149 protein-coding genes, 6 tRNA genes, 3 rRNA genes, 1 other RNA gene and 3 pseudogenes (2 of these 162 cut by a window edge) are annotated in these 230686 nt (G+C 62.4%); 104 read left to right on the top strand and 58 right to left on the bottom strand.

Annotated elements, in window-relative coordinates; translation table 11 throughout:
* From LK03_RS03150 to LK03_RS22765, 4 genes and pseudogenes are all read left to right on the top strand, one after another.
* Nucleotides 1–343 carry the final stretch of an ATP phosphoribosyltransferase regulatory subunit gene (locus tag LK03_RS03150; protein ID WP_038411025.1) on the top strand. Its footprint begins 845 nt before the window's first position, so only the last 343 of its 1188 coding nucleotides appear in the window; its start codon lies off the left edge, out of view; the stop codon is at nt 341–343.
* Nucleotides 344–396: 53 nt separating this feature from the next.
* Nucleotides 397–1689 carry an adenylosuccinate synthase gene (locus LK03_RS03145; RefSeq protein ID WP_038411024.1) on the top strand — a complete coding sequence of 431 codons (1293 nt, stop codon included), beginning with the start codon at nt 397–399 and terminating at the stop codon, nt 1687–1689.
* Nucleotides 1690–2209: 520 nt separating this feature from the next.
* Nucleotides 2210–2902, top strand: a pseudogene (locus LK03_RS22770) (methyl-accepting chemotaxis protein); the annotation flags it as partial.
* 21 nt (nt 2903–2923) lie between these two features.
* On the top strand, nt 2924–3808 hold the full coding sequence (locus LK03_RS22765; RefSeq protein ID WP_430962068.1) for a methyl-accepting chemotaxis protein: 885 nt from the start codon (nt 2924–2926) through the stop codon (nt 3806–3808).
* Between the two features lie 39 nt (nt 3809–3847).
* Here LK03_RS22765 and LK03_RS03135 read toward each other — a convergent pair whose 3' ends face one another.
* The 4 genes from LK03_RS03135 to LK03_RS03120 form a co-directional block, all read right to left on the bottom strand.
* On the bottom strand, nt 3848–5413 hold the full coding sequence (locus tag LK03_RS03135; protein WP_028695026.1) for an ABC transporter permease: 1566 nt from the start codon (nt 5411–5413) through the stop codon (nt 3848–3850).
* Nucleotides 5413–6426, bottom strand: a complete 1014-nt coding sequence (locus tag LK03_RS03130; RefSeq protein WP_038411022.1) for an extracellular solute-binding protein — start codon at nt 6424–6426, stop codon at nt 5413–5415. Before LK03_RS03130 ends, LK03_RS03135 begins: the two co-directional genes overlap by 1 nt.
* A gap of 125 nt (nt 6427–6551) precedes the next feature.
* Nucleotides 6552–7856: an MFS transporter gene (locus tag LK03_RS03125; protein WP_081951545.1), complete on the bottom strand. Its 1305-nt coding sequence runs from the start codon at nt 7854–7856 to the stop codon at nt 6552–6554.
* Between the two features lie 4 nt (nt 7857–7860).
* The gene (locus LK03_RS03120) at nt 7861–8922 is read right to left on the bottom strand and encodes a methyltransferase (protein ID WP_240478644.1); all 1062 of its coding nucleotides are present in this window, start codon (nt 8920–8922) and stop codon (nt 7861–7863) included.
* 158 nt (nt 8923–9080) lie between these two features.
* Between LK03_RS03120 and LK03_RS03115 the strand changes: the two genes are divergently transcribed.
* The 4 genes from LK03_RS03115 to LK03_RS03100 all read left to right on the top strand — a co-directional run bounded on the left by LK03_RS03115 (nt 9081) and on the right by LK03_RS03100 (nt 15826).
* Entirely contained in the window at nt 9081–10043 is a 963-nt protein-coding gene (locus LK03_RS03115) for a helix-turn-helix domain-containing protein (protein ID WP_038411021.1), read from the top strand.
* A 204-nt stretch (nt 10044–10247) separates the two neighbouring features.
* A complete protein-coding gene (locus tag LK03_RS03110) occupies nt 10248–13367 on the top strand; it encodes a TonB-dependent receptor domain-containing protein (protein WP_038411020.1) in 3120 nt (1039 codons plus the stop codon).
* Between the two features lie 68 nt (nt 13368–13435).
* Nucleotides 13436–14260 (top strand): Slam-dependent surface lipoprotein, encoded by an 825-nt coding sequence (locus LK03_RS03105; protein WP_038411019.1) that lies wholly within the window; start codon nt 13436–13438, stop codon nt 14258–14260.
* Nucleotides 14261–14335: 75 nt separating this feature from the next.
* Nucleotides 14336–15826, top strand: coding sequence for a surface lipoprotein assembly modifier (locus tag LK03_RS03100; RefSeq protein ID WP_049870420.1), 1491 nt, complete (start codon nt 14336–14338; stop codon nt 15824–15826).
* A gap of 69 nt (nt 15827–15895) precedes the next feature.
* Here the strand turns inward: LK03_RS03100 and LK03_RS03095 are convergent.
* Nucleotides 15896–15982 (bottom strand) — tRNA-Leu (locus LK03_RS03095).
* Nucleotides 15983–16062: 80 nt separating this feature from the next.
* Nucleotides 16063–16149: transfer RNA gene (locus LK03_RS03090), tRNA-Leu, on the bottom strand.
* A 281-nt stretch (nt 16150–16430) separates the two neighbouring features.
* On the opposite strand from LK03_RS03090, the gene rnr reads away from it, so the two are divergent.
* From rnr to dnaB, 7 genes are all read left to right on the top strand, one after another.
* Complete coding sequence (gene rnr, locus LK03_RS03085) at nt 16431–19010, top strand: ribonuclease R (protein ID WP_038411018.1); 2580 nt, start codon at nt 16431–16433, stop codon at nt 19008–19010.
* Nucleotides 19007–19753, top strand: a complete 747-nt coding sequence (gene rlmB, locus LK03_RS03080) for a 23S rRNA (guanosine(2251)-2'-O)-methyltransferase RlmB (RefSeq protein ID WP_038411017.1) — start codon at nt 19007–19009, stop codon at nt 19751–19753. The genes rnr and rlmB overlap by 4 nt, the downstream gene beginning before the upstream one ends.
* Nucleotides 19754–19989: 236 nt before the next feature.
* Nucleotides 19990–20415: a 30S ribosomal protein S6 gene (gene rpsF, locus LK03_RS03075; RefSeq protein ID WP_038411016.1), complete on the top strand. Its 426-nt coding sequence runs from the start codon at nt 19990–19992 to the stop codon at nt 20413–20415.
* Between the two features lie 28 nt (nt 20416–20443).
* Complete coding sequence (gene rpsR, locus LK03_RS03070) at nt 20444–20674, top strand: 30S ribosomal protein S18 (RefSeq protein ID WP_003249563.1); 231 nt, start codon at nt 20444–20446, stop codon at nt 20672–20674.
* A 33-nt stretch (nt 20675–20707) separates the two neighbouring features.
* Entirely contained in the window at nt 20708–21601 is an 894-nt protein-coding gene (locus LK03_RS03065) for a hypothetical protein (RefSeq protein ID WP_038411015.1), read from the top strand.
* 20 nt (nt 21602–21621) lie between these two features.
* On the top strand, nt 21622–22068 hold the full coding sequence (gene rplI / locus LK03_RS03060) for a 50S ribosomal protein L9 (RefSeq protein ID WP_028695038.1): 447 nt from the start codon (nt 21622–21624) through the stop codon (nt 22066–22068).
* A 114-nt stretch (nt 22069–22182) separates the two neighbouring features.
* Entirely contained in the window at nt 22183–23580 is a 1398-nt protein-coding gene (gene dnaB / locus LK03_RS03055) for a replicative DNA helicase (protein ID WP_038411014.1), read from the top strand.
* On the opposite strand, the gene LK03_RS03050 is transcribed toward dnaB, so the two are convergent.
* Nucleotides 23556–25187 (bottom strand): ABC transporter ATP-binding protein, encoded by a 1632-nt coding sequence (locus LK03_RS03050; protein WP_049870419.1) that lies wholly within the window; start codon nt 25185–25187, stop codon nt 23556–23558. The two genes, dnaB and LK03_RS03050, sit on opposite strands and share 25 nt — an antisense overlap.
* A gap of 1 nt (nt 25188) precedes the next feature.
* Nucleotides 25189–26343, bottom strand: coding sequence for a YcaO-like family protein (locus tag LK03_RS03045; protein WP_038411013.1), 1155 nt, complete (start codon nt 26341–26343; stop codon nt 25189–25191).
* 567 nt (nt 26344–26910) lie between these two features.
* Between LK03_RS03045 and LK03_RS03035 the strand changes: the two genes are divergently transcribed.
* Complete coding sequence (locus LK03_RS03035) at nt 26911–29220, top strand: YgiQ family radical SAM protein (protein ID WP_038411011.1); 2310 nt, start codon at nt 26911–26913, stop codon at nt 29218–29220.
* A gap of 365 nt (nt 29221–29585) precedes the next feature.
* Nucleotides 29586–30035, top strand: coding sequence for an azurin (azu, locus tag LK03_RS03030; protein WP_038411010.1), 450 nt, complete (start codon nt 29586–29588; stop codon nt 30033–30035).
* 74 nt (nt 30036–30109) lie between these two features.
* On the opposite strand, the gene nadE is transcribed toward azu, so the two are convergent.
* Together nadE and pncB are read right to left on the bottom strand one after the other, a co-directional pair.
* On the bottom strand, nt 30110–30937 hold the full coding sequence (nadE, locus tag LK03_RS03025; protein ID WP_038411009.1) for an ammonia-dependent NAD(+) synthetase: 828 nt from the start codon (nt 30935–30937) through the stop codon (nt 30110–30112).
* Nucleotides 30938–30940: 3 nt separating this feature from the next.
* On the bottom strand, nt 30941–32146 hold the full coding sequence (pncB, locus tag LK03_RS03020; RefSeq protein ID WP_038411008.1) for a nicotinate phosphoribosyltransferase: 1206 nt from the start codon (nt 32144–32146) through the stop codon (nt 30941–30943).
* A 451-nt stretch (nt 32147–32597) separates the two neighbouring features.
* On the opposite strand from pncB, the gene LK03_RS03015 reads away from it, so the two are divergent.
* The 6 genes from LK03_RS03015 (at nt 32598) to LK03_RS02990 (ending at nt 39048) form a co-directional block, all read left to right on the top strand.
* On the top strand, nt 32598–33734 hold the full coding sequence (locus LK03_RS03015; protein ID WP_038411007.1) for a branched-chain amino acid ABC transporter substrate-binding protein: 1137 nt from the start codon (nt 32598–32600) through the stop codon (nt 33732–33734).
* 203 nt (nt 33735–33937) lie between these two features.
* Nucleotides 33938–34852: an ABC transporter permease subunit gene (locus LK03_RS03010; protein WP_038411006.1), complete on the top strand. Its 915-nt coding sequence runs from the start codon at nt 33938–33940 to the stop codon at nt 34850–34852.
* A 2-nt stretch (nt 34853–34854) separates the two neighbouring features.
* Nucleotides 34855–36144 carry a high-affinity branched-chain amino acid ABC transporter permease LivM gene (gene livM, locus LK03_RS03005; RefSeq protein WP_038411005.1) on the top strand — a complete coding sequence of 430 codons (1290 nt, stop codon included), beginning with the start codon at nt 34855–34857 and terminating at the stop codon, nt 36142–36144.
* Complete coding sequence (locus LK03_RS03000) at nt 36141–37016, top strand: ABC transporter ATP-binding protein (RefSeq protein WP_038411004.1); 876 nt, start codon at nt 36141–36143, stop codon at nt 37014–37016. The genes livM and LK03_RS03000 overlap by 4 nt, the downstream gene beginning before the upstream one ends.
* A complete protein-coding gene (locus tag LK03_RS02995) occupies nt 37013–37729 on the top strand; it encodes an ABC transporter ATP-binding protein (RefSeq protein ID WP_038411003.1) in 717 nt (238 codons plus the stop codon). Before LK03_RS03000 ends, LK03_RS02995 begins: the two co-directional genes overlap by 4 nt.
* Before the next feature lie 551 nt (nt 37730–38280).
* A complete protein-coding gene (locus LK03_RS02990; protein ID WP_038411002.1) occupies nt 38281–39048 on the top strand; it encodes an SDR family oxidoreductase in 768 nt (255 codons plus the stop codon).
* Here the strand turns inward: LK03_RS02990 and LK03_RS02985 are convergent.
* The 4 genes and pseudogenes from LK03_RS02985 to LK03_RS02970 form a co-directional block, all read right to left on the bottom strand.
* Entirely contained in the window at nt 39045–39311 is a 267-nt protein-coding gene (locus tag LK03_RS02985) for a hypothetical protein (RefSeq protein WP_038411001.1), read from the bottom strand. The two genes, LK03_RS02990 and LK03_RS02985, sit on opposite strands and share 4 nt — an antisense overlap.
* Before the next feature lie 68 nt (nt 39312–39379).
* Complete coding sequence (locus tag LK03_RS02980) at nt 39380–40510, bottom strand: AGE family epimerase/isomerase (protein ID WP_038411000.1); 1131 nt, start codon at nt 40508–40510, stop codon at nt 39380–39382.
* Nucleotides 40511–40583: 73 nt separating this feature from the next.
* Nucleotides 40584–41216: a TetR family transcriptional regulator gene (locus tag LK03_RS02975; protein ID WP_038410999.1), complete on the bottom strand. Its 633-nt coding sequence runs from the start codon at nt 41214–41216 to the stop codon at nt 40584–40586.
* 144 nt (nt 41217–41360) lie between these two features.
* Nucleotides 41361–41678, bottom strand: a pseudogene (locus LK03_RS02970) (phage infection protein); the annotation flags it as partial.
* 343 nt (nt 41679–42021) lie between these two features.
* On the opposite strand from LK03_RS02970, the gene LK03_RS02965 reads away from it, so the two are divergent.
* Nucleotides 42022–44085, top strand: coding sequence for an AsmA family protein (locus LK03_RS02965; RefSeq protein ID WP_038410998.1), 2064 nt, complete (start codon nt 42022–42024; stop codon nt 44083–44085).
* Nucleotides 44086–44170: 85 nt separating this feature from the next.
* Here LK03_RS02965 and LK03_RS02960 read toward each other — a convergent pair whose 3' ends face one another.
* Both LK03_RS02960 and osmE read right to left on the bottom strand, forming a co-directional pair.
* The gene (locus tag LK03_RS02960; protein WP_038410997.1) at nt 44171–44701 is read right to left on the bottom strand and encodes a ferritin-like domain-containing protein; all 531 of its coding nucleotides are present in this window, start codon (nt 44699–44701) and stop codon (nt 44171–44173) included.
* A gap of 51 nt (nt 44702–44752) precedes the next feature.
* On the bottom strand, nt 44753–45094 hold the full coding sequence (osmE, locus tag LK03_RS02955) for an osmotically-inducible lipoprotein OsmE (RefSeq protein WP_038410996.1): 342 nt from the start codon (nt 45092–45094) through the stop codon (nt 44753–44755).
* A gap of 189 nt (nt 45095–45283) precedes the next feature.
* On the opposite strand from osmE, the gene LK03_RS02950 reads away from it, so the two are divergent.
* On the top strand, nt 45284–45565 hold the full coding sequence (locus LK03_RS02950; RefSeq protein ID WP_038410995.1) for a PsiF family protein: 282 nt from the start codon (nt 45284–45286) through the stop codon (nt 45563–45565).
* A gap of 172 nt (nt 45566–45737) precedes the next feature.
* Nucleotides 45738–46745 carry an AI-2E family transporter gene (locus LK03_RS02945; RefSeq protein ID WP_038410994.1) on the top strand — a complete coding sequence of 336 codons (1008 nt, stop codon included), beginning with the start codon at nt 45738–45740 and terminating at the stop codon, nt 46743–46745.
* Nucleotides 46746–46769: 24 nt separating this feature from the next.
* Here the strand turns inward: LK03_RS02945 and LK03_RS02940 are convergent, their stop codons facing one another.
* Nucleotides 46770–47189, bottom strand: a complete 420-nt coding sequence (locus tag LK03_RS02940; RefSeq protein ID WP_038410993.1) for a hypothetical protein — start codon at nt 47187–47189, stop codon at nt 46770–46772.
* A gap of 118 nt (nt 47190–47307) precedes the next feature.
* Between LK03_RS02940 and hrpB the strand changes: the two genes are divergently transcribed.
* The 3 genes from hrpB (at nt 47308) to LK03_RS02925 (ending at nt 52308) form a co-directional block, all read left to right on the top strand.
* Nucleotides 47308–49818 carry an ATP-dependent helicase HrpB gene (gene hrpB / locus LK03_RS02935; RefSeq protein ID WP_038410992.1) on the top strand — a complete coding sequence of 837 codons (2511 nt, stop codon included), beginning with the start codon at nt 47308–47310 and terminating at the stop codon, nt 49816–49818.
* Nucleotides 49819–49947: 129 nt separating this feature from the next.
* Nucleotides 49948–50586, top strand: a complete 639-nt coding sequence (locus tag LK03_RS02930) for a response regulator transcription factor (protein ID WP_038410991.1) — start codon at nt 49948–49950, stop codon at nt 50584–50586.
* Between the two features lie 105 nt (nt 50587–50691).
* Nucleotides 50692–52308 carry an ATP-binding response regulator gene (locus tag LK03_RS02925; protein WP_038410990.1) on the top strand — a complete coding sequence of 539 codons (1617 nt, stop codon included), beginning with the start codon at nt 50692–50694 and terminating at the stop codon, nt 52306–52308.
* A gap of 75 nt (nt 52309–52383) precedes the next feature.
* On the opposite strand, the gene LK03_RS02920 is transcribed toward LK03_RS02925, so the two are convergent.
* Nucleotides 52384–55500 (bottom strand): autotransporter domain-containing protein, encoded by a 3117-nt coding sequence (locus LK03_RS02920; protein ID WP_081951543.1) that lies wholly within the window; start codon nt 55498–55500, stop codon nt 52384–52386.
* 203 nt (nt 55501–55703) lie between these two features.
* Nucleotides 55704–56363, bottom strand: a complete 660-nt coding sequence (locus LK03_RS02915; RefSeq protein WP_038410989.1) for a YciC family protein — start codon at nt 56361–56363, stop codon at nt 55704–55706.
* 156 nt (nt 56364–56519) lie between these two features.
* Here LK03_RS02915 and LK03_RS02910 point away from each other — a divergent pair, with 156 nt between their 5' ends.
* From LK03_RS02910 to LK03_RS02890, 5 genes are all read left to right on the top strand, one after another.
* On the top strand, nt 56520–57263 hold the full coding sequence (locus LK03_RS02910) for a DUF2076 domain-containing protein (RefSeq protein ID WP_038410988.1): 744 nt from the start codon (nt 56520–56522) through the stop codon (nt 57261–57263).
* 57 nt (nt 57264–57320) lie between these two features.
* Entirely contained in the window at nt 57321–57800 is a 480-nt protein-coding gene (locus LK03_RS02905) for an NYN domain-containing protein (RefSeq protein WP_038410987.1), read from the top strand.
* Between the two features lie 106 nt (nt 57801–57906).
* Nucleotides 57907–58821 carry a drug/metabolite exporter YedA gene (yedA, locus tag LK03_RS02900; protein WP_038410986.1) on the top strand — a complete coding sequence of 305 codons (915 nt, stop codon included), beginning with the start codon at nt 57907–57909 and terminating at the stop codon, nt 58819–58821.
* A 54-nt stretch (nt 58822–58875) separates the two neighbouring features.
* Nucleotides 58876–60204 carry a DEAD/DEAH box helicase gene (locus LK03_RS02895; RefSeq protein ID WP_038410985.1) on the top strand — a complete coding sequence of 443 codons (1329 nt, stop codon included), beginning with the start codon at nt 58876–58878 and terminating at the stop codon, nt 60202–60204.
* A gap of 123 nt (nt 60205–60327) precedes the next feature.
* On the top strand, nt 60328–62730 hold the full coding sequence (locus LK03_RS02890) for a DUF3772 domain-containing protein (RefSeq protein WP_038410984.1): 2403 nt from the start codon (nt 60328–60330) through the stop codon (nt 62728–62730).
* Nucleotides 62731–62776: 46 nt separating this feature from the next.
* Here LK03_RS02890 and LK03_RS02885 read toward each other — a convergent pair whose 3' ends face one another.
* Complete coding sequence (locus tag LK03_RS02885; protein WP_049870417.1) at nt 62777–63055, bottom strand: hypothetical protein; 279 nt, start codon at nt 63053–63055, stop codon at nt 62777–62779.
* Between the two features lie 544 nt (nt 63056–63599).
* Between LK03_RS02885 and LK03_RS02880 the strand changes: the two genes are divergently transcribed.
* The 6 genes from LK03_RS02880 to LK03_RS02855 all read left to right on the top strand — a co-directional run bounded on the left by LK03_RS02880 (nt 63600) and on the right by LK03_RS02855 (nt 89476).
* The gene (locus tag LK03_RS02880; RefSeq protein WP_038410983.1) at nt 63600–64607 is read left to right on the top strand and encodes a Fic family protein; all 1008 of its coding nucleotides are present in this window, start codon (nt 63600–63602) and stop codon (nt 64605–64607) included.
* A 355-nt stretch (nt 64608–64962) separates the two neighbouring features.
* Entirely contained in the window at nt 64963–66360 is a 1398-nt protein-coding gene (gene gabP, locus LK03_RS02875) for a GABA permease (RefSeq protein ID WP_038410982.1), read from the top strand.
* A gap of 206 nt (nt 66361–66566) precedes the next feature.
* Entirely contained in the window at nt 66567–73139 is a 6573-nt protein-coding gene (locus tag LK03_RS02870) for a non-ribosomal peptide synthetase (protein WP_049870416.1), read from the top strand.
* A complete protein-coding gene (locus tag LK03_RS02865; protein WP_430962067.1) occupies nt 73093–83355 on the top strand; it encodes an amino acid adenylation domain-containing protein in 10263 nt (3420 codons plus the stop codon). The genes LK03_RS02870 and LK03_RS02865 overlap by 47 nt, the downstream gene beginning before the upstream one ends.
* Nucleotides 83352–86504, top strand: coding sequence for a non-ribosomal peptide synthetase (locus tag LK03_RS02860; RefSeq protein ID WP_038410980.1), 3153 nt, complete (start codon nt 83352–83354; stop codon nt 86502–86504). The genes LK03_RS02865 and LK03_RS02860 overlap by 4 nt, the downstream gene beginning before the upstream one ends.
* 461 nt (nt 86505–86965) lie before the next feature.
* A complete protein-coding gene (locus LK03_RS02855) occupies nt 86966–89476 on the top strand; it encodes a TonB-dependent siderophore receptor (RefSeq protein WP_038410979.1) in 2511 nt (836 codons plus the stop codon).
* A 115-nt stretch (nt 89477–89591) separates the two neighbouring features.
* Here LK03_RS02855 and LK03_RS02850 read toward each other — a convergent pair whose 3' ends face one another.
* The 6 genes from LK03_RS02850 to LK03_RS02825 form a co-directional block, all read right to left on the bottom strand.
* On the bottom strand, nt 89592–96911 hold the full coding sequence (locus tag LK03_RS02850; RefSeq protein ID WP_049870415.1) for an amino acid adenylation domain-containing protein: 7320 nt from the start codon (nt 96909–96911) through the stop codon (nt 89592–89594).
* Complete coding sequence (locus LK03_RS02845; RefSeq protein WP_038410978.1) at nt 96911–104803, bottom strand: non-ribosomal peptide synthetase; 7893 nt, start codon at nt 104801–104803, stop codon at nt 96911–96913. The genes LK03_RS02850 and LK03_RS02845 overlap by 1 nt, the downstream gene beginning before the upstream one ends.
* On the bottom strand, nt 104800–112647 hold the full coding sequence (locus LK03_RS02840; RefSeq protein WP_049870414.1) for a non-ribosomal peptide synthetase: 7848 nt from the start codon (nt 112645–112647) through the stop codon (nt 104800–104802). The genes LK03_RS02845 and LK03_RS02840 overlap by 4 nt, the downstream gene beginning before the upstream one ends.
* Nucleotides 112648–112757: 110 nt before the next feature.
* On the bottom strand, nt 112758–114407 hold the full coding sequence (locus LK03_RS02835) for a cyclic peptide export ABC transporter (RefSeq protein WP_038410977.1): 1650 nt from the start codon (nt 114405–114407) through the stop codon (nt 112758–112760).
* Nucleotides 114408–114501: 94 nt separating this feature from the next.
* Nucleotides 114502–115398, bottom strand: a complete 897-nt coding sequence (locus LK03_RS02830; protein WP_038410976.1) for a formylglycine-generating enzyme family protein — start codon at nt 115396–115398, stop codon at nt 114502–114504.
* A 224-nt stretch (nt 115399–115622) separates the two neighbouring features.
* Complete coding sequence (locus tag LK03_RS02825; protein ID WP_038410975.1) at nt 115623–116099, bottom strand: DUF1348 family protein; 477 nt, start codon at nt 116097–116099, stop codon at nt 115623–115625.
* A 258-nt stretch (nt 116100–116357) separates the two neighbouring features.
* On the opposite strand from LK03_RS02825, the gene LK03_RS02820 reads away from it, so the two are divergent.
* Entirely contained in the window at nt 116358–116786 is a 429-nt protein-coding gene (locus LK03_RS02820) for a DUF2231 domain-containing protein (protein ID WP_028695086.1), read from the top strand.
* Complete coding sequence (locus LK03_RS02815) at nt 116783–118075, top strand: PQQ-dependent sugar dehydrogenase (protein ID WP_038410974.1); 1293 nt, start codon at nt 116783–116785, stop codon at nt 118073–118075. The genes LK03_RS02820 and LK03_RS02815 overlap by 4 nt, the downstream gene beginning before the upstream one ends.
* Nucleotides 118076–118355: 280 nt before the next feature.
* Here the strand turns inward: LK03_RS02815 and LK03_RS02810 are convergent, their stop codons facing one another.
* The gene (locus tag LK03_RS02810; RefSeq protein ID WP_038410973.1) at nt 118356–119546 is read right to left on the bottom strand and encodes a hypothetical protein; all 1191 of its coding nucleotides are present in this window, start codon (nt 119544–119546) and stop codon (nt 118356–118358) included.
* Between the two features lie 248 nt (nt 119547–119794).
* Between LK03_RS02810 and LK03_RS02805 the strand changes: the two genes are divergently transcribed.
* On the top strand, nt 119795–120796 hold the full coding sequence (locus tag LK03_RS02805) for a restriction endonuclease (protein ID WP_038410972.1): 1002 nt from the start codon (nt 119795–119797) through the stop codon (nt 120794–120796).
* Nucleotides 120797–121116: 320 nt separating this feature from the next.
* On the opposite strand, the gene LK03_RS02800 is transcribed toward LK03_RS02805, so the two are convergent.
* Nucleotides 121117–121992 carry a WYL domain-containing protein gene (locus LK03_RS02800; protein ID WP_038410971.1) on the bottom strand — a complete coding sequence of 292 codons (876 nt, stop codon included), beginning with the start codon at nt 121990–121992 and terminating at the stop codon, nt 121117–121119.
* A 119-nt stretch (nt 121993–122111) separates the two neighbouring features.
* Between LK03_RS02800 and LK03_RS02795 the strand changes: the two genes are divergently transcribed.
* The 15 genes from LK03_RS02795 to LK03_RS02725 all read left to right on the top strand — a co-directional run bounded on the left by LK03_RS02795 (nt 122112) and on the right by LK03_RS02725 (nt 146309).
* A complete protein-coding gene (locus tag LK03_RS02795; RefSeq protein ID WP_038410970.1) occupies nt 122112–122369 on the top strand; it encodes a hypothetical protein in 258 nt (85 codons plus the stop codon).
* Between the two features lie 380 nt (nt 122370–122749).
* Nucleotides 122750–123880, top strand: a complete 1131-nt coding sequence (locus LK03_RS02790) for a YcjF family protein (protein WP_167334484.1) — start codon at nt 122750–122752, stop codon at nt 123878–123880.
* 98 nt (nt 123881–123978) lie between these two features.
* Nucleotides 123979–125109 (top strand): GTPase, encoded by a 1131-nt coding sequence (locus LK03_RS02785; RefSeq protein ID WP_038410969.1) that lies wholly within the window; start codon nt 123979–123981, stop codon nt 125107–125109.
* 116 nt (nt 125110–125225) lie between these two features.
* Nucleotides 125226–125945, top strand: coding sequence for a hypothetical protein (locus LK03_RS22135; protein WP_156109510.1), 720 nt, complete (start codon nt 125226–125228; stop codon nt 125943–125945).
* Nucleotides 125946–126079: 134 nt separating this feature from the next.
* A complete protein-coding gene (locus LK03_RS02775) occupies nt 126080–126823 on the top strand; it encodes a hypothetical protein (RefSeq protein ID WP_038410967.1) in 744 nt (247 codons plus the stop codon).
* Nucleotides 126824–126918: 95 nt separating this feature from the next.
* Entirely contained in the window at nt 126919–128340 is a 1422-nt protein-coding gene (locus LK03_RS02770; protein ID WP_167334483.1) for a DUF262 domain-containing protein, read from the top strand.
* Complete coding sequence (locus LK03_RS02765; RefSeq protein ID WP_038410966.1) at nt 128330–130360, top strand: DUF262 domain-containing protein; 2031 nt, start codon at nt 128330–128332, stop codon at nt 130358–130360. Before LK03_RS02770 ends, LK03_RS02765 begins: the two co-directional genes overlap by 11 nt.
* A gap of 364 nt (nt 130361–130724) precedes the next feature.
* Nucleotides 130725–132917 carry a type I Zorya anti-phage system protein ZorA1 gene (gene zorA1, locus LK03_RS02760; RefSeq protein WP_038410965.1) on the top strand — a complete coding sequence of 731 codons (2193 nt, stop codon included), beginning with the start codon at nt 130725–130727 and terminating at the stop codon, nt 132915–132917.
* 13 nt (nt 132918–132930) lie between these two features.
* Complete coding sequence (gene zorB1, locus LK03_RS02755; protein WP_038410964.1) at nt 132931–133674, top strand: type I Zorya anti-phage system protein ZorB1; 744 nt, start codon at nt 132931–132933, stop codon at nt 133672–133674.
* A complete protein-coding gene (zorC, locus tag LK03_RS02750; protein ID WP_038410963.1) occupies nt 133671–135299 on the top strand; it encodes a type I Zorya anti-phage system protein ZorC in 1629 nt (542 codons plus the stop codon). Before zorB1 ends, zorC begins: the two co-directional genes overlap by 4 nt.
* Entirely contained in the window at nt 135299–138547 is a 3249-nt protein-coding gene (gene zorD, locus LK03_RS02745) for a type I Zorya anti-phage system protein ZorD (RefSeq protein ID WP_038410962.1), read from the top strand. The genes zorC and zorD overlap by 1 nt, the downstream gene beginning before the upstream one ends.
* A 446-nt stretch (nt 138548–138993) precedes the next feature.
* Nucleotides 138994–140727 (top strand): type I restriction-modification system subunit M, encoded by a 1734-nt coding sequence (locus LK03_RS02740; protein WP_038410961.1) that lies wholly within the window; start codon nt 138994–138996, stop codon nt 140725–140727.
* On the top strand, nt 140717–142060 hold the full coding sequence (locus tag LK03_RS02735; RefSeq protein ID WP_038410960.1) for a restriction endonuclease subunit S: 1344 nt from the start codon (nt 140717–140719) through the stop codon (nt 142058–142060). The genes LK03_RS02740 and LK03_RS02735 overlap by 11 nt, the downstream gene beginning before the upstream one ends.
* 1 nt (nt 142061) lies before the next feature.
* Nucleotides 142062–143000, top strand: a complete 939-nt coding sequence (locus tag LK03_RS02730) for a COG2958 family protein (protein WP_038410959.1) — start codon at nt 142062–142064, stop codon at nt 142998–143000.
* 186 nt (nt 143001–143186) lie between these two features.
* Entirely contained in the window at nt 143187–146309 is a 3123-nt protein-coding gene (locus tag LK03_RS02725) for a type I restriction endonuclease subunit R (RefSeq protein WP_038410958.1), read from the top strand.
* 818 nt (nt 146310–147127) lie between these two features.
* Here LK03_RS02725 and LK03_RS02720 read toward each other — a convergent pair.
* The 11 genes and pseudogenes from LK03_RS02720 to LK03_RS02675 form a co-directional block, all read right to left on the bottom strand.
* A complete protein-coding gene (locus LK03_RS02720) occupies nt 147128–147475 on the bottom strand; it encodes a hypothetical protein (protein WP_049870411.1) in 348 nt (115 codons plus the stop codon).
* Nucleotides 147472–148452, bottom strand: coding sequence for an integrase domain-containing protein (locus tag LK03_RS02715; RefSeq protein WP_038410957.1), 981 nt, complete (start codon nt 148450–148452; stop codon nt 147472–147474). The genes LK03_RS02720 and LK03_RS02715 overlap by 4 nt, the downstream gene beginning before the upstream one ends.
* Entirely contained in the window at nt 148430–148789 is a 360-nt protein-coding gene (locus tag LK03_RS02710) for a hypothetical protein (RefSeq protein ID WP_038410956.1), read from the bottom strand. Before LK03_RS02710 ends, LK03_RS02715 begins: the two co-directional genes overlap by 23 nt.
* Nucleotides 148773–150050 (bottom strand): annotated as a pseudogene (locus tag LK03_RS02705) (YfjI family protein). Before LK03_RS02705 ends, LK03_RS02710 begins: the two are co-directional and overlap by 17 nt.
* A gap of 264 nt (nt 150051–150314) precedes the next feature.
* On the bottom strand, nt 150315–150581 hold the full coding sequence (locus LK03_RS02700; protein ID WP_038410955.1) for a DUF3077 domain-containing protein: 267 nt from the start codon (nt 150579–150581) through the stop codon (nt 150315–150317).
* A 143-nt stretch (nt 150582–150724) separates the two neighbouring features.
* Nucleotides 150725–150967 carry a hypothetical protein gene (locus LK03_RS02695; RefSeq protein WP_038410954.1) on the bottom strand — a complete coding sequence of 81 codons (243 nt, stop codon included), beginning with the start codon at nt 150965–150967 and terminating at the stop codon, nt 150725–150727.
* A 373-nt stretch (nt 150968–151340) separates the two neighbouring features.
* Nucleotides 151341–151732, bottom strand: a transfer-messenger RNA (tmRNA) gene (ssrA, locus tag LK03_RS21715).
* Nucleotides 151733–151833: 101 nt separating this feature from the next.
* Complete coding sequence (locus LK03_RS02690) at nt 151834–152115, bottom strand: hypothetical protein (protein WP_038410953.1); 282 nt, start codon at nt 152113–152115, stop codon at nt 151834–151836.
* A 97-nt stretch (nt 152116–152212) separates the two neighbouring features.
* Nucleotides 152213–155026, bottom strand: coding sequence for an FAD-binding and (Fe-S)-binding domain-containing protein (locus LK03_RS02685; RefSeq protein ID WP_038410952.1), 2814 nt, complete (start codon nt 155024–155026; stop codon nt 152213–152215).
* Nucleotides 155027–155099: 73 nt separating this feature from the next.
* Complete coding sequence (gene lldD, locus LK03_RS02680; RefSeq protein WP_038410951.1) at nt 155100–156245, bottom strand: FMN-dependent L-lactate dehydrogenase LldD; 1146 nt, start codon at nt 156243–156245, stop codon at nt 155100–155102.
* Between the two features lie 62 nt (nt 156246–156307).
* Nucleotides 156308–157978, bottom strand: a complete 1671-nt coding sequence (locus tag LK03_RS02675) for a lactate permease LctP family transporter (protein ID WP_038410950.1) — start codon at nt 157976–157978, stop codon at nt 156308–156310.
* Nucleotides 157979–158232: 254 nt separating this feature from the next.
* Here LK03_RS02675 and LK03_RS02670 point away from each other — a divergent pair, with 254 nt between their 5' ends.
* Nucleotides 158233–159000: an FCD domain-containing protein gene (locus LK03_RS02670; protein ID WP_038410949.1), complete on the top strand. Its 768-nt coding sequence runs from the start codon at nt 158233–158235 to the stop codon at nt 158998–159000.
* Between the two features lie 66 nt (nt 159001–159066).
* Here the strand turns inward: LK03_RS02670 and smpB are convergent, their stop codons facing one another.
* Nucleotides 159067–159549, bottom strand: a complete 483-nt coding sequence (gene smpB / locus LK03_RS02665) for an SsrA-binding protein SmpB (RefSeq protein WP_028695111.1) — start codon at nt 159547–159549, stop codon at nt 159067–159069.
* 163 nt (nt 159550–159712) lie between these two features.
* Here smpB and LK03_RS02660 point away from each other — a divergent pair, with 163 nt between their 5' ends.
* Nucleotides 159713–160156 carry a type II toxin-antitoxin system RatA family toxin gene (locus tag LK03_RS02660; RefSeq protein WP_038414577.1) on the top strand — a complete coding sequence of 148 codons (444 nt, stop codon included), beginning with the start codon at nt 159713–159715 and terminating at the stop codon, nt 160154–160156.
* 73 nt (nt 160157–160229) lie between these two features.
* On the opposite strand, the gene LK03_RS02655 is transcribed toward LK03_RS02660, so the two are convergent.
* The gene (locus LK03_RS02655) at nt 160230–160763 is read right to left on the bottom strand and encodes an outer membrane protein assembly factor BamE (RefSeq protein WP_038410948.1); all 534 of its coding nucleotides are present in this window, start codon (nt 160761–160763) and stop codon (nt 160230–160232) included.
* A gap of 97 nt (nt 160764–160860) precedes the next feature.
* Here LK03_RS02655 and fur point away from each other — a divergent pair, with 97 nt between their 5' ends.
* Nucleotides 160861–161265 (top strand): ferric iron uptake transcriptional regulator, encoded by a 405-nt coding sequence (gene fur / locus LK03_RS02650; RefSeq protein ID WP_028695114.1) that lies wholly within the window; start codon nt 160861–160863, stop codon nt 161263–161265.
* Nucleotides 161266–161340: 75 nt separating this feature from the next.
* Here the strand turns inward: fur and recN are convergent, their stop codons facing one another.
* Nucleotides 161341–163014, bottom strand: a complete 1674-nt coding sequence (gene recN / locus LK03_RS02645) for a DNA repair protein RecN (RefSeq protein ID WP_038410947.1) — start codon at nt 163012–163014, stop codon at nt 161341–161343.
* A 189-nt stretch (nt 163015–163203) separates the two neighbouring features.
* On the opposite strand from recN, the gene grpE reads away from it, so the two are divergent.
* The 8 genes from grpE (at nt 163204) to LK03_RS02605 (ending at nt 173651) form a co-directional block, all read left to right on the top strand.
* Complete coding sequence (gene grpE / locus LK03_RS02640) at nt 163204–163761, top strand: nucleotide exchange factor GrpE (RefSeq protein ID WP_038410946.1); 558 nt, start codon at nt 163204–163206, stop codon at nt 163759–163761.
* A gap of 102 nt (nt 163762–163863) precedes the next feature.
* Nucleotides 163864–165792 carry a molecular chaperone DnaK gene (gene dnaK, locus LK03_RS02635; RefSeq protein ID WP_038410945.1) on the top strand — a complete coding sequence of 643 codons (1929 nt, stop codon included), beginning with the start codon at nt 163864–163866 and terminating at the stop codon, nt 165790–165792.
* A gap of 215 nt (nt 165793–166007) precedes the next feature.
* A complete protein-coding gene (gene dnaJ / locus LK03_RS02630; RefSeq protein WP_038410944.1) occupies nt 166008–167132 on the top strand; it encodes a molecular chaperone DnaJ in 1125 nt (374 codons plus the stop codon).
* A 15-nt stretch (nt 167133–167147) separates the two neighbouring features.
* The gene (dapB, locus tag LK03_RS02625; protein ID WP_038410943.1) at nt 167148–167954 is read left to right on the top strand and encodes a 4-hydroxy-tetrahydrodipicolinate reductase; all 807 of its coding nucleotides are present in this window, start codon (nt 167148–167150) and stop codon (nt 167952–167954) included.
* Nucleotides 167955–168279: 325 nt separating this feature from the next.
* On the top strand, nt 168280–169416 hold the full coding sequence (carA, locus tag LK03_RS02620; RefSeq protein WP_038410942.1) for a glutamine-hydrolyzing carbamoyl-phosphate synthase small subunit: 1137 nt from the start codon (nt 168280–168282) through the stop codon (nt 169414–169416).
* Between the two features lie 107 nt (nt 169417–169523).
* Nucleotides 169524–172745, top strand: coding sequence for a carbamoyl-phosphate synthase large subunit (gene carB, locus LK03_RS02615; protein WP_038410941.1), 3222 nt, complete (start codon nt 169524–169526; stop codon nt 172743–172745).
* Entirely contained in the window at nt 172742–173224 is a 483-nt protein-coding gene (gene greA, locus LK03_RS02610; RefSeq protein WP_081673761.1) for a transcription elongation factor GreA, read from the top strand. The genes carB and greA overlap by 4 nt, the downstream gene beginning before the upstream one ends.
* On the top strand, nt 173202–173651 hold the full coding sequence (locus tag LK03_RS02605; RefSeq protein ID WP_081951539.1) for an MFS transporter: 450 nt from the start codon (nt 173202–173204) through the stop codon (nt 173649–173651). Before greA ends, LK03_RS02605 begins: the two co-directional genes overlap by 23 nt.
* A gap of 12 nt (nt 173652–173663) precedes the next feature.
* On the opposite strand, the gene LK03_RS02600 is transcribed toward LK03_RS02605, so the two are convergent.
* Nucleotides 173664–173972 carry a YhbY family RNA-binding protein gene (locus tag LK03_RS02600; RefSeq protein WP_038410940.1) on the bottom strand — a complete coding sequence of 103 codons (309 nt, stop codon included), beginning with the start codon at nt 173970–173972 and terminating at the stop codon, nt 173664–173666.
* A 102-nt stretch (nt 173973–174074) separates the two neighbouring features.
* Between LK03_RS02600 and rlmE the strand changes: the two genes are divergently transcribed.
* From rlmE to LK03_RS02525, 16 genes are all read left to right on the top strand, one after another.
* On the top strand, nt 174075–174701 hold the full coding sequence (rlmE, locus tag LK03_RS02595; RefSeq protein WP_038410939.1) for a 23S rRNA (uridine(2552)-2'-O)-methyltransferase RlmE: 627 nt from the start codon (nt 174075–174077) through the stop codon (nt 174699–174701).
* 204 nt (nt 174702–174905) lie between these two features.
* Nucleotides 174906–176813, top strand: coding sequence for an ATP-dependent zinc metalloprotease FtsH (ftsH, locus tag LK03_RS02590; RefSeq protein ID WP_038410938.1), 1908 nt, complete (start codon nt 174906–174908; stop codon nt 176811–176813).
* Between the two features lie 8 nt (nt 176814–176821).
* Nucleotides 176822–177673, top strand: a complete 852-nt coding sequence (gene folP / locus LK03_RS02585) for a dihydropteroate synthase (RefSeq protein ID WP_038410937.1) — start codon at nt 176822–176824, stop codon at nt 177671–177673.
* Between the two features lie 18 nt (nt 177674–177691).
* Nucleotides 177692–179032 carry a phosphoglucosamine mutase gene (gene glmM / locus LK03_RS02580; RefSeq protein WP_038410936.1) on the top strand — a complete coding sequence of 447 codons (1341 nt, stop codon included), beginning with the start codon at nt 177692–177694 and terminating at the stop codon, nt 179030–179032.
* A gap of 66 nt (nt 179033–179098) precedes the next feature.
* On the top strand, nt 179099–179854 hold the full coding sequence (gene tpiA, locus LK03_RS02575; RefSeq protein WP_038410935.1) for a triose-phosphate isomerase: 756 nt from the start codon (nt 179099–179101) through the stop codon (nt 179852–179854).
* Between the two features lies 1 nt (nt 179855).
* A complete protein-coding gene (secG, locus tag LK03_RS21710; protein WP_081951538.1) occupies nt 179856–180248 on the top strand; it encodes a preprotein translocase subunit SecG in 393 nt (130 codons plus the stop codon).
* Between the two features lie 21 nt (nt 180249–180269).
* A tRNA-Leu gene (locus tag LK03_RS02570) sits at nt 180270–180355 on the top strand.
* Between the two features lie 98 nt (nt 180356–180453).
* Nucleotides 180454–180530, top strand: a tRNA-Met gene (locus LK03_RS02565).
* Nucleotides 180531–180659: 129 nt separating this feature from the next.
* Nucleotides 180660–181118 (top strand): ribosome maturation factor RimP, encoded by a 459-nt coding sequence (rimP, locus tag LK03_RS02560; RefSeq protein ID WP_038414575.1) that lies wholly within the window; start codon nt 180660–180662, stop codon nt 181116–181118.
* 59 nt (nt 181119–181177) lie between these two features.
* Nucleotides 181178–182659 carry a transcription termination factor NusA gene (gene nusA, locus LK03_RS02555; RefSeq protein ID WP_028695131.1) on the top strand — a complete coding sequence of 494 codons (1482 nt, stop codon included), beginning with the start codon at nt 181178–181180 and terminating at the stop codon, nt 182657–182659.
* Between the two features lie 27 nt (nt 182660–182686).
* The gene (gene infB / locus LK03_RS02550) at nt 182687–185212 is read left to right on the top strand and encodes a translation initiation factor IF-2 (protein ID WP_038410934.1); all 2526 of its coding nucleotides are present in this window, start codon (nt 182687–182689) and stop codon (nt 185210–185212) included.
* Between the two features lie 114 nt (nt 185213–185326).
* On the top strand, nt 185327–185725 hold the full coding sequence (gene rbfA / locus LK03_RS02545; RefSeq protein ID WP_038410933.1) for a 30S ribosome-binding factor RbfA: 399 nt from the start codon (nt 185327–185329) through the stop codon (nt 185723–185725).
* A 4-nt stretch (nt 185726–185729) separates the two neighbouring features.
* Nucleotides 185730–186647, top strand: a complete 918-nt coding sequence (gene truB, locus LK03_RS02540) for a tRNA pseudouridine(55) synthase TruB (RefSeq protein WP_038410932.1) — start codon at nt 185730–185732, stop codon at nt 186645–186647.
* A gap of 148 nt (nt 186648–186795) precedes the next feature.
* Entirely contained in the window at nt 186796–187065 is a 270-nt protein-coding gene (gene rpsO, locus LK03_RS02535) for a 30S ribosomal protein S15 (protein WP_016391796.1), read from the top strand.
* Nucleotides 187066–187314: 249 nt separating this feature from the next.
* On the top strand, nt 187315–189420 hold the full coding sequence (gene pnp, locus LK03_RS02530; protein WP_028695136.1) for a polyribonucleotide nucleotidyltransferase: 2106 nt from the start codon (nt 187315–187317) through the stop codon (nt 189418–189420).
* Between the two features lie 261 nt (nt 189421–189681).
* A complete protein-coding gene (locus LK03_RS02525; RefSeq protein WP_038410931.1) occupies nt 189682–190038 on the top strand; it encodes a BON domain-containing protein in 357 nt (118 codons plus the stop codon).
* A 111-nt stretch (nt 190039–190149) separates the two neighbouring features.
* On the opposite strand, the gene LK03_RS02520 is transcribed toward LK03_RS02525, so the two are convergent.
* The 12 genes from LK03_RS02520 to dksA form a co-directional block, all read right to left on the bottom strand.
* The gene (locus LK03_RS02520) at nt 190150–193086 is read right to left on the bottom strand and encodes a DUF748 domain-containing protein (protein ID WP_038410930.1); all 2937 of its coding nucleotides are present in this window, start codon (nt 193084–193086) and stop codon (nt 190150–190152) included.
* A 103-nt stretch (nt 193087–193189) separates the two neighbouring features.
* On the bottom strand, nt 193190–195124 hold the full coding sequence (gene acs / locus LK03_RS02515; RefSeq protein ID WP_038410929.1) for an acetate--CoA ligase: 1935 nt from the start codon (nt 195122–195124) through the stop codon (nt 193190–193192).
* Between the two features lie 112 nt (nt 195125–195236).
* Complete coding sequence (gene pgi, locus LK03_RS02510; RefSeq protein WP_038410928.1) at nt 195237–196901, bottom strand: glucose-6-phosphate isomerase; 1665 nt, start codon at nt 196899–196901, stop codon at nt 195237–195239.
* 122 nt (nt 196902–197023) lie between these two features.
* Nucleotides 197024–197887 carry a pantoate--beta-alanine ligase gene (panC, locus tag LK03_RS02505; RefSeq protein ID WP_038410927.1) on the bottom strand — a complete coding sequence of 288 codons (864 nt, stop codon included), beginning with the start codon at nt 197885–197887 and terminating at the stop codon, nt 197024–197026.
* The gene (gene panB / locus LK03_RS02500; RefSeq protein ID WP_038414574.1) at nt 197884–198684 is read right to left on the bottom strand and encodes a 3-methyl-2-oxobutanoate hydroxymethyltransferase; all 801 of its coding nucleotides are present in this window, start codon (nt 198682–198684) and stop codon (nt 197884–197886) included. The genes panC and panB overlap by 4 nt, the downstream gene beginning before the upstream one ends.
* 242 nt (nt 198685–198926) lie before the next feature.
* Entirely contained in the window at nt 198927–199406 is a 480-nt protein-coding gene (gene folK / locus LK03_RS02495) for a 2-amino-4-hydroxy-6-hydroxymethyldihydropteridine diphosphokinase (RefSeq protein WP_038410926.1), read from the bottom strand.
* A 2-nt stretch (nt 199407–199408) separates the two neighbouring features.
* Nucleotides 199409–200791 (bottom strand): polynucleotide adenylyltransferase PcnB, encoded by a 1383-nt coding sequence (locus tag LK03_RS02490; RefSeq protein WP_038410925.1) that lies wholly within the window; start codon nt 200789–200791, stop codon nt 199409–199411.
* 698 nt (nt 200792–201489) lie between these two features.
* A complete protein-coding gene (locus LK03_RS02485; RefSeq protein WP_038410924.1) occupies nt 201490–202938 on the bottom strand; it encodes a sigma-54-dependent transcriptional regulator in 1449 nt (482 codons plus the stop codon).
* A 4-nt stretch (nt 202939–202942) separates the two neighbouring features.
* Nucleotides 202943–205927, bottom strand: a complete 2985-nt coding sequence (locus tag LK03_RS02480; protein ID WP_167334482.1) for a sensor histidine kinase — start codon at nt 205925–205927, stop codon at nt 202943–202945.
* Nucleotides 205911–206087 carry a hypothetical protein gene (locus tag LK03_RS02475; protein ID WP_010796831.1) on the bottom strand — a complete coding sequence of 59 codons (177 nt, stop codon included), beginning with the start codon at nt 206085–206087 and terminating at the stop codon, nt 205911–205913. The genes LK03_RS02480 and LK03_RS02475 overlap by 17 nt, the downstream gene beginning before the upstream one ends.
* Before the next feature lie 119 nt (nt 206088–206206).
* Nucleotides 206207–207094, bottom strand: coding sequence for a tRNA glutamyl-Q(34) synthetase GluQRS (gene gluQRS, locus LK03_RS02470; protein WP_038410922.1), 888 nt, complete (start codon nt 207092–207094; stop codon nt 206207–206209).
* A 64-nt stretch (nt 207095–207158) separates the two neighbouring features.
* Complete coding sequence (gene dksA, locus LK03_RS02465; protein WP_038410921.1) at nt 207159–207605, bottom strand: RNA polymerase-binding protein DksA; 447 nt, start codon at nt 207603–207605, stop codon at nt 207159–207161.
* Between the two features lie 209 nt (nt 207606–207814).
* Here dksA and LK03_RS02460 point away from each other — a divergent pair, with 209 nt between their 5' ends.
* Together LK03_RS02460 and sfsA are read left to right on the top strand one after the other, a co-directional pair.
* Complete coding sequence (locus tag LK03_RS02460; protein ID WP_038410920.1) at nt 207815–208987, top strand: pyridoxal phosphate-dependent aminotransferase; 1173 nt, start codon at nt 207815–207817, stop codon at nt 208985–208987.
* Nucleotides 208987–209700, top strand: coding sequence for a DNA/RNA nuclease SfsA (sfsA, locus tag LK03_RS02455; protein ID WP_038410919.1), 714 nt, complete (start codon nt 208987–208989; stop codon nt 209698–209700). Before LK03_RS02460 ends, sfsA begins: the two co-directional genes overlap by 1 nt.
* Here sfsA and LK03_RS02450 read toward each other — a convergent pair.
* Nucleotides 209690–210007, bottom strand: a complete 318-nt coding sequence (locus LK03_RS02450; protein ID WP_038410918.1) for a Rieske (2Fe-2S) protein — start codon at nt 210005–210007, stop codon at nt 209690–209692. The genes sfsA and LK03_RS02450 overlap by 11 nt on opposite strands.
* A 151-nt stretch (nt 210008–210158) precedes the next feature.
* Here LK03_RS02450 and LK03_RS02445 point away from each other — a divergent pair, with 151 nt between their 5' ends.
* The 3 genes from LK03_RS02445 to LK03_RS02435 are packed head-to-tail and all read left to right on the top strand — an operon-like array spanning nt 210159 to nt 212844.
* The gene (locus tag LK03_RS02445) at nt 210159–211043 is read left to right on the top strand and encodes a heme/hemin ABC transporter substrate-binding protein (RefSeq protein ID WP_038410917.1); all 885 of its coding nucleotides are present in this window, start codon (nt 210159–210161) and stop codon (nt 211041–211043) included.
* Nucleotides 211040–212077: a FecCD family ABC transporter permease gene (locus tag LK03_RS02440; protein ID WP_038410916.1), complete on the top strand. Its 1038-nt coding sequence runs from the start codon at nt 211040–211042 to the stop codon at nt 212075–212077. Before LK03_RS02445 ends, LK03_RS02440 begins: the two co-directional genes overlap by 4 nt.
* The gene (locus LK03_RS02435) at nt 212077–212844 is read left to right on the top strand and encodes a heme ABC transporter ATP-binding protein (protein ID WP_038414573.1); all 768 of its coding nucleotides are present in this window, start codon (nt 212077–212079) and stop codon (nt 212842–212844) included. The genes LK03_RS02440 and LK03_RS02435 overlap by 1 nt, the downstream gene beginning before the upstream one ends.
* 300 nt (nt 212845–213144) lie before the next feature.
* On the opposite strand, the gene LK03_RS02430 is transcribed toward LK03_RS02435, so the two are convergent.
* Both LK03_RS02430 and LK03_RS02425 read right to left on the bottom strand, forming a co-directional pair.
* Entirely contained in the window at nt 213145–213423 is a 279-nt protein-coding gene (locus LK03_RS02430) for a TfoX/Sxy family protein (protein WP_038410915.1), read from the bottom strand.
* Between the two features lie 138 nt (nt 213424–213561).
* Entirely contained in the window at nt 213562–215091 is a 1530-nt protein-coding gene (locus tag LK03_RS02425; RefSeq protein WP_038410914.1) for an AAA family ATPase, read from the bottom strand.
* 114 nt (nt 215092–215205) lie between these two features.
* On the opposite strand from LK03_RS02425, the gene mrcB reads away from it, so the two are divergent.
* The 14 genes from mrcB to rrf all read left to right on the top strand — a co-directional run.
* Nucleotides 215206–217524: a penicillin-binding protein 1B gene (gene mrcB, locus LK03_RS02420; RefSeq protein ID WP_038410913.1), complete on the top strand. Its 2319-nt coding sequence runs from the start codon at nt 215206–215208 to the stop codon at nt 217522–217524.
* A gap of 16 nt (nt 217525–217540) precedes the next feature.
* Nucleotides 217541–218332: a tetratricopeptide repeat protein gene (locus LK03_RS02415; protein WP_038410912.1), complete on the top strand. Its 792-nt coding sequence runs from the start codon at nt 217541–217543 to the stop codon at nt 218330–218332.
* Nucleotides 218329–218664 (top strand): YqcC family protein, encoded by a 336-nt coding sequence (locus LK03_RS02410; RefSeq protein ID WP_038410911.1) that lies wholly within the window; start codon nt 218329–218331, stop codon nt 218662–218664. Before LK03_RS02415 ends, LK03_RS02410 begins: the two co-directional genes overlap by 4 nt.
* A gap of 408 nt (nt 218665–219072) precedes the next feature.
* On the top strand, nt 219073–220797 hold the full coding sequence (locus LK03_RS02405; RefSeq protein WP_038414572.1) for an acetolactate synthase 3 large subunit: 1725 nt from the start codon (nt 219073–219075) through the stop codon (nt 220795–220797).
* Between the two features lies 1 nt (nt 220798).
* Entirely contained in the window at nt 220799–221290 is a 492-nt protein-coding gene (gene ilvN / locus LK03_RS02400; RefSeq protein WP_038410910.1) for an acetolactate synthase small subunit, read from the top strand.
* A gap of 56 nt (nt 221291–221346) precedes the next feature.
* Nucleotides 221347–222363 carry a ketol-acid reductoisomerase gene (gene ilvC, locus LK03_RS02395; protein ID WP_028695162.1) on the top strand — a complete coding sequence of 339 codons (1017 nt, stop codon included), beginning with the start codon at nt 221347–221349 and terminating at the stop codon, nt 222361–222363.
* A gap of 151 nt (nt 222364–222514) precedes the next feature.
* Complete coding sequence (gene pssA / locus LK03_RS02390; RefSeq protein WP_038410909.1) at nt 222515–223366, top strand: CDP-diacylglycerol--serine O-phosphatidyltransferase; 852 nt, start codon at nt 222515–222517, stop codon at nt 223364–223366.
* A 77-nt stretch (nt 223367–223443) separates the two neighbouring features.
* Nucleotides 223444–224457 (top strand): protein-methionine-sulfoxide reductase catalytic subunit MsrP, encoded by a 1014-nt coding sequence (gene msrP, locus LK03_RS02385; protein WP_038410908.1) that lies wholly within the window; start codon nt 223444–223446, stop codon nt 224455–224457.
* Nucleotides 224457–225068 (top strand): protein-methionine-sulfoxide reductase heme-binding subunit MsrQ, encoded by a 612-nt coding sequence (msrQ, locus tag LK03_RS02380; protein ID WP_038410907.1) that lies wholly within the window; start codon nt 224457–224459, stop codon nt 225066–225068. Before msrP ends, msrQ begins: the two co-directional genes overlap by 1 nt.
* Before the next feature lie 488 nt (nt 225069–225556).
* Nucleotides 225557–227093: ribosomal RNA gene (locus LK03_RS02375) — 16S ribosomal RNA — on the top strand.
* Nucleotides 227094–227179: 86 nt separating this feature from the next.
* Nucleotides 227180–227256 (top strand) — tRNA-Ile (locus LK03_RS02370).
* Between the two features lie 24 nt (nt 227257–227280).
* Nucleotides 227281–227356 (top strand) — tRNA-Ala (locus tag LK03_RS02365).
* A 265-nt stretch (nt 227357–227621) separates the two neighbouring features.
* Nucleotides 227622–230513, top strand: a 23S ribosomal RNA gene (locus LK03_RS02360).
* A 128-nt stretch (nt 230514–230641) separates the two neighbouring features.
* Nucleotides 230642–230686: ribosomal RNA gene (gene rrf / locus LK03_RS02355) — 5S ribosomal RNA — on the top strand; it runs 71 nt beyond the window's last position.
* Together the 16S, 23S and 5S rRNA genes with 2 tRNA genes alongside form the textbook arrangement of a ribosomal RNA operon.

Genomic DNA, 230686 nt, shown 5'->3' with positions numbered 1-230686 from the left:
CGTGTTCGTGCCCGGTGTCGGTCAGTCGATCGCCCAGGGCGGGCGTTACGACGACATCGGTGCCGATTTCGGTCGGGCGCGTCCGGCCACCGGTTTCTCGACGGATTTGAAGACCCTGGTGACACTGGGGCGAGCTGAGGTCGTACTGCCGACAGGTGGCATCTGGATGCCCGACAGCGGCGATGCGGCCCTCTGGCAGCAGGTCTGCCAGTTGCGCAACGAGGGCCAGCGAGTGGTTCAGGCACTGCCTGGACAGCCGCTGAGCGCTGCCCTCGAGGCGGATTGTGATCGGCAATTGATTCAGCAAGACGGGCGCTGGCAGGTACTGCCGCTTTCCCAATGAGTTTCTGCGTCGGCAGTAGGCCGGCACCAAGTTTGCGAATGAGGACAAGTGTTATGGGTAAGAATGTCGTCGTCCTGGGCACCCAGTGGGGTGATGAGGGCAAAGGCAAGATCGTCGATCTGCTGACCGAACATGCAGCCGCCGTCGTGCGCTACCAGGGCGGCCACAACGCCGGTCACACCTTGGTCATCGACGGTGAGAAAACCGTGCTGCACCTGATTCCGTCCGGCATCCTGCGCGAAGGCGTGCAGTGCCTGATCGGCAACGGTGTGGTGGTGGCTCCCGATGCGCTGATGCGCGAGATCACCAAGCTCGAAGAAAAAGGCGTACCGGTGCGTGAGCGCCTGCGCATCAGCCCGGCTGCGCCGCTGATCCTGTCCTATCACGTAGCACTCGATCAGGCCCGTGAAAAGGCCCGTGGCGAAGCCAAGATCGGCACCACCGGCCGCGGCATCGGCCCGGCCTACGAAGACAAGGTCGCCCGTCGCGGCCTGCGCGTGGGTGATCTGTTCCACCGTGAACGTTTCGCCGCCAAGCTGGGCGAGCTGCTCGACTACCACAACTTCCAGTTGGTCAATTACTACAAAGAGCCGGCCATCGACTTCCAGCAGACCCTGGACGAGTGCATGGCCTACGCCGAGCAGCTCAAGCCGATGATGCTCGACGTCACCGCCGAACTGCACCAGTTGCGCCGCGCCGGCAAGGACATCATGTTCGAAGGCGCGCAAGGCTCGCTGCTGGACATCGACCACGGCACCTACCCGTACGTCACCAGCTCCAACACCACCGCTGGCGGCATCTCCACCGGCTCCGGTGTCGGCCCGATGTACATCGACTACATCCTCGGCATCACCAAGGCCTACACCACCCGTGTCGGTTCTGGTCCGTTCCCCACCGAGCTGTTCGACGACACCGGCGCGACCCTGGCCAAGCGTGGCCACGAGTTCGGTTCCACCACGGGCCGTGCGCGTCGTTGCGGCTGGTTCGATGCAGTCATCCTGCGTCGCGCCATCGACGTCAACAGCATCTCGGGCATCTGCCTGACCAAGCTGGATGTGCTCGATGGTCTTGAAACCATCAACATCTGCGTGGGCTACAAGAACGCCGATGGCGATGTGATCGAAGCACCGACCGACGCCGACAGCTACATCGGCCTGCAGCCGGTGTACGAAACCCTGCCGGGCTGGAGCGAGTCGACCCTGGGCGTGAAGAGTCTGGACGGCCTGCCGGCCAATGCGCGTGCCTATATCACCCGCATCGAAGAGCTGATCGGCGCGCCGATCGACATCATCTCCACAGGCCCGGACCGCAACGAAACCATCGTGCTGCGTCACCCGTTCGCCTGATCAGCCGTAACCGCTGAGCCAACGCCGCGCTCCCGCCAGGGACCGCGGCGTTTTTCTTGGGCGCTCGATCGACTCGCTACCAGACCTTGGCCGATACGCCTGCTGTGGCGGCATAACCCTTGCTGTAAGAAGTTTCTGTAGATGCCATCAAAATAGTGGCGCCAGAAAACACGAGGGTCATACCGTGTCTGCCATTCCTTCATTGTTACGAAGCCGCCTGCTGCGGCCTGTGTTCGTTGCGTTGGGTATCGCGCTTTTGGTGCAGGTGCTGGTGGCCGTTGCACTGACCCGAAGCACGGTCAGCGCCCTGGAAGATGAACTGGGCGAACGCCTGGGCGACGATAGCCGCCAGCTCACGGCTGATCTGCAGCAAGCCGGGCTGGACGTGCGCGCCGGTCTCGACAGCCTGTCCAGCAGCACCCGCCAGCGCCTGAGCGCGGGGTTGTCCGAACGTCTGCACAGCGAACAGCAGCAACTGCGTGCTTCGCTGGAAACCTCGCTCAAGGAGTCGGCCAACGACATGGCCGAGCTGCTCGCCTCGGTAGCGCCGCGGGCGATCTGGGACAGCGATGTGCCGGTGCTCTCGGACTTCGCCCGGCGCGCCCAGCGCAACCCGAATGTGTTGTTCGTCGTGTACGACGATGCCCAGGGCCAGCACCTGACCCGCTACCTCAACCGGCAAAACCCCATCAACCAGGCGCTGATCGACAAGGGCCAGGGCGAGCGCGCCTTGGACAAGGTCATCGATGCCGCTCGCCGCGACCCGGCGGTTTATTTCGTCGAAGCGTCGATCAACCCCAATGGCGCGGAAATCGGCAAGGTGCTGCTGGGGGTGTCCACTGCGGGCATCGAGCAGCAACTGCAAGCCCTCGACCAGCGCTTCGCCGCGCTGATCGCAAGCGGTGAGCAACTGGTGGGCGAGAGCCTGGTGGGGGCGGCCACCGACAGCGGCAACACCCTGCGCCAACGCCTGGAAAAAGCCCAAGGCAGTGCCAGCGCCATGCAGGCCAATACCGCTCAGGCGGTGCGTGAGGCCAGCGGCGAACTGCGCTGGCGCATCGGCCTGGCCCTGGCGGTGGTCGGACTGGCCATGCTGGGGGTGCTGGCGGTGGTCCTGGGCCGGCGAGTGCTGAGCAAGTTGCGCCTGCTGATTACCGCGCTGGATGATCTGGCAGCAGGCGAGGGCGACCTGACCAAGCGTGTACCGCTCGACAGCCGCGACGAAATCGGTGACATGGCCTCGGCGGTCAATCGCTTCATCGACAAGCTGCAGCCCATCGTCCGCGAGGCCGGTGAGGTGGCCCAGCGCACCGGTGTCGAAATCGCGGCCATGGCCCAGCGCAGCAGCGGCGCCGACACGGCAGCAGCCTTGCAACGCGATGAAGTGGCGGCCAGCTTGCGTGACCTGTCGAGCATGGCCGACGAGGCTCAGGCGGAAAGCCAGGCGATGCAGGCAGCGTTGCAGCAAGTGGTGGGTATTCGTCAGGCCACCGATGAAAACAGCCGCGCCTCGACCCAGTTGGCCGGGCTGATCGAGAACCTGGCCGGGCAGGTCGATAGCGGCTCGCAGGTGATCGAGCGCCTGGCCAAGCAGAGCGAGCAGATCGAGGTGGTGCTGACGGTGATCCATAGCATCGCCGAGCAGACCAACCTGCTGGCATTGAACGCTGCCATCGAGGCGGCCCGCGCCGGCGAGACTGGCCGCGGCTTTGCCGTGGTGGCCGATGAGGTGCGGGCGTTGGCGAGCAAGACGCAGAGCTCGACCGGCGATATCCAGGCGCACATCACCGCGCTGCAACAAGGCGCCAAGGAAGCGGTGGCGACCATCGATCAAGCCGGGCGCAAGGCCAGTGAAGGGCTGCTGGTGCTGCGCGACAACGAGCGTCGCCAGCAGTCGGTGCAGGCGGCGGTCGAGCAAGTGCATGCGGCGATTGGTCTTGCTACCCGCGCTGCGGCTCAGCAGGCCAATGGCGCACAGGCTGTGCGTGGGCGGGTCGAAACCATCCATAGCCAGGCTGAGCGTTCTGCCGAAGTGGTGATGCAGACCACCGCCAGCAGCAAGGTGCTGGACGACCTGGCGGCGCAGTTGCGGGCGAGTCTGGGGCAGTTCAGGGCGTGATGGCCTGCCTGACCCTACAGGTCAGACAGGCCATCAGGTTTACGCCTTGTTCAGGTACATCCGCGTCGTCAGCAGATAGACCGGCAAGCCCGACACCACGATCAGCAAGGCCGCATACGGCGCCGCGGCGGCGAACTCGACGTTGGCCGTGTGCGCCCAGACCTCGGTGGCCAGGGTGGTCATGCCGGTGGGGCTGAGCAGCAGGGTTGCGGTCAGCTCTTTCATGGCGTCGAGGAACACCAGCGCGAAGGCTGCGGCCAGGGCCGGGAAGATGATCGGCAGGGTCACTCGGCAGAACGCGCCGAGGCTGCTGGCACCCAGGGTGCGCGCCGCCTCTTCCAGGGTCGGTGAGGCCTTGTTCAGTGCGGTACGCACCGGGGCCTGGGCCAGCGGCAGGAACAGCAGCGAATAGGCCAGAATCAGCAACGCCGTGGTCTGGTACAAGGCCGGCACGTAGTGCAGGGCGAAGAACACCAGGGTCAGGGCGATGACCAGACCGGGCAGGGCGTGCAGCAGGTAGGGCAGGCGCTCGGCCCAGATCGCCAGGCGACCTTTGTAACGCACCACCAGGAAACTGATCGGCAAGGCCAACAGCACGCAGAACGCCGCGCCGCCCAGCGACACCGACAGCGAGGTGAGCAGCGCGGTGCCGATTTCCGCCACCGGGAAGGCTGCCGACGAGCCGACGCTCAGCCAGTAGCCGAGCATCGCCAACGGAATGCCGCTGCCGAGAATCGCCAGCCCCAGGCAGAACAGCTGCGCCAGTACGCTCCAGCCCTTCAGGCGAATCGGTGCCGCGCGCCGCGCCACGCCCTGACCGATGCGCACGTGACGCGCCTTACCACGCACCCGCAGCTCCAGCCAGAGCATCACCAGGCACAACGCCAGCAGCACCGCCGAGAGCATGGCAGCGTTGGCGTTGCTGAATTCCAGTTCGAACTGCTGGTAGATGGCGGTGGTGAAGGTCTGCAGGCCAAGAATCGACAAGGCGCCGAACTCCACCAGCATGTGCAGGGCGATCAACAGCGCGCCGCCGAGCATCGCCGGCCACAAAAGCGGCAAAGTGACCTTGAAGAACACCCCCCAGCGGTTGCAGCCCAGGGTCCGCGCCGACTCTTCCAGTGAGGTGTCGACGTTGCGCAGGGTCGCTGCCACCGGCAGGAACACCAGCGGGTATTTGGACAGCGCCATGACCAGAATCGCCCCACCCAGGCCCTCGAAATCGGAGCTCAGCGACACCCAGGTGAAACTGCTGACGAACGAAGGCACCGCGAACGGCAGGCACAGTACCACGCCCCACAGGCGCCGGCCGCGCAGGTCACTGCGTTCCAGCAGCCAGGCCAGCGCCATGCCGACCACCATGCAGGCCACGGTGACGCCGACCATCAGCATCAACGTGTTGCGCAGCAGACCCCAGACGAACGGCCGCCAGAGCAGGTGCAGCGCCTCGCGCCAGCCTGCCTCCCATGCCTTGAGAGCGACGTACAGCAATGGCAGCAGGCTCATCGCCACCAGGAACAGCACAGGCAGCACCACCCAGATCGAGGGGCGCTTGCGCCGCGGCACGTAGCGCAGCGGTGCAGGGGTCGGCAGGGCGGCAGTCATCAGAGCAGACCGACCTCACGTTCCAGCTCCAGGGCTTCTTCGGCATTGCCCAGGTCGGCCGGGGTGATGTTCGGCGGACGCAGTTCGTCGAACGGCTTGAGGCCACGGTCCGAGACCATGCCCTTGTGCAGCGGATATTCGGCGGTGGTCTGGGTGATGACGCGCTGGCCTTCTTCGCTGGCCATCCAGTTGAGCAGTGCCTGGGCTTCCTTGGGATGCTTGCTGGCCTTGACCGCGGCGGCGCCGGAGATGGTCACCAGGCCACCGGCGTCACCGTCGGCCAGGTAGTACAGCTTGGAGTCGAGCTTGCCGCGCTCGCGCTCCAGGGCGTACCAGTAGTAGTTGTTGACCAGCACGGCGGCGACTTCACCCTTCTCCACGGCCTTGAGGGCGACCATGTTGTTGGTGTAGGTCTTGCCGAAGGCCTTCAGGCCGGTCAGCCAGTCTTCGGCCGCTTCACGGCCATGCATCTTGAGGATCGCCACCGCCTGTTCCTGGAACGCGCCGCTGGTGGGCACGAAGCCCACGCGGCCTTCCCATTCAGGGTCGGCGAAGTCCATGACCGACTTGGGCAGGTCTTTCTCGTCGATCTTCTTCGGGTTGAACACCACCACACGGGTACGCGCGGTCACGCCCATCCAGGTGCCGTTGGCCGCAACGTATTCCTTGGGCAGCATGTTCAGGGTGGCGTCATCGATCTTCGCCAGCAGGCCCAGCTCGCCAAGGTTGTTCAACGGCGGCGACTCTTCGGTGTAGATGATGTCGGCCGGCGAGCGGTCGCCTTCCTCGATGATCTGGCTGGCCAGCTGGTTGCTGCTGCCCTTGCGGATATTGATGTGGATACCGGTCTTGGCCTCGTAGGCCTTGGCGATGGCCTCGCCGATTTCCTTGTGCTGGCCGTTGTACATGGTCAGCGTGACCGGGGCATCGGCCATGGCTGCCGGGGCGCCGAGGGCCAGACCGAGCACGGCGGCGGCCAGGGTGCGCAGCAGCGAATGAGGGCGGTTCGTCATGCGGGTGGTTCCTCGCTTACGGGTACATATTTGGAAACAATGGTAAACGAAATCAGTTCTCAAGTGGCTGCATGGAAGAAAATTCATTCGCGTTGCCATCCGCCTGACCCCACCCGCTGCGCGCTTCACGGGCGCGGCGTTTCGCCCGCATCGCGCAATGTTTGCCGGTCGCTCGTTGGTGGGCTTGTAGAGCCTGGGTGTTCGACTGCGAGCAATGCCTCGGTACTGTCAGCGATCCTGCGGCGCACCCGCCAGGCCAGCAGCAGAGCGAGCAGCAGTCCACCGCTCAGGCATGCCAGCATCCCGGCGTAGCCCAGGCGGTCGAGCAGCAGGCCGGCCGCCACCGGTGCCGCCAGGCGGGTGATGACGAACAGGCTCGATTGCAATCCATAGTCGCTGGCGCTGCGCTGGCGGCGGCTGAAGAACAGGGTCAGGCCGAACATCAGCGCCGAGACCGCGCCCATGCTCGCCGCCAGCGCCAGCACACTGGCGAGCAACCAGCCACGGCCCAGGCCCAGGGCAACGGTCACGGTCAGCAACGACAGCGCCAGCAGCGCCGCCAGCAGGTAGATGACGATCGCCCGGCCCGTGCCGAGCATTCCAGCCAGACGCCCGCCGATCAGGCTGCACACTGCACCGGTGGCGCCACCAACGATGCCCACCAGCCAGGCGACCTCCTGCATCGGCAGGCCCTGATCGAGCATCAGCGGCTTGAGGTAGAGCCAGGCCGCACCGATGAACGGGAAGGCGCTCAGCAGCAACCAGGTCCACTGGCGCGCGGCCGGCTGGCTGAAGAAGCTCACCCAGTCGGCCACCAGACCACTGGCCGGGGCCGCCTCGGGCGCCTGCAGCTCGGCTCGCTTGCGCAAGGCCAGCAGCGGCAGTACGCCAATGAGCAGCGCTGCGGCCATGATCACGAACGGTGCCTGCCAGCCTAGCCGCGCCTGCACCAGCAACATCGCGCCACCGCCGATGATGGCGCCGAGGAACAACGCCGCCGAGCGGATGCTGCCGGCGCGCAGGTGTTCGCTGCGCGGTAGCCACTGCACGGCCAGGGCGTTGAGCGGAATGTCCATCCAGGTGGCGATGATGCTGATGGCGAAGGTCATGGCGAACAGCGCCAGGCGCTGTTCGATCAGGTTGTTCCGGCCGATCAGCCAGTACAGCACCAGCAGCGCGACGCCGAGCAGCAACAGCCAGTGCACCAAGTGGCCACGACCTAGCCGTACCCGTTGCACCGGAGCCGCCAGCAGGAACTTGAACACCGCCGGTAGGCCGGCCAGCTGGAACAGGCCGATTTCAGTGCCACTCCAGCCGTACTGGCGCATCACCAGCGGCATGCCGAACATCAGGTAGATGCTGGGCACCGCCAGCGCCAGATTGAGCCAGCCGAACAGCAGTTGCAGGCTGGCATTGCGGGTACGGTTCATCGCTTCATCCCTGCGCTCGGCGTGCGATCACGGCGTTGACCGGTGTCACCGGAAAGCGCAGGCCGGTCAGTTGCTGCACGCCACAGAAGCCGACCTGTTGCAGGTGCACGGCCAGCTCGCCCTCGTCGAGCACGTGGCGACCCTGCAGACGCATGTGCAGGTAGTAGGGCAGCACCTGGGCGGCGGCCTGCCGTTCGCGGGGCACTTCAGCCTGACAGCACACCAGCAGCCCGCCTGGGCGCAGCGCCCCATGCAGACGATTCAAGGAGGCGGGCAGATCGTCGACGAAATGCAGTACCGAGGAGCACCAGATCAGGTCGAAACCGCTGCCGATGTCGTCGGTATTGAGGTCGCCACCCTGGGCGCTGAGGCGTTGCTGCAGGCCAGCCTGGTAAATGTTGTCGGCGGCTACCGCAGCCGTTTCCGGGTAATCGAACACAACGCCGTGCAGGTCGGGCAGCGCTTTGGCCATGGCGATGGCCACCAGCCCGGGGCCGCCACCGAGGTCGAGCAGGCGTTGCACTTGGCGAAATTCCGGCAGGCGTTCGAGCAGCGCGCAGGCCACTTCGCCGGTGACCGCACGTTGTTCCTGGGCGATCTGCAGGCGGGCTGCATTGGCCCAGGCCAGGCCCGATGCCGAAGGTGTGCTGTCGATACGGCTGACGCCGTTGCGCAGGTAGTCGCCCAGCTGGCTGCCAGTCTGGCGCATCACCCGATGACGGAAGGCCAGCGCATCGCCGCAGTAGTCCCGTGCGCCACTGTTCAGGTGCTGGGCGGCCACTGGCAGGTTGCGGTAGTGCGTGGGTTGCTGGGGGTCGCGCTCCAGTAGAGCCAGGCTCCACAGCACTTCGAGAATCAGCTCGGTGCTGTGCGCATCCAGCGTCAGGCGTTGCGCCAGGTCGGCGGCGCGGGTGAATGCGTCCAGGTGGTCGAACAGTGCGCAGTCCAGCGCGGCCTGCAGGGCGTCTGCGCCGAGGCCACTTAATTGCAGGTTCCAGCAGGCTTGCAGCGGGTGGGCGGCGCTGAGCTCGGCGGTATCGGCGGGCAGTTTCGAAGAGTGAGGCACGGTAACTCCCTGTTCATGGCCATGGCGTCGCGCTAACGCCCCATGGCCCGATCACTGATAAAGGTGGTATAGATTAAATGAGAATCATTAATTATAAGTATGCGAGCCGGAGCCGTTCCTATGCGCCGTGGCGAGCGCTGCTACCCAGGGAGATCACCATGAACACATCGAAAGGGAGCTGCCGCCTCGGCCTGGACTCACCGCGTCAGCGCAGCGTGCAGGTCGATGGCCGGCTGTGCCTGCAACTGGATGAGGGCCTCGGCCAGTGTCACTCCGAGCTGTTGCGCCTGGAACAGGGGCTGGCCCTTGGGCGGCTGCATTACCACCCGGTGCGCAGCGTGATCGAAGAGACCTGTGGCCCCCACGACGGTCACGTGATGGTGGTGACCATCGGCTTGCAGGGAAAATCGGGTTTCATCGGCAAGGACGGCAGCAATCTGGCTTTCGAAGCCGGCCACACCACCATCACCGCCTTTCGCGCCACCCCTGGCGAACGCCGCTATCAAGGCAATGAAACCACGTCGCAGTTGCGTGTGGTGATCGACCAGCCGACCTTGTGCAAGTACGTCGGCGAAGCTCGCGCCCTACAGGTACTGGGCAGTGGTCGCCTGCATCGTCTGGATTTTCGCCGCAGTTCCCAGGCCGCCCAGGCCCATGCCGCGGCGCTGGTGCGCTACCTGCAACCGGGCCTGCTCGACCCGGCCAATCGCCTCGACCTGCACATCCATACCCTCAGCCTGCTGTCGGAGCAGTTCAACCTGCTGGCGCCGCTACAGAGTCAGGGCTCGGCGCTGAGCACCCAGGACATCGAGCGCCTGGAGCGCGCCCGTAACCTGCTGTGCGAGCAACTGCACACGCCGCTGACGGTGGAGTATCTGGCCACCAGCGTCGGCATGAACGAGCACAAACTCAAGGAGGGCTTTCGTCAGCTGTTCGACAGCACCCCGGCGAAGATGCTGCTCGACCTGCGCATGCGCAAGGCCATGACCCTGCTCGAATCCGGCCAGCAAGTGGCTCAGGCCGCCTGGCAGGTCGGCTACAAGTACCCGAACAACTTCACCGTGGCCTTCACCCGCTACTTCGGTCGCACGCCGAAGTCGATCTTCGGCAAGAAGCGCTGAGGGGCTGGGCGAGTTGCCCCTCGGGTGCTTTTGCGGGCGCGCCATCGTTGCCAAGAGTTCCCTGCCCCAGCACAACGCATACGAACTTGTTCCTCTCGCATATGAATCTAAACGAGATTCATTTGCTTTTGTCGGTAAGCTTTTTCCGTCGTCAGCAGGCGGCCATCAATTTGCCATGTATTACCGACAACCACAGGTTCTGCCATGCACGTGTCCCCCACCGCCCCGGCCACCTTGCGCCTCAAGCCCCTGGCCTGCGCCATTTTTCTCGCGATATCTGCACTCACCGTGGCTGGCGAGGCGCACAGCGCTACCCCGAACATGGGGTCTGTCGAAATCGAACTGCCCGAAGGCTTCGAAGACGAGTTGAGCAAGCGCGGCACGTCGCAGAAAGGCCATCAGGTGCTCGAAGCGCTGGAGGTGAAAGCCCAATGGGAAGCGCAGGACGAGAAGGGCCAGAACGACGTCTATCGCAAGGACGTCTCCAACGTGTACGTCGGCAAGCAGGACATCGAACGCTACAAGGGCGCCAATGCCGCTGATCTGTTCAAGGGCCTGAATGGCGTGTACAGCGGCGAATCGCGCAACAGTGGCGCGCTCGACCCCAACATTCGCGGTATCCAAGGCCAAGGGCGAATTCCGGTGACGGTCGATGGCACTGAACAGGCCACCTCGGTGTGGCTCGGCTCGGCCGGGATAGCGAACCGCAACTACGTCGACCCCAACATGATCAGCAGCATTTCGGTGGAGAAAGGCCCCTCGACCACCGCCGGGGTGCGCAGCGGCATCGGCGGTTCGGTGGAAATCAAGACACTGGACGCCGAAGACATCGTGCCGCTGGGCGAAACCTATGGCCTGGAGCTGAAAACCGAAACCGCCACCAACGCGGTCAAGCCCAATGAATCGGGGATGAACAACTACGGGCGCGACTACCGCGACATCGATGGCGCCTATGTTGGCGGCGCATATATGTTCTTCCCCAAGGGTGGCGGCAGCCAGTACACACCGCACAGCTCATCGCGCGGCAACGATTTCGACTTCAACGACAACGCCTACCGCCTGGCCCTGGCCACCCGCCAGGAACACTTCGATGCCCTGGCCGCCTACAGCTATCGCAAAAGGGGCAACTACTACAGCGGCAAACACGGCAGCCAACGCTACGAAAGCGAAGACTGGCTGGACTCGGCGCGCAAGGCCAACAGCAACGCTTCGAGCATTGGCGACAACGCCGGTAATTACCTGGCCACGCTCTACCTGCCCGGGCATGAGGTGTCAGGGACCTCCAGCGAGATGGAAACCACGCTGCTCAAGGGCACGCTGTACTTCGCCGAAGGGCAGAGCCTGAAAGCGTCCTATATGCACAGTGACCTGGAGTTCGGCGAGACCCAGCCTTACCTGATCGCCGAAGTGATCAAGCAACGCACCCCCGGCGGCAACTTCGGCTTCCAGTTGCCCTATAGCCAGGTCAAGCAGGACACCGTCGCGCTCACCTACACCCTGGCGCCGGAGGACTCACGCTGGCTCAACCTCAGCGCCGGCTGGTGGATGACCCAGAGCGATTCGAAGCGGCACCAGAATGGTGAAGAGGTCTACACCCTGAGCGACACAAGCTTGAGCGACAAGGCGTGGGATCAATACACCGAATGCCAGTCTTCTCCGTCCAATTGGGGATGCGCGGGGCTCGGTGCCGCGCCGGAAAAGCTGCCCAATACCGATGGTCGCTTCAATATCGTTTCACGGGCGCTGCAACTGACCGACCACAACCGCTGGGGGGTGAACCTGACCAACCAGATGGCGCTGACCGATACCTGGAAACTGACGGTGTCGAGCGACTTCAGCAAGGAACGGCTGCAGATGAAGGACAACGCCTCCCAGGACAACGGCAGCATGGCCATCTACGGTGCCACCTACCTGGGGCCTCGCTCGGGACGACGTGAGCAGTACAACTTCAGCTTCAACAACGAGTGGGCGGCGACACCCTGGATGACGCTAAGCGCCGGCGCGCGCTACAGCGACTACAGCTCGTTCGATACCGGCCTCGACGAGCGCCGTGCTGCGCGTGATCCGTCGGGGGCGGCGACGTCTCGAGTCGTGGCGAAGAAATTCACCTATCAGCGGTTGATGACCGATGACGAAAACCTGGCGTACATCGCCAAGCTGCGTGCCGATTATGAAAGCTATGGGCTGAGCCCGGAAGAAACCGAAGAACTGTTGGAGTGGGAACTCAATGAATCCGGCATGGTGAATGGCTATCGCTATGCCACCGAAACCGTCGAAGTTCCGACCGAGGGGAAAAAACTGGTCAGCTCGGCCAATCCGTTTACCAACGGTACGATCGATCTCAACGAGCAAGTTACCGATGCGCAGGGTGTGAGTGGAACAGTCCCGCGGTATGTCGTCACTCCGAGCAGTGGTTCTGAAATCTTTGTACAGCCTACCGAGGAAGAGCGCTGGGCCAAGCCGAAGAAACAACGGGGCAGTGCCTGGACGCCAATGGCCGGCGTTACCTTTAACCTTAGCGAGCGCGCTCGCCTTTATGCACGTTACAGCGAGTTTGTGCGTTTTCCCTCAGTGTATGAAGACTCCCAAGGGTATATCTCCAGTCAACTTCCCCAAGCGACCTCCAGCAAACCCGAACATGCCTATAACTGGGAAGTCGGTTACGTACAGGACCTGCAAGGTTTCGTCCCGCAGTGGCGCTACGCCGATATCCGGTTGAACTATTTCAACAATGAAATTCGTAACTACATCGACCGCGACTTTCTTTATAACGTCATTCAGTTCGACAAGAAGAAGTTGTCCGGCCTGGAATTACAGGCGCGCATGGACAGCGGACGCTATTTCTCCAGTTTCGGCGCCACGTACCGCCTGAAACAACAGCTGTGCGACAAGGACATGGCCAACACCCTTGACCCCTATGGCAGCTACGGCATGGATGAGTGCGTGACCGGTGGCTTCCCCACTACGTTCTCGCGCACCAGCCTGCAACCACAGTATTCCCTGAACCTCGACGGCGGCCTGCGCCTGTTCGATGAGCGTCTGGAGCTGGGCGGGCGGATGATTTACCACAGCAGCGCGAAGAACAAGGAAGAGAACAAGTGGATCGAGCGCGGTGTACCCAGTGTCACCGGCCTCAACCAGCCGTATCAGTGGCACCCGATCTGGGTCTTCGATGCCTATGCCACGGTGCGGGTGAATGAACATATCGATGTCGACTTCGGCGTGAACAACATCACCAACCGTTATTACCTCGACCCGCTGGCACGCACCATGATGCCGGCCCCCGGCCGCACCTTGAAGATGGGCCTGACCGCGCGCTTCTGATGCACTCAAGCTTTTTTTGCTGTTTTCATAAAAACAGTGGTTTTCCAAACTATGACTAGGAGGTTGTTGTGAAGAAACTTATGGCGTTCACCGTATTGTCCCTGGCGACATCCGGCGCATTTGCCGCGACGGTTGTGGGCGGCTCTTCTTCGGATTATGTGAAGGCAAGGGAATCAAACTTGATGGCTAACGGCACAGCGGGTATCGCAATGCCAACTACCGCCACTGGCACCGTGAACGAACAATTCGCAGTCAGTTTCAAGGCTGGCCCGATCGCCCAGACCGATAAGGTGTTGTCAGGCTATGGCACGACTTTGGCACAGCTGAGAAATCCCCAGACGAACGTCGTCACTTCCGAAACCTGGAAAAACAAGGTGGCTTACAACACTGAAGTTTATGCCTACCGGCAGATCGCTGAACCGACGGCGAACTTCCCACAGTTCGGTGGCGAAGTGATCGCCAAGGTGTCCGGTTCGGAGGTCTACTTCGGCGAGTGGGCACCGGTGAAGTCCGGCACCCAGCCGGCCAACAGCACCGACCTGAACCTGTCCCATGCCAACCGCACCGTATGGTTCTCGGGTGAGAACCCGACCACCAGCATGCCGACCCTGGTCAACGCCAAGTACAACGTAGTGGGCGTGAACAAATACAACCCAGGTACGGCAGCAGGCATTACCAGCGGTGTACTGACGGCCAACTATGGCAGCGGTTCGGGCACGCTGGCAGGCTCCGTAGGTTCGCTGAGCTTCAACGGCACCACCATCGCCTCGAACGGTTCGTTCAGCCGCGGCAGTGTGATCAAAGGCCAGTTCTACGGTGCCAATGCGGAAGCGCTCGCCGGTATCTACACCTCGGGCACCACCAAAGTCGCCTTCGGCGGCGCCAAGCAATAACGCTTGGATCAGTCACAGGGCAGGGCGCTTCGGCGCCCTGTTTTCCTATCCAACCCAAGGTTTTGGATTGACTCCATGCTGTCGCTTTCATCCATGGGCCGGATACTGCTCGGCCTGTCGCTGCTGTATACCGCCGTCGTCCAGGCCGACGATGACGACACCCGCCTGCTGCTGAACAAGATCGAACAACGCGGCGAAGCCCGTGAGCGGGCCAACCGCGGCGCGCCCGATCCGGCACAGCACAATGCTTCGCTGATCACCATCGAGGGCCAGACCTACAACGTGCAGAACACCCTGCAGGATCTTGCGCCGGCCATTTACGTGTCGATCAACCTGCGCCAGTGGGGCAAGGTCCGTCAGTTCGTCGAGCGCTACCGGCAGTTGCCCGGTCATGAGCCAGCGCTGGTGGAAATGGCCGAGGGCCTGTTGGCCCGCCAGCAGCGCCAGCACAAGCGGGCCATCGATCACCTGCGCCGCGCCATCGAGCTGAACCCGCGCTTCGTGCGTGCGCAACTGGAATTGGCCCGCACCCTGTTCGAAGACAACCAGACCCTTGAGGCCGAACGCCTGTTCCGCCAGGTCGCCAACGAAACCGTGCCCGAGTCGCTGCATGGCGTGCTCGGTGAGTACCAGCAGGCCATCGACCTGCGCCGGCAATGGCACGGATCCGCCTCGCTCGGGCTGGGCTACAACAGCAACATCAACCAGGGCAATGGCATGGTTACCCACCGCCTGGTCTGTACGATCTTCGATGAATGTTTCGACTATGCCCGGCAAATGCCCAAGCCCAAGGGTTCTGCAAGTCTGGTCTATGACGTCACCGCCGAGCGGCGCTTTCAGCTGACCGGCAATCACCACCTGCTGCTGCGCGGCCTGAGCTACGGCAACCAGTTCGACAAGCATGGCGAGGACGACCCACAAATCTGGTACGACGACAACACCACGGTGCTCTACGCCGGCTACAACTTCCAGAGCGTGCTCAACGACGTGTCGTTGATGCCGCTGTTCGAGAACTACTACAACGACCACCACACCAAGTACCAGGCCACCGGTGTGCGCGGTGAGTGGAAGCACAACCTCAGCGAGCGCCTGCAACTGGGCGGCCAGGCGCAGTTCAAGCATTACCGTTTCCAGGGTGAGCAGCGCGAGTACTTCGATGACTACGATGAGCGCCAGCTGGGGGCATCGCTGTCGTACCTGCTCGATGCGCAGACCTTGCTGTTCGGTGGACTGACCTACACCCGGCGTGAACAAAAAGCCGCGGCGTCGAGCAACCGCGAGGCGATGGTCAGCCTGGGCGCCTTCCACAGCTTCGACGCCGGGCTGACCCTGAGCGCCGTGGGCCTGTACCGGCAAACCCGCTATGACGCGGCAGATCTTTTCCTCGGTGGCCGGCGCGAGGATCGCCAGCAGGTCTATATCGCCAACCTGGGCATGCCGCGCCTGGCCTTCGCCGGCGTGGTGCCGAACCTCTACGTCAAGCGCACGGTGACCGCCAGCAGCATCGATTGGGCCTATGCCTACCGGCAGACCGAGCTGGCGCTGAAATTCGAGAAGACCTTCTGAGCGGGGCAGGGGGCGGGGGTTAAATCGCAGGCAAGAAAAAACCCACTAGCAAGCTAGTGGGTTTTTATATGGTGCCCAGGAGAAGACTCGAACTTCCACGACCGTTAAGTCACTGATACCTGAAACCAGCGCGTCTACCAATTCCGCCACCTGGGCAAAGCTTTTGCATCTACAGCGTACTGCGTGAATCACTTGCTGAGTGACAGACAAACCTGCTATCTATCGCTCGAAATATTTGGTGCCCAGGAGAAGACTCGAACTTCCACGACCGTTAAGTCACTGATACCTGAAACCAGCGCGTCTACCAATTCCGCCACCTGGGCACACATGTCAAGATCATCTGGCGCTTTACAACTCTTTACAACGCCGTGCTTCTCGACTACAACGTCGGCTGTCCGTCGTTGTGGTGCGCACTATACGGACGCGTCCCAGGGCTGTAAAGCCCCCTCGCGAAAAATATTTGAAAAAGTCCAAGCCGTTGATTCCGCTCGCCTTAATCGCCCTCTGCGGCTATCGGACGGGGGCTGTCCAAGGCTTGGATTTCCAGTTTCAATAGGCCTATGCCAAACTTCTACTCTATATATACCAAGGTGAACCCCTTCTGATGGCCGATTGGCAATCCCTCGATCCCGAGGCCGCTCGCGAAGCGGATAAATACGAGAACCCCATCCCCAGCCGTGAGCTGATCCTGCAACGCCTGGCCGACCGCGGCGAACCCGCCGCCCGCGAGCAGTTGGCGGAGGAGTTCGGCCTCGAAGGGGAAGAACAGATCGAAGCCCTGCGCCGCCGCCTGCGCGCCATGGAGCGTGACGGTCAGCTCATCTACACCCGCCGCGGCACCTATGCCCCGGTAGACAAGCTCGACCTGATCTGCGGCCGCGTCTCCGGCCACCGAGACGGCTTCGGCTTCCTCATCCCCGACGACGGCAGTGACGACCTGTTCCTCAGCCCCGCGCAAATGCGCCTGGCCTTCGACGGCGACCGCGGTCTGGCCCGCGTGTCTGGCCTCGATCGGCGCGGCCGTCGTGAAGGCGTGCTGGTGGAAATCATCTCCCGTGGCCACGAAAGCGTAGTGGGCCGCTACTTCGAAGAGGGTGGCATCGGTTATGTCACCCCCGATAACCCGAAGATTCAGCAGGAAGTGCTGGTCACCGCCGGGCGCAACGGCGGGGCCAAGATCGGCCAGTTCGTCGAAATCAAGATCACCCACTGGCCAACCCCGCGCTTCCAGCCCCAGGGCGATGTGGTCGAAGTGATCGGCAACTACATGGCGCCGGGCATGGAAATCGACGTGGCGCTGCGCAGTTACGACATTCCCCACGTCTGGCCCAAGGACGTGATCAAGGAAGCGCGCAAGTTCCGCTCGGAAGTCGAAGAGAAGGACAAGGAAAAGCGCATCGACCTGCGCCATCTGCCGTTCGTCACCATCGATGGCGAAGACGCCCGCGACTTCGACGATGCCGTGTATTGCGAACCGCTCGGCAAGCTGCGCCTGTTCTCTGGCGGCTGGCGCCTGTACGTGGCGATTGCCGACGTTTCCAGCTATGTGCGCATCGGCTCGGCCCTGGATCACGAAGCCCAGCAGCGCGGTAACTCGGTGTACTTCCCCGAGCGTGTGGTGCCGATGCTGCCTGAAGAGCTGTCCAACGGCCTGTGCTCGTTGAACCCGCATGTTGATCGCCTGGCCATGGTCTGTGAAATGACCATGAACAAGTCCGGGCAGATGGTCGACTACCAGTTCTACGAAGGGGTCATCCACTCCCACGCACGCCTGACCTACAACAAGGTCAGCAGCATGCTCGAACATGCCCGTACCCGTGAAGGTAAGGCCCTGCGCGAGGAGTACAGCGCGGTGCTGCCTGATCTCAAGCACCTGTACGCGCTGTACAAGGTGCTGCTGGCGGCCCGCCACACCCGTGGCGCCATCGACTTCGAGACTCAGGAAACCCGGATCATCTTTGGCGAAGACCGCAAGATCGACGAAATTCGTCCGACCGTGCGCAACGATGCCCACAAGATGATCGAGGAATGCATGCTGGCGGCCAACGTCGCCACCGCGGCATTCATGCAAAAGCACAACGTGCCGTCGCTGTATCGCGTGCACGATGGTCCGCCGCCCGAGCGCCTGGAAAAACTGCGTGCCTTCCTCGGCGAGCTGGGCTTGTCGCTGCACAAGGGCAAGGACCCGTCGCCCAAGGACTACCAGGCCCTGCTGGCGAGCATCTCCGGTCGCCCGGACTTCCACCTGATCCAGACCGTCATGCTGCGCTCGCTGAGCCAGGCGGTGTACAGCGTCGAGAACAACGGCCACTTCGGCCTGAATTACGAGGCCTACACCCACTTCACCTCGCCGATTCGTCGTTACCCCGACCTGCTGGTGCACCGGGCGATTCGCAGCGTCATTCGCTCGCGCGTGGAAACCCCGCACGTCAAACGCGCTGGCGCCATGAGCATTCCCAAGGCGCGCATCTACCCGTACGACGAAAACGCATTGGAGCAGATGGGCGAGCAGTGCTCGATGACCGAGCGGCGTGCCGACGAGGCCACCCGCGATGTGGTCAATTGGCTCAAGTGCGAATACATGCGCGACCGTGTCGGTGAAACCTTCCCAGGTGTCATCACCGCTGTGACCGGCTTTGGCCTGTTCATCGAGCTGACCGACATCTACGTCGAAGGCCTGGTCCACGTCACCGGCCTGCCGGGTGACTACTACCACTTCGACCCGGTACACCACCGCCTGTCCGGCGAGCGCACCGGGCGCAGCTTCCGCCTTGGCGACCGTATCGAAGTGAAGGTGATGCGCGTCGACCTCGAACAGCGCAAGATCGACTTCGAGCTGTCCGAGGCCACGGTCAACGCGCCGGTCGGGCGTAAAACCCGTGATGCTGCCGCGCCTGCCGACGAAAAATCCGCGCAGCCTGCAGCTGAAACCGCGCGCGCCAATCCCAAGCCGCGCAGCCGCAAGAGCGAAACCGCCGACGCCTACTTCCCCAAGGACGCCGTCGAGCGTAACGCCGAGGTGCGCAAGAGCCGCGAAATGAAAAAGGCGCTGATGAGCGATGCGCGCAGCAGCGGTGGCAAGTCCGAAGGCAGCAAATCTGCTGGCAAGGGTGCCGGCAAGACCAAGCACCGCAAAGGCCCGTCTAAAACGGGCGCAGCACGTAAAGGCAAAAGCACGTCATGAGTCAGTTGGAAAAGATCTACGGCGTGCACGCGGTTCAGGCATTGCTGCAACACCATCCCAAGCGGGTCAAGCAGATCTGGCTGTCCGAAGGTCGCAGCGAGCCGCGTTTGCAGGCGTTGCTGGCCTTGGCTTCCGAGAATCGCGTTGCGGTCGGCCAGGCCGAGCGCCGTGAGCTCGATAGCTGGGTCGAAGGGGTGCACCAGGGCGTGGTGGCTGAAGTCAGCCCCAGTCAGGTGTGGGGCGAGGCCATGCTCGAGGAGTTGCTCGAGCGTTCTGAAACGCCACCGCTGATCCTGGTGCTCGATGGCGTCACCGATCCGCACAACCTCGGCGCCTGCCTGCGCACCGCCGATGCCGCAGGCGCCACGGCGGTGGTGATTCCCAAGGATAAATCCGCGACCCTCACCGCGGTGGTGCGCAAGGTCGCCTGCGGCGCCGCCGAGGTGATTCCGCTGGTGGCCGTGACCAACCTGGCGCGCACCCTGGAAAAGCTTCAGCAGCGCGGACTGTGGGTGGTCGGCACGGCGGGTGAGGCCGAGCAGGAAATCTACCAGCAGGATCTGACTGGTCCATTGGTGATGATCATGGGCGCCGAAGGCCGCGGCATGCGTCGCCTGACCCGTGACCATTGCGATTTTCTGGTCAAGCTGCCGATGGCCGGTAGCGTCAGCAGTCTCAACGTGTCGGTCGCCACCGGCGTCTGTCTGTTCGAGGCCGTGCGTCAGCGGCAAGGCAAGCGCTGACGGCAAGGCAATTTCCCCTGGGCAATCCGCTGTTATGGGTTGCCTCTGGGGCGTTCTTGCCTTTCTGTTCAAATATTCACCAATCGCCTTGCTTGTCCCACCTGGCTTCTCTACAATTGCGCGCCTTGCCTTCCGGCCGGCATTCACCTGCCTCGCTTCAGGGCAAGCCTCACTCGTTTCATTCACTCCTTGTCTGACCAGTGTTCCTGGCAGACTACAAACCGTAAGGAGCATTCATGCGTCATTACGAAATCATCTTCCTGGTCCACCCGGATCAGAGCGAGCAAGTCGGCGGCATGGTCGAGCGTTACACCAAGCTGATCGAAGAAGACGGCGGCAAGATCCACCGTCTGGAAGACTGGGGCCGTCGTCAACTGGCCTACGCCATCAACAACGTTCACAAGGCTCACTACGTGATGCTGAACGTTGAGTGCACCGGCAAGGCCCTGGCCGAGCTGGAAGACAACTTCCGCTACAACGATGCCGTGATCCGTAACCTGGTCATCCGTCGCGACGAAGCCGTCACCGGCCCGTCCGAGATGCTCAAGGCCGAAGAGAACCGCAGCGAGCGCCGTGAGCGTCGTGAACGTCCTGAGTCTGCTGAAGGCGCCGAAGGCGACGACAGCAACGACAGCGACAACAGCGATAACGCTGACGAGTAATCCACGGACTTTTTGAGGAGCCTATTACATGGCACGTTTCTTCCGTCGTCGTAAATTCTGCCGCTTCACCGCTGAAGACGTGAAAGAGATCGACTTCAAAGATCTCAACACCCTGAAAGCTTACGTATCCGAAACCGGCAAGATCGTTCCAAGCCGTATCACCGGTACCAAAGCTCGTTATCAGCGTCAGCTGGCTACCGCTATCAAGCGCGCCCGCTTCCTGGCCCTGCTGCCCTACACCGACAGCCACGGCCGCTGAGAACGGGTCATCGACAAGTAGTAAGGGATAGGCATGCGAGCGTTAGCTGATTTCATCATGCGCGGTCGCGTGCAGGCCACGGTCGTCGTGGTCGGTTGTGCGGCCTTGCCGCTGCTGTTCTGGTTGAGTGCTGCCGCTGCGAGCCTGGTGTTCCTGCGGCGCGGTTTCAAGGATGCCTCCACGGTCATCGGCTGGGCCCTGTTGCCCGCCCTGGCCTGGTGGGTCTTCGGTGATCCACGCACCCTTGCGGTGCTGGCGGGAACGCTGGGGATGGCGGCGCTGTTGCGCGCCGGGCACTCCTGGAATCGCGTGCTGTTGTCCAGCGTCGGCCTGGGCCTGTTGTACGGAATCATCCTGGGTTCGGTGTTCCGCGAACCGATCGAAGCTCTGGGGCAGGCGCTGGTAAAGAGCCTCCCGGTGATGCTCGACGGCCTCTACCAGAAGATGTCGGTAGAGGAGCGGGCGCAACTCGGTGGGATTGTCGTACCGGTGCTCACCGGACTGATGGCGGCAGGGTTGCAGATCATCAGTGTGCTGGCCCTGATGTTGGGTCGCTACTGGCAGGCTGCACTGTATAACCCGGGTGGGTTCGGCCGTGAGTTTCACACGGTGCGTTTCACCCTGGTGCCGGCACTGGTGCTGCTGGGTTGCATGCTGTTCGGCCCGAGCCTTGGCTCTGGCCTGGCGCTGCTGACCCCGCTGTGCAGCGTGCCGCTCATGTTCGCAGGGGTTGCCCTGTTGCATGGGCTGGTGGCGCAGAAGCGACTGTCCAAGTTCTGGCTGGTCGGCCTGTACGTCACCATGGTGCTGTTCATGCAGCTGACTTATCCGTTGCTCGTGGTTCTGGCCATTGTCGATAGCCTGATTGATTTTCGCGGTAGCAAGCCCCCTCCACAGGGCGACGATGCCGCGAACGGTGAAGGTTAAAAGTTAAGAGGTTTTACCAAATGGAACTGATCCTGCTGGAAAAAGTCGCCAACCTGGGCAACCTGGGCGACAAAGTTAAAGTCAAATCCGGCTATGGCCGTAACTTCCTGCTGCCATTCGGCAAGGCTGTTAGCGCCACTGCCGCCAACCTGGCTGCGTTCGAAGAGCGTCGCGCCGAGCTGGAAAAAGCCGCTGCAGACCGTAAAGCATCGGCTGAAAGCCGTGCTGCCCAACTGGCCGAGCTGGAAGTGACCATCACTGCCACCGCTGGCGACGAAGGCAAGCTGTTCGGTTCGATCGGCACCCACGACATCGCTGATGCCCTGACCGCCTCGGGCGTTGAAGTGGCCAAAGCTGAAGTGCGTCTGCCGAACGGCACCATTCGCCACGTTGGCGAATACGACGTAGCCGTGCACCTGCACAGCGACGTCGAAGCCACCGTTCGCGTGGTTGTCGTCGCTGCCTAAGCGCCGACCATCGGCTGGCTCCCTGGTGGGCTAGCCGGTTAACATCGGGCACGCTCCTGCAACTGCAGGTCGTGCCCTTTGTCGTTTTCATCACCCCAGATTTCTTGCGTGGACATGAACGAGATCAGCACCCCCGAGCAACTCGACCTGCAAACCGCCGCCCTCAAGGTGCCGCCCCATTCCATCGAAGCCGAACAGGCTGTGCTCGGTGGTCTGCTGCTGGACAACAACGCCTGGGAGCGTGTGCTGGATCAGGTCTCCGACGGGGACTTCTATCGCCATGACCACCGCCTGATCTTCCGTGCCGTGCACAAGCTGGTCGATCAGAACCAGCCGTTCGACGTGGTGACGCTGCACGAGCAGTTGGAGAAAGAAGGCCTGTCGTCCCAGGTCGGCGGGCTGGGCTACCTGGCCGAACTGGCGAAGAACACGCCGTCTGTGGCCAACATCAAGGCCTACGCGGCGATCATCCGCGAACGCGCTACGTTGCGTCAGCTGATCAGCATCAGCACCGACATCGCCGACAACGCCTTCAACCCCCAGGGCCGCAACGCCGAGGAACTGCTCGACGACGCTGAACGGCAGATCTTCCAGATCGCTGAGGCACGGCCCAAGACCGGTGGCCCGGTGGGCGTCAACGAGCTGCTGACCAAAGCCATCGACCGCATCGATACGCTGTTCAATTCCGACAGCGACATCACCGGTATCTCCACCGGCTACACAGACCTCGACGAGAAAACCAGCGGCCTGCAACCGGCCGACCTGATCATCGTTGCCGGCCGACCGTCGATGGGCAAGACCACCTTCGCCATGAACCTGGTGGAGAACGCCGTGCTGCGCAGCGACAAGGCGGTGCTGGTGTTCTCGCTGGAAATGCCCGGTGAATCGCTGATCATGCGGATGCTCTCGTCGCTCGGCCGCATCGACCAGACCAAGGTGCGCTCCGGTCAGCTCGACGACGACGACTGGCCGCGCCTGACCTCGGCGGTCAACCTGCTCAACGACCGCAAGCTGTTCATCGACGATACCGCCGGCATCAGCCCCTCGGAAATGCGCGCTCGAACCCGTCGTCTGGCCCGCGAGCACGGCGATATCGCGCTGATCATGGTCGACTACCTGCAGTTGATGCAGATCCCTGGGTCGGCTGGCGACAACCGCACCAACGAGATTTCGGAAATCTCCCGCTCGCTCAAGGCCCTGGCAAAAGAGTTCAACTGCCCTGTGGTGGCGCTGTCGCAGCTCAACCGCTCGCTGGAGCAGCGCCCGAACAAGCGCCCGGTCAACTCCGACTTGCGTGAGTCCGGCGCCATCGAGCAGGACGCCGACGTGATCATGTTCGTCTACCGGGATGAGGTGTATCACCCCGAGACCGAGCACAAGGGCGTGGCCGAGATCATCATCGGCAAGCAGCGTAACGGTCCGATCGGCTTCGTGCGGCTGGCCTTTATCGGTAAATACACGCGCTTCGAGAACCTGGCACCGGGCAGTTACAACTTCGATGATGACGAGTAGCCGGCGCCCGTCTGAGCGATGATCCTGCCCGCCTCGACCTGAATCACCCGATCGAAGCGATGCAGCGCCTGCTGGTCGTGGGTCACGCAGATCAGGCCTCGGCCGTTGAGGGTGTCGAACAGCAGGTCCCAGGTGCGTGTCGCCGAGTCGCCATCAAGACCGCTGGTGGGTTCGTCGAACAAATTGAAGTCGCCCGGGCGATTGAGAATGCGCAGCAGCGTCAGACGCCGCGCTTCACCGCCTGAAATCGATGTGGCGCGTGCGTCGAATGCCAAGTCGTACCAGCTCGCATCCAGTCCTAGCGCACCTAGCCAATCATTGATCTGTGACTGTTCGTGGGTCTGATCGAACAGCACCGAGCGCGGTAGTGGTCCGGGGATGAAATGCGCACGTTGGGTGCACAGGCGCAGCGCAGTAAGTTGTTGCTCGCCATCGAGTTGCTCCAGGCAGGTGTCGCCAAGGTAGACGTGCTTGCGCAGTGGGTCCACGGTGCCGGAGAGCACATGCAGCAGGGTGGACTTGCCACATCCGCTGGGACCGACCAGCGCTACTCGTTCGCCTTTTTCAATGATCAGCGGTTGCGTCACCTGCAGTTGCAGCTCGTTGCGCGACCGCAGTTCACAGGGCATGAGGCGCAACGCGCTGGCTTCGCTGGCGGGCCTGGGCGAAGCGGTCTGGGTCTGGGCGAACCTGGGCAACTCCAGCCACGCTTGCAGTTTGCGTTTGTCGAGACGGAACTGGTCGAGCAGGCGCCAGGCTTCGGCGAGTTGTGCAACACCTGCCAGCAGACCGCTGACCAAGGTAAATAGCGCTACCAGTTCTCCAGCCGTCAAGTGCGCAGACCCGCTCGCCTGGTCGCGCATGCCCCACAACAGTAGCCCGCAACTGCCCGCACCGATGAACAGAATGCGCAGGCTTTGCAGGCATCCGCCGCTACAGGCTACCTGTACCGCTGCATCGGCATAGCGCGCCAGCGTCTGCCTGACGGGGGTCATCGCTGCGTCCTCGGCTTGCTCCAGCTTCACGGTGGTCGCGCTGGCGAAGGTGTCGACCCACTGCTCGGCCAAGTCATCTTCCCTGGCGTTGACCGCCTCGATATGCGGACGGCGCCAGCGTACCAGCCGGTCGTTGAGCCATAGATACGCCAGGCTCAAAGGAACCAGGCCAAGCAATACGATCGTAGCGCCGAGGTAGGTGAACAGGGCGATCAGCACCAGGGTTTCAGCCATGATCGGCCACGCCGTGCCGATCAGGAAGTTCAACCACCGCTCCTGGGCAGTGATGCCCCTATCCAGAACCTTGACCAGCGTTCCGCCATGGAGTTGTCCATAGGCTTCGAAGTGCTTGTCGAGCAACTGTCGGCACCACTGGCTGGAAAGTTGTTTCACGCGCGCTTGGCAGAGCCGGGCCAGTGCCCAGGCTTGTAGAGGGGTCAGACACACTTGCACGATAATCAGGCATGTGAAGACTCCGAGCAGTTCATAGGGGGGCGAAGCGCTCGACAAATTGTCGATAATGTCTGCTACTACCAGTGCGGGAATGACCGTGGCAACTTTCAAAAACAACGTGGCGCCGAGGGCAAGTAATACGGGTTTGGAAAACGCCATGTCAATGCCTGGTCCTTGCACGCAAGACCTGTTGCGGTACGACCGGCACCCCAGACCGGATCAAATGAAAGCGTTCGAGGCCTGGAATGAAAACCTGCACGGTCGTGGCAACGTCCAGGTGATGATGAAGTGTGCGAAAGAATGCAGTTTTGTTTTGTTGGTGCAGGGCCTTCACTATAAGTTCTATCTGCGCAGTGACGCACACATCAGGTGATGCGGGAGACAGCGCTGGAAGTTCATGCTCCCAGCGCGGGTGATGCAGTTTCGCCAGGCGAGGTGACTGATTCAGGAGTCTTGCGGTGTCCGTGTCCTCCTGCGCCTCGGCAGGGCCATGGAGCGCTTCGCACTGAATCTGCTCGGTGACAGCCCGGTAGAGCGCGATGCAGGGCGAGGTCGAGCACCCCGAGCCAACTCTGCTGAGCTGTGCAGCTATTGGCTTGGCAGGCATGGCGATGCAGAACCATACGCCGAAGTCGGTCTGGTTCAGATAGATCGTCATCTGCCTTGCCTGCTGCAAGAGCGTGATGTCGTGGCCGAAGGTATCGGCCAGCCAGGACTCGGCCGGACGGTGCAGCGCGGGTGCTGGCGCCAGTCCGCACAGCGCCATGTAATACACCGAAAGCGCGTGACGCTCGATCACTTCGTTCAAGGCATGCAGCAGTGCTTCGGGTTCGCTGCAACCCAGCGCCGTACCGCTGTTGCTGGCGTACCTGGCCAGAAAGGCAGCAGGGGTGTTCTCGATGGCGGCCAGGTTGGCGCTACTCGGGGCGAGCAAGATGGCAGGTACCCAGAGCGCATCCTGACCATCGATGGCCTGAAGGTGCAGCGCGGGCACTTCACAGCCCTGCGCAAGTGCATCGAGCAGGCCGTCGCCGTGGCGGCGGGCGGCATCGCGTATCACCTGGCTGCTGACCAAGGTCGGTGTAGCCGTGCTCATCAGCAAGTGCTCAAGGCATTCGGCCATTGCGCCGACGGTGCAACACTCACCTTTCCCGGCGCCGCTGCTCACTTCTTCATCAGCCTCATTGAATGCAAGGCACGTCGCTACCAGGCCGCCGTTAAGTTCGGTGAGTACTGGACGCACGTGTAATTGTCGATACAACGCCATTAGCCGCTGTCGCGCCTGTTCAATGGGAAACTCGCGTTCGCTAATCATGATTGGCATCCTTGAATGGCGATCAGGAGGTGAGGAACCCTCCTGATCGATGTCACGGGTTACAAGCGATTGAGGAAATCAACTTCGTATTCAAGGAAGCTGAAGTTGCTGATGCGAGGAAGTTGCGGAATGGCAATTTCAGTACGGCGACGTCCCATGAGGGGCACTCCTGTATGATGAGGTGGATGCGCTGCTGCAGTGCAGTTATTTTTATCATGGTGATTTGCAAGTGTTCAATGGAGTTGGATGATGTAATAAGTAAGTGTTTCGTGGGAAAAGTTACCCTTAAATGAAGTATGCGTCTTACAAAATGCGCTCGATATTTCAATAAGCGATTTCTTTCAATGACTTGAATGATTCAGAGGGTGAGGGAAGCATTACATTTGGTAAAACTTCGCCCGGCGGGCTGTTCAATCGATCCGAAGGCGTCTGACGGCCACGCTGACTCGCCATTCGTCCGCACGTCTGGCGACTACGATAAGTCCCACGCTTTTCGTCGGGTTTGCTCAAAATTTGTGCTATATTCCGCGCCCGCGATTTTCCCTGCTCTCCGAACCGGTGACTGACATGCACGCAGCCAAGCCACTCTACGACTATCCCAAGTACTGGGCCGAATGCTTCGGGCCGGCGCCATTCCTGCCCATGAGCAGGGAGGAGATGGATCAGCTCGGCTGGGATTCGTGCGACATCATCATCGTCACCGGCGATGCCTACGTGGACCATCCCTCGTTCGGCATGGCAATCATCGGCCGTCTGTTGGAAGCCCAGGGCTTTCGGGTCGGCATCATCGCCCAGCCCAACTGGCAGTCGAAGGACGACTTCATGAAGCTTGGCGAGCCGAACCTGTTCTTCGGGGTCGCTGCTGGCAACATGGACTCGATGATCAACCGCTACACCGCCGACAAGAAGGTGCGCTCCGACGACGCCTACACGCCGGGCGGCCTGGCCGGCAGCCGTCCCGACCGCGCCAGCCTGGTCTACAGCCAGCGCTGCAAGGAGGCCTACAAGCACGTGCCGATCGTGCTCGGTGGTATCGAGGCTTCGCTGCGTCGCATCGCGCACTACGATTACTGGCAGGACAAGGTCCGTCACTCGATTCTTATCGACGCCTGCGCCGACATCCTGCTGTTCGGCAACGCCGAGCGGGCGGTGGTGGAGGTGGCTCAGCGCCTGTCCCAGGGTGAATCCATCGAGCGCATCACCGATGTGCGCGGCACCGCCTTCGTGCGCCGCGATACGCCAAAGGGCTGGTATGAAATCGATTCGACCCGTATCGACCGCCCAGGTCGTGTCGACAAGATCATCAACCCCTACGTCAACACCCAGGACACCCAGGCCTGCGCCATCGAGCAAGCCAAGGGCGAGGTCGAAGACCCCAACGAAGCCAAGGTGGTGCAGATTCTCGACAGCCCGGGCATGACCCGCGACAAGTCGGTGATTCGCCTGCCGTCCTTCGAGAAGGTGCGCAACGATCCGGTGCTGTATGCCCATGCCAACCGCGTGCTGCACCTGGAGACCAATCCCGGCAATGCGCGGGCGCTGGTGCAGAAGCATGGTGAAACCGATGTCTGGTTCAACCCGCCACCGATTCCCATGTCCACCGAGGAAATGGACTACGTGTTCGGCATGCCCTACGCCCGTGTACCGCACCCGGCGTATGGCAAGGAGCGCATTCCGGCCTACGAGATGATCCGTTTCTCGGTCAACATCATGCGTGGCTGTTTCGGCGGCTGCACCTTCTGCTCGATCACCGAGCACGAAGGGCGGATCATCCAGAACCGTTCCCACGACTCGATCATCCGCGAGATCGAGGAGATGCGTGACAAGGTGCCCGGCTTCACCGGCGTGGTCTCCGACCTCGGCGGGCCGACGGCCAACATGTACCGCATCGCCTGCAAGAGCCACGACATCGAGAAGCACTGCCGCAAGCCATCGTGCGTGTTCCCCGGCATCTGCGAGAACCTCAACACCGACCACAGCTCGCTGATCCAGCTGTACCGCAAGGCCCGCGCCTTGCCCGGGGTGAAGAAGATCCTCATCGCCTCGGGCCTGCGCTACGACCTGGCGGTGGAGTCGCCGGAGTATGTGAAGGAGTTGGTCACCCACCACGTCGGTGGCTACCTGAAGATCGCCCCCGAGCACACCGAACGTGGTCCGCTGGACAAGATGATGAAGCCCGGCATCGGCACCTACGACCGCTTCAAGCGCATGTTCGAGAAGTTCTCGAAAGAGGCGGGCAAGGAGCAGTACCTGATTCCGTACTTCATCGCCGCCCACCCCGGCACCACCGATGAAGACATGATGAACCTGGCGCTGTGGCTCAAGGGCAACGGTTTCCGTGCTGACCAGGTGCAGGCGTTCTATCCCTCGCCCATGGCTTCGGCGACAGCCATGTACCACTCTGGCAAGAACCCGCTGCGCAAGGTCACCTACAAGAGCGAGGGCGTGGAGATCGTCAAGAGCGACGAGCAGCGCCGTCTGCACAAGGCGTTCCTGCGTTACCACGATCCGAAGGGCTGGCCGATGCTGCGCGAGGCGCTGGAGCGCATGGGCCGCGCCGACCTGATCGGTCCGGGCAAGCACCAGCTGATTCCGCTGCATCAACCGCAGAGCGACAGTTACCAGAGTGCGCGGCGCAAGAACTCCACGCCGGCGGGCAGCCACAAGGTGGCCAAGGAACAAAAGATTCTCACCCAGCACTCCGGCCTGCCACCGCGCGCCAGCGACGGTAGCAAACCGTGGGACAAGCGCGAGAAAGCCAAGGCCGAGGCCTTCGCCCGCAACCAGCAGGCGGCCAAGGAGCGCAAGGAAGCGGCCAAGGGCGGCAAGTCCGGCAAGCCCGGGAAGAAGTCACGCCAGCCAGTGATTCCGCGCTAAGCGACAACGACACACGGGGGCCGCAAGGGCCCCCGTGGTGTATCTGCAGGTTGATTGAACAGGGCGAGGGCAGGGCCCATCACTCGGGTCGGGCGAATTCGCACACGGCTGCGCCACTGGCGCCACAGGCGTAGGCGGCGAGCATGCCGCGCATCAAGCTACCAAGGGACATTGCAATTACTCCTAAATGAGCGGTTGTCCCATCGTCTATCAAGGGTGCATCATGCGCACTTGAATTAGTTGTATACAATCCATTGAACAATTCTACCGACTGCCCCCTTGACGCCGCGCTTGACCCACGTCAGCGCCCTTGGCGACGAAACCGGGCAGTCTCGCAACGAACTACCCTGCCAAGGAGATTCATGATGTTTGCGAAAGCCGTAGCGGTAACCCTGCTGACCCTCGCCAGCGCCTCGGTGTTCGCCGCCGAGTGCTCGGTCACCGTCGACTCCACCGACCAGATGTCCTACAACACCAAGGAAATCACCGTCGACAAGAGCTGCAAGGAGTTCACCGTCAAGCTGACCCACTCCGGCAACCTGCCGAAGAACGTGATGGGCCACAACTTGGTGATCACCAAGACCGCCGACATGCAGAGCGTCGCCACTGAAGGCATGAGCCAGGGCGAAGCCAACGACTACATCAAGGCCGACAACGCCGCGATCATCGCCCACACCAAGCTGATCGGCGCGCCAGAGAAAGAAACCGAAGTGAAATTCGACACCTCGAAGCTTGAGGCTGGCGGCGACTACAGCTTCTTCTGCACCTTCCCAGGCCACATCGCGATGATGAAGGGCAAGGTGGTGGTCAAGTAAACGGCTAAGCAGTATTACTTGAAGGGCGCCTGAAGGCGCCCTTTTTTTGCAGCTGCCGAATGCCGTTGCCGCCCTCAAGGCGCGAACGGCAACTCGCGCTTGTGCTGGGTCTTGCGGTAGGTGGCGACGATGATGTCGAAGGCTTCCTGGCTCACAGATTCGCCGTGCAGGAAGGCGTCGATCTGCTGGTAGGTCACGCCGTGCGAGGCTTCATCCGGCTTGCCCGGTGCCAGGTCTTCGAGGTCGGCGGTCGGTACTTTTTCCACCAGCGCCTCTGGCGCGCCGAAGCGTCGGGCGATGCTGCGCACCTGGTTTTTCACCAGGCCAGTGAGCGGCGCGAGGTCGCAGGCGCCGTCGCCGAACTTGGTGAAAAAGCCCATCACCGCTTCGGCGGCGTGGTCGGTGCCGATCACCAGGCCGCCGCGCGCGCCGGCGATGGTGTACTGGGCCACCATGCGCATGCGCGCCTTGGTGTTGCCGAGCACGAAATCCACGTGTGCCGGGGTGCCCTCGGCCAGCGCCTGGACATTCCCGGCAAGGCCGCGCACCGCGGGGGCGATGTCGACGGTGTGCACTTCATCGGCCTTGATCACCTCAAGGCACGCCTGGGCGTCGTGTTCGTCCTGCTGCACTTGGTAGGGCAGGCGCACGGCGATGAAGCGGTAGGCGTCATCGCCGGTCTCCTTGCGCAGTTCGCTGACGGCGCGTTGCGCGAGCAGGGCGGCGGTGAGCGAATCGACGCCGCCACTGATGCCCAGCACCAGGGTTTTCAGGCGGGCATTGCCCAGGCACTGCTTGATGAAAGCCACGCGTCGGGCGACTTCTGCATCGAGTGCGGCGCTATCGGCGAACGGCGGCTGAACATTGAGTTGCTGAGCGATTTCTTGCTGAACGGCGTGCATCGGTCACCCCTTGTGCGGAACGTTGAAGACATGGCGCAAGTAATTGACGAAGTTGGCATCGCGGCACTGGGTCTTGGCCGCTTCGTCGGAGATTTTCGCTACCGGTGAGCCGTTGCAGTCGGTCATCTTCAGCACGATGCTCATCGGCGCCACGCCCGGCAGGTCGCAGGTGAGGTTGGTACCGATACCGAAGCTGACGTTGATCCGCCCGCGCAGGGTGCGGAAGATCTGCAAGGCCCGCGGCAGGTCGAGACCGTCGGAGAACACCAGGGTCTTGGTCATCGGGTCGATGCCCAGCGCCCGATAATGCGCCACCGCCTTCTCGGCCCAGACGATCGGATCGCCCGAGTCGTGGCGCAGGCCATCGAACAGTTTGGCGAAGAACAGATCGAAATCGCTGACGAACGCATCCATGGTGATGCAGTCGGTCAGGGCGATGCCCAGCACCCCACGGTACTCCCGCACCCAGCAATCCAGCGCCGCCGCCTGGCTGTCGATCAGCCGCGGGCCGAGCTGCTGGTGCGCCATGAACCATTCATGGGCCATGGTGCCCAGCGGTTTGACATCCAACTTCCAGGCCAGGTCGACGTTGCTGGTGCCGACGAAGCGCGCCGGGAAGTCATCGCGCAGCAGCTTCACCACTTCGCCCTGCACTTGGCTTGAGAAGCGCCGGCGTGTGCCGAAATCAGCCACCTGCAATTGCGCCAGCTCATCGCTGCTGGCGTTCTGGCGCAGCCAGTCGAACTTGCGCAGCAATTGCTCGCGCGCCTGATCGAGGCGCATGTCGGGGTGCAAGTGGCGATTGCGCACCTCGCTGATGATCGCCAGCAGCGGCACTTCGAAGAGGATCACATGCAGCCATGGGCCGCGGATGCGCAGGCTCAGCTGATCGTTGTCGATGCCGATGTGCAGGTAGCGCAGGTTGAAGCGGAACAGCCCGAGAAAGCGCAGGAAGTCGGGCTTGAGAAAGCTGATGCGTTCAAGAAAGCCCAGTTGCCCCTCATCGAGGGTCAGGTCGGCGAGTTGCTCGATCTGCCGGCGGATTTCCCCGAGATACGGGCGCAGGTCCTCACCATTGCGGCAGCGAAATTCCCACTCGACGTCGGCGTCCGGGTAGTTGTGCAGCACCGCCTGCATCATGGTCAGCTTGTAGAAGTCGGTGTCGAGCAGGTTATGCACGATGCGCTCGGAAAATGCGCTCTCGCTCATTGAAGGGCTCCAGGTCGGCGGCGCAGGCGAAAGGGCGCGAGCGCGCAGGGCAATGGGCGCCATTGTGCCAGTCTTTTTTCACCCTGCGTGATTCAGCATCACGCACCGCGCACAGCGAGTGCGCAGGGCGCGGCGTTGAAATGGTGCCTGCGGTGGCAGTCGTGCACCGGCTATGTGCAGTTAGGTGACGTCGCTTGTTACAGGCTGGCTGGCGGTATACCCAGCAAGGGTTGCACCGATGGCGGACATCGGTTGCGCCGCCGAGACGGCTGCGGTAGCGCCTGGCTCTGCATGGCGGGTTGCGCACCCCGCTGCGGAACGACCTGAACGCTGCCGGGGCAGACGCCCGGACTGTTTTGCATTAGTGGCAATGCCATGGCACGGCCCTTGCTCAGCTCACAGCGTTGTGAAGTCGTAGTGCCTACTAAAAAAATTCCAGGAGCACCACCTCATGTCGCACTCGTTTCCCAAGCAAGCGTTTCTGGCCGCGGCCGTTGCCATGGCCCTCGGTGTATCGTCGTATGTTCAGGCCGACGTCAAGATCGGCGTCGCCGGCCCCATGACCGGCGCCAACGCGGCCTTCGGTGAGCAATACATGAAAGGCGCGCAGGCAGCGGCCGACAAGATCAATGCGGCAGGTGGCGTCAACGGCGAGAAGATCGTGCTGGTCAAAGGCGACGATGCCTGTGAGCCCAAGCAGGCGGTGGCGGTGGCCAACCGCCTGGTCGATCAGGACAAGGTCATCGGTGTCGTCGGACATTTCTGCTCGTCCAACACCATTCCCGCCTCCGAGGTCTACGACGAAGCCGGCGTCATTGCGATCACCCCCGGCTCGACCAACCCGCAGGTGACCGAACGCGGTCTGAGCGCGATGTTCCGCATGTGCGGGCGTGACGACCAGCAGGGCGTCGTGGCCGGCAACTACATCGTAGATGTGCTCAAGGGGCAGAAGGTCGTGGTGCTGCACGACAAGGACACCTACGGCCAGGGCCTGGCCGATGCGACCAAGGCGCAGCTCGAGAAACGTGGCGTCAAACCGGTGCTGTACGAAGGCCTGACCCGTGGCGAGAAAGACTTCAGCGCCGTGGTCACCAAGATCCGTGCCGCCGGTGCCGACGTGGTGTATTTCGGTGGCCTGCACCCCGAGGCCGGTCCGCTGGTACGCCAGTTGCGCGAGCAGGGCCTGAAGGACGTCAAGTTCATGTCCGATGACGGCATCGTCACCGACGAACTGGTGGCCACCGCGGGCGGCGCGCAATACGTCAACGGCGTGTACATGACCTTCGGCGCCGACCCGCGCCTGCTGCCCGACAGCAAGGCGGTGGTCGATGAATTCCGCAAGGCCGGCACCGAGCCTGAAGGCTACACCCTATACGCCTACGCTTCGCTGCAAGCCCTGGCGGCCGCGTTCAATGGCGCCAAGTCGAACAAGGGCGAAGACGCCGCCAAGTGGCTCAAGGCCAACCCGGTGCAGACGGTCATGGGCGAGAAGAAGTGGGACAGCAAGGGTGATCTCACCGTTTCCGACTACGTGGTCTACCAGTGGGACGCCAATGGCAAGTACCACCAGCTCGACAAACAACAATAACCACGGCTGTGCCCAAGGCTGGGTAGCGGTCGAGCGTGAGCGGTCGATCAGCCTGATCGGACCACCCCGAGCAACGGCTGCGGCCACAAGGTGCAGCCCGGCTCGTTCGATCGACTGACACCCAGCCCCTTTCCTACTCGTAGATCCGCACGCCAGCCACCCTCGGCCTTGACGTGCGATCCCCTTACGCGAGATTGCGTCTTATGGATGGTATTTTCCTGCAGCAACTGGTCAACGGCCTGACCCTCGGGTCGGTCTATGGCCTGATCGCCATCGGCTACACAATGGTCTATGGCATCATCGGCATGATCAACTTCGCGCACGGCGAGGTGTACATGATCTCCGCTTACCTGGCGGCGATCAGCCTGGCATTGCTGGCCTATTTCGGGATCGAGTCGTTTCCGCTGCTGATGTTGGGCACCTTGCTGTTCACCATCGTGGTCACTGGCGTGTACGGCTTCACCATCGAACGCATCGCCTACCGGCCGCTGCGCAACTCCGCCCGGCTGGCGCCGCTGATCAGCGCCATCGGCATTTCCCTGATCCTGCAGAACTATGCGCAAATCAGCCAGGGCGCGCGCCAGCAAGGCGTGCCCACCCTGCTCGAAGGCGCCGTGCGGCTCGACGTCGGTTCAGGCTTCGTGCAACTGACCTACACCAAGATCTTCATCCTCGTCGCCGCCTTCGCCGGCATGGCGCTGCTCACCTACGTGATCAAGTACACCAAGCTGGGGCGGATGTGCCGTGCCACCCAGCAAGACCGCAAGATGGCCTCGATTCTGGGCATCAACACCGACCGGGTGATCTCCTACGTGTTCGTCATCGGGGCGGTGATGGCGGCCCTGGCTGGGGTGCTGATCACCCTCAACTACGGCACCTTCGACTTCTACGCAGGCTTCATCATCGGCATCAAGGCCTTCACCGCAGCGGTGCTCGGCGGCATCGGTTCGCTGCCCGGGGCAATGCTGGGCGGGATCATCCTCGGGGTATCGGAATCGCTGTTCTCCGGGCTGATCAACACCGACTACAAAGACGTGTTCAGCTTCTCGCTGCTGGTGCTGATCCTCATCTTCCGTCCCCAGGGCCTGCTCGGTCGCCCGCTCGTGGCCAAGGTGTGAACATGACTGTCGCCTCTACTGCTTCTTCTTCGATCGATCTCAAACGCAGTCTCATCGAAACCTTGGTCGCCGGCCTGCTGGCGCTGATCGTGTTCGGCCCAGTGGTCGGCGTGGTGCTCGACGGCTACAGCTTCAACGCCCAGCCCACCCGGGTCGCCTGGCTGGTCGGGGCGGTGATGGTCGGGCGTTTCCTGCTCAGTCTGTTCCTGCAAACCGCACCCGGCCTGCGCCTGCTGCAAGGCTTCGAGGGCAATGGCTCAGGCGTGCATGTGCGGCCGCTGGACTACAAGTCGCGGCTGCGCTACATCATTCCGGCACTGATCGTGATCGCCATCGTCTTTCCCATCTTCGCCAACAAGTACCTGCTGACCGTGGTCATCCTCGGGCTGATCTACGTGCTGCTGGGGCTGGGGTTGAACATCGTGGTAGGTCTTGCCGGCTTGCTCGACCTCGGCTACGTGGCCTTCTACGCCATCGGCGCCTACGGCCTGGCGTTGGGTTACCAGTACCTCGGGCTGGGATTCTGGAGCGTGCTGCCGCTGGCCGCCATCGCTGCGGCGCTGGCTGGGTGCATACTCGGCTTCCCAGTGCTACGCATGCACGGCGACTACCTGGCCATCGTCACCCTGGGCTTTGGCGAGATCATTCGCCTGGTGCTGAACAACTGGCTGTCGTTCACCGGCGGGCCGAATGGCATGCCGGCACCGTCGCCGACCTTCCTGGGCCTGGAGTTCGGCCGTCGGGCCAAGGATGGCGGGGTGCCGTTCCACGAGTTCTTCGGCATCGACTACAACCCCAACCTGAAATTCCTGTTCATCTACGCGGTGCTGTTCCTGGTGGTGCTGGCGGTGCTGTACATCAAGCATCGCCTGACCCGCATGCCGGTCGGGCGGGCCTGGGAGGCGCTGCGTGAGGACGAGATCGCCTGCCGCTCGATGGGCCTGAACCACGTGCTGGTCAAGCTCTCGGCGTTCACCCTGGGCGCCTCCACCGCAGGGCTTGCCGGGGTGTTCTTCGCCACCTATCAGGGCTTCGTCAACCCGTCGTCGTTCACCTTCTTCGAGTCGGCGCTGATTCTGGCGATCGTCGTGTTGGGCGGCATGGGTTCGACGGTCGGCGTGGTCATCGCCGCCTTCGTGCTGACCGTAGCCCCCGAGCTGCTGCGCAGCTTCTCGGAATACCGCGTGCTGCTGTTTGGTGTGCTCATGGTGCTGATGATGATCTGGCGTCCACGCGGACTGATTCGCATAGGTCGCACCGGGGTGCCGGTGCGCAAGGGGGTGGCGCCATGAACGACGAGATCGTGCTGTCGGTCGAGCACCTGATGATGCAGTTTGGCGGCATCAAGGCGCTCAGCGACGTCAACCTGCAAGTCAGGCGCAACCAGATCTTCGCCCTGATCGGCCCCAACGGCGCGGGCAAGACTACGGTGTTCAACTGCCTGACCGGGTTCTACAAGGCTAGCGGCGGGCGCATCGAGCTGAACGTGCGTGGCACGCCGACCAACGTCATTCAACTGCTCGGTGAGCGCTTCGAGCCTACCGATTTCGTCTCGCCTGCGCGGTTTGCCAACCGCCTGTACTACAAGATGTTCGGCGGCACCCACCTGGTCAATCGCGCCGGATTGGCGCGCACCTTCCAGAACATCCGCCTGTTCCGCGAAATGTCGGTGGTGGAAAACCTGCTGGTGGCGCAGCACATGTGGGTCAACCGCAACCTGCTGGCCGGCGTGCTCAATACCCCGGGTTACCGCAAGGCCGAAAGCGACGCGCTCGACCATGCCTTCTACTGGCTGGAGGTGGTCGATCTGGTCGATTGCGCCAATCGCCTGGCCGGCGAGCTGTCGTATGGCCAGCAGCGGCGCCTGGAGATTGCCCGGGCCATGTGTACCCGACCCAAGATCATCTGCCTGGACGAACCGGCTGCCGGTCTCAACCCGCAGGAAACCGAAGCGCTGAGCCGGATGATCCGTGTGCTGCGCGACCAGCACGACCTGACCGTGGTGCTGATCGAGCACGACATGGGCATGGTCATGAGCATCTCCGACCACATCGTGGTGCTCGACCACGGCAATGTCATCGCCGAAGGCACCCCCCAGGAGATTCGCAACAACCCGACCGTGATCGCCGCCTACCTGGGTGCCGAAGAAGAGGAAATCGTATGAGCGCAGCCATTCTCGAACTGCGTGACCTGAACGTCTTCTACGGCCCGATCCAGGCGCTCAAGGGCGTGTCGATGCACATCGACGAGGGCGAGACGGTGAGCCTGATCGGCGCCAACGGCGCGGGCAAGTCGACCTTGCTGATGTCGATTTTCGGCCAGCCGCGGGCGGCCTCGGGGCAGATTCTCTATCGCGGCACCGACATCACCCGCAAGAGCTCGCACTACATCGCCTCCAACGGCATTGCTCAATCGCCTGAGGGGCGCAGGGTGTTCCCGGATATGACCGTGGAAGAGAACCTGATGATGGGCACCATCCCCATCGGCGACAAACATGCCGATCAGGACATGCAGCGCATGTACGAGCTGTTCCCACGGCTCAAGGAACGTCGTTCGCAGCGGGCCATGACCATGTCCGGGGGCGAGCAGCAGATGCTGGCCATCGCTCGCGCCCTGATGAGTCGGCCCAAGCTGCTGCTGCTCGATGAGCCGTCGCTGGGGCTGGCGCCGATCGTGGTCAAGCAGATCTTCGCCACACTGCGCGAGTTGGCCCAGGGCGGCATGACCATCTTTCTCGTCGAGCAGAATGCCAACCATGCACTGAAGCTGTCGGACCGCGCCTATGTGATGGTCAACGGGCAGATCCGCATGAGCGGCAGCGGGCGGGAACTGCTGGCCAACGAGGAGGTGCGCAACGCTTACCTGGGTGGTCACTGAACCAGCCTGTGGACAAGCCTGCCCCGTGCAACGCTGAACGCTTTGATTTACGGGGCGTGTAGCGGTTTGTGCACAGCCGGTAAAGTTTCCACCGTTTGTGTGGAGCTGCCTGTGGAAAAGGTGGTGGCAACTGCTTGTAGCCCTTTTAAGGCAAGGGCTGCAAGCATTTGATCATTATTTGACCATATCTATCTGGAGCGTGCCGAATCGGTTGTTTATGGGTGCGGCGGACGCCTTTTCCACTGCTCTTGGCAGGTTGTGGGTAAGTCTGTGGGAAGCTCTGCGTAGCATGTGCGCTAGGGAGTGTGGGCGATTCCTTCGGCGTCGGCCTCGGGGTTTTCCACAGCCTCGTCGGGGTGGTCATGAAACTTGCCCCCAATCAGTGGGGGTAGCCTTGTGGATAACGTGCGCATAGCCTTCGCCACGCCTACTACGACGTGGCTTTCAGGCGATTGAGCATTTTTCGTACAGCGGTTGTCCGGCTTGCTGGTCGCGCCGCCTGCGGGCATGCTGCCTGGCCAACCGTTTTCGATCTGTCCAGGAGAAGCGTAATGACCGATACCGTATTCATCACCGGGGCGACCTCCGGCTTTGGCGAAGCCACCGCGCGCCGCTTCGCCCAGGCGGGCTGGAAGCTGGTGCTGACCGGCCGGCGTCAGGAACGTCTGGATGCGCTGTGTGCAGAGCTGTCGGCGCACACCGAAGTGCACGCGCTGGTGGTCGATGTGCGTGATCGCCAGGCCATGGAAACCGCCATCGCCAACCTGCCGCCGAGCTTCACCACGCTGCGTGCGCTGGTCAACAACGCAGGCCTGGCGCTGGGTGCCGATGCCGCACAGAACTGCGACCTCGACGACTGGGACACCATGGTCGACACCAACATCAAGGGCCTGATGTACACCACCCGCCTGCTGCTGCCGCGCCTGATCGCCCACGGCCGTGGCGCATCGATCCTCAACGTCGGCTCGGTCGCTGGCAACTATCCGTATCCGGGCAGCCATGTATACGGCGGTACCAAGGCGTTCGTCGGCCAGTTCTCTTTGAGTCTGCGCTGCGACCTGCGCGGCACCGGCGTGCGCGTCACCAACATCGAGCCGGGGTTGTGCGAAAGCGAGTTTTCCCTGGTGCGCTTCGGCGGTGACCAATCACGCTACGACGCCACCTACGCCGGCGCCGAGCCGATCCAGCCGCAGGACATCGCCGAAACCATCTTCTGGGTGCTCAACCAGCCCGCCCACGTCAACATCAATAACCTCGAACTGATGCCGGTGAGCCAGGACTGGGCAGGTTTTGCCATCGACCGCTCGGTCAAGGGCTAGGGTGCGGCGTCGGCGGGGCCGAGGTCACGGAACGTCTTGTTCTTGTCCAGCAACCCGCAGCTTTGCAGCAGATCGTTGACCACATCCGCCAGCAGGGCATCTTCCTTGCTGGCGGTGCGCTCAACGTAGCGCTGCAGGCTGTTCAGCAAGTCCAGCTTGCGAGTGTGCAGTGCTCTGGTCTTTTCCAGCTTGGCGCTTTTGACATGAGCCTCTGTGGCCTTAATTTCGTCGCTCAGGTGCTTTTTGACGGATTTGCTTTGCATGGGCCGTTCCTCCAAAGGAATGGCCTTACGCTAGCAAGTCCCCAGCAGCGGCGAAACTGACAAAAATATCAGTGGGCGATGGTTCCAGCCGAGTCGAGTCGCCGCAGCCCTTCGAGCGCGGTCGCCAAATGGTAGGGCGTGGTCGAGGGCATGTCGTGGCGGCTCACGGCGCCGCTGGCGTCACGGCATTCGTGCCAGCCGTGCGGATGGAAGAACAACTGCTCCAGGGCGCTGAGCTGCTCGAGCAGGCGCCCTTGGGCGTTGGGCCGTAGTACCAGCGCACGCAGGTATTCGGCCTTGGCCCAGATGCGTTGGGTGGCGTCGAGCACGCGCCCTTGCACATCGAGCATCGCAAGCACCGCGCCGCGTTCCACGCCGTGCCGCTCGGCGAAGTCGAAGGCGCGGTCGATGGCTGCGTGCAGCGGGGTGCCACGCAGCAGCGCCGAGGTTTCCAACAGATAGAACCACTCGAACTGGTGTCCTGGCTCGAACCAGTTATCCACAGTGCCGCAGGGTTTCTCCAGCATCAACCCATGCTGCGGTTCGATGAAGTGGCGGTGCAACGCGTCGCACAGTGTCAGCAGCGCCTGCTCGGTAGCGCTGTCGTCGCGTACGGCCAGCACTTGCAGGAAGGCCTCCGCCAAGTGCATCGACGGGTTTTGCAGCGGGCCAGTGTTCAGGTTCGACCAGTCTTCAGCCAGGCTTGCTTCATACAGGCCGTCCGTGCGGGCGAAACGCTGGGTGACGACTGTCAGTACGTCATCGAGCACCGCTGCCACGGCCGGTGCCTTGACCTGGCCCCAATAGTGGGCGCAGGCGAAGGCGATGAAGGCATGGGTGTAGAGGTCTTTGCGTCGATCCAGTGGCTTGCCGTTGGCATCGATGCTGTAGAACCAGCCGCCGTGCTGAGCATCATGGAAATGCCGCTGCAAGGAATCGAACAACGCCGCCGCCCGTTGCGCCGCGCCGGGCTGCTCGAGGCGACTGCTGAACAGGTACAACTGGCGGGCGCAGGCCATGGCGCGATAGCGCTTGACCGGTTCAGGACGCTGCTGGGCGTCGAGGGCCTCGAAGGGCAGCGCCAGTTCGGCGTTCCAGCCCGGCCCTTGCCACAGCGGCACGATGTGCTCGGCGAAGTGCCGGCGTACGCGATTCAGGCGCTGGCTCAGCTCGGACAGGCAGGAAAGGGCGTTGGACATGGCAGGGCTCGTGGCGATCAGGCAGGGCGCCATGGTAGCAGAACTGCCGGCGCGCTTCGTCGCCAGGGGCGCCTCAACCGGGGTTGCTCAGGCCCTGCCAGTGGCGCGCGCCGATGAAGATGAAGCGCAGTTGCTGGGCGATCTTCTCTTGCGCGCTCAGGGGTTCGGGGCACGCCGGGTCGGGGCTGTCGATCAGTTCCGGGAGGGTAGCGAAGACGGTCTTGACCACCAGATCGGCCATCATCGACAGCGCCACGTGGTCCAGGTGCTGCCAGCGCGGCATGCGCGCCAGGTCGGTGGCCAGATCCGAGCTGATGCCATGGCGCAGCCGCGCGATGGCCTGGCGTACGGCATGGGAGCCGCCGTACTGCTCGCGGGCCAGGAACAGGAACTGGGTGCGGTGCGCGGCCACCACGTCGAGGAAAATGCGCACCGAGGCGTCGGTGATGCCGCCGAGCTCGAACTCGTTGTGGCGTACGCGGCGGATGGTGTCACGGAACGTGGTTTCGACTTCGCCGACCAGGGCCAGACCCAGGGCGTCCATGTCGGGGAAATGCCGATAGAACCCGGTAGGCACGATACCCGCGCTGCGCGCCACCTCGCGCAGGCTGATGCTGCCGAACCCGCGACCACTCTGCATCAGCTCGCAGGCAGCATCGAGCAAGGCCTGACGGGTCTGAAGCTTCTGTTCGGCGCGCGGCGACATGGGCAGACTTCTGGCGAGGTACGGCAGGGCACTCTAGTGAAAAGCACGAACGCAGGTCAATGCAGGGGCAGGCTTGTGTAACCGCTTGAGCGGCGACCGGGCGGCACATCCATCGAGCCATTCGCAGGCCACGGCGCCCGGTCAGACGGTGTGACCACGCTCGATCAGCCGATCCGAACCGCCTTCGGCCACACGGTTGTTGCGCTCGATCAGCCGATCAGAACCGCCTTCGGCCACGCGGTTGTTGCGCTCGATCAGCCGATCCGAACCGCCTTCGGCCACGCGGTCGTTGCGCTCGATCAAACGATCCGAGCCACCCTCGGCCAGGCTGTTCGAAGGCTGCGCGAGCGCAGCATCGCTGGCGCGGGATTGACTGAGTAAAGGCTGCTCCTGCGCCGGCATGGCGTAGACGTTGGCGGCCAGAGCAGACAGGGCGAAGGCAAGCAGAAAAGGACGTTTCATGATCAGGGTGCTCCTTGAAGGGCGCTGAAAAGTGGGTACGTCGGCAATGCTACGCGCGCTACCCACAGACACCATTTCATTGAGCTGATGGTCACCATCGACAGGTTTGATAGTCGTTCTAACCTTCCCTTAATCAACGGTTGTACAAGGTGCGCAGCGGCGCCCACAACGCTCATCGCTGCCATTGAGGCGCGCCTGGCCAGGGGCAAGTCGCCGAGGCCTGAGGGAAAATCTTCGCTATGCTGCGGTGCAGCGATTAAACCCCCGCGCTTTTCGTCAGTCCCACTTAGCAAGAGCCGTACTTCCCGCTTGCCGAGTGCCATGACGTCAGGAGAAACCCCGCATGACGCGCCCGCTTCGAATCTTCACCTGGACCCTCGCCACCTTGCTGACCGTGGTGGCGATCCTGCTGATCATCATCGCCACCTTCGACTGGAACCGCGCCAAGCCGTTCATCAACGAGAAAGTCTCCGAAGCCTTGCACCGTCCCTTCGCCATCAACGGCAACCTGGCCGTGCACTGGCGCACCTCACCTGATGAGGGTGGCTGGCGGCGCTGGGTGCCGTGGCCGCATTTCACCGCCGAGGACATCACCCTGGGTAACCCGGAGTGGCTCAAGGAGCCGCGCATGGTCGGCCTGGAGCGGGTGGATTTTCGTCTTGCGCCGCTGCCGCTGCTGGCGCAGACCATCAGCATTCCGCGCATCGATCTGGTCAAGCCTGATGCCAGCCTGACCCGCCTGGCCGATGGCCGCGCCAACTGGACCTTCGACTTCGGCCCCAAGGATGAAAACGCTGAGCCGTCGAAATGGACCGTCGACATCGGTGCCATTGGCTTCGATCAGGGCAACGTGCGCTTCGACGACCAGACCCTCGACACCAGTGTGAAAGTGCAGATCGATCCGCTGGGCAAGCCGATTCCCTACAGCGAGATCGTCGGCAAGGCCACCGCTGAAAAAGTCGGTGGCGCACAAGACTACGCCTTCGGCTTCAAGGCCGACGGCCGCTACAAGAAGCAGCCGTTCTCGGCCACCGGCAAGATCGGCGGCCTGTTGGCCTTGCAGGAGGCCAACCAGCCGTTCCCGCTGCAGATCGACGCACGCGCCGGTGACACCCGCGCGCGGGTTGCCGGCACCTTGACCGACCCACGCAACCTCGGTGCGCTGGACTTGCGGCTGCGCCTGTCAGGCAAGAGCCTGGGTAATCTCTACCCGCTGACCGGCGTGACCCTGCCGGACACCCCGCCGTACTCCACCGATGGCCGGCTCAAGGCCAACCTGCATGCTGCCAACGGCGCCACCTACGACTACCAGGGCTTCAACGGCAAGATCGGTGACAGCGACATTCACGGCGATCTGGGTTATGTCGCCAGCCAGCCGCGGCCCAAGCTGTCGGGCAAGCTGGTGTCCAATCAACTGCTGTTCAAGGACCTGGCGCCGCTGATCGGTGCCGACTCCAACACCGAACAGAAGGCCCGCGGCGGCGCCAGCAAGCAGCCTGCCGACAAAGTGCTGCCGGTCGAGGAGTTCCGCACCGAGCGCTGGCGGGTCATGGATGCCGATGTCAGCTTCGATGGCAAGCGCATCGTGCACAGCGAGCAACTGCCGTTCAAAGATCTTTCAGCCCATGTGGTGCTCGACGATGGCCTGCTGCAACTCAAGCCGCTGCGCTTCGGCGTGGCCGGTGGCAACCTCAGCAGCACCATTCGTCTGGACGGTCGCAGCACGCCCATGCAGGGTCGGGCGCAATTGACCGCGCGCGGCTTCAAGCTCAAGCAGCTGTTCCCCACCTTCGCACCGATGCAGACCAGCTTTGGTGAGCTCAATGGTGACGCCGATATCACTGGGCGCGGCAACTCGGTGGCGACCTTGCTGGGCACGGCCAATGGTGACCTGCGCATGCTGATCAACGATGGCGCCGTCAGCCGTAGCCTGATGGAAATCGCCGGCCTCAACGTGGGCAACTACATCGTCGACAAGTTGTTCGGCGACGAGGATGTGAAGATCAACTGCGCCGCTGCCGATGTGGGTATCAAGGATGGTCTGGCCAGCACTCGAGTGTTCGTGTTCGACACGGAAAACGCGATCATCTACATCAATGGCACGGCCAACTTCGCCAACGAGCGAATGGACCTGAAGATCACCCCGGAATCGAAGGGGCTGCGTTTGTTCTCGCTGCGCACACCGCTGTATGTGCGCGGCACGTTCGCCAAGCCCAGCGCCGGCGTGCAGGCCTTGCCATTGGCGTTGCGCGGAGCCGGCATGGTCGCACTGGGTGTAGCCGTCGGACCGGCTGCGGGCCTGCTGGCGCTGATCGCCCCAGGCGACAGCGAAGACAACCAATGCACCCCGCTGCTGCAACAGATGAAAGCCGGCAAGGCGCCGGCGGCGGTCAAGGGCAAGCAGTGACGAGGCAGACGTGTACTCTTCACGAACACAAAAAAGGGCGCCATCTGGCGCCCTTTTGCTGCATCACAATCAGCCTTGTGGCAGATCAAAGACCGTTGAGCAGGTCGGCCATGTCGTCGGCGTGCTCTTCTTCCTGGGCCAGGATGTCTTCCAGGATGCGGCGAGTGGTAGGGTCTTTATCGCCGATGTACTGCACGACTTCGCGGTAGCTGTCGATGGCGATACGCTCGGCGACCAAGTCCTCCAGGACCATCTCCTTGAGGTTCGTGCCAGCGACATATTGAGCGTGGGAGTTCTTGCTCAGGAGATCGGGGTTGAATTCCGGCTCGCCCCCCAGTTGCACGATGCGTTCGGCAATCTTGTCAGCGTGCGCGGCTTCCTGATTGGCGTGCTCGAGGAATTCCTCGGCGGCGACATTGGCCTTGATGCCATCTGCCATGAAGTAATGGCGCTTGTAGCGAAGCACGCACACCAACTCAGTTGCCAGCGCCTCGTTCAGCAGCTTGATGATCTCTTTGCGATCAGCGCTGTAGCCTTCGGTGACGGCGCCGTTCTCGACGTGCTGGCGGGCGCGGGCGCGCAGGGTTTCTTTATCGGTCAGTTCAACATTGCTCATAGTGTTCTCCAAAACAGTCAGGAATCGGTTCAGGTTGAATCAGCGGAGGGCTTAGGCGCCTGGGGTGGCGCGGCGTTCCTCTTCACGTTGTTTGCAGGTCTTGAAGCCTTTGGCATCGACATGGCCAGTGACATCGAAGCGCACGTAATAGGGTTGCTGCTGACCCTCATGGTTGAGGATGTAGTCATTGCAGGTGCCGCCGTTGGGCAGATCGATCACACTGGAGGGGCTGCCGCCGATGGCGATGACCTTCTGCATGGTCATGCCGTCCTTGACGTGCTTGACCAGCGGTTCATTGCGGTAGGTGACATGGTCCACCGGGTTCTCCGGGTGGCTGCTACAGGCGGCCAGGGAGGCACCAACCAGAAGAAGTGCGAGCGTCTGTTTGATCATGGGGTCCGGCTCCGTGCATAAGGTCTGTTTTGCTTGGAACCGCAGGCATTCGCGGGAGTTCGATTTGCGATCGATGTCTGGCCGTCAAGTCGTATGACTGCACATGACTGCCGTTAGCTGTTGCAAAACTTGTCTACACTCATTCGCATCGCGGCGCGCCGTGCGCAGCGTTTCGGGAGAGCCCTCGTCATGAAGATGATCACCGTGCCTCTGTTGCTGCTCGGCCTTTCACTCAGTGCCAGCACGTTCGCCGCCACCCCCCAGCAAGAGAAAATGAAATCCTGCAACGCCCAGGCCAGCGGGCAGTCGCTCAAGGGCGATGAGCGCAAGGCGTTCATGAGCCAGTGCCTGAAAGCCAAGCCCGCGACTCAGCAGGAAAAGATGAAAACCTGTAACGCCGATGCCAGCGCCAAGACCCTCAAGGGTGACGAGCGCAAGGCGTTCATGAGTGATTGTCTGAAGAAGAAATGACGCGATCGGCAGCGCAGCACGGCGGCTGTAGCGCGCATTGCCGGCATGCGCAGCAGGGCACTACGCCAGTATCGGGTCGGCGGCGCGCAGGCTAACCCGCACCGCTTGCTGTTTTTGTCGCAAGAAGGCTGGCAGACTGCGGGTCTTTTCTGCTGTCTGCCGCCGAGGCTGTATGACCTTCACCCCCCGCCAGATCACCATTGCCAGTTGGATCATCGTGTTTGCCGGCCTGCTGCTGGCCCTGCCCCTGAAATTGCTGCCCAGCCTGCTCGCCGGCCTGCTGGTGTTCGAGCTGGTCAACATGCTCACCCCGAGGTTGCAGCCACTGCTGGCCGGACAACGCGCCCGTTGGCTGGCGGTGGCGCTGCTCGGCACGTTGGTGGTGCTGACCCTGAGCTTGCTGATCGCCGGGGCGTTCAGTTTCCTCTTGCACGAAGCAGAGAACCCCGGCGCCTCGCTGGACAAGTTCATGGCCCTGGTCGACCGCGCCCGGGGGCAGTTGCCGCCCTTCATCGACGCCTACCTGCCGGCCAGCGCCGCCGAGTTCAAGGTGGCCATCGGCGACTGGCTCAAAGGGCATTTCAGCGAGTTGCAACTGGTTGGCAAGGGCATGGCGCACATGTTCGTGACCTTGCTGATCGGCATGATCCTCGGTGCTATCGTCGCCTTGCAGCGCCTGCCCGACATTTCACGGCGCAAGCCACTGGCAGCGGCGTTGTTCGAGCGCCTAAGCCTGCTGGTACAGGCGTTTCGCAACATCGTCTTCGCGCAGATCAAGATTTCCCTGCTCAACACCGCCTTCACCGGCGTCTTCCTGGCGGTGGTATTGCCGCTGTTCGGCGTGCACCTGCCGCTGACCAAGACGCTGATCGTGCTCACCTTCCTGCTTGGCCTGCTGCCAGTGATCGGCAACCTGATCTCCAACACCCTGATCACCATCGTCGGGCTGTCGTTGTCGATCTGGGTGGCGATGGCGGCGCTGGGTTACCTGATCGTCATCCACAAGGTCGAGTACTTCCTCAACGCACGCATCGTGGGTGGGCAGATTCGCGCCAAGTCGTGGGAGTTGCTGCTGGCGATGCTGGTGTGCGAGGCGGCGTTCGGCCTGCCGGGGGTGGTGGCCGGGCCGATCTACTACGCCTATTTGAAAAGTGAGCTACGGCGCATCGAGCTGGTGTAGGGGCCGCATGGCGGCCCCAGTGGCTCAGATGACCGGATGCAAGCCATACGCCGCCAGTTGCTCGACGCTGCCGCGGTGTTCGATCAGGCGCGGGTCGTTGAGCGGCAGGCGCTGGCCCAGTTCACTTTCCAGAATCGCCTGCAACTTGACCCGGTTGACCTTGCCGTCGGCCTCGACTGCCGGGCGCAGTTTTTCCGGTGACACCTGCGCGGTGGTGCCGTCGGGGTAGTAGATCGCGCCGGTGGCAAAGTCGACGCCCAGGGCGAGCAGGCCCGGAATCACATAGAACAGGATGCCGATGGCGTCGAGGGCGACGATCACCGGGTCGACCTTGCCGTCGATCTGGCCGCGGCGGTCGGGGTAGAACAGCGTGCCGCAGGCGGTGAGCTGGGTCAGCAAGGTGGCGATGACGGCGCCGCCGATGATGCGGGAAGGAATACGCATGTGGATCTCCGGATGAAAAGCCGCAACGGGTCCGGTGCAGAGCCGGCGTCGAGCGGTAGGACCATGGCCAGGGCTGGCCAGTTCGCCGTTATACTCCCAGCCCCGCCCGAGGACCACCATGATTTCACTACCGATTGATGCCGTTCTGCCAGCTTTGCGCGAGGCGTTGAGCCAACGCCATGAAGTGGTGCTCGAAGCACCGCCTGGCGCCGGCAAGACCACCCGCGTGCCGCTGGCCCTGCTCGATGAGCCCTGGCTGGCCGGGCAGACCATCGTCATGCTCGAACCGCGTCGCCTGGCCGCCCGTGCGGCTGCCGAGCGCATGGCCAGCGAGCTGGGCGAAGCGGTCGGTGAAACGGTCGGTTACCGCATTCGCCTGGACAGCAAGGTCGGTCCGAACACCCGCATCGAGGTGGTCACCGAGGGCATTCTCGCCCGCCGTCTGCAGGAAGACCCGTCGCTGGACGGCGTCGGCCTGGTGATTTTCGATGAGTTCCACCTGCGCAACCTCGATGCCGACCTGGCTCTGGCGCTGACCCTCAATGGACGCGCCATGCTGCGCGACGACACCCTGCTGAAAGTGCTGCTGATGTCGGCCACCCTGGAAGGCGAGCGGCTGTCGCGCTTGCTCGATGACGCGCCGGTGGTCACCAGCGAAGGGCGCATGTTCCCGGTCGAAACGGTATGGGGCGCGCCGTACCAGGCCGGTGAGTGGGTCGAGCAGCGGGTGGTCGGCACCTGCCTGGAAGCCTTGGCCGAACAACCGGGCAGCGTGCTGGTGTTCCTGCCCGGCCAGGCAGAGATTCGCCGGGTCGAGCAGGCACTGAGCGAGGCCCTGGGCGAGTGCCGCGACATTGTTCTGTGCCCGTTGCACGGCGAGTTGGGCCTGGATGCCCAGCGCGCGGCTATCCAGCCGGCGCCTGTGGGGCTGCGAAAGGTGGTGCTGGCCACCAACATCGCCGAAACCAGCGTGACCATCGACGGTGTGCGGGTGGTCATCGACGCGGGCCTCGAGCGCGTACCGCGCTTCGATCCGCGCAGCGGCATGACCCGCCTGGATACCCAGCGCATCTCCCGCGCAAGCGCCACCCAGCGCGCCGGGCGGGCGGGGCGTGTCGAGCCGGGCGTGTGCTATCGGCTGTGGTCGCAGGCCCAGCACGAGCAATTGCCAGCCTATACCGCGGCGGAAATCCTCCAGGCCGATCTCGCCGGGCTGGCCTTGCAGCTGGCCCGCTGGGGCGTGCAGCCCGATGAGCTCAAGTGGCTCGACGCGCCGCCCAGCGCCGCCTTCGCCCAGGCCCGTGACCTGCTGCGCCGCCTCGGCGCACTGGCCGAAGGTGGCCACCTCAGCCGCCACGGCCAGGACATGGCGCAACTGCCGGCACACCCGCGCATCGCCCACCTGTTGCTGCGCGGCCAGGCGCTGGGGCTGGGGCCGTTGGCCTGTGATCTGGCCGCGTTACTCGCTGAGCGCGACATCCAGCGCGGCGCCGGTGCGGATATCCACAGCCGCCTGGCGCTGCTGGGCGGTGAACAACGCGCCCAGCGTGGCGAGCAGGGTGGCGTGCAGCGCGCCCGGCAGCTGGCGCGCCAGTACCGCGGCCAGTTGCGCGGCGCGGCCAAGGCCAGCGTGGCCGACCCGCAAGCGCCGCGCTGGGTCGGTGCACTGCTGGCCTTTGCCTACCCCGACCGCATTGCCCAGCAACGCCGCGATGGCGGCGGCGAGTACCGCCTGAGCAATGGCCGCGCGGCGCTGTTCGCCAGCCCCGACGCACTGATGAAACACCCCTGGCTGGTGATCGCCGACCTCGGCAGCCGCCAGGGCCAGCGTGAGGAGCGCATCTACCTGGCCGCCGATTTCGACCCGGCGCTGTTCGACGACGTGCTGGCCGACCAGGTGAGCGTGGTCGACCAACTGGACTGGGATGAACGCGAAGGCGTGCTGCGCGCCGAGCGTCAGCGCAAGGTCGGTGAACTGGTGCTTTCCACCGCGCCACTGAGCAACCTGGACAGCGCCGCGCGCAGCCAGGCGCTGATCAACTACGTGCGCCGCAGGGGCCTGGAACTGCTGCCGTGGACCCCGGAGCTGCGCCAGTGGCAAGCCCGCGTGGCCTTGTTGCGCAGTCTGGATGAAGCCGGCCCGTGGCCCGATTTAAGCGACGCAACGTTGCTCGCCAGCCTCGAAGACTGGCTTGCGCCCTACCTGGAGCGGGTCAGCCGGGTCAGCCATTTCGCCCAGCTCGATCTTTCATCGATCGTGCGCAACCTGCTGCCCTGGCCGCTGCCCCAGCAACTCGATGTCCAGGCGCCAATCAGCGTGCAGGTGCCGTCGGGTTCCAGCATCCGCATCGACTACAACGAACACCCCCCGGTGCTGGCCGTACGTTTGCAAGAACTGTTCGGCCTAGAGCAGACCCCGCGCATCGCCCAGGGCAGGCAAGTACTGACCCTGCACCTGCTGTCGCCAGCGCGAAGGCCGGTGCAGGTGACCCAGGACCTGGCCAATTTCTGGCGCAGCACTTATGCCGAGGTGAAAAAAGACCTCAAAGGTCGTTATCCGAAACACTACTGGCCGGATGATCCACTGGTCGCCGAAGCCACTGCCAGAGCCAAACCGCGCAAAACCTGAAAGGGCAAGTTGCTTGCAATTGGTGATAAATGATTGCATCTAGCCACTATCTTGCCTGTTTCAAATATGAAACTCACAGCCAGCTTTGCGCTACTATCCGGCAACTCGTCGACCGGATGGACCTGGCACATGGCGCACCGAATCATCGTCGCGGATGACCACCCGCTGTTTCGTGAAGGGATGTCGAACATCGTTCAGCGCCTGCTGCCCGGCGCGGTGATCGAACAGGCCGCCACCCTGGATGACGTGCTGAACCTGGCGCGCGCAGGGGCGGAGGTCGATTCGCTGATGCTCGATCTGCGTTTCCCCGGCATGACCTCGCTGCACGTCATCGGGCAACTGCGTGAAGAGTTTCGCCGCACCTCGATCATCATCGTGTCGATGGTCGAAGACCTCGAGGTGATCGCCCAGGTGATGGCCCAGGGCGCCGATGGCTTCATTGGCAAGAATGTCGACCCTGCCGGCATCGCCAAGGCCATCAGCGCCATCCGCGAGGGTGAGCTAGTAGTGCAGTACAACGCCGAGCACCCGCTGCACGACCCGGGTCCTGACCCGCTTACCGAGCGCCAGCGGCAGGTGCTCGGGTTGATCGCCGTGGGCAAGACCAACAAGGAAATCGCCAAGGATCTGGGCATTTCTCCTTTCACTGTGCGTATTCATGTGTCCACCCTGCTCAAATCGTTGGGCGTGCCCACCCGCGCGGCGGCCGCAGCGCAGTTCGGGCACGTACCAGGCGTTACCGGCGCAGCGCGACAGATCAATCCGTGAAGCACTATGGATAACGGCCAGTTGCCGCTAAAGCCCGACTCTGACCTGCCGACTTCGTCGGGGCGCGCCACGCCGCGAAAGCCTTGCCCGAACAGGATGTTCACCATGGAAAAGAACAGCGAACTCGACCAAGCCACCTTGCGCCTGATCGTCAGTGCCTGCGCGTTGTTGTATGTCCTGGCGCTGATTGCGCTGCACCCGGCCAGTGCCGCGAACTACTACGCCATCGTCACCTATATCGTCACCTTCATCGTCGCTTCGGTGTTTCTGCGCATGGCGATCAAGCGCTGGGCGGGGCACTTCTTCTGGCGCCGTCTGTTGTCGATGCTGCATGACTATGTCGGTACCGGCTTCACCCTGGCGCTGGGCGGCGAATATGCCTTGCCAATCTACGCCGTGCTGCTGTGGGTGACCCTGGGCAACGGCATGCGCTTCGGCTCGCAGTACCTGGCGATTGCCACGGTGATCGCGCTGGCGACGCTGATGGCGGTGTTTCTCTTCGACCCTTACTGGCGCGCCCAGCCCTTCGTCATGCTGACCCTGTGCGTGACCACCATCGTGGTGCCGGCCTACGCCCACGTGTTACTCAAGCGCACCCGCGTAGCGTCGCAGGAAGCGATTGCCGCCAACCAGGAGAAGTCGCGCTTCCTCGCCCAGGCCAGCCATGACCTGCGCCAGCCGATCCACGCCATCGGCCTATTCACCGCCTGCCTGCGCGACGCCCGTCTGGGGCAGGACGAGCTACGCCTGGTGGACAATATCGATCGCTCCCTGCACACCGTCTCGCAACTGTTTCGCTCGATTCTCGACCTCTACACCCTCGACAACGGCCGTCTGCAACCCGAGGCCCAGGCGGTCGACCTCGGCGCGCTGCTGGAGGATGTGCTGCGGCAGAACACCGAGGCGGCGCGCTGGGCGGGTGTCGAACTGCGCCTGCGGCCCTGCCGGTACTGGGTCTGGGCCAATCCGGGGCTGCTCACCACCATGGTGCAGAACCTGCTGTCCAATGCGCTCAAATACGCCCCTGGCAAGCCAGTGCTGCTCGCCGTACGCCGTCAGGGCAATGGCTTGGCGGTGGTCATCCACGACCAAGGCCCGGGCATCGCCGAAGAACATCTGCCGCAACTGTTCAAGGAGTTCTATCGGGTACGCCAGGTGCGCGACAAGGACGTCGAGGGTCTGGGCCTGGGTTTGCCCATCGTGCAGCGCATCGGCCAGTTGCTCGGGCTTGCCGTGGCGGTGGACTCACGCCTGGGCCGCGGTACGCGGGTGAGCATTCGCGGTTTGCAGCGCATCGAGCCAAGGAAGCCGGTAGTACGCCCGCCGAGCGTGCCCGAGCAACTGCGTGGCCTGCGCGTGTGCCTGGTGGACGACGATGCCAGCGTACTGCGCGCGACCTCGGCGCTGCTGGAGAAATGGGGCTGCGTGGTAGAGGCGCACAGCGATGGCCTGAATGTCACCAGCGGCTGCGACATCATCATTGCCGACTTCGACCTGGGGACGAAGATTTCCGGTGCCGAGTGCATCGCGGCGATTCGTCAGCAGCGCGGTTGGCAGGTGCCGGCGATGATCATGACCGGCCATGAAATCGAGCGTATCCGCCGCCTGGTCGAGAGCCTCGATATCTGGGTGCTGGCAAAGCCGGTGCGGCCACCTGAATTGCGTGCGGTGCTGCTCGAGCAGGTCAAGGTGATGGCCGAGCAACGCGCGCCAATGCTGTGAAGGCGTGAGCGCAGTAGAGCACCGCGCTCGCAGCCAGGAGGACTGAAGGGCGGCCAGAACGGCCGCCCTGAAGGGTCAGAAGCGAACCGTGACGCCGGCGTTCACCGAGTGGAAGCGCGTGTCGCTGCCGAACTGGCCCTGGTACGACAGGTCGAGGTCGGTCTGGCTGTTCAGGCGCATTTTCGCCCCCACTTCGGTCAGTGCCACATTGCGCGTCTGCGCGATGCCCTGCACTTCGAAGTTCGGGCCGCCGGCGAAGGACTGCTCGTTGCGCGGGTCCAGGTCGCCGTAGGCACGGCGCCAGCCCAGCGAGCCGTACAGGTCGGTCTGGTGCTCGGCGATGCTGGTGCGGGTCGAGGCACGCAGGCCTGCGGTGGAGAACCAGGTGTCCTGCTTGTCGCTGGACACGCGCAGCCGCGCCGCGCCGCCTTTCTCGCGGAAGCTGTCGGCGTCGTACTTGACGTAGGACACGCCAACGAACGGTTCCAGCGCCACCGCGCCCAGGCCGATGCGGTAGGCCGCCTCACCACTGGCCTGCAAGGTGCTGGCATCGCGCTTACCCTTGAGGTGGTCGCTGAAGCCGGCGAAGGCTACGTTGCGCTTGCTGTCCAGCTCATGCCAGGTGTAGCCGACATCTGCGCTCAGGCGCAGGGCGTCGAACTGCGCACCGGTGTAGGCACCGAGGTGGTAGTTGTCGCTGTTGCCCTTGGCGTCGCGGTCGTCGGCGTCGAACTTCGAACGGCTGTAGCCGCCATAGACACCGGCGCTCCAGTCCTGGGTGATGCGCCCGTCGGCACCGATCAGCACGCCGCCGGTGCGCTGCTTGAGGCCGCTGGCGCCGTTGTTGCCGTCCAGGCGCGACCAGTTGCCGAAGGTCTGCACCCAGGCGCCGTTGTGCCCCGACGAGGCTTCAGGAGCGAGGTTCGAAGCGCCCACCGGCATGCTGATACGGCCATTGTCGAGCAGGCTGCGGGTGCGCGTGCCGAGTACCCCGGAGACCACCTGGCTGTTGGCGATCAGCGCGGTCGAGGTGCTGCTGTGGTAATCGCCGGAGAGTTGATCGATGGCGTTGCGGGCGCTGTCGGCATCGAGGATCAGCAGGTTGTTGTACAGGCGCAGCGGCGCGCCGCTCTGGCGCAGCTGGCTCAGCGCACCGGCAGTGTTCCATTGGTTGCCGGTGCGGGCGACGGTCTGGAAAATACCGGGCTTGCCGCCGGTTTCTGGCGGCTGAACCGGTGGTTGTACCGGTGGTTCGGGCTCTACGGGCGGCTCGACCGGTGGCTCGGGTTCAACCGGCGGGGTCACCGGTGGTTCGACCGGCGGTTCCGGCTCCACAGGCGGCTCGACCGGCGGTTCGACCGGTGGCTCAGGCTCGACCGGCGGCTCGACGGGAGGCTCGACCGGCGGCTCGACCGGCGGTTCCGGCTCGACTGGTGGTTCTACCGGTGGCTCAACTGGCGGTTCGGGGGTGGTGTCCTTCTGTGCGATGACCAGGTTCAGGTCGTTGTCGGTGCGCTTGAGGCTGACGTTGAGGAACGCCGAGTTGCTGAAGGCTTCGGCGTAGGCCTTGCCTTCTCTGTCGATTGCGACGATGCCGTCCTTGGCCGACAGCAGGGTGTAGGTCTGGCCGGTGGTGTAGCTCTGCGCATCGTTGAGGGTGGTGACGTCCACGCGGGTGCCGCGCAGGGTCGCAGCGCCGGTGACATTGACCCGGTCCGAGCCACCGTTGCCGGCGATGTCGGCGGCGTATCGCGAGCCTTCATCCATGTCCAGGTTGCCGTTGATGGTCAGGGTGCCGATCTGGCCTTCGCCTGGCGACAAGGTGCCGCCGGCGAACACCTGGGTGGCGCCGACCTGGCCGGTACCGGCCAGCACACCGCCGGCCAGAACCTGGCCGCTGTTGCTGTAGGTGCCAGACGGCGTGTCGTGGCCGATCTTGCCGTTGACCACCAGGGTGCCGTTGCCGACGCTGAAGGCCGACGTGCCACGCGGGTTGCTCTGGTCGATATCGCTGTCGAGCACCAGGCGACCACCGCGCACGATGGTGCCGCCGGACAACCCGCTCAGGTCGCCGCTCAGGGTGGTATCACCGCTGAAGCTGTACAGCCGGCCCGCGCCACTGATCTTGTTGCTCAACTGCAGTTCGCCAGTGTGGTTGAAGGCGATGGCGCCGGTCGCCGGGCCGGTGCCGAAGCGCAGGTCGCTGGCCGGATCGATTCGCCCCGCGGCGCGGGCGGCGCCTGCGGTGAGGGCGTCGTATTCGGTGCGGTTGTCATCGCGGGTGACCTCGCCGCCAAACGCCAGGGTGCCGTGGCCCGACGACAGGGTGGCGGTCTCGACGGAAATGTCGACGCCCTCGGTGCTCTTGAGCAGGGCGCCGTCGGCCAACATCAGGTTGGCGGTACGGGTGGTGTCGCCCAGCTTCAGCGTGCGCGTCTCAAGGCGCGTGTCTTCACCGGTCAGGGTGATGTTGGTGCTGCCGCCGACCACCCCACCGCCCAGTTGCATGGTGTCGCTTGCCAGTACCGCGCCATTGCTCAGGGTCAGGTCGTGACGGCTGCGGAAGTTGCCGCTGTTGTCCCAGCGCGTGCCTGCACCGGACATCTCGGTGATCGACACCATGGCCACCTGATCGCTCTTGATCCGCCCACCGTTCTGCAGGTTGATCCGCGTGTCGTAGACGAACGTGCCGCCCGAACGCAGGTTCACCACATCGACCAGCGAGTCCTTGCCGTCGACCAGCAGATTGGCCCGCGAATCGCCGTTGCCGGCACTGCCGTTGTCGCCCAGTTGCAGGTCACGCACCGACACTTCACCGCCGTTGAGCACGTTCAGCGTGCCCTGCGCCGCGCCGCCGATCAGCACGGTGTTGCCCAGCACCGCGTTGTTGCGCGGGGTGAGCCAGCGGCTGCCGGCACCTTCGACCACCAGCACGCCCATGGCGATCGGCGCGTTGTTGTCGGCGCGACCGCCGATGCGCCCGCCCTGGCTGGTGGCGGTGGCGCCGTTGTTGATGGTCAGGGTCGAGGTCAGGCCGGCGTTGGGGATCACCGAGATGCTGTCGTAGCCGCGGTCGCTGCTCCAGGTCTCAGCACCGTTGTTGAGCACGTAATGTTGGGCGGCATGGGCATTGGGCAGCACGCTCAGCGTGACCGCGAACGCCAGCGGGGAAAGTGTGAAAAGGGGCTTCATAGCGACTCCAGAGACTCCGTAGAGGCCACGCACGCGGCGGCGCGCCGGGCGTGGGCGTTTCCATTCTGAGAATTGTCAACAGAGGGAGTATCGGGAGGGGGTAGGGCGATGGGAATAGTACACATGTGCTAACGCGCAGCACGTGGGCAAGGCCCTGGGCAGCGGCAGTCAGGGCATTTCAGCCGACTGCCGCCGCCGTGGCGTCAGGCCTTGGCCGCCTCGGCTTCGCGCAGCATGAACAGTCGGTACAGCACCACGGTGCTGAACAGTTGCAGGAAGCCGCTGAGGCTGTCGAGCAGCAGCCCCACGCCAGGCTGTGGCTGCGGGAAGGCCATCAGCAGCAGGCCGTCGAGCAACCACAGTGGCGCGACCACCGCGAGCATGCAGGTCAGGATGCGCAGGAAATGCCCGGTGGTCATGCTCGCGCTCTCGCGCATCGATTCCATCACCGAGCGCCCGCGCAGCACCAGCAGGAACTCGGCGAAGGCCAGGTTGATCATGATCCACACGCCGGGGAAGATCAGCAGCACCAGACCGGCCATGATCAGCAGCGAGCTGATCAGAATCAGCACGGCCATCTGCGGCCACAACTGCACCGCCCGCGCCATCAGGTCACGCTTGGCGATGTCCTGGCCGCTGCTGCGGGTGTCGAGGTAAAGAATCAACGCTGCGGTGTACAGCGGGTAGAACACCAGGCTGGTGAGCATGGCATAGGTCGGGCTGGCCTGATCGCCCAGTTGTTGCAGCACTAACTGGGTAAAGAAGGCTTCGAGCACCACCACGGGCAGGCACAGCTGGGCGATGCCGAGCAGGTGCAGGCGGAAGAAATGCAGGGAGTCGCGCAGAACGCTATAGGGATTCATCAGTCAACATCGCATGGCCGGAAAGCAGGGCGCCACTGTAGCCCAGAGCGCTGCGCGGCTGAAGAAAGTTTCATCGCCGCAGTGCTTGAAGCGCTGCGTCAGCCCCCCCATCTTGATCGCGTCCGATGTCCTGTTCGCGCCCATGAGGTAGCCCCGATGAACACTGAAGAACAACGTTTGATCGATGGCCTGTTCGGCCGTATCCGCCAGGCCGAGGACCCGGCCCAGCCGCGCGATGCCCAGGCCCAGGCGTGCATCGAAGCGCACCTGCGTCAGCAGCCGGCCGCGCCGTACTACATGGCCCAGGCGATTCTGGTGCAGGAAGCGGCGCTCAAGCGCCTGGATGAGCAGAACAAACAGCTCCAGGCCGAGCTGCAACAGGCCAAGGCCGAGCCCCGCGACAGCAGCAACGCAGGCGGCGGCGGTGGTTTCCTCTCCAGCCTGTTCGGCGCCAACAACCGCCAGGCTGCTCCGTCAGCCCCAGCTCAGGCGCCAGCACGGCCGGTTACTTCGGCGCCCAATGGCGGCGGCTGGCGCGACGGCCCGCAGAGCGCCGCGCCCGCCGCTGCCCAGGCCGCCCCCGCAGCCGCACCTGCGCGTGGGGCTGCCGGCAGTTTCCTTGGCGGCGCCATGCAGACCGCCGCGGGCGTGGCCGGTGGTGTGCTGCTGGCCCAGGGCATCAGCAGCCTGTTCAACCATGGCTCGCAGCCCCAGGAAGTGGTGGAGGTGATCGAAGAGGCCCCGGCGCCGGCCAGCGAGCAAGGCGGCTGGCACGATCAGGCTGGCCAGCAGCAGGTGGCCGACAACGCTGACTACGGCAACGGTCAGGGCGGCTTTGCCGACACCGACTACGGCAACGACGATGGCGGCTTCTTCTCCGACGACGACTCGTTCATCTGATGCCTCTGGCATACTCCGCGACTTAGCCGCCAGGCCGGGTCGCCTACAGGAGTGACGATGAAGAAGATCGCGCTGTTCGCCGACGTGCAGAACCTCTATTACACCGTGCGCCAGGCGCACGGTTGTCATTTCAATTACGCGGCGCTGTGGGCCGAGGTCAGTGCCGAGGGCACGATCGTCGAGGCGGTGGCCTACGCCATCGACCGTGGCGACCCCAAGCAGCGGCAGTTCCAGCAGATTTTGCGCAACCTGGGTTTCGACGTGCGCCTCAAGCCCTATATTCAGCGCAGCGACGGGTCGGCCAAGGGCGACTGGGACGTGGGCATCACCCTCGATGTGGTCGATGCGGCGAGCCGGGTCGATCAGGTGGTGCTGGCCTCCGGTGACGGCGACTTCGATCTGCTGTTGCAGCGGGTGATCGAGCGTCATGGCGTGGAAGCGGTGGTGTACGGCGTGCAGGGGCTGACCGCGATGTCGCTGGTACGCGCCGCCAGCCGCTACGTGCCGGTGGAAGGAAGACTGCTTTTGCGCAACTGAGTCATCCACAAGTGTGCAGGTGATTTAGTTGCGTATTGTTACGGGCCGCAGCAGCGTGGGGGCCGTACACTGGGCTTACCCGTCAACGGAACCCGAGTAATCCGTCATGCCTGCCCCCCGTCGTTTCCCGCTGTTGTTGATCGGCGCGTTCTTTGCCCTGTATGTCGTCTGGGGCTCCACCTACCTGATGATTCGCATCGGTGTCGAATCCTGGCCACCGATGCTGATGGCCGGGGTGCGCTTCGTCATCGCTGGCGCGCTGCTGTATGGCTTTCTGCGCTGGCGCGGCGCTCCTGCGCCGAGCTGGCCGCAGTGGCGGGCGACCGGGGCGATCGGTTTTCTGCTGCTCAGCTGCGGCAATGGCGGCGTGACCCTGGCCGAGCACGCCGGGGTGTCGTCCGGCGTCGCGGCGCTGGCGGTGGCCACGGTGCCGCTGTTCACCTTGCTTTTCGGGCTGCTGTTCGGCTACCGCAACTCGCGCCTGGAATGGGCCGGCATTCTGCTGGGCCTGGCCGGTATCGGCCTGCTCAACCTGGGCTCCAACCTGCAAGCCAGCCCCATGGGCGCGGTGCTGATCCTCTTCGCTGCGGCGGCCTGGGCGTTCGGCTCGGTGTGGAGCAAACGCCTACCGCTGCCCCAGGGCGCCATGGCGGCGGCCTGCGAGATGCTCTGGGGCGGCGCGATCCTGCTGCTGGCCAGTGCCCTGAGCGGCGAACGCATGACCCAGGCGCCCAGCGCCGCGGGTTGGGGCGCGTTGATCTACCTGATTCTGTTCGGCTCGATTCTGGCCTTCAGCGCCTACATGTACCTGCTCAAGCACGTGCGTCCGGCGGCGGCCACCAGTTACGCCTACGTCAACCCGGCCGTGGCGGTGCTGCTCGGCATCGTCTTCGCTGGCGAGCAGGTAGGCGTCGAGGAATGCCTGGCCATGGCGGTGATCATCGGCGCGGTGGTGCTGATTGGCCTGCCGCAATGGCGGCGCGCGCCGGTGGTCCCGGTGGAAGGCAAAATGTGCAAGTAGGGCAGGGCGTTGCGGTAAACTTGCCGGCTTCGCTGAACCCCTGACGGTATTGCCATGACTTTCGCCAACCTCGGCCTGATCGAACCGCTGCTGCACGTCTTGCAGCAGATGGACTACACCACCCCCACGCCGATTCAGGCCAAGGCCATTCCTGCCGTGCTGGCCGGCCGTGACCTGATGGCCGCGGCGCAGACCGGCACCGGCAAGACCGCAGGTTTCGGCCTGCCGTTGCTGCAGCGTCTGGCGATGGAAGGGGAAAAAGTCGCCAGCAACTCGATCCGCGCGCTGGTGCTGGTGCCGACCCGCGAGCTGGCCGAACAGGTTCACGCCAACCTGCGCGCCTACGCCGAGCACCTGCCGCTCAGCACCTATGCGGTGTACGGCGGTGTCAGCATCAACCCACAGATGATGCGCCTGCGCCGCGGTGTCGACCTGCTGGTGGCGACCCCCGGGCGTCTGCTCGACCTGTTCCGCCAGAACGCGCTGAAGTTCGGTCAGGTGCAGACCCTGGTGCTCGATGAAGCCGACCGCATGCTCGACCTGGGCTTTGCCGAAGAGCTGCAGGCGGTGTACGCCGCCTTGCCGCGCAAGCGCCAGACGCTGCTGTTCTCGGCGACCTTCTCCGAGCAGATCCGTCTGCTCGCAGGCCTTGCGCTGAACGACCCGCTGAGCATCGAAGTCAGCCCGCGCAACGTCACCGCCAGTACCGTCAAGCAATGGCTGGTGACGGTCGACAAGAAGCGCAAGGCCGACCTGTTCTGCCACCTGCTGCGCAAGAAACGCTGGGGCCAGGTGCTGGTGTTCGCCAAGACCCGCAACGGCGTCGATCAATTGGTCGAGCGCCTGCAGGGCGAGGGCATCAAGGCCGACGGCATCCACGGCGACCGCCCCCAGGCCACCCGCCAGCGCGCCCTGGACAGTTTCAAACAGCGGGAAATCCAGGTGCTGGTGGCCACCGATGTCGCCGCCCGCGGCCTGGACATCGATGACCTGCCGCTGGTGGTCAACCTCGACCTGCCGATCGTCGCCGAAGATTACGTGCACCGCATCGGCCGTACCGGCCGTGCCGGCAACAGCGGCGAGGCAATCTCGCTGGTGTGCGCCGATGAAGTGCAACTGCTGGCCGCCATCGAAGTGCTGACCCGCCAGACCTTGCCACGGCATGACGAGCCCGATTTCATCCCCGACCACCGCGTGCCGCAGACCGATGCCAGTGGCCAGGTGATCAAGAAACCGAAGAAACCGAAAAAGCCCAAGGAAACCGCTGCCAAGCGCGGTCTGGGCAAGTGGATGGACAGCAGTGGATCGGACGCGCCGGCGGTCAAACCGGTGCGCAAGGTGCCCAGTTTCAATGGCGGGCCGCGCAAGAAGGGCAAGTCCTGAGCCTCTGCTCTGGCTCCGAGAACCCTAGCCGGCGTCGCCGGCCTTCGCGGCTGAAGCCGCTTCAGGGTTGTGAACAGCCCCCCGAATTCATTCAACACGTAACACCGTAAAGAGGACCAACCGATGAGGCCCATCCGCCTTGACCGTTTCTGCATGGGGCTGCTGGCCCTGTTGCTGTGGGTCGCCATGCCCGCCTGGGCGGCCACTGCCGACCCGGCGCCGCGCCCGGCGGTGGTCGAGCAGCAGAGCCTGGAGGACAACGCCAGCCTCGAGCAGCTCGGCGCGCGCCTCGATCAGGTGCGCCAGGGTGTCACCAGCAGCGCCAACGATGACCTGCTGTCACAACTGCGCCAGGCCGCGCTGCAAGTACAGCGTCAGGCTGCGGATCTTGCCACCCAACGCACCACCGATGTGCAGCGGGTCGCCGATCAGCTGAGCGTGGTCGGCTCGCCCCAGGCCGATGAGCCCGACACCCTGACCCAGCAGCGCAAACAGCTCACTGTCCAGCAAAAGTCGTTGCAAGCCGAACAGAAGCAGGCCACCGACCTTGCCCAGTCGGCCCGTGACCTGTCGACGCAGATCGTCAACCTGCGCCGCAGCCTGTTCAACTCGCAGATCACCAGCCGCGCCGCGAGCCCGCTGAGTCCGGCGTTCTGGTCGAGCCTGGTGCGCCCCACCGATGAAGACGTGGCGCGTCTGGCCACCCTGCGCAACGACGCCGCCGAGGCCGTGGCCAGCGCCTTCAGTGCAGAGCATCGCTGGCTGTTCCTCAGCAGCCTGCTGGCCGCCGTACTGGTGTGGACGCTGGGTCGCCGCCTGCTGGAAAAGGCCTTGGCCTACCTGGTGGTGCGTTGGCTGCCGGAAGGACGCCTGCGCCGCAGCGCCCTGGCCCTGGGCGTCAGCCTGGCGACCCTGAGCACCATCGGGGGCGCGGTGTCGCTGGTGCGTTGGGGTCTTGAGACCAGCGCCGAACTCAGCACCGACCTGACCAGCCTGACCGACCACATCCTCACCCTGGTGGTGTTCAGCGCCTTCATCGCCGGGCTTGGCCGCGCCATGCTGATGCTGCAACGCCCGTCCTGGCGCCTGCCGCCGATCCCCGATGAAATCGCCAGCGCCCTGGGCTGGTTCCCCCAGGCGCTGGCCCTGGCGCTGATGCTGCTGCTCACCGTCGAGCGCATCAACAGCGTGATCGGCACCAGCCTGGCGCTGACCCTGGCCAGCAACGGCCTGACCGCGCTGGTGGTCTCGGGCCTGTTCCTGGGCGCACTGGTGTGCTACCGCCGCAGCCGCCGGCGGCACGACCTGCCGCGTCCATCAGGGCTGGCCGGGCTGATTCCGTTCGTCATGCTGGTGTGGGTGCTGGTGATCATCGTCGCGCTGCTCACCGGCTTCCTGACCCTGGCCTACTTCCTCACCGCCAAGTTGCTGTGGATCAGCGTGGTCGCCACCTGCGCCTACCTGATGGTCACGGTGTTCGGCGACCTCTGCGAAAACCTGCTCTCGCCGCGTCAACCCGGTGGCCTGGCACTGGCCTCGGCGCTGGGGCTGCAACACCGCCACCAGGCCCAGGCCAGCACCATTCTTGCCGGCGTCGGTCGCACCCTGATGCTGTTCATCGCGGCGATGTTCGCCTTCCTGCCGTCCGGCACCAGCCCAGGCGAGCTGCTGATGAGCCTGGGAGAGTGGGACGGCAGCGGTGGCAAGCTGCTCGGCAACCTCAACCTGATGCCCACCGACATCTTCCTTGCCGTGGCGATCTTCTTCGGCGGCCTGTTCGCCATCCGTGTGCTCAAGCGCTGGCTGGGCGAACGCCTGCTGCCCGACACCGACATGGACGCCGGCATGCGTGCCTCGCTGGTGACCCTGGTCGGCTACATCGGTTTTTTGTTCCTGGCATCACTGGTGATGTCGACCCTGCACATCAACCTCACCAGCCTGACCTGGGTGGTCAGTGCGCTGTCGGTGGGTATCGGTTTCGGCTTGCAGCAGATCGTGCAGAACTTCATTTCCGGCCTGATCCTGCTCACCGAGCGGCCGGTCAAGGTCGGCGACTGGGTAAGCCTGGCCGGGGTCGAGGGCGACATTCGCCGGATCAACGTGCGCGCCACGGAAATCCAGATGTCCGACCGCTCGACGGTGATCGTGCCCAACTCGCAGTTCATCTCGCAGAACGTGCGCAACGTGACCATGGCCAACGCCTTGGGCGTGGTCGGCATCACCCTGACCCTGCCGCTGGACACCGATGCCAACAAGGTCCGCGAACTGCTGCTGACCGCGTACCACGAGCACGAAGGCATCCTCGACGCCCCGGCGCCGTCGGTGAGCTTCAAGGACATCACCGCCGCCGGCATGGTGCTGGCGGTCAGCGGCTACGTGGCTGGCCCGCGGCAGGTCTCGGGTGCCCGTAGCGACCTGCTGTTCACCATCCTCGGCCGTCTGCGCGAAGAAGGCATTGCCTTGTCGTCGCCGCAGAGCATGTTGCTGTTGCAGGGCGGCACGCCGGCCCCTGACGCTTCGGCGTAACGCTCGGCGTATACAGCAACGGCCCGTCTTTACGGGCCGTTGTCGTTCAGGGCGTCGTCTGGAGTGCGGGGATCACGGGCGTTGGCGGCTGCAACGCATGCCCCAGCAACGCCTGACCGGTACGCGCCGCATGCGCAGCGCCGATCAGCATGCCCACACCGGGCGCGCCTGCACTGGCCAGGCAGTATTCGTCGAGAACGTCTTCGATGCTGCGCAGCAGTTGCGCGGCGTAGGCCAGGGCATCCTCTGGGCTGAGGTCGCTGTGGATGGACAAGTAGGGGGTGTGGATGAGTTTGCGGGGTGGATCGGGGACGAGCTTTTTCATGAGTGAACTCCGATGTCTTAGCAGGAGCTGCCAGACAGATTCCTCTCACAAAATCCTGGGTGGCAGCCGCTCGCGGGGTGAGAGACCGGCGAGCATCGGAATTCCGGCCAGGCCGAAGCCTGCCCACGAACGGCTGCCATAACACTGGCACGATGCATCACCGGGCTCTCACACCCCGTCGCCAATCGGGGCGACTTGGGGAAGCTAGTCCCTATGAACTTGGCCGGCAATATTGAAACGGCTGCAGCGTCGGTAGGATAAATCTCTAGTCTCGGGACCTGAAGCATTCGCAGAAAGATTCGGAATTCTCTGACACTTCGTCCCAGTGCCCACCGACCAGATGGAGGCATATCGCCACTACCGCCATTGCAGAGCGGTGCCACTAGGCTCAAGTGAAGAACGTGTCGCTGAAAAGGGGTTTTAGCGACATGAGCAGCCACCGCGGAGACGAGAGTGGCTAGAACCCGTGCCTGATTGAAGCCTTACCAGCAAACCCGCAAGTGATAGGATGCGCTCCGATATTCAGCGCTCCAGAGTGCCAACCATGAAGTCTTACCAGCCCCCACTGACTATCACCCCACGCATGCTCGCGCTGGTCGCCGACATCAGCGAGCAGGTCGGGGTGCTGACCGCCAGGCGCGAAGCGGCCATGGCCCCGCAGTTGCGGCGCGGCAACCGCATTCGCACCATCCAGGCCTCGCTGGCCATCGAAAACAATACCCTCGATGTCGAGCAAGTGACGGCTGTGCTGGATGGCAAACGTGTGCTTGGGCTGCCGCGGGAAATTCAGGAAGTGCGCAACGCCTTCCAGGCCTACGAAGCGATGCCGGGCTGGAATCCTGCACGGTTGAACGATCTGCTGGCCGCGCATCGTCTGCTCATGCATGGCTTGATCGATGACGCAGGCCAACTGCGCAACAGCGGCGTTGGGATCTATCGAGAACAACGCCTGTTGCACATGGCCCCTCCCGCCAGTCGCTTGAGCTCGCTGATGCAGGATCTGCTGGGCTGGTTGGCGAGCAGTGACTGGCCGCCGTTGATCAACAGTTGTGTCTTCCACTACGAATTCGAGTTCATCCACCCCTTCGCCGATGGCAATGGGCGGATGGGACGGTTGTGGCAAACCTTGATTCTCAGCCGCTGGCGTCCGGTCCTGGCTTACCTGCCAGTGGAATCGGTGATCTGCGCCCGGCAGGAGGCTTACTCCGCAGCATTGGCTTCAGCGGATCAGGCCGCTGAGGCTACGCCGTTCGTGGTGTTCATGCTTGAAGCGCTGGAGCAGGCGCTGCGCGAGGCCAGCGACAGCGAGCACGTGACCGTACAAGTAAGCGACCAAGTAAACGTACAAGTAAGCGACCAAGTAGCGAAGCTGTTGGCCGTGCTGACCCCTGGGGTTGCACTCAAAGCCAGCGAATTGATGCAACGCCTTGGTCTGGCGCATCGGGCGACGTTCAACAAGAACTATCTCAAGCCCGCACTGGCCGCAGGCTTGATCGAGATGACCGATCCCGACTCGCCTCGCAGCCCTGCCCAGCAGTACCGTCGGGTGTGACCACAGCACTCATCCACTCGCAAGCCTTCCCCCGACCGACCCATCCAATCGAATTCCTGCCCCTGATCACCACACGCGTCACAGCCTGTGACGCAAACAGGCATGCCAATCGCGACATCTGACGCAATCGGATAACCGTCGTCGTAATCACGCAGCAACGAGACGTTCTCACGTAATTTCCCACAGGCCGAGGGGGCTTAAATGGACACCGAAATTCGCTGGCGCAGTGCCGGGTATAGCGTGTAGAACGTCAACAAAATCGCGTGAGTACTGCGTTAATCATTGTTCTATAAGGAGAAATGTTCGCCTACGCCTGCCCGTCCTTTCCTGTGTCAGCAAAAAGAGAACAATATCAATGAACACCGTGGGATCTGATGGCAATGCCCTTGCGCAAGGGTTCAAGCCACGTCATGTAACGATGCTGTCGATTGCCGGCATCATCGGCGCCGGACTATTCGTCGGTTCTGGGCACGCCATCGCGGCAGCCGGCCCAGCCACCATCATTTCGTACTTCGTGGCCGGAACCTTGGTCGTTCTGGTCATGCGCATGCTCGGTGAGATGGCCGTCGCCCATCCCGACACCGGCTCGTTCTCCACCTACGCCGACCAGGCCATCGGCCGCTGGGCCGGCTACACCATCGGTTGGCTGTACTGGTGGTTCTGGGTATTGGTGATTCCCATCGAAGCCCTGGCCGCCGGGCACGTGCTCAACGCCTGGTTCCCGCAGATCGACAGCTGGATCTTCGCCCTCGCCTCGGTGCTGCTGCTGGCCTGCACCAACCTGTTCAGCGTGGCCAAATACGGCGAGTTCGAGTTCTGGTTCGCGATTCTCAAGGTCACCGCGATTCTGGCCTTCATCGGCCTGGGCTTCTCGGCCCTGATGGGCTGGCTGCCCGACCGCGAAGTGAGCGGCCTGAGCACCCTGATCGCCGAGAAGGGCGGCTTTGCCCCCAATGGCTGGTCGGCGGTGATCGGCGCCTTTATCACCGTGATGTTCAGCTTCATCGGCACCGAAGCGGTGACCATCGCTGCGTCCGAATCGAGCGACCCGTCGCGCAACATCGCCAAGGCCACCCGCTCGGTGATCTGGCGGATCAGCACCTTCTATATCCTGTCGATCTTCGTGATCATCTCCGTGGTGCCGTGGAACGACCCGCAACTGGCCGTGGTGGGTTCCTACCAGCGCGCGCTGGAAATCATGAACATTCCCCACGCCGCCTTCCTGGTCGACATGGTGGTGCTGGTCGCGGTCACCAGCTGCATGAACTCGTCGATCTACATCGCCTCGCGGATGATGTACTCGCTGGCCAAGCGCGGCGACGCCCCGGCCATGCTCAAGGGCACCAGCAAGGTCGGCGTACCGCGCGCAGCGGTGTTCGGCAGTACGCTGATAGGCGCCGGTATCGCGGTGCTCAACTACTTCGCACCCAAGGGCGTGTTCGAGTTCCTGCTGGCCAGCTCCGGCGCCATCGCGCTGCTGGTATACCTGGTCATCGCCATCTCGCAACTGCGCATGCGCCGTCGCCTGGAGCGCGAGAACACCGAGCTGAAGTTCCGCATGTGGCTGTTCCCGTACCTGACCTGGCTGGTGATCATCTTCATCAGTTGCGCCCTGGGCGTGATGATGTTCACCGAGGCGCACCGCGCCGAAGTCAGCGCCACCCTGGGCCTGGCCATCGTGATTTCCTTCCTCGGCATCGTCACCACCCGCAGCCATGCACGGCGTGCGGTAGGCGTCGGCTCGCTCGGCTGAGATCGACGCGCTGTATCTGACCTGCGAACGGCGGCTCGCCGCTCGCAGGTCAACCTTCCTGGCCGAACACCCTTCAAACGATGAAGATTTGCCTTACAGGCATTAGCGCCAAGGCCTCCCCTCGCTGCTAATTTTTCCTGCACCGGTTCGTTCTATAGGGACGACGCGTCCGCGCGTCTCCCGCCTCTGCAACCGGATGCCTCGACATGAACGCTGATCAATCCCTCACGCTCGCCGGCCGCTTCATCGGCCTGCCTCTGGACAAGCGCCGTGCCTTTCTCGCGATGCTGGAAAAGGAAGGGGTCAGCTTCCAGCAACTGCCGATTCCGGCAGGGGTCGAGGCGAGTGATCGGCATGATCTGTCGTACGCCCAGCAGCGCATGTGGTTCCTCTGGGAGCTGGAGCCGGACAGCGGCGCCTACAACCTGCCGGCAGCGGTGCGCCTCAAGGGCGCGCTGAATGTCGCCGTGCTCGAGCAGGCCTTCGCTGCTCTGGTCGAGCGCCACGAAACCCTGCGCACGGTGTTCCGCCGCGAGGCCGACGGCCGAGTGCAGCAGGTGGCGTTGCAGGCGCCGGTAAGCGTGCAGCAGCAGTCACTGGCGCATCTGCATGACGCTGAGCGTGAACGGCAGGTCGTGGCGCAGGCCGAAGCCATGGCCGTGCAGCCGTTCGACCTGCTGACTGGGCCGCTACTGCGCATTCGCCTGCTGCACCTGGGCGATGACGAACATGTGCTGCTGCTGACCCTGCACCACATCGTCGCCGACGGCTGGTCGCTGGCGGTGCTGATCGACGAGTTCATCCGCGCCTACAGCGCGTTGCTTTGCGGCCGCCAGCCCGAGTGGCCGGCGCTGCCGATCCAGTACCGCGACTACGCCCTGTGGCAGCGCCGCTGGCTGGAGGCCGGCGAACGCCAGCGCCAGCTCGACTACTGGCTGACGCAACTGGGCAGCGAGCACCCAGCGCTGGAGCTGCCCAGCGATCGCCCACGCCCGGCTCGACCCAGCTACCGCGGGCGGCGCCTGGCGTTGTCTGTCGAGCCTGCATTGGCCGAGCGACTGCGCGCCCTGGCGCGGCGCCAGGAGGTGTCGCTGTTCGTGGTCCTGCTCGGCGCCTTCAGCCTGCTGCTGCAGCGCTACAGTGGCCAGCACGACATCCGCATCGGCACGCCCATCGCCAACCGCAACCGCGCCGAGGTGGAAGGGCTAATCGGCTTCTTCGTCAACACCCAGGTGCTGCGCACGCACATCGACAGTCAGCAGTCGGTCGCCGTCTTCCTGCAGGGCCTCAAAGCCGTGGTGCTCGGCGCCCAGGCCCACCAGGACCTGCCTTTCGAACAACTGGTCGAAGCCCTGCAATTGCCCCGCGATGCCAGCCGCACGCCGCTGTTCCAGGTCATGTACAACCACCAGCCGCAGGTGAGCGACATCGCCAGCTATGCCTTGCCCGCTGGGTTGAGCCTGCAGCAGGTGCAGTGGCAGAGCAGCACCACGCAGTTCGACCTGACCCTCGACACCTTCGAGAAAGCCGGCGAACTGCACGCCGCGCTGACCTACGCCACAGACCTGTTCGATTCAGCGAGCATCGCGCGCATGGGCCAGCACTGGACTGTACTGCTGCAAGGACTGGTGGAGGGTGACGAACAGCGCCTGGCCGAGTTACCCATGCTTGCCGCCGACGAGGCGCTGGCGACCGTGCGCGAGTGGAACCCCGCCGTGCGCGAGCACGCCGTGCAGCACTGCCTGCACCAAGTCATCGCCGCGCAGGCCGAGCAGCGCCCCGAGGCTATCGCCATAACCGCTGGCGCTGCCTCACTGACCTACGCACAACTCGACCGCCGTGCCAACGCCCTCGCTCACCGCTTGGTCGAGCAGGGCGCCGGCCCTGATGTGCTGGTGGGTCTGGCTGCCGAGCGCAGCGTGCAGATGTTGGTGGGCCTGCTGGCGATCCTCAAAACCGGTGCTGCCTACGTGCCGCTTGACCCGGCGTATCCGCACGAGCGGTTGGCCTACATGATCGAAGACAGCCGCATGGCGCTGCTGCTCGGTCAGCCCCAGGTGATGGAACGCCTGCCGCTGCCGGCGCAGTTGCCGGTGCTCAACCTCGAAGGTGATGCCGAACGCGCAGATGCCCCGCAGGTAACCGTCAGCCCCGACAACCTCGCTTATGTCATCTACACCTCCGGCTCCACCGGCCAACCGAAAGGCACCTTGCTGACCCACCGCAACGTGCTGCGCCTGTTCGCTGCCACCGACGCCTGGTTCGGCTTCGATGAGCGCGACGTGTGGACGCTGTTCCACTCCTTCGGCTTCGATTTTTCGGTATGGGAAATCTTCGGCGCGCTGCTCCATGGTGGGCGGCTGCTGGTGGTCGAGCAGGACGTGACCCGCTCGCCGCGCGAGTTCTACCAGCTGATCTGTGCCGAACAGGTCACCGTGCTCAACCAGACGCCATCAGCGTTCAAGGCGCTGATGCAAGTGGCCTGCGCCGAGCCTGGCGAACACGCGTTGCGCAAGGTGATCTTCGGCGGCGAAGCGCTGGATGTGAAAAGCCTGCGCCCGTGGTTCGAGCGCTTCGGCGATCAGGCGCCGCAACTGGTGAACATGTACGGCATCACCGAAACCACCGTGCACGTCAGCTACCGTCCGCTGCACCTGGCTGATCTGGACGCCGAAGCCAGCAGCCCCATCGGCGCCCCGATCAATGACCTCAGCTGGTACCTGCTCGACGCCGACCTCAACCCGGTGGCCAAGGGCTGCATCGGTGAGCTGTACATCGGCCGCGCCGGGTTGGCGCGGGGGTATCTGAACCGCGGCGGCCTCAGCGCCACGCGCTTCATTCCCAACCCATTCGATGAACAAGGCGGGCGCCTGTACCGCTCTGGCGACCTCGCCCGTTACCGCGCCGATGGCGGCATCGACTACATCGGCCGTATCGACCACCAAGTGAAAATCCGCGGTTTCCGTATCGAGCTGGGCGAGATCGAAGCGCAGTTGCTGGCCGATCCACAGGTCGGCAGCGTCGCGGTGCTGACCCACGGTGAAGGCGAAGCACTGCAACTGGTCGCCTATGTGGTGCCGAACGATAAAGCGCTGCTGCACGCCGATGCCGACACCCAGGCCGCCACCCGCGAACAGATCAAGGCGCGCCTGCGCGGGTCGTTGCCGGACTACATGGTGCCTGCCCATCTGCTGCTGCTGGAAACCCTGCCGCTGACCACCAACGGCAAGCTCGACCGCAAGGCCTTGCCGCAGCCGGACGCCAGCCTGCTGCAAGGCGCCTACGTCGCACCACAGGGTCAACTGCAACAGACCATCGCCCAGATTTGGGCTCAGGTGCTGCAGTTGCCGCAGGTCGGCGCCGAGGATGATTTCTTTGCCTTGGGCGGGCACTCGCTGCTGGCCACGCAAGTGGTCTCGCGCCTGAGTCAGGCGCTGGGCCGGCCGGTGCCGCTCAAGGGCCTGTTCGAACACGCCACCTTGCGCGCCTTCGCCGCCAGCCTGGAGGTCGCCGACGCCACCGTTGAAGCGCCGCTGCGTGCAGTCAGCCGTGAGCAGCCGTTGCCGTTGTCGTTCGCCCAGGAACGTCAGTGGTACCTCTGGCAGCTCGACCCGCAGAGCAGCGCCTACCATATTCCCAGCGCCTTGCTGCTGAGCGGCCCGCTGGATGTCACGGCGTTGGAGCAGGCCTTCAACTGCCTGCTCCAGCGTCACGAATCCCTGCGCACCACCTTCCGCCACGAGGGCGCGCAGTTGGTCCAGCGCATTGCCGAGCCGGCGCCGCTGCGCATCGCCGTGGAAACCCTGGCCGACCATGCCGAGCGCGAAACCTGGCTACAGGCCCAGGCCAGTCAGCTGTTCGACCTGGAGCACGGTCCACTGCTGCGCGTCGGGCTGCTGCGCGAATCGGCAGAGCAGCACGTGCTGGCGGTGACCCAACACCACATCGTCTCCGACGCCTGGTCGATGCAGCGCATGGTCGAGGAACTGCTGCACGCCTACGACGCCCTGCGCCAGGGCCGCACGCCAGATCTGCCGGCGCTGCCGGTGCAGTACGCCGACTACGCGGTGTGGCAACGCGAACGCCTGGCGGCGGGTGAGGGCGAGCGGCAACTGGCGTACTGGCAGGGCCATCTGGGCAGCGATCACACGCCGCTGGAGCTGCCGCTGGACCACCCACGTCCGGCCCAGGCCAGCGGCCGTGGCGCCACGCTTGCACTCGAGCTGTCCGCCGCATTGGTGCAGCGCCTCAGGGCACTGGCCCAGCAGCAGGGGGCGACGCTGTTCATGCTGTTGCTGGCCTCCTGGCAGGTGCTGCTGCACCGCTACAGCGGTCAGGCGCAGGTGCGCGTCGGCGTGCCGGTGGCCAACCGTCAGCACCTGGCGACCGAGGGCCTGCTGGGCTTCTTCGTCAACACCCAGGTGCTGCAAGCACACATCGACCCGCAGATGTCGCTGCGCGCGCTGCTCGGCCAGGTGCGCCAGCGCGCAGTCGAGGCGCAGGCTAATCAGGACCTGCCCTTCGAACGTCTGGTCGAGGCGCTGCAACCGCAACGCAGTCAGGCCCATCACCCACTGTTCCAGGTGCTGTTCAACCACCAGGCCGAGGCCCGGCAGCAGGCCGCGCAGCGTCAGCTGGGCGAGCTGCGCCTGCAAGGGCTGGCGCTGAGCGCCAGCAGCACGCAGTTCGACCTGATGCTCGATACCTTCGAGTCGGCCGATGGCCTGCAAGCGCTGTTCACCTACGCCACCGAGCTGTTCGACGCCGCCAGCATCGAGCGTATGGCGCGGCACTGGCAGACGCTGTTGCAGGGTATGGTCGCCGCGCCTGAGCAACGCATCGGCGCACTGCCGCTACTGGATGACGCCGAGCGCAGCGCGACCTTGCTCGACTGGAACCCGCAGGTCGCCGACTACCCGGCGCCGCAGTGCCTGCACACACTCATCGCCACGCAGGCCGAGCAGCGCCCCGAGGCTATCGCCATAACCGCTGCCGGCACTTCACTGACCTACGCGCAACTCGACCGCCGCGCCAACGCACTGGCCCACCAACTGCTGGAGCAGGGCGCCGGCCCCGACGTGCTGGTGGGCCTGGCCGCCGAGCGCAGCCCGCAGATGCTGGTCGGCCTGCTGGCGATTCTCAAGGCCGGTGCGGCGTACGTGCCGCTCGACCCGGCGTATCCGCACGAGCGGTTGGCCTACATGATCGAAGACAGCTGTATGGCGCTGCTGCTTGGTCAGCCGCAGGTGGTCGAACGCCTGCCGCTGCCGGCGCAGTTGCCGGTACTGAACCTCGACAGCGATGGAGAACGCGAAGATGCCCCACAGGTGGCGGTCAGCCCCGACAACCTCGCTTATGTCATCTACACCTCCGGCTCCACCGGCCAACCCAAAGGCACCTTGCTGACCCATCGCAACGTGCTGCGCCTGTTCGCGGCCACCGACGCCTGGTTTGGCTTCGATGAGCGCGACGTGTGGACGCTGTTCCATTCCTTCGGCTTTGACTTCTCAGTGTGGGAAATCTTCGGCGCGCTGCTGCACGGCGGCCGCCTGCTGGTGGTCGAGCAGGATGTGACCCGATCGCCGCGCGAGTTCTACCAGCTGATCTGTGCCGAACAGGTCACCGTGCTCAACCAGACGCCATCAGCGTTCAAGGCGCTGATGCAGGTGGCCTGCGCAGAGCCTGGCGAACATGCGTTGCGCCAGGTGATCTTCGGCGGCGAAGCGCTGGATGTGAAAAGCCTGCGCCCGTGGTTCGAGCGCTTCGGCGATCAGGCGCCGCAACTGGTGAACATGTACGGCATCACCGAAACCACCGTGCACGTCAGCTATCGCCCGCTGCACCTCGCTGACCTCGACGCCGAAGCCAGCAGCCCCATCGGCGCCCCGATCAATGACCTGAGCTGGTACCTGCTCGACGCCGACCTCAACCCGGTGGCCAAGGGTTGCATCGGTGAGCTGTACATCGGTCGCGCCGGGCTGGCGCGGGGGTATCTGAACCGCGGCGGCCTCAGCGCCACGCGCTTCATTCCCAACCCGTTCGATGGACAAGGCGGGCGCCTGTACCGCTCTGGTGATCTCGCCCGTTACCGCGCCGATGGCGGCATCGACTACATCGGCCGCATCGACCATCAGGTGAAGATCCGCGGCTTCCGCATCGAGCTGGGCGAGATCGAAGCGCAGTTGCTGGCCGATCCACAGGTCGGCAGCGTCGCGGTGCTGACCCACGGTGAAGGCGAGGCGCTGCAACTGGTCGCCTACGTGGTGCCGAACGATAAAGCGCTGCTGCACGCCGATGCCGACACCCAGGCCGCCACCCGCGAACAGATCAAGGCGCGCCTGCGCGGGCCGTTGCCGGACTACATGGTGCCCGCCCACCTGCTGCTGCTGGAAAACCTGCCGCTGACCACCAACGGCAAACTCGACCGCAAGGCCTTGCCGCAGCCGGACGCCAGCCTGCTGCAAAGCGCCTACGTGGCGCCGCACAGCGAACTGCAGCAGCGTCTGGCGGTGATCTGGCAGGACGTGCTGGGCGTCGAGCGGGTCGGCCTCGACGATGATTTCTTCGCCCTCGGCGGCCACTCGCTGCAACTGGTGATGCTGCTCTCGCGCATCCGCAGCGATCTTGGCGTGGAGCTGAAGATTCGCGACTTCCACGGCCTGCGCAGCCTCGGCGAACTCGCCACCTATTTGCAGCCCCACGCATCGACCCAGGCCCGCGACGCCGAGCTGGATCAGATCTTCGGCGTGCTCGATGAACTGGAGATGGACAATGTCTGAACACGCCGCGCGCAACCAGCACCTGGTTGAACGCATCCGCGGGCTGGGCGCCGACAAGCGCCGCCAGCTGTTCGCCAAGCTGCACGACATGGGCATCGAAGTCGCCCGCCTGCCCATCGTCCCGGCCGCGCCCGGTGAGGCGTTGCCGCTGTCCTTCGCCCAGCAGCGGCAGTGGTTCCTCTGGCAACTGGCGCCGAGCAGCAGCGCGTATCACATTCCCACCGCGCTGGTGCTGCACGGCGCGCTGGATGTCGAGCGCCTGCACGCCAGCTTCGCCGCGCTGCTGACGCGCCATGCCAGCCTGCGCACGCGCTTTGTCGAGGCGCACGGTGAGGTCAGCCAGGTGGTCGACGCCCATGCAGTGCCGCACATCGAAACGCTCAGCCTGGCGCGCGATAGCGCACCGCTGGAGCAGTGCCTGCGCGACTGCGTTGCCGAGTTCACCGCACGCCCATTCGACTTGGCCAACGGCCCGCTGCTGCGCGTGGGCCTGGCGCCGATCAGCACCGACCAGCACCTGCTGGTGCTGGTGCTGCAGCATATCGTCACCGACGGCTGGTCGATGGGCGTAATGGTCGAGGAACTGCTGGCGGCTTATCAGGGCGCGGCCCACACCTTGCCGGCGCTGCCGGTGCAGTACAGCGACTTCGCCGCCTGGCAGCGGCAATGGATGGCGGCGGGCGAGGGCGAGCGTCAGCTGGCCTACTGGAAGGCCCAGCTCGGTGACCCTGAACAGGTGCTGGAACTGCCCAGCGACCACCCGCGTCCGGCAGCCATCAGTCCTGCTGGCGCGCGGGTGCCGATCAGCCTGCCGGCGCCCTTGGTGAGCGACTTGCGCCAGCGCGCGCGGGCCGAGGGTGTCAGCCTGTTCGTGCTGCTGCTGGCCTCGTTCCACACCTTGTTGCACCGTTACAGCGGCCAAGCCCTGGTGCGCGTCGGTGTGCCGGTGGCCAACCGCACGCGGCTGGAAACCGAGCGTTTGATCGGCCTGTTCGTCAACACCCAGGTGCTGGCCGCCCAGGTGCAGGACGACGAGCCGTTCAGCACCCTGTTGCAGCGGGTCAGCCAGCAGGTGCGTGAGGCCCAGGCGCATCAGGATCTGCCCTTCGAACACTTGGTCGAGGCCCTGGGCGTGACCCGCAGCCTCAGCCACAATCCGCTGTTCCAAGCCATGCACAACCACCAGGACGGCGTGCAGCAGGCGGCGGCGTTGCAGCTGCCGGGGCTGCGCGTCGAGCCGTTGCAGTGGGACGCCGCCACCGCACAGCTCGACCTGACCCTGGAAACCCAGGACGACGGCAGCACGCTACACGCTGCGCTGATCTACGCCAGCGACCTGTTTGAGCACGCGCGCATCGAGGCCATGGCCCGGCACTGGCTGAACCTGTTGCAGGGCATCGTCGCCGCCCCCGCTGCTCGCGTCGCTGAACTGCCGTTACTCGATGCCGCGCAGCGCGCGCTGATCGTCGAGCAGTGGAATGCCACCGCCAGCGACCGCTACCCGCTGGACACCCCGGTGCAGCAGCTCATCGAGCGTCAGGTGCAGGCCAGCCCCGAGGCGCCGGCGCTGCGCTTTGCCGGGCAGACCCTGAGCTACGCCGAACTCGACCAGCGCGCCAATCGCCTGGCCCGGCACCTGGTCAGCCTTGGCGTCGGTGCCGAAGTGGTGGTGGGCATCGCTGCCGAGCGCAGTGTGGAGATGGTGGTCGGCCTGCTGGCAATCCTCAAGGCCGGCGGCGCCTACGTGCCGCTCGACCCGGAATACCCCGAAGAACGCCTGGCCTACATGATCGACGACAGCGGCATCGCGCTGCTGGTGAGTCAGTCGCACCTGCGCCTGCCGTGTCCGGCCGGCGTCACCTGCCTGGCACTCGATACTCTGGAACTGGATGAGCTTTCAGGCGCCGCGCTGAACGTCGCGGTCGACCCCGAGCAACTGGCCTACGTCATCTACACCTCAGGCTCCACCGGCAAGCCCAAGGGCGCCGGCAACCGCCACCGCGCGCTGACCAACCGCCTGTGCTGGATGCAGGAGGCCTACCGCCTGCAAGCCGGCGAGGTGGTGTTGCAGAAAACCCCGTTCAGCTTCGATGTCTCGGTATGGGAATTCTTCTGGCCACTGCTCAGCGGCGCCTGCCTGGCCGTGGCCGGGCCGGGCGATCACCGTGACCCACGGCGCTTGATCGAGCTGATCGAGGCGTACCAGGTGAGCACCTTGCACTTCGTGCCGTCGATGCTGCAGATGTTTCTGCTCGACGAGCAGGTTGGCCGTTGCACCAGCCTGCGGCGCATCGTCTGTAGCGGCGAGGCGCTGCCGGTGGATGCCCAGGAACAGGTGCTGGCGCGCCTGCCCTGGACCGCGCTGTACAACCTCTACGGCCCGACCGAAGCGGCCATCGACGTCACCCACTGGACTTGCCGCGACGAAGGCCGCGACGCCGTGCCCATCGGCCAGCCCATCGCCAACCTGCAAACCTATGTGCTCGACGCTCAGTTGCAGGCCGTGCCAGCCGGTGTGGTCGGTGAGCTGTACCTGGGCGGCGAAGGCCTGGCGCGCGGGTATCACCGGCGCCCGGCACTGACTGCCGAGCGTTTCGTCACCAGCCCGTTCGGTGCCGGCCAGCGCCTATACCGCACCGGCGATCTGGCCAGCCAGCGCGCCGATGGCGTGATCGAGTACCGCGGGCGCATCGACCACCAGGTGAAAATTCGCGGCCTGCGCATCGAGCTAGGGGAAATCGAGGCGCGGCTGATGGAGCAGCACGCCGTGCGTGAAGCGGTGGTGCTGGCGCTCGATGGCGTGCTGGTCGGCTACGTGGTGCCCCGCCAGTGGCAACCAGAGGCCCAGCCGGCATTGCGCGAGGCGCTGCGTGAACCGCTGCGTCAGGCGCTGCCGGACTACATGGTGCCCAGCCAGTTGCTGTTCATCGAGCGCATGCCGCTCAGCCCCAACGGAAAACTCGAGCGCAAGGCCCTGCCGCGTCCTCAGGCCAGCGCCGTGCAGGCGCACTACGAGGCGCCGCGTGGTGAGCGAGAGGAGTGCCTGGCGGCAATCTGGCAAACCGTACTCAAACGCCCGCAGGTGGGCCGCAGCGACAACTTCTTCGAGCTCGGTGGCGATTCGATTCTGTCGATTCAGGTGGTCAGCCGCGCGCGCCAGGCCGGCCTGAACTTCAGCCCCAAGGACCTGTTCCAGCACCAGACCGTACAGGCCCTGGCGGCGGTTGCGGTGAGCGCTGCGCCCAGCGTGCAGATCGACCAGCGCCCGCTCAGCGGCGACACGCCGTTGCTGCCGTTCCAGCACTGGTTCTTCGAGACGATCCAGGCCAGCCCGCAGCAGTGGAACCAGTCGCTGCTGCTGACCCCGCGTCAGCCAATCGAGGCCACGGCACTGGAGCGCGCGTTGCAGGCGCTGCTGCGCCAGCACGATGCCTTGCGCCTGCGTTTCAACGCCGGGCGCGGCCACTTCGCCGCGCTGGAGGCCGAGCCTGCGGCGCTGCTGTGGCAGGAGGCGGTGGCCGATGATTCAGCCCTCAACGACGCTGCCGAGCGCGCCCAGCGCAGCCTCGATCTGGCCCACGGACCTCTGCTTCGCGCGCTGCTGGCCAGCCGCGCCGATGGCAGCCAGCGCTTGCTGCTGGTGATTCACCACCTGGCGGTTGACGGGGTGTCGTGGCGGGTGCTGCTTGAAGACCTGCACGCGGCCTATCACCAGCAAGCGCTGCCGGCCAAGACCCATTCGCTCAAGGCCTGGGCCGAGCATTTGCAGGCCGCGGCGCAGTCGCCGCGCCTGGAGCAGCAATTGGCCTACTGGCAGGCCCAGGCGCTGGACCTCGATCTGCCTGAGGCCCGTTCTGGCGCACGCCTGTGCAACCGCGACGCGCGCAGCGTGCAGACGCGGCTGTCCGCCGAGCAGACCCACCGCCTGCTGCAACAGGCGCCTGCGGCCTATCGCAGCCAGGTCAACGACCTGCTGCTGACCGCCCTGGCGCGGGTCATCGGCGACTGGAGCGGCTGCGACGAAGTGGCCGTGCTGCTCGAAGGCCATGGCCGCGAGCCACTGGGCGCCGAGCTCGACCTGACCCGCAGTGTTGGCTGGTTCACCAGTTTCTATCCGCTCAGGTTGCCCGTGGCCGCCGAGCTGGGCGACTCACTGCGGCAGGTCAAGGAGCACCTGCGCAGCGTGCCGGACAACGGCGTCGGCTATGCCGCCCTGCGTTACCTGGGCAGCCCCAAGACCCGTGCGGCACTGGCTGCGCAGCCGTTGCCACGCATCACCTTCAACTACCTCGGCCAACTCGATGGCAGCTTCGCCGGCGACGATGCGCTGTTCGTTCCGGCCAGCGAGCCGCGTGGCCAGGAGCAGGCCGCCGATGCGCCGTTGGGCAACTGGCTGACCCTCAATGGCCAGGTGTACGGCGGTGAGCTGCTGGTGGACTGGCAGTACAGCGCGCAGATGTTCGAGGACAGTACCGTGCAGCGTCTAGCGAGCGCCTACGAGCAGGCGCTGGGCGAACTCATCGAACATTGCTGCGCTGCCGGCAGCGGCAGCCTGACCCCCTCGGACGTGCCGCTGGCCGGCCTCGACCAGGCCGCCCTCGACCGCTTGCAGCTCGATCCACGCCAGGTGCAAGACCTTTACCCGCTGTCACCGATGCAGCAGGGCATGCTGTTCCACAGCCTGTACCAGCCGGGCGACGGCGCCTACATCAACCAACTGTCGGTGGCGGTCGATGGCCTTGACCTCGAGCGTCTGCGCGGCGCCTGGCAGGCGGCGCTTGATACCCACGACAGCCTGCGCAGCGCCTTCATCGAAGGCGAACGGCCGCTGCAAGTGGTGCAGCGCCACTGCGCGCTGCCGTTCGCCGTGGATGATTGGCGCAATCGCCCAGACCAGGCTGATGCGCTGGCGGCGTTGAGCGAGCGCTTGCGCCTGCAAGGCTTCGACCTGCGCCGCGCGCCGCTGCTCGACCTGCGCCTGCTGCGCCTGGGCGATGAGCGCTACCAGCTGCTGTTCACCTGCCATCACCTGCTGCTCGACGGCTGGAGCAACGCACAGTTGCTCAGCGAAGTGTTGCAGCGCTACCACGGCGTCGCAGTGCCAGCGCCGCTTGGGCGCTACCGCGACTACATCGTCTGGCTGGCCGGGCGTGATGCCCAGGCCACCGAGCAGTTCTGGCGCGAACACCTGCAAACGCTGGATGCGCCGACCCGGCTGGCGGCCGCTTTGCCGTCCCCAGGCGCTGCCGAGCATGCCCATGGGCAGCATCTGCGGGAACTGGACGCTGCCGCCTGCGAACGGCTCAACGCCTTCGCCCGGCAGCACAGCGTCACCCTCAACACCGTTATGCAGGCGGCGTGGGCCTTGCTCTTGCAGCGCTACACCGGGCAATCCACGGTGGCCTTCGGCGCCACCGTGGCCGGACGCTCGGCGCCGCTGCCGGGTATCGAGACCCAAGTGGGGCTGTTCATCAACACCTTGCCGGTGATCGTCAGCCCCAAGGGCGAGCAGCACCCGGCAGCGTTCCTGGCCGACGTGCAGGCCTACAACCTGGGGCTGCGCGAGCACGAGCACACGCCGTTGTTCGACATCCAGCGCTGGGCCGGGCAGGGCGGTGAAGGGCTGTTCGATACCTTGCTGGTGTTCGAGAACTACCCGGTGGCCGAGGCCCTGCAACAAGGCGCCGGCGCCGGCCTGCGCTTCGGCGCGGTGAGTACGCAAGAGCAGACCAGCCTGCCGCTGACCCTGCTGGTGGGCGTAGAGGCGGGCATCAGCCTGCACTTCCAGTACCACGCCGAGCAGTTCAGCGCCGCGCAGGTCGAGGCGATTGCCATGCATCTGCTGCAACTGCTCGGAGGCTTAGTGCAGCAGCCGCAAGCTTTGGGCGAACTGAGCCTGCTCAGCGCCAACGAACGCCAGCGCATGCTGCTTGAATGGAACGCCGAGGCCAGGCCTTCGGTGGCGGCGCGCTGCATCCACAGCCATATCGCCGAGCGCGCCAGCGAACAGCCTGAGCACCTGGCAGTGATCGACGGCGACCACCAACTGAGCTACGCAGCCCTGGAGCAACGCGCCAACCGCCTGGCGCAGCGCCTGGTCGGCATGGGCGTTGGCCCGGAAGTGCGTGTGGCAGTGGCCTTGCCACGTTCGAGCGACCTGCTGGTGGCCTTGCTTGGCGTGCTCAAGGCTGGCGGCGCCTATGTGCCGCTCGACCCCGATTACCCGGCAGAGCGCCTGGCCTACATGCTTGCCGACAGCCGCGCCCAGGTGCTGATCAGCCAGGCGACGGTGCGCGCCGGACTGACGCTGGAAGCCTCGCTGCAGGTGCTCGACATCCAGCCGGGTCAGCACTGGCTGGCCGAGTATCCGGCCAGCGCCCCGCACACCACGGTCAGCCCGGACAACCTGGCCTATGTCATCTACACCTCCGGCTCCACCGGCCTGCCCAAGGGCGTGGCCATCACCCACCGCAACGTCCAGGCGCTGCTCGACTGGTCGCAGCGCACGTTCAGTCGCGATGACCTGCAAGGCGTGCTGGCCGCGACCTCGGTGTGCTTCGATCTGTCCGTCTGGGAAATCTTCATCACCCTGGCCAGCGGCGGCTTTTTGGTGCTGGCGCGTAACGCCCTGGCGCTGCCAGAGCTGCCTGCCCGCGACCGTGTGCGCTTGATCAACAGCGTGCCGTCGGCCCTGGCCGCGCTGCTGCGCGCAGGCCAGGTGCCAGCCAGTGTGCGCATCATCAACCTGGCCGGCGAGACGCTGAAGCAGGCGCTGGTCGATGACCTCTATCAACTGCCGGGGGTAGAACAGGTCAACGACCTCTACGGCCCTTCGGAAGACACCACTTATTCCACCTGGAGCGTGCGTAAAGCCGGCGGCACGGCGAGCATCGGCCGGCCATTGCCGGGCACCGGCAGCTACCTGCTGGGCGACGACCTGCAACCGGCGCCACTGGGTGTCGGCGCCGAGTTGTACCTGTCGGGCGCGGGCCTGACCCGGGGCTATCTGGGCCGGCCGGGGTTGACTGCCGAGCGTTTCGTGCCCAACCCGTTCGGCACACCTGGCGAGCGCCTGTACCGCACCAGCGACCTGACCCGTTACCGCGCCGACGGCGTGCTGGAGTACCTCGGCCGGGTCGATCATCAGGTCAAGATTCGCGGCTTCCGCGTCGAGCTGGGCGAAATCGAGGCGCGCCTGCTGGCCTTGCCTGAAGTGCGCGAGGCCGCCGTGCTGGCCTGCGAACTGCAAGGCGGTGTGCAACTGGTGGCCTACCTGGCAGCCCAGGGTGTGGATGCCGAGGCGGCGCAGCAGGCGGACCTTGGCGCGACGCTCAAGGCGCGTCTGGCCGAGCAGTTGCCGGGTTACATGGTGCCGGCCTTCATCGTCTGGCTGCCGGCGCTGCCGCTGACACCCAACGGCAAGCTCGAGCGCAAGGCCCTGCCGGCTCCCCAGCCCGAGGTGCAGTCGGCCACGCGGCGCGCGCCGCACAGCCCCTTGCAATGCCAGCTGGCCGAGGTCTGGCAGGAGGTGCTTGAGGTGCCTGAGGTGGGCCTGGACGATCAGTTCTTCGAACTGGGCGGCCACTCGCTGCTGGCGACCCAGGTGATCGCCCGGCTGCAGACGCAGTTGTCGCAGCCGGTGAGCCTGCGCGACCTGTTCCAGCACCCGCGCCTGGAAGACTTCGCTGCGCAGTTGCAGGCACGCAGCGCTGAGGTACAGGCGCCGCTGCCGCAACTGAGCGCCGCAGGTGCCGAGGCCGGTGCGCTGCTGTCGCTGGCGCAGCGGCGGCTGTGGGTGGTCGAGCAACTGTCCGGCGCCAGCGGCGCCTACGGCATGCCATTGGCGCTGCGTCTGCACGGTGAATTGCAGGTGCCGTTGTTGCGCGAAGCACTGGCCGAGGTGATGCGTCGCCACGACGTACTGCGCACAGCCTACATCGCCGACGACGAAGGCGATCCGCAGGCGGTGGTGCACGCCGTGGTCAGCGTCGAGTTGCCGCTGCACGACCTCACCGGCCTGAGCCGCGCCGAGCAGGAATCGGCGGTGGCTGAAGCGGTGCTGGACAACGCCAGCACGCCGATCAGCCTGCTGCTGGCGCCGCTGTTGCGTGGCCGGGTGCTGCGCCTGGGGGCGCGCGAACACGTGGTGCTGTACGCCATGCACCACATCATCTCCGATGGCTGGTCGATGTCGCTGCTGGTCAATGAACTGGTCGAGCTCTATGGCCTGCTGCGCGACGGCCAGCCGGCGCGTCTCGAACCGTTGCCGGTGCAGTACAGCGACTACGCCCGTTGGCAGCTGGCGATGCAGCAGCAGGGCGTGCTGGCGGCACAGGGCGATTACTGGCGCCAGGCGCTGGCCGGCAACTCGGGGTTACTCAGACTGCCCAGCGATCAGCCACGCAGTGCGCGGGCAAGCGGCGCCGGGGCGGATTTGCCCGTACACCTCGATGCCGCCCTGGTGACTGGCCTGCAGGCGCTCGCCGGGCAGGCCGGCACCACCCTCTACAGCGTGCTGCTGGCGGCCTTCCAACTGCTGCTGCACCGCGCCAGCGCCAGCGATGACGTGCTGGTCGGTGCCGACGTCGCCGGACGCCCGCGCGCCGAGCTGGAGCGCTTGATCGGCTTCTTCGTCAACATCCTGCCGCTGCGCTCGCGCTACGCCGCCGAGCAGCCGCTGCGCGACTACCTGAGCGCCACTGCCGCCATCGCGCTGGCCGCCTTCGAACACCAGGACCTGCCCTTCGACATGATCGTCGAGGCCGCCGGTGTGGCGCGCCAGCGTGGGGTCAACCCGCTGGTGCAGGTGCTGTTCGTGATGAACAACCTGCCGGTACGCGACAGCAGCCTCGATGCGCTGAAGGTCGAGGTGCTGCCGGCGCTGAGCCGTTATTCGAAATTCGACATGGCCCTGTTCCTCGACCAGGACGGTGACGGCCTGCGCGGCACCTGGCAGTACGCCAGCGAGCTGTTCAGCGCCGAGCGCGTACGCGCCCTGGCCACGGACTGGATCGGTCTGTTGCAGCAGATGCTGCGTGAGCCGGACATCAGACTAGGAGATCTCAAGATGAGCACCGATACCGCCGCCGCCGTCGCCCTTTCGACCCCTGCCGCGGCGACCCCTGCCGCGGCGCCTGCGCGGTCGAAGATGGACAAGCTCGGCACGTTTCTGAAAAAGCCCCGGCTGGCCGAGCCGCGCAGCGCCGTGGCCGTGCGCGAATCGTTGCTGGCGGCGCCGCAGGTGTTCCCCTTGCTGATCGAACCCAACGACCCGGGCCTGGACCTGGTGGCCTGGGTGCAGGACAACCGCGCCTGGATGGAAGAAAAGCTCTCGCGCCACGCCGGCTTGCTGTTCCGCGGCTTCGCCATGCACGACATCCATGCCTTCGAGGCCTTCGCCGAGGCGGTGCAACCGGGGCTGTACGGCAACTACGGCGACCTGCCGAAGAAGGAGGGCGGCAAGAACACCTACCGCTCGACGCCGTACCCCGAGAACAAGATGATCCTGTTCCACAACGAGAGCTCGCACCAGGACACCTGGCCACGCAAGCAGCTGTTCTTCTGCGAGCAGCCCTCGCCGGTCGGTGGCGCTACACCGGTGGTGGACTGCCGACTGATGTACCAGCGCCTGCCGGAAGCGGTGCGTGACACCTTCGAGCGCAAGGGCCTGCTGTATGTGCGCACCTTCGCCAGCAACCTCGACGTGTCGTGGCAGCACTTCTTCAAGACCGACGAGCGCGCCGAAGTCGAGGCCCGCTGCCGCGCCGCCGGCATCCAGTGGACCTGGTTCGACCACGACGAACTGCAGATCCGCACACCGTGCCCGGCGATCATTCGCCATCCGGTGACCGGCGAGAAGACCTTCTTCAACCAGGTGCAACTGCACCACATCCATTGCCTGGACGCCGATGTGCGCGACGACCTGCTGGCGCTGTTCGGCGCCGAGCGCATGCCGCGCCACGTCTACTACGGTGACGGCACGCCGATCGACGACGCCACCATGACCCTCATCGGTGAACTGTACGAAGCCTGCGCGGTGCGTTTCGACTGGCGCAAGGGCGATGTGATCCTGCTCGACAACATGCTCGCCGCCCACGCCCGCGACCCCTTCGAGGGGCCACGCAAGATCGTCGTGGCGATGGGCGAGATGGTCGAGCGCCAAACCCTGGCACAGGCGCCCAGCGCCGCGCCGCTGACTCAAGAGGCTGACGCATGAGTGACATCGATCTGCAACACCGTGGCGCCGGCCTGGCCCTGCTGGCCGAGCAACAGCACTGGAGCGACCCGGCCCACGGCGCTGATGGCCTGCACCTGCTGCGCATCGACATCGCCGGCGAGCTGGATCAGCCGGTCCTGCACGCCGCGTTGAATGACTTGGCGCTGCGCCAGCAAGTGCTGACCAGCGCCATTGCCGCCGTGCCCGGCTACCACGGCCAGCGCCAGTTCCCCGCTGCGCGTGCGCCGCAGGTGCCGCTGAGCGTGAATGACGGCACGTCAGCCGAGGACATTGCCGCCTGGGTGGCGCAAGCGGCCCAGAGTGCGCGCATCGCGGCCCGGTTGCAGCGGCTGGGGAGCGGCGACTGGCAACTGACCCTGGCGCTACCCAAGGCGCTGCTCGATGCCGGCAGCCTTGGCGTACTGGCCGAGCAGTTGCTCGATGCCTATCGCCAGGGGCCGGCGGGTGCCGATGACGAGCTGGGTCAGTTCGACCAGTACCTGCAATGGCGCGCCGAGGTGGTGCTCGACGAAGACGCAGGCCAGGCCGCGCAGTACTGGCAGGCGCACCTGGGCAATCCCGCGGTCTCGCTGCCACAGCTGCCGTACCGACGCAGCGGCGTGCACGCAGCGGTGAACGGTGTGGCCCAGGTGCAGGCCGCCGTCCCCACTGAGCTGCGCCAGGCCGTCGAAGCCTTGGCCGGTGCCCAGGGCGTCAGCGCCGACAGCGTGCTACAAGCGGCCTGGTGGCTGTTGCTGGCGCGCCTGAGTGGCCGCTCGGCGCTGATCGCTGGCTGGCGCCACGATGGGCGGCATGATTACGGCTTCTTCGAGCAGACCTTGGGCCTGTTCGAGAAAACCCTGCCGCTGCACCTGCCGCTGGACCTGCAACGCCCGTTCGATCAATGCCTGGCGCAGCTGGCCGCAGTACTCGACACACACCGCACCTGGCAGGAGTACTGCCCAGGCAGCAGTCGCGCCACACCGCCCAGCCACAGTTTTGCCGTGCGCCGTCTGCCTGCGTTCGATGAAGTGCGTGGCGCGCAGTGGACCGCGCAGGTGTCTGCCGGCCTGGAGCCGGGAATCGAGCTGGCCTTGCAGGTGGGACTGGACGCTGCCGGTGCCGTGCAGGCCCTGAGCCTCACCTACCTCAGCCAGCACTACAGCGCCGCCGCCATGGCCGGGCTGCTGGCGCAATACCAGGTGCTGCTGCGCGGCATCGTCGCGGCACCGGCCACTGCCGCCGGCGACCTGCCGCTGCTGGGCGATGTCGAGCGCAGCCGCTTGCTGGCGCTCAACCCGCCCAGCGCTGCCCTCGATACTCGCCTGAACCTGGCCGAGCGCATTCGCGACTGGGCTGAATCGACCCCCGATGCCACTGCGCTGGTCAGCGCCGCGCAGACCCTGAGCTATGCCGAACTGGAGCAGCAGGTGCAGACCCTCGCTGCGCACATGGCCGCCCACGGTGTGGTACGCGGCCAGCGCGTGGCCCTGGCGCTGCCGCGCTCGGCGCACTGGCTGGTGGCAGCGCTGGCGAGCTGGCGTCTTGGCGCGGCCTGGCTGGCCCTCGATCCGCAGTGGCCTGTTGCGCGCCAGGCGTTGCTGCTGGAGCAGGCCGGCGCTGCGCTGCTGGTCAGCGAGCAGCCGCAGGAACATGAGATCACCCAGTTGCACCTGGCCGGGCTGGATTTCAGCCACGCCCCAGCCATCTTGCCCGAGCAGCCCGCACTCAACGCCAGCGATCTTGCCTACGTGCTGTTCACCTCCGGCTCCACCGGCACTCCGAAGGCGGTGGCCGTCGAGCACGGCGCGCTGTTCAACTACGTTGCCGCCGCCAGTGCCGCCCTCGACCTGGCCAGTTGCCGGCATTTCGCCTTCAGCGCCAGTGTGGTGGCCGACCTGGGTCACACCAGCCTGTTCGGCGCGCTGTACCACGGCGCCACCTTGCACCTGGCCGACGACGCCACGGTGCAAGACGCCCAGGCCTTCGCCGGGTTCATCCGCGAGCAGGCCATCGACTGCCTGAAAATCGTGCCCTCGCACCTGGCCGCCTTGCTCGACACGCCGGCACCAGCGCTGCCCGCCACCCTGGTGCTGGGCGGCGAAGCACTGCCGCCTGCCTTGGCTGAACGCCTGCTGCATCAGCGCCCCGAGCTGCGCCTGTTCAACCACTACGGCCCGAGCGAAAGCACCGTCGGCGTGGCCGTGCACCGCGTCACCCTCGACGACCTCGACGCCGCTGCACTGCCGCTCAGCCACGTGCTGGCCAACAACCAATTGCTGGTGCTCGACGCCCAGCGGCGCCTGGTCGCCAGCGGCGAGTTGGGCGAGCTGTACATCGGCGGCGCGCAGCTGGCGCGCGGCTACCTCAACGCCCCCGACGCCCAGGCGCAGGCCTTCATCGAGCACCCGTGGCTGCCCGGCCAGCGCCTCTACCGCAGCGGCGACCTGGCGCGTTACCGCCCCGAAGGCGGCATCGTGCTGTACGGGCGCGCCGACCAGCAGGTCAAACTGCGCGGCTTCCGCGTAGAACTTGCAGAAATCGAAGCGCAACTGGCGGCGCTCGCAGGCGTCAGCGAAGCGGCAGTGGTGCTCGATGCGCAGCACGAACCGCTGGCCTTCGTCACCGCGCTGGGCACCGCACCGGCGGATGGTGCCGAGTCGCTCAAGGGGCAGTTGCAGCAGCGCCTGCCCGCGGTGATGGTGCCGCGTCAGGTGCACGTGCTGGCGCAGATGCCGCGTCTGGGCAACGGCAAGATCGACCGCAAGGCCCTCGCCAGCCTGGATCTGGGCGCTGCGCAGCAGCCCTACGTGGCCCCGCGCGACGCCCTGGAGAACCTCCTCGCCGGGCGCATGGCGCAGCTGCTCGGCAGCGAGCGGCTGAGCGTCGAGCAGGACTTCTTCGCCGCCGGCGGCCACTCGCTGCTGGTGATCAAGCTGGTGGCCGGCATCCGCAAGTTGCTGCACTGCGACGTGCACCCCGGCGTAGTCTTCGACAACCCCAGCCCCGCCGCCTTGGCCCAGGCCCTGCGCCTGCAGGAGGCCGCCCCCGGCCAACTGGAAAAACTCGCCACCGCCCGCCTGCGCCTGGAGGCGATGAGCCCGGAAGAGAAGGCGCGCTTGCTGGAGAAGGCGCAGTCGTTGGGGTGAGGGGCTGGGACTGATGGGCGGCCGACGCGTTCTGCGTGGGGATGTTGGTCGCCTGGGTTGGTCAGTGTGTGACTAACAGCGCGTTGCAGCCGTTAGCCACGAAGGGCCAGCAAGGTGGCCCAATACCGATCTGTTCAGATGCGGACTGCTTGCTCCAGCAAAAGTGCGCTGCCCGCAGGAACAGCCTCGCCGCGGTGGGCTGCCCTGAGGCTCTGCACGCTCGAGTGAACAGTGTTCTATCGGTAATGCACAACGGCACGACCTGCGTGTTGATCGCTTAGCACAACGTTTGTGAAAAATTCCTAATTTCGTCTACCCACCTCTCGTCTAGTCAGCGTACAAGTGCGACCGCACGGTCGGCCTGTGCCGGGAGGCCGGTTTGCAAGGGATTGCCAGACGTCCGTCAGCTGGCCTGAGAGTCGGCGATAGACCAACACAACACGTACGGAGTGGATCAGGAAATGAAATCGGAACAGGCGAGGCTCACCCGCAGCCTTGGCATCTGCGGCCGCGCCCGCTGGCGCGCGTCGGCATCGGCGGTGGTGCTCGGGCTGGCCTTGGGCATGGTCAGCGTGGCGCAGGCTGAAGTGGCCGAGGTGAACATTCCTTCGGCGCCGTTGAGCGATGCGCTGACCCAACTGGCCCAGCAGACCGGACTGCAGATGCTGTTCGAGCCGGGGCTGGTCAGCGGCAAGCGCGCTCCGGCGGTGTCCGGGGCGATGGAGCCGACCCGTGCCCTCGACCTGATCCTGCGCGATGCTGGCCTGTCGTACCGTATCGACAACGGCACGGTGATCATCACCCCGGCTGGCGCCAACCTCGGCGCCAGCGCCGGTGGCGCCATCGAGCTGGGTGCGACCAGCATTTCCGGGCAGGGCATGGGTGAGGCCACGGAAAACTCTGGTTCCTACAAGGCCGGGCTGACCAGTGTCGGTTCGAAAACGCCGATGTCGATTCGTGAAACCCCCCAGTCGGTTTCGGTGATCACCGCCCAGGCCCTCAAGGATCGGCAGATCACCAGCCTCGGCCAGGCCATGCGGGCTACTCCGGGTGTGACGGTGAAAAGCCTCAACTACCGCACGCCCAAGTACTACTCGCGCGGTTTCGAGATGAAGAACATTCAGATCGATGGTGCGGCCAGCCTCGATTCCAACGGCGGCTACTCCAACCACCTGTACAACATGACCGAGTTCGACCACGTTGAAGTGCTGCGCGGTTCGGCGGGTCTGTTCGGAGGCGTGGGCGACCCAGGCGGCATCATCAACCTGGTGCGCAAGCGGCCCCTGGACACTTATCAGCTCAAGTTCGACGCCTCGGCCGGCAGTTGGGACAACTACCGTTCGCAGGTGGATGTCACAGGTCCCCTGGGCTTCGATGGCGCGCTGCGCGGTCGTCTGGCCGCCAGCTACACCGACCGCAAGTACTTCATGGACAACCGTGGCACCGAGAACCCCTCCATCTACGGGGTCCTGGAAGCGGACCTGAGCCCGGATACCATGCTCACCCTGGGCGGTCGACTGGACAAGACCAAGGAGACCGGGACCGGTGATGGTCTGCCGTTCTACCGGTACGGCGGCAAGCCCAACTACAGCCGCAGCTATTGGCCGACCACCGACTGGTCCTACTCCGACCATGCCTCCAACGAGGTCTTCGTCAAGCTCGATCACTACTTCAACGACAACTGGAAGCTCAACACCACGCTGACCCATGTGTTCGACTCGGTGGAGAGCCAAGGCGCGTTCATCTATGGCGAACGCGTCGGGAATACCGGCCCGCAGTGGTACGGCAGTTACCAGCGCGCCACCAGCGATCAGACGGTGGTGGACATGAACCTGTCCGGCCATTTCGAGTTTCTGGGGCGCGAGCATGAGTTGCTGTTCGGTGCCGACGGGCAGGCGATCAACAGCCGCTGGCGCGCTGCCGACGGTAACGCGGGGCTGGGAACGCCCTATGAACAGCCGTGGTTGAAGAACACCATCAACAAGGATTTCTGGCGCGACTACAAGCCCAACAAGCAAAAGCAGTACGGCGTTTATTCCACCCTGCGCCTGCAACTGGCTGACCCGCTCAAGCTGATCGTCGGCGCGCGTGCCACGCGCTACTCGTTCGAGCAGACCTACGCAATGAAAGTCCCCAAGGACGGACCGTGGGTCGACTCGAACATCGTCGACTTTCGTCAGCCGACCAAAGTGGTTCCGTTTGGCGGACTGGTATTTGACCTGAGCAATGAATGGTCGGCCTACGCCAGCTATTCGGAAATCTTCAATCCTCAGCCCATGTATCAGGCCGGGCCGCTGCCAGGTTCGTCACTCGAGCCCATGGTCGGCAAGACCTACGAGACCGGGTTGAAGGGCGAATTGCTCGATGGTGCGCTGAATGTCACCGCGGCGCTGTTCTATTCCGAACGCGAGAATCAGGCCGTGCTCGACCCCCGCTACCCGGCCGAGTCGGTTCTGTATGGAGGCAGTTGCTGCTACCTGTCGCGCGGCAAGGTGGTCAGCAAAGGCGTCGACCTCGAGGCCAGCGGCGAGCTCATGCCGGGCTGGGAGTTGATGGCGGGTTACACCTTCAACCGCAATCAGGACCGCTCCACCAGTGCCGTATTCAGCAGCGTCACGCCCAAGCACCAGGCAAAACTGTGGAGCACCTATGTGCTGCCAGGCCAGCTGTCGGACTGGAAAGTCGGCGGTGGTGTCACGGCGCAAAGCGGCTACTACGTCAACATGATCGATTACGAGTACAACGACCTCGGCGAAATCACCAAGGAAACGCCAGTAAGGTTGAGTCAGGGCGGCTATTCGACCTGGGATGCCATGGTGGAGTACAAGCTCGATTCGCACTGGACGGTGGCCTTCAATGCCAACAACCTGTTCGACCGCAAGTACTACGAAACCTTGACCCACACCGCCTACGCCAACTACTTCGGCGAACCACGCAACTTCATGCTGAGCGTGCGCGGCGTCTGGGACTGAATCTTTCCCTGCGCAGCCCATGACCATCAACGCCCGATGCTTGCATCGGGCGTTTTTCGTTGCACTGGTCGGTACCGGGTGCTGGCGCGAGCCCCGAGGGGCTGCGCCAGGGGCATCAGCGCTCCAGCAGCGCCGGGCTGGCCACCTCCTCCAGCAGCTGTTCGAGGAACTCGGGCAGATCGAGCAACTGGTGGTGGCCGGCGTCCAGCGTGTGCCGTTGCAGCCGTCCCTGCAGCCTGTGTTCGAGGCGCTGGCGCTCATCGAGGGCAGTCTCGCTGGCCCACCAGAGCGTGGCTGGCGCGTAGCATATCGGCAACTGTTGCAGCGCTTCGGACAGTTGCTTGAGCCGCATCGCCACGATGAACACCTGGGCCAGGTCGGCGGCTTCGAAGCCGCTGTAGCGAGCAGTGTCCGGGCCCTTTGCCTGCTCGTCGCGAATCAGTCGCTCGAGCGTGACGTGCGCCTGCGCATCGTCTAGCGCGAGCAGTGGCAGCTCGGCCACCGGCCGCTCCAGGATCACCCCAAGGAACTGCGCCAGGTCCTGGTGACGCCCGGTGCTCTGCGAGCGCTGACCATCGGGCACGAAGCTGTCCACCAGGCCCAGGTATTGGACCTCCTGACCCTGGTCCTTGAGCACCTCGGCCATCAGTATCGCCAGTGCCCCACCCAACGACCAGCCGAGTAAGGCATAGGGCCCCTGGGGCTGCTGCGTGCGAATGGCGGCTACGTAGTCTGCGGCCATCTGCGGCAACGACTGATCCTGCCAACGTCGGTCCAGCAACATGCGGCATTGCAGGCCGATCACGCTGCGCCGGCCCTCGAGGTGGCGCGCCAGAGGTTCGTAGTCGAACAGCGTGCCAAAACCTGCATGGATGCAGTACAGCGGCGGCGTGCCGCTCGTTGCGCGGTTCAGCGGTACCAACGGGCCTGGCGCCTGAATCGCTGCCTCGGCGTCGAAGCCGGACAGTTCGGCGATGGTCGGCTTGCCCATGAGGTCGCGTAGCTTGAGCTCGAAACCTGGAGCGTTCAACGCCCGCACCTTGGACAGCACGCGCAGCACGCGCAGCGAGTCGCCGCCCAGCTCGAAGAAGTTGTCGGTGATTCCCACGTGCTCGCGTTCCAGCACCTCTTGCCAGATGGCGACCAACTGCTGCTCCAGCAGATTGCGTGGCGCGACCTGGGCTGCGGCCTGTTCTCGGGGCGCTGGCAGCGCCTTGCGATCGACCTTGCCGGCCGGGTTCAAGGGCAGCTCGGCGAGGCACTGCAGGTGCGTCGGCACCATGTAGTCCGGCAACTCGACGGCCAGTTGCCCACGCAGCGTATCGACGAGCAGGTCAGTGCCTACCACATAACCGACCAATTGCTTGCCAGCGGCCGTCTCGCGGGCGATCACCACGGCATCCTTCACGCCTCGGTAGCTGCGCAACCGCGCCTCGATCTCGCCCAACTCGATACGAAAGCCGCGAATCTTCACCTGATTGTCGAGGCGGCCGAGGTAGTCGAACACGCCGTCGGCACGGCTGCGCACCAGGTCGCCGGTGCGGTACAACCGACTACCAGGCACTCCACAGGGGTCAGGCACGAAGCGCTCGGCGGTCAGCCCTGGTCGGCCGTGGTATCCCCGGGCGACGCCGAACCCGCCGATGTACAGCTCGCCGGCCAGATGGCTGGGCAATGTCCGCAGCAGTGGGTCGAGCACCTGCAGGGTGCGCTGTCCGACGGCGCGGCCAATGGGCGCGTACACAGCCTCGCAACGCTGGCTCAGGTCGGCTTTCCACAGCAGCGGCGTGACCACGGTTTCGGTCGGACCATAGCCATTGGTCAAGTAGCGTGGGCGCAGGGCCCGCTTGACCTGCTCGAAGTTGGCATCGGCCACCGCATCACCGCCGAAGCAGTAGATGTGCACGGGTGGTGGGGTCGGCTGGGATTCGCCGAATTCGGCCAGTTGTTGCAGGTAGGCGGGTGGGAAGCAGGCGATGGTCACCTGTTCCTGATGCAGCACCTGCCAGGTCTGCTCGGGTGTCCACAGGCAGTGGTCGCGCAGCACCAGGCAGCCACCTGCGGCCAAGGTCGACAGCCAGCGTTCCTGGGCACCGTCGAAGGCGAACGACATGAACAGCAGCTCGCAGGTGGCAGGCCCCATTTCGTATAGCTCGTTGATAGCCTGACAGTGCATCGCCAGCGAGGCGTGGCTAACGGCGACACCCTTGGGTTGGCCGGTGGAGCCGGAGGTGTAGATCAGATACGCCAGGTTGTCGCCGCAGGCGCGTGGCGTCGGTGGGCTGGCCGGCCAGGCGTCCAGGTCGAGGGTCTGCAGGTCGGCGCAGGGTACCTCGCTGTCCTGCGGCAAGCGTTCGCGCACGGCTGCGCGGGTGATCAACAGGCGCATGGCCGAATCGCGCATGGCCCAGGCGAGACGTTCCTGCGGGTAGTCGATGTCCAGCGGCACATACGCGGCCCCGGCCTTCATCACCGCCAGGAACGCCACGATCACCTCCACCGAGCGCTCCAGGGCAATGCCGACGAAATCTTCCGGGCCAATGCCCTGGGCGATCAGGTAGTGGGCCAGACGATTGGCCTGGGCATCGAGTTGCGCGTAGGTCAGTTGCTGCCCAGCGCAGCGCACGGCAGGCTGGTCGGGCTGCAAGCGGGTGTGCCGAGCAATGCGTTCGACCAGCGGCGTGGAGGGGGGTTGCGCTGCCGAAGCTGCCGGCAGCGGCGAAGCTCGCCACAGGGCCAGGTTGCCCACGGCCATGTCAGGGTTGTCGAGCATGTTCTGCAACAGCCCTTCGAACTCGCCACGAATGGCGGCCACGGCCTGCTCGGTGAAATGGCTGCGCAGGAACATGAACTCGATTTGCAGGCACTCGCCCAGGCGCACTTCGAGGTCCATCGGGTAGTTGGTGACGTCCCGCCCGTGCGCCTGGCCGAAGCGCAGCTGCGAGCTTTGCGCATCGTCCAGACGTTCGCTGATCGGGTAGTTCTCGAAGACGATGATGCTGTCGAACAGGGCCTGCCCCGGTTGTCCGGCCCAGCGTTGCAGGTCCGACAGCGAGGCGTGCTCGTGGTCGCGCACTTCGAGGTTGTCGGCCTGTAGCTGCCTCAGCCACTGCTGCAACGGCTGCTGCGGGTCAGGGCGCTGGATGATCGGCAGGGTGTTGATGAACAGACCGAGAATGTCGCCGGCGTTGGGCAGGCTGGTGGGGCGGCCCGCCACGGTAGCGCCGAAACACACGCGGGTCTGGCCGGTGTAGGCCTGCAACAGCAGCAGCCAGGCGCCCTGGATCAGGGTGTTGGGCGTTACTCGCAGGCGCTGTGCCTGCTCGCGCAAGGTCTGCGTACGGGGTGCGTCCCAGTCCAGGTACAGCGCCTGGTGGCCGGTGCTCTCAGGCGCAGGCCTGTCTTGCAGGGCGCCAGCCAGTTGCGTGGTCACCGGCTCTTGCAGCCGGGCACTCCAGAAACGCTCCAGCGCTGCGCCATCCTGGGCTTGCAGCCATTGGATGTAGTCCTGGTAGTGCCCCTGTTTGGCAGGCAGTACATGCCCGGCATACAGGGCAAACACCTCGGCCAGCAGCTGCGAGCTGCTCCAGCCATCCATGAGTATGTGGTGCGCGGTCCAGATCAACTGCTGGCGGTCATCGTCCAGGCGAATCAGGGTGAGGTTGATCAGCGGCGGTCGCAACAGGTCGAAGCCTTGTGCGCAGTCAGCCTGGGCCTCGGCGCGCAGGCGCTGCTCGCTGACCGGCTGTCCACGCCAGTCGAGCAGGCGTACCGGTAGCAGCACCTCACGCAGCACGATCTGTAACGGCTCGTTGAGCTGGCTGTCATGCCAGAAGGCCGTACGCAGCATTTCGTGGCGCGCGATGATCTGGTTCCAGGCCGCGACGAAGCGCTGGTTGTCCAGGCCCTCGACCGGCACGCTGGTCTGCGTCACATACAGTCCCGCTTCAGACGACTGCAGCGTATGGAACAGCATGCCCTGCTGCATCGGCGAGAGTGGATAGAGCGTTTGTATCTGCTCGGCGGCCAGCGGCAGCGCCTCCAGTTGGGCCGCCGTCAGGCTCGCCAGCGGGAAGTGCGCCGGGGTCATGACGCCAGGTGCGGCAGCGAGGTTCTCACACCAGTCGCGGGGCACGCTGGAGGGCGCCGGCGCAAGCCCGCTGCTCTGCTCACGGGCGACCTGCGCCAGGGCCTGTACCGTCTGGTGCTGGAACAGTTCTCGCGGGCTGAAGTGAATACCGGCAGCGGCCGCGCGGCTGACCACCTGGATTGAAACGATCGAGTCGCCACCGAGTTCGAAGAAGTTGTCGTCGATGCTGACCTGCTCAAGCTTCAGCACCTGTTGCCAGATCGCTGCAATGCGCTGCTGCAAGGGTGTCTGCGGCGCAAGGTACTGACGCTGCTCGACGCTCGGCTGCGGCAGCGGCAGGGCCTTGCGGTCGACCTTGCCGTTGGCGTTGAGTGGCAGGCGGTCCAGACCCAGCAAGTGCGCCGGCACCATGTACTCCGGAAGCCACTGACGCAAATGCGCGCGAATCGACTCGCGCATCGCTGCTGCCTCCGGGTGTGCGTCGCGCGCGACGTAGTAGGCCACCAGTTGCAAGCCACGCGGCCCTGGTTGCGCCGCGACTACGGCATCCTGCACCGCCGGCAGCTCCAGCAAGCGGGTTTCGATTTCCCCCAGCTCGATGCGCAAGCCACGAATCTTCACCTGATGGTCGACCCGTCCGACGTACTCCAGCACACCATCGGCACGCTGACGCGCCAGGTCGCCGGTGCGGTACAGGCGTTCGCCCGGTGCGCCGAAGGGGTGGGCGATGAAAGCCTGAGCGGTGCGCAGCGGATCGGCTACATAGCCACGGCCTACGCCAGTGCCGGCAACGCACAGCTCGCCAACCACACCCAGTGGCACCAACTGCAAGGCGTCATCGAGCAGGTACAACCGGTTGTTGTCGGTGGCAGTGCCAATCGGCAGGTAGCTGCGCTCGGTGGAGGCCAGATCGACGCGGTAGAACGCCACGTCGTCCGAGCATTCGGCCGGGCCATAGGCGTTGATCAACTGCGCCTGTGGATAGCGCAACAGCCACTGACGTGCCAGCTCGGGCGGCATGGCTTCGCCGGTGGGCAGCAGCCAGCGCAGGTGCGGCAGTTCGCCGTGGTGTTCGACGAGCATGCCCTGGATCAGTGAAGGCACGCTTTCCAGCACGCTGATCCGTCGCTGGCGAACATGCTCCAGCAGTGCGTGTGGATCGTTGGCGATCGCCTTGGGCACGATGTCCACGGGGGTGCCGAACAACGGCCCGGCAAGGAATTGCCACACCGAGATATCGAAACTCTGCGAGGCCGTCTGAGCGATCACGTCGCGCCCATCCAGGGCCAGATACGGCGCCTTGCTCAACTGGTTGTTGAGCATTCCAGCCTGCTCGACCATGACGCCCTTGGGCAGTCCTGTGGAGCCGGAGGTGTAGATGATGTACGCAAGGTTCTGTGGGCCGCTGTAGATGCCCGGGCGCTCGGCGGCAAGCCCCTGGGTGTCTTCCCAGACCACCACCTGCACCGGCGTCGGCAAATCGTGCAGCAATGCCTGGGCCTGCGCCTGGCAGGCGCGGGTACACACCAGCACCGGTGCCTTGCTCAGCGCGAGGATGTGGCGCAGGCGCTGTTCCGGCAGGCCTGGATCGAGCGGCAGGTAGCCGGCGCCGGCCTTGAACGTGCCGATCATCATCGCCAGCAGCGGCAGGTCGCGTTCAGCCAGCAAGGCCACCGCTTGATCGAGCGCGACGCCCGCCTGCAGCAACCTCTGCGCCAGGCGATTGGCCTTGTCATCCAGTTCGGCGTAGCTCCACCGCTGGCCTGTGCAGGTGGCGATGACACGCTGCGGGTCGGCGTCGACACCGGCTTCGAACAGGCGCACGTAACCCTGCTCGAGGGGATAGTGCCGATGGCTCTGGTTGCAGGCGTGTAGCTGTGTGCGCTCTTGCTCGTCGAGCAAGGGCAGGGCGTCGATGCGCTGGTGCGGATCATCGACCAGCCCACGCAGCAGGTTGACCCAGCGTTGTCCCAGACGCAGCGCAGTGGCTGCGTCGAACAGATCGGTGGCGTAGGTCAGGCTGGCGCTCAGGCCAGTCGCTGATTCGTAGGTATCCAGGGTCAGGTCGAACTGAGTGGTATGGCTGCTCCAGGCCAAAGGCGTCACCTGCAGCGCATCACTGGCGCCGCCGCTGGCAGCGGAACGGGCGGCGTGCTGGTGGTTGAACATCGCCTGGAACAGCGGTGCGTGGCTCAGGCTGCGTTGCGGCTGCAGCGCTTCGACCAGTTGTTCGAACGGCAGGTCTTGATGCGCCTGTGCGCCCAGCGTGCGCTGGCGTACCTGCTGCAACAGCTGGCTGAACGGTTGCGTCGGGTCGATTTCGGCGCGCAGTACCTGGGTGTTGATGAAAAAGCCGATCAGGCCCTGGGTCTCGACCCGATTACGATTGGCTACCGGTACGCCGACGCGAATGTCCCGTTGGCCGCTGTGACGATGCAGCAGGACCTGGAAGGTGGCCAGCAGAAGCATGAACAGGGTCACGCCTTCGCGCTGGGCCAGCGTTTTCAAAGCACCTCCCAGCTCGGCATCGAGGGCGATATCGAGCAGTGCACCGTGATCGCTCTGGATGGCCGGGCGCGGGCGGTCGAATGGCAGCTCCAGCACTGGCTGATCGCCACCGAGCTGCGCCTGCCAGTAGTGCAACTGACGCTCGCGCTCACCGGCTTCCATCCAGCGCCGTTGCCAGATGGCGTAGTCGGCGTACTGAATCGGCAAGTCGCCGAGCACGGGCTCGCGGCCCTGAGCGAAGGCCGCGTAAAGCTGCACCAGCTCGTCGACCATCACCTGCATCGACTGGCCATCGCAGACGATGTGATGCTGCACCAGCAGCAGCACATGCTCATCTGCGGCCAGACGCAGCAGGCTGACCCGCAGCACAGGACCCTGCTGCAAATCGAAAGGTTGCATGATACGGCTATCGACCCACGCCTTGAGGGCATCGTCGTCGAGTGCAGCGCTGTGCTGTTCGATGTCGACCCTGCACGTGTCGTCGATGAGCTGCTCAGGCCGTTGTGCACCGAGCACGAAGCGCGTGCGCAGGCTCTCGTGGCGTTGCAGCTGATGATCGAAGGCCTGCTGCAAGGCGGCGACATCCAGTGACCCGCGCAGGCGTAAGGCGGTAGGCACGTGGTAGGCGCTGCTGGCCGGGTCGAGCTGCCAGAGGAACCATTGCCGCTCCTGGGCGAACGACAGCGGCACGCTGGCGAGGTCATGGCGCAGCGATGGAATCGGCAGGTTCGCCGGTGAAACGCCTTGTTCCAGCATTTTGGCCAGGAACGGGCGGCGCTTTTCCAGAGGCAGGCTGAGGAAGCGTCGGGCGATGCCCATTGCCGCGCTGTTATCCATCAGATTTCCTCCATTTCATCGAGCAGTGCTTCAAGGGCATTGAGTTTGTCCGTGCCGACCCGGTCGGCGGCGGGGGCCAGTTGGCGGGTGAACAGCGCCAGCGTGGGATGTTCGAAGACGGCCTGCGGCGTGACATTCAGGCCCAGGTGCAACTGCAGTTGCGACACCAGGTTGATCACCAGCAGGGAATGCCCCCCCAGTTCGAAGAAATCATCGTCCCGGCCCACGTGCTCGACCTGCAGCACCTGCTGCCAGATCTCGGCGATGGCCTGTTCCAGACCCGCGTGGGGTGCGCTGTAAGCAGCAGGCGCCGACTGCGTTTCCACCCCCGGCAACGCCCGCCGATCGAGCTTGCCGTTGTGCGTCAGCGGCAAGCGTTCGAGCAGCAGCACATGGCTCGGCACCATGTACTCGGGCAGCGTGCTTTTCAGGCGCTGTTTGAGGCTGGCAGCGTCCAGCCCGGCAGCGGCGGCCACCACGTAGGCCACCAGTTGCATGCCGCTCGGGCCGGGCTGGGCCAGCACCACGGCGTCGCGTACCTCGGCCAGCGCTTGCAGGCGCGCTTCGATCTCGCCCAGCTCGATCCGAAAACCGCGAATCTTCACCTGCTGGTCGATGCGGCCGATGTAGTCGATCGTCCCGTCGGCGCCGAAGCGCGCCAGGTCACCGGTGCGGTACAGGCGGCTGCCGCCGGTTTCGAACGGGTTGGGGATGAAACGCGTGGCGGTGAGCTCGGCGCGCTTGAGGTAGCCACGGGCCAAACCCGCCTGGCCGATGTACAGCTCGCCGACGCAGTTGCGCGGCACCGGGTTGAGGTCGGCGTCGAGTACGTACCAGGTGAGGTCGGGAATGACTTCGCCGATGGGGCTGACGCCGGGCTGGGCAAGGTCGGCCTTGCGCAGCGGACGGTAGGTGACGTGCACCGTGGTTTCGGTGATGCCGTACATGTTCACCAGCTGCGGCGCGCCGTCGCCGAAGCGCTCGAACCACGGCGCCAGGCTTGACACATCCAGCGCTTCACCGCCGAAGATCACCTGGCGCAAGCGCAGCTGTCCGGCCGCAGCCGGCGCCGCACAGGCCACGTGCATCAGTTGGCGGAAGGCCGAGGGCGTCTGGTTGAGCACGGTCACGCCTTGCTCGATCAGCAGCGCGTGGAAGTCGTCCGGCGAGCGGGTGACGTCCTGCGGGACGATGACCAGGCGCCCGCCGTAGAGCAGCGCGCCGAAGATTTCCCACACCGAGAAGTCGAAGGCGTAGGAATGGAACAGGCTCCACACATCGCGGTGGTCGAAGGCGAACCAGGATTGCGTGGCATCGAACAGGCGCAGCACGTTGCGGTGGGCGAGCAGGGTGCCTTTCGGCTTGCCGGTGGAGCCTGAGGTGTAGATGACGTAGGCCAGGTGGTCGGGCGACAGGGCCACGGCAGGATTGTGCTCTGCGCCGTCGTCGTTCGGGCCTTCGAAACTCAAGGTCGGCAGTTCGGCTGGCAGGGCCATCTGCGCCAGCACCTCGGCCTGCCCCAGCAGAAGCGCCGGGGCGCTGTCTTGGAGGATGTAGGCCAGGCGTTCGGCGGGGGATTTCGGGTCGAGCGGCAGGTAGGCGCCGCCGGCCTTGAGGATGGCGAGAATGCCCACCAGCATGTCGAAGCCGCGTTCGCAGGCCAGACCCACCAGCCGCTCTGGGCCGACGCCTTGGGCGATCAGTTGATGGGCCAGGCGGCTGGCGCGGCGGTTGAGCAGGTCGTAGCTCAGGTGCTCGCCTTCAAAACTCAGGGCGATGGCTTCGGGGCGTAGCGCGGCCTGCTGTTCGATGCGCTGGTGCAGGCACTGTTCGACGGCCAATACCTGGGTGGCCGGATTCCACTGGGCGAGGGTGCTGCGCTTTTGCGGTGCATCCAGCAGCGACAGATTGCCCAGCACCTGCTGCGGATCGCCAAGCATGTTGCGCAGCACGGTGTCCAGATGCTCTGCAAGGCGTCTGACATCGTGCGTATCGAACGCTGCCAGGGCATGACTGAACTGCAGCGTCAGTCGCTCGCCCAGCGTGGCCTGCAGGGTGAGGGGATAGTTGGTCTGTTCCTGATTACGCACGTTGGCGAAGCGGGGGCCGTTGCCTCGCGGCTGTTGCAGGGCTTGCGCGATGGGGTAGTTCTCGAAGACCAGCAAGGTGTCGAACAGCGCTTCGCCGCCCTGTCCGACCCAGCGTTGAATTTCATACAGGGGCGTGTGCTCTTGCTCACGCAAGGCCAGCGCCTGGTTCTGGACCTGCTGCAACCATTGCTCGATGCGCTGCTGCGGTCGTGGCGTGGCGATCACGGGCAGCGTGTTGATGAACAGGCCTATCTGCTGTTCGACGCCTTTCAGCGCAGTGGGCCGGCCGGATACGGTGGTGCCGAAGGTGACCGTCGTCTGCCCGCTGAGGCGCTGCAACAACAGCATCCATGCCGCTTGCAGCACGGTATTGAACGTGACTTTCTGCTGCCGTGCGAAGCGGTTCAGGGCGGCAGTGGTATCAGCGTCGAGGCGGTGGAAATACTCGCCGTGGCCCTGCTCGCCTCGGGCGCTGGTCGCCCGTGCATCGGCAAGCAGGGTCGGTGCTTCGAACGCCGCGAACTGCGCTTGCCAGAACGCTTGCGCTGCCATCGAGTCCTGCTGGGCGAGCCAGGCGAGCAGATCGCGATAGCGCCCGCCAGTGGGGTGGACAGGGTCACCACGATAGCGTTGCAGCACCTCGCCGAGCAGCAGCGAGTTGCTCCAGCCATCGAGCAGGATGTGGTGGTGTGTGTAGATCAAGTGGTGGCGCTCGTCACCCGTGCGGATCAACTGCACGCGCAGCAAGGGGGCGGTGCCCAGGTCGAAACCTTGCTGGCGATCGTGCTCAGCCAGTGTCGCAAGGGCCTGGTCGAGATCGCCACGCTGGCGCCAGTCCTGGGTGCTGAAAGGCAACTGCACGCGGCGCTGGACCACCTGCACCGGCTGTTGCAGCCCGATGTCCCAGACGAAGCTGCTGCGCAGGATATCGTGGGCCTGCAGCGTCTCCTGCCAGGCGCGTTCGAAGCGCTGCGGGTCGAGCCCTTCGACATCCACGCACATCTGTGTCACGTAGTCAGCCGTAGCCTCGCCATAGACGCTGTGGAACAGCATGCCTTGCTGCATGGGCGAGAGCGGGTAGATGTCCTCGATATTGCTGGCCGGAACAGGCAACGCGTCGAGTTGCGCCTGGGTCAGGCTCGCCAGTGGAAAGTCCGTCGGCGTGACGCCCTGACGACCCGGCTGACAGCAATGCTCGACCAGTGCTGCCAGCTCAGCCATATAGTCGTCGGCCAGGCGTTGCACGCTGTCGGCCTGGAACATTTCGGCGCTGAAGGTCCAGCCCATGCTCAGTTCGCCAGCGTAGACCTGGCCGTTGAGGGTCAGCCAGTTGGCCAATGGCGCATCGATGTCCTGTTCGCGGCCGGCGGCATCACCCGTCGGGCTGAACAGCGCGCCCTGGTCTTGAGCGAAGCTGGCATCGAACTGACCGAGGTAGTTGAAGGTGATTCGCGGGGTTGGCAGCGCCAGCAGGCGGGCGCGGGTCTCGGCACTGCCCAGATGACGTAGCGCACCGTGACCGATACCTTTGTCGGGCACGCTGCGCAGGTGTTCCTTGATGCGCTTGATCGAGGCTTCAGGGGTGCCGGCAGGGGTCAGCCGCAGCGGGTAAAGCGTGGTGAACCAGCCGACCGTGCGCGACAGATCGACCCCCTCGAACAACTCTTCGCGGCCATGACCCTCCAGTTGCACGAGCATGCTCGGCTCACCGCTCCAGCGGCAGATCACCCGCGCCAGCGCGGTGAGCAACAGGTCGTTGACTTGGGTCCGGTAGGCCGCCGGGGCCTGTTGCAGCAGGGCGTGGGTCTGCGCCTGCGACAGCCGTGCATGGACCGTGCGGGCATGGCGATTGCTCAGTCCGCCCGCCGGGTTGGCGCAGGGCAGGTCGATCGGCGCGTCCTGCAACTGCTGAATCCAGAAGGCTTCACTGTGTAGCCCGCCGCCTGCACGGGCATAGTCCTGCAGCGCCTCGGCCCAGCGTTTGAACGACCAGGTCTTGGCCGGCAGATGCAGATCATCACCTGCCTGCAGTTGCTGATAGGCCTGTTGCAGGTCTTCGAAGAGAATGCGCCAGGAAACACCATCGACCACCAGGTGATGCACCACCAATTGCAGGCGCTGGCTGCCGTCCGGCAATTCGCCCAGCAGGCCGCGCAGCAGCGGGCCGCGGCTCAGGTCCAGGCTGCGCTGGGTCTGCTCGCCAGCCTCGCGCAGTTCATCCAGATTGCGCAGCGTGACGCAGCGCAACAGCGGCTCTTGCACAGCCTCGAAGGGCAGATGCTCGGCAAGCCAGCCTGAAGGCTGTTCGCGAAACACCAGGCGCAGGGCGTCATGCTGCACGAGCAGGGCGCGCAACGCCTGCTCGAGCAGCTCGGCTTGCAGCGGTTGGTGCGGCTTGAGGACCACCGACTGATTCCAGTGGTGGCGTTGTTCGCGGACGTGCTCGAAGAACCAGTGCTGAACCGGCAGCAGTGCGCTATGGCCTTGAACCGGGCCTTGATCTTGAGCTGCGAGCGGTTCGCGGTACTGCGCCACCGCGGCCAGTCCTGCCACGCTCTGGTGCTCGAAGACGTGCTTGGCGGTGAAGTGGATGCCGGCCTGACGTGCGCGGCTGACCACCTGGATGGAGATGATCGAGTCGCCACCCAGCTCAAAGAAGTTGTCCTCACGGCCCACCTGCTCGACCTGCAGCACCTGCTGCCAGATCTCGGCGATGGCCTGTTCAAGACCCGCGTGGGGTGCGCTGTAAGCGGCAGGCGTCGACTGCGTTTCCACCCCCGGCAACGCCCGCCGATCGAGCTTGCCGTTGTGCGTCAGCGGCAAGCGTTCGAGCAGCAGCACATGGCTCGGCACCATGTACTCGGGCAGCGTGCTTTTCAGGTGCTGTTTGAGGCTGGCAGCGTCCAGCCCGACAGCGGCGGGCACCACGTAGGCCACCAGTTGCATGCCGCTCGGGCCGGGCTGGGCCAGCACCACCGCGTCGCGTACCTCGGCCAGCGCTTGCAGGCGCGCTTCGATCTCGCCCAGCTCGATCCGAAAACCGCGAATCTTCACCTGCTGGTCGATGCGGCCGATGTAGTCGATCGTCCCGTCGGCGCCGAAACGCGCCAGGTCACCGGTGCGGTACAGGCGGCTGCCGCCGGTTTCGAACGGGTTAGGGATGAAACGTGTGGCGGTGAGATCGGCACGTTTCAGGTAGCCACGGGCCAAACCCGCCTGGCCGATGTACAGCTCGCCGACGCAGTTGCGCGGCACCGGGTTGAGGTCAGCGTCGAGTACGTACCAGGTGAGGTCGGGGATGACTTCGCCGATGGGGCTGACGCCGGGCTGGGCAAGGTCGGCCTTGCGCAGCGGACGGTAGGTGACGTGCACCGTGGTTTCGGTGATGCCGTACATGTTCACCAACTGCGGCGCGCTGTCGCCGAAGCGCTCGAACCACGGCGCCAGGCTCGACACATCCAGCGCTTCACCGCCGAAAATCACCTGGCGCAAGCGCAGTTGTCCGGCCTCGGCAGGCGCCGCACAGGCCACGTGCATCAGTTGGCGGAAGGCCGAGGGCGTCTGGTTGAGCACGGTCACGCCTTGCTCGATCAGCAGCGCGTGGAAGTCGTCCGGCGAGCGGGTGACATCCTGCGGGACGATGACCAGGCGCCCGCCGTAGAGCAGCGCGCCGAAGATTTCCCACACCGAGAAGTCGAAGGCGTAGGAGTGGAACAGGCTCCACACATCGTGCTGGTCGAAAGCGAACCAGGCGTGCGTGGCATCGAACAGGCGCAGCACGTTGCGGTGGGCGAGCAGGGTGCCCTTGGGCTTGCCGGTGGAGCCTGAGGTGTAGATGACGTAGGCCAGATGGTCGGGCGACAGGGCCACGGCAGGATTGTGTTCTGCGCCGTCGTCGTTCAGGCCTTCGAAACTCAAGGTCGGCAGTTCGGCTGGCAGGGCCATCTGCGCCAGCACCTCGGCCTGCCCCAGCAGCAGCGCCGGGGCGCTGTCTTCGAGGATGTAGGCCAGGCGTTCGGCGGGGGATTTCGGGTCGAGCGGCAGGTAGGCGCCGCCGGCCTTGAGGATGGCGAGAATGCCCACCAGCATGTCGAAGCCGCGTTCGCAGGCCAGGCCCACCAGCCGCTCTGGGCCGACGCCTTGGGCGATCAGTTGATGGGCCAGGCGGTTGGCGCGGCGGTTGAGCTGGTCGTAGCTCAGGTGCTCGCCTTCAAAACTCAGGGCGATGGCGTCGGGGCGTAGCGCGGCTTGCTGTTCGATGCGCTGGTGCAGGCACTGCTCGACGGCCAATACCTGGGTGGCCGGGTTCCACTGGGCGAGGGTGCTGTGCTGTTCCTCGGCGCCGAGCAGGTCGAGTTCGCAGACCCGCTGCTGCGGGTTATGCACCACGGCGCGCAGCAGGTTCAGCCAGTGCTTGGCCAGGCGCTCGGCGTCTTCGCGGTCGAACACGTCGGTGGCGTAGATCAGCGAGGCACGCAGGCCGCCTTCGGATTCGAAGGTGTTCAGCGCCAGGTCGAACTGCGCGGTCTGCGTGGCCCAGTCGAGGGCTTCGATGCGTAGGCCAAGGTGGTCGGTGGCCGGGTCTTGAGCCTGGCTGGGGTCGGCGGAAAGGTGGTTGTAGATCACCTGGAACAACGGGTTGTGGCCCAGGCTGCGCTCGGGCTGCAAGGCATCGACCAGTTGCTCGAAGGGCAGGTCCTGATGCTGCTGGGCACCGAGGGCGCGTTGTTTGATCTGTTGCAGCAGCGTGCTGAACGGCTGCTGCCCATCGACCTCGGCGCGCAGCACCTGGGTGTTGACGAAAAAGCCGATCAGGCCTTCGGTTTCCACCCGGTTGCGGTTGGCGATGGGCACGCCGACGCGGATGTCGTTCTGCCCCGAACTGCGTTGCAACAAGGCCTGGAACGAGGCCAGCAGGAGCATGAACAGCGTCACCCCCTGCTGCTGCGCCAGCGCCTTCAACGCCTGCGTCAGACCGGCGTCGAGCGCAACTTCCTGCAGCGCACCCTGGCCGCTGCGCCGCGCCGGTTGCGCGCGGCTGGCGGGCAGTTGCAGCACCGGTTGTTCGCCGCCCAGTTGCTCGACCCAGTAGGCCAGTTGCTGATCGCGGCCACCGGCTTCCATCCAGTGCCGCTGCCACAGCGCGTAGTCGGCGTACTGCACCGGCAGCGCCGGCAGCGCGGCGCCGTGCCCGGCGTAAGCTGCGATCAGTTCGCGGACCATCACCTGCATCGACCAGGCGTCGGAGACGATGTGGTGCTGCACCAGCAACAGCACGTGTTCTTCGGCAGCCAGTTGCAACAGGTAGACGCGCAGCAGTGGCCCGCGGGCCAAGTCGAACGGCGTGGCGATGCGCGCGGCGATCCACGCCTGCACGCGCTGTTCTTCGCTGCCTGGACCGAGTGGCAACGCTTGCTGTTCGATGACGATGCGCATTGGCGCATCGACCACCTGATGACGCACCCCCTCGTGCTCGGCAAAGCGCGTGCGCAGGCTTTCATGGCGCGCCAGCAGTGCGTCGAAACTGGCCTGCAACGCCGGTATATCCAGCGCGCCGTGCAGGCGCAGGGCGGTGGGCAAGTTGTAGGCGCTGCTTTCTGGCTCCAGCTCCCAGAGGAACCACTGGCGCTCCTGGGCGAAGGACAACGGCACGCGCTCGAAGGCGCTGCGGGTGACCGGGATCGGCAGGCGGGCAACGTCGATGCCCTTGCCCAGCATTTGCTGGTAGAGGGTTCGGCGTTGGGCGGTGGGCAACTTGACGAAGCGTTCGATCAGGTCAGACAAGGCGTTGCTGTGCATCATTGGGTCTCCAGCTCATCGAGCAGGTCGAACAAGTCGCTCAATTCGGTTTCAGGTGGGGCGGCGGCCGGCAGTCGGCGCACGAAGTCTTCCAGGCTGGCGCTTTCGAACAGCGCCGCCAGCGGCGCTTCGATGGCCAGTTGCAGCTGAATGCGTGAGGTCACCTGGGTGGCCAGCAGCGAGTTGCCGCCCAAGGCGAAGAAGTGGTCGTCCAGGCCGACGCGCTCGACCTTGAGCACGGCCTGCCAGATCGCCGCCACCGCCTGTGCCGTTTCGCCTTCGGCGGCGCGGAAGGCCTGTTCGCCGGCATGCACCGGCAGGCGCGCCAGGGCCTTGCGGTCGAGCTTGCCGTTGGCGTTGCGCGGCATCTGTTCGAGCACCTGGTACAGCGCCGGCACCATGTACAGCGGCAGGCGCGCCTTGAGGAAATCACGCAGCGCCTCCAGCCCGTCGGCATCCACCGTGGTGCCGTCTTCCACGGTGAGGAAGGCCACCAGCCCTTTGCCTAGGGTGTGCTCGACCACCAGCACGGCGGCTTCGCGCACCGCGCTGAACTGGCCGATCTGCGCTTCGATCTCGCCCAGCTCGATACGGAATCCGTTCACTTTCACCTGCTGGTCGACGCGCCCGAGGTATTCCAGGGCGCCATCGTCCTTGCGCCGCCGCGCCAGGTCGCCGGTCTTGTACAGGCGCTCGCCGGGGTGCACGGCGAACGGGTTGGGCACGAACACCGGCACCGTGCGCAGCGGGTCGGCGCAGTAGCCGCGACCAACGCCGACCCCGGCCACGCAGATTTCCCCCACCGCGCCGTCCGGCACCGGTTGCAGGTAGTCGTCGAGCAGGTACAGGCGGTTGTTGTCGGTGGCATAGCCGATGGGGATGTTGCTGCGCTGCACGCCATCGACTGGCAGGGTGTAGAAGGCCACGTCATCCGAGCACTCGGCCGGGCCGTAAGCATTGACCAGGGCGATGCCGGGGTAGCGTTGCAGCCAGGCGGCCGCGGTTTCTGCCGGCAGTGCTTCGCCGGTGGGCAGCAGCCAGCGCAGCGCTGGAAGTGCCAGATGGGGTTCTTCCAGCACGGCCTGAATCAGCGCCGGGACGATTTCCAGCACGCTGATGCGTTGCTCGGCCACCTCGTGCAGCAACTGCGCCGGATGCCGGGCCACGGCATCGGGCACGATGCGCACCTGGCCGCCGCAGAGCAGCGCGGTGAGGAACTGCCAGACGGAAATATCGAACGACTGCGAGGCCGTTTGAGCGATCACGGCCTGTTCATCCAGGCCCAGGTACGGCAGCTTGCTCAACTGGTTGTTGAGCATGCCGGCCTGCTCGACCATCACCCCCTTGGGCTGGCCGGTGGAGCCTGAGGTGAAGATCACATAGGCCAGGCTGTTGGGCGCGCTGTAGCGGCCAGGGCGCGCCTCGCTGTAGGCGCCGGCCAGCAGTTGCTCGTAGACCAGCAGTGTTACCGGCGTGGCCAGTCCGGCCAGCAAGGTCTGGGCGCGGCTCTGCTGCGCGGCGCTGCAAATCAGCGCCGGGGTGCGGCTGCGGACAAGGATGTCGGCCAGGCGTTCGTCGGGGTGGCTGGGGTCGAGCGGCAGGTAGCCGGCACCGGCCTTGAACGCGCCGACGATGCTGGCCAGCAGTTCCAGTTCGCGCTCGGCCAGCAGCGCCACCGGCTGGTCTTCACCGACGCCCTGGGCGATCAGCGCCTGACCGACGCGGTTGGCCTGGCGCTCCAGCTCGCGGTAGCTCCACTGCCGTGCGCCGCAGGTGGCGGCGATGGCTTCGCCACGGCGCTCGACCTGGGCTTCGAAGCGCTCGATGAACGAGCGCGCCAGGTCATGCTCGACCTCGGTGCGGGTGTGCGCCAGCAGCGCGTCGGCATCGGCGTCGTGGGCCTGGGCGAGCTGCTCCAGCGGGCTGTGCAGGTGCTGCGGCAGCGCTTCGAGGTACTGCCGGAACTGCGCCAGCACAGCGTCCATGCTGCTGCGCTTGAAATAGCGGCTGTCGTAGGACAGGTGCAGGCCCAGTTGTTCACCGGGGTAGACCACCACGGTGATCGGGTAGTTAGTGTGGGTGCGCGACGACTCCGAGACCACGCCCATGTCGCGCGCATCGCTGCCCACCGAGGCGTCCAGCGGCGCGTTCTCGAATACGAACAGGCTGTCGAACAGCTGCTGGCCGGCAGCCAGTTCGCTGCACGCCTGAATGCGCACCAGCGGCAGGTAGTCGTATTCGCGCAGGGCGACGTTGCGTTCGAGAATGCCGCGGAGCCAGTCGAGGGTGGTGCACGGCTGCTCCGGGGGCGGCAGGGGTACCCGCAGCGGCACACTGTTGATGAACAGGCCGACGGTGTCCTGCATTTGCGGTAGGTGCGCCGGGCGCCCGGAAACCGTCACGCCGAACAGCACGTCGCGGCTGCGGCTGTAATGGTGCAAGGTCAGCGCCCAAGCCGCCTGCACCAGGGTGTTGACGGTCAGGCGGTGCTGGTTGGCGGTTTCCAGCAACTGCGCGCTGTGCTCGGGGCTGAGCCAGGTGTAGTTGTCGTCGATGCGCGAGTGCGACTGATCCGCCAACTGCGGACGGTCCAGCGGCAGCGGCGTGGCCTGCTCGAAACCGGCCAGCTGCGCGCGCCAGAACGCTTCGGCGGCGTGCGGGTCTTGCTGTTGCAGCCACTCGATGAAGTGGCGGAAGCGATACGGCGTGCGCAATTGGCTGGGGCGCTGTTCGAGGGCCGCGTGGTAGATCTCGAAGAAGTCCGACATCAGCAGCGAACGGCACCAGGCATCGATGAGGATGTGGTGGTTGCTCATGATGAAGCGGTGGCTGTCGTCGGCCAGGCGGATCAGCTTGAAGCGAATCGGCGGCGCCTTGCCCAGGTCGAAACCGGCTTCGCGCTCCAGGCGCAGCAAGGTGAGGATGTGCGGCTCGGCGTCGGTCAATGGCAGGTGGCTGAGGTCGAGCAGCTCGACCTTTACCGGGGTGTCGCGGTGAATCACCTGCAACAATTCGCCACCGGTGTTCCACAGGAACGAGGCGCGCACTGCCTCGTAGCGCTGCACCACCTGCTGCCAGGCGGCATCGAACAGCGCGTAGTCCAGCGGTTCGCGGATGGTGTAGCACTCTTGCATGAAGTAGATGCCCGAGTGCTGCTCCAGCAGGGTGTGCACCAGCAGGCCTTCCTGCATCGGCGACAGCGGGAAGATGTCGTCGATGTTGCGCACGGCAATAGGCAGCGCATCGAGTTGCTGCTGGCTCAGTTGCGCGAGGGGGAAGTCCGACGGCGTCACGCCCAGGTGCTGGCCGTTGCAGCAGTGTTCGATGAGCTGCTCCAGCTCGTGCTGGCAGCGCTGCGCCAGGGCCTCGATGTGGGCGGTGTCGAACATCGCCTCGCTGAAGGTCCAGGCCATGTTCAGCTGCCCGGCATACACCTGGCTGTTGACCGTCAGCCAGTTGCCCAGCGGCGCGTCGGCGCTTTTCTCGTCACCGACAGGCTCGGCGCAGGGGGCGAACAGTGCGCCGTCGTCGTCGCTGAAGCTGCCATCGAACTGGCCGAGGTAGTTGAAGGTGATGCGCGGTGTCGGCAGCGCGCGCAGGGCTTGCCGCACTTCAGGGCTGCCCAGGTGCAGCAGCGCGCCGTGGCCCAGGCCATTGTCCGGCACGTTGCGCAGTTGTTCCTTGATGGTCTTGATCGAAGCGGCCAGTTCGGTTTGCGGGCTCAGGCGCAGCGGGAACAGGCTGGTGAACCAGCCGACCGTGCGGGTCAGGTCGAGGTCGTCGAACAGCGCTTCGCGGCCATGGCCTTCCAGTTGCACCAGCACCTCCGGCAGGCCGCTCCAGCCCTGCACGGCGCGGGCCAGCGCGGTGAGCAGCAGGTCGTTGATGCGGGTGCGGTAGGCAGCCGGGGCGTCCTGCAACAGCTGCCGGGTGTGGGTCTGGCTCAGTTGCACACCGACGGTCCGTGCATGGCGGGCGAGCAGGCTGGCGTCGCGGCGGGCGCCGGGCAGGTCGGCGTCAAGGCCGGCCAACTGTGCCTGCCAGTACGCCAGCTGGTTGTGCGCGGCGGCGCTCTGGGCGTACTCGCTCAGACGCTCACCCCAGCGCTTGAAGGCGCTGGTTTTGGCCATCAGGCGAGGCGCCTGGCCGGCTTGCAACTGGCCGTAGACCTGCTGCAAGTCGTCGAACAGGATGCGCCACGACACACCATCGACCACCAGGTGATGGATCACCAGCAGCAGGCGCTGGCTGCCATCGGCCAGGGTCATCAGCACCGCGCGCAGCAGTGGGCCGTGTGCAAGATCAAGGCTGCGCTGGGCCTGATTGGCCAGCGCCAGTTGCGCGGCGGCGTCGCTGACCTCGGCCTGCCACAGCACCTCATCGGCAACGGCTGGCGCATGCTCGGCCCGCCAGCCCTCGGCGTGCTGAGTGAAACGCAGGCGCAGGGCATCGTGGTGCGCCACCAGGGCGTGCAGGGCCTGGCGCAGCAGGCTGGCATCGAGCGCGTTGGCCGGCTTGAGCATCACCGACTGGTTCCACTGCCCGCGCTGGGCAATGGCGCTGGCGAAGAAGCCGTGCTGGATCGGCAGCAGCGGCGCGGCGCCCTGCACCGGGCCTTGCTCGGCCTGCACGCTGTTGCCACCGAACACCGCGACCTGGGCCAGGGCCTCGATGGTCTGCAAGGTGAACAGGTCTTTGGGGGTGAAGTGGATGCCGGCCTGACGCGCGCGGCTGACCACCTGAATCGACAGAATCGAGTCGCCGCCCAGTTCGAAGAAGTTGTCGTCCAGCCCCACCTGATCGAGCTTGAGCACTGCCTGCCAGATGCCGGCGATGGCCTGCTGCATCGGCTCGCTGGCGGCGCGGTAGCTGCGCTGTGCAGCGTGGCTGTCGGGGGCAGGCAGGGCGCGGCGGTCGCGCTTGCCGTTGCTGGTCAGCGGCAGGCGTTCGAGGAACAGAACGTGCGCCGGCACCATGTAGTCGGGCAGCACCTGCTGCAAGGCGCTGCGCAGGGTCTGGGCGTCGCTGCCGGTGGCCGGGGCCAGATAGGCCACCAGTTGCTGGCCATGGCCGGTGTCGTGGGCCAGCACGGCGGCCTCGGCGATGCCGGCCTGGCGCAACAGTTGGCTTTCGATTTCGCCCAGCTCGATGCGCAGGCCGCGAATCTTCACCTGGTGGTCGATGCGGCTGAGGTAGTCGAGGGCGCCGTCGCTGCGGCGGCGGGTGAGGTCGCCGCTGCGGTACAGGCGCGCACCGCCAGCGCCGAACGGGTCGGGCACGAAGCGCTCGGCGGTCAGCCCCGGACGCTGGTGGTAACCACGCGCCAAGCCCGCACCGCCGATGTACAGCTCGCCAGGCGTACCTGCCAGGCACGGCTGCAACTGGCCGTCGAGCACATGGCTGTGGACGTTGTCGATGGTCTGGCCAATCGGCGCGATGGCGCCATCGGGGGCGCCTTGCAGAGTGCAGTGGCAGGTGTCGATGGTCGCTTCGGTGGGGCCGTACAGGTTGACGATGCGCCCGCTGAAGCGCCGCTGCAGTTGCATCACCAGCTCTACGCCCAGCGCCTCGCCGCCCAGCGCCAGCAGGCGCAGGCCGGCCAGTTGCGCGTCTTCGGCCTGGGGCAGCAAGGCTTGCAGCAGCGACGGCGCCATCTGCAACACAGTGATGCCGGCGCTGTGCACCTCCTGCCAGAGCAGCGACAGATCATCGCTCAGTGCCGGGCTGGCCAGTACCAGTTCGGCGCCGCTGAGCAGCGGCAGCCAGAACTCCCACACCGAGGCGTCGAAGCTGAAGGCGGTTTTTTGCAGCACGCGGTCGTCGGCCTGCAACGGCAGCTCGGCGTGCATCCAGGCCATGTGATTGCTCAGGCCGCCATGGCGCACCTGCACGCCCTTGGGCCGGCCGGTGGAGCCGGAGGTGTAGATGAGGTAGGCCAGGTGCTCGGCGTGCACCGGCACCTGCGGCGTTGCGTTGCTGTAGTGTTCGAGGTTGTCCAGTGCCAGCGCCTGGACCCCCGCAGGCAGGGGCAGGCGTTGCTCGGGTTGCAGCAGCACCAGGGCGGTGCCGCTGTCGCGGATCATGTAGTCCAGACGTTCTGCCGGGTAGCTGGGGTCCAGTGGCAGGTAGGCGCCACCGGCCTTGAGAATCGCCAGCAGGCCGACCACCAGCTCGACGCTGCGCGCCAGCGCCACACCGACCACCACGTCCGGGCCGACACCGAGTTCGATCAGGCGATGGGCCAGCTGATTGGCACGCTGCTCCAGCTCGGCATAGCTCAGGCTGTGCTCGGCGCAGCACACGGCAAGGCGCTGCGGCGTGCGCGCGGCCTGTTGGGAAACCCACTGATGCACGGCGGGCAGAGCGCCGCAGGCCGTGCGCGGGCCATGGCCGGTCGCCAGCAGCGCCTGCCGTTCATCGGCGCAGAACATCGACAGCTCACCGAGGGCCTGTTGCGGCTGGGTCAGCAGCGCATCGAGTAGCGTCGCCCAGTGCCCGGCCAGTTGCGCGATGCGCGGCGCCTCGAACAGCGTGGCGTCGTATTCGAAACGCGCCTCGACCTGGCGCTGGCTGTAGGCGACATCCAGCGACAGGTCGAACTTGGCCTGTTGCTGGCCCAGCGGCAGAAAGTCCAGGGCCAGGTCAGCGAACTGCATGGGGCCTTGCTCGTTGCCGGCCACGCGCCAGTTGAACAGGGTCTGGAACAGCGGGTTGGCCTGGGTGCTGCGCTGCAACTGCAAGGCTTCGAGCAGCAGTTCCACCGGGTGGTCGGCATGCTCCAGCGCGGCCAGCGCGTGCTGGCGCAGGCCGTGCAGGAAGCTCAGCGCCGGCTGGGTCGGGTCGAGTTGTGCGCGGTAGATCTGACTGCTGACGAAATAGCCGACCAAGTCTTGGGTCTGCGCCTGGTTGCGGCTGGCGTTGGGTACGCCGACGGTGAAGTCGTCTTGCCCGGCATGGCGGCCCAGCAGCAGTTGCCAGGCCCCCAGCAGCACCACGAACGGGGTCAGGCCATGGGCCTGGCAGAAGCGGTTGAGGCGTTGTACCTGCTCGCCGGGCAGGGTCAGGGCATGGCTGGCGGCCAGGGGCACACGGGCAGCGTCGCGCGGATGATCGGTGGGCAGCGACAGCGGGGTGATGGCCTCGCCCAGGTAAGCGCGCCAGTAGGCGGCGGCCTGATCGTGGGCGGCGGTGGCGGGGTAGTCGTCACGCTGCCAGCGGGCGTAGTCGGCGTGTTGCAGAGGCGGACGCGGCAGCGCCTGACCTTGGTAGGCGGCGGCCAGGTCGCGCATCAAAATCGGGTTCGACCAGGCATCGGAAACGATGTGGTGCATGTTCAGCAGCAGCACATGGCGCTGCGGCGCCAGGGCGATCAGGCTGGCGCGGATCAGCGGCGCCTGTTCCAGCACGAAGGGCGTGCCGGCTTCGGTGTTCATCAGCTGCTGCACGCGCTGCTCGCGCTCGGTCTCGCCCAGCGCCGACAGGTCGTGGTGTTGCAGGTGCAGTTGCGCCTGGCGATCGACCACCTGGCAGGCCTGTTCATCGACCTGCACGAAGCGGCTGCGCAGGATGTCGTGGCGCTCGATCACCTGCTGCAAGGCACGCTGCAGCGCGGCGCTGTCGAGCGCGCCGCCGAGCAGCAGCGCGCGCGGCAGGTTGTAGGCCGAGCTGTGCGGGGCGAACTGCTGCACGAACCACAGGCGCTGCTGGGCGAACGACAGCGGCTGCGGCGTGGTGTCGACGTCAGCGGCCTGCGGACGTACGGCGATGGCATCCGCGACCGCGTCTTCGTCGGCCAGCAACAGGGCCAGCAGGTCGTCATCGCAAGGGGTGAACTGAGAGGTCGTCATCGGTTTCGTCGCCGTCGGCAGAGGAATTGAGCTGTACCGGGGAAGACGAAGGGGGCGGGGGTGGATTTAGCGGCGCAGGCGGCGAACCACGCGGGTTCGCCGCCGCTGGCTCAGGCCAGCGCCGGGGCCGGCAGCACCTTGCCGGCGTGCATGCGCACCAGGTGGTCGGCGAGGTCGAAGTAACGGTCGTCGTGGGAGATGACGATGATGGTCTTGCCCAGGCGTTTGAGGTCGGGCAGCAGCTCGGTGTAGAACACCCGGCGGAAGGCCGGGTCCTGGTCGGCGGCCCATTCGTCGAAGACCAGCACCGGGCGCTCGTCGAGCCAGGCGTTGACCAGCGCCAGGCGCTTGCGCTGGCCGGTGGACAGGTCGGTGGTGGTGAAGGCGCCATCGACGATGCTCACCTTGTGCGCGATCTCCAGGCGTTCCAGGTACTGCGCGGCGTCGCTGGGCAGGGTGCGGCCTTCGTGCATCAGGTCTTCGAAGAGGAAGTAGTCGGCGAAGATGGTGGTGAAGTGCTGGCGGTAGTCGTCCAGGCCCTTGGCGTCGATGGCCACGCCGTTGACGCGGATCTCGCCCTGGCTCGGTGTGTACAGGCCTAGCAGCAGCTTGATCAGCGTGGTCTTGCCCGAACCGTTTTCCCCGGCGATGAACAGCATTTCCCCCGGCGCGATGTCGAGGTTGACCGGCCCCAGGGTGAACGCGTCGCTGCCGGCCACCGCCGGGAAGCTGTACTGCACGTTGCGCAGTTCCAGGCGCTGGAACGGTGCGCGCGGGGTCTCGTCGGCGCTGAGCAGCAGGTGCGGTTCGGGCGAGGAGAACCGCTCGCCCAGGTCAGCGATGCGGCGGAAGGCGATTTGTGCGCGGTTGATGATCGGCAGGTTGCCGATCAGGCTTTCCAGCGGGCCTTTCATGTACAGCAGCACCAGCACGAAACCGCTGATCACCGCCGGGTCGTTGGCCGGCCACAGTGATTGCAGGGTCAGCGCCAGGCCGATGACCACGAAGAACAGCATCGAGCCCAGGCTCTTGGCGATCACGTAGAGGTTGATCGAGCGCACGTGGGTGTCGCGGATGTGGTCGGCGGTGCCCTGGATGTTGCGGGTGAGCATGCTGTGCCGGCGCGGGCGGTGGATGCGCAGTTCCTTGGCGCCCTCGGCCACGGCCTGGTAGTGCTTTTGCAGTTCGTCTTCGGCTTCCCGCGCCGCATTGAAACCGCGCATGCCCTTGCGCTGGGCAATGTACTGCACCACCGAGCCGATGCCGATGGCCACCAGGGTCATGGCGAAGATCGGCAGCGAGAGACTGGCCAGATACCCCAGGCAACCCAGCACCACGGTCAGCGAAATCGCCAGCGGCGCGAAGGAAAAGGCAAAGTCGCTGATGGTGTCGACGTCGTGGGTCAGCACCGGAATCAGCCGGTGGGTGCGGTAGCGTTCGATCTGATCGATCGGCGCCGACAGCACTTTGGCGCCGAGGTCTTTGCGCAGCCGGGCGATGACGTGCTGGCCGACATAGTTGCTGCCGATGTCGGCGAAGATGCTGGTCAGCAGCGCCACCACGCACAGCCCGATGAAGGCCAGCACGACCCCTGTGCCCAGGCCGTTGGCGTTGTGCAGGCTCTGGTTGACCGTCGCCAGCAGGGCGGTCACCGCCAGGCCGCCGATGATGCCCAGCACGATGGAGGAAATCACCAGCAGGCGATACGGCCTGAGCAGGCTCAGGAGTTCGCGGGTGGCGCTGCGCGATGCTGCGGTCATGGGGTACCTCGTTCGCAACGAAAAGTCGGCGCCCAGGTGGCCGACGTGTGTTGGGAAACGAGCGTCGGCACAGGGGATTTAGGCGCTGGGGGCCCTACAGCTCGCGCGCCACACGAAAGCCCAGCCAGTCGCCACGGCGCTCGGTGTGGCGGTAGTTGCGGTTGCCCGAGCGCGAGAAGATCGGCGCTTCGGTCCAGTCGTTGCCGCGGATCATGCGCACCACGCAGTCGCCGGTGGTCCAGGCGCTGCCATCGCTCGGCGCGCCGACGTAGTCGTCGTTCTGGCAGTCGGCGGTCCATTCGTAGACGTTGCCATGGGCGTCGTAGATGCCGAAGGCATTGGGCGCATAGCTGCCGGCCGGGGCGATGTAGCTGAAGCCATCTTCCGGGCCGTAGGTGTTGGCGTGCTTGGCGATGCTGTAGGGCTTGCCCTCATCGCGCGGGAAGGGCTGCGGGCCGGTGGTGCCGCCACGGGCGGCGTATTCTCGCTCGGCCTCGCTGAGCAGGCGGTAGGACTTGCCGGTCTTCTTCGCCAGCCAGGCGGCATACGCCTCCGCTTCGGCGTAGTTCATGCACACCGCCGGGTAGCGCTTGGCGTCGCGGCTTTTGTATTCCTGGGTTTCGCTGTAGCGCGGCACGCCGGCGATGCATTCGCGGCCGGGGCGATCATCGCCGCTGGGCATTTTGTAGCCGGTGTCTTTCAGGTAGGCCTGCCACTCGCCGTTGAGCACCTGAAAACGGCTGACCGCGAACGGCTTGGCGAAGGTCACCGTGTGCAACGGCCCCTCGTCGTCCTCACGGCCCTGTTCGTCTTCCGGCGTGCCCATGGTGAAGCTGCCCGCGGGCAACACCACCATCTCCGGGCAGCCAGGCTTGCAGTCGGTGAACACCTCGCCCGGCTGCGGCTGCGCGGCCAGCGACCAGGAAGAAAAAGCGCACATCAGAAGGCCAAGGGCCGCGCCTGTGAGGGGGCTGCTGAGGGTCGGGTTCATTGATGACTCGGGTCCGGAGGTGAAAGACACGCGCTGGCCGAGAGGAAATGGCTGCGCGGGTTGTCACCGGAGGACGAGGGTCATCGTCGGAAATTTACCGGTTGGATTGGGGCCGCTTCGCGGTCCATCGCGGCTAAAGCCGCTCCTGTAGGAGCGGGTTTACCCGCGAAGCTTTTGAGGCGCGACACCGATCAACCCAGGCCAACCCGCAGCCGAACGCACGATCACAACCCCAACGCCGACAACCCCGGATGATCATCCGGGCGCCGCCCCAGCGGCCATCGGAACTTGCGCTCGGCTTCGGTGATGGGCATGTCATTGATGCAGGCAAAGCGCCGCTGCATCAGGCCATCCTCGCTGAACTCCCAGTTCTCGTTGCCATAGGAACGGAACCAGTTGCCTGAATCGTCATGCCACTCATAGGCATAGCGCACCGCAATACGGTTGTCGGCGAAGGTCCACAGCTCCTTGATCAGCCGGTACTCCAGCTCCTTCTTCCACTTGCGGGTCAGAAATGCCTTGGCCTCCTCGCGATTGCTGACGAACTCCACGCGGTTACGCCATTGCGTGTCGAATGTGTAGGCGAGCGAGACTTTTTCCGGGTCACGGCTGTTCCAGCCATCCTCGGCCAGGCGGACTTTTTGAATCGCGGACTCACGGGTGAACGGCGGCAGCGGCGGGCGGGTGGATGCGGTGGACATGATCGACTCCAGGGCAGTGGGGTGCACGTCATGGACCATAGCAAAGCGTACGGCGTATTGGGCAGTCGGGCTGGCTTGGGAATGTTTGACGCACTGCCGGTACTGTATGTCGCAAAACGTTTCAGCGGCCACATGCACCTGAACCAACGCGCACACCGGGCGATCTTCCCTTAAGCGCACCCCGCGCTCGCCAGGTGGACCGGAGCTTTTCACCCGCTGTCAGTCCCGGACCCGCTGAACCCCAGGTAAGGAGCTACCGTGACCACTACGACCCACCCCGACTACCGCTGCCGACCCGGCCCGCTGCATTCGATTCTGCTCGGCGGCAGCGTGCCGCTGTTTCTTGGCGCGCTGCTGAGCGACATCGCCTACTCCAACAGCTTCCAGATCCAGTGGGCCAACTTCGCCGCCTGGCTGATCGCAGGTGGCCTGTTGTTCGCAGGTCTGGCGCTGCTGTTCGCCCTGGCCAACCTGATTCGCGCCGAGCATAAGGGCGGCCGCCCGCTGGTGTACTTCGCCCTGCTGCTGATCACCTGGGTGATCGGCCTGGTCAACGCCTTCGAACACGCCAAGGACGCCTATGCGGTGATGCCCGCCGGCCTGTGGCTGTCGGTGCTTGTGAGCGTGCTGATCGTCATCACCGCCTGGCTGGGCCTGAGCAATCTGCGTAACGGAGGTGTGCGATGAGAATTCCCTACGCCCTGACCAGCCTGAGCCTGGCCTTGCTCCTGAGCGCCTGCGGCGGCGAAGCCGACAGCGAACTGGCCCGCGGCCCCGATCCGAAGCTGCCATCCCCTGAGCGCGGTCTGCTGCCGAGCATGAAGATCGCCGAGCCGGCCGAGTGGGGCGATAGCAAACCCACCGTGCCCGACGGCTTCAACGTCACCGCCATCGCCACCGACCTGAAAATTCCACGCCAGACCCTGGTGCTGCCCAACGGCGACATCCTCGTTGCCGAAGGCCGCGGCGGCAACGCCGCCAAGCTCAAGCCCAAGGATGTGATCGCCAGCTACATCAAGGCCCAAGGCAACACCAAGGTGAAAGGCGGCAACCGCCTGACCCTACTGCGCGACGCTGACGGCGATGGCAAGTACGAAACCCAGACCGTCTTCGCCGACAACCTCAACGCCCCCTACGGCCTGGCCTTCCACGACGGCAAACTGTACGTTGCCAACCAGGACGCGGTAGTGCGCTTCGACTACCAGGACGGCCAGACCCAAGCCAGCGCCGCGCCGACCAAACTGGTCGACCTGCCGTCTGCGATCAACCACCACTGGACCAAAGCCATGACCATCAGCCCCGATGGTCGCTACCTCTATGTGGGCATTGGCTCGAACAGCAACATCGGCGAACGCGGCATGGAAGTGGAAACCGACCGCGCCATGATCTGGCAGATCGACGCCGAAACCGGCATGCACAAACCCTACGCCACCGGCGTACGCAACCCCACCGCGCTGACCATCCAGCCCGAAACCGGCCAACTCTGGGCCGTGGCCAACGAACGCGACGAACTCGGCCCGGACCTGGTCCCCGACTACCTGACCTCCATCCAGGAAGGCAAATTCTACGGCTGGCCCTACGCCTACTGGGGCCCCAACCCCGACAAGCGCGTGCAGCCGTTCAAGCCCGAGATGGTCGATATCGCGGTGAAACCCGACTACAGCCTCGGCTCCCACGTCGCAGCGCTGGGCGTCGATTTCTCCATCCCGGAAATGGGTGAACAGTTCGCCAACGGCGCTTTCGTCGGCGAACACGGCAGCTGGAACCGCGACAACCCAGTGGGCTACAAGGTGATCTTCGTGCCGTTCGCCAATGGCCAGCCGGCGGGCGAGCCGATGGACTTCGCCACTGGGTTCCGTGGTGAGGATGGCAAGACCCGTGGCCGGCCTGTGGGGGTGACGGTGGATCCGAAGGGGGCGGTGATCATTGCTGATGATTTGGCCAATACGGTGTGGCGGGTGACGCGTAATCAGTAGATGACGCATTCGCTTGCAGTAGCGGACGGTCCGTCGCTGCTGTTAACCGTCAGGGGCCGCAAGGCGGCCCCAATACCCTCAGCCAAATCGATCAACTAATCCCCGTGTATGGCATCAAGGCCGGTTATCCGGCCTCAGTGCTTCCCCTCGTCAAGTTAATCGGGGAGCGCTCCGTTTCCGAAAACCAAGCCACCCAGCCTCAGTTTGAAAAGGGGGCGAGTGACATCTCGCGTTCCGATAGTTGAACCAGAGCGGAACGTGGGCAGGCCTGGGTACAGGATCAATTCGGCTTGGCTACCGTCGCGGCATCTTCGCGTGATACAGGAGCGGCGACATGCACCTTGGCGTCGGACAACGCAATGCAGCGATGCGCGTAGCGGTCGATCTCTTTCAACGTGATGTTTCGGTCGCTGGCGGGACAGATCAACAACGTATCGCCGAAGCGGAACTGACGAAACGCCCTGACGCCGTATAAACCACTCGACCCCTCGTAACTCTCCAATTGCCATGGTGCGCTACTGAAGATTTCCTTCGGATAGTCCTTTTCGCTCAATACATAGCTCAGCTCGGTATTGTCCCTGATCTTGATCAGATTGGCGGCGGAATATACCCACAGGTCCAAGAGTGCCGGCAACAACATGGCATTGACGAAGATGCACCCGAGCAACACCTTTGCGGCCCGGACAGTGCGCGGCATCGCGTCGCCGTTTGCGAGATAAAACACAAGAACTGGCGCCAGATACAGGCACATCATCAACAAGCAAAGACCGATAGCCCCGAGTGCCTCTATGCCGGTCTCTGCACCTCGCCACGTCATGATGGCGAGTTGGGCGGGCATGACCCCCGTCATCGAGGTGAACGCTAGCAGCGTACCCAGCCAGACAACGAGAAATGTGTAGTGAAGCCTGCGATGCCAGGGTTTGCGGGGACCGGGCGGCAGTTCCAGTACGTTGCTGTGCAAGATCGCGTTACGGCGAAGCAGAACGACCAAGGCAAGAATGGCAGCGACCACGACGATGGGGAAGAAATAGACTGGGGCCATGACGTAATCAAAGAGGGCGCCCAGCAGGTTGAGCGAGAGCAGTAAGTAGCCCCCAACTACGATAAGGCCAAAACGGGAGGCGAGGCCCTTTTCCAATTCTCGGTCAACCGCGCATATCGAGATGCTGAACGTAAAGACCAAAGACGGCACCGATACGATCAGCAGCAGCGATGCGAATACCAGCAAACTGAAGAACAACCAGGCGACCAGGTTTGAAGGATTACCCAACGAACTCAGGATCAACTCAGGATGATGAATCACCCAAAGATACTTGGTGAGCAGTGAGATTGAGATGAGCGTTGAAACGACCGGCAGCCACCATTTGACATCGGCAAGGAGCTTGAACAGCGCTTGTCGGGGGCTGCTGGAGGCGGAGGGGTCTGACGATGAAGCGGGCGGGGTGGTCGCGGGGGCAGATCCGGCTGTCATGAGCGTGTGTTTCCTTCCTTGAGTGCGGTTTTCGAGGCCGTCGCTGAGGTGAGCGACTCACGGAGACTATGACCTGGAAAAAGCCACCGCAATCGTTTGCACGGATTGCGAGTGTCTTTGGGAAATGGGCTACAGCCAACCCTAAAATCCAGGGGAATTGGCTGTTCGTCTAACGCCATTGGCCATTCCCACCGCACAGCCACATTGCTACAGTCGCGAACCCAATACAGGAAGTAGCGAGTACACACGTGGCAACGATGTGGATGATCCGAGGTGACGGTGGCCGTCGCTATGACGATTTCAGAGATCGAAACCTCGCCGCCATCGGCTGGCTGCAACTTGCCCCAAAAGCCAAGCCAGGCGTATCCCGCAAAACCCTGATCCAGCTCTACAAAGAACTCCAGCCCGGCGTAAAAGACGGCACCGCCATCTCCGGCGCATCGCAAGTCTTCCGCTTCGTCAACGAAATCGCCGTCGGCGACACCGTCGTCACCTATTCCCCCGCCAACCGCACCTACCTGGTCGGCCGCTTCACCGGTCCCTGCGAGTACCGCGCAGACCTCGCCGACGACGGCATGTCGCTCACACGGTCCGTTGAGTGGTACAGCAACGAAGTCGACCGCGACAGCCTCACCAGCAGCAGCCGAAACAGCCTCGGCTCAACGCTCACCGTCTTCAACGTCGCCGACGAAGCGCGCAAAGAACTCATCGCCCTCGCCACCGGCAAACACCCCGCCACAGCGCCGAAAGAAGTTATCGAAGAACAAGAAGCCCTCGAAGACCCACTCAAAGGTGTCCAGGAAATCGCCTTCGAACGCATCAAAGACCAAATCAACGCCCTCGACTGGTCCGACATGCAAGAACTCGTCGCCGGCATCCTCCGCGCCATGGGCTACAAAACCCTCGTATCCCCCGCAGGCGCCGACCGCGGCAAAGACATCATCGCCTCCCCAGACGGCTTCGGCTTCGAACCCCCACGCATTGTGGTCGAAGTCAAACACCGCGTTGCACGCATGGGCAGCAACGAAATTCGCAGTTTTCTCGGCGGACGGCACAAGGATGATCGGGGGTTGTACGTTAGCACTGGCGGTTTCACCAAAGAGGCGCTGTACGAAGGTGAGCGGGCGAATGTGCATTTGACGATGTGGACGCTGGATGAACTGGCGCGGACGTTGATGGCGCATTATCCGGCGACTGATCCGCAGACTAAGCGGTTGGTGCCGTTGAGTTATTTTTATGTGCCGGCTTAGATGAGCATAGTGTGCTGTGCCGGGGTAAGTTGAATTAGCTCAGTAACACATTGGTTAATTGAGGTAACTCCGGTTTATATTTTAAGCTGGAATACCGATTGGAATACTGCGACACGTATTCCTGGCCTGCCGATAACCAGCTCGGCCGCCCACTATCGGGCGACCCCTGTTCCAAGAAAAGCCACTGAGCTAAAGCACTACGGCGTAACAGGCGTTTCTGGTCTGTCCAGTATCAGCAGAGCAATGAGCGGAAGCAGCGTGCCGAGCGGGTTGGCGCAGTCACGCAGTTTATCTCGGTTGACGCTGCGAAGGGTTAAGTGTCAATACTTCATCAGCCACGGCTGCAGTTCCTGGAGGTTGCTCACCACCAGTTGCTGCGCCTCAGGCAGTATTGCCATGTTGCGGTGGTCGATCTGATACCGCTGCAGCACATACTTCACCAGTGCCCGGCGGCTGGAGACCACCAGTTGTCCCTGCGTCATGCCGAAGTCGGTTTCGATAATTGCCTTCTGCGCCGCGTTCAACCGCCAATCAGGCTCGAAGATGATTGGCATCTCTATATTCCAGTCTTTGTCCTCTTCGCGGGTGTTTGGCGACGCGTCGAGCAAGTCTGGCTGCCCACGCAGGCGGCTGAGGACAAAGTCCCGGTACTGGCCGTTCTTTTCGCAATAGGCCCGCACGTGCCAGCGCATGCCGGTGTAGACCAGTGTGTGCGGGGCTATCAGGCGCACCTCGACGTTGGGGGTGTTGAAGGATACGTATTCGGTTTCCAGACGCAGGCCTTCACGGCAGGCCTTGAGCAAGGGGCGCAGCACCTCGGGCCGAATGGGGCGATCAGGCACCTCCAGCACCCGGGTGTGCGCATAAGCCAGTGCCAGCCCGTCGATGTGCGGGGCGCGCTCATTGTTCTGGTACAGCAGGTGCAGGTAAGCGCTGGCGCTGTTGTCGATGAACAGCGGCTTGAAATGCTTGCTCGGCACATAGCCCTTGAGCTGCTTGTCATATGTCAAGTTTTTGGGCGCATGTTCGGTGATGTACGTATTGATGTCCTTTGACGCCTGCTGGCGGCTGATGCCAAAGCTCTGCATCAGGTGGCCCGTGGTCAGCCGGCCTTCCCACCAGGCAACGGTCTCGATCAAGCGATAGCGAAGTGCCAGGTCCCAACGTACCTGCTCGATGGATTGCTTGCGTTTCATACCCTCTCCATGTGCGCGATTACTTTACCTGTATAAGTCTACATTATGGACGTGTAATTTTGCATTACATATCTTTGACTAGTCTTCGGAAGACATCGAGGGCAGCAAAGGATATGAGCATGACTATGCCGGAAGTGGTTGCGACGGGTGCATTGATAGCGATGGGGACCATCCTGCTGGTGCTGATACAGCAGGGGTTGAGGCTGGGCGAGCTTGGCAAGAAAGTCGAGCATTGCCAGACGGATTTGCGCTGGTTGCAGATCTGGGAGATGGAGAACCGCGAGCTGCGGTCGGCGTTGCGGGCAGAGCGTGAGCATGTTGCGCAGTTGCAGCGCAAGTTAGAGTTGCTGCAGGCGTTGGTACCGATTACGGAGTAATTCTTGGCAACACTCTACAGGAGTAGGCATTCATGCCGATAACACCAAAGCCTTTCACGCTGGTGTGTGAAGACTGCAATTGGAAGAAGACTATCGCCCCGCGTAGCGATGCATTGAGGCCGGGTGAATGGTTTGTTGTCTGCCCGGGGTGCGGTAGCACCGCGTTGAGAACGCGAGCGGCGGGGTGGCTCGAGGCTGCTGCGGAGGATTTTTTGGTGCGACGGAGATTTTAGGTCGAATGCGGCAGAAGTGGATGACGCAGCTGTTGTGAATCATGGCAATATGGCATTGTCGGCGACATGTCGATACGCATTTAGCGTATGCCGCTGCAGTGCGCAGCAGGTTCGCGCGTTCTAGGTGGAGTGACGGAGACGAAAGTTATGGCAAGTATGGAAACGCGATTTGAAGAGCAGTTTGACCATGAAATGGCTCAGGTTAAACGACCGAACCTGATGATTGTCGGCGGCACTGGGGTTGGTAAAAGCAGTCTGATCAATCATATCTTTGGTAAAACGATTGCCAAAGTAGGCACCGGAAAGCCGATCACCCGTGGCTGTGATCGCTATGAGGACCCCAATGTACCGTTAGTCATCTTCGATACTGAAGGCTATGAAGTGACCGAAGGCAAAGCTTCGGTGGGCAACTTTCGGGATAAAATCATCCCTGAGATCAAACAGCGCAAACAGCAAGCGCTGAATGAACAGATCCACCTCATCTGGTACTGCCTGTCGGTCGCCAACCACCGCATTACTGATTTTGACCTGGACAACCTGCGGTTGATCACAGGCGAGCTGGATATTCCGGTGGCTGTGGTCCTTACCCAATGCGATGCTGAGCCAATCGATGATCAGGGTAACGGTGAGACCTCTCACGCATTTCGCAAAGTCCTGCGCGAAAACGGTGTGAACTGCGAGGTGTTCGAGACCTGTGCCAACAATCCCACCCATGATCCAGAGCTTAAACTAGAACTTGAGCAACTGATCACCTGGTCGAGCAGCTCGCTCAAGGATGATGCGCTGCGTCAGTCGTTTGTGGCTGCGCAGATTGCCTCGCTACCCGCCAAGCGTAGCGAAGCCATGACCATCATCATGACTTATAGTGCCACTACCGCTGCCAGTGCCGGCCTCAATCCGGTGCCGATGTCAGATGCGCTGCTCATTGTGCCGCAGCAGATCGCCATGGCCGCCTCCCTGGCCAAGCTCTATGGCTTCGACTCGATGGGCGAAATCGCCGTCAGTATGCTCAAGGGGCAAATCTTGAGTTTGATGGGGCGCCAGCTGGCAGCCAGCCTGACCAAGTTCATCCCGGTGTTGGGGCAGATCATCAACGCTGGTGTGGCGGGGGCAATCACCGGCGGACTGGGGCTGGCCCTGGTCGAGGTGTATGAACGCGCCATCGATGGCTATCTGAAAACTGGCAAGTCGCCGGATTGGACCAAGTTACTTTCCAGTGAACTGTTCATGCAGGCTTTCAATACCGGACTGACCAAGTGGAAGGCCAACAAAGCCTGATGCTTATTGGTGCACGCTGAAGGGCCTGGTGAGTGGCAAGCCGTTGCGCCTTCTCCCAGCCCTTCCTCCTATTACAGATGTTCAAGGTTCCGAAGCGCATGGATCAGTTCGCGATCAATCTCATCGTGTTGGGCAAAAGCGGCGTAGGAAAAAGTAGCTTCTGCAATTATCTGTTCGACAAGCCCGGCCTGTTTGAAACCGGAAGTGGTAAGCCTGTTACCACCTGGGAAAAAAACTTCCAGTCGCACACTTTTGCTCACCAAGGGCACCTGTTGAATGTGTTCGACAGTGTTGGGCTGGAGGCCGACAACTACGGACGTTGGCTAGACCAGTTCGACCGTTTCATGCAGCAGCGGCGAGAACGCCCCATGGAGCCGGAAACTTGGATACATGGCGCTTTCTATGTCATCAACGCCAGCTCGGCACGCCTGGAGCCGGTTGATCTCAACCTGATCAAGCGCATCGGCCAGGATGCTCAAATTCCCCTGCAAGTTATCCTGACCAATGCCGATGTGGCGGGCGATAAAGTCGAGGCCCTGACGCGGGAAATTCACAAGCTGTGCCCGGGTGTATCTGTGACACCGCTGTGTTCGGTGTCGGTGCGCAAGCGCGGCGGCCAGTCGACGCAGGCCTTTGGCCGGGAAGAAGTGCTTTCACTGTACCTGGAGCAATCTCACGCCTTCCTGAGCAAGCGTCTGGCAGCAATGAGCTGCTTGAACTTCAAACGTGTGCTCATGGAAATGCGCAACACTATGGTCAGCAAGATTGAAAAGGCGGATCTGAGCCTGTTCAAAATCGCTGACCTCGATTTGGACAGAGAAATCGAGCTCCCCGACTTTGACGAAGTGTTTTCCGATTTACGAAGCTTCGATGACTACCTCTCATCCTTTGGCTTCGTGGGTGACTGGGGGACCAGCGATGAGCTGGAAAGCGCAGTCACTCGAGTATTCGACGACTTCCAGAGCGAGATGGAAGGGCGTTTCAAAGAGATCGAAGGCGGGTTTGAATCAGACAGTCTGATGCGCAAGGTGGGGGCACTGTTTGAGGCGGCAAAAATAATCCTGACCCTGAAATCGACCTTGATCGGTTGGCTTGATGAAGGCTTTGAACGTGTCGATGCTGAACTCGACCGGTTGTTTGTGAAATATGCGGAGCAAGACAATTTTTTTGCCCGCTGCCTTACCCCGTCCGTAATGGTTGTTAAATCGAAGCTGTTTGGAATTTTCTGACCAGCTTGCTGAGCGTGATGTGTGGATTTGTTGGTCATAACGGTGGGAGTCGTATGATCTAGCTGCGACCGCTTGAATCAAGTGACTGTCGTTTATTAGCAAAGGAATGATGTTGTATGAATCGAATGTTCGTAAGTCCATGGCTATCGGTTTCGCCCAATGGCCCGGTCACTTGTGCTCATCCCCGCGCACATGATTATGTCCATTTGCGCCAAGGCGAAATGGACGGCGCCTGCGGGCCCTATTGTGTGGTGATGACTTTGATCATGCTAGGGGTCATGTCCCGAGAGCAGGCGTGTTCTCTCGATAGAGCTGATGGCCGTACGCGTCTTGGCCGCTTTCGCGAAAACCTGATGGTGTTTGGTGCTCTGGTCTCAGAAGGTACCGACGATTTTGATGTGAGCTGGTTGGTTGATGTATTCAAGCGCGTCGGTGTTCTCACCGATGTTCTTGAAGCCGCACCACGTCGTAAAATCACTATCCGGAACATCGCTGATGCGGTCGACTACCGTAAAATACCAATTGTCGGTGTTGAGTGGGAAGGAGGGCAGACAGGGCACTGGTTGCTTGTAATCGGTTATCAGGGGTACCAGGCTGATGATGACGACGAATTGCAGATCACTCATTTGCTGTGTCTCGATCCCACCAGTGAGGCACCACGGGTGTCCCTCTGGAATGCGGTGATCGAAGTCTTTACCGAAGAGGGGGACGCGGTGAATGAAGGGCGATATTATTGCCGACACTGGGGGCCAAACGAACCGCCAACGGCTTGTCGAATTGATCAAAGTGTACTTGTCGGTCTCGATAAGAAGTGCGAGGCGAATTATTTTTACTGAAAGAATCTCCAGGGCCAGTGTTGAGTACAGGTTCTGACAGTTTTCGTTGTCAGACAAGGCTCATCCCAGAGTTTGCAATTCTGAAAAATCACTTCGTGACGCCCACCCAAGGTCCCGCTTAAGGAATGAAGGCAATGATCAAGAAATCGGTGACGGAGCTCGCGTTCGTCAACAGTAAATCGCCCTTACCCACAGTCGAGGTCGATTCGCAGTCCATCGAGGACGCAGGTTTCAGCATCTATCGCACGGTGATGCAGGTACTCACCCAATTGGCTGAGCAGGACGCATCACTGCGGGCGACTCTCTACATGTACGGTACTGTCAGCGTCAATTTCCGCGAGCCGTGCTGGTCTGAGTTTTTGCTGGTCGCAGGCCCAGAAAAAGTGCTGCGTGCCTTGGGGGCTGGCTTTGAACGTTTACCGGCCGTGAGGTCGCGATTCAGTGATTACGTTCCGTCTTCCGCAGCGCTGCGCACCTTCCATGTCCAGGATGGCTTAGTGTGGGAACAAGAGGATGCCAGCACATGGTACTCCCATGCCCAGACGCTGGCTGACCTGACCGCTGAAGTCGACGAGGCTGAAGAGGCCGACGACGATGGCGAGCTGATCGAGGAGGAGGATGCGGAAGAGATCTGGGATGCCGAGGATCTGGAGGCTTCGGATGATCAGGAAGAAGACTCGACGGTTGTTGTCGGAAACCGGAAGGCGGCTCGCTATCGGGCCGCACGCTCGGATGCGAAAGTGAGCACCATACGGGCAAGGATCGAAGATGTCTTCGGATTACCGGAAGGCTCTGTCGCACTCTGTGGGCCAGACGGCCGCGCGTTGCGAGGAAACGCGCTGATCAGGACGCTGCGTAAACGTTGGGACGAAAATTGAATCGGGAAATTCTACCCGCGAAGCCGAGTTCGCTTGTACGGGTCAGTACTCTGTCTTTCGCAGAATTACTCAATGCAAGCGATTGGCCGTTGGCATTGGACAGCTATCAGCGAGGTTTCGTCTGGGGGCCAGACAAGCTGACGCAACTGGTCAATGACCTAGCAACATATGCAGCACAGGCGGATACCTCCCTGCCTTACTACATGGGTGGTGTACTGCTGCATCGTGATGCAAGCCAGTCGAAGCGGTTCATTATTGATGGTCAGCAGCGCATCACCGCGCTCTCACTGTTGTACCACCGCTCTACCGGCAAGCTGCCAGTGGGGCAGGTACTCAGCTATTCGGGCCAATCCGCGCGACATATTGCTGAGGGATTGCAAGCATTGAAGCAAATGGAGGCGATTGCGCCGCAGATCATCGAAAGGCTGCGGCTGACAGTGATCGAAGTGGACAGCACTGACCTCGCTTTCACCTTCTTCGACACCCAGAACAACCGCGGGGTGCGCTTGGAGGCCACTGACCTGCTCAAGGCCTATCACCTGCGTGCGATCGACTACGCGCAAGGGAAGACTGAACTCAAGGCTGCACTGCAGAGGGACTGTGCAGAGCGCTGGGAGAGGCTGCAACGCCACCCGGCGGTGCTGAGCCCAGGTCAGAACTTCGCCCCTAACTTATTCAATCGTTTTCTCTGGCGTGCGCGGCGTTGGCGCGGATCGCACACGCCTGCGGGGAAGCACGAACCGCTCCTGGCAGAATTCCAGCGCGACACTTGGCCCCACGCCGCCGACAGCCGTAGTCGTATTGACAGCGTGCCGCTCTACGCGACCCGGCACAATCGGCTAGCGTCCTGCATGACGCTGGCGGGAGATGGTGATTATGTGCTGCAGGGTAGCCAGCTGCGAGTCGGGCAAAATCCTGCAAGCCTGCCTATGGCGTTGCGTCAGCCCATCCATGAAGGTGTTGGGTTCTTTCTATACGCAGACAAGTACGCAGCGTTGCTGCAACGGCTAATGAATGATCCTGCTCCTTGTCCGCAGGTCAGTATGTTCCGCTCGATTTACAAACAGCTGCTGCGTAGTAACCAGCAGTACCTGCGCGAGATTTTCATGCTCTGTAGCCTGATGTATGTCGATCGGTTCGACGTTGAACAATTGACCGCCTTTGCCCTGCGCTTGGAGTTTTTGCTGGGCGCGATTCGCCTGGAGAAAAAACAGGTCAAGCAGGAAACCGCGGCCAATTTCTTCAGGCTGGCCGAGCTTAACCTGTTGGATGTGATTGCCCAGAGTTATCACCCGAAGCAGGTGCTGGACTTTCTTCAGCACCGACAACAAGCGGTGGCGTCTTCGTATGCTAACGAAACGGTAGCAACAGGGCAGGGGGTGCAGGGACGATACAAGAGGGCAGTCCTGGATTTCTATCAAGGGCAGTTGCACTCCGAATGCTCGACCCTTGCGGGTAAATCGCAATGGCTCGAAACGTACTTGAAGGCTTGCCAGGAAGATCGCCATGAGTATTGATTCTCGTCTCTTCACCTTGGAACAGCTGGTTAATCAAGACGACGCGGCCTGGTGCTTCAACGTGCCTATCTACCAGCGGCTGTACGTCTGGGGTGATGATCAGATCAAGACATTGCTGACCGATATGGCGAATGCCTTTGATCGGGGCGAAGACCAGTTTTTTCTGGGTGGTGCCCTGCTGGTTGAAAAACCCTCTGAGCAAGATCGCCTTAAGGGGCTGCGCCGCTTCGACCTGATCGATGGACAGCAGCGCTTCACGACGCTTTGGATGCTCAGCACGGTCGCCATATGGAACCAGGTGATGGGTGATTTCAGCAGGGTAGTGCTGAAAGACAGCGTTATTCCACGCTTGCATTTCTCGATCCGCGAGCAGGTGAGCACTTTCCTTGCCAGCATGATGCCTGGCAAGAGTGGAGCAAGCCCAGAGATCCCGGATACTCAAAGCATGAGAGAAGCTCAGCAACTGATGGCTTCTTTCAAGCAGTCCTACAAGCGTGCGGATGGCAAGCCTGTGGATGACGAATACCTCAAGGAGCTGGCTTCCTTCGTTTATCGCAAGGTTTCGCTCGTGCTCACTCAGGTGCCTGAGGGGATGGACTTGAACAAGTTGTTTGAGGTCATCAACAACCGCGGCATCCAGCTTCAGCATCACGAAATTCTCAAGGCTAGGCTACTGCGCGACATCCCCGCCGAAAGCCGTTCCCGTTACGCAGCTTTGTGGAACGCTTGTGCCGACATGAGTGGCTTTGTCGAACGTAATCTCTGCCAGGATACACAGCTGGAGGCTCACCGCTTGGGTGATCTCTATAGCAAAGGGCAGTTGCTTCACGCAGTAGCTGTGCACGGACTGCTGTCGCGAAGAGTCGAGGCTGCACAGGTGGAATCTGCTGAACGGCTGACCTTGGAGAGCATTGTCAACGGCGCAGATCCCAAGTTTGATAATGGATCCGCGACCATCGCGATGGACGAAGGGGAGGCACCATGGGCGCGCAGTATTATTGGCTTCCCTTTGTTCCTTCTGCATGTGCTGCGTATCTGGTTGAAAGAGCAAGGGCAGCCAGATCTGCCCCGCGTGCTGGATCGGCACCTGCTTACCTTGTTTGAGGCCCATTTACTGCAGCCGGCGGAGCCCGCGCAGCGTAACGCGAGGGCACAAGGGTTCATTGACCTGCTCTGGCGTATGCGAGTGCTTTGGGATGAATACGCAATCAAGTGGGTCGATCAGGGGGATGACGAGGTTCATCAAATTTGCCACACCTCGATCTCTGCCAATGATGACAAGCGTTACATCAATCGCAGCCGTGACAATGATCTGAAACAAGGCATGTCGTTACTGCAGAGCATGCTCTACCACTCCCAGGAGATCACCACCCATTATTGGCTGACACCGTTCCTCTATTTCATCCATAAGCATGCGCAAACCGTGCGTGGCGGCGTGGAGGAGGTTGAGCGCTACTACGGCTTCCTGTGCCATTTGGATAACCAATTGCTCGGGGAAGTGACGAGCGATCCCTTGGTAGTGCGCACGCGGGCATTCATGAATGAGCCCTGGCGTACCGCCGCTGCGCTTCAATTCGAGGCAGTGTTGCCCTGCGATTACGGCGTCGACTTTGCTCATTACTGGTTCTACAAGCTGGACTTTGTGCTCTGGCATGAGCAGCATCGTGATCATGAGGCATGGGGCAACTTCCGCTTCACAGCCAAGAACTCGGTGGAACATATTTCGCCGCAGAGTCCACAGGCGACCGATACCAATAAGGTCACCAGCGCCTGGCTGAACCGCTTTGGCAATTTGGCGCTGGTCTCGCGCAGTATCAACTCCGAGTACAGCAACCTGCCATACAACGAAAAGCGCCAGCGATTCCTCAACAAGCGAGCCCTTGAGAAGCGGCCAGACTCTTTGAAAATGGACTTGATATATTCGAATAGCGAATGGGGTGATGCGAAGGCAGAAGCGCATCAAACTGCAATGCTGGAGGCAATGCGACGCCATTATCAAAGGGATTTCTGTAACCGCTAGCGGGTAGCGAAGGCTTGGGATTTCAGCGAATCCCATGCCGTCATTCAGCCGCCTGCTTGTTAAGGCATGGAGCGCCCTCGACAAGCTTTTTCGGTATCCAAAAGTCAGGGGGCCATTAGTGGTTCCCGGCTTTACGACGGTTACGGCTCAGGCTAAGGTGATGGCATAAAGATATTGTTCTCTGGCATTTTTTCAAAGGTTCTGGGGGCGCATTGATGCGCCCATTCCACTCCGAGCTTGTAGTGCCCCAAAACGTGCTTGGCAAGGTGCTGTCGCTGTCCCCAGCGGGGCAGGCGATTGGCGCATCCGTGTGGGCAATGCGGTCTTGCTGAATATCAAAAAAGCTTAATTGAAGGCGGAAGGTATGGATTTTTCGACGTTGTTGCACCTGTGGGGTGCAGCAAGCTCTGAGCAGCTGATCGCACCCAAAATGGTTGTTGGTCTCGTTTTCATTCTTTGCGCTTGGTACTTCGTCCGTTACTTCTGTAGGTCATTCAAGCTTAGTGCCCAGCTGAAACGTTTGACTGTTAGCTTGCAGAACGTGAAAACTCTCGATCCATCTCTCCGGCGTTCTAAGCTGGAGCGACTGTTCAGTGGCAGCAGACTGGAGCATTCCTGGCGCGAGTATGCTGAAACGCTGCACGATCAGTTCGAGCTCAAGGAGGGCGAACAGGTTCTTCTCCGATCACGAGCCACTGCCGGTGCTGCACATTTCTTCTCACCTCAAAGTGTGGTTGATACCCCGCTGGGGACCGAGTTCTACAAGCACCTACCGGGTATTTTGACCGGTATCGGGATCGTCGGAACCTTCTTCGGCTTGATGCTAGGTCTTCAGCACTTTGACCCAAGCACGCCTGAACAGGTTAACGCCAGCGTCGATAAGCTGTTGAAAGACGTGCTGTTCGCTTTCATCGGCTCATTCATTTCAATCATGGCCTCTATCGCCGTCACGCTTACTGAAAAGTGGCGCTTGGGACACTGCTACAAGCTGCTTGAGGCATTCAATGAAACCATCGACGGGCTTTTTGACAGCGGTGTCGGCGAGGAATACCTGGCCGAGCTGGTGCGCTCCAGTGCTGAAAGCTCGGTGCAAACCCGTCAGCTGAAGGACAGCCTCGTTACTGATTTGCGGGAAATGCTACAGAACCTGGTTGATACCCAGGTCCGTGAAAGCCTCAAATTGGCAGATACCTTGTCGACGACCTACCGTGACTCTGGGCAACTGCTAGCCGACCAGGTGAGCGGGGCAATTGAAAATAGCCTCAAGTCGCCGCTTGAAGCCATCGCGGGTGCCGTGCAGGCCGCCAGTGGCGATCAGTCCGGGCAGGTTCAGAACCTGCTCCAGGATGTTCTGGTTGCATTCATGAACAAGCTGGAAGGAACGTTCGGGCAACAGTTCAATGGCCTCCACGAGTTGATGGGCCAGTCGGTTGCCGCCATGCAGTCGATGCAGCAGGGCTTCTCGACGCTGATCCAGGATATGCGCTCGGCTAGCGAGTCCTCGAATCAAAGCAGTTCGACCATGATTGCCCAGCTACTGGCCGATATGCAGGCCGGACAAAACGCCATGCAAGCGGGGATGAACGAGATGCTCGCCAATCTTCAGGCTTCGGTTGCCCGTATCGGCAACGAAGGGGAGGGGGCTGGCGCTCGAATGGCCGAGCAAATGGAGAAGCTGTTTGCTCAAAGCGAGGCTCGCCAACAGGCAATGGCTGAGAATCTCCAGGCTTTTGTCGAGTCGATCAAGCAGAGCATCGGCCAAGGCCAGCAGGAAACCATGGCCAAGATTGCAGGCTCCGTTGAGGTGCTGGGTGAGCAGCTCTCTGCAGTCTTCAAGCAACTGGAACAGGGCCAGCAGCAGATGGATCAATCCACCCGCGCAGCCCAAGCAGACCTGCACCAAGGTACCCGCGACCTGGTGGGTGGCCTCGACGAGCAGGTCAAGGCATTGCTGCAGACGGTTTCCGAGCAACAGAAATCTGCCCAGGACACTGTCAATGCATTGAGCGCCCAGACAGAGCAGCATCTGCACAGCATGCAGCTAGGTGCGGACAAGATGCGGGCGGCGGCTGAGCGATTTGAAACTGCCGGGCAAAGCGTTGTGCGAGCCAGTGAATCGACTGCAGGGTTGATGGGTACAGTCCAGGGCGCAGGGGCTGAACTTGCACAGGCTTCGCGAGAGCTCAATACCGTTGTCGCGGACTACCGGAACAATCGTGAAGCGCTCGCGAAAACGCTCGCTGTCATCGAAGGGGTAGTTGCCAGTGCACAAGGGGAAGCCAGCGGGCGCAGCCAATATCTCCAGGACCTGAAGGTTCAAAGCGAGCGGATGCAGTCGCTCAACCGTGAAGTGTATGAATACCTCGAAAACATCAGTGGTGTGCTGAGTAACGGCTTCAAGGAATTCGGTGAAGGTATGGACCGGGCGTTGAGACAAACCCTGGGCAGCCTTGACACCGAGCTCGATAAAGCAGTCAAAAGCCTCGCCGGCGGTGTGGAAGGGGTCAAGGAAAGTCTCGAAGATTTCGGCGACATCATGGAACGTATCAGGCGGTAACGGAGGCTAGTCGATGTTTGGTAAGCAAATGCCTTCGGCTGCCCGTTCAAAGGACGAGGGAGAGAAGCCTTTCTGGATTTCCTTCGCTGATTTGATGACCGCGATGATGATTCTGTTTCTCGTGGTCATGGTGGCGGCTTTGAGTTCTGTGACGCAGCGGATCAACCAGGCGGAACAGGGGGAGAAGCAGCGTAGCAAGGACATCAGCCAGATCTGCGAGCACCTGAGCCTCAAGGCGAAGACTGCCAGCAAGACCATCATTGTGGACTGTAAGGACAACCGAATCAGCTTCGACGATGCTGGCCGTTTTGGGCATAACCAGTACGCGCTGAGCAACGATGGCCAATCGGCACTTCAGGAGGTCGTGCCGATGATTTTGGACGCGGCTAACAGTGAAGAGGGGCGCAAGTGGTTCAAACAGGTTGTGATCGAGGGATCGACCGACACCGATGGTTCCTACCTTTATAACTTGCACTTGTCACTGCAGCGTTCGGAGTGGGTGATGTGCAGCCTGCTCGATAGTCGTAGCCCGCTTCAGGTCGGATTGTCGCCGGAGCACCAACAGCAGATCAGATCGATGTTTCTGGCGGGCGGCGTGTCGTTCAACAATGCAAAGGACACCAAGGAAGAAAGCCGGAGAGTGGAGTTGCGCATGCAGTTTTTTGGCTTGAAGGAGAAGGAGAGCAGTCTCAAGCCTGATGTGCCGGTGTTCACTAACACTGACGTGGAAAAATGTCAGTTGGCGATGAACCGATGACCAGTTCAATCGCGAGGCTTTCCGCCGCCATTAGCCAAAGCCTGTCAGCTCATCGCACGGTGCAGGCCCCAGAACCGTTGGAGCGATTTCCCCGTCTGGCTGCTGCGGGAGTCGATCTTTACGAGCGATTCGAGCGCGCTGAAAAGGCCTTGCCGCCACCCGAAGAAAAGCGCCGTGCTGCGATAAGCAAGTTTCGCAATGTACTACCACTCAACGCCTCGGAATGGCGCTTGGTATTCGCCGGCCTTTCCGACAAGAGTGAGCGCGTCGGGCCGATACTGGACGATGACCAGCTTTATGCCCGGGTGCACGAAGAAGTACATCAGCGTATCGAAAAGCGAAGACTGAACCGCCGGGATTGGTTGGCGCTGTGCTTCAGCTACTTTGGCTACGACGCCGCCAAGCCTGCGCAGAACGCCAATTGGTGTCTGTTGCGCGAAGATGTTCAGCTCGGTTTCGAATGTGTCAGAGACCAGCAAACGCGTGTGAAGGAATGGGTGCAGATCGTTCAGCAGCATCAGGAGCTTTTTTCCGAGCAGGCAGGTGCCACCCTGGGTGACCAGATGTTCAAGGGCGAGATCAGCGACCTTTCTGCCCTGCAGACGATTGCGCAGATCCCGGACAACAGCTGGCTGTGGCGCAGGATTTTTACCGTGCTGATTTCTCGCATTTTCATGCTGGATGACGCCGAGTTTTCTCAGCGCTTGGCCGACCTGATCGACATCGGCCGGCAGCACCCGCGGTACATGAACGACATTCTGAGTGCATGCCTGTCGCGTTACCACTTGGCAGCTTATCGGGAGAAGCCATCGTCGCTGCTCAAACAGCTTGCGCTCGACAATTGGGGTAGTCCGCAGATCCGCTCCAGACAAAACAGCTGGCTGCAGTATGTCGATAATGATGTGTGCGCGATGGTTGTGGCGTGGTTTGCGAAGGAGGATCTGGAGCACTTCTTCAACCTGCTGAAAGGGGAAGCAGAAGTCGATCAATCTCGTCTGCATTATTGGCTGCGTTTTGCCAACCAAATGAGTTATACCCGGATTGTCATGGGGTCGGATGCTTGGCACGACAGCGGGCGAGATTTCGTCCACTTCCGAGGGAAGAACAAAGGGCGCCTCAGCCGACTGGTAGGCGGCCCCGGTCATAACAACGCCGTCATCATGCAGATCGGGAACTACTTTTTCGTCGAGTTCTCCGGTACCGGTAATGCCTGCTATGTGTATCAAGCAGACAAGTCACCATTCAATCCAGACAAGTTGCAGCTCGAATTGGCGAGCGAGCTGAAGCAGCCTAATCGTGCACTGGACCGAATGCGGCATTCACCTGCACCCAGTCGCCCGGACCGCATAGAGGGTTGGCTCAGCAAATTCGATTATGCCCTCGAGCAATGGGGTATTCGTGTACAGAGTCAGATCGCAGCGGCAGGTTCAGCCAAGCCGTTGCCTTTTGAAGACCAGGTCCGTGACGCTCTAAAGTCGGTCAAACACAAGGTCTATGATCAGCGCGAGCGCGGCGGTGCATTTCAGGTCCAGCTTGATGATCATGACCCGGCCGCAGTAACTGCACTGCAGCGCCTGGGCTTCAGGCCCGTCAATAACCAGCCACTCCGGTTCTGGAGACAGTAATGCTCAAGCGTTTCCTCAAAGGCATTGGCCTGCAGCCGAACTCGGCAGCAGAAAATTCTGAGCCGGTTTTTTCCATTGAAGAGCAGGGCATCTGTTATCCCCTGAGCTTGGCGGAGAGCACGGAGTCCTGGTCGCTGGCGAGTTATCTTGATCAGCTGGAAGAAGAGGAGTTCGTTTCCCAATTGAGCGATCGCTGGCTCTTGACGTGGGATGAGCTCTACCGGCTGCTGGATGAGCCAGAGCACGAAACAAGCCTGCCACTATTGGGGTTGCCGCCGCAGAAAGCCCTCATCCCTCAATTGAGCAGCCAGGGCAGCCTTGCCTCCGACGATTTCAAGGTCTCCATCAGTGGCTGGCGTGATCCGCAGTCCAATGCCAGCGTGCAGGTGCAGCGAACGGGGGGCATCGTTCAACATCAGGGAGCCAAAGAAATGCTGCCTGAGGCGTCCTGGAAACTGATCGGTGCTGTACGACAGCTTTATCTGGCACAACAAAATGAGCCCGGTGAAGTAACCAACCAGATCGGCTGGGCCAGCATCAGAAAGCTGGCGCGCAAGGCTGGCGCTGGTATGGATGGCTTCTTGGATAAGACCGTCGTTATCAAACCCGAGAAACTGCGGCTCAACCCACGAAAGTCGACGCTTGGCGACATACCAGTTATCGAGTTGCAACCGAGCTTTGATGGCCAGCCGGCCAACTGGCTTGAGAGCTTTGACGGTGCCAAGCAGGTTCAGGATCGGTACCGGATAACGGGTGACGATGGCTCGCTGACTCATGTTCTGATTGAGCCTGAAGTCAAATCGGTACTGGACTACGTGCGTTCGTTACCCGGGCGTCGGGTTGCTGGTGACGATGCCCTTTCATTCGTCCGTAACCCTTACAGCTCACTCGGCGAAAGTGCCGCACACGTGCTGGATGCCGAAGCCTATGAAGACGAGCTCGCTGAGGCCGGTATTTTCTTTCATCGCTTCCATCTGGAACCCAAACTGGATGAAGCGGGCCAGCGTATTGAGCAGGTAACACTGACGCTCGAGCCGATTTCTCCAACCCCGCAGGCGCCTATCGAAATTGAGTTCAAAGCGGCCCATGAATTCGCGCCGCTTGTGCATGAACTGCAGCTGAAGTTGGCCGCCGGTATGCCTGCGGGCTTCTGGCAGGGCTATGAGCTGGAGCTCAGCGATTTTGATTTGCGCCAGTTGGCAGGCATCAATGACCTGCTTAAACGTTGGCAAAACGAGGCGGCCGGTATCGAGTTTGACTCGGTCCTGGACCTTTCCCTCTACGGCGACCGCGTGACGGGCATTGGGGAAGCGGAAAGAATTACTTCGCCTTTCCTGGTCAAAGAGGCGACCGAGAACTGGTTGCCGAAGGATGTGGCAGCGCTGGGCATCGACGCAGGAATCCTCGGTCGGTGGGACCCTTCCGACCGCGCTCAATTTGAAGCGTTTGGGCAGCGGTTGGATGAAGCGCGTGCTGCCGGCGATGACACGGTGTGTTTGCAAGAGTCTGAAATACCACTCTCGATTGCCGCAGCAGAACAACTGTTGGATGCCTGGTCGAAGAAGATTGCACCTGTCGAGACCGGCCAGGTTGAGCAACGGGAGAAAGTTGGCCGCGCCGTACTGCAAATCGGCCACAACATTGACGAGCCGACTTACGTACAGGTACGTCAAGCAGCGTTAAGCGCCGCTTTGGGTGCAACGCCAGAGTTGCCTGGTTTGCTCAAGCCTGAAGTCGTTCTGCGTGACCATCAGTTGCAAGGCGTGGCGTGGTTGCAGCATTTGTTCCGCTTGTCTCCCACGGACGTATCGGGTTGCTTGCTCGCTGATGACATGGGGCTTGGGAAAACGATCCAGTTGCTCACCTTCCTGGTCTGGTACCTGGAACAGTACCCAAAAGATCAGCCAACGCTGATCGTCGCTCCGGTTTCGTTGCTCGATAACTGGGAGCGAGAGCTTCACTGTTTCTTCTTTGCTGACGCGCTGCCTGTATTGAAGCTGTACGGCTCAGCCTTGAGTGCAGTGAAGTTCAAGAAAGATGAAATCCCAGCGGACTTGAAAGCCAAAGGCATCAAGAACCTGCTGCGTCCAGGTTGGATGGGCGATGCCCGAATCGTCCTGACGACTTACGAGACACTGCGCGATCAGGAATTTTCCCTAGCGCGCCAGCAATGGTCCATCGTCGTGTGTGACGAAGCTCAGAAGCTGAAGAACCCGGCGGCACTGGTGACTCAAGCGATCAAAGCTATCCCTGCACGCTTCCGAGTGGCGTGTACTGGTACACCAGTCGAAAATACCTTGATCGATCTCTGGTGTCTGTTCGACTTCATTCAGCCAGGATTTCTGGGCGGCTTGAACCAGTTCGGTCGCGACTATCAGCGCCCCATCGAAGCCGCACTGGAGCGTGATACGGATGCGCTGGAACGCCTGCGTGGGCTTATCGAACCGCAGACTTTGCGGCGGACCAAGCAGGACATCGCCAAGGACCTGCCGGCTAAAATCGAAGACGCAGCATGCCGTTCACTTGGCATGCATACCCTGCAGCGTAACCTGTATCTGTCCGAAATTTCCGCATACAGCCAGAAGCAGCAGATCGAAGAGCAGCTCGATCAAAAGACCTCCGGCATGCTCGGCTTGCTGCATAAGCTCAAGCTGATTTGCGCCCATCCTTATAGCGTTCAGCCAGACACGCGGTTGCGCGACAACTCGCCGAAACTGCAATGGTTGATGAAAACTCTCGAGTCGATAAAAAGGGACGGTAACGGTGACAAGGTCATCGTCTTTACCGAACTGCGTGATATTCAGCGTGAATTGCAGCACGCAATTCAGAAGCATTTCGGGTTTCGGGCGACGGTCATCAACGGTGACACCAGTACCAGCAGTCAGAGTGCCAATAGCCGACAGAGGCTGATCGATCAATTCCAGGAGTTGCCGGGTTTCGCCGTCATCATCCTGTCCACTATCGCCGTCGGATTCGGAGTGAACGTGCAGGCCGCCAACCACGTCATTCACTTCACGCGCTGCTGGAACCCGGCCAAGGAAGATCAGGCGACCGATCGGGCCTATCGGATTGGGCAGCAGAAGGATGTGTATGTGTACTACCCGACGGTTCGGGATGCGGCGATGCCGACATTTGAGGCGACGTTGGATGAGCTGCTGAGCAAGCGGCGGGCGTTGGCGCGAGATATGTTGAGTGGGGCTTCGGAGCTTCAGGCTTCAGATTTTGAGGAGTTGCTGGGTGCGCGGTAAAGGCTGAGCTTTTGATTTATCGAGATTGCAATCGAGTTAGAAAGGTGAAGGCCAACATCGATACGCCATTAATGCCTGCTTCCCTACGCGGCGCTAAACAGGTATGTGCCAATTTTGGGTGCAGGTTGTTCGTTTCTGCATTTGCAAATACTGAGGTTTCAGCCGCCTGAGGTGTTTTTAACGCAGTATCGCCAGCGAGGCCTGCCTGGATTGTTTACCTGTGAGCTTGTCCAGTCTTGGCGTCGGTAGCTCAACGGCCTAATGTGCGCGGAAGTTTGCATCGTAGGTCGCATACGCCGAAGCAGCTGGGTTGTCCCTGATGCCGAGGAGGTTCAGCGAATAGCTATCTGCCCAGGTATCATGCAGCTATCTTCGCCCGAGCCCCTGTGGTCGGGTTTTCATTTTTTATCGCGCAATACATCTGCGTCGAATGTAGGGAACAGTCCATGTCGGATCAAAAGGGTACCGAACAGGCCGCCAAAAGTCTCGCTGAACAGGCACTCAAGCAGGCCCGCACCCGCCTGGCGCCGAGCGAAGCCGGGGCCGAGCCAGAATCGGAGCTGGATAAAAAGAAGCGCGGGCGCAAGGCCGCTGTCAGCGCCACCAGCAACACGCTGCAGGATCTGGAAAAGACTCTGTGGGCCACCGCCGACAAGCTGCGCGCCAATATGGACGCCGCCGAATACAAGCATATCGTGCTCGGCCTGATCTTCCTCAAGTACATCTCCGACAGCTTCGCCGGCCGCCGTGCCGAGCTGGAGCGTCGCTTTGCCGACGCCACGGATGATTACTACCTGGGCAGCGACGATCCTGAATACCTGGCTGGGGAATTGGAAGAGCGTGACTACTATAAGGAAGTCAACGTGTTCTGGGTACCGGAAGCGACCCGCTGGGAGTCGCTCCGGGCCGCCGCCAAGCAGATCGACATCGGCAAGCGTATCGACGAGGCGCTGGCCGCCATCGAAGCGGAAAACCCGTCGCTGAAGAATATCCTCGACAAGCGATATGCCCGCGCCCAACTGCCGGATGGCAAGCTCGGCGAGTTGGTTGACCTGATCTCGACCATTGGTTTCGGCGGCGACGCCAACGTCGCCCGCGACCTGCTCGGCCAGGTCTATGAATACTTCCTCGGCCAGTTCGCCAGTGCCGAAGGCAAAAAAGGCGGCCAGTTCTACACGCCGGCCAGCATCGTCAAGACCCTGGTCGCCGTGCTCAATCCGCACCACGGCAAGGTTTACGACCCCTGCTGTGGCTCCGGCGGCATGTTCGTGCAGTCGGAAAAATTCATTGAGGCCCACGGTGGCAAGCTGGGCGACGTGTCGATCTACGGCCAAGAGTCCAACCCGACCACCTGGCGCCTGGCGGCAATGAACCTGGCTATCCGCGGCATCGACTTCAACCTCGGCAAGGAGCCGGGCGACAGCTTTGTGCGAAACCAGCACAGTGACCTGCGCGCCGATTTCGTTCTGGCTAACCCGCCGTTCAACGTCAGCGACTGGTGGCATGGCAGCCTGGAAGGTGATCCGCGCTGGGTCTACGGCACGCCACCCGCCGGCAACGCCAACTACGCCTGGCTGCAGCACATGTTGTTCCACCTCAAGTCCAGTGGTCGTGCCGGCATTGTCCTGGCAAATGGCTCCATGAGCTCTAACCAGAACACTGAGGGTGACATCCGTCGGGCTATGGTCGAGGCCGACGTGGTCGAAGTCATGGTGGCCCTGCCGGGCCAACTGTTCTTCAACACGCAGATCCCGGCCTGCCTGTGGTTTTTGGCCAAGCAGAAAACCAAACGCCCTGGCGAGGTGCTGTTTATCGACGCGCGCAAGCTCGGCACTAATATCAGCCGAGTACAGATCGAGCTGCTCGAAAGCGACATCGAGCACATTGCCCAGACTGTGGCGAACTGGCGCGGGGTGCCGTTGGATGAGGGGAGTGAGATTGGCGATTACGCCGATGTGGCTGGTTTCTGCCGCAGCGTGCCCCTCGCAGAAATCGCAGAGCATGGCCATGTATTGACCCCGGGCCGCTATGTCGGTGCCGAGGTCATCGAGGATGACGACGAAGCCTTCGCCGACAAGATGCAGATTCTCACGGCGCTGCTGGGCGAGCAACTGGCCAAGGGCGCCGAGCTCGATCAGTTGATTCGCCAGAAGTTGGGGGGGCTGGGCTATGAGTTTTGAGTGGCTGAATACGACATTAGGAGAGATTTGTGGGGCTCAAGGTGGGGCTATCCAGACAGGCCCTTTCGGTAGTCAACTGCACACGTCAGATTACAAGGAATTTGGAATTCCTGTCGTGATGCCAACTAATATTGGTGAAAGCGGAATTGATGAGGACTGCATAGCCCGTATTGATGGCTTTGATGTTGAGCGCTTATCCCAACATAAATTAAAAATTGGAGACATAGTGTTCAGCCGTCGTGGTGATGTAACCAAGAATGCACTGGTTCGTCTGCATGAGGTGGGATGGCTCTGTGGGACCGGCTGTCTAAAAGTTAGGTTGGGAGATGAAGCGATTGCAGACGCAAAGTTCATATCGTACTGTCTTCGGCTTCCGGAAACTAAAGAATGGCTGATTCGTCATGCCGTCGGCGCGACCATGCCGAACTTGAACACCGGAATTCTCTCAGCTGTTCCGATCACTCTGCCGCCCCTACAATCACAACTTGGTATCGCTGCGACTCTTGGAGCTCTCGACGACCGCATCACCCTGCTCCGCGAAACCAACACCACCTTAGAAGCCATCGCCCAGGCGCTGTTCAAATCTTGGTTTGTCGATTTCGACCCGGTGCGATCTAAAGCCGAGAATCTTGAACCAGTAGGCATGGATGCAACCACCGCAGCGCTGTTTCCCGATAGTTTTGAAGAGTCTGAGTCGGGGCTGGTGCCAATGGGTTGGCGACTGATGCCTCTTGAATCGGCATATGAAATCAATCCGCCACGTAAGCTTAAAAAAGGCGAAGTGGCACCCTACCTCGACATGGCTAGTGTTGGTACGCAAGGCCATGTTGTTAGCGGTTTTATTAACCGAGAGGTGGGGGGGGGCACAAAATTCATCAACGGCGATACTCTGCTTGCTCGGATTACACCTTGTCTAGAAAATGGCAAATCTGCTTTTGTCGATTTCCTGTCAAACGATCAAACCGGGTGGGGCTCGACTGAATTTGTAGTGCTGCGTCCAAAAGCGCCGCTGCCGCCCTATCATGGATACTTACTGGCTCGTCATCCCATGTTTCGTGAATATGCAATACAGAGCATGTCCGGCACCAGTGGTCGGCAGAGGGTGCAGAATGATGTCCTTGGACGGTACAGCGTGGTCGTTCCTTCGGACAAAGTTGCGGAAGCGTTTGGACTTGCCGTTGGTAGCATTCAGCAGAAAATTTCGGCCAACCAAGAGCACGCCAAAACTCTCACCCAGATTCGTGACACCCTGCTGCCTCGGCTGATCTCCGGCCAGCTGCGCCTACCGGACACGGAAGTCGCTAATGAAAATATGTTGTCGGAGGCGGTCTGATATGGCTCTGAGTTTACGTCAACGTGTCGTCGAGCGCCTGCAAAGCCTGCCGGATACCCAGCAGACCGCCCGCGAGCTGGCGCAATGGATATTCGAGCAGTTTCCGGCCGAATGCGCGGTCAAGAAAGCTGGCAGTGCCAGCTACATCAAGACTGACGATGATCTTGTACAGCAATTAGTGGCGGAGATCTCGGGTTCACGTCCGCGCTGGCAGGAGATGCATCCGCAACTAAAAACGACCGAAGGACGGCCACGTCACTATTACTGGTCGGAGTTGGATGCCACCGCTGAGGTTGCGGCGGCTGAAGGTGTCGCACTCGTAACGTCAGACCTGCCTGAGCCCTCGCGGTTGCGTGAGCATGCGCTCTATCCGCTTTTGGCAGAGTACCTGCTGACCGACGAGCAGCGTGTGTACGCCATGCGGATCAACGAAAAACGTTCGTCCAACCGTGCGGGTATCGGGGGCAACGAATGGTTGCATCCGGATCTGGTCGGTCTGGAAGATCTGACGGCCGACTGGATGTCAGATTTACGTGACTGCGTTCGTGTGATGGGCGATCGCCGTGCTCGATTGTGGTCATTCGAAATCAAGTTGCTGCTCAACCGCTCCAATGCACGCAAAAGTTTCTTCCAGGCCGTGTCCAACTCTTCTTGGGCGCATTTTGGCTACCTGGTAGCTGCCACGGTAGAGGGCGACGGCACACTGAAAGAGTTGCGCATGCTCGCCGCCGCGCATGGCATTGGGGTGATTCAGCTAGACGTTCAGAGTCCCACGGAAAGCCAGATTCTGATACCGGCTCGCGAACGCAGTGACGTCGACTGGGATATGTGCAACCGCCTTACGGCAGAAAATGCTGACTTCGCCGAGTTTCTGGGCAGGGTAAGGCGCTTCCATCAGACTGGCGAAATGGCAGCCAGGGAGTGGGAGGCTAACGAGTGATGCCACTAGCGTTATTGCTAGGCGGGTAGTGGCCGAATACACGCTAGCTGGTATCGACACACCCGTCGGTACCGCCCAATACCAACTCTTACACGATTTGCCCGATACCTTGGGCAGCAACCTGCCGAGCTTTGTCGAGATCGGGGCGGAGCTGGCCGGAGAACGGAACACAGGAAGTGAAGTGGAATGACCGAAGATCAATTGGAAAAGGAAACCCTCGGCTGGCTGGCAGAGGTGGGCTATCGTCATGTGTATGGCCCGACTATCGCCTATGACGGTGAGAGCCCGGAACGTGACAGCTACCGTCAGGTGCTCCTGGTCGAGCGCTTGCGCAGTGCCATCGCTAAGCTCAACCCCAAGGTGCCGCTGGCCGCACGGGAGGATGCCCTCAAGCAGGTGCAGGAGCTGGGCCTACCGGTACAGCTGTCGGCCAACCGCTTGTTCCACCGCCTGTTGGTCAGCGGCGTGCCGGTGCAGTATCAAAAGGACGGTGAAACCCGTGGCGACTTCGTGCGCCTGATCGACTGGGTCGAGGTGAAGGCCAACGATTGGCTGGCCATCAACCAGTTCAGCATTCAGGGGCCGAAGCATACCCGGCGTCCGGACATCATCCTGTTCGTCAACGGCCTGCCATTGGTGCTGCTGGAACTTAAGAATCCGGCGGATGTGAAGGCTGACCTGGGCAAAGCCTTTGATCAGATCCAGACCTACAAGGAGCAGATCCCGGATCTGTTCCAGTACAACGAAATCCTGGTGATTTCTGACGGTAGCGAAGCGCGGATGGGCTCCCTGTCCGCCGACGCCGAGCGGTTCATGAACTGGCGGACTATTGATGGTCAGGCTCTTGATCCGTTGGGCCAGTTCAACGAACTGGAGACCCTGGTGCGCGGTGCCTTGGCCCCGCCGATGCTGCTTGATTACCTGCGCTACTTCGTACTGTTCGAGGATGACGGCCGGCTGGTGAAGAAGATTGCCGGTTACCACCAGTTCCATGCGGTGCGCGCCGCCATTGGGCAGGTGGTCAGTGCCTCGCGCCCCGGCGGCAGCCACAAGGGCGGGGTGGTCTGGCACACCCAGGGTTCAGGCAAGAGCATCACCATGACCTGCTTCGCCGCCCGGGTGATGCAGGAAGCAGCAATGGAAAACCCAACCATCGTGGTGATTACCGACCGCAACGACCTGGACGGCCAGTTGTTCGGAGTGTTCTCGCTGTCTCAGGATCTATTGCGCGAACAGCCCGTCCAAGTGGAGTCGCGCGGTGACTTGCGCCGCAAACTGAACAATCGGCCGAGCGGCGGCATTGTCTTCGCCACCATCCAGAAATTCATGCCAGGTGCGGATGAAGACACCTTCCCGGTGCTGTCCGATCGCCCGAATATCGTGGTCATTGCCGACGAAGCACACCGCACCCAGTACGGATTTGGCGCCGAACTGAAAACTTCGGAGGTACTGCAGGCCGCCGAAAGCCGAACCCGTTACCAGGTGGGCTATGCCCAGCATCTGCGCGATGCGCTGCCGAACGCCACTTTCGTGGCCTTTACTGGCACTCCGGTATCCAGCGAAGACCGCGACACCCGCTCGGTTTTCGGTGAATACATCCACGTCTACGACATGCAGCAGGCCACTGAAGACGGTGCGACCGTTGCCATCTACTACGAGTCGCGCCTGGCCAAGCTGTCCTTGAAAGAGAGTGAGCTGCCAGCGATTGACGAGCAGGTCGATGAACTGGCCGAAGATGAGGAGGACGACCAGCAGGCAAGGCTGAGAAGCCGTTGGGCCGCCCTAGAGCGAGTGGTTGGTGCAGAACCACGTGTTCATAGCGTGGCCGCTGACCTGGTCAAGCATTTCGAGGAACGTAACCATGGCATGGTGAGTGTGGGGCAGATGCCCGGCAAAGCCATGGTGGTTGCCATGAGCCGCGATATCTGTGTGCACCTGTACAACGAGATTGTCGCCTTGCGTCCGGACTGGCACGACGAAGATCCTGAGAAAGGTGCGATCAAAATCATTATGACCGGCAGCGCCTCGGATAAGGCTTTGCTACGGCCGCACATCTATTCCGGCCAGGTCAAAAAGCGCTTGGAAAAACGCTTCAAGGATCCACTCGACCCGCTCAAGTTGGTGATCGTTCGTGACATGTGGCTGACCGGCTTCGATGCGCCGTGCGTTCACACCCTTTACGTGGACAAACCGATGAAGGGTCACAACCTGATGCAGGCTATAGCCCGGGTAAACCGGGTATTCAAGGACAAGCAAGGCGGCTTGGTGGTGGATTACATCGGCATCGCCAATGAACTGAAAGCTGCACTCAAGGAGTACACCGGTAGCAAGGGTAAGGGCCGACCTACCGTGGATGCCCATGAGGCCTACTCGGTGCTCGAAGAAAAGATGGACGTCCTGCGTAGCCTGCTGCATGGCTTCGACTACAGCGATTTCCTCACCGGTGGACACAAGCTGCTGGCTGGCGCCGCCAACCATGTGTTGGGCCTGGAAGATGGCAAGAAGCGTTTTGCCGACAACGCACTGGCCATGAGCAAGGCTTTTACCCTGTGCTGCACCCTGGATGAAGCCAAGGCCGTCCGCGAGGAAGTGGCGTTCTTCCAGGGAATCAAGGTGATCCTGATCAAGCGTGAAGTCAGTCAGCAGAAAAAGACTGACGAAGAACGTGAGTTGGCCATTCGCCAGATCATCGGCAATGCAGTGGTCTCCGGTGAGGTGGTGGACATCTTTGACGCTGTAGGCTTGGACAAGCCTAATATCGGCCTGCTCGATGATGCGTTTCTCGCCGAGGTGCGCAACCTGCCGGAGAAGAACCTTGCGGTTGAGTTATTGGAGCGCTTGCTCGAAGGTGAGATCAAAAGCCGTTACAGCACCAATCTGGCCCAGGAGAAGAAATTCTCTGAGTTACTGGCCAATGTGATCAAGCGCTACCAGAACCGCTCAATCGAAACCGCTCAGGTCATTGAAGAACTAATCGAAATGGCCAAGAAGTTCGCCGCTGCTAGTCAGCGTGGCGATGCCTTGGGACTCAACGATGACGAACTGGCGTTCTACGATGCCTTGGCCAACAATGAGGCATCGGTGCGCGAGCTGGGTGATGAGATCTTGGCCAAAATCGCCCACGAGTTGACTGCCAGTCTGCGGGCTAATGTCAGTGTCGATTGGAACAGTCGTGAAAGTGTGAGGGCCAAACTACGCATCCTGGTGCGGCGGATTTTGCGGAAGTACAAGTACCCGCCGGATCAGGCCGAGGAAGCTGCCCAGCTGATCCTCAACCAGGCGGAAACGCTTTGCGAGGCATGGTTGTAAACTTTAGCTCGGTGGGCTTCAGTGAAGAATTTTGCCGCACTTCTGCCGTAGCTTACGTTCCAGTTTTGGCAAAGATATACAAGCTGTGCCAAAAGCGTTCTAAATATTGACAGGGCAGGACTCGATTGGATCGAGCCCTGCCCTGTCTCGACTTATTTGAAAGTCATCGTCGCAAAAGTTCCGCTACCGGTTAGCCACTTACCCCAAGGGCTATGGTCCGTGCAATGAGTTGAGCTCCTACGAACTGATTGGAAACACTGAATGCAGTAAGGCGTATAGCATTCATCACACATTTTCCAATTATTTGCTCCTTGCTTTTCAGCTCCAGTTTTGCCGCAGCCGGCACATCGAAGAGCCTTGCCTGGTCTCGTTACAGTCATAGGTTTTCCTTTTCCAAATAAATTGAGCTTCGCAGTGCGAATGATAGCGGTACGCCACTTGCTCGTAAAGAATTACTCAACTTGTGTTGCAAGTACCCGAAAGCTAGGGCGGAAGAAGGTAATGGAGGCGGATTTCCAATTGATCGGCAAGACAGCTGTTGAGTTCTAAAGTGTAACGTTATTAAAAACTCTATCGAGAGTTCGGCAGGTTAATCAAATTTTTGGCCCGGCCGGTGAATTAGCATCGCTGTTGTGACTGGCTGTGGCATCCTTTTCGTAGGGCTGTGCATCCGATGAACCTCTTGTCAACGTTCGACGTATACCAGAAACATTCTGGAGAACTTGTGGGTTTAACGCAGGGCTCATTAGGTATTCAGTATGCTGGCGGATAAGAGGGAGATGCGGTCTTCATGCATAATGCTTGACGGTCTTTAATGGTCAGGATCTCTGTTCGAGCTTAACTATTGATTTGGCCACGTTTAAAACGATGTCTTTCGATTTTGCTTGTCCAAGTGTAACTGAAGACCAGTCCCTCCCCATTTTCTTTAAAATCAAGAGCACGGTCAGCTGGTAGTAGTACTTCGAAGCGGGCGAGTGCATAGCTAAATGATGGACTAGAAACCAATGCACGTGCTTGAGCTGCCAAGTCCAGGGGTTGTCTCGTTGCCATCGCTGTTGGATGGCCACTTGCATGACTCGTGCTTGCCTTAGGTGGCGTTGCTGAGTGGCCTTCGAGCCAATTAATGCGCCGCTCAGGAACAGCGCCATATTGAAGGGCTTGGTCACGTTCGACCTCCAATGTAGGTCGAGACCACATCAATCCGGTTATGTCCGAGCTCAAGGCTGATCTGTTGGCGCGCCTGTTGATCAAGGCCGCTGTCAATGCGATAGCAGTGACCACCATTGACTGGCGCGGCGTGGCCTGTGAGTTGCTCATAGCGATCGCAGGCGTAAGCAGCGCGCAGTTCATGGAATCCTTTCAGCCCGTGTTCATGCAGAGTGTCGCGGGCTGGGAGCACGGTCTGTTGCAGGAATGCGGAATAGCTTTCGTCGCTGGCCAGCAAGTTGCGGCTTCGGGGCGGCGACGCATCACGCGCAAATTGGAGCGCCGCCTTAACTTGTTCAGTGACGATAATCCAACGTGGCGCTGATGCCCCTGATCGGCCGCCTTTGGTACCGTCCTGGATATTGATCCGGCCCAAGTGTTTGGCTTCTCGGTGCAAGCGTGGCAGGTCAGCTAGGATCGTTTCGCGTAGGCGCATACCGGTAGTCCGGGCCAACATGGCAATCGCGGCGACCCGGTCGTGTTGTTGTTCTCCAAGCGCTTTAACCACTCTCAGCACATCTTGGATATCTCTGCCATCCGGCGCACGCGTGCGGACTGTGGAGCGCTGCAGACCCAACGCCAGGCTCGGGCTGATGATTCTCACTTCCTGATCACCGCGCAGCGCAGCGAGTGTACGGTTGACGCTGCTCAGGCGGTTTTGCGCGGTAGCGATGCGCAGATTGCCTTGTTGGATCTGCTGACGCAGGTATGTGGCGTAGTCTTGGAGCGTCTGTCGATCAATCTGGCGTGCATCGTTGTAACCGGGGCCGTCCTCCGATCGGCACCAGCGCACGAAGGCTTGCCAGCGATCGCTGTGTGCTTTGACGGTGGCGAAGTGACCGCCGGCAAACAGGTCTTCCAGTGCCTGCCGACCGGCGTAGCTCAGTTGGCGACCGTAGCCAAAGTTGCGACCGTCAGGCCGACTGACCAGCGCCATTGTCTTCACCTTGATCGTTAGTTTGTAGGTGCAGCAGCAGGGCTTTCAAGTGGGCGCTGACGCTGTCCAACTGTCCCCAGTGTGCTGGGCGGATGAGAAGGGCGTTTTCGCCGTGTTGCAGCAAACCCCCTTCTTCTTGCAACTCCTCGATGAGCCGAGCGAGGTCGATGGGCTCTGATGTTGGAATGGCGACAGCGGCGACACTGGCGACAACCCCCGCCGCATATGGATTGGCACGTTGCGACAAAGTGGTGGCAGTGGCGGCGACACTTCGTAACTCGGTCGGCGAGCCATGTTGCGCCCGATAGCGGCGCACGGCGTCATTGAGGCGGAACATGGCGCACCTCGAATATGTCCCCGACATTGTTCAGCCAGTTATGGGCAACCAGTTGCAGCAATAACTCGAAGGTGTGCCGCGTGCTTTTACGGGCAAAGCGAGGGCCGTTGCGTGTAATATCGCGGAGACGAAACGGTGGCCAGTTCTTCTTTATCAACCAGCGCAGCAGGCAATCGGCCTCTGCGCGAAGCTTATTCAGCGGTTCCTGTTCAGTCAGTCGTTGGTTCTCGGCCAAGTAGTAGTCCATCAGCGTAGAGGCGCGCTGAATGTGCATGTCTTCCAATACAGTCGATTCCTCAACCACTGCCATCACACCCGCCATGCGTAATACGTTCGCGGCGGCTTTGCCTGCGGCAGCTTGCACGTTGACCATCTCGCCGAATTCCCCGGACTCGCATTCAATGGTGTCGTGCATGGCAATCCAGGCCTCACGGGCGCGGGGGCTCAACTCCAGGGCCGCAGGGTTGAGGCCACCATCTTTGTGGTGTGACCAAGGCTTCTGCATCAGCGCGGCAATGCGCTGCTGGTACAGGTCTACCTTTGGATCTCGGGTCAGGTCGATGGCTTTGTACAGCCGTTGTCCAACTAGGCGCTCGGGCCAACTGATCAGGCAGCGCCCCATGATGCCTTGGTCCTTGATATCGGCGTCAAGCAAGCGGTCGGCCAGGCGGGGTTGCAGCATCAAGTGCATGCTGAGGCGGCGGTTATAGGCACGCAGACTTTTCCCTGCTATCGAGCGCGACCGATCAATTGGGCTACCGTCCCACAGCGTCGACAAATGAGTGATCGCCTTGATCATGTTGTCCTTGCTCATGGTGCTACCGACCAAAAACTGTCCGCCCTCATCGCTAAACAGCCCCATGCTGGGCAAGCCGTGGCACAGGCTTTTGACCAGGCCCTCAATGGTCGGCTCAGCAGTGATTAGTCTTGGTTGGACAGGTTCAGGTTGGGCGTCCAGCGCTAGCTGTGCTGATTGTTTCGAGGTCGGTGACTTCGCGGTGAGACTCATTGCAGCTCGGTGCGCCTTGAGCTGTTCGCCATAGGCGATCCACTGCTGTCTTTCCCAATCGCGTACGGCCTACAGCGCAATATGGTCCACCGCGCTTTTGCGATCACCCGAGCAAGCCACCGTCAGCGTGTACAGCGACAACGGGTAGATCCAGCCGTTGAGGTGAACATGGCGTGCGCCTGGCTCGCCACAGCTGCTGTGGCTGGAACGCACTGAGGCCATGGCGCAGGGCACGCCGATCACAGCGGCCATGCGCTCTAAGGCCGGCCCTAACAATCGCCTAGCGTCGCGACCGGGGAGTTAATCAGGCGAGCTGCCGAATAAGAATTACCCACGGAGAGCCCCCGCGGGAGCAGCGTGACCTTCAACGTTCGAATCACTTGGGGTGCTTCCATCGAAAGCGTTCGTACGGCCAGTTCTGCACCAGTGGGTAAAACCGGTTAAGGGCCGAAACTTACAATGATAGCGACCTAGGCCCCTCCGAGCGCTGCAATGGCCACATACAGCCCAGATCCTTCACACCCCCATCCCCAACTCCGCATCATCCAACAACGCCTTCGCCATCGCACACAGATAATGCGAAGCCCAGATCATTTTCGGTTTGTCCTCCATCAGCCCTTCGATGGTGAGGTATCGCGCATAATCCAGCAGCTCTGAAGCTTGCTCGCGGGCGTGTCGGCAGGGGATGCCGGGTTCGATGCGGAACAGGGGGGTGGTGTGGTTTTCGCCTTGGCAGAATGCGGTTTGGCCGACGGTGCATTCGGTTTGGTATTCGGTGGTCATTGTTGGATTTTCCTATGCCCTGGTTGCGCTGTTCGCTGGAAGGGTCTGGCTGGACCGTTCCAGCGGCACTTTCAATGCAGGTCAACGGCCCGTGCGGGAGTTGCGGCTTTGATAAGCCCAGATCGGGATTGTGGTGGCGCCGGTTACCGTTGCATGGGTGAGTCGACGGGCATCTGCACCCGGGCCAGCGCCGACTCGAGCAGCTTTCTCAGCGCTTCGATTTCGTGGATTGCCGCGGCGATCAACAAACCGGACGGTGATCTCGGCTCCATTTGCAGCGCCTGCTGGGCTACGGCCTCTGCGCAGAGCGCGTAGTCCGTGGCATGCATGAGCGTGTCTTCGAGGGATTGGAGTTCGGGAGGCGGATCAGGGACGATCTTCAACATGGTTGCTTCCTCTTCGAGGCCGCCACCATCTGCTGTCAAACAAAGGGTGGCAGCTGTACGCGGGTTGACAGACCGGTGGAAACAACAAGTTCCGGCGCACGCAAGCGTGCCCGCACGTACAGCCGCCATAAGGGCGTGCTGCGTGTTGTTTTCCGTTGCGACCTGTCAAAGTCATGCCGTTGATGAGCAACGGCCCGCCGAGACTAAGACCGTGGAAATCTGACCGCAACGGGAAACACGCCGCGGCAGTATCTTTGGGAAATTGCCTACAGGAAAGGGCTTAAATCTGATTCTTTGCGCTTATTGCCGCACGCGTTCGTGGCGGAAGCGCAGGCAAAAAAAAGACGCCCTAGGGCGTCTTTTTCATGGAATGTGGTGGAGCCGGGGGGATTTGAACCCCCGTCCGCCAGTACTCCGCTGTCGGTACTACATGCTTAGCCATCTCAACTGAGTTAATCCGCAGCCGCCCGAGTGGCAGGGTGCTTTGGACGAGTTGGGTAAGTTTTAGTCGCTTTGCCCCCAACGTGCTACACGACGATCCTGTTCTGTATGACAATCACTTCGGGTTTACAGGCATCCCCTGGTGATTGCTGGAGCCGAAGCTACCAGGAGAGCGGGCTCAGCTGCTTACGCAGCGAGAGCGTAACCCTCGTAGTTTTCGTCATTGGCAACTATAGAAAGTTGCAACAGTGGATTTACGAGTTCTGTTACCAACTCGGCATGCACCTAGAGTTTCGCTACCGGCGTCGAATCCTAATCGGCCCCTCACTCAGCTCTAGCTGACCGTACCTTTCGGCACGTGGGGTGGACTATACGCCTTTATGCGGGCGGCGTCGAATTTCCGGCGCGTCGCCCGCGAGTCGGGCTTACGAGCCGCTGCTTGTGCCTTTGTCGGTTTTGTCCAGGCGCAGCAGTACCTTGCTGGTGATCTCGATGCACTTGGTGTTGTCGCCCTTGGCCTGGGCGGCCTTGGCGTCGGCTACGTGCTCGTCGAGGGATTTCTCCAGCCCTTCGGAGGTTGCGTTGAGGGTGGCCATGTTGTCGTCGATCTTCTGCAGGTTGAGGGCGCAGAGGTCGTCGGCAGCGAACACCGGAGAGGCCAGCAGTGTGGCCGCCGCGAACAGGGCTGAGAGCGCAGTACCTTTCATGGATATCTCCTTTTCCGGCCTCTGGAAGGTGGGCCTATGGGATGGACTGCGCCGTATTGGCGGCGGTTCCATCCGCATGCTGGCCTTTGTATGGCGACTAGGCGGTGGCCTTGGCCTGGGTGACGCGGTCGACCAGGTAAACGAGGCTGTGATAATCGATGCCGCTGTGGCTCGACAGCCCTATTTCGCAGGTGCGGCTGGTGGAGATGCCTTCGCTGCAATGCTGCACGGCGTCTTTCAGGCTGCGCAGGGCGTGGGCGTTGAGCTCGGGGGTGGTGAAGCCTTTGTCGCCGGCGAAGCCGCAGCAGTGGATGCCTTCGGGGATGACCACGTTGCTGCTGCAGCGGCGGGCGAGGTCGATCAGGGCCTGGCTCTCGCCCAGGTGCTGGGTGCTGCAGGTGACGTGTACGGCGATGGGCTCGGCCTGTGGGGTGAAGGTCAAGCGATCCAGCAGGTGGGTGCGGATGAAGCGCACCGGGTCGTACAGGTCGAGGCGGGTGTCGCCGAGGTCTTGCACCAGGCGCAGGGTACAGGGGCTGGTGTCGCAGTAGATCGGGTCGAGGCCGCCGCGGCTGGCCTGGAGCAGGGCGGCGATCAGTTCCTGGCGTTTGTGTTCGGCCTGTTCGGCGTAGCCCTTGGAGGCGAAGGGCTGGCCGCAGCAGAGGCTGTCGGCCTGCTCGGGGAAGATCACCTGGTAGCCGGCTTTTTCCAGCAGGGCGCGGGTCTTGTCGAGCAGCGAGCTTTGTTCGCGGTCGGCGAAGGCCGGGCCCATCACACGCGATACGCAGGCGGCGAGGTACACGACCCGTGGCCGGGCATCGGCGCTGGCGCCGTTGAACGGGATGGGGCGCAGGGGTTGCGGCATCGCTGGGGTCCAGCTCGGCAGCGCGCCGTTGCTGGCTTGCTTGAGGCGGGTGCTCCAGCGTGCCAGGCGCGGCGCGCCGAGCAGCTTGCGGGCGCCGTTGGCGGCGGCCAGGGTCAGGCGCGCGCCGCGCAGGGCGGTGCTGAAGTGGTCGGCCAGCCAGTCGGCGGTCTTGCCGTGCTCGGCGGCCTGGCTGCGCAGTTTCTTCACCAGCTCGCCGGTGTTGATGCCGACCGGGCAGCGCTGGGCGCACAGGCCGGTGGCCGCGCAGGTGTCGATGCCTTGGTATTGGTAATTCTGTAGCAGCTCGCGGGTGTCTTCGCCGGCGCGGCGGCGCGCCTGGATGTCGCGCCACATGACGATGCGCTGGCGCGGGCTGAGGGTCAGGCCCTTGGAGGGGCACACCGGTTCGCAGAAGCCGCACTCGATGCACTTGTCGACGATGTCGTCAGCAGCGGGCAGCGGTTTCAGATTTTTCAGGTGGATATCGGAGTCTTCGCTGAGCACCACGCCGGGGTTGAGAATGCCGTTGGGGTCGAGCAGGCGCTTGAGCGCCCACATCAGGCGGTAGGCGTCGCTGCCCCATTCCAGCTCGACGAAGGGCGCCATGTTGCGCCCGGTGCCGTGCTCGGCCTTGAGCGAACCGCCGAACTCCACCGCCACCAAGTGCGCGACGTCGTCCATGAAGGCCTGGTAGCGGGCAATTTCGGCGGCGCTGTTGAAGCCTTGGGTGAAGACGAAATGCAGGTTGCCTTCCAGGGCATGGCCGAAAATGATCGCTTCGGCGTAGTGGTGCTTGTCGAACAGTTGCAGCAGGCGGTTGACGCCCTCAGCCAGTTGTTCGACGGGGAAGGTGACGTCTTCGATGATCACCGTGGTGCCGGTCTGACGCACCGCGCCGACCGCGGGGAAGGTGTCTTTGCGAATTTTCCACAGCTGGTTGTAGACCACCGGGTCTTCGCTGAAGTCGACTCGCTGTTCGACCGGAAACTCGGCAATCGACGCCATGATCTGCGCCAGTTGCTCGTGCAACAGGCTCTGGGTGGCGGCGCGGGACTCGATCAGCAACGCGCAGGCGCTGTCGGACAGCCCACTGACCCACACCGGCATGCCCGGCATGGCCTGCACCGAACGCATGCTGCGGCGGTCGAGCAGTTCCACCGCCGACACTGGCTGGCGCTTGAGCACTGGCACCGCACGGCAGCAGATTTCCACGCTGGGGAACACCACCAGGGCGCTGGCCTTGTGCGGGTGGTCGGGCACGGTGTCGTAGGTCACGGCGCTGATAAAGCCCAAGGTGCCTTCGGAACCGACCAGCAAGTGTTGAAGGATATCCAGCGGCTGGTCGTAGTCCACCAGTGCGTTGAGCGACAGACCTGTGGTGTTTTTCAGCCGGTATTTGTGCCGGATGCGCTCGGCCAGCGCTGTGTTGGCGCGGGTTTCGCGGCCCAGGCGGGCCAGCTCGGCGAGCAGCGCCGGGTGGCTCTGTTCGAAGGCGGCGACGCTGGTTGGGTCTTCGCTGTCGAGCCGGGTGCCGTCGGCCAGCACCAGGCGCAGGCCGGCGAGGGTGTGGTAGGTGTTCTGCGCGGTGCCACAGCACATGCCGCTGGCGTTGTTGGCAACGATGCCGCCGATCTTGCAGGCGTTGATCGAGGCGGGGTCGGGGCCGATCTTGCGTCCGTAGGGGGCCAGCCAGGCGTTGGCCTGGGCGCCGATGACGCCCGGTTGCAGGCGGATCTGCGTGCCTTCGCCGCGGATTTCGCGGCCGTTCCAGTTGTCGCCGAGCACGATCAGTACTGAGTCGCTGATGGCCTGGCCCGAGAGGCTGGTGCCGGCGGCGCGGAAGGTCACCGGCACGCGGTCGCGCTGGGCCAGCTTGAGCAGCGCCACCACTTCGTCCTCGGATTCGACGCGCACCACCAGCTTGGGAATCAGCCGGTAGAAGCTGGCGTCGGTGCCGAAGGCCAGGGTCGAGGTGGCGTCGTCGAAGCGGCGTTCGGCAGGAATCACGTGCGCGGCATCGCGCAGGAACGAGGCGGGCAGGGTCATGCAGTCTCCTTGCGGGCTGCAGCGTCTGACGCGCTGCATGTCCCGACAATCAGGCAGTAAACAGGCGGGCGCCTCAGGCGCCGAGTTCGCGCACCAGCGAGTGGCGGGTGATCTCGCTGACCGACTTGGCGCCGGTCAGCACCATCGCCACACGCATTTCTTTTTCGAACAGTTGCAGCAGGTTGGCGACGCCGGCTTCGCCGTGGGTGGCCAGTGCATAAAGGAAGGCGCGGCCGATCAGCACGCTGTCGGCGCCGAGGGCGATCATGCGCACCACGTCCAGGCCACTGCGAATCCCCGAATCTGCCAGAATCTTCAGCTCGCCTTTGACTGCATCGGCAATCGCCGGCAGGGCGCGGGCGCTGGACAGCACGCCATCGAGCTGGCGGCCGCCGTGGTTGGAGACGACGATGCCATCGGCGCCGAACTTGACCGCATCGCGGGCATCATCCGGGTCGAGAATGCCCTTGATGATCATCGGGCCGTCCCAGAAGTCGCGAATCCATTCCAGGTCTTTCCACGAGATCGACGGGTCGAAGTTGTTGCCCAGCCAGCCGATGTAGTCGGCAAGGCCGGTGGGATTGCCGCGGTAGGTGGAAATATTGCCCAGATCATGCGGGCGGCCCATGACGCCGACGTCCCACGCCCATTGTGGGTGGGTCATGGCTTGCAGCATGCGCCGCAGCGGGCCGTTGCTGCCGCTCATGCCTGAGTGGGCGTCGCGGTAGCGGGCGCCGGGCACTGGCATGTCGACGGTGAACACCAGGGTCTTGACCCCGGCGGCCTTGGCCCGCTCGAGGGCGTTGCGCATGAAGCCGCGGTCCTTGAGCACGTAGAGCTGGAACCACATGGGCCGATTGATGGCCGGGGCCACCTCTTCGATGGGGCACACCGACACTGTCGACATCGTGAACGGAATGCCGTGCGCTGCCGCAGCGCGCGCGGCCTGCACTTCACCGCGGCGGGCATACATGCCGGTCAGGCCGACCGGGGCCAGGGCCACGGGCATGCTGAGGGTTTCGCCGAACAGTTGGGTTTCAAGGTTCAGCTCGGACATGTTCTTCAGCACGCGCTGACGCAGGGCGATGCTGGCCAGGTCTTCGACGTTGTGGCGCAGGGTGTACTCGGCGTACGCACCGCCGTCGGCGTAGTGGAAGAGGAAGGGCGGCAGCTTGCGCTGGGCCGCGGCGCGGTAGTCGGTGGAGGCGGAAATGATCATGGTTTCTCGCAGCGTGGGTGGCCGGGACACCGGGCGCTGGCGAGCGCCCGGTCCCTTTCACTTTAGTGTTGGACCAGCATGCCGGTCAGCCAATAGGCCTGAACCAGAGTGATCAGGCCAACGATGGTGGCGAAGAACAGGCTGTGCTTGACGGTGAAGCGGAACAGGTCCGATTCCTTGCCGACCAGGCCGGTGGCGGCGCAGGCGACGGCGATCGACTGCGGCGAAATCATCTTGCCGGTCACGCCGCCGCTGGTGTTGGCCGCCACCAGCAGGGTATCGCTGACGCCGATCTGGTGCGCGGTGGTGGCCTGCAGCGAGCTGAACAGGGCGTTGGACGAGGTATCGGAGCCGGTCAGGAACACGCCCAGCCAGCCGAGGAACGGCGAGAAGAACGGGAACGCTGCGCCGGTGCCGGCCAGGACCAGGGCCATGGTCGACGACATGCCGGAGTAGTTGGTGACGAAGGCGAAGGCCAGCACCATGCCGATCGACAGAATCGGCCAGCGCAGCTCCCACAGGGTCTCTTTCAAAGTGGTCAGACCAGTTTTTACATTGACCTTGAGTACCCACATCGACAGCAGCGCGGAAATGAAGATCGCCGTACCGGTGGCCGAGATCGGGTCGAACTTGAACACTGCCGGCATGGCCGTGGCAGTGGTGACGATCGGCGCGGTCTTGATCACCAACTGATCGAGGTGCGGGATGGCGAAGTTGAAGACGAAGTTGTACATCGCCCCGCCCGGCGCGAAGGCCGCCTTGAAGGGCTTGAGGGTCCAGAGGGTCACCAGCACGGTGAGGATCAGGAACGGCGACCAAGCTTTGAAGATTGCCCCGAAGCTGTACGGCGTAGGTTGGCTGCCACCGACGCTGAGCACCGCGGCGGCGCTGCTGCCCTGGGCCTGGGTCATCGAGCGCTTGGGCTGCCAGACCTTGAGGAACAGGGTCAGGGCAATCAGGCTGGCCAGGGCCGAGGTGATGTCCGGCAGTTCCGGACCGATGAAGTTGGAGGTGAAGTACTGAGTCACGGCGAAGCTCAGGCCGGCCACCAGGGCGGCGGGCCAGGTTTCTTTCACGCCGCGAACGCCGTCCATCATGAACACCAGCCAGAACGGCACGAACAGCGACAGCAACGGCAGCTGGCGGCCAGTCATGGCGCCGATGTGGAAGGCGTCGATGCCGGTCACCTGGCCGGCGACGATGATCGGAATGCCCAAGGCGCCGAACGCCACCGGCGCGGTGTTGGCGATCAGGCACAGGCCGGCAGCGTACAGCGGGTTGAAGCCCAGGCCGACCAGCAGGGCGGCGGTGATCGCCACCGGTGCGCCGAAACCGGCGGCGCCTTCGAGGAATGCACCGAAGCAGAAGCCGATCAGCAGCACTTGCAGGCGCTGGTCGTCGGTGATCGACAACACCGAGCTGCGGATGACCTCGAACTGGCCGCTCTTGACCGTGAGTTTGTAAAGGAACACCGCCGCGACGATGATCCAGGCAATCGGCCACAGGCCGTACAGGAAACCGTAGCCGGCCGCGGCGAAGGCCATGTCGGCAGGCATGTTGAAGGCAAAGATGGCAACCAGGATCGACAGGCCGAGGGTGATGCTACCGGCCACGTGCCCTTTGAGGCGGAACACCGCCAACGCCAGGAAGAAGAAGATGATCGGAACGACAGCGGCCAGGGCAGACAGGCCGAGACTGCCCAGTGGGGCGTAGATTTGTTGCCAAGTTTGCATATGGGGAAACCCCTAATTGTTGTTGGTCAGCAATGGCATTGGGTAATTGGTAATACCAATTTACAATGGCTGGTCGCTAGGTTAAAAGCCTCCTTGTGGGTGTGTCAATTTGTCTCGCCGCCAACTTTGGTCGCATGGCGATGAACGGCGTACTGCAAGGGGCAGAATTTCCTCATCTGCCGAGTGTGGTCAGCCGCCGGATCGGCGAGAATAGAGCGCTTCGGGATCAGCCCGGAGTCTGTGGAGAGCATGTGATGGTTTTTGATCAGGTCCGCCAACGGCGCCTGTCCGACGATATCGTCGAGCGTCTGGAGGGAATGATTCTCGAGGGCACGCTCAGTGCAGGGCAGCGTTTGCCGGCCGAGCGGGCCCTGGCCGAGCAGTTTGGGGTGTCGCGTCCGTCGTTGCGCGAGGCGATTCAGAAACTGGTGGCGCGGGGGCTGTTGATCAGCCGTCAGGGCGGCGGTAACTACGTCGCCGAATCGCTGGGCTCGACCTTCAGTGACCCGCTGTTGCAACTGCTCGAACGCAACGGTGATGCCCAGCGCGATTTGCTGGAGTTTCGCCACACCCTGGAGGCGTCATGTGCCTATTACGCTGCGCAGCGGGCCACCGAGCCTGATCGCGAACGCCTCACCGCTGCCTTCGCCACCTTGCAGGATTGCTACACCCGTGTCGATGAGGTCAGCCGCGCCGAGGAGGGCGCCGCCGATGCGCGCTTCCATCTGGCGATTGCCGAAGCCAGCCACAACGCGGTGTTGCTGCACACCATTCGCGGCTTGTTTGACCTGCTCAAGCGCAACGTGGTGACCAACATCGGCGGCATGTATCAGCAGCGCACAGAAACCCGCGACATGCTGATCGGTCAGCACCGTGAGTTGTATCAGGCGATCATGGACGGGCGAGCGGATGAGGCGCGGGAGGTGTCGAGTCGGCACATTCTGTATGTGCAGGAAGTGCTGGCCGAGGCCCAGCAGGAGGCGCAGCGCGTGGCGCGGGCCGAGCGGCGCAACGGGCGTTGAAGTGAGGGGAGGGGGTTGAGTAGCAGGCAAGCCCGCCGGGTCGCGGCAGGCTGTTCAGGCTGACCTTTAGTCTTCCTTGCCCTTGTTGCGCACTGCACGCTGCAGTTCGCGGTTGGAGTCGCGTTCGCGCACGGTGTCGCGCTTGTCGAACTCCTTCTTGCCCTTGCCCAGAGCAATTTCGCACTTGATCAGGTGCTTGCTCCAGAACAACGCCAAGGCCACACACGTGTAACCCTTTTGCGCCACGGCAGCTTCAAGGCGCTCGAGTTCGCGCTTGTTGAGCAGCAGCTTGCGGGTGCGCATCGGGTCGGCGATGACGTGGGTGCTGGCGGTGGTCAGCGGGGTGATGTGGCTGCCGAACAGCCAGGCTTCGCCATCCTTGAGCAGCACGTAGCTGTCTACCAGATGCGCCTTGCCGGCCCGCAGGCTCTTTACTTCCCAACCGGACAGGACCAGTCCGGCCTCGAATTTGTGTTCGATGAAGTAGTCGTGACGCGCTTTCTTGTTCTGCGCGATGGTCCCGGTCGGATGTTTCTTTTGTTTAGCCATAGGGGCGGCATTATAGGCAAGTCATTGCGCGGTCGGCTACGGGATTTCGGTGTGCTTGAGCCACTGCAATGAATACCGGACAATGCAGGCACTGTTCTCTGTGCAGAACCCGTTATCGGCATGCTGCGAAGTGCCGCCGCCCAGCCTTGGAAGTGACGCCTGGATGACTACCCATATTCAACGCTCCGCCCTGCTGCCATACCCTGCCCAGGCGCTCTACGATCTGGTCAACGATGTCGCCAGTTACCCTGATTTCCTGCCCTGGTGTTCGGCTTCGACCGTGCTCGAAGCCAGCGAAACCCATATGCGCGCCAAGCTGGAGGTGGCCAAGGGTGGCGTCAGCCAGCACTTCGTGACGCGCAATGTGCTGGTGCCGGGGCAGTCCATTGAAATGAACCTGGAAGAAGGGCCGTTCACCCAGCTGCATGGTGTATGGGTGTTCAAGGCGCTGGGCGAGAAAGCCTGCAAGATCAGCCTCGATCTGTCGTTCGATTACGCCGGGCCGATCATTCGCGCCACCCTGGGGCCGCTGTTCAACCAGGCTGCCAACACCCTGGTCGATGCGTTTTGCCAGCGGGCCAAGCAACTGCATGGCGCAAGCAATTGAGCAGGCTTGAGCGATAGCGCATCGCTCAGCGTCGAGACGAAAAAAAACCGCTCAAGGAGCGGTTTTTTTCTGCTTACTGCGGCGCTGTTTCCAGCGGCGCCGGAGTCGGCACCGGCGTGGTTTCGACATCGTCGATTTCGCGCTGGATCGACTCTTCCACAGAGCCTGGTTTGGCCGGCCGTTCCTGTACATCAGGCGTGGATGGCGTCTGCTCGGTGCCTGGGCTGACGCTGGTTTCGCTGCCGCCGCCAAGGATTTCCTGGTCGCGGCTCACGCCAGGCATGAAGTCGCCCGACAGGCTGACGAGCTGATCGCTTTCGTTGAAGAAGATGCTCATGCGCTCCTGCTGACGCTTACCGCCGCCAGGCTGAAGGCTGTAGAGGTAATCCCAGCGATTGGTATTGAAGGTGTCCTGGAGCAGGGGATTGCCCATGATAAACCGCACTTGCCGTCGGGTCATTCCCGGACGCAATTGGTCTATCATGTCCTGCGTGACGACATTGCCCTGCTGGATGTCGATTTTGTAAACCCCGGGAAACGAGCAACCGGCGAGTGCGAGCAGTCCCACGAGGGTGAGGCTGGTTAGCAAGAGCTTGGTGTTTTGCATCGGTGGGCGACTTCCACTATCTTGGCTGGACAACGTAAACCCCGATCATACCCGTATTAAGAGAAGCTGCGAAGCAGCATCGGCGAGAAAGCTGACCATGGTTGAAAATAGCGAATTGCGCAAAGCCGGTCTCAAGGTGACTCTACCTCGAGTGAAGATTCTTCAAATGCTCGACTCCGCCGAGCAGCGTCACATGAGTGCTGAAGACGTTTACAAGGCACTGATGGAGGCTGGCGAGGATGTCGGTCTGGCAACCGTGTATCGCGTACTGACCCAGTTCGAAGCGGCGGGTCTGGTGGTTCGCCACAACTTCGACGGCGGTCATGCGGTATTCGAGCTGGCTGACGGTGGCCACCACGACCACATGGTCAACGTGGAAACCAGCGAAGTCATCGAGTTCATGGATGCTGAAATCGAGCGTCGTCAACGCGAGATCGTGGCCGAGCATGGCTACGAATTGGTGGACCACAATCTGGTCCTGTACGTACGTAAGAAGAAGTAACGAAATAATCGTTACCTGCAAAAACGGCGACCTCGATGGTCGCCGTTTTTGTTTCAGCCGTTTATCGATACATCCTCATGCCTTGCCGGTAACCACCATCTTGCGCGCGTGGGCGAGCGATTCCTTGGTCAGGTCGATGCCGCCGAGCATGCGTGCCACTTCTTCCACGCGCTCACGCCGACCGAGGTGGGCCACGGCAGTATGGGTACTGTCGTCGTTGCGTACTTTATGCACGAACAGGTGATGATGACCCTGTGCGGCCACCTGCGGCAGGTGCGTTACGGTCAATACCTGGCCACGATCGCCAAGCCGGCGTAGCAACTGGCCGACGATTTCAGCGGTCGGCCCACCGATGCCCACATCCACTTCGTCGAACACCAGGGTGGGGATGCGCGAGGTTTGCGCAGTGATGACCTGAATCGCCAGGCTGATGCGCGACAGCTCACCTCCGGAGGCGACTTTGGCCAGCGCCTTGAGCGGTTGCCCGGGGTTGGCGCTGACCAGCAGTTCAATCTGCTCCAGGCCGTTGGGCGACAGGTCGTTGCTGCCCAAGGGGGTGAGTTCGATGCAAAAACGCCCGCCGGGCATACCCAGACGTTGAATCTCCTGCTCTACCGCGCCGGCCAGTTGTACGGCGGCAGTGGTGCGCAGCGCGCTCAGCTGCTTGGCCTTTTCCTGATAGTGCTTGGCAAAGGCGGCGAGCTCTTCACCCAGACGCTCGAGGGATTCGTCACTGGCATTGAGCCCTTCAAGTTCCTCCAGCAGTCGCTGTTGCAGGTGCGGCAGTTCGGTGGGGTGGACGCGATGCTTGCGGGCGAGGGTATAGATGGTGTCGAGCCGCTCTTCCAGCGACTGCAAACGCGCCGGGTCGGCATCGAAGTTGTCGAGGAAGCGGTTGAGTTCGCCCACCGCTTCTTCGATCTGGATTTGTGCGCTCGACAGCAGGTTGACCGCTTCGCCCAGCGCGCGCGGCGTGTTGGACACCGCGCCCAGGCGATTGAGGCTGCTGGTGAGGGCGCTGAGCACGTTGCCCGAGTCGCTCTCGCTGCATTGGTCGATGACCTGGCGGCAGATGCCGAACAGCGCTTCGGCGTTGGTCAGGTTCTTGTGTTCCTGCTCGATCTGTTCGAGCTCATTTTCACCCAGGCCAAGGTTGTCGAGTTCTTCGAGCTGATAGCTGAGCAATTGCTGACGGGCGCGCTGCTCGTCACCGGAGTTGGACAGGCGCTCGAGTTCCTGGCGGGTCTGGCGCCAGCGCTGGGCGGCCAGTTGTACTTGTCGGGCAAGGTCGATGGCGCCGGCGTATTCGTCGAGCAGGCGACGATGGGTATCGGCCTTGAGCAGCGACTGGTGCTCGTGCTGGCTGTGAATGTCGATGAGCAGCTCGCCCAAGGCCTTGAGATCGGCCAACGGGCAGGGCGTGCCATTGATGTAGCCACGGCTACGCCCTTCGGCGGTGATGACTCGGCGCAGAATGCACGGGCCGTCGTGATCGAGGTCGCGGTCGGCGAGCCACGCTGCGGCTTCCGGAATGTCGACCAGGTCGAAGGTGGCGAGGATGTCGGCCTTGTCGGCGCCCGGCCTGACCACGCCGTTGTCGGTACGGTCACCCAGGGCCAGCCCGAGGGCATCAAGCATGATCGACTTGCCCGCGCCGGTTTCGCCGGTGATCACCGACATGCCGCGCGCCAACTCGAGATCGAGGTGTTCGACGATGGCGTAGTTGCGAATGGACAGATGCACCAGCATGGGGCTGCTCCCGAGTGTCAGGTCTGGTTATTTATACAGTGTTTCTCGTTGGCCTGACAATGGTCTGTTCGTCGGTGTGCAGAGGCAATCCAGGTCACGTCAGCCCTTGAAGGTGATTTTTCCGGCCCCATATAGCCAGCAGACCGTCGAGCCCTGCTCGAAGAACACAAATTGCCCAGGAGAGAACCGATGGCTGACGAACAGCTGAACGAAAAAGACCTCAACGTCGAGCAGGCCGGTGCAGAAAACACCGCCGATGCCCGGGTGCTGGAGCTCGAGGAGCAGCTGGCCGCCGCCAAGGATCAATCGCTGCGTGCCGTGGCCGACCTGCAGAACGTTCGCCGGCGTGCCGAACAGGATGTCGAGAAGGCGCACAAGTTCGCCCTCGAGAAATTCGCCGCCGACCTGCTGCCGGTGATCGACAGCCTGGAGCGTGGCCTGGAGCTGTCCAGCGCCAACGACGAGACCATCAAGCCCATGCGTGACGGTATCGAGCTGACCCTGAAAATGTTCGGCGACACCCTCAAGCGTTACAACCTCGAAACCGTCGACCCGCAGGGTGAGCCGTTCAACGCCGAACATCACCAGGCCATGGCCATGGAAGAGAGCGCAGAGGTCGAGCCCAACAGCGTGCTCAAGGTGTTCCAGAAGGGTTATCTGCTCAACGGCCGCCTGCTGCGCCCTGCCATGGTGGTGGTCAGCAAGGCGCCGACGGCACCTCAGCCTTCTATCGATGAAAAGGCTTGAAATCTGTCTGGGCATCCCCATCTAGGTGTCAAGCCTTCAAGTATTTCCGCAGTTGGCCAGAGCTAGTCGCGGCTACCTAATTCAAGTTTCGGGAGAGTAAACATGGGTAAAATCATCGGTATCGACCTGGGGACCACCAACTCGTGCGTTTCCATCCTCGAAAACGGTAACGTCAAGGTCATCGAAAATGCCGAAGGCGCGCGCACCACGCCGTCGATCGTCGCCTACGCCAACGATGGCGAGATCCTCGTCGGTCAGTCGGCCAAGCGCCAGGCAGTGACCAACCCGCAGAACACCCTGTTCGCGGTCAAGCGCCTGATCGGCCGTCGTTTCGAAGAAGATGTCGTGCAGAAAGACATCAAGCTGGTCCCGTACAAGATCGTCAAGGCCAACAACGGTGACGCCTGGGTCGAGGCTTCCGGCAAGGAAATGGCCCCGCCGCAGATCAGCGCCGAAGTGCTGAAGAAAATGAAGAAGACCGCCGAAGACTACCTCGGAGAGCCCGTCACCGAAGCGGTGATCACCGTTCCGGCCTACTTCAACGACAGCCAGCGTCAGGCCACCAAGGATGCCGGTCGCATCGCCGGTCTGGACGTCAAGCGCATCATCAACGAGCCAACCGCCGCGGCCCTGGCCTACGGCATGGACAAGGCCAAGGGTGACCACACTGTCATCGTCTACGACCTGGGCGGCGGCACCTTCGACGTCTCGGTCATCGAAATCGCCGAAGTCGACGGCGAGCACCAGTTCGAAGTACTGGCCACCAACGGCGACACCTTCCTGGGTGGCGAAGACTTCGACATGCGCCTGATCGACTACCTCGTCGACGAGTTCAAGAAAGAGTCCGGCATGGACCTGAAGAACGATCCCCTGGCCCTGCAGCGTCTGAAAGAGGCTGCCGAGAAAGCCAAGATCGAGCTGTCTTCGGCCCAGTCGACCGACGTCAACCTGCCTTACATCACTGCCGACGCAACCGGTCCAAAGCACCTGAACGTCAAGATCAGCCGTGCCAAGCTGGAATCGCTGGTCGAAGACCTGGTCAAGCGCACCATCGAGCCTTGCCGCATCGCCCTGAAAGACGCTGGCATCGACGCCAACAAGATCGACGACGTGATTCTGGTCGGCGGTCAGACCCGTATGCCGCTGGTGCAGAAATCGGTTTCTGACTTCTTCGGCAAGGAAGCGCGCAAGGACGTCAACCCCGACGAAGCCGTGGCCATGGGTGCTGCCATCCAGGGCGCCGTTCTGGCCGGTGACGTGAAAGACGTTCTGCTGCTCGACGTCAGCCCGCTGACCCTGGGTATCGAAACCATGGGCGGCGTGATGACCGCGCTGATCGAGAAGAACACCACCATCCCGACCAAGAAGTCGCAGGTGTTCTCCACTGCCGATGACAACCAGGGCGCAGTGACCATCCACGTGCTGCAGGGTGAGCGCAAGCAGGCGGCGCAGAACAAGTCGCTGGGCAAGTTCGACCTGGCCGACATCCCGCCAGCGCCGCGTGGCGTGCCGCAGATCGAGGTGACCTTCGACATCGACGCCAACGGCATTCTGCACGTCGGCGCCAAAGACAAGGCAACCGGCAAGACCCAGTCGATCGTGATCAAGGCCAACTCCGGTCTGTCCGACGAGGAAATCGATCGCATGGTGCGTGATGCCGAGGCAAACGCCGAGGAAGACCGCAAGTTCGAAGAGCTGGCCGCTGCCCGTAACCAGGGTGATGCGCTCGTGCACTCGACTCGCAAGATGGTCGCCGATGCCGGTGACAAGGTCAGCGCTGACGAGAAGAGCGCCATCGAAGCTGCGGTTGCAGCCCTGGAAGTGGCCGTCAAAGGCACCGACAAGGCTGACATCGACGCCAAGGTCGAAGAGCTGTCCAAGGTCTCCGCACCTGTCGCTCAGAAGATGTACGCCGAGCAGCAGGGCGGCGAGCAGCCTCAGGGCGGCGCGCAGCAGGCCGAGCCGGAAGCCAAGCACGATGACGTGGTCGACGCCGAGTTCGAAGAAGTGAAAGACAACAACAAGCAGTAATCCCTGCAAGTTGTCGGTCAGCGCACCGCCCACAGGCGGTGAGCTGATAGGATGTCGCCGCGCGGGGGCTTGCTCCCGCGTTGGCGTGTCTGGAATACGAGAATTTTTTACAGCATCTGTCTGGGTGCTTAAGTACGTGGCGGCAGGTGCTTGCTTGCGGCACGGCGCGATCTGCGCAGAGGTTTGCCGAACGCCCCCAAGAGTGCAAATGACTTATGGCAAAGCGTGATTATTACGAGGTTCTAGGTGTCGAGCGCGGCGCCAGTGAAGCCGATCTCAAGAAGTCCTATCGCCGTCTGGCGATGAAATTCCACCCCGACCGCAACCCCGGGGACAAGGAAGCTGAAGACTCCTTCAAGGAGGCCAACGAGGCCTATGAAGTCTTGTCCGATGCGAGCAAGCGTGCCGCGTACGATCAGTACGGCCATGCTGGTGTCGATCAGAGCGCGGGCGGTGGCCAGGGCTTTGGCGGCGCCAACTTCTCCGACATCTTCGGCGATGTCTTCAGTGACTTCTTCGGCGGCGGTGGCCGTGGCGGCGGACGCGGTGGCGCGCAGCGCGGCAGCGACCTGCGCTACACCCTGGAGCTGAATCTGGAAGAGGCCGTGCGCGGTACTACCGTCAATATCCGGGTGCCGACGCTGGTCAATTGCGCGCCGTGCGACGGTTCGGGCGCGAAGAAGGGTTCGACCCCGACCACCTGCCCGACCTGTGGCGGTATTGGTCAGGTACGCATGCAGCAAGGCTTCTTCTCGGTGCAGCAGACCTGCCCGCGTTGCCATGGTCAGGGCAAGATCATCACCGATCCGTGCTCGGCATGCCACGGCGAAGGCCGCGTCGAGGAATACAAGACGCTGTCGGTCAAGGTTCCACCAGGCGTCGATACCGGTGACCGCATTCGCCTGTCGGGCGAGGGCGAGGCGGGTGCCCATGGCGGACCTACCGGTGACCTGTATGTGGTGATCAGTGTGCGCGAGCACGCGATCTTCCAGCGCGACGGCAAGCACCTGTACTGCGAAGTGCCGATCAGCTACACCGAAGCCGCTCTGGGGGGCGAGCTTGAAGTGCCGACCCTCGACGGGCGGGTCAAGCTGCGCATTCCCGAGGGCACGCAGACCGGCAAGCAATTCCGTCTGCGCGGCAAAGGCGTTGCGCCGGTGCGCGGTGGTGGTGCGGGTGATCTGTTGTGCCGTGTAGCCGTCGAGACCCCGGTCAACCTCAGCCGACGCCAACGCGAACTGCTCGAAGAGCTGCGCGATTCGCTGGAAGGTGACAGCTCGCACTCGCCCAAGGCCAACGGCTGGTTCGAAGGTGTGAAGCGCTTCTTCGGCGACCTCTGACAAAGGAATCAAGCTATGCGACGTATTGCAGTGATGGGCGCCGCCGGGCGTATGGGCAAGGTGCTGGTCGAGGCCGTGCAGCAGCAAGCGCCCAAGGCCGGGCTGACCGCCGCCATCGATCGCCCCGACAGCACGTTGGTCAATGCCGATGCGGGTGAACTGGCGGGCCTGGGCCGTATCGGTGTGCCGATTTCCGACGATCTGGCCAAGGTGGTGGACGAGTTCGACGTCTTGATCGACTTCACTCACCCGTCAGTGACCCTGAAAAACCTCGCTTTCTGCCGCAAGGCCGGCAAGGCCATGGTGATCGGTACCACCGGCTTCAGCGAGCAGGAAAAACAGCTGCTGGTCGAGGCCGGCAAGGACATTCCGATCGTTTTCGCGGCCAACTTCAGTGTGGGTGTCAACCTGTGTCTGAAGCTGCTCGACACTGCGGCCCGCGTGCTGGGCGATGATGTCGATATCGAGATTCTCGAAGCGCATCACCGGCACAAGGTCGATGCGCCGTCCGGCACCGCGCTGCGTATGGGTGAAGTGGTGGCCCAGGCACTGGGTCGCGATCTTCGCGAAGTGGCGGTGTATGGCCGTGAAGGCCAGACCGGTGCGCGTGATCCTAAAACCATCGGTTTCGCCACGGTGCGTGCCGGCGATGTGGTGGGTGACCACACCGTGCTGTTCGCTGCCGAAGGTGAGCGGGTGGAGATCACTCACAAGGCCTCGAGCCGCATGACCTTCGCCAAGGGCGCGGTGCGCGCGGCGCTGTGGCTGGACGGGCGCGAGGCGGGTCTGTACGACATGCAGGATGTGCTCGATCTGCATTGACCGGAGCGTGTAGGGGCGGCCTTCAGCCGCGATGGCCTGCAAAGCAGGCCCACCCCAGGTGAGCGCAATCTACCTGGTGAATTGCATGGCGGCCCATCGCGGCTGAACCGCAGCGGCGGACCGCCCGCTCCTACAGTGTCGACGCAGTTTTAGTTCCCTGCCCAGTAGACCAAAAAGCACTTTTTCTGTAAGCTGCAGCTTTAGTGTGTTCACTAAAAGCGCGCAGAATAATTCAGCATAGAAAGCGGGGTGACGTGTCCATACGTCACTCCGCTTTTTTGCAACCTGCGATCGCCCTTTCAGGCTTTTTTTACGGGAGGTCTTCTTGACTAAGCCAGCCATACTCGCCCTTGCCGATGGCAGCATTTTTCGCGGTGAAGCCATCGGTGCCGACGGACAGACCGTCGGAGAGGTGGTGTTCAACACCGCTATGACCGGCTACCAGGAAATTCTTACAGACCCTTCCTACGCCCAGCAGATCGTTACCCTGACCTACCCGCACATCGGCAACACCGGCACTACCCCGGAAGATGCCGAATCCGACCGCGTCTGGTCGGCCGGCCTGGTCATCCGTGACCTGCCACTGCTGGCCAGCAACTGGCGTAACAAGCAGTCGCTGCCGGATTACCTGAAGGCCAACAACGTCGTGGCCATCGCCGGTATCGACACCCGTCGCCTGACCCGAATCCTGCGTGAAAAGGGCGCTCAGAACGGTTGCATCCTGGCCGGTGACAACATCAGCGAGGAAGCCGCCATCGCCGCCGCCCGCGGTTTCCCGGGCCTCAAGGGCATGGACCTGGCCAAAGTGGTGTCCACCAAGCAGCGCTACGAGTGGCGCTCAAGCGTCTGGAGCCTGAAGACCGACAGCCACCCGACCCTGGAAGCCTCCGAGCTGCCGTACCACGTGGTTGCGTTCGACTACGGCGTGAAGCTGAACATCCTGCGCATGCTGGTCGCCCGCGGCTGCCGCGTCACCGTGGTGCCGGCGCAAACCCCGGCCAGTGAAGTGCTCGCGCTCAACCCCGATGGCGTGTTCCTGTCCAACGGCCCTGGCGATCCCGAGCCTTGCGACTACGCCATCCAGGCGATCAAGGATGTACTGGAAACCGAGATTCCGGTGTTCGGTATCTGCCTCGGCCACCAGTTGCTGGCCCTGGCCTCCGGCGCCAAGACCGTGAAGATGGGCCACGGTCACCACGGCGCCAACCACCCCGTGCAGGACCTGGACACCGGCGTGGTGATGATCACCAGCCAGAACCACGGCTTCGCTGTCGATGAAGCGACTCTGCCGGGCAACGTGCGGGCGATCCACAAATCACTGTTCGATGGCACCCTGCAAGGCATCGAGCGCACCGACAAGAGCGCCTTCAGCTTCCAGGGTCACCCGGAAGCCAGCCCAGGCCCGACCGACGTCGCGCCGCTGTTCGATCGTTTCATCGATGCCATGGCCAAGCGCCGCTGAGCATCCTGCTTCGAGGCCCCGGACCGACCTGTTTCGTGTCCGGCAGCGCCTGACCCAAGATTGTTCAAGACGGCTTGCCGACTGACCCGCGGATTTGAGTGACAACCATGCCAAAACGTACAGATATCAAAAGCATCCTGATTCTCGGCGCTGGCCCGATCGTGATCGGCCAGGCCTGTGAGTTCGACTATTCCGGCGCCCAGGCCTGCAAAGCCCTGCGCGAGGAAGGTTTCCGCGTCATCCTGGTGAACTCCAACCCAGCCACCATCATGACCGACCCGGCCATGGCCGACGCCACCTACATCGAGCCGATCAAATGGCAGTCGGTGGCCAAGATCATCGAGAAGGAACGCCCCGACGCCGTGCTGCCGACCATGGGCGGCCAGACTGCGTTGAACTGCGCGCTGGATCTCGAGCGCCACGGCGTGCTCGAGAAGTTCGGTGTGGAAATGATCGGTGCCAACGCCGACACCATCGACAAGGCCGAAGACCGCTCGCGCTTCGACAAGGCCATGAAGGACATCGGTCTGGAATGCCCGCGCTCGGGCATCGCCCACAGCATGGAAGAGGCCAACGCGGTGCTCGAGAAGCTCGGCTTCCCGTGCATCATTCGCCCTTCGTTCACCATGGGCGGCACGGGCGGTGGCATCGCCTACAACCGTGAAGAATTCGAAGAAATCTGCGCCCGTGGTCTGGACCTGTCGCCGACCAAGGAACTGCTGATCGACGAATCGCTGATCGGCTGGAAGGAATACGAGATGGAGGTGGTCCGCGACAAGAAGGACAACTGCATCATCGTTTGCTCCATCGAGAACTTCGACCCGATGGGCGTGCACACCGGTGACTCGATCACCGTTGCGCCGGCGCAGACCCTGACCGACAAGGAATATCAGATCATGCGCAACGCCTCGCTGGCGGTGCTGCGTGAGATCGGTGTGGAAACCGGCGGCTCCAACGTGCAGTTCGGCATCTGCCCGAACACCGGGCGCATGGTCGTCATCGAGATGAACCCGCGCGTGTCGCGTTCCTCGGCGCTGGCTTCCAAGGCCACCGGCTTCCCGATCGCCAAGATCGCCGCCAAGCTGGCCGTCGGTTACACCCTTGACGAGCTGCAGAACGACATCACCGGCGGCCGCACCCCGGCGTCCTTCGAGCCGTCCATCGACTACGTGGTCACCAAGCTGCCACGCTTCGCCTTCGAGAAATTCCCCAAGGCCGACGCGCGTCTGACCACCCAGATGAAATCCGTGGGCGAAGTCATGGCCATCGGCCGGACCTTCCAGGAGTCCCTGCAGAAAGCCCTGCGTGGCCTGGAAGTCGGCGCCTGCGGCCTCGACCCGAAAGTCGACCTGGCCAGCCCGGAAGCGGCCAGCATCCTCAAGCGCGAGCTGACCGTGCCGGGCGCTGAGCGTATCTGGTACGTCGCCGACGCCATGCGCTCGGGCATGACCTGCGAAGAAATCTTCGACCTCACCGGCATCGACATGTGGTTCCTGGTGCAGATGGAAGACCTGATCAAGGACGAAGAGAAGGTCAAGACCCTGGCCCTGACCGCCATCGACAAAGACCTGATGCTGCGTCTCAAGCGCAAGGGCTTCTCTGACCAGCGCCTGGCCAAGCTGCTCGGCATCACCGACAAGAACCTGCGCCGTCACCGCCACAAGCTGGAAGTGTTCCCGGTGTACAAGCGCGTCGACACCTGCGCCGCCGAGTTCGCCACCGACACCGCCTACCTCTACTCGACCTATGAGCAAGAGTGCGAGGCCAAGCCGACCGGTCGCGACAAGATCATGATCCTCGGCGGTGGTCCGAACCGTATCGGCCAAGGTATCGAGTTCGACTACTGCTGCGTGCACGCTGCGCTGGCGCTGCGTGAAGACGGCTACGAGACCATCATGGTCAACTGCAACCCGGAGACCGTGTCCACCGACTACGACACCTCCGACCGTCTGTACTTCGAGCCGCTGACCCTGGAAGACGTGCTGGAAGTGTGCCGCGTCGAGCAGCCCAAGGGCGTCATCGTCCACTACGGCGGCCAGACGCCGCTGAAGCTGGCACGTGCCCTGGAAGAGGCGGGCGTGCCGATCATCGGTACCAGCCCGGATGCCATCGACCGCGCCGAAGACCGCGAGCGCTTCCAGCAGATGGTGCAGCGCCTGAACCTGCTGCAGCCGCCAAACGCCACCGTGCGCAGTGAAGAAGAAGCCATCCGCGCTGCCGGTGACATCGGTTATCCGCTGGTGGTGCGTCCGTCCTACGTACTGGGCGGTCGGGCCATGGAGATCGTCTACGAACTCGACGAGCTCAAGCGCTACCTGCGTGAGGCGGTCCAGGTGTCCAACGACAGCCCGGTCCTGCTCGACCACTTCCTCAACTGCGCCATCGAGATGGATGTCGATGCAGTCTGCGACGGCACCGATGTGGTGATCGGCGCCATCATGCAGCACATCGAACAGGCCGGCGTTCACTCCGGTGACTCGGCCTGCTCGCTGCCCCCTTACTCGCTGAGCAAGGACGTGCAGGACGAAGTTCGCGTGCAGGTTGCCAAAATGGCCCTTGAGCTGGGGGTTGTCGGCCTGATGAACGTGCAGCTGGCGCTGCAGGGCGACAAGATCTACGTGATCGAAGTCAACCCACGTGCCTCGCGTACCGTGCCGTTCGTGTCCAAGTGCATCGGTACCTCCCTGGCGATGATCGCGGCCCGCGTCATGGCGGGTAAAACCCTCAAGGAACTGGGCTTTACCCAGGAAATCATCCCGAACTTCTACAGCGTCAAGGAAGCCGTCTTCCCGTTCGCCAAGTTCCCAGGGGTTGACCCGATCCTCGGCCCTGAGATGAAATCCACTGGCGAGGTGATGGGCGTGGGCGACAGCTTCGGTGAAGCCTTCGCCAAGGCGCAAATGGGCGCCAGCGAAGTGCTGCCTACTGGCGGAACTGCGTTCATCAGCGTGCGTGATGACGACAAGCCACAAGTGGCCGCCGTTGCCCGTGACCTGATCGGCCTGGGCTTCGATATCGTCGCCACCGCCGGCACCGCCAAGCTCATCGAGGCAGCCGGCCTGAAGGTGCGTCGCGTGAACAAGGTCACCGAAGGCCGTCCGCACGTGGTCGACATGATCAAGAACGACGAAGTGTCGCTGATCATCAACACCACCGAAGGTCGTCAGTCGATCGCCGACTCCTACTCGATTCGTCGCAATGCGTTGCAGCACAAGATCTACTGCACGACTACCATTGCGGCGGGTGAAGCCATCTGTGAAGCGCTGAAGTTTGGCCCTGAAAAGACCGTTCGCCGCTTGCAGGATCTGCATGCAGGGTTGAAAGCATGAGCATTACCAAATATCCAATGACCGTTCAGGGCGCTCGCGCCCTGGAGGCGGAGCACCTTCATCTGACCAAGACCGAGCGTCCTCGTCTGAGTCAAGCCATTGGTGAAGCCCGCGAGCTGGGCGATCTCAAGGAAAACGCCGAGTACCATTCTGCCCGTGAAGAGCAGGGCATGGTCGAGGCACGCATTCGTGATATCGAAGGTCGCCTGCAGAACTCGGTGGTCATTGACGTGACTACCATTGCCCACACCGGCAAGGTCATTTTCGGCACCACCGTCGAGCTGGAAAACACCGAAACCGGTGATCAGGTGACGTATCAGATCGTTGGCGAAGATGAAGCTGACGTGAAGAAAGGCAAGCTGTCGAGCGGTGCACCGATCGCCCGGGCCATCATTGGCAAGGAAGAAGGTGACACCGTTGTCGTGAAGACGCCGAACGGTACGGTCGAGTACGAGATTGTCGAAGTCAAGCACATCTGACCGGCGCCTGCGGGCGCCTTCCCTCGAGGGGATCCTCTGGCAGTTGGCCCAGGTATTCTGGGTCGGCGGCCTGTGGGTGTTCCACGTCGGGCTGGTGCCTGCGCTCAAGGTGTCGGGCTTGGCGCCGTTGCTGGTGCAGGACATCGCTGCGCAAATCGACCGCTGGTTGATCGGCGTGGCCCTGCTCGGGCTGCTGACGCAGTTGGCGGTTCTGGCGAGGGTAGAGGGGCTGAGCGCCTGGGGGCGGCAGTTCCGCGGACAGATGCTGCTGCTGGGGTTGGGCGCGTGCGTGAGTTACTACACATTGCGCTACGGCATCTCGGTGGGCGAACGCTGGCAGATGTTCTGCTTCCTGGTGCTGGGCTTCTCCGGCATCGTGCTGGTGGCCCAGCCGGTCCCGGTCAGGGCGCATAGACTGCGCCGCTGACCGTCTTCGCCGTTACTTGTAACGGTGAACGTTGGACAGTTGCTTGTTCGGCTGCGGATTCTTGCGGTAGATCAGGGCTTTCTTGCCGATGGTCTGCACCAGCTCGGCACGGCCGGCCTTGCACAGTTCGGCGATGGTGGCCGCGCGTTCTTCGCGGTCTTCCGAACGAATTTCCACTTTGATCAGCTCGTGGTCGGCCAGGGCGCGTTCCAGCTCGGCGGCCACGCCTTCATTCAGACCGTTGCCGGCAATGATCAAAACCGGCTTGAGGTCATGACCAATGGATTTGTACTGCTTCTTCTGCTCGTTATTGAGCGGCATAATCTGACCCTTTTCGTCTGATTCTGTAAAATTGACCGGCATTTTACCCGAGGGCCCGTAGCTGCGCCCAGTCAATCACGACGCATATCATCGAGGTGCCCCGTGGCGCAACGTTCCAAAAGCAGCCAGAACTGGCTGAGAGAGCATTTCAACGATCCTTTCGTCAAGCAGGCGCAGAAAGACGGCTACCGTTCGCGCGCCAGCTACAAGCTGCTCGAGATCCAGGAAAAGGACCGCCTCATCCGTCCCGGCATGAGCGTGATCGACCTGGGTGCCGCGCCCGGAGGCTGGTCACAGGTGACCAGTCGTCTGATTGGCGGGCAAGGCCGACTGATCGCTTCCGACATTCTTGAGATGGACTCGATCCCTGACGTCACCTTCATTCAGGGTGATTTCACCCAGGATGCGGTACTTCAGCAGATTCTAGAGGCGGTCGGTGATTCGCATGTCGACCTTGTGATTTCCGATATGGCCCCCAACATGAGTGGTACGCCTGCAGTCGACATGCCGCGAGCCATGTTCCTCTGCGAACTGGCACTGGACCTGGCGGGCCGCGTGCTGCGTCCAGGCGGCGACTTCCTGATCAAGATCTTTCAGGGCGAAGGCTTCGATGCCTACCTTAAGGACGTGCGCAGCAAGTTCGACAAGGTGCAGATGCGCAAGCCGTCTTCGTCACGCGATCGATCCCGCGAGCAGTACTTGCTTGGCAAAGGTTTCAAAGGGGCGTGAACATGCGCCCGGCGTAGCTGACGATAGTTTTTTCCAATCGGCCGCTGCGTCAGGAATGTCCGAACTTCGTGTAGTCTTGAGTTCACAAAGGGTTACAGACGGCACCTGCGGATGCGTAGGTAATGTAGTAAGTTAGGGCGCTGTATATCATGCGAGGCACGGCTGCGTCGTGCGCCGACCTCAGAGGGTAGCTAATTGAACGACATGGCAAAGAATCTGATCCTGTGGTTGATCATCGCCGCCGTTTTGGTAACGGTGATGAACAACTTCTCCAGCCCGAACGAGCCGCAGACCCTCAACTATTCCGACTTCATTCAGCAGGTCAAGGACGGTAAGGTCGAGCGCGTCACCGTCGATGGCGCGGTCATCAGCGGCAAACGCTCCGATGGCGATACCTTCAAGACCATCCGTCCGGCCATCGCCGACAACGGCCTGATCGGCGATCTGGTCGACAACAACGTGGTCATCGAAGGCAAACAGCCAGAACAGCAGAGTATCTGGACGCAACTGCTGGTCGCCAGCTTCCCGATTCTGGTGATCATCGCCGTGTTCATGTTCTTCATGCGCCAGATGCAGGGCGGCGCTGGTGGCAAGGGCGGGCCGATGAGCTTTGGCAAGAGCAAGGCGCGGCTGCTGTCGGAGGATCAGGTGAAAACGACCCTGTCCGACGTGGCGGGTTGCGATGAAGCCAAGGAAGAAGTCGGCGAACTGGTCGAGTTCCTGCGTGATCCGGGCAAGTTCCAACGCCTGGGTGGTCGCATTCCCCGCGGTGTGCTGATGGTCGGCCCCCCCGGCACCGGTAAAACCCTGCTGGCCAAGGCCATCGCTGGCGAAGCCAAAGTGCCGTTCTTCACCATTTCCGGTTCCGACTTCGTTGAGATGTTCGTCGGTGTCGGCGCCAGTCGTGTCCGCGACATGTTCGAGCAGGCGAAGAAGCACGCGCCTTGCATCATCTTCATCGACGAAATCGACGCCGTCGGTCGTCACCGTGGTGCCGGCATGGGCGGCGGTCATGATGAGCGCGAGCAGACCCTCAACCAGTTGCTGGTCGAGATGGACGGTTTCGAGATGAACGACGGCATCATCGTCATTGCCGCGACCAACCGTCCCGATGTGCTCGACCCAGCGCTGCTGCGCCCAGGCCGTTTCGACCGTCAGGTCGTGGTCGGCCTTCCGGACATCCGCGGCCGTGAGCAGATTCTCAAGGTTCACATGCGCAAAGTGCCGGCAGGCGAGAACGTCAACCCTGCGGTCATCGCGCGCGGCACGCCAGGCTTCTCGGGTGCCGACCTGGCCAACCTGGTCAACGAGGCATCGCTGTTCGCTGCCCGTAACGGCAAGCGACTGGTCGAGATGAAGGAATTCGAACTGGCCAAAGACAAGATCATGATGGGCGCCGAGCGCAAGACCATGGTCATGTCCGAAAAGGAAAAACGTAACACCGCTTATCACGAAGCGGGCCACGCCATCGTTGGACGCATCGTTCCCGAGCATGATCCGGTGTACAAGGTTTCGATCATTCCCCGTGGCCGTGCCCTGGGTGTGACCATGTTCCTGCCCGAGGAAGACCGCTACAGCCTGTCCAAGCGCGCGCTGATCAGCCAGATCTGCTCGCTCTACGGCGGACGTATCGCCGAAGAGATGACCCTGGGCTTCGATGGCGTGACCACAGGTGCTTCCAACGACATCATGCGCGCCAGCCAGATCGCCCGGAACATGGTGACCAAGTGGGGACTGTCGGAAAAGCTCGGCCCGCTGATGTATGCGGAGGAAGAGGGCGAGGTGTTCCTGGGTCGCAGTGCCGGTTCGCAGCAGGCCAGCCTGTCAGGTGATACCGCCAAGATGATCGACCTGGAAGTGCGCAGCATCATTGACCAGTGCTACGCCACAGCTCAGCAGATTCTTACCAAGAATCGCGACAAGCTCGATGCCATGGCTGACGCGTTGATGAAGTACGAGACCATCGACTCGGATCAGATCGACGACATCATGTCGGGCCGCACCCCGCGCGAGCCCCGTGACTGGGACAACGATGCTGGTGATTCGGGTAATGCAGCGCCCCAGGGCGATCGCCCCGAGTCTCCGATTGGCGGCCCAGCTGCCCACCACTAAGGTTGACTATGACCTCCAAGCAGTACCCGACCCGGTTGCCTTGCGGCAACCGGGTTCTTGATTTATCCCGTACCCATGTCATGGGCATCCTCAACGTCACGCCCGATTCGTTCTCGGACGGTGGCCGTTTCGGTCAGTTGGATCAGGCGCTGTTTCACGCCCAAGCCATGGTCGAGGCTGGCGCGACCCTGATCGACGTCGGCGGCGAGTCGACGCGTCCCGGCGCGCGGGCGGTCTCGGTGACCGAGGAGCTGGAGCGCGTCGCGCCTGTCGTAGAGGCGATCAACAGCCGCCTCGACGTGGTCATCTCGGTCGATACCTCCACGCCTGCGGTGATGCGCGAATCGGCGCGGCTGGGTGCCGGTCTGATCAATGACGTGCGGGCCCTCGAGCGCGACGGTGCCTTGGATGCTGCCGCCGCCACTGGATTGCCGGTTTGCCTCATGCATATGCGCGGTGATCCCGGCACCATGCAAGACGACCCTCATTACGCCAACGTGACGGACGAAGTTGCCCTTTATCTGCAGCAGCGCATGCAGGCGTGCGTGGCCGCCGGCATCGCCGAGCAGCGGATCATTCTCGATCCGGGATTCGGCTTCGCCAAGACCCTGGCGCACAACCTCAGCCTGTTCAAGCATCTGCAGCGGCTTGCCGACCTCGGGCGGCCACTGCTGGTCGGCGTGTCGCGCAAGAGCATGATCGGCCTGACCTTGAACAAGCCTGTCGAGCAGCGGCTGTATGGCAGCCTGGCCCTGGCCGCCCTGGCCATGAGCAAAGGCGCCAGCATCCTGCGGGTGCATGATGTGGCGCAAACCGTCGATGTGGTGCGAATAATCGCCGCGGTGCAAGACGCCGAATAGAACACAGTGGAGTGACACATGAGCAGAAAGTATTTCGGCACCGACGGTATCCGCGGTCGGGTCGGCCAGTTCCCTATCACCCCTGACTTCATGCTCAAGCTCGGCTGGGCGGCAGGCATGGCTTTCCGCAAGCTCGGTCACTGCCGAGTGCTGGTGGGCAAGGACACGCGAATTTCCGGTTACATGTTCGAGTCGGCGCTGGAGGCTGGATTGTCCGCGGCCGGCGCTGACGTGATGTTGCTGGGCCCGATGCCCACCCCGGCCATTGCCTACCTGACCCGTACCTTCCACGCCGAAGCAGGCATCGTCATCAGTGCCTCGCACAATCCCCATGACGATAACGGCATCAAGTTCTTCTCCGGCAAAGGCACGAAGTTGCCCGATGACGTCGAGCTCATGATCGAAGAACTGCTCGACCAGCCGATGACCGTGGTCGAGTCGAGCAAGCTGGGCAAGGTATCGCGCATCAACGACGCCGTAGGGCGTTACATCGAGTTCTGCAAGGGTAGCGTGCCGACCGGCACCAGTTTCGACGGCCTCAAGCTGGTGGTCGACTGTGCCCATGGCGCCACTTACAAAGTCGCTCCGAGCGTATTCAGCGAACTGGGCGCGGACGTCAAGGTGCTGCACGCCCAGCCTGATGGCCTGAACATCAACGAAGGTTGCGGCTCTACGCATATCGAGTCGCTGCAGGCGGCAGTGCTGGAAAGTCATGCCGACTTGGGTATCGCTTTCGACGGTGATGGCGACCGGGTTCTGATGGTCGATCATACGGGTGTCGTGGTCGAGGGCGACGAGCTTCTGTTCCTCATCGCTCGCGATCTGCAGGATCGCGGCAAGCTGCAAGGTGGTGTGGTCGGTACGTTGATGAGCAACCTGGGCCTGGAACTGGCACTCAAGGAGCTGAGCATTCCGTTCGCACGGGCCAAGGTCGGTGACCGCTATGTGATGGCAGAGCTGCTCGAGCGCGACTGGTTGCTGGGTGGGGAGAATTCCGGGCACGTGGTGTGTGGCAACTACACTACCACGGGTGACGCGATCATCGCGGCGCTGCAGGTGCTCATGGCCCTCAAGCGTCGTGGCGAAACCCTCGCACAGGCGCGTCAGGCTCTGCGCAAGTGCCCTCAAGTGCTGATCAACGTGCGCTACGCTGCTGGCCAGGACGATCCGCTGGAGCATCCATCGGTACAGCAGGCCAGCGCCGAGGCGACCCAGGCCATGGCCGGGCGTGGTCGGGTATTGCTGCGCAAGTCAGGCACCGAGCCCCTGGTGCGGGTGATGGTCGAGGGTGACGACGAAGAGCAGGTTCGTGGCCATGCACAGGCGCTGGCGAAACTGGTCGAACAAGTTTGTGCTTGAAAGTTGCTTGCCAGCGCGTTTCTGGTTGGGTAAGATCTGCGCCCACTTCGACCTACGAGGTAGAGCATGCGTCACCCCATGGTAGCTGGTAACTGGAAAATGCACGGTAACCGCGCCGGTGTCGCAGAGCTGCTCGAAGGGCTGCGAAACATGCCCTTGCCACGTGGTGTAGAAGTTGCTGTTTTTCCGCCAACGCTATTCATCGAGCGTGCAGTTGAAGCGCTTGAGCAAGGTGGAATCAGCGTAGGTGCACAGAATTCTGCAATACAGTCCGAGCAGGGCGCGCTGACCGGGGAAGTTGCTCCCGAGCAGTTGGCTGAAGTAGGTTGCAAGTTGGTGTTGATTGGGCATTCCGAGCGCCGTCAGATTCTGGGCGAAACCGAGGAAGTTCTACGGCGCAAGTTTGCAGCGGCTCAGGCAAGTGGTTTAATGCCCGTGTTGTGTATAGGGGAAACCCTTGAAGAGCGCGAGGCAGGCAAGACGCTGGAAGTGGTAGGGCGTCAGCTTGACAGTATCGTCGATGAGTTCGGTGCTGCAGTGTTTGCCGATGCGGTAATTGCCTATGAGCCTGTATGGGCCATCGGTACTGGCCTTACGGCCACGCCACAGCAAGCGCAGGATGTGCACGCCGCCATCCGCGCGCAGCTGGCAGCGAAGGATGCTGAAGTGGCTGCCGGTGTGCGGTTGCTCTACGGCGGCAGCGTTAAGGCGGCCAACGCCGCTGAACTGTTCGGCATGCCGGATATCGATGGGGGGCTCATTGGTGGAGCGTCCTTGAACGCAGACGAATTCGGTGCAATTTGTCGCGCCGCAGGAAACTGAAATGCTGGAAACAGTCGTAGTTGTTTTTCATCTGTTGGCGGCACTGGCGCTGGTAGCGCTGGTTTTGATGCAACAGGGTAAAGGTGCGGAAGCAGGTGCATCTTTCGGCGCAGGGGCTTCAAATACTGTGTTCGGAAGTCAAGGTTCTGCTACCTTCCTAAGTAAATTTACTGCTATACTCGCTGCCACTTTCTTTCTGACTGCACTTGGGTTAGGATACTTCGCAAAGGAACAGGCTCATCAGCTTTCCCAAGCAGGTTTGCCAGATCCAGCAGTTCTTGAAGTTAAAGAGCAGAAGTCTGAAGTAAATGATGATGTACCCGTGCTCCAAGAGCAGAAGAGCGAAACCACCCAGCAAGGTGATGTACCTCCTCCGGTTGAAGAGCAGAAGTAAAGGGTTTCATTGAGTTGTATTGCCGAGGTGGTGGAATTGGTAGACACGCAACCTTGAGGTGGTTGTGCCCATAGGGTGTAGGGGTTCGAGTCCCCTTCTCGGTACCAATTGAAGCTTGAGAGCCCGCTTTAGCGGGCTTTCTTGCAGGTGGAGGTCGGATTGACCCTGTAGGGGGTTCGGTCTTATACTTTCGCCCCAGCTTTGTCGCGGGGTGGAGCAGCTTGGTAGCTCGTCGGGCTCATAACCCGAAGGTCGTTGGTTCAAATCCAGCCCCCGCAACCAGCTTTGGTCAAGCCCCTTTTCAGGGGCTTTTTGCTAACCGAACAGTTTCGGCGTCGTTGTCCAACGGCGCTTTCAGGGATGGGCGTTTCGCCCATTTTTTATTTGCACAGCATGCACGAGGGGGTTCAGGTGTCGAGCAAGCTAGAACAGTTGCAGGCCTTGTTGGCCCCGGTTGTCGAGGGTCTGGGCTATCAGTGCTGGGGGATCGAATACGTTTCCCAGGGTAAGCATTCGGTACTGCGCATCTACATCGACAAGGACGGCGGCATTCTGGTGGACGACTGTGAAGCGGTCAGTCGCCAGGCCAGCGCCATCCTCGATGTGGAAGATCCTATCAGCAGCGAATACACCCTCGAGGTGTCTTCTCCTGGCATGGATCGCCCACTGTTCACCTTGGAACAGTTTGCCTCGCATGCCGGCGAACAAGTGAAGATCAAGCTGCGTATCCCTTTCGAGGGTCGACGCAACTTCCAAGGCCTCCTTCGTGGTGTGGAGGATCAGGATGTGGTCGTCCAGGTGGATGACAACGAGTTCCTGTTGCCGATCGATTCGATCGACAAGGCCAATATTATTCCCAGTTTTGACTGAGACGTGCCGGGCCCGCCGGATTATCCGGGTCCAATGGCTTGCGCAAGGCGAGGCGTACGATGAGCAAAGAAGTATTGCTGGTTGTTGAATCGGTATCCAACGAAAAAGGTGTACCCCCTGGCGTCATTTTCGAGGCGCTGGAAGTGGCTTTGGCCACGGCAACCAAGAAACGTTTTGAAGACGAAGTCGATCTGCGTGTGGAAATCAACCGCCACACCGGTAGCTACGAGACTTTCCGTCGCTGGACCGTCGTGGACGAAGATGCCCTGGACGATCCGGCCATCGAGACCTGGCCGAGCAAGATCCACCTGACCCACCCTGAAGCCCAGGTTGGCGATGTGATCGAGGAAAAGATCGAGTCGATCGAGTTCGGTCGTATCGCTGCACAGACCGCCAAGCAGGTGATCGTGCAGAAGGTTCGTGAGGCCGAGCGCGCCCAGGTGGTCGACGCTTACCGCGAGCGGGTCAACGAGATCATCTCCGGTACCGTCAAGAAGGTCACTCGCGACAACGTCATCGTCGACCTTGGCAACAATGCCGAGGCGTTGCTGGCGCGTGAAGACATCATTCCCCGTGAGACTTTCCGGGTCGGCGTGCGTCTGCGTGCGCTGCTCAAGGAAATCCGCAGCGAAAACCGCGGCCCGCAACTGATCCTGTCGCGCACCGCGCCGCAGATGCTGATCGAGCTGTTCCGCATCGAAGTGCCGGAAATCGCTGAAGGTCTCATCGAAGTCATGGCCGCCTCCCGTGATCCGGGTTCGCGTGCCAAGATCGCCGTCCGCTCCAAGGACAAGCGCATCGATCCGCAAGGTGCCTGTATCGGCATGCGCGGTTCGCGTGTACAAGCCGTGTCCGGCGAGCTGGGTGGTGAGCGTGTCGATATCGTCCTCTGGGACGATAACCCGGCACAGTTCGTCATCAACGCCATGTCGCCGGCTGAGGTCGCGGCGATCATCGTTGATGAAGATGCCCATGCCATGGACATCGCCGTCGCCGAAGACAACCTCGCCCAGGCCATCGGTCGTGGCGGGCAGAACGTTCGTCTGGCCAGTCAGTTGACCGGCTGGACCCTGAACGTGATGACCGAGAAGGATATCCAGGCCAAGCAGCAAGCAGAAACTGGCGACATCCTGCGTAATTTCGTTGAAGAACTGGAAGTCGACGAGGAGCTGGCACAAGTGCTGGTCGACGAAGGTTTCACCAGCCTTGAAGAAATTGCCTACGTACCGTTGGAAGAAATGCTCAACATCGATGGCTTCGACGAAGAAATCGTCAACGAGCTTCGCGCTCGTGCCAAGGACCGGTTGTTGACCAAAGCCATCGCTACCGAAGAAAAACTGGCAGACGCCCATCCGGCCGAAGACCTGCTCTCCCTCGAGGGTATGGATCCGGACCTGGCAGCGGAACTGGCGGTGCGCGGCGTGGTTAACCGCGAAGACCTGGCCGAGCAGTCGATTGACGACCTGCTCGACATCGACGGCATCGACCAAGAGCGTGCCGGCAAGTTGATCATGGCCGCGCGAGCCCACTGGTTCGAGTAATTAGGCGTGGCCTGAGGAGAGAAGTGCATGACGCAAGTCACGGTGAAAGAACTGGCCCAAGAGGTCGAGGCACCGGTAGAGCGCCTGCTGCAGCAGATGCGTGAGGCAGGTCTGCCACACACCGACGCCGGTCAAGTAGTGACCGACAACGAGAAGCAGGTACTGCTGACCCATCTGAAAAGCAGCCATAAAAGCAAGGCGGAAGAGCCGCGCAAGATTACCTTGCAGCGCAAGACCACCAGCACCCTGCGTGTCGCCGGTAGCAAGAGCATCAGCGTAGAAGTACGCAAGAAGAAAGTCTTCGTTCAGCGCAGCGCGGAAGAAATCCAGGCTGAGCAGAAACGTGAGCTCGAAGAGCGTCGTGCGGCGGAAAACGCCGAGCGTGCCAAGAGCGAGGCCGACGCCCGTCAGCGTGCTGAAGAGCAGGCCCGTCGCGAGGCGCCGGCACCCGCTGCCGCTGCCCCGGCTGCCGCAGCTCCGGGACCGGCGGCCGCTCCGGCCGTGGCCGACGCGCCGATGGCCGATGACGCTGCAGCCCGTGCTGCCGAGCGCAAGAAAGACGAGACTCGCCGCAACGAGACCCGCACCCGTGAAGACGATCGCCGTGGCGGCGAGCGCCGTGGCGAAGCGCCACGCGTGTCGATCAAGGTCAAGGTGAAGGAAAAGGAAAAAGCGCCGACGCCGCGCGCCGCGCCGCGTACCACCGACGAAGAGAGCGATGGTGCTCGCCGTGGTCGTGGTGGCAAAGGCAAGCTGAAGAAGCGTAACCAGCACGGCTTCCAGAGCCCGACTGGCCCGCTGGTGCGCGATGTCACCATCGGCGAGACCATCACCGTCTCCGAGCTGGCGCAGCAGATGTCGGTCAAGGCCGCTGAAGTCGTCAAGTTCATGTTCAAGATGGGCACCCCGGTGACCATCAACCAGGTGCTGGATCAGGAAACTGCCCAGCTGATCGCCGAGGAGCTGGGCCACAAGGTCACGCTGATCAGCGATTCCGCCCTGGAAGACTCGCTGGCCGAATCGCTGAAGTTCGAAGGCGTGGTCGAGTCCCGTGCGCCGGTCGTCACCGTCATGGGGCACGTCGACCACGGCAAGACCTCGCTGCTCGACTATATCCGTCGTGCCAAGGTCGCCGCTGGCGAGGCCGGTGGCATCACCCAGCACATCGGTGCATACCACGTGGAAACCGACCGCGGCATGGTCACTTTCCTCGATACCCCGGGTCACGCCGCGTTCACTCAGATGCGTGCCCGTGGTGCCAAGGCCACCGACATCGTCATCCTGGTGGTGGCTGCGGACGACGGCGTCATGCCGCAGACCCGCGAAGCCGTGCAACACGCCAAGGCTGCCGGCGTTCCGCTGGTGGTTGCAGTGAACAAGATCGACAAGCCAGGTGCTGACCTCGATCGCATTCGCAACGAACTGGCCGTCGAAGGCGTGACCTCCGAGGACTGGGGTGGTGACACACCATTCGTCAAGGTTTCGGCGAAGATGGGTACCGGTGTCGACGAGCTGCTCGAAGCCGTGTTGCTGCAGGCCGAGATTCTCGAACTGACCGCCACGCCGACCGCTCCTGGTCGTGGTGTCGTGGTCGAATCGCGTCTTGACAAGGGACGTGGCCCGGTTGCCACCATCCTGGTTCAGGACGGTACCCTGCGTCAGGGTGACATGGTCCTGTGCGGCTCCAACTATGGCCGCGTGCGTGCCATGCTCGACGAGAACGGCAAGCCTGTGAAGGAAGCTGGTCCGTCGATCCCGGTCGAGATTCTCGGTCTGGATGGCACCCCGGAAGCCGGTGACGAGCTGTCGGTGGTGGCTGACGAGAAGAAAGCCCGTGAAGTGGCGATGTTCCGTCAAGGCAAGTACCGCGAGGTCAAGCTGGCCCGTGCTCACGCCGGCAAGCTGGAAAACATCTTCGAGACCATGGGTCAGGAAGAGAAGAAAACCCTCAACATCGTCCTCAAGACCGATGTTCGTGGTTCGCTCGAAGCGCTGCAGGGTTCGCTCGGCGGCCTGGGCAACGACGAAGTTCAGGTGCGTGTGATCGGTGGCGGTGTCGGTGGTATCACCGAGAGCGATGCCAACCTAGCCCTGGCCTCGAACGCGGTGCTGTTCGGCTTCAACGTGCGTGCCGATGCCGGTGCGCGCAAGATCGTCGAGCAGGAAGGTCTGGATATGCGTTACTACAACGTGATCTACGACATCATCGAGGACGTCAAGAAGGCCCTGACCGGCATGCTCGGCAGCGATGTTCGCGAGAACATTCTGGGTGTTGCCGAAGTGCGTGACGTGTTCCGTTCGCCCAAGTTCGGCGCCATCGCCGGCTGCATGGTCATCGAAGGTATCGTGTACCGCAACCGTCCGATTCGCGTTCTGCGCGAAGACGTGGTGATCTTCGAAGGCGAGCTGGAGTCGCTGCGTCGCTTCAAGGACGATGCTGCCGAAGTGCGTAATGGCATGGAGTGCGGTATTGGCGTCAAGAGCTACAACGACGTCAAGGTCGGCGACAAGATCGAAGTCTTCGAGAAAGTCCAGGTGGCACGTACCCTGTAAGGGTCGTGCCGGGCGCAGCCCCATCCCGTCAGTGATGGCTGCGCCTCACAAGGTAACGCCCGGTCAGGCACACGCCTCGCCGGGCGTTTGCCGCTTGAGAAACAGGTAGTAAGAATGGCAAAAGAATATAGCCGTACCCAACGCATTGGCGATCAGATGCAGCGCGAGCTGGCCGAGCTGATTCGCCGCGAAGTCAAGGACCCGCGTGTCGGCCTAGTGACCATCACTGCCGTCGACGTCAGTCGCGACCTGGGCCATGCCAAGGTATTCATCACCGTCATGGGCGGCGATGATGCCGATGCCGTGCCGCAGACCCTCAAGGCATTGAACAATGCCGCAAGCTTCCTGCGCTTGCACTTGGGCCGTGCCATGCAATTGCGCAGTGTGCCGCAACTGCATTTCCACTACGACGAAAGCGTCAGCCGGGGCGTGCACCTGTCGGCGCTGATCGAACGTGCGGTGGCTGAAGATCGCCTGCATCAGCAGGGCGATGAGTCGGACACCAAGGAGTAAGCCGGTGGCGCAGGTCAAACGTATTCGCCGCAATGTCAGCGGCATCATCTTGCTCGACAAGCCATTAGGGTTCACCTCCAATGCTGCCTTGCAGAAAGTACGCTGGTTGCTCAATGCGGAAAAGGCCGGCCACACGGGCAGTCTCGATCCGTTGGCCACCGGCGTGCTGCCACTGTGCTTCGGCGAGGCGACCAAGTTCTCTCAGTACCTGCTCGATTCCGACAAAGGTTACGAGACGGTCATGCAACTGGGTCAGACCACCAATACCGCCGACGCTGAAGGCGAAGTGCTGCGAACCCGGGAAGTGACCGTTGGTCGCGCCGATATCGAAGCGGCACTGCCGGCGTTTCGCGGCCCGATCAGCCAGGTGCCGCCGATGTATTCGGCCCTCAAGCGTGACGGCCAGCCACTTTACAAGCTCGCTCGTGCAGGAGAGGTAGTGGAGCGCGAGGCGCGTTCTGTTACTATTACGCGCCTGGAGCTGCTGCACAGCGAAGGCACCCGTGCGCGGCTGTCGGTTGGCTGCAGTAAAGGCACTTATATCCGCACACTGGTGGAAGACATCGGCGAAGTGCTGGGCTGTGGTGCGTACGTCGCGGAACTGCGGCGGACCCACGCCGGGCCCTTCGAGCTGGCGCAGACTGTGACCCTGGAAGCGCTGGAGCAGGCCCATGCCGAAGGTGGCAACGAGGCGCTCGACCGCTTCCTCATGCCGGTCGATAGCGGTCTGCTCGATTGGCCGCTGGTGTGCCTGTCGGCCAACAGTGCGTTCTACTGGCTGCATGGCCAGGCGGTGAGGGCCCCGGATGCCCCGCAGTTCGGCATGGTCCGGGTCCAGGATGACAACGGCCGCTTCATCGGAATCGGTGAAGTGAGCGAAGACGGGCGCATCGCGCCGCGTCGACTGATTCGGTCGGAATGACCGAACCCCACAGGCAAAGGCTTTGGTCCGAGCCTGTGGATAAAAGGGTGGCTGTTATTAGGCGCGGTCACGCCTTCTTACTTACAGCGGGGTTCGTCCCCGGCCTATTGGAATGCGCTTGCGTGTTCCGTTTATCAGGAGAAGCCAAATGGCACTCAGCGTTGAAGAAAAAGCTCAGATCGTTGCCGACTATCAGCAAGCCGCCGGTGACACCGGTAGCCCGGAAGTGCAGGTTGCTCTGCTGACCGCCAACATCAACAAGCTGCAAGGCCACTTCAAGGCCAACGACAAGGACCACCACTCCCGTCGTGGTCTGATTCGTATGGTCAACCAGCGTCGTAAGCTGCTGGACTACCTGAAGGGCAAAGACACCACGCGTTACAGCGCCCTGATCGGTCGCCTGGGCCTGCGTCGCTAATAGCGGCCAGGTCAGTGGTGTGCATGGCGTGTCGCAGGCTTCGGCAAGGCTGCTGGTCAGCAGTGCCGTCGGACACGCCACGCGTATCTTCGAGGTTGGCAGCCTGACAACGCCCGGCGGTTCTACCGCTGGGCAGTCAGGCTCCCAGCCTCGTGTTGTATCTGGACGGTCGATGGGGCCGATTCCCCATGCTGCCCAAGAATTCGCAAGAAACCAGTTCCCCCAGAGCCATTGAGAAGGTAGGAAACCGTGAACCCGGTAATCAAGACATTTCAGTTCGGTCAATCGACCGTCACACTAGAAACCGGCCGTATTGCCCGTCAGGCAAGCGGCGCTGTGCTGGTCACCGTCGATAACGATGTCACCGTGCTGGTGACCGTGGTCGGTGCCAAGCATGCCGACCCAAGCAAGGGCTTCTTCCCGCTGTCGGTGCACTACCAGGAAAAAACCTACGCCGCGGGCAAGATCCCCGGTGGCTTCTTCAAGCGCGAAGGCCGTCCTTCGGAAAAAGAGACGCTGACCTCTCGCCTGATCGACCGTCCGATCCGTCCGCTGTTCCCGGAAGGCTTCATGAACGAAGTGCAGGTCGTCTGCACCGTGGTCTCCACCAGCAAGAAGACCGATCCGGACATCGCTGCGATGATCGGTACCTCGGCCGCCCTGGCCATCTCCGGCATTCCATTCGAAGGCCCGATCGGCGCAGCCCGTGTTGCCTTCCATGAAAGCACCGGCTACCTGCTCAACCCGACCTACGAGCAACTGGCTGCTTCCAGCCTGGACATGGTCGTAGCCGGTACCGCCGACGCGGTACTGATGGTCGAGTCGGAAGCCGAAGAGCTGACCGAAGATCAGATGCTGGGCGCCGTGCTGTTCGCCCACGACGAGTTCCAGGCTGTGATCAAGGCCGTCAAGGAACTGGCTGCCGAAGCCGCCAAGCCGACCTGGGACTGGAAACCCGCCGTTGCCAACACCGCGCTGTTCGACGCCATCCGCGCCGAGTTCGGCGAAGCCGTTTCCCAGGGCTATACCGTCACCGTCAAGGCCGACCGTTACGCGCGTCTGGGCGAGCTGCGTGACCAGGCGATCGCCAAGTTCTCCGGCGAAGAAGGCCAGCCGACCGCGGCCCAGGTCAAAGAGATCTTCGGCGAAATCGAATACCGCACCGTTCGCGAGAACATCGTCAACGGCAAGCCGCGTATCGACGGTCGTGACACCAAGACCGTGCGTCCGCTGAACATCGAAGTCGGCGTTCTGCCGAAGACCCACGGTTCGGCACTGTTCACCCGTGGCGAAACCCAGGCCCTGGTCGTCGCGACCCTGGGTACTGCCCGTGACGCGCAGCTGCTCGACACTCTCGAAGGCGAGAAGAAAGACCCCTTCATGCTGCACTACAACTTCCCGCCGTTCTCGGTAGGCGAGTGTGGTCGCATGGGCGGCGCTGGCCGTCGTGAAATCGGTCACGGCCGCCTGGCCCGCCGTTCGGTTCAGGCCATGCTGCCGGCTGCCGACGTGTTCCCGTACACCATCCGCGTGGTCTCGGAAATCACCGAGTCCAACGGTTCCAGCTCCATGGCGTCGGTCTGCGGTGCTTCCCTCGCGCTGATGGACGCCGGTGTACCGATGAAGGCACCGGTTGCCGGTATCGCCATGGGTCTGGTCAAGGAAGGCGAGAAGTTCGCCATTCTGACCGACATCCTCGGTGACGAAGACCACCTGGGCGACATGGACTTCAAGGTTGCCGGTACCGCCAAAGGCGTTACCGCACTGCAGATGGACATCAAGATCAACGGCATCACCGAAGAGATCATGGAAATCGCCCTGGGCCAGGCCCTGGAAGCGCGCCTGAACATCCTCGGCCAGATGAACCAGATCATCGCCACGTCGCGTACCGAGCTGTCGGCCAACGCACCGACCATGATCGCGATGAAGATCGACACCGACAAGATTCGTGACGTCATCGGCAAAGGCGGCGCAACCATCCGCGCCATCTGCGAAGAGACCAAAGCGTCGATCGACATCGAAGACGATGGCTCGATCAAGATCTTCGGCGAGACCAAGGATGCAGCTGAAGCGGCGCGTCAGCGCGTGCTGAGCATCACCGCCGAAGCCGAGATCGGCAAGATCTACGTCGGCAAGGTAGAGCGTATCGTCGACTTCGGTGCCTTCGTCAACATCCTGCCTGGCAAGGATGGCCTGGTGCACATCTCGATGCTCAGCAACGAGCGCGTCGAGAAAGTCACCGACATCCTGAAGGAAGGTCAGGAAGTCGAAGTGCTGGTACTGGATGTGGACAACCGCGGCCGTATCAAGCTGTCGATCAAGGACGTGGCGGCGGCGAAAGCTTCCGGCGTCTGAGTGTGATTGTGCAGTAAAAAAAAGGGGCCTTGCTGGCCCCTTTCTTTTTGCCTGGGATTTTTATTGGTGGACTTGCATCTTGCATGCAGGATTTGAGGTCGGCTTGCAAAATGCACGAAGCTGAAAATCCTGTAATATCTTAAGTCATTGATATAAATGACAATTTTATATGGCTCAGAGCTGGCACAGGGCGTGCAATATCCTACTTACCTGCTGCCGGAGACTACGGTGCAGACCTTTCGAAAAACAGGAGTGTCTTGTATGAAGAAGTTCGCTATCGCTGCTGCCGCTGCTGCTATGACTCTGACCATGACCAACGCAGCCTTCGCGGCTCAGCAAACTTCCCAGGCGCCAATGGTGCTTGCAGCTGGCGAGGTCACCAAGGCCAAGCAAGAAACTAGCGACACCTGGATCACGACCAAGGTCAAAGCTGACCTGCTGACCGAAAAAGGCATTCCGGGTTCCGACATCAAAGTTGAAACCACCCACGGCGTAGTTGCTCTGTCCTCGAAAGATGGCGTGACCCTGACCTCTGCTCAGAAAGAGACCGCAGTCGCTATCGCCAAGAAGATCAAAGGCGTTAAGAGCGTCACCGCCGAAGCCCTGAAAACCCAGTAAGCTTCTGCACAGGGCCCGAAGGACCGGGCTCAAGTTCAACGAAAAGCCCCGGCGTCGAGCCGGGGTTTTTTGCATTCAGAGCATCGGTGAAATCCAATACCGCTCAGCGCTTCATCCCGCATCCAAGTGCAATGGAGTAATGACCTTGCCGTCCTTCTCCGCCTTGCCCAGCGTGGTGTCGATGAAGTACACGCGATCATCGGCAAGCCCGCCTTTGTCTACTAGGTAATCCTTGATACTGCTGGCCCGGTCCTGGCCCAGTTGACGTTGCAGGGCAGCACTTTCGGTCCAGTACTTGAGCACCGCATCGCGCAGGTTGCGGGTACGTTCTTCACGGCTCAATTGCTCCCACTCGGCGGGCGGTTGCTGCTTCAAGCGGGTGCGGTAGATGCCTTCGAGCATCGCGGGTTTGTCATCCTCGGCCACCGCGATCATCGACGCATTGGCTGGCACCTTGTCGCCACGGCGTTGCAGGATCTTGTACCAGGTGGCCTGGTATTCGCGATCCAGGCGCTGCTGGGCGAGCAGCGGCCCGTCGCTGGACTGGGCGCTGGTGCCCTCGATTTCCAGACGCAGCTGCGGGCGCTGTTTTAGGCCGGTAGCCAGAGTGTCGAGTGCCGACCGCGACTCGGCACTCAGCTCGCTGGAGCCGGGGGCGAAGGAAACGGTGCTGAGGTCTTGGGAATGTCCGCCGGACACCAGCCCGCCGATGAACTTGAACGGAGACTGCGCTGCGCGCAAAACCAGGTTACGCAGCGTCTGCCAGACGATGGGCATGACGCTGAACTGCGGGTTGTTGAGATCGCCACTGACCGGCAGCTCCAGGGAAATCCGTCCTTGGGTATCTTTGAGCAGCGCCACTGCCAGCCTGACAGGCAGGTTGAGCGCGTCCGGACTCTCGACCCGGTCGCCCAACTGCAACTGCTCGACCAGCACGGTGTTCTCGGCCTTGAGCTGGCCATTGCTGATCAGGTAATGCAGGTCGAGGTTCAGGCGACCCTTGCGAATGCGATAGCCGGCGAACTTGCCGGAGTAGGGCGTCAGGGTGGTCAGCTCGACGCGGCGGAAACTGGCGGCGATGTCCAGGCTTTCCATGAAGTTGAACGGGTTGAGCGCGCCATGGATGATCACCGGCGCATAACGATCGACCTTGCCTTGAATGTCGACCTTGGCAGGCGTTGGCTGGCGGTTGTCGATGGTGCCGACGTTACCGCTCAACTGCTGCGCTGCGGTGGCAAAGTTCGGGGTCAGGGTCAGATCGGCGAAGTTGGCCGAGCCATCGACGATGGCGATCTGACCGATACGAATGCCCAGCGGCCGCTCATTGCTCGGTGTTTTGCCTCCCGCCGGCGCGGCGGCAGGGCCATTGGCCGGTTGAGCAATGACCAGGTCATCGATATTGGTAGTGCGGTCTTCGTTGATGATGAAGCGTGCATACGGCTGCGTGAGCGTCAGCTTGTCGATCGACACGGCATCACCGTGGACATAGCGAATGCCATCGGCATCGACACGCTGCCATTTGACCAGGTCGCGATTCTTGATGGTGTCGAGGGTGTGCAGTTGATCGACCTGGGCCTTGCCGGTCACGCTCAAGGCCAGCGGCTCGGTGCCTTGCAGGTCGAGCTTGAGCTGGCTGGTGAGCATGCCGCTGCGCAGTTCCAGCAGGATGTAAGGGTTGATATAAGCCTGGGCGATACGCAGGTCGATGTCCTGGGTGTTGATATCGAGCTTGGCGCTGACGGGGGCCAGATTCACCTGTCCACTGGCCTGTAGCTTGCCCTGCTTGCCCACGCCGGTGTCGAGCTTGAGGTCGAACGGCGAGCGGTTGAGGCTGTCGTAGCCGGTCATGTTCAGGTTCAGCGGACCGAGGTCAAGCGTTACCGGCTCTTTCTGGCTGCGGTCGGCGAGGTGGATCATGGCATTGCGCGTCTGCACGTCCTTGAGCAGCACCTGCCAGGGCTTGCCCGGCGCAGCGTCGGCTTTAGGCCTGGCTTTGGGTGCGGCGGTGGCCGGCGCGGCTTTGTCTTTGGCGCTGGGGGTTTTGGGCTGGCTGGCGAACAGCACCTGCCAGTCGAGCTGGCCATCACGTTCCAGGGCCGCCCAGGTTTCCAGCTTCTGACTACGGATTTTGCCGATCACTACGCGTTGTTTGGCCAGGTCCAGCGAGGCATCGCTGACTTGAAGGCTCGCCAACCGTGCCAGTTGACGTCCATCGGGGGCCTTGATGGCGAATGGCGCAACGTTCAGCGAGGTTTTGTCGAGCAGCAGTTCGGTGTCCTTGGCCAGGTTCAGGCGGTAGTGGGTGTCGAAGCTCATCATGCCATCCTGTAGCACCAACGGTAGCGCGTCGCGTACGTAGGGCCACCACAGTTTCATCTTGGCGTCGGTGATCTTCAGCGTGCCTTCGGAGGCAATCGGTGCCAGGCTCAGGCTGCCGGCCCAGTCGATGCGCCCACCGGCCGGGCTCTTGGCCACCAGGGTCATGTCAGCGTTGTCGTTGGCCAAGGTGCTGAGGTTCTTCAGCTCGAGGTTCATCGAGTCGTAGAGGAACTCGATCGGCTCGCTGGGGCGCAAGTCACGGAAGTGCAGGTAGCCTTCATTGAGCGTGAGGCTGGCGATGCGCAGCGGGAACGGGTCGCTCGGGGGCTGTTGAGGTGTTGCTTCGCTAGGCGGCAGGGTGAACAACTGCGTCAGATTCAACTGGCCATTCTTGGCGAACAACAGTTCGGTGCGCGGCTTGTCCAACTCGACGGCCTGCAACCGCAGGGTGCGCTTCCACAGGCTATCGAGTTGCAGATTGGCATACAGGCGTTCGAAACCAACCTGCGGCTTGCCCGGTTCACCGATCTCCAGCCCCCACAAGGTCAGCTCGAGGCTGAACGGGTTGAATTCGATGCGTTGCAGATGCGCCGGTGCGTTGGCGTACTGGGTCAGTTGCTGGTTGGCGACACGTAGCGCTATTCCAGGCAGCACCAGAAAACCGAGCAAGCTGTACAGAGCCACAAGGGCGACCAAGGCGCAGAGCGCGCGGAACAATCCTTTGAGCATGGAGAGGCGTCGTCAGTCGCGAGCGGGAGAGGTTGGAGTATGGCACGGGACAACGGTTCCGCTGTACCCGTGGAAAACCCAAGCCGCTCCCGGCTGCATCGCGTCAGTGGTTCAGGCGCTGATCGATCAACCCCTGAACCACGCTGGGGTCGGCCAGGGTCGAGGTATCACCGAGCGTTTCCAGTTCATTGCAGGCGATCTTGCGCAGAATCCGTCGCATGATCTTGCCCGAGCGGGTCTTGGGCAGCGCTGGGGCCCACTGGATCAGTTCGGGCTTGGCGAAACTGCCGATTTCCTTGCTCACCAGGCTCAGCAACTCGGCCTTGAGCGCATCGTCCGCCGTCACCCCATCCATGGGCGTAACGAAGGCATACACGCCCTGGCCCTTGAGATCGTGCGGGTAGCCGACCACCGCGGCCTCGGCCACCCGCTCATGCAGCACCAGCGCGCTTTCCACTTCTGCGGTGCCGATACGGTGCCCGGAGACATTGATCACATCATCCACCCGGCCGGTGATCCAATAGTCGCCCTGTTCGTCGCGACGCGCGCCATCACCGGTGAAGTAGTAGCCGGCGAACGGCTTGAAGTAGGTGTCGACCATACGCTGCTGGTCACCATAGACGCTGCGGATCTGCCCCGGCCAACTGGCCTTGATCGCCAACAGCCCTGTGCCCGGGCCGTCAATGACCTGGCCTTGCTCGTCGAGCAGCACCGGTTGCACGCCGAACAGCGGTTGCGTGGCGCAGCCGGGCTTGAGCTGTGGGGTGCCGGGCAAAGGGCTGAGCATGATGCCGCCGGTTTCGGTCTGCCACCAGGTGTCGACGATCGGGCAGCGCTGTTTGCCGACCTCGTCGAAATACCATTGCCAGGCTTCCGGGTTGATCGGCTCGCCGACACTGCCGAGCAGGCGCAGGCTGTCCCGCGAGGTGCTGCGCAACGGTCCCTGACCTTCGCGCATCAGCGCACGCAGGGCGGTAGGGGCGGTGTAGAAGATGTTGACCTGGTGTTTGTCGACCACCTGCCAGAAGCGTGAACTGTCCGGGTAACTGGGAACGCCCTCGAACATCAGCGAGGTGGCGCCGTTGGCCAGCGGGCCATAGACGATGTAGCTGTGTCCAGTGACCCAACCGACATCGGCGGTGCACCAGAACACCTCGCCTTCGCGGTAATCGAACACCACGTCGAAGGTTAGCGCCGCCTGCAGCAGATAGCCGCCGGTGCTGTGCAGCACGCCTTTGGGCTTGCCGGTGCTGCCCGAGGTGTAGAGGATGAACAGCGGGTCTTCCGCGCCCATCGGCTCAGCGGCGCAGTCGTCAGAGGCTTGCGCCGTGGCGGTCGCGTAGCAGACATCACGCGCATCGTTCCAGTCCACGTTGGCGCCGGTGCGCTTGACTACCAGCACGGTCGATACCTGCGGGCAGCTGTCCAGCGCCTTGTCGACGTTGCCTTTGAGCGCAATACGCTTGCCGCCGCGCACGCCTTCGTCGGCGGTGATGACGGTGCGGCAATCGGCGTCGAGAATGCGGTCGCGCAGGGCGTCGGGCGAGAAGCCGCCGAACACCACCGAATGCACCGCACCGATGCGCGTGCAGGCGAGCATGGCGTAGGCCGCCTCGGGCACCATCGGCATGTAGATGCACACGCGGTCGCCCTTACCGACGCCATGGGCCTTGAGCACGTTGGCCAGGCGGCAGACCTGGCGATGCAGTTCGCGGTAACTGATGGCCTTGCTGTCGTTGGGATCGTCACCTTCCCACAGCAACGCGGTCTGCTCGCCACGGCTGGGCAGGTGGCGGTCGATGCAGTTGTAGCTGACGTTGAGTTGACCGTCCTCGAACCAGCGCGCCTCGCCGGTGCGGATATCGCAGTGTTGCACCTGGGTGAAAGGCTTGGACCATTCCAGGCGCTTGGCCTGCTCGGCCCAGAAAGTGTCGGGATCGTTTACCGACTGACGGTACAGGCGCTGGTACTCGGCCTGGCTGAGGCGGGCGTTTTGGCTGACGGCCAAGGCATGGGGATAGCGACTGAGATCGAACATGGCGGGTGGTCCTGCTCTTGTAGGTCGTCAGAACAGTCTAGTGCGTCTACCGCCAGCGCAAGTCACAACGCAAAGCGGGCGCCGAAGCGCCCGCAAAGAACAGCCACTATGATCAGCCGCGGTGACGGCTGCGGAAGTAGTTGATCAGGCCCTGGGTCGAGCCATCTTCGGCGCTGTCTTCCTGGGCCCCGACCAGGCGCTGGTAGACCCCTTTGCCCAGTTCCTTGCCTAGCTCGACGCCCCATTGGTCGAAGGCGTTGATGCCCCAGACCACGCTTTGCACGAACACCTTGTGCTCGTACATGGCCACCAGCGCGCCGAGGCGGCGCGGGCTGATGCGCTCGACCACCAAGGTGTTGCTCGGCCGGTTGCCTGGAATCACCTTGTGCGGCGCCAGTTGCGCGATGTCGGCCTCGTTGAGGCCTTTGGCACGCAATTCGGCTTCGGCTTCTGCCAGGGTCTTGCCCTGCATCAGCGCCTGGCTCTGCGACAGGCAGTTGGCGTATAGCCACTGGTGGTGGTCGGCGACCGGGTTGAAGCTGACCACCGGCACGATGAAGTCGGCCGGAATCAGGTGCGTGCCTTGGTGCAACAACTGGTGATACGCATGCTGACCGTTGCAGCCGACACCGCCCCAGATCACCGGACCCGTGGTCACGGGAACCGGGCTGCCGTCCTGCAGGACGCTTTTGCCGTTGGATTCCATGTCCAACTGCTGCAAGTGTTTGGTGATGTTTCGCAGGTAATGGTCGTACGGCAGGATGGCGTGGCTGTGAGCGTTCCAGAAATTGCCATACCACACGCCCAGCAGCGCCAGCAGCACTGGCATGTTCTGTTCGAATGGCGCAGTCTGGAAGTGCTGGTCCATGGTGTAGGCGCCGGACAGCAACTCCTTGAAGTTGGCTATGCCGATGGCCAGGGCGATCGGCAGGCCGATGGCCGACCACAGCGAGTAACGCCCGCCAACCCAGTCCCACATCGGGAAGATGTTCTCTTCGCGCATGCCGAACGCCACGGCTGCGCTCTTGTTGCTCGAGACTGCGATGAAGTGACGATACAGCTCAGCTTCCGAGCCGCCCTGGGCCAGGTACCAGGTACGCGCGGCGGTGGCGTTCTTCAGGGTTTCGAGGGTGTTGAACGATTTCGAAGAGACGATGAACAGCGTGGTCTCGGCGCGCAGTTTGGCCGACAGTTCGTGGAACTCGCTGCCGTCGATATTGGCCAGGTAGTGGCAACGCACGCCGCGATGGGCATAGGGCAGCAGGGCTTCAGACACCAGCTCGGGGCCGAGGAACGAGCCGCCGATACCGATGTTGACCACGTCGGTGATGGGCTTTTCGCTATAGCCACGCCACAGGCCATCGTGAATGCGCGTCACCAGCTCGGTGATCTGATTGAGCACCTTGTGCACTTCTGGCATCACGTTGACGCCGTTGACGTCGAGCTTGTCGCCCACCGGACGACGCAGTGCGGTATGTAGGACCGGACGGCCCTCGGAAGTGTTGATGATCTCGCCGCTGAACATCGCCTTGATGGCATCGTCCAGCCCGACCTGATTGGCCAGCTCGACCAGGTGCGCGCGGGTCTGCTCGGTGATCAGGTTCTTCGAGTAATCGAGAAACAGGCCGCAGCTGCTCAGGGAAAACTGCTCGAAACGCTTGGGCTCGGCGCTGAAGGCGTCGCGCATGCTGAAGTGCTGCAAGGTCTCGCGGTGCTGCTTGAGCGCCTGCCAGGCGGGCAGTGCCGTTACATCATGGGGAGTCCGGTAATACGCCATTAAGAGAGATTTCCTTGGTGCATGTTCGAGTCTTTGACCTTCGTGGTCGCCAGCAGTTGCGGGGGCGTCTGGCAGTATAGGCAAAACCCCGTAGCAACCATCATGAAAAACGCTGAAGCGGTTCAGGCTGTGGGCTCGTCCAGATGCAGGTACAGGTTGTCGATCAGGCGGGTATTACCCAGGTAGGCGGCCAGCAGAAGCACCAGGTCGCGGTCATCGAGCATCGCCGGTTGCAGCGTGAGCGCATGACGCAGTTCCAGATAGTCGATGCGCAGCCCGGCGCTTTGCAGTTGCGTCTTGCCTTCGTCGAGCAGCGCCTGGTAATCGCGCCGACCACGGCGCAGGCCGTCTGCCAACTGGCACAGGGTGCGATACACCGCCGGGGCGATCTGGCGTTGCTCGGGGCTCAGGTAGCCATTGCGCGAGGACAGCGCCAGGCCATCGTCGGCGCGCACGGTGGGCTCGCCGAAGATCTGGACGGGCATGTTCAGGTCGCGGACCATGGTGCGGATGACGGCCAGTTGCTGGTAGTCCTTTTCGCCGAACACGGCCAGATCGGGCTGGACCATGTTGAACAGCTTGTTGACCACGGTCGCGACACCTTCGAAGTGTCCCGGGCGACTGGCGCCGCACAGACCTTCCGAAAGCTGGCCAACGCTGACTCGGGTCTGCGCAGTCGTACCACTGGGGTACATTTCCTCGACGGTTGGCGCGAACAGCAGGTTGCAGCCTGCTTCGAGCAGACGCGCCTGGTCGGCGGCAAGCGTTCGGGGGTAGGTGGCGAGGTCTTCGTTGGCGCCGAACTGCAGCGGGTTGACGAAAATGCTCGCGACCACGAAGTCGGCACGCTGCGCGGCCTTGGTCACCAGCGCGGCATGGCCACTGTGCAGGTTACCCATGGTCGGCACGAAGCCGATGCGTTTGCCTTCACCCCGAGCGCGCGCTACGGCGGCGCGCAGTTCGCGGACGGTCTTGACTGTATTCATGCGCTGAACCCATGTTCACTGGCGGGGAAGCTGACGTCCTTGACCGCTTTGACGTAAGCAGCGAGGGCGCCATTGATATCATTCTGGCCGATCATGAAGTTCTTCACGAAGCGCGCCACTCGACCACTAAGCGACAACCCCAGCATGTCGTGCAGCACCAGCACCTGTCCGTCGGTATCGCTGCCGGCACCGATACCGATCACCGGAATGCTCACTGACTGGCTGATCTGCCTGGCCAGCTCGCTGGGCACGCATTCGAGCAGCAGCATCGCCGCGCCGGCCTGTTCCAGGGCCAGGGCGTCGGCGCGCATTTGTTCCGCCTGGGCCTGCTGGCGGCCTTGAACCTTGTAGCCACCCAAGACATTGACCGTCTGCGGGGTCAGCCCCAGGTGTGCGCAGACCGGCACGCCGCGCTGGCTCAGTTGGCTGATCGTATCGGCCAGCCAGGCCGCACCCTCGATCTTCACCATGTGCGCGCCGGCCTGCATCAGCGTGGCGCTGTTGGCAAAGGCTTGTTCGGGTGTGGCATGGGCCATGAATGGCAGGTCGGCAAGAATCAGTGCACCGTCGTTGCCGCGCTTGACGCAGGCGGTGTGGTAGGCCATTTCGGCCGTGGTAACGGGCAAGGTACTGTCGTGCCCTTGCAATACCATGCCCAGCGAATCACCCACCAGCAGCACTTCGACACCGGCCTGACTGGCCGCTTTGGCGAAGGTGGCGTCGTAGCAGGTCAGCATGGTGATCTTTTCCCCCTTGGCCTTGAGGCCATTGAGGGTCGTGAGGGTAACGTCAGGCATGTACAAATCCTCTTTCAGGCGCTGTGAAGACGCTGCGCCGGGCGCATGCATTCATCATCCAGGGCGGCACATCATCGTGTGTGATGTTCGGGCTCAGGCCGTCCGGGCCTAACAGGTCAGTGTGGCGCCTGATGGCACCACGGGACGCCTATAGTCGTGAGCGAAAAGAGGGAAGTCAATCACCTGTTACCGCAATGTTACGGCACCGGTGTTACCGCCGTTACCGTGGCGAAACGCCTGGTTTACAGGCGTTCGAGGCCGACGAAGGGGCAGTGGGCGAGCAACTGCGCCAGCGTGCGTCCATCGGCCAGCTGATAGTCAGCGGGTACCAGTTCGGCAAGGGGGTAAAGCACGAAGGCGCGCAGGTGCAGCTGCGTATGTGGCACCTGGAGGCGCGGGATGTCGATGAGCTGTTCGCCGAACAACAGGATATCCAGGTCGAGGGTTCGCGGGCCCCAGCGCTCGGCACGGACACGGCCGTGCTGGTTCTCGATGGCTTGCAGGGCGTCGAGCAGCGCGAGCGGCTCGAGACCGGTGTCCAGTGCCGCCACCGCATTGGTGTAGCGCGGCTGACCGGGCAGCAGTGAGTCGCTGGTATAGAAGGCGGAAGTGCCCACCAGCTCGGTCCGGGCGATCTGGGCCATAGCCTGCAAGGCGCTGCGCAGTTGCTCGGCAGGCTCGGCCAGGTTGCTGCCCAGGCCGATATGGACGCGGCTGGACATGCTCAGTCGAAGACCTCGTCGCCACCGCGTTTGCGCTTGCTGCTGGTGCGCTTGCGCTTGCGCGGTGCGGCGCCGTCATCACGGCTGCCCAGGTCACGGATCATTTCGCGGCGCTCGCCGTCGTGGGCTTCCTGATAGTCGGTCCACCATTGGCCGAGATCGTCGGTCTGCTCGCCAGCGCTCTCGCGCAGCAGCAGGAAGTCGTAGCCGGCGCGGAAACGTGGGTTGTCCAGCAACTGGTCGGCACGTTTGCCACTGCGCCGCGGCAGGCGTTCCTGCATGTCCCAGATCTCGCGGATCGGCAGGGTGAAGCGTTTGGGTACCGCCACGCGCTGGCACTGTTCGGCGATCAGCTCGTGGGCGGCGCCGTTCATGGCCGGAATCGGCGGCACGCCCTGGTTCTGCAGGTGCAGCACACGTGCTGGCAGGGCAGGCCACAGCAGCGCTGCGAAGAGGAACGCCGGGGTCACCGGTTTGCCCTGCTTGATACGCAGGTCGGTGTTGTTCAGCGCCTGGCTGATCAGCGTGTAGGTATAGGTGGGGCGATCTTCCAGGGCCTGGGCGCTGGCGGGGAACAGCGGCGCGAACAGTTCCAGGTCGACCAGCATTTCGAAGACCATCGCGCCCTGGCCGGAGAGAAACAGTTTGAGGCTTTCTTCGAACAACCGCGCTGGTGGAATCTCGCGCAGCAACGGCGCCAGCTCGCGGATCGGCGCGACGGTGTGTTTCTCGATACCGAAGTCGAGCTTGGCAGCGAAACGCACCGCGCGCAGCATGCGCACGGGATCTTCCTGGTAACGATGGGTCGGATCACCGATCAGGCGCAGCAGGCGATTGCGGATGTCGTGCACGCCGTTGGCGTAATCGAGAATGCGCTCGCTGACCGGATCGTAGTACAGCGCATTGATGGTGAAATCGCGGCGCTGGGCGTCTTCTTCCAAGGTGCCGTAGACGTTGTCGCGCAGGATGCGCCCATTGGCATGATGCGACGAACGGTGTTTGTCGTCCTGGTCTTCATCCGAGTGCGGCGCACGGAATGTGGCGACTTCGATGATCTCGCGACCGAACTGGATGTGCACGAGCTTGAAACGACGGCCGATGATCCGCGCATTGCGAAACTCTGCGCGAACCTGTTCCGGGGTGGCGCTGGTGGCGACATCGAAGTCCTTGGGGGCGATCCCCAGGAGCATGTCGCGAACACAGCCACCCACCAGGTAAGCCTGATAGCCTGCGCTTTGCAGGCGCTCTACGATGCCCACCGCATGGCGGCTGAACTGGCTGCGTTGCAGCGAGTGCTGGCTCTTGTTGATCACCTCGGGCGTAGTGCGCCGATGGTGCTGAGCGTGGACGGGAGGGCGGAAAGACTGGAACAACTTCTTCAGCATGGGATGCACTGTTTGAAGGAATGTTCGGCCAAGAATGAAGGAATGGCCGCATGATGGGCGGGGATTCTAGCATTTACTCAGGGAATGGTGTAGGCAGTCGCGGAGGGACGCTGAGGTGAGAAACGACATGGGGAGCCTAAGCTCCCCATCAAGTCGTTGCGTGCTCTTGTTATTGTTATGACGGGCTTCTTGTTTTTGTTGAGTGCCCTGCCTGCAAGCTTCGCTGCAGGCGGCCCCTACATCAGGGGCAAAGAGCAAACGGATTGCTTTGATCGTTGAGTCGTGCTGATCGATTGATCCAACCAGTTCAGGCGCTGCTTTTTAGTGCAGTTTTTGTTGTTCTCTGCCTGGTTTCGGGGCAAGCCCCTCACACAACGCGTCTCCAAAAGAATCAGTTAGCTGCGCCTCCGCCGTGTTGTTCTTGTTATGCGTGAGCCGTTTCGTATTGTTCTTGTTATGAGTTGCCGTGCTTTTTATTGTTCTTGTACGAAAGATGTAGCAGGTGCCGTGCCAACTTTGCCAAACCCAATGAACACGGGGCCTGACGGTGCAGGGGCGCCCACTGCACGATTCGGAATAAGGTTATTCGTTACCGTTCGCCCCGGCGGATGTTACTCAGGGCCTGCGAGGTAACAGGTTTTTTCAGGGGGTAGGACGAGGGGAGGTCAGGTGCGGAGGACCCGCACCTGAGGGGCAGATCAGTTTTCGCTAGTGGCGCTGCTCTTGCGACGGGGGATGCCCAGGCGCTGACGACGTTCCCACAGGCACTTGCGGCTGACGCCGAGCTTGCGCGCCAGTTCGGTCTCGGTCATGTGATCCTGGTGTTCGAGGACGAAATGATGGAAGTAATCCTCCAGTGACAGGTCTTCGGTCGGGTCCTGGCTGGGGTTTGCCCCCACGGCCGAGGAGGACGGAAGGTGGTCGAGCGGGTCGCCGTCTTCCAGATCGCTCAGCTCGATATCGATGCCCAGCAGCTCTGCAGAGATTTCCGGGCTCTCGCTGAGGATGACTGCACGCTCGACGGCGTTCTCCAGCTCACGGACGTTACCCGGCCAGCTGTAGTGGCGGATGGCTTGCACCGCATCGCCCGAGAAACATAGGTCGTCACGGCCGATTCGCGCACTCTGGCGAGCCAGGAACGCGTCGGCGATCTGGTTGACGTCGCTGCCACGTTCGCGCAACGCCGGCAGTTTCAGTGCGATCACATGCAGCCGGTAATACAGGTCTTCGCGGAACTGGCCGGCTTTGGCCAGGCTCTTGAGATCACGGTGGGTGGCGGCGATCAGGCGCACATCGACTTTCTGCGACTGCACCGAACCCACCCGGCGGATCTCGCCCTCCTGCAAGACACGCAGCAGGCGCGCCTGGGCTTCGAGCGGCAGTTCGCCGATTTCATCGAGGAACAGCGTGCCGCCATCGGCCGCTTCGACCAGCCCGGCGCGTCCTGCGCTGGCACCCGTAAAGGCGCCTTTCTCGTGGCCGAACAACTCGGACTCGATCAAGGTTTCCGGAATGGCCGCGCAGTTGACGGAAATCATCGGTGCCTTGGCGCGTCGCGACAGGTTATGCAGCGCCCGGGCGACCAGCTCCTTGCCAGTGCCGGACTCGCCCTGGATAAGGACATTCGAGTCGGTCGGCGCCACCTTGCGAATCTTGCTGAACATGTCGAGCATCGGTGGGCACGAACCGATGATGCCGATCTCACCGCTGGCTGCCGTGGCTGCGGCCTTGTCGGCACTGCTCGACTTGCCGGAGATGCGGGCTTCGGGATTGTTCGCTTCCTGTGGTGCAGTCTTGGGTCGATCGCGCAGGATGCGCGCCACGGCCTGGAGCATTTCGTCGTGATCGAACGGCTTGGCGATGTAGTCCACCGCACCCATCTTCATCGAGTCCACCGCCGAGCGAAGGCTGGCGTAGCTGGTCATGATCAGCACCGGTGTGCCTTCACCGAGCCTGATCAGCTCGGTGCCGGGCGCGCCAGGCAGACGCAGGTCACTGACGATCAGGTCGAACGTGGTGATGCTGAACCGCTCCTGGGCCTCCTGCACCGAACCGGCCTCGCTGACCTGGTACTGATTTCTTTCCAGCAGGCGGCGGAGGGCGGAGCGGATGATGGTTTCGTCTTCGACGATCAGAATATGCGGCATTGATTCAGTTCTCTCGACGGTCTCGAATGTCTGGGGACGTCGCTACGACATGCCGTGGCAAAGTAACGCGGATCCGGGTGCCTCGTTGCCGTTCGATGTCGGCGGGGCTGTCGATGGTGATTTGCCCATAATGCTCTTCCACGATGGAATAGACCAGCGCGAGACCCAGGCCGGTACCTTCGCCAGGATCCTTGGTGGTGAAGAACGGCTCGAACAGTCGATCCATGATGTTCTTCGGAATGCCGCTGCCTTCGTCTTCGACGATCAGGTCGAGCATGTGTTCGCTGCTGTCGCTCAGAGCGCTGCGCACGCGCACCGCACTTCCCGGTGGAGAGGCGTCGCGGGCGTTGGACAGCAGGTTGATCAACACCTGGGCCAAACGCTGCGGGTCACCCTCGACCCAGTGGTCGGGATCGCACAGGTTATAGAACTGCACCTCGAAATTGCGCCGGTTCAGTGCAAGCAGACCAATGGCATCCTGGGCCACGTCGGCCAGGCACACCGGCTCTTCGCTGTTCTGCTGGCTGCCGCCGGCATGGGCGAAGCTCATCAGTGACTGGACGATGCGTGAGACGCGTTTGGTCTGCTCGAGGATCTGGCTGGACAGCTCGATGATCTCGCCATCCTCTTCGCGCTCTTCGCGCAGGTTCTGCGCCAGGCAGGCGATGCCGGTGATCGGGTTGCCGATCTCGTGGGCCACCCCGGCGGCCAGCCGGCCGATGCTGGCCAGGCGCTCGGAATGCACCAGCTTGTCTTCAAGGGCCTGGGTATCGGTGAGGTCTTCGACCAGCAGTACCAGGCCGCTGTTGCCGGGGGCCAGCGGCTCGTCGATGGCGGCCTTGTGCAGGTTCAGCCAGCGTGGCTGGCCGTCGAGGGCCAGGCGCTGCTTGTGCAGGTGCTCGTCGGGGATGTTGGTGAAGCCTTGCAGCAGGCTGCGCCATGGCTCGGCGATGGTCATCAGGCGCGAGCCGACCACGTGCTTGGCGGCGATCCCGGTCAGCTCTTCCATGGCTCGGTTCCACATGAGGATTTCCTGATCCTTGGCCAGCGAGCACACGCCCATGGGCAGTTCCTGCAAGGTCTGTCGATGGTAGCGGCGCAGCGCGTCGAGTTCGGCGGCAAGCCCGGTGAGGCGCGAGTGATAATCCTCCAGGCGGCTCTCGATGAAGTGGATGTCTTCGGTGACGTAGTTCTCGTTGCCCGACTTGTAGGGCAGGAAGGTTTCCACCATGTCCTGGGCCACGCTCGGCCCCATCAGGCCCGACAGATTCGCCTCGATGCGGTCACGCAAACGGCGCAGGGCGTAGGGTCTGCGTTCGTCGAACGGCAAGTACAAGTCGCGCAGCGCCTGTTCCACTTCCTTCTGTGCGGCCTTGGCGCCCAGTGGCTTGGCCAGTTGGGTGGCGAACTCCTGGGGCGACGCGGCATGCAGTTCGCGCCGCTGCGGGCGGCGTACGTTGTCTACGGCGCAGGCTTCGGCGGCGCTGACTTCCTCGCTGCTGGCATTGGTGAACAGCGAGATCAGGGTGAACAGCAGCACGTTGGCCGCCAGCGAGGCGATGGCGGCCATGTGCCAACTGGTGTCGTCGAGGACGTAGATCATGTCCAGCAGGGGAATGTAGAAGCCCTGCACGTTGCCCACCAGCGGCAGCAGCATGGTCACCATCCACACCGAGATACCCGCCAGCAGCCCGGCGATGAAGCCGCGGCGGTTGGCCGTCGGCCAGTACAGCACCGACAGCACCCCCGGCAGGAATTGCAGTGTGGCGACGAAAGCGACGATGCCCAGGTTGGCCAGGCTCTGGTGGTTGTCCTGGGTCAGGTAGAAGACGAACCCGGCGCCGATGATGGCGACGATCAGGGCGCGACGGGTCCACTTCAGCCAGCGGTAGATATTGCCCTGCGCAGGCGGTTGATAAAGCGGGAGTACCAGGTGGTTCAGCGCCATGCCCGAGAGTGACAGCGTGGTGACGATGATCAGTCCGCTGGAGGCCGACAGCCCGCCGATGTACGCCAGCAACGCCAGCGCCTGGTTGTTGGCAGCGATGCCCAGGCCCAGGGTGAAGTACTCAGGGTTGGTGCTGGCGCCCAGGCGCAGGCCGGCCCAGAGAATCAGCGGCACAGCCAGGCTCATCAGCAACAGGAACAGCGGCAGGCCCCAGCTGGCGCTGACCAGCGAGCGCGGATTGAGGTTCTCGGTGAAGGCCATGTGGTACATGTGCGGCATGACGATGGCCGAGGCGAAGAACACCAGCAGCAAGGTGCGCCACGGACCTTCCTGCAATGGCGTGTGCAGCGCGGCCAGGGCGGTCTGGTTCTGCAGCAGCCACACCTCCAGCTGGTGCGGCCCGCCGAACACGCCATACAGCGCGTACAGGCCGATGCCACCCACGGCCAGCAGCTTGATCACCGACTCGAACGCAATGGCGAAGACCAGGCCCTCATGCTTCTCGCGCGTGGCGATGTGCCGTGAGCCGAAGAAGATGGTGAACAGGCTGATCAGCACACAGAACGCCAGCGCCACCCGCGCCTTGACCGGCTCGCCGGTGAGGATGTTGATCGAGTCGGCGACCGCCTGGATTTGCAGCGCCAGCAGCGGCAGCACACCGATCAGCATGAAAATCGTGGTCAGCGCCCCGGCCCAGGTGCTGCGAAAGCGAAAGGCCAGCAGGTCAGCCAGCGACGACAGCTGGTAGGTGCGGGTGATCTTCAGAATCGGATACAGCAGCACCGGCGCCAGCAGGAATGCCCCCGACACACCCAGGTAGCAGGCCAGAAAGCCATAGCCGTACTGATACGCCAGCCCGACCGAGCCATAGAAGGCCCAGGCACTGGCGTAGACGCCCAGCGACAAGGTGTAGGTCAGCGGATGGCGGATGACCGAACGCGGAATCAAGCCTCGTTCGCTGATCCAGGCCACGCCGAACAGTACCAGCAGATAACCGGCGCTGATCAGGATCATCTGGGTCAGGCTAAAGCTCATCGGCATCTCGCTGGCTCTGCAGAATGAAGGTCACGACGATCAGGATCAGCCACAGCAGATAAGGCCGATACCAGGCGCCGGTAGGGTCGATCCACCAGTCCATGATGGCCGGGGAGAACAGATAGATCCCCACCACCAGGAGCAGGACCAAACGATAGATGTACATGCTGGCCTCGATGAGTGGGAGCAGGCCGGACCGGGTCGGCGCACACGTCATGTGCAGCCGTTCCTTGTGGCTCGCCAGGACGCAGAATCTATTGGGCTTTGCCCGGCGGGGCAAGCGTCTTACTGCAGATCGGCCTCGGCCATGGTAGGACGCCGTGGGATGCTTGCCGCCTGCCAACGTTGTCGGGCGATGTCCAGCACCTCGTTCGCGCTGGCGGTATGCAGGTCGGCTTCTACCGTCTGGCCTAACGCCCGCAGTGCGCGCAGCAGCAGCGGTGTGGCCTGCTCGGCCTGCAAAGGTGGTGAGCGGTACGACTTGCCGAGCTTGTGGCCATCGGGCTGGACGATCAGCGGAATGTGCAGATAGCGCGGCTGGGAAAACCCGAGCAGCTCTTGCAGATACAGCTGTCGCGGCGTGTTGTCGAGCAGGTCGGCGCCACGCACCACATCGGTCACCCCCTGCCAGGCGTCATCGAGCACCACCGCCAACTGATAGGCGTACAGGCCATCACGCCGCTGGATGACGAAATCGCCCAGTTCGCGCCCCAGGTGCTGGCTGAACTGGCCCTGCACGCGGTCCTCGAAACGGTAGGTCAGCTCCGGCACGCGCAGGCGGATCGCCGCGCCTTCGCGGGCGTGCCCGGCGTTGCGGCAGAACCCCGGATACAGCCCGCCATAGCCTTCCAGTTGCTTGCGCGAACAGGTGCAGGCGTAGGCCAGGCCCATGTTGAACAAGCGCTCGACCACCTCGGCATAGGCACCATGGCGCTGGCTCTGCATCACCACTTCGCCATCCCAGGTCAGGCCATAGCCTTCCAGGGTGCGCAGGATCGCATCACGGGCGCCGGGCATTTCGCGCGGCGGGTCAGTGTCTTCCATGCGCAGTAACCAACGTCCGCCCACTGCGCGGGCGTCGAGCCAGGAGGCCAGCGCGGCGATCAGAGAACCAAAGTGCAGAAGCCCGCTGGGGGTTGGGGCGAAGCGCCCCACGTAGGGTGCGTTGTTCATGCAAGTGGCCAGTACACAAATGAAAAGGGGCGCATCGAGCGCCCCGTGATGCCGGTAGGACAGATCATCCCTTACCGTTGGTCTTTTCCTTCTTCTCGGCAATTTCCTTGCAGTCGAAGCACAGGTCGGCAGTCGGACGGGCTTCAAGACGGCGCAGGCCGATCTCGATACCGCAGCTTTCACACCAGCCGTAGTCTTCTTCCTGGATCTTCTGCAACGTCTTGTCGATCTTCTTGATCAGCTTGCGCTCGCGGTCGCGGTTACGCAGCTCCAGGGCGAACTCTTCTTCCTGGCTGGCACGGTCGGCCGGGTCAGGGAAGTTCGAAGCTTCATCCTTCATATGGTCCATGGTGCGGTCCACACTGGTCATCAGCTCCTGTTTCCAGGCACCGAGCAATTTGACGAAGTGCTTGCGCATGGTTTCGCCCATGTACTCCTCGCCCTTTGCTTCTTTATAAGGCTCCAGGCCAAACATGCTCTGACCGGTTTTTTGCTTTTCTAGGGTGGACATGAATAGACCGCCTCTCACTCATCTGATCCAATGCGCAGGCTGCTCCTTCTCCGGCACCCGCCGGCCCTGCGACTGCGAGCCGCCGAACTTACCAGATAGATCGGGGGTGCGCTACCCTGCCCGATCCTGCGTGTAGACAGCAGCGTGCGCGGCACGTTCGGTCCCGGGCAGAGAGAGATTTTCCGTTCAGTCACAAGCGAGAACAGGCCATGACTCAGCACTACAGTGCACGCAGTCGCGCAATCGAACCTTTCCACGTCATGGCCTTGCTGGCCCGCGCCAACGAGTTGCAGGCCGCAGGCCATGATGTCATTCATCTGGAAATCGGCGAGCCGGACTTCACCACCGCCGAACCTATCGTCGCCGCAGGGCAAGCCGCGCTGGCTGCAGGCCATACCCGCTATACCGCCGCTCGCGGTCTGCCGGCCCTGCGCGAGGCGATCGCAGGCTTCTATGCAAAGCGCTACGGCCTGAACATCGACCCGCAACGCATCCTCATCACGCCGGGCGGTTCAGGAGCGCTGCTGCTGGCCAGCAGCTTGTTGGTCGATCCGGGCAAGCACTGGTTGCTGGCCGATCCGGGCTACCCATGCAACCGGCATTTTCTGCGTCTGGTCGAGGGCGCGGCGCAATTGGTGCCGGTGGGGCCGGATACGAGCTATCAGCTCACTGCCGGCCTGGTCGAGCAGCACTGGAACGAAGCCAGCGTCGGTGCGTTGGTGGCCTCCCCGGCCAATCCCACAGGCACGGTGCTCGATCGCCGGCAACTGGCCAGCTTGTCGCAGGCGGTGAGTGAGCGGCAGGGCCATCTGGTGGTCGACGAGATCTACCATGGGCTGACGTACGGCATGGATGCGCCGAGCGTGCTGGAGGTGGACGATCACGCCTTCGTGCTCAATAGCTTCTCCAAGTATTTCGGCATGACCGGCTGGCGCCTGGGCTGGCTGGTGGCGCCGCCCGACGCGGTGGCTGACCTGGAAAAGCTGGCGCAGAACCTTTACATCAGTGCGCCGAGCATGGCTCAGCATGCGGCACTGGCCTGCTTCGAGCCGCAGACCCTGGAGATTCTCGAACAGCGCCGCTCAGCATTCGCCCGCCGCCGCGATTTCCTTCTGCCGGCCTTGCGCGAACTGGGCTTCGGTATCGCCGTCGAACCGCAGGGCGCCTTCTATCTATATGCCGACATCAGTGCTTTCGGTGGCGACGCCTTCGCCTTTTGCCAGCACTTCCTCGAGACCGAGCACGTGGCTTTCACCCCAGGGCTGGATTTCGGTCGGTATCAAGCCGGGCATCACGTGCGCTTCGCCTACACCCAGGATCTGCCACGCCTGCAGCAGGCCGTCGAACGAATCGAACGTGGCTTGCGGAGCTGGCAGGGCTGATGCGTTTTCAACCTGCACTGGAACAGGCGCGCCTGCTGCGCCGTTATAAACGCTTCCTCGCCGATATCGAGTTGCCTTGCGGCGAACAACTGACCATCCACTGCCCCAACACCGGTTCGATGCTCAATTGCCTGCGTGAAGGTGGGCAGGTCTGGTTCAGTCGCTCGAACGATCCCAAGCGCAAGCTGCCGGGCACTTGGGAAATTGGCGAGACGCCCCAGGGGCGCCTGGCCTGCATCAATACCGGGCGGGCCAATGCGTTGGTCGAAGAAGCGTTGCGCGCCGGGCTGATCAGCGAGCTGCGCGGTTTCACTGCACTGCGCCGTGAAGTGGCCTATGGCGAGGAACGCAGTCGCATCGATTTTCGCCTGGAATTCCCCGAAGGCCCGGCGTACGTCGAGGTCAAGAGTGTCACGCTGGGCTATGCCGACTCGTCGGTGGCGGCATTTCCGGATGCCGTGACCCTGCGCGGCGCCAAGCACTTGCGTGAACTGGCGGCGCTGGCCCGACAAGGCGTGCGGGCGGTGCAGTTGTATTCCGTCAATCTCACCGGCATCGAGGCGGTACGCCCCGCCGAGGAAATCGACCCAGGCTATGCGCACGCCTTGCGCGCAGCGGTAGCAGACGGCGTCGAGGTGCTGGCCTATGGCACTCGGCTCGATGCCGAGCAGATCGTCATCGACCGGCCTTTGCCCGTTCTGCTCACGCCGTGAGCCAGATGCCCATGGCGTCTTCTTCGCAGTTCAGCGCTTGCAAGGCTTCCCCTTCGCAAGGCCCGGCCACGCATTCGCCGCTTTCGATGAGAAACAGCGCGCCATGATGGGCGCACTGAATGAGGCTGGCGCTGGGATCGAGCACGGTGTGCGCTTCCCAGTTCAACGCGATGCCCCGGTGCGGACAGCGATTGCGGTAAAGGTACACCTTGCCGTTGCGCCGCACGGCCAGCAGACTCACGCCATCGATGTCGAAGACGCGGCTGTTACCTTCGACGAGGACGGAGCTGGAGCAGAGAAAATCCATGGGCCTGGTGCACACTCGCGGGAAAAGGGCTGCTTGACGCTTCAATGCGAATAATTATCAAATTGCCGCCACGTATCGCGCCGGTTGTACATGGTGCGCAGATCCGCCGTTCGCCACAAGGCGCGCGACTGGCTTTATAGAAGGAAACCCGATGATGCGCCGTCCCTCCGTTCTGATCGCCTTGTGCGCCAGCCTGGCATTCGCTGCTGTGGCGCACGCTGAACCTTTGCCGCAACGCTGGGTGAGTGCAGGCGGGGCGCTCAGTGAGTGGATCGCGGCGCTCGGTGGCCAAGCGCGGCTGGTCGGCGTCGACACCACAAGCCAGCACCCTGAATCGCTCAAGGCATTACCGAGCGTCGGTTATCAGCGCCAGTTGTCGGCCGAAGGCATTCTGAGCCTGCGCCCTGACGTACTGGTCGGCACCGAGGAAATGGGCCCGCCGCCGGTGCTCGCACAAGTTAAGCAGGCCGGGGTGCGGGTCGAGCTGTTCTCAAGCAAGGCGGACCTCGCTGCGGTCGACGAGAACCTCAAGCACCTGGGCACGCTGCTGGGCGCCGAGCGACAAGCCGGCATCCTGGCCAGCGAATATCGCCAACGCGTAGCAGCCTTGCAGGCCGCCATTGCTCAGGCCAAGACCCAGCAGAAGGCGCCAGGCGTGTTGTTGCTGGTGGGGCATGGCGGCGGCAAGCCGATGATCGCCGGGCAGGACACTGCCGGTGCCTGGCTGGTGGAGCAGGCCGGGGGGCACAACCTGGCTGAGCATGCAGGCTACAAGAACGTGTCGGTGGAATCCCTGGCCGGGCTCGACCCCGAGGTACTGGTGGTATCCGATCGCGCGTTGATCGGCGAGGCGGCGGTGCAGGCCATGCTCAAGGAAAACCCGGGACTGTCGGCAACACGCGCTGCGCGCGATGGACGCATCGTCGTACTCGACCCCACCCTGCTGGTGGGCGGGTTGGGGCCGCGTCTGCCTGAGGCGCTGCAATCGCTGGCTCGAGCGTTCTATCCGAAGGGCAATGTCAGCCTGCAGCCATGAGGCGTCTGCTGGCACCGCGTACATTGTTTGTTGGCCTGGGCCTGCTGTGGTGCCTGGCGATCTGGCTGTCGCTGGCCCTGGGGCCGGTCAGCCTGCCGTTCATCGACACCCTGCGCGCCGGCCTGCGGCTGCTTGGCATGCCGATCGCTGCCGAAGGCCTGCAGCAGGCTGAGTTGATCGTCGGGCAGATTCGTCTGCCGCGCACGCTGCTGGGGCTACTGGTCGGGGCCGTGCTAGCCCTGTCGGGCGTGGCGATGCAAGGATTGTTTCGCAATCCGCTGGCCGATCCTGGGCTGGTCGGAGTCGCCAGTGGCGCTGCGCTCGGGGCAGCCCTGGCGATCGTGCTGGGCAGTGGCTTTGGGGGGCTGCCCGAGGCCCTGGCGCCTTATCTGTTGTCGCTGTGTGCATTTCTCGGGGGGCTTGGCGTGACTGCCCTGGTGTATCGCCTGGGCCGGCACAATGGTCGCACCAGCGTCGCCACCATGCTGCTTGCCGGCATCGCCCTGACCGCCCTGGCCGGGGCCGGTGTCGGCCTGTTCACCTACTTGGCCGACGATGCGACCTTGCGCACCCTGACCTTCTGGAACCTCGGCAGTCTCAATGGTGCCAGTTACCAGCGCCTGTGGCCGCTGCTGCTGGTGGTGTGCTCCGTCGCGCTGTGGTTGCCGCGTCGCGCGCAGGCGCTCAACGCCCTGCTGCTGGGCGAGTCGGAAGCGCGGCATCTGGGTGTGGAGGTGGAAACGCTCAAGCGTGAATTGGTGTTGTGCACCGCCCTGGGCGTGGGCGCCGCAGTGGCCGCGGCAGGGCTGATCGGCTTCATCGGTCTGGTGGTGCCGCACCTGCTGCGGTTGCTGGTGGGGCCTGATCACCGGGTTCTACTGCCCGCCTCATTGTTGGCCGGGGGCACCTTGTTGTTGTTCGCCGACCTGGTCGCGCGCCTGCTGCTGGCACCTGCCGAGTTGCCCATCGGTATCGTCACGGCCTTCATCGGCGCGCCGTTCTTTCTGTTTCTATTGGTAAGAGGGCGCGGATGATGCTCCAGGCTCAGGGAGTGCACGTGCGCCGGGGCAGCAAGCAGGTGTTGCAGGCCATCGACCTCTCCTTGCATTCGGGACAGGTGCTGGGTGTGCTTGGGCCCAACGGGGCCGGCAAGAGCAGCCTGCTCGGTGCCCTGTGCGGTGAGCTGAGCCCATCGCAGGGCCAGGTGCTCATGCAGGGTCGACCCCTGGAGGATTGGCAAGGACCTGCCCGTGCGCGTTCACTGGCGGTGCTGCCGCAGGTATCGAGCCTGGATTTCTCGTTCAGCGTCGAGGAGGTGGTGGGCATGGGTCGCTTGCCCCATGACAGCGGTGCCCTGCGCGATGCAGAGATCATCGACCAGGCGCTGCATGCCGCCGACGCACAGCACCTGCACGGGCGCAGCTACCTGGCGCTTTCCGGTGGTGAGCGTCAGCGTGTGCATCTGGCGCGGGTGCTGGCGCAGTTGTGGCCGGGCGCAGAGGGCAGCGTGCTGTTGCTCGACGAGCCGACCTCTGCGCTTGACCCTTTGCATCAGCACACCACCCTGCAAGCGGTGCGCGAGGTCGCGCAGCGGGGGACGGCGGTACTGGTGATTCTGCATGACCTGAACCTGGCGGCGCGGTACTGCGACCGCATCGTTCTGTTGCATGAGGGCCGCTGCCACGCAGCGGGAACGCCGCAGCAAGTGCTCACGCCACAGGCGCTGCACAGGGTGTTCGGCATCGAGGTATTGGTACAGGCGCATCCGGAGCGAGGCCATCCGTTGATCATTGCCCGCTGAGCACTGGCAGCAGGCTGACCGGCGCGGGGGCCGCGCAGCGTTCGCCAAGCCATGAAAGCGAACGACACGCCGCCCCCGACATGGTCGAGGTCGAGGATGGACCAGATCCTTGACCTTCCCCTGAGCCGAATCGTAGTCAAAAAAAGACCCGGCAAAATGCCGGGTCAAAAACCGTGATTAGCCTGATGAGGAGATAATCTGAGAGTCCGAACCAAGGGCTTTCAGTTTATCCAACCAGTCTCGCGACCAGTTGTGATAATCATAACGATTCTCATTTCGAGGTCAAGCCCTTCGCTGTCTTTATTTTGTTTTTTTTACAGCCGGGGACTGTGCGGTCAGCTGAGCGAGCAGCGCAGCCTTGCGTTCAGCCGACAGTTCGTTCCAGTGAACGTCGAGCAAAGCGCCTTCGATGGCATACAGCAACACTTTGGAAGCCCGGAATCCGCGCATTTTCACAGCCTGATAGGCGCCCACTGCGCCTAGCCGGCGAAGGTCGGCCAGGCTGTGTACACCCGCAGCATGCAGCCATTGCGCAGAGGTCTTGCCCAGATTCCTCAGGTGCTGTAACTCATCGTTCATCGAGCCTCCTTGCCATACCGAACGGTGCCAGGGGATGGGTCTTCAGACAGGTCAGTAGGCAAGTGTAGCGGGGCTGGGCGAATGCGCCTTTTTTGCCAGGCGGGGCCGCGTTTCGGCCCCTCAGGCTTGGTTTGCGGTCTACAGGCCCGGCAAGCGCTGACGAATCTGTTCGATCAGTTGATCCACGCTGCTGCTCTGGTGCGTATCGACCCGCTTGCACTGCAACTGTTCGCGTTCATCGAGCGGCTCACGCGACGCCTGCTGCGCCTTGACCACTTCCAACGTGGCGTCGGAGGGGTCGACATTCTCCGCCTGGCGTTGCTCCAGCCAACTGACGATCACCGCCTCCGGTGCCTGGCAGTCAAGAATCAGGAAGGGCACGCCCGTATCGCTGGCGATCTGCGCGGCCGCCTGGCGTTGCTGTTGCTGCAGGTAAGTGGCGTCGAGCACTACGGGCAGGCCGGCCTTGAGAATGATCCCAGCCAGCGTGTGCAGGCGGGCGTAGGTGGCGTTGCTGGCGTCCTGATCGTACAGGCCCTGGCCAAACAGACGCTTGCGCTCGACATCCGAACGCACCCGAACCGCGCCCAGCGATTCCACCAGGCGCAGGGCCACGTGGCTCTTGCCGACCGCTGATACGCCGTGGGTGATCGCCAACAGACGCGAAGGAATGGCGCTGTAGCTTTCGGCCAGGTTGGCGTAGTTGCGATAGGTCCGCAGGGTCGTCGCACGCTGCAGGCCGTCGGCCTCCGGGCTCAGGCTGAACAGTGCCACCTTGGCCCGCACCAGGGCGCGGTAGGCTTTGTAGAAGTTCAGCAGCTCAAGGCCCTGATAATCGCCGGTCAGCTCCAGGTACTGGCTGATGAAGCGCCGTGCCAGCCATTTCAGGCCGCGGTCTTCGAGGTCCATGACGAGGAACGCGGTGTCGGCATAGACGTCGGTCATGCGGAACGGCTCGTTGAATTCGATGCAGTCGAAGATCACCACGTTGCCGTCGATTACCGTGGCGTTACCCAGATGGATATCGCCATGGCATTCGCGGATGAAACCATCGGCTTTGCGCGCTTGCAGCAGCGGGTAAAGGCGCTCGTAGGTGCTGCGCGCCCAGGCCTGAAGGTTGTCCAGTTGCTGCAAATCGGCCGCTTCGCTGAGGAACGGGCGGATCTGCTCGAAGTTCTGTTCCACCGGCGCCATGGCGCTTTCCGGGGTTCCCAGCGGGTTCTCGTCGCCGACCCTGGGGGCGTTGAGGTGGAATTGGGCAATCTGCCGGGCCATCTGGTCGATATGATCGGCCGTCAGTTCGCCATTGGCCTGCAAGGTGCTGAGCATCTGGTCCTGCGGGAACTGGCGCATTTTCAGCGCGTATTCGATCACCTCGCCTTCACCACCGATGACCGGCGCCTCGGCACTACCGGTAATCGGCAACACTTCCAGATACACATCGCTGGTCAGTCGCTGGTTCAGGCGCAGTTCTTCATGGCAGAAATGCCGGCGCTGTTCGAGTTGGGTGAAATCGAGAAAGCCGAAGTTCATCGGTTTCTTGATCTTGTAGGCGTAGGTGCCGGTGAGCAGTACCCAGGAAATGTGCGTCTCGATGACGTGGAACCCCTCTACGGCGTGCGGGTAGAGGGCGCTGTTGTGCAGCGCGTTGATCAGGGCTTGGCTCACGAGGGGTCCTTGACGGTCGGGGAATTCAAAGGGCTCATTATGGTCAATGGTGCCTCCCCTGCAAACCGCCGGGACGCCTGCCCAGCCAAAGTAAAGTGCGTATAATCCGCCGCCATGACTCGATCCCGATCCCCCCGTAATGCCAAGAAACCCCGCCCCGGCCGTTCGCGCGTGCTGCTTGGCTGGGCCCTGAAGCTCAGCCTGGTGGCCCTGGTGCTGATCGCCGGCTTCGCCGTGTACCTCGATGCGACGGTGCAGGAGAAGTTTTCCGGCAAGCGCTGGACCATCCCGGCGAAGGTGTACGCGCGGCCGCTGGAGCTGTTCGTCGGCCAGAAGCTGAGCAAGAACGACTTCCTCACCGAGCTCGATGCCCTAGGCTATCGCCGCGAAGCGGCCGCCAGCGGCCCTGGCGAGGCGTCGGTCAACGGCAACACGGTCGACCTCAACACCCGGGGCTTCCAGTTCTACGAAGGCACTGAGCCTGCGCAGTTCGTCCGCGTGCGTTTCTCGGGTGATTACGTCGCCGGACTTGCCGGCAACAACGGCGGCAAGCTCGATGTGGTGCGTCTGGAGCCGCTGATGATCGGCGGTATCTATCCCAAGAACCTCGAAGATCGCATTCTGATCAACATCAATCAGGTGCCGCCTTACCTGCTGGAAACCCTGATTGCCACCGAAGACCGCGACTTCTACAGCCACCACGGTGTCTCGCCCAAGTCGATCGCCCGTGCGGTGTGGGTCAACACCTCGTCAGGTGCGATGCGTCAGGGCGGCAGTACGCTGACCCAGCAACTGGTGAAAAACTTCTTCCTCACCAACGAACGCAGCCTCAGCCGCAAGCTCACCGAAGCGATGATGGCGGTGCTGCTCGAGCTGCATTACGACAAGCGCGAGATTCTCGAGGCGTACCTCAACGAAGTGTTCGTCGGCCAGGACGGCCAGCGTGCCGTGCACGGCTTCGGCCTGGCCAGCCAGTTCTTCTTCAGCCAGCCGCTCTCTGAGTTGAAACTGCACCAGATCGCCTTGCTGGTGGGCATGGTCAAGGGGCCGTCCTACTACAACCCGCGGCGCTACCCAGAGCGTGCGCTGCAACGCCGCAACCTGGTGCTCGACCTGCTGGTCGAGCAGGGCGTGGCTAGCCAGGACGTGGTCGATGCGGCGAAGAAGATGCCCTTGGGCGTGACCAAGCGCGGCAGCCTGGCCGACAGCTCGTTCCCGGCGTTCCTCGACCTGGTCAAGCGTCAGCTGCGCCAGGACTACCGCGACGAGGACTTGACCGAAGAAGGCCTGCGTATCTTCACCAGCTTCGACCCGATTCTGCAGATGAAGGCCGAGACGTCGATGACCGAGACGTTCAAGCGCCTTGCTGGACGCAAGGGCGCCGATGAGGTCGAATCGGCGATGGTGGTGAGCAACCCTGAAACAGGCGAAGTGCAGGCCTTGATCGGTAGCCGTCAATCCGGCTTTGCCGGCTTCAACCGCGCCATAGACGCCGTACGCCCGATCGGTTCGCTGGTCAAACCGGCCGTGTACCTGACCGCCCTGGACAAGCCCGGCACCTTCACCCTGACCAGTCTGGTGCAGGATGAACCGTTCTCGGTCAAAGGCGCCAATGGCCAGGTCTGGCGACCACAGAACTTTGATCGTCGCCCGCACGGCACCATCTACCTGTACCAGGGCCTGGCCAACTCCTACAACCTGTCCACCGCCAAGATCGGCCTTGAAGTCGGCGTGCCGAACGTGATCAAGACCATCGGCCGGCTGGGCGTCGACGTCGACTGGCCGGCATTCCCCTCGATGCTGCTGGGCGCTGGCGGTATGTCGCCGATGCAGGTGGCGACCATGTACCAGACCATCGCCAACGGCGGTTTCACCACGCCCATGCGCGGTATCCGCAGCGTACTGACTGCCGAGGGCGAGCCGCTCAAGCGCTATCCGTTCCAGATTCAGCAGACCTTCGACGCCGGCTCCATCTATCTGGTGCAGAACGCCATGCAGCGGGTCATGCGTGAAGGGACCGGGCGTTCGGTCTACAGTGTTCTGCCCAGCTCACTGACCCTGGCAGGCAAGACCGGCACCAGTAACGACTCGCGTGACAGCTGGTTCTCGGGCTTCAGCCAGGATCTGCTGGCGGTGGTCTGGCTGGGTCGTGACGACAACGGCAGTACGCCGTTCACCGGCGCCACCGGGGCCCTGCAGGTGTGGACCAGTTTCATGCGCAAGGCCGATCCGCTGCCGCTGGACATGCCGCAGCCGGACAACGTGGTGCAGGCATGGATCGACCCGAACACCGGTCAGGGCTCGGACCAGAGCTGTCCTGGCGCCGTGCAGATGCCGTATATTCGCGGCAGCGAACCGCCAGCCGGCGCCGCCTGTGGCGGGGCGCAGGAGTCCGACTCGGTCATGGACTGGGTCAAGGGCTGGATGAATTGAGCACCAACTCCAGAGCATGAGAGGGTTTGAATTGAACAAGTGGTGGTTTCCAGTCGTGACGGCCATTGCCGTGCTGCAAGGGTGCGCCAGCGTGCCGCGTGGCAACATTCCGGTGGTCGACTCCAGTTCTCGGGTCTCCAATAGCGAGCGCATCCAGGGCAAGCGTGCTGTCGCGGCCGCACCGTCTCGCGGCACCGCGCAGGCGCAGTCGCTGCCGGAAGACTCGGGCGTGACCGTGATGATTCCGCAAGGTGCGGGCGCGTCGCCGATCCAGTCGTTCCCGGCGCAGAGCGGTGGGGCGCCGATCGATACCACACCGATCGATACCTCGCCGATCAACACCACCCCGGTGACCAGCGATCCGAACCCGGTGGCCGACGAACCCTTCGACATCGCCGCCATGTCCTCAGGTGCGCCCACCCCGAGTACGCCGACCGGTATTCCGCAGACCAACCGTTCAGGGGGGCTGTCTGCCGACGAACAGCTCGACGGTCCGGTGCTGGCACTGCTGACCACTGCGCAAAAGCAGCAGGGCAGTGGTGACCTCAATGGTGCTTCGTCCAGTCTGGAGCGCGCTCAGCGCATCGCGCCGCGTGAGCCGCAAGTGCTGTTCCGTCTGGCGCAGGTGCGTCTGAACCAAGGCGAGGCCGCGCAAGCGGAGCAACTGGCGCGACGCGGTCTGAGCTATGCCAATGGCCGTCCCAGTCTGCAGGCCGAACTCTGGAACATCATCGCCCAAGCGCGTGAAAAACAAGGGGACAGTGCTGGCGCGGCCTTGGCGCGGCAGAAAGCCAAGGTCAACCTGTGACGGTAGCGCCACGGGTATTGGAAATCGCCGATCACCTGTTGCTCATCGAACGTGAGCTGCAGGTGCAGGGCTGGTGGTCGGATACTGCGCCCAGCGATGTGGCCATGGCCAGCACGGTGCCGTTCGCCGTCGATGCCATGCCCTTCGAGCAGTGGTTGCAATGGATTTTCCTGCCGCGCATGAAGCAGATCATCGAGTTCGGCCAGCCACTGCCCAACGCCTCCGGCATTCTGGTGATGGCCGAAACGGTGTTTGCCAGCCGAGCGGAGCAAAGTCGTGAGCTGCGTCGACTGTTGGCAGCGTTCGATCGTTTGATCGCGCCTTCCGCCTGATTTCTTCTGTTTTTTCCCTAAGGGCCGCAGATTGTGGCCCTTTTTTGTGAATGTCTTCATTTTCCTGCTGCTAAGAATCTGAAACGTGGTGGTGAATAATCATCCTGGCGTAAAACTGGCAATAATTTTTCTTGACTTGCAGGCGCTGAATCAGAAGAATCCAGTTTCCGCTGTAGGGGGACTGCCAGAAGCAGACCCGCCAAGCAGATCATGAGGCGCACACCCGCGCCGCCTGTTACACCCCGCAACGCGTTACCTCGCGCTGGGTGGGAATCCCCCGCAACACTCTGGGGCACTCCCAATACTTGCTCAGTCAGTGCTGACGTTTTCGCTCATGCTCTGCTTGGCAGTAAACCTATTAAGACCCGTCCATGAGGACGGTATTCTGGCGTTTTAGAGGTGAACAACGTGGAGCTCTTATCCGGCGCTGAAATGGTCGTCCGCTTTTTGCGCGACGAAGGCGTTAAGCACATCTACGGGTACCCTGGTGGTGCTCTCCTTCATGTTTACGATGCCCTGTTCAAGGAACCGGAAGTCGAGCATATCCTGGTCCGCCACGAGCAGGCCGCGACCCACATGGCCGACGGCTATGCCCGTGCCACCGGCAAGGCCGGTGTGGTGCTGGTGACCTCCGGCCCTGGCGCGACCAATGCCATCACTGGTATCGCCACTGCGTACATGGACTCGATTCCGATGGTGATCCTGTCGGGTCAGGTGCCTAGCACCATGGTCGGTACCGATGCCTTCCAGGAAACCGACATGATCGGTATCTCGCGGCCCATCGTGAAGCACAGCTTCATGATCAAGAACGCCGTGGAAATCCCGGAAATCCTAAAAAAAGCCTTCTATCTGGCGCAGTCCGGTCGTCCTGGCCCGGTCGTGGTCGACATTCCAAAAGACATGACCAACCCGGCCGAGAAGTTCGAATACGTCTACCCGAAGAAGGTCAAGCTGCGCTCCTACAGCCCGGCCGTGCGCGGTCACTCCGGGCAGATTCGCAAAGCTGCCGAGATGCTGCTGGCCGCCAAGCGTCCGATCGTCTATGCCGGTGGCGGTGTGATTCTCGGCGGTGGCTCGCAAGCGCTCACTGCGATCGCCAAGTCGCTCAACCTGCCGGTCACCAATACCCTGATGGGCCTTGGCGCCTTCCCGGGTACCGACCCGCAGTTCCTCGGCATGCTCGGCATGCACGGCAGCTACACCGCCAACATGGCCATGCACAACGCCGATGTGATCTTCGCTGTCGGTGCGCGCTTCGACGACCGTGTGGTCAACGGCCCGGCCAAGTTCTGCCCGAATGCCAAGATCATCCACATCGATATCGACCCGGCGTCGATCTCCAAGATGATCAAGGCCGATGTGCCGATCGTAGGGCCTGTGGAAAGCGTGCTCAGCGAAATGCAGGCGATCCTCGCCGAGATCGGTCAGCAGCCAGACAAGGTAGCCGCTGAGGCCTGGTGGAAGCAGATCAACGAATGGCGCGGTGATCGCGGCCTGTTCCCTTACGACAAGGGCGACGGCAGCGTCATCAAACCGCAGACCGTGATCGAGACCCTGTGCGAAGTGACCAAGGGCGATGCCTTCATCACCTCGGACGTGGGCCAGCACCAGATGTTCGCGGCGCAGTACTACCGGTTCAACAAACCCAACCGCTGGATCAACTCCGGTGGCCTGGGCACCATGGGCTTCGGCTTCCCGGCAGCGATGGGCGTCAAGCTCAACTTCCCGGATCAGGACGTCGCCTGCGTCACCGGCGAAGGCAGCATCCAGATGAACATCCAGGAGCTGTCCACCTGCATGCAGTACGGCCTGCCGGTGAAGATCGTCAACATGAACAACGGTGTACTGGGCATGGTTCGCCAGTGGCAGGACATGGCCTACAACGGTCGTCACTCGCATTCCTATGTCGAGTCGCTACCAGACTTCATCAAGCTTGCCGAGGCCTATGGGCATGTGGGTATCCGCATCACCAGCCTGAAGGATCTCAAGCCCAAGCTGGAAGAGGCCTTCGCCATGAAGGATCGTCTGGTGTTCATCGATATCGCCATCGACCGTACCGAGCACGTCTATCCGATGCAGATCAAGGACGGTTCGATGCGTGACATGTGGCTGAGCAAGACGGAGCGTACCTGATATGCGGCATATCATTTCCCTGCTGCTGGAAAACGAACCCGGTGCCCTGTCTCGCGTGGTCGGCCTGTTCTCCCAGCGCAACTACAACATTGAAAGCCTCACGGTCGCGCCGACCGAAGACCCGAGTCTCTCCCGGCTGACCCTGACCACCGTTGGACACGACGAAGTGATCGAGCAGATCACCAAGAACCTCAACAAACTGGTCGAGGTTGTGAAGCTGGTCGACTTGTCGGAGAGCGCTCACATCGAGCGCGAACTGATGCTGGTCAAGGTCAAGGCGACCGGCGCGCAGCGTGCCGAGATCAAACGCACCACCGATATCTTCCGTGGGCAAATCGTCGATGTGACCTCCAGCGTTTACACCGTGCAACTGAGTGGCACCAGCGACAAGCTGGACAGCTTCATCCAGGCTATCGGCACGACCTCGATCCTGGAAACGGTACGCAGCGGTGTGACCGGCATAGCGCGCGGCGACAAAGTTCTGAGTATCTGATTCAACACATTTAGCGATGGCCCCATAGGGGTCGAGATATAACCAGGGGTATTTTCATGAAAGTTTTCTACGATAAAGACTGCGACCTTTCCATCATCCAGGGTAAGAAAGTCGCCATCATCGGTTACGGTTCCCAGGGCCACGCTCAGGCGTGCAACCTGAAGGACTCCGGTGTAGACGTCACTATCGGTCTGCGTAAAGGTTCGGCCACCGTTGCCAAGGCCGAAGCCCACGGCCTGAAAGTGACCGACGTCGCTTCCGCCGTCGCTGCCGCCGACCTGGTCATGATCCTGACCCCGGACGAATTCCAGGGCCAGCTGTACAAGCAGGAAATCGAGCCGAACATCAAGAAGGGCGCTACCCTGGCCTTCTCCCACGGCTTCGCCATCCATTACAACCAGGTCGTTCCACGTGGCGACCTCGACGTGATCATGATCGCGCCGAAGGCACCGGGCCATACCGTGCGCTCCGAGTTCGTCAAAGGCGGCGGCATTCCTGACCTGATCGCCATCTACCAGGACGCTTCGGGCAACGCCAAGAACGTCGCCCTGTCGTACGCCTCGGGTGTTGGCGGTGGTCGTACCGGCATCATCGAAACCACCTTCAAGGACGAAACCGAAACCGACCTGTTCGGTGAGCAGGCCGTTCTGTGCGGTGGTACCGTCGAGCTGGTCAAAGCCGGTTTCGAAACCCTGGTCGAAGCAGGCTACGCGCCTGAAATGGCCTACTTCGAGTGCCTGCACGAGCTGAAGCTGATCGTCGACCTCATGTACGAAGGCGGTATCGCCAACATGAACTACTCGATCTCCAACAACGCCGAGTACGGTGAGTACGTCACCGGTCCTGAGGTCATCAACGAAGAATCCCGCAAGGCCATGCGCAATGCTCTGAAGCGCATCCAGGACGGCGAATACGCGAAGATGTTCATCAGCGAAGGCGCCACCAACTACCCGTCGATGACCGCCAAGCGTCGCAACAACGCCGCTCACGGTATCGAAGTGATCGGCGAGCAGCTGCGTTCGATGATGCCGTGGATTTCGGCGAACAAGATCGTCGACAAATCGAAGAACTAAGCTTTTTCGATCCCACGAAAAACGCGGCCCAGGCCGCGTTTTTTCGTTCTGCGGGCAGCATCTGGTATAAAGCTGACCGGTGGCCTGCACTCAGAACCTGCTGCGCAGGCCCATGTCGAACGTTTTCCACTCTGTTGCAAGGTACCTTTTCATGAGCGAACGTCCCGAAGAGCCGAACACGCCCTCCGACGCCGATAGCCTGTTACCTGTCGATGAACATGTTGAAGAAGGGCATGACGCCGAAGGGCGCAAGGTTCGTCATCGCGGCATTTACTTGCTGCCCAATCTGTTCACCACCGCCAATCTGTTTGCCGGCTTCTACTCCATCATCAGCTCGATCAGCGCTCACGGTTACATGAGTGCAGGCGACCCTCGCGAAGCCAGCAAGTACTTCGCTTTCGCTGCAATCGCTATCTTCGTGGCCATGGTGCTCGACGGCCTGGACGGTCGCGTCGCCCGTATGACCAACACCCAGAGCGCCTTTGGCGCTGAATACGACTCCCTGTCGGACATGGCTGCTTTCGGCGTGGCACCGGCATTGCTGGCGTTCGTTTGGGCGCTGGGTGACATGGGCAAGGTCGGCTGGATGGTGGCCTTCATCTATGTGGCCGGTGCAGCGCTGCGTCTGGCGCGTTTCAACACCCAGGTCGGCACGGCCGACAAACGCTACTTCATTGGCCTGGCCAGTCCTGCAGCGGCAGGTGTGGTCGCGGGCATCGTCTGGGCCTTCAGTGACTACGGTATCCAGGGGTCCAAGCTATCGTTCCTGGTTGCGTTGATCGTTGCCGCCGCTGGCATGCTGATGGTCAGCAACATCAAGTACAACAGTTTCAAAGAGCTGGATCTGAAAGGACGCGTGCCTTTCGTGGCGATTTTGGCGGTTGTCTTGGTCTTCGCGGTCGTTTTCAGCGACCCGCCGCGAATTCTCCTCTTGATCTTCCTCGGCTATGCCGTTTCCGGGCCGGTCCAGTTCCTGATACGCAGTCGCCGTCGCAAAATTTGACAATCATAAGCGTGCGGGAATAACGCTTCGGCTCCATAGTCTTATAGGTACCTTCTCTACCTGGCTATGGGGCCGTCATGCTCATCAAGATACCCAGATCCTCCGATTGCTCCTCTTCACAGATCACCCCTGAACGGGTGTACCTGTCTCGCCGCACGTTACTGGGCAGTTCTCTGGCCGGCCTTGCCATCGCCTCACTGCCGGCTGGGGCAAGGGCCGCTGACACCGCGCGCTATGCCGGGGTTGACCCGGGCAAGGCGCCTGGGTGGTTCTCTGACAAGTTAGCGCAGGCACGCTGGGGCGCTGTCACCGCAGGTGACGAGGCCATCACCCCTTATAAAGACGCTACCCATTACAACAACTTCTACGAGTTCGGCCCCAACAAGGGCGATCCGGCCGACAATGCCGGCAGTCTGAAAACAGAACCCTGGAGCGTGGTGGTCGACGGCGAGGTCGGCAAGCCGGGGCGCTATGGGCTCGAAGACCTCATCAAGCAGAGCCAACTCGAAGAACGCATCTATCGATTGCGTTGTGTCGAGGCCTGGTCGATGGTCATTCCGTGGCTGGGCTTTCCCCTGGCCGGCATTCTCAAGCGCGTCGAGCCCACCTCGAAAGCACGCTACGTTCGCTTCGAGACCTTGCGCGATCCTGAAAGCATGCCGGGGCAGCGTTCAGGCTTTGCGCTGATCGACTGGCCCTATGTGGAAGGGCTGCGTCTCGATGAGGCCATGAATCCGCTGGCGTTGCTTGCCGTTGGTATGTATGGGCGCGAACTGCCGAACCAGAACGGGGCGCCGCTGCGTTTGGTGGTGCCATGGAAGTACGGGTTCAAGAGCATCAAGTCGATCGTGCGCATCAGTCTGGTCGAGCAGCAACCCGGCACTACGTGGCAGGGCCTTGCGCCGAGCGAGTATGGCTTCTATGCCAACGTCAATCCTGAGGTTGACCATCCTCGCTGGAGCCAGGCGCGGGAGCGACGCTTGCCGAGTGGGTTGTTCAGTCCCAACGTGCGCAGCACGGAAATGTTCAACGGCTATGGGGAAGAGGTTGCCTCTCTTTATAGTGGGTTAGACCTGCGGAAGAACTACTGATGCGCTATCCATGGTTCCGTTTGGCAATCTTCGTGCTCAGCGCGTGCTTTCCATTGTGGTGGCTCTATCAGGCGGCCATGCAAATGCTGGGGCCCGACCCAGGCAAGATTCTGGTCGACCGGCTGGGATTGGGTGGATTGATCTTCTTGCTGATCACCTTGGCCATGACTCCGTTGCAGCGCATAACCGGGTGGGCTGGCTGGATCGTGTCGCGCCGACAGTTGGGCCTCTGGAGCTTTGCGTACATCGTTTTGCACCTGTCGGCCTATCTGGTATTCATTCTTGGTCTGGATTTCGCCCAGCTGGCCGTGGAGTTGAGCAAACGTCCTTACATCATCGTGGGCTCGATCGCTCTTCTGGGGTTGCTGGTACTGGCGATCACTTCCAATCGGTACAGCCAGCGCAGGCTTGGCGCGCGGTGGAAGAAGCTGCATAAGCTGACCTATGCCATTGTGGTACTGGGGCTCGTGCATTTCCTCTGGATCGTAAGATCGGATCTGGCGGAATGGTCGGTCTATGCAGCAGTGGGTCTGGTGCTCATGTTGTTGCGGTTACCAGCGGTGGCCAAGCGCATAAAGAGAGTGCGACCACGCGTGTCTCAACTTTCTTGAAATAAGTGCTTGACCCTTCTCGGAATCTCTTTATACTGCGCACCACTTCCGGGGCAAACGGAGCGGAAAACTCCTTGAGTTTCAACGAGTTAGATGTTCTGGCGGTGCTGGAGGTGCTTCGATCTGCTGATCGGCAGCGGTGAAAAAGGTGGTTGACAGCGGTGTTTAACGCTGTATGATTCGCCTCCCGCTACGAGTGATCGCAGCGAGCCAAGTGTTTGAAGTTGAACGAGATTCTCGCAAAATACTTCGAAATAAACGCTTGACAGACTTAGAGGAAAGCGTAGAATGCGCGCCTCGATTGAGACGAAAGACTCTTAACCAAACGCTCTTTAACAAATTGAATCAAGCAATTCGTGTGGGTGCTTGTGAGTACGGACTGATCGTCGCATAGATTATCAGCATCACAAGTGGCCATGCGAGAAATCACATAGTCATTTGAGATTGCTGAGCCAAGTTTAGGGTTTCTTAAAAACCCAAGCAGTATTGAACTGAAGAGTTTGATCATGGCTCAGATTGAACGCTGGCGGCAGGCCTAACACATGCAAGTCGAGCGGATGAGAAGAGCTTGCTCTTCGATTCAGCGGCGGACGGGTGAGTAATGCCTAGGAATCTGCCTGGTAGTGGGGGACAACGTCTCGAAAGGGACGCTAATACCGCATACGTCCTACGGGAGAAAGCAGGGGACCTTCGGGCCTTGCGCTATCAGATGAGCCTAGGTCGGATTAGCTTGTTGGTGAGGTAATGGCTCACCAAGGCGACGATCCGTAACTGGTCTGAGAGGATGATCAGTCACACTGGAACTGAGACACGGTCCAGACTCCTACGGGAGGCAGCAGTGGGGAATATTGGACAATGGGCGAAAGCCTGATCCAGCCATGCCGCGTGTGTGAAGAAGGTCTTCGGATTGTAAAGCACTTTAAGTTGGGAGGAAGGGCAATCAGCGAATACCTGGTTGTTTTGACGTTACCGACAGAATAAGCACCGGCTAACTCTGTGCCAGCAGCCGCGGTAATACAGAGGGTGCAAGCGTTAATCGGAATTACTGGGCGTAAAGCGCGCGTAGGTGGTTTGTTAAGTTGGATGTGAAAGCCCCGGGCTCAACCTGGGAACTGCATCCAAAACTGGCAAGCTAGAGTATGGTAGAGGGTGGTGGAATTTCCTGTGTAGCGGTGAAATGCGTAGATATAGGAAGGAACACCAGTGGCGAAGGCGACCACCTGGACTGATACTGACACTGAGGTGCGAAAGCGTGGGGAGCAAACAGGATTAGATACCCTGGTAGTCCACGCCGTAAACGATGTCAACTAGCCGTTGGAATCCTTGAGATTTTAGTGGCGCAGCTAACGCATTAAGTTGACCGCCTGGGGAGTACGGCCGCAAGGTTAAAACTCAAATGAATTGACGGGGGCCCGCACAAGCGGTGGAGCATGTGGTTTAATTCGAAGCAACGCGAAGAACCTTACCAGGCCTTGACATGCAGAGAACTTTCCAGAGATGGATGGGTGCCTTCGGGAACTCTGACACAGGTGCTGCATGGCTGTCGTCAGCTCGTGTCGTGAGATGTTGGGTTAAGTCCCGTAACGAGCGCAACCCTTGTCCTTAGTTACCAGCACGTTATGGTGGGCACTCTAAGGAGACTGCCGGTGACAAACCGGAGGAAGGTGGGGATGACGTCAAGTCATCATGGCCCTTACGGCCTGGGCTACACACGTGCTACAATGGTCGGTACAGAGGGTTGCCAAGCCGCGAGGTGGAGCTAATCTCACAAAACCGATCGTAGTCCGGATCGCAGTCTGCAACTCGACTGCGTGAAGTCGGAATCGCTAGTAATCGCGAATCAGAATGTCGCGGTGAATACGTTCCCGGGCCTTGTACACACCGCCCGTCACACCATGGGAGTGGGTTGCACCAGAAGTAGCTAGTCTAACCTTCGGGGGGACGGTTACCACGGTGTGATTCATGACTGGGGTGAAGTCGTAACAAGGTAGCCGTAGGGGAACCTGCGGCTGGATCACCTCCTTAATCGAAGACATCAGCCTGCTGATGAGCTCCCACACGAATTGCTTGATTCTTTGTACGAAGACGATGCTGTAACGCGACCCTGTTATAGGTCTGTAGCTCAGTTGGTTAGAGCGCACCCCTGATAAGGGTGAGGTCGGCAGTTCAAATCTGCCCAGACCTACCATTTCATGGTGCAGCCTAGAGATACGGGGCCATAGCTCAGCTGGGAGAGCGCCTGCCTTGCACGCAGGAGGTCAGCGGTTCGATCCCGCTTGGCTCCACCACCTTTTGCTGAAGTGTACGCTTGATCGTCGCACTGTTCAGAATACAGAAATGAACATTCCACTCGGGTAGCGAGTGAAGTGAATGTTGATTTCTGACTTTTGTCAGATCGTTCTTTAAAAATTCGGATATGTGATAGAAATAGACTGAACACCAGTTTCACTGCTGGTGGATCAGGCTAAGGTAAAATTTGTGAGTGCTCCTTGAGCACGCGAATTTTCGGCGAATGTCGTCTTCACAGTATAACCAGATTGCTTGGGGTTATATGGTCAAGTGAAGAAGCGCATACGGTGGATGCCTTGGCAGTCAGAGGCGATGAAAGACGTGGTAGCCTGCGAAAAGCTTTGGGGAGTCGGCAAACAGACTGTGATCCAGAGATCTCTGAATGGGGGAACCCACCTAGGATAACCTAGGTATCTTGTACTGAATACATAGGTGCAAGAAGCGAACCAGGGGAACTGAAACATCTAAGTACCCTGAGGAATAGAAATCAACCGAGATTCCCTTAGTAGTGGCGAGCGAACGGGGACCAGCCCTTAAGCCGGTTTGAGATTAGTGGAACGCTCTGGAAAGTGCGGCCATAGTGGGTGATAGCCCCGTACACGAAAATCTCTTGGCGGTGAAATCGAGTAGGACGGAGCACGAGAAACTTTGTCTGAATATGGGGGGACCATCCTCCAAGGCTAAATACTACTGACTGACCGATAGTGAACCAGTACCGTGAGGGAAAGGCGAAAAGAACCCCGGAGAGGGGAGTGAAATAGAACCTGAAACCGTATGCGTACAAGCAGTGGGAGCCTACTTTGTTAGGTGACTGCGTACCTTTTGTATAATGGGTCAGCGACTTATATTCAGTGGCGAGCTTAACCGAATAGGGGAGGCGTAGCGAAAGCGAGTCTTAATAGGGCGTTTAGTCGCTGGGTATAGACCCGAAACCGGGCGATCTATCCATGGGCAGGTTGAAGGTTAGGTAACACTGACTGGAGGACCGAACCGACTACCGTTGAAAAGTTAGCGGATGACCTGTGGATCGGAGTGAAAGGCTAATCAAGCTCGGAGATAGCTGGTTCTCCTCGAAAGCTATTTAGGTAGCGCCTCATGTATCACTGTAGGGGGTAGAGCACTGTTTCGGCTAGGGGGTCATCCCGACTTACCAAACCGATGCAAACTCCGAATACCTACAAGTGCCGAGCATGGGAGACACACGGCGGGTGCTAACGTCCGTCGTGAAAAGGGAAACAACCCAGACCGTCAGCTAAGGTCCCAAAGTCATGGTTAAGTGGGAAACGATGTGGGAAGGCTTAGACAGCTAGGAGGTTGGCTTAGAAGCAGCCATCCTTTAAAGAAAGCGTAATAGCTCACTAGTCGAGTCGGCCTGCGCGGAAGATGTAACGGGGCTCAAACCATGCACCGAAGCTACGGGTATCACCTCTGGTGATGCGGTAGAGGAGCGTTCTGTAAGCCTGTGAAGGTGAGTTGAGAAGCTTGCTGGAGGTATCAGAAGTGCGAATGCTGACATGAGTAACGACAATGCGAGTGAAAAACTCGCACGCCGAAAGACCAAGGTTTCCTGCGCAACGTTAATCGACGCAGGGTTAGTCGGTCCCTAAGGCGAGGCTGAAAAGCGTAGTCGATGGAAAACAGGTTAATATTCCTGTACTTCCGATTGTTGCGATGGAGGGACGGAGAAGGCTAGGCCAGCTTGGCGTTGGTTGTCCAAGTTTAAGGTGGTAGGCTGAGATCTTAGGCAAATCCGGGATCTTAAGGCCGAGAGCTGATGACGAGTTGCCTTTAGGCGACGAAGTGGTTGATGCCATGCTTCCAAGAAAAGCTCCTAAGCTTCAGACAATCGGGAACCGTACCCCAAACCGACACAGGTGGTTGGGTAGAGAATACCAAGGCGCTTGAGAGAACTCGGGTGAAGGAACTAGGCAAAATGGCACCGTAACTTCGGGAGAAGGTGCGCCGGTGAGGGTGAAGGACTTGCTCCGTAAGCTCATGCCGGTCGAAGATACCAGGCCGCTGCGACTGTTTATTAAAAACACAGCACTCTGCAAACACGAAAGTGGACGTATAGGGTGTGACGCCTGCCCGGTGCCGGAAGGTTAATTGATGGGGTTAGCGCAAGCGAAGCTCTTGATCGAAGCCCCGGTAAACGGCGGCCGTAACTATAACGGTCCTAAGGTAGCGAAATTCCTTGTCGGGTAAGTTCCGACCTGCACGAATGGCGTAACGATGGCGGCGCTGTCTCCACCCGAGACTCAGTGAAATTGAAATCGCTGTGAAGATGCAGTGTATCCGCGGCTAGACGGAAAGACCCCGTGAACCTTTACTATAGCTTTGCACTGGACTTTGAATTTGCTTGTGTAGGATAGGTGGGAGGCTTTGAAGTGGGGACGCCAGTTCTCATGGAGCCATCCTTGAAATACCACCCTGGCAACTTTGAGGTTCTAACTCAGGTCCGTCATCCGGATCGAGGACAGTGTATGGTGGGTAGTTTGACTGGGGCGGTCTCCTCCCAAAGAGTAACGGAGGAGTACGAAGGTGCGCTCAGACCGGTCGGAAATCGGTCGTAGAGTATAAAGGCAAAAGCGCGCTTGACTGCGAGACCCACACGTCGAGCAGGTACGAAAGTAGGTCTTAGTGATCCGGTGGTTCTGTATGGAAGGGCCATCGCTCAACGGATAAAAGGTACTCCGGGGATAACAGGCTGATACCGCCCAAGAGTTCATATCGACGGCGGTGTTTGGCACCTCGATGTCGGCTCATCACATCCTGGGGCTGAAGCCGGTCCCAAGGGTATGGCTGTTCGCCATTTAAAGTGGTACGCGAGCTGGGTTTAGAACGTCGTGAGACAGTTCGGTCCCTATCTGCCGTGGACGTTTGAGATTTGAGAGGGGCTGCTCCTAGTACGAGAGGACCGGAGTGGACGAACCTCTGGTGTTCCGGTTGTCACGCCAGTGGCATTGCCGGGTAGCTATGTTCGGAAGAGATAACCGCTGAAAGCATCTAAGCGGGAAACTTGCCTCAAGATGAGATCTCACTGGGATCTTGAATCCCCTGAAGGGCCGTCGAAGACTACGACGTTGATAGGTGGGGTGTGTAAGCGCTGTGAGGCGTTGAGCTAACCCATACTAATTGCCCGTGAGGCTTGACCATATAACACCCAAGCAATCTGCAACGCAGATTGTGGTGGTGAAGACGCTGAAACCGAAAATTCGCAGCTCACAGACATCACATATCCGAATGCGCTGGCACGTTCTCAGAACGCACCGGCTACCGAATTTCTTGACGACCATAGAGCATTGGAACCACCTGATCCCATCCCGAAC

This window comes from Pseudomonas cremoricolorata (assembly GCF_000759535.1).
Lineage (GTDB): Bacteria > Pseudomonadota > Gammaproteobacteria > Pseudomonadales > Pseudomonadaceae > Aquipseudomonas > Aquipseudomonas cremoricolorata_A.
Note: the sequence above shows the minus strand (reverse complement) of the source record. Positions and strands in the feature narration are given on the sequence as shown.

Coding starts and splice junctions, on each gene's coding strand:
- LK03_RS03145 (WP_038411024.1), top strand. CDS start 397: ATGGGTAAGAATGTCGTCGTCCTGGGCACCCAGTGGGGTGATGAGGGC.
- LK03_RS22765 (WP_430962068.1), top strand. CDS start 2,924: ATGGCCTCGGCGGTCAATCGCTTCATCGACAAGCTGCAGCCCATCGTC.
- LK03_RS03135 (WP_028695026.1), bottom strand. CDS start 5,413: ATGACTGCCGCCCTGCCGACCCCTGCACCGCTGCGCTACGTGCCGCGG.
- LK03_RS03130 (WP_038411022.1), bottom strand. CDS start 6,426: ATGACGAACCGCCCTCATTCGCTGCTGCGCACCCTGGCCGCCGCCGTG.
- LK03_RS03125 (WP_081951545.1), bottom strand. CDS start 7,856: ATGAACCGTACCCGCAATGCCAGCCTGCAACTGCTGTTCGGCTGGCTC.
- LK03_RS03115 (WP_038411021.1), top strand. CDS start 9,081: ATGAACACATCGAAAGGGAGCTGCCGCCTCGGCCTGGACTCACCGCGT.
- LK03_RS03110 (WP_038411020.1), top strand. CDS start 10,248: ATGCACGTGTCCCCCACCGCCCCGGCCACCTTGCGCCTCAAGCCCCTG.
- LK03_RS03100 (WP_049870420.1), top strand. CDS start 14,336: ATGCTGTCGCTTTCATCCATGGGCCGGATACTGCTCGGCCTGTCGCTG.
- rnr (WP_038411018.1), top strand. CDS start 16,431: ATGGCCGATTGGCAATCCCTCGATCCCGAGGCCGCTCGCGAAGCGGAT.
- rlmB (WP_038411017.1), top strand. CDS start 19,007: ATGAGTCAGTTGGAAAAGATCTACGGCGTGCACGCGGTTCAGGCATTG.
- rpsF (WP_038411016.1), top strand. CDS start 19,990: ATGCGTCATTACGAAATCATCTTCCTGGTCCACCCGGATCAGAGCGAG.
- rpsR (WP_003249563.1), top strand. CDS start 20,444: ATGGCACGTTTCTTCCGTCGTCGTAAATTCTGCCGCTTCACCGCTGAA.
- LK03_RS03065 (WP_038411015.1), top strand. CDS start 20,708: ATGCGAGCGTTAGCTGATTTCATCATGCGCGGTCGCGTGCAGGCCACG.
- rplI (WP_028695038.1), top strand. CDS start 21,622: ATGGAACTGATCCTGCTGGAAAAAGTCGCCAACCTGGGCAACCTGGGC.
- dnaB (WP_038411014.1), top strand. CDS start 22,183: ATGAACGAGATCAGCACCCCCGAGCAACTCGACCTGCAAACCGCCGCC.
- LK03_RS03050 (WP_049870419.1), bottom strand. CDS start 25,187: ATGGCGTTTTCCAAACCCGTATTACTTGCCCTCGGCGCCACGTTGTTT.
- LK03_RS03045 (WP_038411013.1), bottom strand. CDS start 26,343: ATGATTAGCGAACGCGAGTTTCCCATTGAACAGGCGCGACAGCGGCTA.
- LK03_RS03035 (WP_038411011.1), top strand. CDS start 26,911: ATGCACGCAGCCAAGCCACTCTACGACTATCCCAAGTACTGGGCCGAA.
- azu (WP_038411010.1), top strand. CDS start 29,586: ATGTTTGCGAAAGCCGTAGCGGTAACCCTGCTGACCCTCGCCAGCGCC.
- nadE (WP_038411009.1), bottom strand. CDS start 30,937: ATGCACGCCGTTCAGCAAGAAATCGCTCAGCAACTCAATGTTCAGCCG.
- pncB (WP_038411008.1), bottom strand. CDS start 32,146: ATGAGCGAGAGCGCATTTTCCGAGCGCATCGTGCATAACCTGCTCGAC.
- LK03_RS03015 (WP_038411007.1), top strand. CDS start 32,598: ATGTCGCACTCGTTTCCCAAGCAAGCGTTTCTGGCCGCGGCCGTTGCC.
- LK03_RS03010 (WP_038411006.1), top strand. CDS start 33,938: ATGGATGGTATTTTCCTGCAGCAACTGGTCAACGGCCTGACCCTCGGG.
- livM (WP_038411005.1), top strand. CDS start 34,855: ATGACTGTCGCCTCTACTGCTTCTTCTTCGATCGATCTCAAACGCAGT.
- LK03_RS03000 (WP_038411004.1), top strand. CDS start 36,141: ATGAACGACGAGATCGTGCTGTCGGTCGAGCACCTGATGATGCAGTTT.
- LK03_RS02995 (WP_038411003.1), top strand. CDS start 37,013: ATGAGCGCAGCCATTCTCGAACTGCGTGACCTGAACGTCTTCTACGGC.
- LK03_RS02990 (WP_038411002.1), top strand. CDS start 38,281: ATGACCGATACCGTATTCATCACCGGGGCGACCTCCGGCTTTGGCGAA.
- LK03_RS02985 (WP_038411001.1), bottom strand. CDS start 39,311: ATGCAAAGCAAATCCGTCAAAAAGCACCTGAGCGACGAAATTAAGGCC.
- LK03_RS02980 (WP_038411000.1), bottom strand. CDS start 40,510: ATGTCCAACGCCCTTTCCTGCCTGTCCGAGCTGAGCCAGCGCCTGAAT.
- LK03_RS02975 (WP_038410999.1), bottom strand. CDS start 41,216: ATGTCGCCGCGCGCCGAACAGAAGCTTCAGACCCGTCAGGCCTTGCTC.
- LK03_RS02965 (WP_038410998.1), top strand. CDS start 42,022: ATGACGCGCCCGCTTCGAATCTTCACCTGGACCCTCGCCACCTTGCTG.
- LK03_RS02960 (WP_038410997.1), bottom strand. CDS start 44,701: ATGAGCAATGTTGAACTGACCGATAAAGAAACCCTGCGCGCCCGCGCC.
- osmE (WP_038410996.1), bottom strand. CDS start 45,094: ATGATCAAACAGACGCTCGCACTTCTTCTGGTTGGTGCCTCCCTGGCC.
- LK03_RS02950 (WP_038410995.1), top strand. CDS start 45,284: ATGAAGATGATCACCGTGCCTCTGTTGCTGCTCGGCCTTTCACTCAGT.
- LK03_RS02945 (WP_038410994.1), top strand. CDS start 45,738: ATGACCTTCACCCCCCGCCAGATCACCATTGCCAGTTGGATCATCGTG.
- LK03_RS02940 (WP_038410993.1), bottom strand. CDS start 47,189: ATGCGTATTCCTTCCCGCATCATCGGCGGCGCCGTCATCGCCACCTTG.
- hrpB (WP_038410992.1), top strand. CDS start 47,308: ATGATTTCACTACCGATTGATGCCGTTCTGCCAGCTTTGCGCGAGGCG.
- LK03_RS02930 (WP_038410991.1), top strand. CDS start 49,948: ATGGCGCACCGAATCATCGTCGCGGATGACCACCCGCTGTTTCGTGAA.
- LK03_RS02925 (WP_038410990.1), top strand. CDS start 50,692: ATGGAAAAGAACAGCGAACTCGACCAAGCCACCTTGCGCCTGATCGTC.
- LK03_RS02920 (WP_081951543.1), bottom strand. CDS start 55,500: ATGAAGCCCCTTTTCACACTTTCCCCGCTGGCGTTCGCGGTCACGCTG.
- LK03_RS02915 (WP_038410989.1), bottom strand. CDS start 56,363: ATGAATCCCTATAGCGTTCTGCGCGACTCCCTGCATTTCTTCCGCCTG.
- LK03_RS02910 (WP_038410988.1), top strand. CDS start 56,520: ATGAACACTGAAGAACAACGTTTGATCGATGGCCTGTTCGGCCGTATC.
- LK03_RS02905 (WP_038410987.1), top strand. CDS start 57,321: ATGAAGAAGATCGCGCTGTTCGCCGACGTGCAGAACCTCTATTACACC.
- yedA (WP_038410986.1), top strand. CDS start 57,907: ATGCCTGCCCCCCGTCGTTTCCCGCTGTTGTTGATCGGCGCGTTCTTT.
- LK03_RS02895 (WP_038410985.1), top strand. CDS start 58,876: ATGACTTTCGCCAACCTCGGCCTGATCGAACCGCTGCTGCACGTCTTG.
- LK03_RS02890 (WP_038410984.1), top strand. CDS start 60,328: ATGAGGCCCATCCGCCTTGACCGTTTCTGCATGGGGCTGCTGGCCCTG.
- LK03_RS02885 (WP_049870417.1), bottom strand. CDS start 63,055: ATGAAAAAGCTCGTCCCCGATCCACCCCGCAAACTCATCCACACCCCC.
- LK03_RS02880 (WP_038410983.1), top strand. CDS start 63,600: ATGAAGTCTTACCAGCCCCCACTGACTATCACCCCACGCATGCTCGCG.
- gabP (WP_038410982.1), top strand. CDS start 64,963: ATGAACACCGTGGGATCTGATGGCAATGCCCTTGCGCAAGGGTTCAAG.
- LK03_RS02870 (WP_049870416.1), top strand. CDS start 66,567: ATGAACGCTGATCAATCCCTCACGCTCGCCGGCCGCTTCATCGGCCTG.
- LK03_RS02860 (WP_038410980.1), top strand. CDS start 83,352: ATGAGTGACATCGATCTGCAACACCGTGGCGCCGGCCTGGCCCTGCTG.
- LK03_RS02855 (WP_038410979.1), top strand. CDS start 86,966: ATGAAATCGGAACAGGCGAGGCTCACCCGCAGCCTTGGCATCTGCGGC.
- LK03_RS02850 (WP_049870415.1), bottom strand. CDS start 96,911: ATGGATAACAGCGCGGCAATGGGCATCGCCCGACGCTTCCTCAGCCTG.
- LK03_RS02845 (WP_038410978.1), bottom strand. CDS start 104,803: ATGATGCACAGCAACGCCTTGTCTGACCTGATCGAACGCTTCGTCAAG.
- LK03_RS02840 (WP_049870414.1), bottom strand. CDS start 112,647: ATGACGACCTCTCAGTTCACCCCTTGCGATGACGACCTGCTGGCCCTG.
- LK03_RS02835 (WP_038410977.1), bottom strand. CDS start 114,407: ATGACCGCAGCATCGCGCAGCGCCACCCGCGAACTCCTGAGCCTGCTC.
- LK03_RS02830 (WP_038410976.1), bottom strand. CDS start 115,398: ATGAACCCGACCCTCAGCAGCCCCCTCACAGGCGCGGCCCTTGGCCTT.
- LK03_RS02825 (WP_038410975.1), bottom strand. CDS start 116,099: ATGTCCACCGCATCCACCCGCCCGCCGCTGCCGCCGTTCACCCGTGAG.
- LK03_RS02815 (WP_038410974.1), top strand. CDS start 116,783: ATGAGAATTCCCTACGCCCTGACCAGCCTGAGCCTGGCCTTGCTCCTG.
- LK03_RS02810 (WP_038410973.1), bottom strand. CDS start 119,546: ATGACAGCCGGATCTGCCCCCGCGACCACCCCGCCCGCTTCATCGTCA.
- LK03_RS02800 (WP_038410971.1), bottom strand. CDS start 121,992: ATGAAACGCAAGCAATCCATCGAGCAGGTACGTTGGGACCTGGCACTT.
- LK03_RS02795 (WP_038410970.1), top strand. CDS start 122,112: ATGACTATGCCGGAAGTGGTTGCGACGGGTGCATTGATAGCGATGGGG.
- LK03_RS02790 (WP_167334484.1), top strand. CDS start 122,750: ATGGCAAGTATGGAAACGCGATTTGAAGAGCAGTTTGACCATGAAATG.
- LK03_RS02785 (WP_038410969.1), top strand. CDS start 123,979: ATGGATCAGTTCGCGATCAATCTCATCGTGTTGGGCAAAAGCGGCGTA.
- LK03_RS22135 (WP_156109510.1), top strand. CDS start 125,226: ATGAATCGAATGTTCGTAAGTCCATGGCTATCGGTTTCGCCCAATGGC.
- LK03_RS02775 (WP_038410967.1), top strand. CDS start 126,080: ATGATCAAGAAATCGGTGACGGAGCTCGCGTTCGTCAACAGTAAATCG.
- LK03_RS02765 (WP_038410966.1), top strand. CDS start 128,330: ATGAGTATTGATTCTCGTCTCTTCACCTTGGAACAGCTGGTTAATCAA.
- zorA1 (WP_038410965.1), top strand. CDS start 130,725: ATGGATTTTTCGACGTTGTTGCACCTGTGGGGTGCAGCAAGCTCTGAG.
- zorB1 (WP_038410964.1), top strand. CDS start 132,931: ATGTTTGGTAAGCAAATGCCTTCGGCTGCCCGTTCAAAGGACGAGGGA.
- zorC (WP_038410963.1), top strand. CDS start 133,671: ATGACCAGTTCAATCGCGAGGCTTTCCGCCGCCATTAGCCAAAGCCTG.
- zorD (WP_038410962.1), top strand. CDS start 135,299: ATGCTCAAGCGTTTCCTCAAAGGCATTGGCCTGCAGCCGAACTCGGCA.
- LK03_RS02740 (WP_038410961.1), top strand. CDS start 138,994: ATGTCGGATCAAAAGGGTACCGAACAGGCCGCCAAAAGTCTCGCTGAA.
- LK03_RS02735 (WP_038410960.1), top strand. CDS start 140,717: ATGAGTTTTGAGTGGCTGAATACGACATTAGGAGAGATTTGTGGGGCT.
- LK03_RS02730 (WP_038410959.1), top strand. CDS start 142,062: ATGGCTCTGAGTTTACGTCAACGTGTCGTCGAGCGCCTGCAAAGCCTG.
- LK03_RS02725 (WP_038410958.1), top strand. CDS start 143,187: ATGACCGAAGATCAATTGGAAAAGGAAACCCTCGGCTGGCTGGCAGAG.
- LK03_RS02715 (WP_038410957.1), bottom strand. CDS start 148,452: ATGGCGCTGGTCAGTCGGCCTGACGGTCGCAACTTTGGCTACGGTCGC.
- LK03_RS02710 (WP_038410956.1), bottom strand. CDS start 148,789: ATGTTCCGCCTCAATGACGCCGTGCGCCGCTATCGGGCGCAACATGGC.
- LK03_RS02700 (WP_038410955.1), bottom strand. CDS start 150,581: ATGACCACCGAATACCAAACCGAATGCACCGTCGGCCAAACCGCATTC.
- LK03_RS02695 (WP_038410954.1), bottom strand. CDS start 150,967: ATGTTGAAGATCGTCCCTGATCCGCCTCCCGAACTCCAATCCCTCGAA.
- LK03_RS02690 (WP_038410953.1), bottom strand. CDS start 152,115: ATGAAAGGTACTGCGCTCTCAGCCCTGTTCGCGGCGGCCACACTGCTG.
- LK03_RS02685 (WP_038410952.1), bottom strand. CDS start 155,026: ATGACCCTGCCCGCCTCGTTCCTGCGCGATGCCGCGCACGTGATTCCT.
- lldD (WP_038410951.1), bottom strand. CDS start 156,245: ATGATCATTTCCGCCTCCACCGACTACCGCGCCGCGGCCCAGCGCAAG.
- LK03_RS02675 (WP_038410950.1), bottom strand. CDS start 157,978: ATGCAAACTTGGCAACAAATCTACGCCCCACTGGGCAGTCTCGGCCTG.
- LK03_RS02670 (WP_038410949.1), top strand. CDS start 158,233: ATGGTTTTTGATCAGGTCCGCCAACGGCGCCTGTCCGACGATATCGTC.
- smpB (WP_028695111.1), bottom strand. CDS start 159,549: ATGGCTAAACAAAAGAAACATCCGACCGGGACCATCGCGCAGAACAAG.
- LK03_RS02660 (WP_038414577.1), top strand. CDS start 159,713: ATGACTACCCATATTCAACGCTCCGCCCTGCTGCCATACCCTGCCCAG.
- LK03_RS02655 (WP_038410948.1), bottom strand. CDS start 160,763: ATGCAAAACACCAAGCTCTTGCTAACCAGCCTCACCCTCGTGGGACTG.
- fur (WP_028695114.1), top strand. CDS start 160,861: ATGGTTGAAAATAGCGAATTGCGCAAAGCCGGTCTCAAGGTGACTCTA.
- recN (WP_038410947.1), bottom strand. CDS start 163,014: ATGCTGGTGCATCTGTCCATTCGCAACTACGCCATCGTCGAACACCTC.
- grpE (WP_038410946.1), top strand. CDS start 163,204: ATGGCTGACGAACAGCTGAACGAAAAAGACCTCAACGTCGAGCAGGCC.
- dnaK (WP_038410945.1), top strand. CDS start 163,864: ATGGGTAAAATCATCGGTATCGACCTGGGGACCACCAACTCGTGCGTT.
- dnaJ (WP_038410944.1), top strand. CDS start 166,008: ATGGCAAAGCGTGATTATTACGAGGTTCTAGGTGTCGAGCGCGGCGCC.
- dapB (WP_038410943.1), top strand. CDS start 167,148: ATGCGACGTATTGCAGTGATGGGCGCCGCCGGGCGTATGGGCAAGGTG.
- carB (WP_038410941.1), top strand. CDS start 169,524: ATGCCAAAACGTACAGATATCAAAAGCATCCTGATTCTCGGCGCTGGC.
- greA (WP_081673761.1), top strand. CDS start 172,742: ATGAGCATTACCAAATATCCAATGACCGTTCAGGGCGCTCGCGCCCTG.
- LK03_RS02600 (WP_038410940.1), bottom strand. CDS start 173,972: ATGCCGCTCAATAACGAGCAGAAGAAGCAGTACAAATCCATTGGTCAT.
- ftsH (WP_038410938.1), top strand. CDS start 174,906: ATGGCAAAGAATCTGATCCTGTGGTTGATCATCGCCGCCGTTTTGGTA.
- folP (WP_038410937.1), top strand. CDS start 176,822: ATGACCTCCAAGCAGTACCCGACCCGGTTGCCTTGCGGCAACCGGGTT.
- glmM (WP_038410936.1), top strand. CDS start 177,692: ATGAGCAGAAAGTATTTCGGCACCGACGGTATCCGCGGTCGGGTCGGC.
- tpiA (WP_038410935.1), top strand. CDS start 179,099: ATGCGTCACCCCATGGTAGCTGGTAACTGGAAAATGCACGGTAACCGC.
- secG (WP_081951538.1), top strand. CDS start 179,856: ATGCTGGAAACAGTCGTAGTTGTTTTTCATCTGTTGGCGGCACTGGCG.
- nusA (WP_028695131.1), top strand. CDS start 181,178: ATGAGCAAAGAAGTATTGCTGGTTGTTGAATCGGTATCCAACGAAAAA.
- infB (WP_038410934.1), top strand. CDS start 182,687: ATGACGCAAGTCACGGTGAAAGAACTGGCCCAAGAGGTCGAGGCACCG.
- rbfA (WP_038410933.1), top strand. CDS start 185,327: ATGGCAAAAGAATATAGCCGTACCCAACGCATTGGCGATCAGATGCAG.
- rpsO (WP_016391796.1), top strand. CDS start 186,796: ATGGCACTCAGCGTTGAAGAAAAAGCTCAGATCGTTGCCGACTATCAG.
- LK03_RS02525 (WP_038410931.1), top strand. CDS start 189,682: ATGAAGAAGTTCGCTATCGCTGCTGCCGCTGCTGCTATGACTCTGACC.
- LK03_RS02520 (WP_038410930.1), bottom strand. CDS start 193,086: ATGCTCAAAGGATTGTTCCGCGCGCTCTGCGCCTTGGTCGCCCTTGTG.
- acs (WP_038410929.1), bottom strand. CDS start 195,124: ATGTTCGATCTCAGTCGCTATCCCCATGCCTTGGCCGTCAGCCAAAAC.
- pgi (WP_038410928.1), bottom strand. CDS start 196,901: ATGGCGTATTACCGGACTCCCCATGATGTAACGGCACTGCCCGCCTGG.
- panC (WP_038410927.1), bottom strand. CDS start 197,887: ATGAATACAGTCAAGACCGTCCGCGAACTGCGCGCCGCCGTAGCGCGC.
- panB (WP_038414574.1), bottom strand. CDS start 198,684: ATGCCTGACGTTACCCTCACGACCCTCAATGGCCTCAAGGCCAAGGGG.
- folK (WP_038410926.1), bottom strand. CDS start 199,406: ATGTCCAGCCGCGTCCATATCGGCCTGGGCAGCAACCTGGCCGAGCCT.
- LK03_RS02490 (WP_038410925.1), bottom strand. CDS start 200,791: ATGCTGAAGAAGTTGTTCCAGTCTTTCCGCCCTCCCGTCCACGCTCAG.
- LK03_RS02485 (WP_038410924.1), bottom strand. CDS start 202,938: ATGCCGCATATTCTGATCGTCGAAGACGAAACCATCATCCGCTCCGCC.
- LK03_RS02480 (WP_167334482.1), bottom strand. CDS start 205,927: ATGCCGATGAGCTTTAGCCTGACCCAGATGATCCTGATCAGCGCCGGT.
- LK03_RS02475 (WP_010796831.1), bottom strand. CDS start 206,087: ATGTACATCTATCGTTTGGTCCTGCTCCTGGTGGTGGGGATCTATCTG.
- gluQRS (WP_038410922.1), bottom strand. CDS start 207,094: ATGAACAACGCACCCTACGTGGGGCGCTTCGCCCCAACCCCCAGCGGG.
- dksA (WP_038410921.1), bottom strand. CDS start 207,605: ATGTCCACCCTAGAAAAGCAAAAAACCGGTCAGAGCATGTTTGGCCTG.
- LK03_RS02460 (WP_038410920.1), top strand. CDS start 207,815: ATGACTCAGCACTACAGTGCACGCAGTCGCGCAATCGAACCTTTCCAC.
- sfsA (WP_038410919.1), top strand. CDS start 208,987: ATGCGTTTTCAACCTGCACTGGAACAGGCGCGCCTGCTGCGCCGTTAT.
- LK03_RS02450 (WP_038410918.1), bottom strand. CDS start 210,007: ATGGATTTTCTCTGCTCCAGCTCCGTCCTCGTCGAAGGTAACAGCCGC.
- LK03_RS02445 (WP_038410917.1), top strand. CDS start 210,159: ATGATGCGCCGTCCCTCCGTTCTGATCGCCTTGTGCGCCAGCCTGGCA.
- LK03_RS02440 (WP_038410916.1), top strand. CDS start 211,040: ATGAGGCGTCTGCTGGCACCGCGTACATTGTTTGTTGGCCTGGGCCTG.
- LK03_RS02435 (WP_038414573.1), top strand. CDS start 212,077: ATGCTCCAGGCTCAGGGAGTGCACGTGCGCCGGGGCAGCAAGCAGGTG.
- LK03_RS02430 (WP_038410915.1), bottom strand. CDS start 213,423: ATGAACGATGAGTTACAGCACCTGAGGAATCTGGGCAAGACCTCTGCG.
- mrcB (WP_038410913.1), top strand. CDS start 215,206: ATGACTCGATCCCGATCCCCCCGTAATGCCAAGAAACCCCGCCCCGGC.
- LK03_RS02415 (WP_038410912.1), top strand. CDS start 217,541: ATGAGAGGGTTTGAATTGAACAAGTGGTGGTTTCCAGTCGTGACGGCC.
- ilvN (WP_038410910.1), top strand. CDS start 220,799: ATGCGGCATATCATTTCCCTGCTGCTGGAAAACGAACCCGGTGCCCTG.
- ilvC (WP_028695162.1), top strand. CDS start 221,347: ATGAAAGTTTTCTACGATAAAGACTGCGACCTTTCCATCATCCAGGGT.
- pssA (WP_038410909.1), top strand. CDS start 222,515: ATGAGCGAACGTCCCGAAGAGCCGAACACGCCCTCCGACGCCGATAGC.
- msrP (WP_038410908.1), top strand. CDS start 223,444: ATGCTCATCAAGATACCCAGATCCTCCGATTGCTCCTCTTCACAGATC.
- msrQ (WP_038410907.1), top strand. CDS start 224,457: ATGCGCTATCCATGGTTCCGTTTGGCAATCTTCGTGCTCAGCGCGTGC.